At 72.7% G+C, this 230686-nt stretch carries 138 protein-coding genes, 2 tRNA genes and 2 pseudogenes (2 of these 142 cut by a window edge); 57 read left to right on the top strand and 85 right to left on the bottom strand.

The window, feature by feature from the left end; translation table 11 throughout:
* The 4 genes from SD460_RS17065 to SD460_RS17050 form a co-directional block, all read left to right on the top strand.
* Window positions 1-1286, top strand: the 3' portion of a protein-coding gene (locus tag SD460_RS17065; protein WP_290060700.1) for an ArnT family glycosyltransferase. 529 nt of this gene lie to the left of the window's left edge; the window shows 1286 of its 1815 coding nt (coding positions 530-1815); its start codon lies beyond the left edge, outside the window; the stop codon is at window positions 1284-1286.
* 35 nt (window positions 1287-1321) lie between these two features.
* Complete coding sequence (locus SD460_RS17060; RefSeq protein ID WP_290060699.1) at window positions 1322-1978, top strand: response regulator transcription factor; 657 nt, start codon at window positions 1322-1324, stop codon at window positions 1976-1978.
* Window positions 1975-3060 (top strand): sensor histidine kinase, encoded by a 1086-nt coding sequence (locus tag SD460_RS17055; protein ID WP_318306362.1) that lies wholly within the window; start codon window positions 1975-1977, stop codon window positions 3058-3060. Before SD460_RS17060 ends, SD460_RS17055 begins: the two co-directional genes overlap by 4 nt.
* 443 nt (window positions 3061-3503) lie before the next feature.
* Window positions 3504-4715: a chitinase gene (locus SD460_RS17050; RefSeq protein ID WP_290057111.1), complete on the top strand. Its 1212-nt coding sequence runs from the start codon at window positions 3504-3506 to the stop codon at window positions 4713-4715.
* Here SD460_RS17050 and SD460_RS17045 read toward each other — a convergent pair.
* Window positions 4712-5812, bottom strand: coding sequence for a dihydrofolate reductase family protein (locus tag SD460_RS17045; RefSeq protein ID WP_318306361.1), 1101 nt, complete (start codon window positions 5810-5812; stop codon window positions 4712-4714). The two genes, SD460_RS17050 and SD460_RS17045, sit on opposite strands and share 4 nt — an antisense overlap.
* An 86-nt stretch (window positions 5813-5898) precedes the next feature.
* On the opposite strand from SD460_RS17045, the gene SD460_RS17040 reads away from it, so the two are divergent.
* Complete coding sequence (locus tag SD460_RS17040) at window positions 5899-6147, top strand: hypothetical protein (protein ID WP_290057108.1); 249 nt, start codon at window positions 5899-5901, stop codon at window positions 6145-6147.
* 103 nt (window positions 6148-6250) lie between these two features.
* On the opposite strand, the gene SD460_RS17035 is transcribed toward SD460_RS17040, so the two are convergent.
* Both SD460_RS17035 and SD460_RS17030 read right to left on the bottom strand, forming a co-directional pair.
* Window positions 6251-7483 carry an aldehyde dehydrogenase family protein gene (locus SD460_RS17035; protein WP_290057107.1) on the bottom strand — a complete coding sequence of 411 codons (1233 nt, stop codon included), beginning with the start codon at window positions 7481-7483 and terminating at the stop codon, window positions 6251-6253.
* Window positions 7484-7538: 55 nt separating this feature from the next.
* Window positions 7539-8321 (bottom strand): M50 family metallopeptidase, encoded by a 783-nt coding sequence (locus SD460_RS17030; RefSeq protein WP_290057106.1) that lies wholly within the window; start codon window positions 8319-8321, stop codon window positions 7539-7541.
* Between the two features lie 120 nt (window positions 8322-8441).
* Here SD460_RS17030 and SD460_RS17025 point away from each other — a divergent pair, with 120 nt between their 5' ends.
* Window positions 8442-8957, top strand: a complete 516-nt coding sequence (locus SD460_RS17025) for a hypothetical protein (RefSeq protein WP_290057105.1) — start codon at window positions 8442-8444, stop codon at window positions 8955-8957.
* A gap of 37 nt (window positions 8958-8994) precedes the next feature.
* Here SD460_RS17025 and SD460_RS17020 read toward each other — a convergent pair whose 3' ends face one another.
* On the bottom strand, window positions 8995-9897 hold the full coding sequence (locus tag SD460_RS17020) for a DNA-3-methyladenine glycosylase 2 (protein WP_290057103.1): 903 nt from the start codon (window positions 9895-9897) through the stop codon (window positions 8995-8997).
* A 149-nt stretch (window positions 9898-10046) separates the two neighbouring features.
* On the opposite strand from SD460_RS17020, the gene SD460_RS17015 reads away from it, so the two are divergent.
* The 3 genes from SD460_RS17015 (at window position 10047) to SD460_RS17005 (ending at window position 13281) form a co-directional block, all read left to right on the top strand.
* The gene (locus SD460_RS17015; RefSeq protein WP_290057101.1) at window positions 10047-10805 is read left to right on the top strand and encodes a class I SAM-dependent methyltransferase; all 759 of its coding nucleotides are present in this window, start codon (window positions 10047-10049) and stop codon (window positions 10803-10805) included.
* 39 nt (window positions 10806-10844) lie between these two features.
* A complete protein-coding gene (locus SD460_RS17010) occupies window positions 10845-12167 on the top strand; it encodes a M20 family metallopeptidase (RefSeq protein WP_290057099.1) in 1323 nt (440 codons plus the stop codon).
* Window positions 12168-12258: 91 nt separating this feature from the next.
* Window positions 12259-13281, top strand: a complete 1023-nt coding sequence (locus SD460_RS17005) for a S1C family serine protease (protein WP_290057098.1) — start codon at window positions 12259-12261, stop codon at window positions 13279-13281.
* Between the two features lie 112 nt (window positions 13282-13393).
* Here SD460_RS17005 and SD460_RS17000 read toward each other — a convergent pair whose 3' ends face one another.
* A complete protein-coding gene (locus SD460_RS17000) occupies window positions 13394-13771 on the bottom strand; it encodes a DUF3224 domain-containing protein (protein ID WP_290057097.1) in 378 nt (125 codons plus the stop codon).
* A 66-nt stretch (window positions 13772-13837) separates the two neighbouring features.
* The gene (locus SD460_RS16995) at window positions 13838-15370 is read right to left on the bottom strand and encodes a helicase HerA-like domain-containing protein (protein WP_318306360.1); all 1533 of its coding nucleotides are present in this window, start codon (window positions 15368-15370) and stop codon (window positions 13838-13840) included.
* 102 nt (window positions 15371-15472) lie between these two features.
* Here SD460_RS16995 and orn point away from each other — a divergent pair, with 102 nt between their 5' ends.
* On the top strand, window positions 15473-16081 hold the full coding sequence (gene orn, locus SD460_RS16990) for an oligoribonuclease (RefSeq protein WP_290057095.1): 609 nt from the start codon (window positions 15473-15475) through the stop codon (window positions 16079-16081).
* A gap of 76 nt (window positions 16082-16157) precedes the next feature.
* A tRNA-His gene (locus tag SD460_RS16985) sits at window positions 16158-16233 on the top strand.
* On the opposite strand, the gene SD460_RS16980 is transcribed toward SD460_RS16985, so the two are convergent.
* Window positions 16226-17620, bottom strand: coding sequence for a glycosyltransferase 87 family protein (locus tag SD460_RS16980; protein WP_318306359.1), 1395 nt, complete (start codon window positions 17618-17620; stop codon window positions 16226-16228). The genes SD460_RS16985 and SD460_RS16980 overlap by 8 nt on opposite strands.
* 136 nt (window positions 17621-17756) lie before the next feature.
* On the opposite strand from SD460_RS16980, the gene proP reads away from it, so the two are divergent.
* Window positions 17757-19166 carry a glycine betaine/L-proline transporter ProP gene (proP, locus tag SD460_RS16975; RefSeq protein WP_318306358.1) on the top strand — a complete coding sequence of 470 codons (1410 nt, stop codon included), beginning with the start codon at window positions 17757-17759 and terminating at the stop codon, window positions 19164-19166.
* Here the strand turns inward: proP and SD460_RS16970 are convergent.
* A complete protein-coding gene (locus tag SD460_RS16970) occupies window positions 19163-20347 on the bottom strand; it encodes a L,D-transpeptidase (RefSeq protein ID WP_318306357.1) in 1185 nt (394 codons plus the stop codon). The genes proP and SD460_RS16970 overlap by 4 nt on opposite strands.
* Window positions 20348-20513: 166 nt before the next feature.
* Here SD460_RS16970 and SD460_RS16965 point away from each other — a divergent pair.
* The 4 genes from SD460_RS16965 (at window position 20514) to SD460_RS16950 (ending at window position 23060) form a co-directional block, all read left to right on the top strand.
* A tRNA-Lys gene (locus SD460_RS16965) sits at window positions 20514-20586 on the top strand.
* Window positions 20587-20810: 224 nt separating this feature from the next.
* On the top strand, window positions 20811-21107 hold the full coding sequence (locus SD460_RS16960) for a hypothetical protein (RefSeq protein ID WP_290057091.1): 297 nt from the start codon (window positions 20811-20813) through the stop codon (window positions 21105-21107).
* A 188-nt stretch (window positions 21108-21295) separates the two neighbouring features.
* Window positions 21296-21712: a hypothetical protein gene (locus SD460_RS16955; RefSeq protein ID WP_290057090.1), complete on the top strand. Its 417-nt coding sequence runs from the start codon at window positions 21296-21298 to the stop codon at window positions 21710-21712.
* A gap of 133 nt (window positions 21713-21845) precedes the next feature.
* On the top strand, window positions 21846-23060 hold the full coding sequence (locus SD460_RS16950) for a cytochrome P450 (RefSeq protein ID WP_290057089.1): 1215 nt from the start codon (window positions 21846-21848) through the stop codon (window positions 23058-23060).
* Window positions 23061-23120: 60 nt separating this feature from the next.
* Here SD460_RS16950 and SD460_RS16945 read toward each other — a convergent pair whose 3' ends face one another.
* The 7 genes from SD460_RS16945 to SD460_RS16915 form a co-directional block, all read right to left on the bottom strand.
* Window positions 23121-24380 (bottom strand): cytochrome P450, encoded by a 1260-nt coding sequence (locus SD460_RS16945; RefSeq protein WP_290057086.1) that lies wholly within the window; start codon window positions 24378-24380, stop codon window positions 23121-23123.
* Complete coding sequence (locus tag SD460_RS16940; protein WP_318306570.1) at window positions 24377-24913, bottom strand: GTP-binding protein; 537 nt, start codon at window positions 24911-24913, stop codon at window positions 24377-24379. Before SD460_RS16940 ends, SD460_RS16945 begins: the two co-directional genes overlap by 4 nt.
* A gap of 52 nt (window positions 24914-24965) precedes the next feature.
* Window positions 24966-25325 carry a DUF742 domain-containing protein gene (locus SD460_RS16935; protein ID WP_290057082.1) on the bottom strand — a complete coding sequence of 120 codons (360 nt, stop codon included), beginning with the start codon at window positions 25323-25325 and terminating at the stop codon, window positions 24966-24968.
* Window positions 25322-25741 carry a roadblock/LC7 domain-containing protein gene (locus SD460_RS16930; RefSeq protein WP_318306356.1) on the bottom strand — a complete coding sequence of 140 codons (420 nt, stop codon included), beginning with the start codon at window positions 25739-25741 and terminating at the stop codon, window positions 25322-25324. The genes SD460_RS16935 and SD460_RS16930 overlap by 4 nt, the downstream gene beginning before the upstream one ends.
* A 76-nt stretch (window positions 25742-25817) precedes the next feature.
* Window positions 25818-27134 (bottom strand): sensor histidine kinase, encoded by a 1317-nt coding sequence (locus tag SD460_RS16925; protein WP_318306355.1) that lies wholly within the window; start codon window positions 27132-27134, stop codon window positions 25818-25820.
* A gap of 331 nt (window positions 27135-27465) precedes the next feature.
* Entirely contained in the window at window positions 27466-28149 is a 684-nt protein-coding gene (locus tag SD460_RS16920) for a response regulator (protein WP_290057079.1), read from the bottom strand.
* Window positions 28146-29366, bottom strand: coding sequence for a sensor histidine kinase (locus SD460_RS16915; protein WP_290057078.1), 1221 nt, complete (start codon window positions 29364-29366; stop codon window positions 28146-28148). Before SD460_RS16915 ends, SD460_RS16920 begins: the two co-directional genes overlap by 4 nt.
* A gap of 108 nt (window positions 29367-29474) precedes the next feature.
* On the opposite strand from SD460_RS16915, the gene SD460_RS16910 reads away from it, so the two are divergent.
* Window positions 29475-31415 carry an alpha/beta fold hydrolase gene (locus SD460_RS16910; RefSeq protein ID WP_318306354.1) on the top strand — a complete coding sequence of 647 codons (1941 nt, stop codon included), beginning with the start codon at window positions 29475-29477 and terminating at the stop codon, window positions 31413-31415.
* A 27-nt stretch (window positions 31416-31442) separates the two neighbouring features.
* Here the strand turns inward: SD460_RS16910 and SD460_RS16905 are convergent, their stop codons facing one another.
* Window positions 31443-32174: an SDR family NAD(P)-dependent oxidoreductase gene (locus SD460_RS16905; RefSeq protein ID WP_318306353.1), complete on the bottom strand. Its 732-nt coding sequence runs from the start codon at window positions 32172-32174 to the stop codon at window positions 31443-31445.
* Window positions 32175-32216: 42 nt separating this feature from the next.
* Window positions 32217-33263 (bottom strand): ferritin-like domain-containing protein, encoded by a 1047-nt coding sequence (locus SD460_RS16900; RefSeq protein ID WP_290057075.1) that lies wholly within the window; start codon window positions 33261-33263, stop codon window positions 32217-32219.
* Between the two features lie 149 nt (window positions 33264-33412).
* Between SD460_RS16900 and SD460_RS16895 the strand changes: the two genes are divergently transcribed.
* From SD460_RS16895 to SD460_RS16885, 3 genes are read left to right on the top strand one after another with little or no spacing between them, the layout of a single operon-like run.
* Window positions 33413-34171, top strand: a complete 759-nt coding sequence (locus SD460_RS16895; protein ID WP_290057074.1) for an SDR family oxidoreductase — start codon at window positions 33413-33415, stop codon at window positions 34169-34171.
* 50 nt (window positions 34172-34221) lie between these two features.
* Window positions 34222-35124, top strand: coding sequence for an RNA polymerase sigma-70 factor (locus tag SD460_RS16890; protein ID WP_290057073.1), 903 nt, complete (start codon window positions 34222-34224; stop codon window positions 35122-35124).
* A 20-nt stretch (window positions 35125-35144) separates the two neighbouring features.
* Entirely contained in the window at window positions 35145-35510 is a 366-nt protein-coding gene (locus tag SD460_RS16885) for a sigma-70 family RNA polymerase sigma factor family protein (protein WP_318306352.1), read from the top strand.
* 40 nt (window positions 35511-35550) lie between these two features.
* Here the strand turns inward: SD460_RS16885 and SD460_RS16880 are convergent, their stop codons facing one another.
* From SD460_RS16880 to SD460_RS16830, 11 genes are all read right to left on the bottom strand, one after another.
* Entirely contained in the window at window positions 35551-36285 is a 735-nt protein-coding gene (locus SD460_RS16880; RefSeq protein WP_290055977.1) for an SDR family oxidoreductase, read from the bottom strand.
* Window positions 36282-36650: a cupin domain-containing protein gene (locus tag SD460_RS16875; protein WP_290055976.1), complete on the bottom strand. Its 369-nt coding sequence runs from the start codon at window positions 36648-36650 to the stop codon at window positions 36282-36284. The genes SD460_RS16880 and SD460_RS16875 overlap by 4 nt, the downstream gene beginning before the upstream one ends.
* A 345-nt stretch (window positions 36651-36995) precedes the next feature.
* Entirely contained in the window at window positions 36996-38057 is a 1062-nt protein-coding gene (locus SD460_RS16870) for an MSMEG_0565 family glycosyltransferase (protein ID WP_318306351.1), read from the bottom strand.
* A complete protein-coding gene (locus SD460_RS16865) occupies window positions 38057-38887 on the bottom strand; it encodes a carbon-nitrogen hydrolase family protein (RefSeq protein WP_290055974.1) in 831 nt (276 codons plus the stop codon). Before SD460_RS16865 ends, SD460_RS16870 begins: the two co-directional genes overlap by 1 nt.
* The gene (locus SD460_RS16860; protein ID WP_290055973.1) at window positions 38888-39718 is read right to left on the bottom strand and encodes a carbon-nitrogen hydrolase family protein; all 831 of its coding nucleotides are present in this window, start codon (window positions 39716-39718) and stop codon (window positions 38888-38890) included. It lies immediately after the preceding gene.
* A complete protein-coding gene (locus SD460_RS16855; RefSeq protein WP_290055972.1) occupies window positions 39715-41085 on the bottom strand; it encodes an MSMEG_0567/sll0787 family protein in 1371 nt (456 codons plus the stop codon). Before SD460_RS16855 ends, SD460_RS16860 begins: the two co-directional genes overlap by 4 nt.
* 1 nt (window position 41086) lies before the next feature.
* Window positions 41087-42157 (bottom strand): MSMEG_0568 family radical SAM protein, encoded by a 1071-nt coding sequence (locus tag SD460_RS16850; protein WP_318306350.1) that lies wholly within the window; start codon window positions 42155-42157, stop codon window positions 41087-41089.
* 10 nt (window positions 42158-42167) lie between these two features.
* Window positions 42168-42680, bottom strand: a complete 513-nt coding sequence (locus SD460_RS16845) for an MSMEG_0572/Sll0783 family nitrogen starvation response protein (RefSeq protein WP_003073383.1) — start codon at window positions 42678-42680, stop codon at window positions 42168-42170.
* Between the two features lie 4 nt (window positions 42681-42684).
* On the bottom strand, window positions 42685-43521 hold the full coding sequence (locus tag SD460_RS16840) for an amidohydrolase family protein (protein WP_290055970.1): 837 nt from the start codon (window positions 43519-43521) through the stop codon (window positions 42685-42687).
* A complete protein-coding gene (locus tag SD460_RS16835) occupies window positions 43521-44840 on the bottom strand; it encodes an MSMEG_0569 family flavin-dependent oxidoreductase (RefSeq protein WP_290055969.1) in 1320 nt (439 codons plus the stop codon). Before SD460_RS16835 ends, SD460_RS16840 begins: the two co-directional genes overlap by 1 nt.
* Window positions 44841-44950: 110 nt before the next feature.
* Window positions 44951-45370 carry a DUF6069 family protein gene (locus SD460_RS16830; RefSeq protein ID WP_290055968.1) on the bottom strand — a complete coding sequence of 140 codons (420 nt, stop codon included), beginning with the start codon at window positions 45368-45370 and terminating at the stop codon, window positions 44951-44953.
* 46 nt (window positions 45371-45416) lie between these two features.
* Between SD460_RS16830 and SD460_RS16825 the strand changes: the two genes are divergently transcribed.
* Window positions 45417-45935 carry a MarR family winged helix-turn-helix transcriptional regulator gene (locus tag SD460_RS16825; protein WP_290055967.1) on the top strand — a complete coding sequence of 173 codons (519 nt, stop codon included), beginning with the start codon at window positions 45417-45419 and terminating at the stop codon, window positions 45933-45935.
* 3 nt (window positions 45936-45938) lie between these two features.
* Here the strand turns inward: SD460_RS16825 and SD460_RS16820 are convergent, their stop codons facing one another.
* Window positions 45939-46886 carry a ketopantoate reductase family protein gene (locus SD460_RS16820; protein WP_290055966.1) on the bottom strand — a complete coding sequence of 316 codons (948 nt, stop codon included), beginning with the start codon at window positions 46884-46886 and terminating at the stop codon, window positions 45939-45941.
* Window positions 46887-46976: 90 nt separating this feature from the next.
* On the opposite strand from SD460_RS16820, the gene SD460_RS16815 reads away from it, so the two are divergent.
* The gene (locus SD460_RS16815; protein ID WP_290055965.1) at window positions 46977-47549 is read left to right on the top strand and encodes a TetR/AcrR family transcriptional regulator; all 573 of its coding nucleotides are present in this window, start codon (window positions 46977-46979) and stop codon (window positions 47547-47549) included.
* Window position 47550: 1 nt separating this feature from the next.
* On the opposite strand, the gene SD460_RS16810 is transcribed toward SD460_RS16815, so the two are convergent.
* From SD460_RS16810 to SD460_RS16780, 7 genes are all read right to left on the bottom strand, one after another.
* Window positions 47551-48483 (bottom strand): SDR family NAD(P)-dependent oxidoreductase, encoded by a 933-nt coding sequence (locus SD460_RS16810; protein WP_318306349.1) that lies wholly within the window; start codon window positions 48481-48483, stop codon window positions 47551-47553.
* Window positions 48458-49837 (bottom strand): TIGR01777 family oxidoreductase, encoded by a 1380-nt coding sequence (locus SD460_RS16805; RefSeq protein WP_318306348.1) that lies wholly within the window; start codon window positions 49835-49837, stop codon window positions 48458-48460. Before SD460_RS16805 ends, SD460_RS16810 begins: the two co-directional genes overlap by 26 nt.
* Before the next feature lie 76 nt (window positions 49838-49913).
* A complete protein-coding gene (locus tag SD460_RS16800) occupies window positions 49914-51770 on the bottom strand; it encodes an amylosucrase (protein ID WP_318306347.1) in 1857 nt (618 codons plus the stop codon).
* Complete coding sequence (locus SD460_RS16795) at window positions 51767-52678, bottom strand: glycoside hydrolase family protein (RefSeq protein WP_290055961.1); 912 nt, start codon at window positions 52676-52678, stop codon at window positions 51767-51769. Before SD460_RS16795 ends, SD460_RS16800 begins: the two co-directional genes overlap by 4 nt.
* A gap of 8 nt (window positions 52679-52686) precedes the next feature.
* Window positions 52687-53181, bottom strand: coding sequence for a universal stress protein (locus SD460_RS16790; RefSeq protein WP_290055960.1), 495 nt, complete (start codon window positions 53179-53181; stop codon window positions 52687-52689).
* Window positions 53178-54563, bottom strand: coding sequence for an MFS transporter (locus SD460_RS16785; RefSeq protein WP_290055959.1), 1386 nt, complete (start codon window positions 54561-54563; stop codon window positions 53178-53180). The genes SD460_RS16790 and SD460_RS16785 overlap by 4 nt, the downstream gene beginning before the upstream one ends.
* Window positions 54560-55027: an SRPBCC family protein gene (locus SD460_RS16780; RefSeq protein ID WP_290055958.1), complete on the bottom strand. Its 468-nt coding sequence runs from the start codon at window positions 55025-55027 to the stop codon at window positions 54560-54562. The genes SD460_RS16785 and SD460_RS16780 overlap by 4 nt, the downstream gene beginning before the upstream one ends.
* An 81-nt stretch (window positions 55028-55108) precedes the next feature.
* Here SD460_RS16780 and SD460_RS16775 point away from each other — a divergent pair, with 81 nt between their 5' ends.
* The 3 genes from SD460_RS16775 to SD460_RS16765 are packed head-to-tail and all read left to right on the top strand — an operon-like array spanning window position 55109 to window position 58092.
* The gene (locus SD460_RS16775) at window positions 55109-56086 is read left to right on the top strand and encodes a LacI family DNA-binding transcriptional regulator (protein ID WP_290055957.1); all 978 of its coding nucleotides are present in this window, start codon (window positions 55109-55111) and stop codon (window positions 56084-56086) included.
* 29 nt (window positions 56087-56115) lie between these two features.
* Window positions 56116-57126 (top strand): AraC-like ligand-binding domain-containing protein, encoded by a 1011-nt coding sequence (locus SD460_RS16770; protein WP_318306346.1) that lies wholly within the window; start codon window positions 56116-56118, stop codon window positions 57124-57126.
* 60 nt (window positions 57127-57186) lie between these two features.
* Window positions 57187-58092 (top strand): hypothetical protein, encoded by a 906-nt coding sequence (locus tag SD460_RS16765; protein ID WP_290055955.1) that lies wholly within the window; start codon window positions 57187-57189, stop codon window positions 58090-58092.
* Here SD460_RS16765 and SD460_RS16760 read toward each other — a convergent pair.
* Both SD460_RS16760 and SD460_RS16755 read right to left on the bottom strand, forming a co-directional pair.
* The gene (locus SD460_RS16760) at window positions 58083-58697 is read right to left on the bottom strand and encodes a flavin reductase family protein (RefSeq protein WP_318306345.1); all 615 of its coding nucleotides are present in this window, start codon (window positions 58695-58697) and stop codon (window positions 58083-58085) included. The genes SD460_RS16765 and SD460_RS16760 overlap by 10 nt on opposite strands.
* 40 nt (window positions 58698-58737) lie before the next feature.
* A complete protein-coding gene (locus tag SD460_RS16755; RefSeq protein ID WP_290055953.1) occupies window positions 58738-59331 on the bottom strand; it encodes a TetR/AcrR family transcriptional regulator in 594 nt (197 codons plus the stop codon).
* Window positions 59332-59409: 78 nt separating this feature from the next.
* Here SD460_RS16755 and SD460_RS16750 point away from each other — a divergent pair, with 78 nt between their 5' ends.
* The 5 genes from SD460_RS16750 to SD460_RS16730 all read left to right on the top strand — a co-directional run bounded on the left by SD460_RS16750 (window position 59410) and on the right by SD460_RS16730 (window position 68480).
* On the top strand, window positions 59410-60369 hold the full coding sequence (locus SD460_RS16750) for an NADP-dependent oxidoreductase (protein WP_318306344.1): 960 nt from the start codon (window positions 59410-59412) through the stop codon (window positions 60367-60369).
* A 102-nt stretch (window positions 60370-60471) separates the two neighbouring features.
* Entirely contained in the window at window positions 60472-63915 is a 3444-nt protein-coding gene (locus SD460_RS16745; RefSeq protein WP_290055950.1) for a hypothetical protein, read from the top strand.
* Between the two features lie 282 nt (window positions 63916-64197).
* On the top strand, window positions 64198-64608 hold the full coding sequence (locus SD460_RS16740; protein ID WP_290055949.1) for a hypothetical protein: 411 nt from the start codon (window positions 64198-64200) through the stop codon (window positions 64606-64608).
* A 17-nt stretch (window positions 64609-64625) separates the two neighbouring features.
* The gene (locus SD460_RS16735; RefSeq protein WP_290055948.1) at window positions 64626-65663 is read left to right on the top strand and encodes a glycoside hydrolase family 43 protein; all 1038 of its coding nucleotides are present in this window, start codon (window positions 64626-64628) and stop codon (window positions 65661-65663) included.
* 870 nt (window positions 65664-66533) lie between these two features.
* The gene (locus SD460_RS16730; protein ID WP_290055947.1) at window positions 66534-68480 is read left to right on the top strand and encodes an ATP-binding protein; all 1947 of its coding nucleotides are present in this window, start codon (window positions 66534-66536) and stop codon (window positions 68478-68480) included.
* Window positions 68481-68484: 4 nt separating this feature from the next.
* Here SD460_RS16730 and SD460_RS16725 read toward each other — a convergent pair whose 3' ends face one another.
* On the bottom strand, window positions 68485-70083 hold the full coding sequence (locus SD460_RS16725) for a hypothetical protein (RefSeq protein ID WP_290055946.1): 1599 nt from the start codon (window positions 70081-70083) through the stop codon (window positions 68485-68487).
* 272 nt (window positions 70084-70355) lie between these two features.
* On the opposite strand from SD460_RS16725, the gene SD460_RS16720 reads away from it, so the two are divergent.
* Both SD460_RS16720 and SD460_RS16715 read left to right on the top strand, forming a co-directional pair.
* Entirely contained in the window at window positions 70356-71210 is an 855-nt protein-coding gene (locus SD460_RS16720) for a helix-turn-helix domain-containing protein (RefSeq protein WP_290055978.1), read from the top strand.
* 156 nt (window positions 71211-71366) lie between these two features.
* Window positions 71367-71591 (top strand): DUF397 domain-containing protein, encoded by a 225-nt coding sequence (locus SD460_RS16715; RefSeq protein ID WP_290055945.1) that lies wholly within the window; start codon window positions 71367-71369, stop codon window positions 71589-71591.
* 184 nt (window positions 71592-71775) lie between these two features.
* Here the strand turns inward: SD460_RS16715 and fahA are convergent, their stop codons facing one another.
* Genes fahA through SD460_RS16690 form a run of 5 tightly spaced genes read right to left on the bottom strand, consistent with a single transcriptional unit; the run spans window position 71776 to window position 76109 of the window.
* Window positions 71776-72945, bottom strand: a complete 1170-nt coding sequence (gene fahA / locus SD460_RS16710) for a fumarylacetoacetase (protein WP_290055944.1) — start codon at window positions 72943-72945, stop codon at window positions 71776-71778.
* Window positions 72942-73742, bottom strand: coding sequence for a hypothetical protein (locus tag SD460_RS16705; protein ID WP_290055943.1), 801 nt, complete (start codon window positions 73740-73742; stop codon window positions 72942-72944). Before SD460_RS16705 ends, fahA begins: the two co-directional genes overlap by 4 nt.
* Window positions 73743-73780: 38 nt before the next feature.
* A complete protein-coding gene (locus SD460_RS16700) occupies window positions 73781-74314 on the bottom strand; it encodes a MarR family winged helix-turn-helix transcriptional regulator (protein WP_318306343.1) in 534 nt (177 codons plus the stop codon).
* 43 nt (window positions 74315-74357) lie between these two features.
* Complete coding sequence (locus tag SD460_RS16695) at window positions 74358-74564, bottom strand: hypothetical protein (RefSeq protein WP_290055941.1); 207 nt, start codon at window positions 74562-74564, stop codon at window positions 74358-74360.
* 3 nt (window positions 74565-74567) lie between these two features.
* Complete coding sequence (locus tag SD460_RS16690) at window positions 74568-76109, bottom strand: hypothetical protein (protein ID WP_318306342.1); 1542 nt, start codon at window positions 76107-76109, stop codon at window positions 74568-74570.
* A gap of 326 nt (window positions 76110-76435) precedes the next feature.
* Here SD460_RS16690 and SD460_RS16685 point away from each other — a divergent pair, with 326 nt between their 5' ends.
* From SD460_RS16685 to SD460_RS16670, 4 genes are all read left to right on the top strand, one after another.
* Window positions 76436-76924, top strand: a complete 489-nt coding sequence (locus tag SD460_RS16685; protein WP_290059349.1) for a beta-class carbonic anhydrase — start codon at window positions 76436-76438, stop codon at window positions 76922-76924.
* A 111-nt stretch (window positions 76925-77035) separates the two neighbouring features.
* Entirely contained in the window at window positions 77036-78232 is a 1197-nt protein-coding gene (locus tag SD460_RS16680; protein WP_290059348.1) for an LLM class flavin-dependent oxidoreductase, read from the top strand.
* 11 nt (window positions 78233-78243) lie between these two features.
* Complete coding sequence (locus tag SD460_RS16675; RefSeq protein ID WP_318306341.1) at window positions 78244-79575, top strand: NtaA/DmoA family FMN-dependent monooxygenase; 1332 nt, start codon at window positions 78244-78246, stop codon at window positions 79573-79575.
* Between the two features lie 345 nt (window positions 79576-79920).
* The gene (locus SD460_RS16670) at window positions 79921-80391 is read left to right on the top strand and encodes a winged helix-turn-helix domain-containing protein (protein WP_290059343.1); all 471 of its coding nucleotides are present in this window, start codon (window positions 79921-79923) and stop codon (window positions 80389-80391) included.
* Here the strand turns inward: SD460_RS16670 and SD460_RS16665 are convergent.
* The 3 genes from SD460_RS16665 to SD460_RS16655 all read right to left on the bottom strand — a co-directional run bounded on the left by SD460_RS16665 (window position 80378) and on the right by SD460_RS16655 (window position 85465).
* The gene (locus SD460_RS16665) at window positions 80378-82189 is read right to left on the bottom strand and encodes a rhamnogalacturonan lyase (protein WP_318306340.1); all 1812 of its coding nucleotides are present in this window, start codon (window positions 82187-82189) and stop codon (window positions 80378-80380) included. The genes SD460_RS16670 and SD460_RS16665 overlap by 14 nt on opposite strands.
* Window positions 82190-82217: 28 nt before the next feature.
* Entirely contained in the window at window positions 82218-84488 is a 2271-nt protein-coding gene (locus tag SD460_RS16660; RefSeq protein ID WP_290059336.1) for a cellulase family glycosylhydrolase, read from the bottom strand.
* 239 nt (window positions 84489-84727) lie between these two features.
* Entirely contained in the window at window positions 84728-85465 is a 738-nt protein-coding gene (locus tag SD460_RS16655; RefSeq protein ID WP_318306339.1) for a hypothetical protein, read from the bottom strand.
* Between the two features lie 201 nt (window positions 85466-85666).
* Between SD460_RS16655 and SD460_RS16650 the strand changes: the two genes are divergently transcribed.
* Genes SD460_RS16650 through SD460_RS16635 form a run of 4 tightly spaced genes read left to right on the top strand, consistent with a single transcriptional unit; the run spans window position 85667 to window position 88437 of the window.
* Window positions 85667-86035 (top strand): STAS domain-containing protein, encoded by a 369-nt coding sequence (locus SD460_RS16650; RefSeq protein WP_318306338.1) that lies wholly within the window; start codon window positions 85667-85669, stop codon window positions 86033-86035.
* A gap of 49 nt (window positions 86036-86084) precedes the next feature.
* Entirely contained in the window at window positions 86085-86885 is an 801-nt protein-coding gene (locus SD460_RS16645; RefSeq protein ID WP_318306337.1) for an alpha/beta fold hydrolase, read from the top strand.
* Complete coding sequence (locus tag SD460_RS16640; RefSeq protein WP_290060921.1) at window positions 86882-88096, top strand: PP2C family protein-serine/threonine phosphatase; 1215 nt, start codon at window positions 86882-86884, stop codon at window positions 88094-88096. The genes SD460_RS16645 and SD460_RS16640 overlap by 4 nt, the downstream gene beginning before the upstream one ends.
* The gene (locus SD460_RS16635) at window positions 88093-88437 is read left to right on the top strand and encodes an STAS domain-containing protein (protein ID WP_290060919.1); all 345 of its coding nucleotides are present in this window, start codon (window positions 88093-88095) and stop codon (window positions 88435-88437) included. The genes SD460_RS16640 and SD460_RS16635 overlap by 4 nt, the downstream gene beginning before the upstream one ends.
* Window positions 88438-88448: 11 nt before the next feature.
* Here SD460_RS16635 and SD460_RS16630 read toward each other — a convergent pair whose 3' ends face one another.
* Window positions 88449-88808, bottom strand: coding sequence for a VOC family protein (locus SD460_RS16630; RefSeq protein ID WP_318306336.1), 360 nt, complete (start codon window positions 88806-88808; stop codon window positions 88449-88451).
* Window positions 88809-89052: 244 nt separating this feature from the next.
* Between SD460_RS16630 and SD460_RS16625 the strand changes: the two genes are divergently transcribed.
* Together SD460_RS16625 and glmS are read left to right on the top strand one after the other, a co-directional pair.
* Entirely contained in the window at window positions 89053-89325 is a 273-nt protein-coding gene (locus tag SD460_RS16625; protein WP_290060915.1) for a hypothetical protein, read from the top strand.
* Between the two features lie 12 nt (window positions 89326-89337).
* Window positions 89338-91158, top strand: coding sequence for a glutamine--fructose-6-phosphate transaminase (isomerizing) (gene glmS / locus SD460_RS16620; protein ID WP_290060913.1), 1821 nt, complete (start codon window positions 89338-89340; stop codon window positions 91156-91158).
* A gap of 119 nt (window positions 91159-91277) precedes the next feature.
* Here the strand turns inward: glmS and SD460_RS16615 are convergent, their stop codons facing one another.
* From SD460_RS16615 to SD460_RS16605, 3 genes are read right to left on the bottom strand one after another with little or no spacing between them, the layout of a single operon-like run.
* Window positions 91278-91712 (bottom strand): pyridoxamine 5'-phosphate oxidase family protein, encoded by a 435-nt coding sequence (locus SD460_RS16615; RefSeq protein WP_290060911.1) that lies wholly within the window; start codon window positions 91710-91712, stop codon window positions 91278-91280.
* 4 nt (window positions 91713-91716) lie between these two features.
* Complete coding sequence (locus SD460_RS16610) at window positions 91717-92835, bottom strand: cytochrome P450 (protein ID WP_290060909.1); 1119 nt, start codon at window positions 92833-92835, stop codon at window positions 91717-91719.
* A complete protein-coding gene (locus tag SD460_RS16605) occupies window positions 92832-93374 on the bottom strand; it encodes a TetR/AcrR family transcriptional regulator (RefSeq protein WP_290060907.1) in 543 nt (180 codons plus the stop codon). The genes SD460_RS16610 and SD460_RS16605 overlap by 4 nt, the downstream gene beginning before the upstream one ends.
* A gap of 89 nt (window positions 93375-93463) precedes the next feature.
* Here SD460_RS16605 and SD460_RS16600 point away from each other — a divergent pair, with 89 nt between their 5' ends.
* Window positions 93464-94483, top strand: a complete 1020-nt coding sequence (locus SD460_RS16600; protein ID WP_290060905.1) for an aldo/keto reductase — start codon at window positions 93464-93466, stop codon at window positions 94481-94483.
* Entirely contained in the window at window positions 94483-95340 is an 858-nt protein-coding gene (locus SD460_RS16595) for an LLM class flavin-dependent oxidoreductase (protein ID WP_290060903.1), read from the top strand. Before SD460_RS16600 ends, SD460_RS16595 begins: the two co-directional genes overlap by 1 nt.
* 1 nt (window position 95341) lies before the next feature.
* Here SD460_RS16595 and SD460_RS16590 read toward each other — a convergent pair whose 3' ends face one another.
* From SD460_RS16590 to SD460_RS16575, 4 genes are read right to left on the bottom strand one after another with little or no spacing between them, the layout of a single operon-like run.
* Window positions 95342-96157 carry a carbohydrate ABC transporter permease gene (locus SD460_RS16590; RefSeq protein WP_290060902.1) on the bottom strand — a complete coding sequence of 272 codons (816 nt, stop codon included), beginning with the start codon at window positions 96155-96157 and terminating at the stop codon, window positions 95342-95344.
* On the bottom strand, window positions 96154-97218 hold the full coding sequence (locus SD460_RS16585) for a carbohydrate ABC transporter permease (RefSeq protein WP_290060899.1): 1065 nt from the start codon (window positions 97216-97218) through the stop codon (window positions 96154-96156). The genes SD460_RS16590 and SD460_RS16585 overlap by 4 nt, the downstream gene beginning before the upstream one ends.
* Window positions 97219-97222: 4 nt before the next feature.
* Window positions 97223-98452: a sugar ABC transporter substrate-binding protein gene (locus tag SD460_RS16580; protein WP_290060897.1), complete on the bottom strand. Its 1230-nt coding sequence runs from the start codon at window positions 98450-98452 to the stop codon at window positions 97223-97225.
* 25 nt (window positions 98453-98477) lie between these two features.
* Entirely contained in the window at window positions 98478-99899 is a 1422-nt protein-coding gene (locus SD460_RS16575) for a LacI family DNA-binding transcriptional regulator (RefSeq protein ID WP_318306335.1), read from the bottom strand.
* A 112-nt stretch (window positions 99900-100011) separates the two neighbouring features.
* Here SD460_RS16575 and SD460_RS16570 point away from each other — a divergent pair, with 112 nt between their 5' ends.
* Window positions 100012-102021 (top strand): glycogen debranching N-terminal domain-containing protein, encoded by a 2010-nt coding sequence (locus SD460_RS16570; RefSeq protein WP_290061768.1) that lies wholly within the window; start codon window positions 100012-100014, stop codon window positions 102019-102021.
* Between the two features lie 59 nt (window positions 102022-102080).
* On the opposite strand, the gene SD460_RS16565 is transcribed toward SD460_RS16570, so the two are convergent.
* Both SD460_RS16565 and SD460_RS16560 read right to left on the bottom strand, forming a co-directional pair.
* Window positions 102081-104075, bottom strand: a complete 1995-nt coding sequence (locus tag SD460_RS16565; protein ID WP_290061769.1) for a cellulose binding domain-containing protein — start codon at window positions 104073-104075, stop codon at window positions 102081-102083.
* Between the two features lie 79 nt (window positions 104076-104154).
* Window positions 104155-107472, bottom strand: coding sequence for an error-prone DNA polymerase (locus tag SD460_RS16560; RefSeq protein WP_290061771.1), 3318 nt, complete (start codon window positions 107470-107472; stop codon window positions 104155-104157).
* A gap of 157 nt (window positions 107473-107629) precedes the next feature.
* On the opposite strand from SD460_RS16560, the gene SD460_RS16555 reads away from it, so the two are divergent.
* Entirely contained in the window at window positions 107630-109108 is a 1479-nt protein-coding gene (locus tag SD460_RS16555; protein ID WP_290061770.1) for a 5'-methylthioadenosine/S-adenosylhomocysteine nucleosidase family protein, read from the top strand.
* Here SD460_RS16555 and SD460_RS16550 read toward each other — a convergent pair.
* Together SD460_RS16550 and imuA' are read right to left on the bottom strand one after the other, a co-directional pair.
* Window positions 109105-110658: a DNA polymerase Y family protein gene (locus tag SD460_RS16550; RefSeq protein WP_318306334.1), complete on the bottom strand. Its 1554-nt coding sequence runs from the start codon at window positions 110656-110658 to the stop codon at window positions 109105-109107. The genes SD460_RS16555 and SD460_RS16550 overlap by 4 nt on opposite strands.
* Before the next feature lie 227 nt (window positions 110659-110885).
* Window positions 110886-111569, bottom strand: a complete 684-nt coding sequence (imuA', locus tag SD460_RS16545; protein WP_318306333.1) for a DnaE2-dependent mutagenesis accessory factor ImuA' — start codon at window positions 111567-111569, stop codon at window positions 110886-110888.
* A 164-nt stretch (window positions 111570-111733) separates the two neighbouring features.
* Between imuA' and SD460_RS16540 the strand changes: the two genes are divergently transcribed.
* Together SD460_RS16540 and SD460_RS16535 are read left to right on the top strand one after the other, a co-directional pair.
* Window positions 111734-111907, top strand: coding sequence for a hypothetical protein (locus SD460_RS16540; protein ID WP_290063159.1), 174 nt, complete (start codon window positions 111734-111736; stop codon window positions 111905-111907).
* A 66-nt stretch (window positions 111908-111973) separates the two neighbouring features.
* The gene (locus SD460_RS16535; RefSeq protein WP_318306332.1) at window positions 111974-113368 is read left to right on the top strand and encodes an NAD(P)/FAD-dependent oxidoreductase; all 1395 of its coding nucleotides are present in this window, start codon (window positions 111974-111976) and stop codon (window positions 113366-113368) included.
* Here the strand turns inward: SD460_RS16535 and SD460_RS16530 are convergent.
* A complete protein-coding gene (locus SD460_RS16530) occupies window positions 113296-114792 on the bottom strand; it encodes an alpha/beta fold hydrolase (RefSeq protein ID WP_290061070.1) in 1497 nt (498 codons plus the stop codon). The two genes, SD460_RS16535 and SD460_RS16530, sit on opposite strands and share 73 nt — an antisense overlap.
* Window positions 114793-115030: 238 nt before the next feature.
* On the opposite strand from SD460_RS16530, the gene SD460_RS16525 reads away from it, so the two are divergent.
* Genes SD460_RS16525 through SD460_RS16505 form a run of 5 tightly spaced genes read left to right on the top strand, consistent with a single transcriptional unit; the run spans window position 115031 to window position 120284 of the window.
* The gene (locus SD460_RS16525) at window positions 115031-115426 is read left to right on the top strand and encodes a GntR family transcriptional regulator (RefSeq protein ID WP_290061071.1); all 396 of its coding nucleotides are present in this window, start codon (window positions 115031-115033) and stop codon (window positions 115424-115426) included.
* Window positions 115423-116304, top strand: a complete 882-nt coding sequence (locus SD460_RS16520) for an ABC transporter ATP-binding protein (RefSeq protein WP_290061072.1) — start codon at window positions 115423-115425, stop codon at window positions 116302-116304. Before SD460_RS16525 ends, SD460_RS16520 begins: the two co-directional genes overlap by 4 nt.
* Entirely contained in the window at window positions 116301-117284 is a 984-nt protein-coding gene (locus tag SD460_RS16515) for an ABC-2 membrane transporter-related protein (RefSeq protein ID WP_290061073.1), read from the top strand. Before SD460_RS16520 ends, SD460_RS16515 begins: the two co-directional genes overlap by 4 nt.
* 19 nt (window positions 117285-117303) lie before the next feature.
* Window positions 117304-118413: an alpha/beta hydrolase family protein gene (locus tag SD460_RS16510; protein ID WP_290061074.1), complete on the top strand. Its 1110-nt coding sequence runs from the start codon at window positions 117304-117306 to the stop codon at window positions 118411-118413.
* Window positions 118410-120284: an alpha/beta hydrolase gene (locus tag SD460_RS16505; protein WP_290061075.1), complete on the top strand. Its 1875-nt coding sequence runs from the start codon at window positions 118410-118412 to the stop codon at window positions 120282-120284. The genes SD460_RS16510 and SD460_RS16505 overlap by 4 nt, the downstream gene beginning before the upstream one ends.
* A 57-nt stretch (window positions 120285-120341) precedes the next feature.
* Here the strand turns inward: SD460_RS16505 and SD460_RS16500 are convergent, their stop codons facing one another.
* On the bottom strand, window positions 120342-120878 hold the full coding sequence (locus SD460_RS16500; RefSeq protein ID WP_290061077.1) for a ferritin: 537 nt from the start codon (window positions 120876-120878) through the stop codon (window positions 120342-120344).
* 46 nt (window positions 120879-120924) lie between these two features.
* Between SD460_RS16500 and SD460_RS16495 the strand changes: the two genes are divergently transcribed.
* Together SD460_RS16495 and SD460_RS16490 are read left to right on the top strand one after the other, a co-directional pair.
* Window positions 120925-121683, top strand: coding sequence for an SDR family NAD(P)-dependent oxidoreductase (locus SD460_RS16495; protein ID WP_318306331.1), 759 nt, complete (start codon window positions 120925-120927; stop codon window positions 121681-121683).
* Between the two features lie 31 nt (window positions 121684-121714).
* Window positions 121715-122332, top strand: a complete 618-nt coding sequence (locus tag SD460_RS16490; protein WP_290061079.1) for a PaaI family thioesterase — start codon at window positions 121715-121717, stop codon at window positions 122330-122332.
* Window positions 122333-122552: 220 nt separating this feature from the next.
* Here the strand turns inward: SD460_RS16490 and SD460_RS16485 are convergent, their stop codons facing one another.
* The 22 genes and pseudogenes from SD460_RS16485 to SD460_RS16380 form a co-directional block, all read right to left on the bottom strand.
* Entirely contained in the window at window positions 122553-123311 is a 759-nt protein-coding gene (locus SD460_RS16485) for an MHYT domain-containing protein (RefSeq protein WP_290061088.1), read from the bottom strand.
* A 19-nt stretch (window positions 123312-123330) separates the two neighbouring features.
* Window positions 123331-123918 (bottom strand): GTP-binding protein, encoded by a 588-nt coding sequence (locus tag SD460_RS16480; RefSeq protein WP_290061080.1) that lies wholly within the window; start codon window positions 123916-123918, stop codon window positions 123331-123333.
* On the bottom strand, window positions 123899-124276 hold the full coding sequence (locus SD460_RS16475; RefSeq protein WP_290061081.1) for a DUF742 domain-containing protein: 378 nt from the start codon (window positions 124274-124276) through the stop codon (window positions 123899-123901). The genes SD460_RS16480 and SD460_RS16475 overlap by 20 nt, the downstream gene beginning before the upstream one ends.
* On the bottom strand, window positions 124273-124707 hold the full coding sequence (locus SD460_RS16470) for a roadblock/LC7 domain-containing protein (RefSeq protein ID WP_290061083.1): 435 nt from the start codon (window positions 124705-124707) through the stop codon (window positions 124273-124275). The genes SD460_RS16475 and SD460_RS16470 overlap by 4 nt, the downstream gene beginning before the upstream one ends.
* Complete coding sequence (locus SD460_RS16465) at window positions 124704-126848, bottom strand: ATP-binding protein (protein ID WP_318306330.1); 2145 nt, start codon at window positions 126846-126848, stop codon at window positions 124704-124706. The genes SD460_RS16470 and SD460_RS16465 overlap by 4 nt, the downstream gene beginning before the upstream one ends.
* Window positions 126849-127386: 538 nt before the next feature.
* Window positions 127387-128859: a hypothetical protein gene (locus SD460_RS16460; RefSeq protein WP_318306329.1), complete on the bottom strand. Its 1473-nt coding sequence runs from the start codon at window positions 128857-128859 to the stop codon at window positions 127387-127389.
* Between the two features lie 17 nt (window positions 128860-128876).
* The gene (locus tag SD460_RS16455) at window positions 128877-130364 is read right to left on the bottom strand and encodes a PKD domain-containing protein (protein WP_290057979.1); all 1488 of its coding nucleotides are present in this window, start codon (window positions 130362-130364) and stop codon (window positions 128877-128879) included.
* A 175-nt stretch (window positions 130365-130539) separates the two neighbouring features.
* Window positions 130540-131283, bottom strand: coding sequence for a thioesterase II family protein (locus SD460_RS16450; RefSeq protein WP_290057980.1), 744 nt, complete (start codon window positions 131281-131283; stop codon window positions 130540-130542).
* Entirely contained in the window at window positions 131280-132509 is a 1230-nt protein-coding gene (locus tag SD460_RS16445; RefSeq protein WP_290057981.1) for a cytochrome P450, read from the bottom strand. Before SD460_RS16445 ends, SD460_RS16450 begins: the two co-directional genes overlap by 4 nt.
* Window positions 132506-133732: a cytochrome P450 gene (locus SD460_RS16440; protein ID WP_290057982.1), complete on the bottom strand. Its 1227-nt coding sequence runs from the start codon at window positions 133730-133732 to the stop codon at window positions 132506-132508. Before SD460_RS16440 ends, SD460_RS16445 begins: the two co-directional genes overlap by 4 nt.
* A complete protein-coding gene (locus SD460_RS16435; protein ID WP_290057983.1) occupies window positions 133729-134949 on the bottom strand; it encodes a cytochrome P450 in 1221 nt (406 codons plus the stop codon). The genes SD460_RS16440 and SD460_RS16435 overlap by 4 nt, the downstream gene beginning before the upstream one ends.
* 20 nt (window positions 134950-134969) lie before the next feature.
* A complete protein-coding gene (locus SD460_RS16430) occupies window positions 134970-145835 on the bottom strand; it encodes an SDR family NAD(P)-dependent oxidoreductase (RefSeq protein ID WP_318306328.1) in 10866 nt (3621 codons plus the stop codon).
* A 43-nt stretch (window positions 145836-145878) separates the two neighbouring features.
* Window positions 145879-154098, bottom strand: a complete 8220-nt coding sequence (locus tag SD460_RS16425; protein WP_438860828.1) for a type I polyketide synthase — start codon at window positions 154096-154098, stop codon at window positions 145879-145881.
* 46 nt (window positions 154099-154144) lie between these two features.
* Window positions 154145-159430, bottom strand: a pseudogene (locus SD460_RS16420) (type I polyketide synthase); the annotation flags it as partial.
* 27 nt (window positions 159431-159457) lie between these two features.
* Window positions 159458-173407 (bottom strand): type I polyketide synthase, encoded by a 13950-nt coding sequence (locus SD460_RS16415; RefSeq protein ID WP_318306325.1) that lies wholly within the window; start codon window positions 173405-173407, stop codon window positions 159458-159460.
* A gap of 29 nt (window positions 173408-173436) precedes the next feature.
* Entirely contained in the window at window positions 173437-188076 is a 14640-nt protein-coding gene (locus SD460_RS16410) for an SDR family NAD(P)-dependent oxidoreductase (RefSeq protein WP_318306324.1), read from the bottom strand.
* Window positions 188077-188078: 2 nt separating this feature from the next.
* Window positions 188079-198335, bottom strand: a complete 10257-nt coding sequence (locus SD460_RS16405) for an SDR family NAD(P)-dependent oxidoreductase (RefSeq protein ID WP_438860837.1) — start codon at window positions 198333-198335, stop codon at window positions 188079-188081.
* Between the two features lie 231 nt (window positions 198336-198566).
* Window positions 198567-205988 carry a type I polyketide synthase gene (locus SD460_RS16400; protein WP_318306322.1) on the bottom strand — a complete coding sequence of 2474 codons (7422 nt, stop codon included), beginning with the start codon at window positions 205986-205988 and terminating at the stop codon, window positions 198567-198569.
* Entirely contained in the window at window positions 205985-209143 is a 3159-nt protein-coding gene (locus SD460_RS16395; RefSeq protein ID WP_318306321.1) for a type I polyketide synthase, read from the bottom strand. Before SD460_RS16395 ends, SD460_RS16400 begins: the two co-directional genes overlap by 4 nt.
* On the bottom strand, window positions 209136-221933 hold the full coding sequence (locus SD460_RS16390) for an SDR family NAD(P)-dependent oxidoreductase (protein WP_318306320.1): 12798 nt from the start codon (window positions 221931-221933) through the stop codon (window positions 209136-209138). The genes SD460_RS16395 and SD460_RS16390 overlap by 8 nt, the downstream gene beginning before the upstream one ends.
* 186 nt (window positions 221934-222119) lie before the next feature.
* Window positions 222120-223721, bottom strand: coding sequence for a carboxylesterase/lipase family protein (locus SD460_RS16385; protein WP_318306319.1), 1602 nt, complete (start codon window positions 223719-223721; stop codon window positions 222120-222122).
* 131 nt (window positions 223722-223852) lie between these two features.
* Complete coding sequence (locus tag SD460_RS16380; RefSeq protein WP_318306318.1) at window positions 223853-227077, bottom strand: AfsR/SARP family transcriptional regulator; 3225 nt, start codon at window positions 227075-227077, stop codon at window positions 223853-223855.
* 363 nt (window positions 227078-227440) lie between these two features.
* Here SD460_RS16380 and SD460_RS16375 point away from each other — a divergent pair, with 363 nt between their 5' ends.
* Window positions 227441-228361 carry an ArsR/SmtB family transcription factor gene (locus SD460_RS16375; RefSeq protein WP_290063069.1) on the top strand — a complete coding sequence of 307 codons (921 nt, stop codon included), beginning with the start codon at window positions 227441-227443 and terminating at the stop codon, window positions 228359-228361.
* A gap of 774 nt (window positions 228362-229135) precedes the next feature.
* Window positions 229136-229402 (top strand): hypothetical protein, encoded by a 267-nt coding sequence (locus SD460_RS16370; RefSeq protein WP_290057113.1) that lies wholly within the window; start codon window positions 229136-229138, stop codon window positions 229400-229402.
* Window positions 229403-229416: 14 nt separating this feature from the next.
* Here SD460_RS16370 and SD460_RS16365 read toward each other — a convergent pair.
* Window positions 229417-230022 (bottom strand): annotated as a pseudogene (locus SD460_RS16365) (anthranilate synthase component II); the annotation flags it as partial.
* Window positions 229956-230686, bottom strand: the 3' portion of a protein-coding gene (locus SD460_RS16360; protein WP_290057114.1) for an anthranilate synthase component I family protein. Its footprint extends 604 nt past the window's final position; only the last 731 of its 1335 coding nucleotides appear in the window; its start codon lies beyond the right edge, outside the window — the gene reads right to left on this strand; its stop codon occupies window positions 229956-229958. The gene SD460_RS16360 and the pseudogene SD460_RS16365, both read right to left, overlap by 67 nt.

Raw genomic sequence — 230686 nt, 5'->3', positions numbered from 1 at the left:
TCCTGACCAAGATGCTGCAGGCGTGGATCATCGTGCCCGCACTGGTCGCCGCGTACCTGGCCGGGACGTCCGGGCCGCTCCGGCGGCGGCTGCTGGACGTGCTCGGCGCCGGGGTCGTGCTGGTCGTGTCGTCGTTCTGGTGGATCGCGCTGTACGACTGGTGGCCCGGCGCGAAGCCCGTCATGGGCGGCAGCGCGGACGGCTCGGCGTGGGACCTCGTCTTCGGCTACAACGGCTTCGGGCGCCTCTCCGGCGACGGCGAGGGCGGCGGCATGATGATCATGCGCAACGGCGTGCGGACGACGTCGTCCTTCGGCGGCGATCCCGGGCCGGGGCGGATGTTCAACGACCTAGTCGGCGGGCAGATCTCGTGGCTGCTGCCGCTCTGCCTGCTCGTGCTGGTCGTCCTCGGCCGCCGGTGGCGTGACGCCGGCTGGCTGCTGTGGGGTGGCTGGCTGCTGGTGACGACCGCGGTGTTCAGCTTCGCCGGCGGCATCTGGCACCCGTACTACACGACGGCGATGGCGCCCGCCGTCGCCGCGGTCGCCGCCGCCGGGCTGGCACTGCTGTGGCGGCGGCACCGGCGGACGCTGCTCCCGCTCGCCATCGCGCTGACCGCGGCCTGGGCGTTCGTCCTGACGTCGCGGGACACGGCGTTCCACGGCTGGACGCGCTGGGCGGTGCTCGGCACGGCCGTCGCCGCGATCGCGGGCCTGGTCCTCGTCCGGAGCCGGCTGACGCTGGCCGCCGGGCTGGTGCCGGTGCTGCTCACCCCGGCCGTCTGGTCGTACGCGGCGGCGCAGAGCACGTCGGCCGGGACGCTGCCCGCCGCCGGTCCGGCGACCGGCCCCACGCCGCCGCCGTCCAGCGGACCAGGGCCCCGGTTGGTGCTCGCGGGCGGCGACGGCACGACGACGTTGACCGGCGAGCAACGGCGCATCCTCGACTACGCCGTCCGGAACGGCACCGAGATCAGCCTGGCGATCAACGCCGAGGCGGGGACGGTCGCGCCGTTCCTCATCGAGTCGGACGCGGTGGTGATCGGCATGGGCGGCTTCGGCGGCGGCGATGACGCGCCGTCGACCGCGCAGCTCGACCGGTGGCTCGCCGAGGGCAAGCTGCGGTTCGTGCTGAGCGGCTCGGGCGGGGGTCCGGTGGGCCCGCCCCGCAGTCCCGCGCAGGAGGCCCGCGGGCACTGGATCGAGCAGCACTGCGCGGTCGTCGACCCGGCCGAGTACGGCGGCCGGTCCGGCCCGGGGCGCGTCGACACCCTCTACCGGTGCTAACGGCGAAGAAACACCGCCGCGGCGATCATCGGGGCATGCGGGTCCTGGTGGTGGAGGACGAGCCGATGCTCGCGGACGCGATCGCGGAGTGGCTGCGCGAAGACGCCCACGCGGTCGACATCGCCCACGACGGCGGCGCGGCCCTCGACCGGCTCGCCGTGCACGACTACGACGTCGTCGTGCTCGACCGCGACCTGCCGGTCGTGCACGGCGACGACGTCTGCCGCGAACTGGTGGGCGCGGGGGTGGCCACGCGGGTCCTGATGCTGACGGCGGCCGCGGAGGTCACCGACCGCGTCGCCGGGCTGTCACTGGGCGCCGACGACTACCTGACGAAGCCGTTCGCGTTCCCCGAGCTGGCCGCGCGCATCCAGTCACTGGGCCGCCGCTGCCGCCCGGCCGCCCCACCGGTGCTGCACCGCTCGGGCGTCACCCTCGACCCGGCGCGGCACGAGGTGTTCCGCGACGGGCGGTACCTGCCACTGTCCAAAAAGGAGTTCGCCGTGCTCGCCGAGCTGCTGCGCGCCGACGGCGCCGCCGTGTCCGCGGAACACCTGCTGGAGAAGGCGTGGGACGAGCACGCGGACCCGTTCACCGGCGCGGTCCGCCTCACGATCCTGAAGCTGCGCCGCAAACTCGGCGACCCCCCACTGGTGGAGACGGTCACCGGCGTCGGCTACCGCCTCCGGTGAACCTCCGCCTGCGCCTGACGGTGCTCTACGGGGGCTTGTTCCTGCTGGCGGGCGTGGCACTGCTGGTCGTGACGTATTTTTTGTTCACCCGCCAGGTCGGCCGGCGGGTGGCGATCATCTCGGGTACCCCGTCCCCTGGCGCCCCCTCGCTGCCTTCCCTGGAGTCGCTGGACGCGCAGGCCCGCGAACTGCGCGAGGCGGCGGCGACGTCGTTGCTGACCCAGGGAGCGCTGGCCCTCACAGCGGTGGCCCTCGTGGCGGCGGCCCTGGGCTGGCTGGTGGCGGGCCGCGCACTGGCCCCCCTGCGCCAGGTGACGGAGACGGCCCGCCGCATCGCCGCGACCGCCGACCCGGGCGGCCAGGCGCGGATCGCCCTGCGCGGGCCGGAGGACGAGGTGAAGGACCTGGCGGACGCGTTCGACGTGATGGTCGAGCGCCTGGACCGTTCGTTCGACGCCCAGCGCCGCTTCGTCGCGAACGCGTCGCACGAGCTGCGCACCCCGCTGACGCTGAACAGGTCGGTGGTCGAGGTGGCAATGCACCGCAGAACGGCGTCGGCGGACGTCCGGGAGCTGGGAAGCAAGCTGCTGCGCATCAACGCCCGCCACGAGCGGCTGATCGGCGGGTTGCTGCTGCTGGCGAAGTCGGAGACCGCCCTGACCGAGCACGGCCCGGTGGACTTGGCGGCGCTGGTCGCCCACGTGACCCCACCGGAGGTCGCCCAGCACCTTTCCGAGGCGGCGACGATCGGCGACGCGCTGTTGCTGGAGCGGCTGGTGCACAACCTGGTGGAGAACGCGCTCCGCCACAACAACGAGGAGGGCTTCATCCAGGTGACCACGCGTTGTGCGCGTGGAGGCCGGGTGGAGCTGGAGGTGGCGAACAGCGGACCGGTGATCCCGCCGGCGGAGGTACCGGCCCTGTTCGACCCGTTCCACCGCCGGGCCCGGGTGGCCGCGGAGGGAGCGGGGCTGGGGTTGTCGATCGTCCGGTCGGTGGCGCACGCACACGGAGGTGAGGTGACGGCGAGGGCGCGCGAGGAGGGTGGGCTGGTGGTGGTCGTGTCGCTGCCGTCGGGGTGAGGATCCGTCGGGGGCCCCGCCTGCGATGTCCCGCCGCACGCCCCGCCGCGCCGACAGCACCCACCCCGCCGCGCGCCCACCCCCGCCGACAGCACCCGCCCCGCCGCACGCCCCGCCCCGCCGACAGCACCCGGCCCGCCCGCAGCACCCGCGCCAGCGACCCACGAACTCCCACCCCGCCCGGCCCCGCGGACAGCACCCGCGCCGCCCACCCGAGATGGCCGCTTCCCCGCCCACCGCACCCCGCCGCCGGGTCGCACTCGCGTCGTGCGTTGGCGCGTCGGCGGGTGCCTCACCCTTGTGTCGTCATTCCGCGGACAAATTTCGGATATCTCGGCGCGTTTCGCCCACGTTCGACAGCGGCCCACCTTTTGCGTCTTGACTTCGTCAATGGTCTAGTCCAATGATCTGTCCACCCTCGATCCCCACCGGGAGGACAGCTCATGCGCAAGAGCAGACTGGCCGCCATCGGGCTCGCCGCCGCCACTTTTGCCGCCAGTGCCGTCAGCCTTGTGCTCGGCGCTCCCGCGGCCACCGCGGCGTTGAGCAACAACTGGTACGCCGCGGCGCCTTACCTGATGCCCCAGAGCAACAACCCGCCCGATCCCGTCACCGTGATGAACGCGACCGGGCTCAAGGCGTTCCAGCTGGCGTTCATCCTGGCGCCCAACGGCGGCGGCTGCAGCCCCACCTGGGACGGCACCGACCCGATCTCCAGCGACACCACCGTCGCCGCCGCGATCGCGAAGATCCGCGGGGCGGGCGGGGACATCTCCGTCTCCGTCGGCGGGTACGGCGGTACGAAGCTCGGCCAGACCTGCGGCACGGTCGCCGCGACGGCGGCCGCCTACCAGCAGGTCGTCACGAAGTACTCGCTCAAGGCCATCGACTTCGACCTCGAAGAGCCCGAGTACGAAAACACCGCCGCCATCGCGAACGAGCTCGGCGCGGCGAAGACGTTGCAGGCCAACAACCCCGGCCTCTTCGTGTCGGTGACCATGCCGGGCACCGCGGCCGGCACCGGCTGGTTCGGCACGCAGCTGATCGACCAGGCGAAGTCGATCGGGTTCACGCCCAACAACTTCTCGATCATGCCGTTCGACGGCGGCTTCAACGGCGGCTCGTCGCAGGTCTCGGCGCTGGAAGCCCTGCACGGACTGCTGATGTCGCACCTGGGCTGGGACAGCGCGACCGCGTACTCGCACGAGGGTTTCTCGGGCATGAACGGCAAATCGGACGCGTCCGAGATGTTCTACACCGCGGACTTCCAGACGGTGTACGACTACGCGACCAGCCACGGCCTCGGCCGCTTCACGTTCTGGTCGGTCAACCGCGACCGCGCCTGCGTCGGGACGACCGACAACGGCGTCTGCAGCAACGTCCCGCAGAACGACTGGGACTTCACGAAGTTCAGCGTCCGCTTCGCCGGAGCGACGCCGCCCCAGACGACGCCGACCCCGCCGACCACCACGACCCCGACCACCCCGGGCGGCGGCTCGTGCACCGCGGCCGAGTGGGACCGGACGAAGGTCTACGTCAAGGACAACGTCGTTTCGCACAACAGCCACAAGTGGACGGCCAAGTGGTGGACGCAGGGCGAGGAGCCCGGCACCACCGGCGAATGGGGCGTCTGGCAGGACAACGGCGCCTGCTAGTGGCCCGGGAAGTCGAGGTGGGTGTTCTCGCGCTGGACCTCCGGGGTCAGCGCGGGCACCTCGACGACGTGCCGCCCGGCTTCACGCAGCAGTTCGGTGCCCTGCGCGTCGACGAAGACCGGCGGCTCGCGCCACGCGAACACGACGCGCGGGATCCCGGCGTCGAGGATCAGCTGCGTGCAGCTGCGCGGGTGCGAGCTCCGGTTGCTGCACGGCTCCAGTGAGCTGTACACGGTCGCCCCGGCCAGGCGCGGGTCGCCGGCGCACTTGGCGAGGGCGGCTTCTTCGGCGTGGTTGGCCGGGTCGCCCTCGCCGGAGTGCCCGGTGGCGATGACTTCGCCGTCCGCATCGGTGATCACGGCCCCCACCCGGAAGGTGTGGCTCGGCGGGCACTCGGCGGCGAGCGCGATGGCTTCCTTGAGCCGCCGGACGTCCCGCCCGCTCGGCTCGGCCGCGGCGCGGTATTCGAGGATCGCCATCCCCTGCAGCTCCCGCGCGCCGACCAGGGTGAGCGGCCGCGGGTAGCGCCCGGGCCCGACGAACCGCGGCGCGCCCGGCTGCCCCACGAAGAACGGCGCGATCGCGAGCCGCAGCTCGTCGGCGAGTCCTTCGGTGAGGAACCGGGTGTGGATGCCGCCACCGCCTTCGACCAGCAGCTTGCGGATGCCGCGCTGCCCGAGGTCGTCGAGGACGCGGCCGAAGTCGGGCGGATTCCCGGCGTCCACGACGGTGGCGACGCGCTTGAGATCGTCGGCCGCTCCCGGTGGTGCATAGACGATCTTTTCGGTGTCCCCCACGGTGAAGAACTGTGCGTCCGGGTCGAGACCGCGGGTGGTCACGGTGACTTTGACGGGCTGCTCCGGCTTTCCCTGGTCCAGCCGGCTGCGCCGCAGCTCGGGCGACCGGACGAGCAGCCGCGGGTTGTCGGCCCGCACCGTGCCCGCGCCGACGAAGATCGCGTCCGCCTCGGCCCGCAACCGGTCCACGACGGCGAAATCGTCCTCTGTGGACAGTACGAGCCGCTCGGGCGAGGTGTCGTCGAGGTAGCCGTCGAGCGACTGCGCGGCGGACAGCAGGACGTGCGGCCGGGAGATCACCCGGCCCAGTATGCCGTAACGCCTTCGGCCGCCCGGGCGTCCTACGACGTATCCCTGTCGAGCCCATCCCCACGGAGCTGCGGAACATGACGACGCGAGGCTGGTACAAGGAACGGACCCTCACCACGGTCGACACGGTCGGCCGCGAGGTGTCGGTGACCACCGGACTCACCCGCGACCCCGAAGGCCGCCTGGTCGCGGCGATCGCGATCAGCGACGGCCCGACCGCCATCTACCGCCACTCCGCCGACCAGGACGACCGGACGGAACTCCTGACCAATGTCACCGAGACGGTCAAGGAGCTGAAGAAATTAGCTCACGTTCCACCCAGGTAGGGTCCGCGGCCCGGAACCGGCCGAGCAGCTCCTGCCCGGCCGGCGAGCCCGGTCCGCGCGCCGCCCACGACGCCGGGCACGTCGTGGAGCGGCAGGCGCGCGCTCAGGCCGGCAGGACCGCGTACTGGCGGACGTAGAGGTCCGTGTACGTCACCGGGCCGCGGGGACCGGGCACCTTGTCCAGGTTGATGCCGGTTTCCGGGACCGCGAGCAGCTTGAAGCCGTCGAGGAGCCGGGTCGGGGCGTTCCAGAAGACGCCCGTGCCGGTGTAGCCGTCGAAGAAGGCGTCGGCGGCCGACTCGTCCTCGGTGGCGATGCCCGCGGCCAGGCCCGACGTCTGCTCGTTGGCGATCCCGACCGCGTCGGCGAGCGCGCCGACCTTGGCCACCGTGACGGTCGCCTCGCGGTCGGAGTCCAGCGCCCACTCGTAGCCGATGGCGTGCTCGTGCGGAGCGAGCGACGGCGTGACGCCCCGCTCGGCCAGCGCGTCGGAGATCGACGGCCAGACCTCGTCGTGGATGTCCTCGTGGATCAGCAGCAGGTTCAGCCGGTTGCAGACCCCGAGCCGGTCGAGGCTGTTGTAGACGAGGTCACGCGCTTTGGTGACGTCCGCGCCGCGGTCGACGTACAGCACGCCGCCGCCGTCGGCGTGGGCGAGCGTGCCGACGCCGTGGACGGCCGCCTCGGTGGCGAGGGCCCGGGTGCTGTCGCCGCTGCCGCGCAGGATCACCAGCGGCACCAGGTTCGGCAGCCGGACCAGCGCGGACGCCGCCTCCCGCTCCACCCGCGGCACCAGCTGGACGCAGTCGGCGTCGATGCCCGCCTCGGTGAGCGCGGGCGCGATGACGACCTCACGCAGCCGCTGCGCCGAGCCGAGCGCGGCCGAGCCGGTGCGCAGCACGCCGCCGTTGCGCGACTTGACCAGCTGCGACGCCACGTCGACGGTCACGTTCGGCCGCGCCTCGTAGTTCGCGCCGATGACGCCGACCGGCCGCCGCCGTTCGACCAGCCGCAGCCCGCCGTCCAGCGTGGACACCTCGACCGAGCGCTCCTGGTGCGGCGCGCCGGCGAGCAGCCGCAGCTGCTCGGCCATGCCGGTGAGGCGCTCGGGGGTGATGGTGAGCCGGTCGAGCAGACCGGCGCTCATCCCCTCGGCCTTCGCGCGCTCGACGTCGGCCCGGTTCGCCTCGAGGATCTCCTCGCGGTGCGCGAGCAGCCGCTCGGCCATCCCGGTCAGCGCGGCGTCGACGGCCTCGGCGGAAGCGGCGGCGAGCGACGGCGCGGCCAGCTTCGCCGCCCGTGCGCACTCCTCCACGGCCTTGGCGACCTCGTCCATCGTTCGTCTCCCTCCGCGCGGACCAGCGAGAGACCAGTTTGCCGCATGGGCTCGCTCAGGTGGCCACGGGCTCCAGGAGCCACAGCCCGCCGGCGATCAGGCAGCTGACCGTCGCCACGGCGAAGACCAGCACCCACAGCACCGGCGGCACCGCGGTGAGCCGGCCCAACTGGTCGGCGTCGGAGTCCCGCGCCTGGCCACGACGGCGTTTGGTCTGCAGCTCGATCACCGGCCGCACGCCCCCGAACAGCAGGAACCACGTCACCAGGTAGCCGAACGGCGCCTGCACCTCGACCGGCGCGACGAACGCGACCAGCGCGAGCACGAAGGCACTGGCGACGACGGTGAACACCCCGTAGGCGTTGCGCACCATCACCAGGACACCGAGCAGCAGCAACGCGATCAGCACGAGCACGCTGCCGACCAGGTCGTTGCCGAGCAGGCTGGCGAACAGCAGCCCGAGCACCGAGGGCGCGAGGTACCCGGCCATCGCGGTGAACGCCATCCCCGGCCCCTCGGGCTTGCCGCGCGAGACGGTGACGCCCGAGGTGTCCGAGTGCAGCTTGATGCCCTGCAGCCGCCGCCCGACGAGCACGGCGGCCAGTGCGTGCCCGGCCTCGTGCACGATCGTGACGACGTTGCGCGCCAGCCGCCACGGCGTACCGCCGATGAGCACGACCAGCAGCGCCACACCGCCGGCGACCAGGGTGATCACGGCAGGCGTCTGAGCCTGTTCGAGCAGCGAACCGGCCGATGAGGTGCCGGTGGCGGCCGTCCGGAGGGCTGACAGGGCGTCACCGGCCGGGCCGCCGAGCGCGAGAGGAACGGGCGAACTCACCCGGATACCTCACCACAGGCGACATCTGGCTACGGTGAGTCCCCGCCGAACGCGGTTTCGCGGGCTCCGGTAGTGGGTCGTGATGATCTCCTTTCCGCCGGTCGTGGTCGAGGGAGAGCGATGGACAGGTTCGAGACGAAGAGCTTTGCGCTGATGCCCGGCCAGCGAGTCGAGGCCACGATTCTCAGCCACCACCCGTGGGGGGTGCTCGCCGAAATCACCGGCCACGAGGACGACGGCCTGTCGGCCTCGATCGACATGATCGAGCAGTTCGCCTCGCGGACGAGCAGCCACGAGGAACTGCTGGCGCTCTTCCCACCGGTCGGTTCGCGGGTCGACGCGGTGGTCCAGCAGGTCAATCAATGGCTCCCGCCGGTGTCGGTGCGCCTCGGCATCCGCGCGTCGGACCTGGCGACGTCGACCTGGTCCTGCGACTTCTGCGGGGAACGCACCACGCTGAGCCCCGGCGGTGACGCCCTCGTCCTCGACGCGCGCAGCAACAACGGTCCGGGGAGCTGCAGCATCGTCGTGCACCGGCACTGCCTGGCCGAGCGGATCCGCCCCGAGAACGTCGGTGAGCGGGCACGGGCGCTCGAGCTCGGTGAGCGCGACTGGGGTTCTCCTCCTCTCGGATGAGACGGGGTTCGGGCGGTGGGCGAACTGCGAGCTCAGGTCATCGGGACTCCCTCAGCCGGGCCTCGCCTTCGACGCGGAACAGGAACGACACCCAGCTCCGGAAGGGGGCCCATGCTTCCGCGATCTCCGCCAGCTCCGGCACTCCCGCTTCCGGCAGGTGGTAGGCGTCGCGCATGATCTCGTGGAGGCGGCCTTCGTCCTGGGGGAAGATGTCCGGGTGGCCGGCGCCGCGGATCAGGATCAGCTCCGCGCTGAAGCGGCCGATTCCCGGGAGCGTCCGCAGCTGTTGCAGGGCCTCGTCCGCGGACATCGCCCGCAACGCCGCCGCGTCCAGCGCGCCCGCGGCCGCCGCTTCGGCGATGCCTCGAAGGCGCTGCACCTTCTGGCCCGACAGGCCCGGCATGAACTCCAGCTTCGCCAGGACCGCCGGCGCCGGGAACGACGTCAGCCTGGTGCCGCCGACGTCGAGCTCCGTGCCGTGGCGTTCCGTCAGGCGGCGGCGCAGCCGGACCGCCTGGGTCATCCAGACCCGGTGGCTGAGCACCGCCCAGCACGCCGCTTCGTACGGCGACGCGAACAACACCGGGCGCAGGCCGGGGTGCAGCTGCTGCAGCAGGGACACCACCGGGTCACGGGCGCCGGCCACCGGGAACGCCGACCCGTCGACGTCCAGGGAGCACATCCGCCGCACCTGGGTCAGAACCGCCTCGGCGTGTTCGGGCGGGCCGTGCACCGCCACCGCCACTTCGCCGGGCGATCTCTGCCGCAGCACCGCTCCCACCGGCGTCCACGCGCCTTCGAGCGGGAAGGCCACGCGCAGTGCGCCCGCCTCCGCCGCCGGTTGCCCGGCCGGCGCGAAGCCGGTCAAGAAGCGGGCCGCCGCGGCCAGGTCGAACTCGCCTCGCACCGTGATCTGGCTGTCCAGCAGGGAAGTCGTCATCTTGTCCTCCTCGGATCGGAACCTCGCCTGCGACGCTAGGGAGGACCACCGACAATTCCGGGACTCGAACGCCTGATCCCGACTCTTGTTCACCCGATCGAATACCTCAGATTTGGCATACTCCCGGTATTCGAACCACCGGAGGGGCCATGCCGACCAGCCGAACCACCACTCTCGAGCGACTGAGCGCCCTGCTCGAGACCCCGGCGGAGACCAGCGACGGTTACCTCGACCTGCTGGGCGCCGCGGACCAGGCCGGCCCGCCGACCGGGCTCACCCAGCGGCTGATGCGCACGACCGTGCTCCCGCAGGTCTACGAGCGCTACTGGCGCCCGGCGCTCGGCCGCGCGCTCAAGGGCCCGTTCGGGCCGAGCATGACCGGCGAAGTCCGCCTCGCCACGAAGCTCCTCGCCCTCGAACCCGGGCACACCGCGCTCGACGTCGCCTGCGGCACCGGCCGCTTCACGCGCGCGTTCGGCGCGGCCGTCGCGCCGGGCGGGCTCGCGATCGGGCTCGACGGCGCCCGCACGATGCTCGCCAAGGCCGTCGCCGAGGGTGGCCCGCAGAGCGTTGCCTACCTGCGCGCGGACGCGGTGCGCCCGCCGCTGAAGGAGTCCACAGTGGACGGGGTCTGCTGCTTCGCCGCCCTGCACATGTTCGCCGAACCGGAAGCCGCGTTGGACTCTTTCGCGCGCGTGCTGAAACCCGGCGGCCGGATCGTCCTGCTGACCAGCGCCCGCCGCGGCTGGCAGCCCGCGCGCCTGATCGACTCGGCCGGCGGGATCGTGAGCGGGCAGAAGATGTTCGACCGCGGCGAAATCGCGGCGAGCCTGCGTGCCCGCGGCTTCACCGCGATCACCGAACGGTACGCCGGCGTCACCCAGATCGTCGCGGGCCGGCTGGGCTGAGCGCCGCGGATTGTCGGACCCGCCGGTTAGCATCGCCCCATGACCCACCACGAGCCCGTCCCGCCCGACGACAGCTACCTGCGTTCCCTGGTCGAGGCCACCGCCGACGCCGTCGCGGCCGCCGAGCCGCTGTCCTCGCCGCACGCCGGCGCGGACGAGGCGACGCGGGCCGAGGTGACTGCCGCGGTCGAGCGCGCGTCACCCGATCTGGTGGCGTTGAGCCAAGATCTGCACGCGCACCCCGAGGAGGGGTTCGCCGAGCACCGTTCGGTGCAGGCGCTCGCGGACCTCCTCGGGCGCCACGGCCACGAAGCGACCGTCGGGCTCGGCGGGCTCGACACCGCGCTGCGCGTCAGCACCCCGGAGCGGGACGGCCCGCACATCGCCGTTCTCGCCGAGTACGACGCGCTGCCCGGGCTCGGCCACGCCTGCGGCCACAACGTCATCTGCACGACCGCCGCGGGCGGGTTCCTCGGCGCCGCCACCGTCGCCGAGCGGCTCGGCGGCCGGGTCAGCCTGATCGGCACCCCCGCCGAAGAAGGCGGTGGCGGCAAGGAAATCCTGGCTCGCGCGGGCGTGTTCGACGACGTCGACGCGGTGATCATGCTGCACCCGTTCAGCCACGACATCGCGCTGCACCCGTTCCTCGGCCGCCGTCAGCTGGAGATGGTCTTCCACGGCGTCGGCGCGCACGCGTCGGCTCAGCCGTTCATGGGCCGCAACGCGCTCGACGCCGCGGTCGCCGCCTACCAGGGCGTTTCGGCGCTGCGGCAGCAACTCCCGCAGAGCGACCGCGTGCACGGCGTCTTCACCGACGGCGGCGCCCGGCCGAACGTCATCCCGGCGCGGGCGGCGCTGCTGTTCTACCTCCGCTCGCAGAACCCGGAGACGCTGCGCGACCTCGCCGCCCGGATGACGTCGATCGCGGAAGGCGCGGCGGCGATGACCGGCTGCGGCGTCGAGCTGGTCTGGGACGCCCAGGCCGCGTACCTGCCGATCCGGTTCAACACCGCGCTCGCCGGCCGCTGGACGGCCAACCAGCTGGGCACCGGCCGCAAGCCGCTGCCGCCGGGCATCGTGCCGGAGTCGCTCACCGGATCCACCGACCTGGGGAACCTGTCGTACCGGATGCCCGCGCTGCACCCGATGCTCGCCGTGTCGGGTCCGACGGTCGCCTTGCACACCAAGGAGTTCGCGGCCGCGGCCGGATCGTCCACCGGGGACGCCGGGGTCCGCGACGGCGCGCTGGGCCTGGCCCTGACCGCCGCCGACTACCTGGGAGACGCCGAACTGCGGAAGGCGGTGCACGACGAGTTCGAAGCGGCGGGAGGAGCGCTGGACGTGCCGGCGTTCTTCGACTGAGAACCACCTGAGTTTTCTCAGCTGATTCTTCTCAGCAAAGCCTGAGGTATTTCCACAGGTTGCTCACAAGCACCGGCGCGAACCTGGATCCATGACCGAGAACGAGAGTCGGCCCGGCCCCGCCTCACCCGGTGGGCACCAGCCGCACCAGAGCACCCCGCAGTACGGGCCGTACGCGCAGCAGCAGCCGCAGTACGGCTACCAGCACCAGGCCGCGCCGAACCCTCTGTTCACCCCGCAGCCGGCGCCCACGGCGCTGAAGACCAAGCCGCGCAAGGGCGGCCGCGTCGCGCTGATCGTCAGCGCGACCGCGCTCGGCGCCGCGCTGGTCGGCGGCGTCGGCGGCGCCGCGATCGTCGGGCTCACCACGAACTCGGCGGACGGCACCACGACGTCGGTGAGCACGCCGGCCGCGAGCGGGCAGGCGGTCTCGAACTCGACGTCCGGCGACGTCAGCGGCGTCGCGGCGAAGGTGACGCCGAGCGTCGTCCAGATCAACGTGACCACCGGTCAGGGCGAGGCCATCGGCTCCGGCGTCATCCTGACTTCGGACGGCCGGATCCTGACGAACGCGCACGTCGTCGACGGCGCCCAGAACGTCGTGATCACGACGTCCGACGGCAAGAAGTACCAGGCCGGTGTGGTCGGTGCGGACACCAAGGCGGACATCGCGGTGGTCCAGGCCCAGAACGCCAGCGGTCTGACGGCCGCGAGCTTGGGCGACTCGAGCAAGCTGGTCGTCGGCCAGTCGGTGGTCGCGATCGGCTCGCCGGGCGGGCTGCAGAACACCGTCACCACGGGCATCGTCAGCGCGCTCAACCGCAACCTGTCGGACATCGGCGAAGGTCAGCGGCAACAGCAGTCGCCGTTCAGCCGCACTTCGAACCAGGCCGAGAACTCGCCGAGCTACACGGCGATCCAGACGGACGCCTCGATCAACCAGGGCAACTCGGGCGGCGCGCTGGTCGACGCCCAGGGCAACGTCATCGGCATCAACTCGGCGCTCTACAGCCCGTCGGCGTCGGCCAACGGCTCGGCGGGCAGCGTCGGGATCGGCTTCGCCATCCCGATCAACGACGCCAAGAAGATCGTCGACCAGATCGTGAACAACTAGGACGCGGACGGGCCGTTGTCGGGGCGGTCCGTCCCACCCGCTTCGGGGAGCGGGGACCGCGAAGGCCGTTTCGAGAGTCAATCGGGGGCTCTCGAAACGGCCTTCGCGTCTTCTACAGCTCGTAGGTGAGCGTCAAGCGGTGGTCATCGCCGTCGATCTCGATGAGCGCCGTTCCGGTGATCCCGGTCAGCTCGCCCGCCCCGGAACCGGGGAGGATCGTCACCGTCATGCCGGACTCCTCGCCGGCGGTGTGGTGCAGGACGAAGCTGCCCTTGCGGCCGTCGACCGCGACCTCGAGCCGCTCGAAGCCCACGTACGCGCGCGAAGTCGCATTGTTCGCCGTCAGGAGCTCGACCTTGCTGGTCCCCTCGACCGCCCCGGTGAACGTCTTGGCGATCGCCACCCGGGCGAGCTCGGTGCCGGCGAACTGGTCGGTCGCCTGGGGCTCCCACTCGTCGACGGTGAACGACGCGGTGGCGCTGCTGGTCATGGTGTTCCCTTCTTCGATGTGGACACCAGCGTCCCAGCCATACCTGACAGATCGCGTCAGGTTTTGTCACCGCCTCCGGTTGCCGAACAGCCCTCGCGTGATCTCCCGGCCCAGCGCGCTCGCCGCGGAACGCATGAACGACTTCACGGCCGGGTTCTTCATCGCCGACTCGATGAACCCCGGATCGTCCTTCTCCTTCTCCGGCGCCGGAGCCGCGGGAGCGTCGGGGGCCGGCTCGGGAGCGGGTGCGGCGACCTTCGCGGCCAGCTTCTCGTAGGCCGATTCCCGGTCGATCGTCTCGCCGTACTTCGCGTGCAGGTCCGACGACGCGACGGCCGCGGCGACGGCGTCCGCACCGATCGAGCCCATCTTCGACCGCGGCGCGCGCAGCCGCGTCCACGCCACCGGCGTCGGCGCGCCCCGCTCCGACAGCACCGTGACGATGGCTTCGCCGATGCCCAGCGACGTCAACGCCGTGTCGAGCTCGTAGAACTTCGTCTTCGGGTACGTCTTGACCGTCTTCGCCAGCGCCGCCTGGTCGTCCGGCGTGAACGCCCGCAGCGCGTGCTGGATCCGGGCGCCGAGCTGCGAAAGCACGTTGTTCGGGATGTCCGTGGGCAGCTGCGTGCAGAAGAACACGCCGACGCCCTTCGACCGGATCAGCTTCACGGTCTGCTCGATGCGCTCGAGGAACGCCTTCGAGGCGTCGTTGAACAGCAGGTGCGCCTCGTCGAAGAAGAAGACCAGCTTCGGCTTGTCGAGATCGCCCTCCTCGGGCAGCTCCTCGAACAGCTCGGCCAGCAGCCACATGAGGAACGTCGAGAACAACGCCGGCTTCGCCTGCAGGTTGTCCAGCTCCAGCAGGGTCACGACGCCCTTGCCGTCGTTCTGGCGCATGAGGTCGTGGACGTCCAGCTCGGGCTCACCGAAGAAGTCCTCGCCGCCCTGGGCCTCCAGGTTCGACAGCGCGCGGAGGATCACCCCGGCCGTCGCCGCCGACACCCCGCCGATGCCCTTGAGGTCCTCCTTGCCCTCGTCACTGGTCAGGTGCGTGATCACCGACCGGAGGTCCTTCGTGTCCAGCAAGGCCAAACCGCGCTGGTCCGCCCAGTGGAAGATCAGCCCGAGCGTCGACTCCTGCGTCTCGTTCAGCCCGAGCACCTTCGACAGCAGCACCGGCCCGAAACTCGTGATCGTCGCCCGGATCGGCGACCCCTTCCCGCCGGTACCCAGCGAGAGGAACTGCACCGGGAACGCCGTCCCCGCCCAGTCGTCACCCAGCTCCTGCGCGCGCTTCGCGATCTTGTCGTTCGACTCACCGGCCGCCGCGAGCCCGGACAGGTCACCCTTAACGTCCGCGAGCACCACCGGCACCCCCGCCGCCGACAACTGCTCCGAGATCAGCTGCAACGTCTTCGTCTTGCCCGTCCCGGTCGCCCCCGCGACCAGCCCGTGCCGGTTCAGCGTCGCCAACGGCAGGCGCACCGCGGCCGCGGCGTCCGCCGAGCCGTCGATCACCACCGCGCCCAGCTCCAGCGCGGCACCCTCACTCGCATAACCAGCGGCGATCTCACTCGCCGGCGACCCCTGCTCCGTCACTCGCTGCTCCCCTATCGTGTGTCCTGCACCACACCGGGAGCGTAACGCGCCGTACGCGCAGGTAACGCCACTCATATCCCCGTGTCGGGTTAGGGTCACCAGGTGACCGACCGCCTAGTCTGGATCGACTGCGAAATGACGGGGCTCGACCTCGGCAAGGAAGCGTTGATCGAAATCGCCGCCCTCGTCACCGACGCGGAGCTCAACGTGCTCGGCGACGGAGTCGACATCGTCATCCACGCCGACGAGGAAAAACTCGCCGGGATGCCCGACGTCGTCCGCGAGATGCACGCCCACTCCGGCCTCACCGAAGAGGTTCGCGCTTCCATCGTCACCCTCGAAGAAGCCGAACGCCGCGTCCTCGACTACATCCGCGAGCACGTCCCCGAGCCGGGCACCGCCCCCCTCGCCGGCAACTCCATCGCCACCGACCGCGGCTTCATCGCCCGCGACATGCCGGCCCTCGACGCCCACCTGCACTACCGCATGGTCGACGTCTCCTCGGTCAAAGAGCTCGTCCGCCGCTGGTACCCGCGCATCTACTACGCCAAGCCGGAAAAAGGCCTCGCCCACCGAGCCCTCGCCGACATCAAGGAATCCATCGGCGAACTCGACTACTACCGGCGCGTCGCCTTCGTCCCACAACCCGGCCCGACCAGCGACGAAGCCAAAGCCGCGGCCGCTGAAGTGCAGGAACAACACCAAAGGTAACCCCCTGCGAACCCCGCGAGGGCACCCGCTACGATTACAGCCAACGAGGTGATCGCAAGCGGTTCCCTCGCTGATGGTGGGCGTAGCTCAGCTGGTAGAGCACCTGGTTGTGGTCCAGGAGGTCGCGGGTTCGAAACCCGTCGCTCACCCCATTGCCCCAGGCTGGTCGGTTGCTTCGCAACCTTCCCTACGCCTGGGGTTTCGCCTTTCTGTGGGGGTCGAACCCCCACGCCCCCGCCGGGGGCTTGCCCCCGGACCCCCGTCGTGGTGGTTGCCTCTCGTTGCCGGGTTGCGTTGGGGATCGAGCCAGCTGGGGCGGATTGCTGCCAGGAGTAGCAGTGCTAGGGCCAGGGCTACGTAGAGGGCGTGGGCTGGGGCTTGGCCTGGGTGGTCTTCTGGGAGGACCACCAGGCCTACCAGGGGGATGTTGTTGCGACCTGTTCCTACCTGCCAGGGGAAGAGGAGTAGGTAGGTTGCCGTTAGGGCTGCGGCCGGCCACCAGTGGCGGGCTTTGTGGGCCGTGCAGGCTGCCATTGCGAAGAACGGGATGAACCAGACCCAGTAGTGGGTCCAGGTCCAGGGGGTTACCAGGACCATCAGGGCGCCGATCGTGCTCACTGCCAGGAGTTCTCGGCCGTTGCGGTGTGCGCGGTAGGCGATCCAGAACGCTGGTAGGGCCACGAGGGCTGCTGCTGGGATCCAGATCTGGGGTGGGACGTCCGGGATGTCGAGGATGCGGGCCAGTGCGCCGCGGATCGACTGGTTCTCCGGGGCTGTTGCGTCGCTGTCGCCTGTGATGCGCGAGGGGTCGGCCAGGTTGGCTGCCCAGAATGCCGCCGAGTCGCGTGGGAGAGCTGCGAAGCCGGCCAAGACTGTCGCGGCGAATGTGGCCACGGCCACCGCTGCTGCCTTGAAGCGGCGAGTGAGTAGCAGGTAGACCACGAAGATGGCCGGGGTCAGCTTGATTGCGGCGGCCAGGCCTACGCCGGCTCCGGTCCACCAGCGGTTGCGGCCCGTCAGGTCGGCCAGGACCAGGAGGAGCAGGAGGAGGTTCACCTGGCCCACCGTGAAGTTCATCAGCACCGGCTGGAGCGGGAGGGACAGGGCCGTCAGGGCTGCCGTCGCGGCCAGGCGGCCGGCGTCCCGGGCGCAACCCAGGCTGCCCAGCGAGATCCAGATGACCGCCAGCAGGGAGAACAGGTTGACCAGGAGGGCCAGCAGGGGCAGGAGGAGCTTGGGGACCGCGGTCAGGGGGACGAAGAGGCCGGCCGCGAACGGCGTGTACTTGAACGTGCCGCCGATCGTCGGCAGGTGCGAGACGCCCGGTTCGTAGAGGGGCGTGCCCGCCCGGACCGCTTTGCCGGTCGCCACGTAGGAGCGGAAGTCTTCGAGGTAGACGCCCGCTGTCGTCCAGACGCCCGCCCAGACCGTGTAGCCCGCGAAGATCACGAGCAGCAGTACGCCGGACAAGACCGTCCACCACAGGGGCGCCGGGAGTCTTCGCTCGGCCGGTGCTTCGGGTACCACGAACGCCGCCATCGGATCCCCCTCGGATGCGCGAGCGCGCAGTCTAAGCAGGTCAGCGCGGCGCAACCGACCTTCGCCCGAGCGTGGTAACCCTCACGACCAGGTGGCTCAGCCTGCGCGAGCCGACGACCGGGTGCACCGTGTTCTGGTGGAACGTTCACGACCGAAGCGCCCCCGGAAGAAACTGCGGTACGAGGACATCACCGTCGTCGACCGATCCCTGCTCAAGCGGGCGGTGGGAGCCGCCGCGCTCGGCAACGCCATGGAGTGGTTCGACTTCGGCGTCTACGCCTACATCGCCGACACCATCGCCGAGGTGTTCTTCCCGCCGACGGTGTCGCCCGGCGTCCGGCTGATCGGCACCTTCGGGGCCTTCACCGCGGCCTTCCTCATGCGTCCCCTCGGCGGGCTCGTCTTCGGACCCCTCGGCGACCGCATCGGACGGCAGAAGGTGCTCGCCGTCACCATGATCATGATGGCGATCGGCACGCTCTGCATCGGCCTGATCCCGTCCTACTCCTCCATCGGCGTCTGGTCACCGATCCTGCTCGTCGTCGCGCGCATGGTGCAGGGCTTCTCGACCGGCGGCGAGTACGGCGGCGCGACGACGTTCATCGCCGAGTACTCCCCGGACAAGCGCCGCGGCTTCATGGGCTCCTGGCTCGAGTTCGGCACGCTGTCCGGGTACGTGCTCGGCGCGTCCGTCGTCACCGGCATGAAGGCGTGGGTCCCGCACGAGACGCTGCTCGACTGGGGCTGGCGCGTCCCGTTCCTGGTCGCCGGCCCGCTCGGCATCATCGGCCTCTACATGCGCCTCAAGCTCGAGGAGACCCCGGCGTTCCAGAAGCACGCCGAGGAAGCCGAGAAGCGCGGCCGCGCCGGTGAGCCGTTCTGGAAGATGTTCACCGACTACTGGCCCGCGCTGCTCATCTGCATCGGCCTGGTGCTCGTGTTCAACGTCACCGACTACATGCTGCTGTCGTACATGCCGACGTACCTGTCGGAGCAGCTGCACCTCGACGCGACCCACGGACTGCTGCTGATCATCGTCGTCATGGTCGTGATGATGCTCATCATCCTGGTCGGCGGCCGGATCACCGACCACGTCGGCCGCAAGCCCGTGATGATGGCGGGCTGCATCGGGTTCGTCGTGCTGTCCTGGCCGCTGATGCTGCTGGTGCACGACGGCGGCCTCGTCCTCACGTTCCTCGGGCTGATGGGCCTCGGCCTGCTGCTGCTCTGCTTCGAGGTGTCGATGCCCGCGGCGCTGCCGGCGCTGTTCCCGACGGCCATCCGGTACGGCGCGCTGTCGATCGCGTTCAACATCTCGGTGTCGCTCTTCGGCGGCACGACGCCGCTGGTGATGCAGTCGCTGATCTCCGCGACCGGCTACGACTTCTGGCCGGCCTGGTACCTGATGGCGGCGGGCGCGATCGGCGCCGTCGCGGTGTACTTCAGCCGTGAGACGGCGAACAAGCCGCTCTGGGGCTCGGGGCCCGCGGTGTCGAGCGAGGCCGAGGCACGGGAGATGGTCCGCACCTCGGCCAAGGACGGCTAGTTGCCGGCGGTGCGCCACTCGTCCCAGGACAGCTGCCAGACGCTCCAGCCGTCGGTGGGCTCCAGCTTCGGGCCGCCGCTGTTCTGCACGGTGACGATGTCGCCCTTCTTGGACGTGTCCATCAGCCACTTCGTGTTGTCGGTCGAGAGGTTCAGGCAGCCGTGGCTGACGTTGCTGTGCCCCTGCTGCCGCACCGACCACGGCGCGGAGTGGTAGAAGATGCCGCTGTAGGACAGTCGCACCGCGTACTGCACGAAGGTGCTGTACCCGCCGGGCGAGTCTTCGGGCACGCCGTAGGTAGCGGAGTTCATGGTGTAGCCGTTGTGCTCGCTCATGACGGTGTAGGTCCCGGCGGGCGTGTTGTGCCCGGGCTTGCCCATGGAGGTCGGCATGGTCTTGACCACCTGGTCGTTGACCGTGACCGTCATCTGGTGGGTCCCGCCGTCGGCGACGGCGACGAGCTTGTCCCCGACGGTCGCGCTCGCGCGCTTGTCCTCCCGGCCGTAGCTGCCGTTGCCGAGCGGCTTGCCGTAGACGGCGGCGTCGACCTTGATCTTGGTGCCGCTCTTCCAGTAGTCCTTCGGCCGCCAGGTGACCTGCTTGTCACCGGACCAGCGGAACGCGCCCTCGGTGGCCGGCTCCGCGGTGACCTTGAGCGCCTTCTCGGCGGCGGCCTTGTCGGTGACGTTCCCGGTGAAGGTGAAGATCAGCGGCATCCCGACCCCGACGGTCTCCCCCTCGACGAGGTTCACCGAGACCCCGACCTGCCGGGCGGGCTTCGCGGTGCTGAAGTTCGACTCCGACGTGACCGGCTTGCCATCGCCACCGACCGCGGTCGCGGTCAGCCGGTAGGTCTTGTTGTAACCGAGCGGCTCGGCGGAGTCCCACCCGGAGCCATCGGCCCGCGCCTTACCGGCGACGACCTTCCCATCGGCCCCGGTCAGCTTCACCTCGCCGACCTTCCCATCGGCCACGCTCACACTCACCGGCTCCCCGGGCGCGACGTCCTTCGCATCCTTCGCAGGCGTCAACGTGACCACGGCCGCCTTCGGCGCAGGCTTGGGCGCACTCGAGGATGTCTCTTTCGGCGGTTCACCCGAAGGAGGAGAGCTGCTGCACCCGGCCACGGTGAGGCCGATCACCCCAGCGGCCACCAGCAGCCGCGCCTTCATACCCCGCATGCCCACCCGCCTGTTTCGCCGTCGATGTCCGACTACAGTGTGCCCGACCAGCGGGGAGTCCGTGGCAGCAACGCCCGAACCCGGTTGGAGGGACCCCCCTGAAACGGGGCCTGAACGGGGTGCTAATCTTTTCCACGTCGCCGAGGGAAGCCTCCGGCAGACACCGGCGCCATTAGCTCAATTGGCAGAGCAGCTGGCTCTTAACCAGCGGGTTCGGGGTTCGAGTCCCTGATGGCGCACTCCCATCACCCCAGGTCTGATTCTCTTCGGCCTGGGGTTTTGTGGCATCTGGACGACTTTCTTCCGCTTGTGCAGTGTCCACTGTGGTCTCCTGCGAGCCCGAGGGTGCCGGGTAGTCCGAGCGGCCGTCGTGGGATCGCTGCGGCGAGCTTGCGGGCGTCGAGAACTTGTGCTGGATCACCTTGATGTTCACTCCCGCCGCCGACGTCGGGGTCACGGCACCGTGACGAAGGCCGTCGAGGGCACGTCGGCGAGCTTTCTCGTCGGCCACATCGGCGGGGTGCAGTGGCCTGCCGTCCGGCTTGGTGAAGAGCAGGTCGTGATCGACCCGAGCGTCGCCGAACTCTGTGTTGGGACGATGGCCTCCATCGCCTCGCCCCCGCCGCAGGCCGGTGTGGGCGATCAGGTGGAACAGCGGATAGCGCCCGGGCCGTCGATCGCCTTCCGCCTGCGCAGACGCGGCCGGCGTGCTCCGCCTCGACGGCTGCTGACGCCGGAGTCGATGCCGGGCTTCCCGTGATAAGGCCCGGGAGCTGGACGACACAGTTGACCGGGGTCATGGTCTTGAGGCCCGCGGGATCGTTGTGACCTCTCCCCCCAATACCGGGTCGGCGAAGTCGACCAGCCGTCGCCATAGAGTTTCGCGATCGACCGCACCTGGCCGATGCCATTCGCTGCCGGAATGAGCGCGGCCTGCAGTCTGGCCGGTTGATTCCGGTCAGTGCCTTCCGGCGGAACGATCTGAAAGTCCAGGTCGAGCGGCGCCGCGATCTCGTCGGCGAAGAACCGGCCGATATCGCGCCCTGCGGGTCAGGCTGCGACGATCTCGTTTCGAGCGGAGAAGTTGTGCCGAAACGTGTCGGCCACGGCGTGGTAAGCCTCGTCCACTTCGTCATGAACCAAGTGCGCCGGCACGTCGATCTTGAGGACCACATCGATCTTTTCTCATCGTGGATCACCGACGGTGGCGCAGTGCCGCCGTCGTGCCGACCGGCCAGTGAACATCCGGACGAACGTCTGCCCGCCGGCTTCGCGGGCGAGGCCGTGTTCTACGAGGAGGCCGTCGCGATCGGGCTCGGAGCCATCGCGTGGACGCCGATCACCGCGGCGGCAGTGTCCCGATAGCGGCGATCAATCCGGGTTGCGCACGGTGCCACGACCGCCAACAGCCCGGAGAACCGGGCAGCCGGGCCGACTCTTTCGCAATGGCAAGCATTCCCGATAGCCTGGCGGCTTCACCGCCGAGCGAAGGAGTCTCGTGACTTCATCAGCACACGCGCCGGACATCTTGTCGCCGGAGTTCGCCGCTGATCCGTATGCCGCTTACGACGTCATGCTCGAACATTCGCCTGTGCTCTGGCACGAGGGAATGCAAAGCTACATCGTTTCGCGCTACGACGACGTGTCTCGCGCTTTCAAGGAAAGCACGTTCACCACCGACAACTACGGCTGGCAACTGGAACCCGTGCACGGCCGCACGATCCTGCAGATGAGCGGCCGGGAACACGCGATCCGGCGGGCGCTGGTGGCGCCGGCCTTCCGGGGCAACGAGCTGGAGCAGAAGTTCCGGCCGGTGATCGAACGGAACTCCGCACAGCTCATCGACGCCTTCCGCGGCCGCGGGTCGGCCGACATCGTCACCGACTACGCCCGGCACTTCCCGATCAACGTCATCGTCGACATGCTGGGGCTCGACCAGAACGACCACGCCCGGTTCCAGCGCTGGTACAGCGCGATCATCGCCTTCCTCGGCAACCTCAGCCAGGACGCCGAAATCACCGCGGCCGGGCTCCGGACCCACGACGAGCTCGCCGCCTACATGATCCCGATCATCCGCGACCGCCGCGAAAACCCCGGCGACGACCTCCTTTCGGCCCTCTGCGCCGCCGAGGTGGACGGCACCAGCATGAGCGACGAAGACATCAAGGCCTTCTGCAGCCTGCTGCTGGCCGCGGGCGGTGAGACCACCGACAAGGCGATCGCCAGCCTGTTCCGGAACCTGCTGGCGCACCCCGAGCAGCTCGACGCCGTGCGCGCCGACCGCACCCTCGTGGCGAAGGCGTTCGCCGAAACGCTGCGCCACACCCCGCCGGTGCACATGATCATGCGGCAGCCGGCGGAGGAGATCGAGATCGGTGGCGAGAAGATCCCCGCCGGCAGCACGGTGACCTGCCTGATCGGCGCGGCGAACCGCGACCCGCGCCGGTTCGCGAACGCGAGCGCGTTCGACATCTTCCGCACGGACCTCCCGACCGAGACCGCGTTCTCGGCGGCGGCGAGCCACCTGTCCTTCGCGCTGGGCCGTCACTTCTGCGTCGGCGCGCTCCTCGCGAAGACCGAGATCGAGGTCGGCGTCAACCAGCTGCTCGACGCGATGCCGGACCTGCGGCTCGCCGAAGGCACGGAACCCACCGAACAAGGTGTGTTCACCCGCGGACCGGCCTCCTTGCCGGTGACGTTCACCCCGGCGTAGTCGCACTGGGCCCCGGCCGACGGCACGGCCGGGGCTCGACGGCTCACCCGCCGGGGGTGTTCACCACCCCGCCGGCCCGGCCACGTGGACCGGCGTGAACTGCACCGGCAGGCTTTCCAGTCCCCGCATCCACACCGACGGCCGCCACTTCAGCTCCTCGGCCGGCACCGCGAGCTCGAGGTCCGGGAGCCGGTCCAGCAGCACTTCGACCGTGGTGCGGGCGATGACCTCGGCCACTTCCGGTGCCGGGTAGGGACACCCGTGCTCCCCGTGGCCGAACGACATGTGCGCGTGGTTGCCCAGCGCGCCCGCCGCCGCGTCGGGCCGGGCGTGCGGGTCGGCGTTCCCGGCGGCCAGCCCCAGCACCACCAGGTCTCCCTGCCGCACGCGAACTCCGCTGAGCACGGTGTCGCGGCTCGCGAAGCGCCCGATGAAGTTCTGCGTGGGCGTGTCGTGCCACAGCACCTCGTTGAGGGCCTGGCCGACACTCCCCCGGCCGCCCGAGAGCGTCATCGCGAACCGGCTGTCGGTCAGCATCAGCCGGATGGTGTTGCCGATCCAGTTCGCCGTCGGCTGCTGCGCCGCGGCGGTCACCACGAGCAGGTCCTGCACGACCTCGTCGTCGGTCAAGCTCGCCGGGTGCTGCATCATCGCCGTGGGCACGTCCGCGCCCGGCCGCTCGCGCTTCACCGCCACCAGCCGGGCCATCGCCTCCTGCACCCGCCCGTACGCCGGCAGCGCTTCGGGGCCGACGTCCAGGGACAGCGCGACGTCGCGCACCAGCGCGGGTGCCTCCGAGTCGGGCATGCCGTACATCTTGGCAACGGCGAGCAGCGGTGCCTGCTGGGCGAACTGGGCGATCAGATCGGCCTCGCCGGTGCCGGCGAATTCGTCGATCAGCCGGTCCGCGATGCGCTCGCAGTGCGCGCCGAGGTCGAACTGGTCGACCGCGGACAACGCGTCACCGATTGCACCCGCCCGGCGCCGGTGCTCACCGGCCTCGGTGAACATCACCGACGGGTTGTGCATCACGTAGGGCAGCAGCGGCCAGTCTGCGGGAACGTTGTCCCACTGGTTCCACCGGCGGCTGTCGCGGGCGAACAGCTGCGAATCCTGGCACACCTGGTGGATCTCGCGGTACCCCGTCAGCAGCCAGGCGGGGATGTCACCGTCGAGCAGAACCGGGACGACCCCGCCGTACTGCCGCCGGATCCGGCCGTACAGGGCGGCGGGATCCCGCTCGAACTCGGGTCCGTACAACCGGACCCGGTCCGCCGCCGGGATCGTCTCCGCCGGGGTGCTGGTCTGGAAACCGGTCACGATGCGCCCTCCCGGACTTTGGACAGGGTGTAGAGGTGGTCGACGAGCGAGATCAGCACGTTCTTCGACGAGTCGCGGTCGCGGGCGTCGCAGTCGAGGAGCGGTACCTCGCCGGACAGGTCGAGCGCGGCGCGAACGTCGTCGAGACTGTGCTTCGGCGGGCCGAAGTTGTTGCGCGCCACGATGAACGGCGTGCCGTGGTGTTCGAGGCGGTCGATCGCGTACCACGAGTCGGCCAGCCGCCGGGCGTCCACCAGGACGACCGCGCCGAGAGTACCGGCGAACAGGCTGTCCCACAGGAACCAGAACCGTTCCTGCCCCGGGGCGCCGAACAGGTAGAGCACCATCTGCTCGTCGAGGCTGATCCGGCCGAAGTCGAACGCCACCGTGGTCGTCGTCTTGGCCTGCACCCCCCGGGTGTGGTCGACGCCGATCCCGGCCTGGGTCATCGTCTCTTCGGTGCTCAGCGGCCGGATCTCGCTGACCGACCGGACCATCGTCGTCTTCCCGACGCCGAAGCCGCCGACGACCACGATCTTCAGGCCGTCCGCCGCGGTGTCGGCCAGGGGCCGCCGTTGTTCTTGTTCAGAGATTGCGGAGTCCAACGAGCACCTTCTTGAGGAATTCCGAGTCGGAGGCCCGTCCGGCGGCCTGGGCCGACGACGGGTGTCGGGCGGACACCTTGCCGGTGGCCAGCAGGTCCGCGAGCAGGATCTTGATCACGCTCACCGGGAGCGCCAGATCGGCCGAAAGCTCCACGACGGACGTCGGCTTCGCCGTGATCCCGAGGATCCGGACGTGTTCGGACTGCATCCCCGCCGACGGCTCGGACTCCCGCACGATCAAGGTGACCAGGTCGAGGTCGATGTCGTCCGCGTTGCTGCGCCCACCCGTCACCGTGTAGAGCCGGTCCGGGTCTTCGCCGTCGAGCGCCGAGCGCGTCACGAAGCCGGGTTGTCGGCCGCCGCGAAGCGCGGCGGTGCGGTGAAGACCGAGCCGATCTGCTCCACCAGCTCGTCCATCTTGTGCCCGATCAGGCCGACGTCGGCGTCTTCGGTGGCGATGACGGCCAAGTGCGAGCCGACCCCGGCCTCCACGATGAAGAGGATGCCGCCGTGGAACTCGGTCATGGAGTTCCGGACGCCGCCGGTGCCGTCGCCGAACTCGACCGAAGCGCCGTGCGCCAGTGCCTGCACGCCGGCCGCGATCGCGGCGAGCTGGTCGGCGCGGTCGACGGTGAGCCCCTGGGTGTGGCAGAGCTTCAAACCGTCCCGAGACAGCACGAGGGCGTGACACGCGCCGGCGGTGTCGCCGACGAGGTTCTCGAGGAGCCATTCGAGGCTCTTTTCCGAATCAGTCATCGAATCCGGGGAACCGGTGCACCGGATCCCCTTGCTCCCATCTGGCGGTGTGCGGGGGTAGGGGCGGAGCGGCAGGTCACGCGTCTTCGCCGCGATCCGACGGGGACGCGGCCTGGTGGGACGGCGCCCCGCCACTGCGACGCTGCTGGAAAGCACCGAACCGGGACCCCGTGTCACGCTCGGCCCGCGCGGGACCCGGCGTGGGCGACGGTGGCCGGCGCGACGCGGCGCTCAGCGTCTGCCCGCGCGAGCGCTTCGGCAGTTCGGACGGCTCGGCCAGGTCACCGGCGATCTCGTGGCTCGTGTCGGCGGGCGAGGGCCACACGATGGACGCGGGCCGCCCGTCCGCCTCCGGCAGGGCGTCCGGCCGGGGCTGGGTGATCAGCTGCGTCGGGATGCGCATGACGACGCCGATCCCGCCCCGCGAAGACGGGCGGAAGAACACGTGCAGCTGGTGCTTGCGCGCCAGGCTGCCCACGACCGCGAGCCCGAGCCGCGTGCCCGACATCGACGTCAGGTCGAGCGGCTGGTCGAGGGCCACCGCCCGCTCGGCGCGGGCGAGGGCTTGCGCCTTCATGCCCAGGCCGCCGTCCTCGATGGTGATCACCGCGCCGTTGTGCAGATCTTCGACGTAAACGTGCACTTCTTCCGAGGGCGCGGAGAACTTCGTGGCGTTGTCCATGAGCTCGGCCAGCGCGTGCATGACGTCTTCCGCGGCGTAACCGACGACCGCGACCCCGCTCGCGGAATGCACCCGTACCCGCTGATAAGCGCCGATGCGGCCGAGCGCCCCGCGCAGGATGCTCTCCATCCGGATCGGTTTCGTCCACCGGCGGCCCGAGCGCGCGCCGGTGAGCACGGCGATGCTGTCGGCCAGCCGGCCCGCCTGCGCCGTGTGGTGGTCCACCTTGAGGAGATCCCCGAGCATCGCCTCGGACGACCGGTTCTCCATTTCGCGCAGGTCCGCCAGCGTGCTGGTCGCCAGCGCCTGCAACCGTCCCGCCGCGCTCGCACAAGCCGCCGTCGCGGCCGCGCGGCGGCGCTCGCCGACGGCGATCTCGTCGACGAGGAGCCGCAGGACACGCTGGTGCAGTTCTTGGGCCGGGCGGGGAACTTCGGCGAGCACGCTGTCCGCGGGCGCGCCTTCACGCAGCCGCCGGATGACGTCCGGGACGGTCCGGTCGAGCAGCCGGGCCAGTTCGCCGTCGGCGAGCTGGACGGATCCGCGGGCACGCTCGGCTTCCTCCTGGGCGGCCCGGGTCCGTGCCGTCGCACGCGCGACTTGATCACCGCGGCGCAGCGCGAAGAACACGGCGACGCAGGCGGCAATCCCGGTGACCGCGCCGGCAACGGCGACAAGAATCCCCTGACCACCGGAAACGGACAAGGACACCCCGGTCCAGATCGCGGCGGCGGCAACGGCTGTGACCAGTACCCCGGTTACCGCCCGGCCGACTGACTCGCGCTCTTCCCGATGTTGTGCGGGCGGTCGTTCCGACATCGCTCCACTTCCTCGAGTCCGAATGGTTCCCGAACAGTACTCCGGTTGCCCGAAAAGATCACGGGCAGGTTTCGGAACGGTTCACCAGCCGGATCGAGGCCCGAATATCGCCCGAAAAATGCCCGTTACCACATATCCGGTCGAACACCGAATTGCGATCAACCGCAGGTCGAACACCATCCATTGTGGAATTGCCGCCGCCGCTACCACCGGCCGCGGCGGGTCACAGACCGGAGGTGTCGTGCGGTTCGACGAGACCGTGGTGGTGGGCGAACCGCACGGTGTGCACGCGGTCCCGGAGAGCCAGCTTCGCCAGCACGCGCGAAACGTGGGTCTTGACCGTCTGCTCGCCGACGTAGAGCTGCTCGCCGATTTCGACGTTCGAAAACCCCCGGGCCATCAGCAGGAACACCTCGTGTTCGCGGGCGGTGAGGCGCTCGAGGCCCGGCGCTCGCTCCCGCGCGGGCGGAGCCGGGGCGAGGGCGTCGGCCAACCGGGGCGCGAGCCGGCTGGTGATGGTGGGATCCAGGTAGGTGTCACCGCGGGCCGCGACCCGGATCGCGGTCACGAGCTCGTCGGGGGGCAAGCTCTTGAGCACGAAGCCGTTCAACCCCTCCGACAGCGCCGAGCGCAGGTAGTCGTCGGTGCCGAACGAGGTGAGCAGGACGATCTTCACGTCCCGGTGCCCCGCCGACCGGATGCGCCGCGCGGCCGCGAGCCCGTCGAGCTTGGGCATGCGCACGTCCAGGACCGCCAAGTCCGGCGCCAGGGACGTGACGGCCTCGACGGCGCTGTACCCGTCACCGACGTCGGCGACGCACTCCATGTCCGGCTGTGCGTCGAGGACGGCCCGGAACCCGGACCGGAACATGGCGTGGTCGTCGGCGATCACGACGCGCAGGGTCATCGGGCACCGGCCAGTGGAATGGTCACGCTCGACTCCCAGTAGTCCCCGTCTTCGGCGACACCGAAGGTCGCCGATCCGCCCAGTTCCTCCGCGCGTTTGCGCATTCCCCGCAAACCGAGGCCGGATCCTTCCGGTGAGGACGCGCGAAGCGTGGAGGCGACGCGGTTGCGGGCGGTGAGCGCGACGCGGTCGTCGCCGCAGTCGAGCTCGACCCGGGCCGTTCGCCCGTCTCCGTGCCGCAGCGCGTTCGTCAGCATTTCCTGTGCCACCCGGTAGACCGTGGTGTCCACGTGCTGCGGGAGGGCCGGCGGCGCTTGGTAGACGACGAACGTCACCTGCAGCCCCGAGGCGCGCAGGCCCGCGAACAGGTCCGGCAGCATCGCGATTCCGGGCTGTTCGGCGGATTCGCTGCCTTCGTGCAGCAAGGACAGCAGCCGCCGGAGGTCCACCATCGCCGCCTGGCCGGACTGCTGCACCGCCGTGAGCGAGGTGTGCACCGGACTGTCGCCGGGAACCACCGTGCCGGCGAGGTTCAGCCTCGCCGCCGTCGCGTGGACACCGATCGCGCTGACGTGGTGGGAGATGACGTCGTGCAGGTCGACCGCGATCGTTTCGCGTTCCTTCGCCACCGCCGCGGCGACCTCGGCCTCCGCGTCACGCAGTGTTGCTTCGCGCTGCCTGCGCAGCTCGTCGACGTGTTCCTTGCGGGCGGTGGTGTAGCGGCCCACCAGCCACGGCAGGAGAGCGTTCGCCGCCGCGACGCCGAGCACCGTCGCCGGGGCGGTGAGCCCGGTGATCACCACCGACGCCACGATGCCGGCGCACACCGCGGCCAGGGTGGCCACCGCGGGACGGCCGCGAAGCCACGCGCCGGCCCGGTACGAGCTGACCAGCTGCCCCGCCGTGCTCGGGTTGCGGCCCGGTAGCGCGAAAGCCAAGGCCACGATCACCACCGCGTGCGCGACGGCGACCCAGCCCGACAGCTTCGGCGCGGTCGCGAGCGCGATGTCGGCCGCGACGACCCCGGCCAGCAGGAGGGCGTTCCACGGGCCCGGTGCCGGGCCGCGGGTGAGGAAGTTCAGCCCGTCGATGGCGACGCACATGACCGCGACCAGCGAGGCCTGGCGGGCCAGCGACCGCTGTGCGTCACGAGCCGGCAAGCGAGCCGTCCACCGGCGGATCAGCGCGGCTCCCGCCGGGTACGCAGTGCTGGACATCCGGTCATTGTGCCGGAGCGGCCCCGGCCGGGCGTCACTCCGTGGAGGGACGGATGATCACTGCCCGGTATGACGCCCAGGCCGCCGCTCGCCCCTACCTTTCCCGGCATGCGCTTCCCCCAACGCCGCCGCTCCTTCGTCATCGTGGGCCTCGCCGCCGTGGTACTCGTGCTGGCCGCCTTCATCGTGTGGCCGGACTCGACGGTCCGCGTCCCACCTGGCGCCGCACCGGACTCGCTGGCCGTGTCTCCTTGCTCCTACGACACCGAGGCGGGCTCGCTCGCCGCCGACTGCGGGACGCTCGTGGTCGCGGAGAACCGGAACCGCCCCGGCTCCCGGCTGATCGCGCTGCCGGTCGTGCGGATCCGGGCGACCGCGCAGCCCGCCGGTGAGCCCATCTTCCGGCTCGGGGGCGGACCGGGTCAGTCCAATTTGGACTTCCCGCAGGCGAGCCGCCTGGCCGGCCACCACGACGTGGTGCTCGTGGGCTACCGCGGTGTCGATGGTTCGTCCCGGCTCGACTGCGCCGAAGTGACGGACGCCCTGCAGTCGGCGAAGGACATGACCGGACCCGAGGCGCTGCCCCGGACACGCCGCGCCTTCGACCAGTGCGCCGACCGGCTGCGGCGCACCGGCGTCGACCTGACCGGCTATTCGATCGTCCAGCGGATCGAGGACCTGGAGTCGGCGCGCAAAGCCCTCGGTTACCCGCGGATCGACCTGGTCAGCTCGAGCGCCGGCACCCGGACCGCGACGATCTACGCGTGGCGTCACCCCGACGCGCTGCTGCGCTCGGCGATGATCTCGGTCAACCCGCCCGGGCACCTGTCCTGGGACCCGCGCACCACCGACGCCCAGTTCGGGCAGTACGCCGACGTCTGCCGGGCGGACCGCGCCTGCGCCGCGAAGACGGCCGACCTCGCGGCTACCATCCGGTCCCGGGTTGCCACCATGCCCGCCAGCTGGGGCCCCTTCGGCATCAAGAACACGAACGTTCGCGTCCTGAGCCAGTACGCCATGCACATGAACGGCCGGGCCGAGGCGCCGAGCAACGCGCCCACGGTGATCGACGCCTACCTCGACGGCGGCCCCGGCGCGATGTGGGCGATGTCGGTGCTGGCGGACCTCACACTGCCGACCTCGACGGTGTGGGGCGAACTGGCCTCCTTCAGCATGATCGACGCGCCCGTCACGCAGGCCTACTACGACCGGGGCGGCGACCCCGGATCGATTCTCGGCAACTCCTCCACCGATTTCCTCTGGGGCGGCCCGGACGGGTTCTCCCGGGCGTGGCCGGACAGCCCGGACAACGCCGAGTACCGCACCGTGCGGCCCAGCGCGGTGGAGACCCTGCTCATCGGCGGCGAATTCGACCTCTCGACCCCGCCGGTCAACGCCACCAAGGAACTGCTGCCCTCGCTGAGCCGCGGACACCAGGTGATCGTGCCCGGGATCGGGCACACCGGCGACTTCTGGGCCCAGCAACCCGACGCGGCCGACCACCTGCTCGAAACCTTCTACGACTCAGGCCGCGTCGACAGCTCCCGGTTCGTGCGCACCCCGGTCGACCTCACCGCCGTGCCGCTGAGCATGTCGCTGATCGCCGGTCTCCTGGTGGGCGTCACGACCGGGGTACTGCTGCTCGCGTTGCTGGCGCTAATCGTGCTCGCCCGCCGTCGTCGCCGCCGCGGTGCGCCCGGCCGGTGGATCCGGTGGCTCGGCTCGGTGCCACTGGGGATCGCCGGCTGGTTCCTGGGTGTGCTGTTCGCCTGGACGTTCGCACCGCAGTGGTTCGTCACCAGCCTGGCCGTGGTGGTACCCGGCACCGGACTCCTGGTCGGGCTCTGGGTGCACTGGGCCCGGCCGGCCGAGCGTCCCGCGTTGGCGCTGACGCTCCTCGGCGGCTGGGTGGGCGCACTGCTGGGCGCGCTGGCCGGGTCCGGCCTGCTGGTTCCGGTGACCGCCATCGCCGGTGCGGTCCTCGGTGCGAACGCCGTCGTCGCGATCCGTGGACACCGGCAGCGATCCGCGATCGCGGCCACCGGCTGAGCCGGTTTCCCGGTAGCGGCCCGGGTTTCACGATGGGTGAGACCGATCGCTTGCCCGCGGCGCAACCTTCCGCGCCGCGACGTCCGCGGGCAGGCCGCGGCGGCCCAAGGGAATCCGGTCCGCCTCGTCCTGCTTGATCCGGTCGACCACGTCCGGGGGAAGGCCGGCCGACGCCAGTGCTTCGGACTCCGTCGGTCCCGGGGCGACGGCGTTCACCCTGATCCTTTCGGGGGCGAGCTCCAGGGCCCAGCTCCGGGTGAGCATCTCGACGGCGCTTTTGCTGGCGGCGTAATGGGATCCGCCCGGCAACGGCCGGTGCCCGAAAGTGCTGGACACGTTCACGATCGAGCCGTGCATGGCACGCAGGTGCGGCAGGGCGGCGCGGGCGAGCAGGCTCGGCGCGGTCACGTTCAGCGCGAACAGGTCGCCGATGCCGGAGCTGGTGACCTCGGCCAGGGGCACGAGCGCGGCCGCACCGGCGTTGTTGACCAGGACGTCGACCCGTCCCCACCGGCGGCGGGCCTCCTCGACGATCGCCCCGGGCGCGCCGGCGGAACGGACGTCGGCCGCGAAGGTGTCGATGCCCGGGTGTTCCCGCGCGGTCTCCGCCAGCGCGTCCTGGCGACGGCCGATCCCGAGGACGTGGGCTCCGACCGCGGCGAAGGCGATGGCAGCGGCCCGTCCGATGCCCGACCCCGCGCCGGTGACGAGCACGACGCGGCCGGCCAGGTGACCGGCGGGCGGGTGCACAGTGATCACGAAACTCCTTTGTCCGACAGCAATGGCTCGCCGGCACCGGGTTCAGTTCCGCCGCTCGGGTGGCACGTACTCGAAGGTCGGGCCCGCCGTCGTCTTCCCGTCGCCGGTGGGCATCTTCATCAGTGCCAGACCCTGCTTGCGCAGTCCGAACATCGTGCCGACGGCATCCGCCATCCCGCCCGGGTTGCCGGTGAAGGCCTCCTCCAGCTGGTAGAGCAGCAGGCTGTAGGTCTGGTTGAACTCCTCCTGGGCGACGCGGATCGGGCTGCCCTCCGGGTAGTCGGCGGTCCTCGGGTTGTGCCGCATCGGCAGCACGCCGTCGAAGTCGACCGCGAGCTCCTCGCCGGTCGGCCCGGACTGCGGTGTGTCGCCGGTCCGGTAGCGGCGGCCCACCTTCAGCTCCTGGAACCGGAAGTAGTGCGCGACCTCTTCCCGCTCGGGGTGGAAGACGTCGTGGTCGCCGTCCCACACGTCCGTGCGCGCGGCACCTTCACCCTGCTCGACGATTTCCGCCAGCGCGGCCGACGCCGACTTCAGGTCGCGGACCGGCAGCACCTCGCCACCCCCGCCACGGAGGTGGAACTCGCCGATCTGCCGGGCCGGGTCGCCGGTGAACACCTGGTCCTCACCCAGCTTGTCGCACAGCGTCCGCAACCCCTGCTCGATCGCGGCGTAGAACTGGCCGATCGTCCGGTACTCGTCGGTTTGCGGCGGCGCGTCCGCCGACGCGGGCTGCTCGATGCGCAGGAACAGCTCCAGGGCCTCGGGACCGAACGGGGCCAGGTGGACGTGCACGGACCGGTCGCCGTGGGGCAGCGGATGCGGGTACGGCGGCAACAGGTCCGGCGTGTCGAGCTTGGGCGAGCCGCCGACGGCGTTGAGCAGGTTCGCGGCCAGGGCCAGGTGGATCATCTCCTCGGCGAGGACCGTGCCGACGACCTGGGTGGCTTCGGGGTTGCGCGCCGGGTCCAGCGAGTACAGCGCGCACAGGTACGGCGGGATCGTCGCGTGCTCGAGTTCGATCGCCCACTGCAGGTGGCGGCGGAGATCGTCGATCGTGTCGATGGCGTGGGCGCCACGGGTTTCCATGCGGTGCTCCGGTTCGTCGGGTCGGTGTCGGCAGCCAAGACCGGACGCCGTCGCGGTTTGTGACACCCCCGCTGTCACAAACCGGGAGCCCGTCCGGTCCTTGCTGGAGAACGACGTCCCGGAGTGGCCGGGACGCGGGAGGAGACACCATGAAGATCGTCGTGATCGGCGGCAGCGGGCTGATCGGCTCGAAGCTCGTCCGGAAGCTGACCGCGCACGGCCACGAAGCGGTGCCCGCGTCACCCGACTCGGGCGTGAACACGCTGACCGGTGAGGGGCTGGCCGAAGTGCTGGAGGGCGCCCAGGTCCTGGTCGACGTCTCGAACTCGCCCTCGTTCGCCGACGACGCCGTGCTGGAGTTCTTCCGCACCTCCACCGGAAACCTCCTCGCCGCCGGGGAGAAGGCCGGGGTGGGGCACCACGTCGCGTTGTCGGTCGTGGGCACCGAGCGGCTCGCCGAAAGTGGTTACTTCCGCGCGAAGATCGCGCAGGAGAAGCTCATCAAGGAGTCCGGGCGGCCGTACTCGATCGTGCACGCCACGCAGTTCTTCGAGTTCGTGGGCAGCATCGCCCAGGCGGCGACCGAAGGGAACACCGTGCGCCTGTCGGACGCCCGGATCCAGCCCATGGCCGCCGAAGACGTGGCCACCGCGGTCGGCCGGGTTGCCGCCGGCGCACCGCTGAACGGCACCGCCGAGGTGGCCGGACCCGAGCAGTTCGGGCTCGACGAGCTGATCCGCACCGGGCTGGCCTTCCGCGGCGACCCCCGCGAGGTCGTCACCGACCCGGACGCGCGTTACTTCGGCGCCTTGCTGGACAAGGACATGCTCCTGCCCGGCCCCGGCGCGCAACTGGCCGCCACCCGGTTCGCCGACTGGCTCCCGCTCAACCCGCCGCCGGCGAAGTGACCACCGCGGGTGAGCTCGTCGGGTGAGCGCGACGTCGTAGAGTCGTGGGGGTGACAGATTCCGGGATGGGTACCGAACTCGGCGACGTGGCGAGCCTCGATGCGGCCACGGCCGCCTTCACCCGGGTGCGGCCGCGGCTGTTCGGGATCGCCTACCGCATGCTCAGCAGCGTCGCCGAGGCCGAGGATCTGGTGCAGGAGGTCTGGCTGCGCTGGCAGACCTACGACCGGTCCACGGTGACCAACCCGGAAGCGTTCCTGGCGACGACCACCACCCGGCTCGCCATCAACGTCCTGCAGTCGGCCCGGAAACGACGCGAGACCTACATCGGGCCGTGGCTGCCCGAACCGGTCGACACCGGCGCGGACCCGTACCTGGGCGCCGAGCGCGGTGAAGCGCTGGAGTTCGCGACCCTGCTGCTGATGGAGAAGCTCACCCCCGGCGAACGCGCGGCCTACGTGCTGCGGGAAGCCTTCGACTACTCCTACGCGCAGATCGCCGACATCCTGTCGTCGACCGAAGCCGCCGTGCGCCAGCTGGTCAGCCGGGCTCGCAAGCACCTCAAGGGCGAACGGCACGCGTCGGTGCCCGCGGCCGAGCAGCGGGAACTGCTGACCACGTTCCTGGCCGCCGCCCGGTCCGGCGATCTGGCCGAGCTGGAGCGGCTCTTCACCCCGGACGTGACCAACCTGTCCGACGGCAACGGCCGCAAGGGCGTCGCCCGCCGTCCGCTCGTGGGCAGCGCCCGGGTGGCGAAGTTCCTGCAGGCGATCTCCAGCTGGTTCTGGGACGACGTCGACGTGCGGTGGGTTCAGGCCAACGGGCAGACGTCGGCGGTGCTGCGGCAGAACGGCTCCGTGTACGGCTTGCTCACGGTCAGCGCCACCAGCGAAGGCATCGACCAGGTGCTGTGGCTGGTCAACGCCGAGAAGAACAAGGCGGTCCCGGCCTGACCCGTCGGCGGGAGGAATCCGTGTTCGATCCGCACGACGCGACCGTGCGCCGGTTCGCCGCGGCCTGCCGTCGGCGGGACCGCGCGGCGCTCGAAGCCGTCCTCGGCGACGACGCGGTCGCGACGTGCGACGGCGGCGGCCTGGTGCCCGCGCCGGCGGCGCCCGTGCGCGGCGCGGCGGCGGTCGCCCGGCTGGTCCTCGAGATCGTGAGCGGGCGAGCGGGTGCCGAGCTGACCATCGAATCCGTCAACGGCCGCGCCGGGCTCGCCCTGCGCCACGCCTCGCGCGCCGTCGCGGTCGTCGGCGCCGAGACCGCCGGGCCCCGGATCACCACGCTCTGGATCGTGCTCGACCCGGCCAAGCTGACCAGCTGGCACCGCGGTTGACCGGGCCCGCACCACGACCGCCGCGCGGGCCCGGTCTCCGTCACCGCGCCAGCCACTCCCGGTAGGTGGTCTTCGCGATGACGGCGCCGTCCTTGGCGATGAGGGCATCGCCGGACACGGCCGCGAACAGGCCGGCCTGGTCGTCGGTGACGACGGGCCGCCGGTCCCCCTGGGCGGCGAGGGTGATCCGGCCCAGCTCGTCGAGGGCGAACACCTCCGGCCCGGCGACGTCGCGGGTCCCTCGCAGCGGCGCGCCCGTGCTGACGTCGGCGACCGCCTGGGCGACGTCGTCGGCGGCGATGGGCTGGATGCGCGTCGCGGGCAGGCGGACGGTGTTCTCGTCGGACGTCCACGACATCGTCGCGCCCATGAACTCGAAGAACTGCGTGGCCCGCACGATCGAGTACGGCACCGGCCCGGCCTTCAGGATGTCCTCCTGCAGCACCTTGGCGCGGTAGTAGACCAGGTCCGGGACCAGCTCGGCGCCCACGATCGACAGGATGACCGCGTGGCCGACCCCGGCCGCGGCCGCTGCCGCCAGCAGGTTGTCCATGGTCGTCCGGAAGAACGCGGGCGAGGCGTCGTCGAACGTCGGGGAGTTCGTCAGGTTGACGACGACGTCCGCCCCGGCCAGCGCGTCGGCCAGGCCCTTCCCGCTGAGCAGGTCCAGCCCGGTGGACGGCGAGTGCGGGACGGCTTCGTGCCCGCCCGCGGCCAGGATCTTGACCACGCGGGAACCGATGAGGCCGGTCCCGCCGATGACGGCGATCTTCACTTCCGCGACCATCCCTTCGCGCCGAGTTCGTCCGCGGACACGAGGTCGACCATCGGCTTGCCCGGTTCGCAGAGCATGGTGACGGTGAACCGCACCGGGACGTCGTCGCGGTTGTTGCCGTCCTGGTAGTGGATGACGTCGCCACCCGGCTCCCAGAAGGCCTCCCCGGCGCGCACGACCCGCGGCGGCTCGCCTTCGAGCTCGAACACCATCTCGCCCTCCAGCACGTAGCCGAAGGCCGGACCGGGGTGGCGGTGCGGCGGGGTGCCGGGGTCGCCCGGCGGGTACTCGATGACGATGGTCATCGCGTGCGCCCCCTCGGGGACGAAAGGCGGTTTCGCCTCTTGGAGCACGGTCAATGACATGGAAGACCTCCTCGGCTGACGGGTACACCCGCTAGGACCGGACAGCCGCGCGGTTTGTGACTCGCGGGCTCCGCGAGGGTGGATCTCCGTCCTCGACGAACCCCAGCACCACGGCGGCGGCAACGGCCTGGGCCCGGTCGGCGGCCGCATCGTCACGGAAGTCACATCAGTCTCGCCGAACAGCACAACGAACAACGACACCGGAAAACGTCCGTCCCAGGCACGGAACTCGTCCACCGTCACTTCGACTTCGTCCGCGCTCAGCAGTCGGGCACCGGCTTCCTGGACCAGGGCGCGCGTCGCGCGTGCTCGAGAAACTCCTCCATGCGATCGCCGCCACGAACATCAATCACGGCTTGTCCGCGAGACGGAAACCGAACGGTAGAACGCCCGGTGGCGTTCCGCGGCCGCCGTCCACGTGTAGCGACGAGCCAAGGCCCTCCCCGGCTCCGGGTCCGGCCCCACCATGGCGGCCCGCAACTCACGAGCGAAGCCCGCCGGGTCGGACGCGAACCGAGCCGCGCCGTCGAAAACCTCGCGCAGTACCGGCAGGTCGCGAGTCACCACCGGCACCCCCGCCGCCAACGCCTCCATTGCCGCGAGGCCGAAACCCTCCTTGGTCGAGGGGAAGGCGAACGCCGCTGCCGACGCCATCAGCGACGGCAGCTCGTCGTGGGCGACCGGGCCCAGCACGTCCGGTGTGACCCCCAGCTCAGCCGCCCGCTTCTCCCACCTGGCCCGGTATTCGCGGTAGTCGAAGAGCGTCTCGCCCCCGGCGATGACCAGGCGGACGTCCGGGTCGGCGAGCAGTGCGTACGCCTCCAGCAGGTCCAGCGATCCCTTCCGCGGCTCGATCCCGCCCACCGCGAGCACGTACCGGCCGCGCGAAAGGGAACGGCGAGCCGTCGCGAAGCGGACGTAGTCGACGCCGTTGGGGATCACCGTCGCGTCGATGCCCCAGCCGGTGCGGACCTCGGCCGCGACCGCGGCCGACACGCAGATGTGGGCGTACGGGCGGACGATCGCGCGTTCGTGGCAGGCCGCGAGTTCCGGGGTGGTGAACGCGTCGAGGTGGTGGACCGTGCGGACGCAGCGGTCCACGGCGTTCGCGCTGATGCAGTCCTGCGCGTGCACGACGTCGTACGCCTCCGGCGTGAACGCCGACCGCAGCACCGCGATCGACCGCAGGATCCGCTCCCCGACCGACTCGCCGGGGGCGTCCGGGAAAGGCACGATCGAAAGCCGCACCCGCGGGTCGACCGGGCGGAAGAAGCCTTCGTCGCCGCCCCGGGCGAGCGTCCACACCGTGACGTCTTCGCCGAGGGCCGCCAGTGCCTCGGCCAGCGCGAGGGTGTGCACGACCCCGCCGCGGGGCTTGGTCGAGTAGCTCAGCAGGGCGATGCGCATCAAGCCTCCCGGTACACCGACGGTTTCCGTTCCCCCAGGTGGTGCAGCACGCGCCGCGCGTTGGCGATCTCCTGCCCGACGTCCAGCTCGGCGACCGCGATGCCGGCCTTCGACCAGGTGCGGGCGAGGATGTCGCCGCCGGGGCCGACGACCTTGGCCTGGCCGAGGAAGCGCATGCCGCCCATCGCGCCGGTCTGGTTCGACGACACGAGCACGACCTGGTTCTCCGCCGCGCGCGCCTGGTCGTAGAGGTCGAACAGCCGGGATTGGCGGTCCTGGGCCATCCGCGGCGCGCGGTTGGTGATGCTGGTCGGCCACGCGCTGAGGCAGGCGAGCACCTCGGCGCCGTCGACCGCCAGCGTGCGGGCCGATTCGGGGAACGTCTTGTCGTAGTCGATCAGCATGCCCAGCCGGCCGACCGGGGTGTCGAACGCCGCGAACTCCGCACCGGGCTCGTAGGCCACGCTCTCCCCCGGCGGCTGGTGGACCTTGCGGTGCCGGCCGAGCACGCCGTCCCCGGTGACGCACACCGCCGAGTTGTAGCGCCGCGGCCCGTCCGCCTCGCAGTAGCCGACGCAGACGACCATCTCGGCGGCCAGCGAACGGATCGCCTTCAGCTCAGCGCAGTCGGGGTCGAGCGCCGGGGGCAGGGCGTCCGGGTCGGGGTGGCGCAGGTCGGCGAGGTAGCCGCCGAGGGCCGCGTCCGGCAGCACCAGCAGCGCCACGCCGGACGAGCGCGCGTGGTCGATCAGCGTCGCGATGCGCTGGAGGTCGAAGTCGAGGTCGCGGCCGAAGTGCGCGGCGACGGCGGCGATGCGGATCTGCCCCATTCACGGGACACTAACCGGGTAGGCGTCGGGCCGTCTGTCCGCCAGGTGTCCCATCGACCGCCGGGCCGTGGCCAGCGCCGCCGCCACGTCGATTTCGGCGATCGCCAAGCCCTCGGCGACGCCGGTGTCGGCGAGGACCTCCCCGCCGGGGTCGACGACCTTCGCGCTCGCGACGAACCGGAGGTCGCCGAAGGTGCCCGACTGGTTGGCCGAGAGCCAGACGATCTGGTTTTCCAGCGCACGGGCCCGGTCGAAGAGGTCGAACCGGCGCTTCCAGCGGTCCTGCGCGAGGTCGGCCGCCGGCTGGGTGCGGCTGCCGGGCCAGGCCGACATGCAGACGACGATCTCGGCACCGTCGAGCGCGAGCGCCCGCGCGGACTCGGGGAACGCCTTGTCGTAGCAGATCAGCATGCCCAGCCGCCCGACCGGCGTGTCGAACGCGGTGAAGGCCCGCCCGGCGCCGTAACTCGCGTTCTCGGCCAGCGGCTGGTGCACCTTGCGGTGGTGGCCGAGGACGCCGTCCCCGGTGACGCAGACGGCGGAGTTGTAGCGGCGGCCGCCGTCGAGCTCGCAGTACCCGGCCGTGACCACGAGGTCGCCGGCCAACGCGGCCAGCCGCGCGACCTCGGGGCCGTCGGCGGCCAGCGCGGGCGGGCCTTCGGCGCCGCCGTCGAGGTTGGCGAGGTAACCGCCGAGCGCGGCCTCGGGCAGCGCCAGCAGCCGCACCCCCTCGGCCTTCGCCTCGCCGATCAGCTTCTCGATGCGCGCGAAGTCGCCGTCGAGGTCGCGGTCGAACGGCGCGGCCGCCGCGGCCATCCTGAGTGTCGTCATGAGTTCCCCAATCCGGTGACGCCGCCGTCGATGGCGGTCGTCGATTCGCCGTCGGGCCACCGCAGCGTGACGCCGGTGCCCGCGATCAGTTCGCCGCACTCCGCGGTGACCGCCGGGCCCGACGGCGCGGGCGCGCCCGCGGTGAGCACCGCGAACCCCGGGAAGCAGGTCAGCCAGTCCCCGGTGGACGAGTCCCGCGGCCGGGGCACGCGCTCGACGTCCAGCACCGCGCCGCAGCCGGACGCCTCGGCGAGCATGCCGAGCGTGCCGGCGATCCCGGCCATCGACACGTCCTTGGCGGCCGCCGGTCTCGCCGCCGCGACCGAGCCGAGCAGGGCGCGCAGCTCGGGCGTGCGCCGGGAGCTCGTCGAGTCCCACTGGCGCCCGGTGTAGCCGGGCCGCCAGCCACCGCCGAGGTCGGCGGTGAGCCAGACCCGCTGCCCGGGTTTCCCGCCACCGCCGGGGATCGGGTCCGCGGTGCGGCCGAGCGCGGTGACCGCCAGCGAAGCCGGCACGCCGAACTGCGTGTGCCCGCCGAGCACCGGCACGCCGTACGCCGTGCTCGCCTTCCGCAGTCCACTGAGGACCCGGGCGGCGAAGGACGCGTCACGGGCGCCGAGCGCGTCCAGGAGCCCGATCGGCGCGGCCCCCATCGCGGCCAGGTCGTTGAGGTTGACCAGCACCGAGCACCAGCCCGCCCATTCCGGATCGCGCTCGACCATGGACGGGACGATCGCGTCGCAGGCGGCGACGACGTCGGTACCGGGCAGCGGGACGCCGTCGTCGCCGACGAACCCCGGCACGCCGGTCAGGCCGTGCAGCAGCGGGCCGAGCGCGGCCTTCGTCGCACGGGCCAGCGCGGCGATCCGGCCGATCGGCCACCGCATGAGGACGTGGTCGTGGCCGGCGACGGTCACCGGCCGCACGCGCTGCCACCCGAGCCGGGTGAACAACCGTTCGGTGCGGGTCTGCACGGTCGCCTCGAACCGCAGCGCCCCTTCGGTTTCCGCACGGGCGCAGGCGGCTCGGACCAGGGCCGAGCCGACGCCGGACGGCGCTCCGGGTGCGACGACCAGGCGGCCACCCCACCACCAGCCGATGTCCGGGCCGTCGGTGGCCGGGCCGAGCCGGACCCCGCCGAGCACCTCCCCCGCGGTGTCCCGCGCGACCAGCACGACCGTGCGCGGGTCGACGTCGTGCTCGTCGAGGTCGTGCCCCTCGAACAGGCCCTGCCGCGCCACGAAAGCCTCGTGGCGCAACGCGCGGTAGGCCGTCCGTCCACTGTGGTCGGCCTCTTCGAGGTGGAACGCCGGGCGGGCGGCGACGCTGCGGACGTCGCCGAGCAGCGCGAGGATGTCGTGCTCCACCTCAGCCCCCCGCCGCGCTCAGCAGGCCGCAAGCACCGCACGCGGCACAGCCCGCCCCCTGGTCGGCCCCGGTCATCCCGGCGGCCCGCAGCAAGGCCGCGACCCGGCTCGTGATGTCCGCGACCAGCGACGGCGACGGCGCGGTGGCGCCGTCGCGGCGGGCGAGGGTGCCGAGCATCGGGCGCATCGGCACGACGAACGGGTACACCCCCGCGTCGATCAGCCGCCCGGCGCCCGCGACCAGTTCGTCCGGGTCCTCGCCGAGGCCGATCAGCAGGTACGTCGAAACGCGGTTGCGGCCGAACACCCGGACCGCTTCCGCCCACGCGGCTTCGTATTGCGCCAGCGGCACGGTCGACTTGCCCGGCATCCAGCGCCGCCGGACGTCGTCGTCGAGCGACTCGACGTGGATGCCGATCGACGTCGCCCCGGCGTCCCGCAGTTCGGTGAGCACGCCGAGGTCGCCCGGCGGCTCGATCTGCACCTGGATCGGCAGGCCCGGCACGGCGTCGAGCACCGCGCGGACGCACCGGACCAGGTGCCGGGCCCCCCGATCGGGTCCCGACGTCGTGCCGGTCGTCATCACCATCTGCCGGACGCCGTCGAGCCGCACGGCCGCCTCGGCGACTTCCGCGAGCTGCCGCGGCGTCTTGGCGGCCACGGTGGCCCCGGCCCGCAGCGACTCTTCGATGGTGCAGAACCGGCACCGCTGGTCTTCGGCGTACCGGACGCACGTCTGCACGACGGTCGTCGCGAGGACGTCCTTGCCGTGCAGCAGGGCGATCTTCCGGTACGGCACACCGTCCTCAGTGGACAAGTCGTAGAACCGCGGCCGCGCCACCGGCGTCACGCTCAGGCCGAGGTCGACGGTGCCCCGGTGGATCCGCCCGTCGCGGACCTCGTAGGGGCTTTCGGGGTTCAGCGGCAGCGTGGCGTTGGCACCGTCGACGACCAGGTGGCCGTCGTCGCTCGGCCCGGCGCCCTTGCTGCGTTGTACGGGTGCGTCCACGCGCACCCCGCGGACGGCGATGTCGGCGCGGGTGTCCAAATCCTCTTCGATGCCAACGCGCACGAGCCGCTCCCTAGAACATGTAGGTGGAGTTGATGATCGCGCCCTTGCGCGCGTAGTGGATCAACGCGTCCTGGACGTCCAGCGGGTGCGTCGGGATGACGCCCTCGATGAGGTCCTCCTCGCGGGCCCCGTGCAGCGACAGCCCGAACCGGCAGCAGTACGCCTTGCCACCTTCGGAGATGAACGTCTTCAGCTGGTCGTTGATGTTCAGCTCGCCCGGGAACGCGGCGTTGCCCGTGGTCGGGAAGCCGCGGGTGGCCAGGCAGTTCAGCGAACCCGGGCCGTAGAAGTAGATCGCGGCCTCGAAGCCCTTCCGCAGCGCGCGGGTCGCCTGCAGGATCGCCACGAAGCTCACCGACGACTCGTGCGCGATGCCGTGCACGAGCGTGAAGTAGCTCTGGCCGGGTTCGGCCTGGTAGTCCGGGAAGACCTTGGTCCCGCCGTACAGGTTGGAGCCCTGCGGCAGCGACGGGTGCGGGATCTCGTCGAGGCTGGTCTTCTCGGTCTCGGTCAGCTCTGCCATCGGTCTATTTCCCTTTCTTCGGTCCGTACAGCACGTCGAACGTGCCGCGGAAAACCAGGTCGGCGAGTTCGCCGTCGCCGGCCGCGGCGGCCAGCTTGGCGAGTTCGCCCTCGTGATCGCCCCACGGCTGGTCGGAGGCGAAGAGCACGCGGTCGTGGCCGAGGCCGCGGCGCGAGATCTCCTCGACGAGCCAGCGGGGCGTGAAGCCGATCGCCCACGACAGGTCGGTGTAGACCTGCTTGCCGTCGGCGATCCAGTCGAAGAAGCGGCCGCCGACGAGCTTGATGTGCCCGCTCATGCCGCCGCCGAAGTGGACGAGGTGCAGCTTGACGTCGCCGGCGTAGGCGTCGACGAGCTTGCCGACCTCGTCGATGTCCGACGCCGCCCCTGGCGAGGTGTGGACGTGCACGACGAGGTCGTGCGCCCGTGCGGTGGCGAAGATCTTGTCCAGCTGCGGTTTGCACGCCGGGTCGGAAGCCCTGCCGCCCAGAAGGAAGCTGAGTTTGAGCGCTCGCACGCCTTCCTCGACGGCCAGCTTCAAGGCGTCGTCGGTCCGGTCGGCCTCTTCAGGCCGCGGCGACACCCAGAGCGCGGCGCTGATCCGGTCGTCCTTCGCCGCCGCTTCGACGCAAAGCTCGTTGAAGGAGAAGGCGATCGCCGGATCGGGCACGCCGTAGTTCGGGATCACCAACGCGCGTTCGGTGCCCTCCCGGTCCAAATCGGACAGGAGCTCGCCGATCGTCGCGCGGCTGCCGATCGCCGGGGCGACCGGCGGGCCGCCGTAGAACGGGTACGCGGGCAGCACGCCCAGGTGCCGGTGGGCGTCGTTCGTCCACTTCATCAGGCCACCGTCCGCGGCGCGACCCAGTCGTCGTCGGCCGGGTAGGTGCTCACCGGCGTGCCGGAGAGCCACCGGACGTCGCCGCGGCCGCCGCCGGTGATCCGCCGGGCGAGGTACTCGGCGTCCGCGGCGACGCCGCAGAACCGGCCGGAACCCCAGGTGTGCTGCCACGGCAAGCCGAGGAAGTACAGCCCGGGGCAGCTCGTGACCCCGCGGTGGTGCGTCGGGTAGCCCTTGCCGTCGAACACCGGGACGTCGATCCAGCGGTGGTCGCGGCCGAAGCCGGTGCTCCACACGACGGCGGAAAGCGCTTCCGCGTCGAGGGCGCGAGGCCCGTCTTCCGGCTCCCACACCGGCTTGTACCGGTCTTCGCGAGGGGCCGCGATCCCGCGTTTCGCGATGAAGGCGTCGATCGAGTCCTTGATGCCCTCCGAAACGGCGTCGGCCGCGTCGAGGTTGCGGCGCAGGTCACCGGCGAACCGCAGCTGTCCACTTCGGACGCTTTCGAGCCGGCCGTAGAGCTGCATGCCCTGCGTGGCGAACGCGCGCAGGTCGATGTCGTGCCCGCCGTCGCGGCCGGTCACGTAGTGGTTGGCCCGGAACCGCACGGCGTCCGCGTCGGCGAACTCGTCGATCCCCCGTGCGTAGTAACCCATCTCGTCGAGCCAGGCGACGACGTCCCGGCCGCGGTAGCGCCGGGCCACCCGCGGTGCGGACCCGACGGCGAGGTGCACCCGCCGCCCGGCCAGGTGCAGGTCCTCGGCGATCTGGCAGCCGGACTGCCCGGTGCCGACGACGAGGACGTCCCCCTCGGGCAGCTGCGCGGGATTGCGGTACTCGGCCGAGTGCAGCTGCACGACGTGTTCGGGCAGCCGTTCGGCCAGCCGCGGCTTGAGCGGCACCTGGTACGGGCCGGTGGCCAGCACGACGTGGTCGGCGGTCAGCTCGCCGGCCGACGTCGTGAGCCGGAAGCCACCGCCGGGCACCTGCCGCAGCCGCGTCGCTTCGACGCCCTCGTGCAGCGGGACGTCGGAGTGCTTCACGTAGTTTTCGAGGTAGGCGACGATCTCGTCGCGGACCATGAACCCGTCCGGATCGTCACCCGGGTAGGGAAACCCGGGCAGCCGGCATTGCCAATTCGGCGTGACCAGGCAGAAACTGTCCCAGCGGCGGGTCCGCCATTCGTGTCCCGCGCGCTCGCGTTCGAGCACCAGGTGCCCGACTCCGGCGGCGCCCAGGCAGTGGGACATCGACAGTCCCGCCTGGCCGCCGCCGATCACGATCACCGGCCGGTGCAGGCCGTCGAGCTCGGAGTTCATGCCGATCAGTGCACCGGGCCACCATTTCCGGACGGTTTAATCCGGAACATCGGCGTGTTACCAGAACCGCGGCGAGTAACGCTTCTCGTTGCTTGCGCTTAACAGAACGCTCAGCCCGCGTGGGGCGCCGGGGCCGTCGCGGCCGGCTCCCGCAGGGTGGTGCGGAGGGCGAGGACGACCGCGCCGGTGACCGCCAGGTGCATCAGCATCAGCCCCACCACGTTGGCGGCGGTCGCGCCCGCCCCCAGCAGGAGCACGTCCGGGATCCACGTCAGGACGAGGACGAGGGGCACCACGACCCGCAGCACCCGCGGGTGGCGGCGGGCGATCAGGCCCCAGCCGGCGGCGCCGACGAGCACGCCGAGCACCGTCGCGGGCAGGTAGGCCGCGGGGTTGAGGCCCATCCCGATGCCGCCGTCGTCGAGGGCGGACGCCGCGAGCGCGACGACGGTGTTGACGGCGGCGGCCGCCACGACGGCGATCCCCAGGCGGAGAGCCGTGGCGGGGGACAGGGCGGCGGTGGTCGGCATCGCTCCTCCTTGGGTTGCGTGTTAAACCCAAGGTAGGTTGAGTTGCGTGTTAAAGTCAAGCGTGCACGAGCAGGAAGCAGTGGAGCCGTTCGACCGCCTCGGCGACGACGAGCGGCGCGCGTGGGTCAACGTGGCGAAGGTGCTGCTGACGCTGCCGGGAGCGCTGGAAAGCCAATTGCTGCGGGACGCCGACCTGACCCTGCTGGGCTACATGATCTTGGCGCGGCTTTCGGTGGTGCCGGGCGAAAGCCTGCGGATGAGCGAGATCGCGGAGATGGCCAACGGCTCGCTGCCGCGGATCTCCCACGCGGTGGCCCGGCTGGAAGACCGCGGGTGGGTGACCCGGAAGGTGTGCACCGGCCAGGGCCGCCGCTTCACGACGGCATCCCTGACCGACGCGGGCCGCGCCCACCTGGCGACGGCGTCCCCGGCGCACGTGGCGAACATCCGCCGCTTGGTGATCGAGCCACTGGGCATCGACTTGGCGCGGTTCGGGGACGCGGCCGAACGGATCGTCGAGACCCTGGGGCTGCCCACCGAGGTCTTCAAGCGCCCCAACGGCTGACCGTCACGAGGCGAAGTGCGGTTCCGCCGCGGCCAAGCGCGGCGCCGGGACACCCAGCCGGCGCGCTTCCGCCAGCGTGTCGCGGCAGACCTCGCGCGGCTCCTCGGCATCGGGGTCGGTGTGCGCCGCGATGCTCGCGCGCGCCAGGGGGACGTGGGCGGTCACCCAGGCGAGCACCGGCGCCGTCAGCCAGGTGGGTGCCCGGAACAGCAGCAAGGCGCCGCGGTGGTGGCGCAGGTCGAGACCGCGTGCCTCGAGGAGCGGCAGCAGCTCGCGAGCGGCCAGCAGGCCTTCGCGCAGGTCGCTCCTCGACCCGGCCAGCTGGGACAGGGTCCCGACCCGCAAGCCCTGCGAGAGCAGGCCGGCGTCCGACACGAAGTGGACCCACAGCCAGCCGCGGAAGTCGGGGCGTTCCTTGATCCGGAGCCCGGCCTCGCGGAACGCCTGGCGCACGGCCAGCTCCCGCTCGGCCGGGGGCCGGTCGAGGGTGCCGAAGAAGACCGACGGCAGCAGCACCCCGCGGAGTACGCCGTCGTCGCCGAAACCCCCACCCGCCTGAGGAAAGCCCCAGGCGACGCGGTCGACGGGGAGGGGGCCGATCGCGGCCAGCGGCTCGGTCCAGACGTTGCCGAAGACCAGCACCGTGGCCCGGCCGAGCCGCGGGGCCAGGAAGGCCGTCGCCTCCGGGAGGCGGTGGTGCGGCACGCTGAGCACGATCAGGTCGAAGCCGTGGTCCGGCTCCAGCGCCTCGCGGTAGCGCACGGGCCACTTCTCGGCGACGCGCTGCCCCCACACCCGGCGCCGCGTGTCGAACAGCTCGAGGTCCACCGCGTCCCCGTAGGTCGCCGCGCGGCCCGGCCGGACGTAGAACTCGACGTCGTGTCCCGCTTGCTGCAGGGCCCAGCCGTAGATCGTGGCGATCACGCCGCGGCCGAACATCAGGATCTTCAAGGAGCACCTCGTGGGGTACGATCGATCTGGAGATCATCTCCACTTCTCAAAATATGGAGGTCATCTCCATTTGTCAACGCGAGGATGCCCATGACCGCCGACAAGCCGCTGCGGGCCGACGCCCGGCGCAAGCGCGAGGCCCTGCTCGCCAAGGCGCGGGAGGTCTTCGACGCCGGCGAATTCTTCGACCTGCGCTTCGACGACTTCGCGAGCCTGGCCGGGGTGGGCACCGGCACGCTGTACCGCCACTTCCCCACCCGGGAGGCGCTGGCCGTCGCCGTCTACCACGGGGAAGTCGCCGCGCTGTGCGACCGGGCCCGCGAGCTGCAGGCCACGCTGCCCCCGGCGGAGGCGCTGGCGACCTTCCTGCGCGGCATGGTCGACCACATCGACGCCCACCAGGGCCTGGCCCGGACACTGGCGACGCTCATGGCCACCAGCTCGGAAACCCTCGCCGAAGGCGGTCAGGCGCTGGAACAGGCCGTCACCGACCTGGTCGCCGCCGCCGTGCGGGAGGGCACCGTCCGCGGTGACGCGAACGCCGGCGCCGTGATGATGGCGCTGCACGGCATCGGCGCGGCCCACGACCGCCCCGACTGGCGGTCGGAAGCCGACGGCGTCATCACCCTGGTGCTGGACGGGCTGCGCAGCGCGGACGGCTGACTCACCCGGCGATCGCGGCCAAGCAGTACTCCAGCAAACGCTCCGCCTCGCCCGCCTTGGGCCGGGTCCCCGGCACGACGTACCGAGGCCGTTCCCGCCGGTCGTGCCAGAACCGCCCTGGCTGCGGCCCCGGCTCGGTCGCGGCCAGCCACACCGCCGTGTCCGCGCCCTGTTCCGGCGTTCGCAGCGCGAGCCGGACGAGCTTGCGGAACGCGGGCAACGAGTCCGCCAAGCCCGGGGTGTCCGCCCAGCCGGGGTGCGTGCTGTGCACGGCGACACCGTCCGGGCGCCAGCGTTCGGCGAGCAGCGGGGTCAGTTCGACCTGCATCCGTTTCGTGCGCGCGTACGCCGTCGCTCCGCGGTAGCGGCCGGTGCGGTATTCCGGGTCGTCGACGGCGAGCGGCTGGGTGTACATGCCGCCGGAGGACACCAGGATCACCCGGCCGTCATCGGAGGCGCGCAGGGCCGGGAGCAGCGACTCGGTCAGCAGCAACGGCCCGAGCACGTGGGTCGCGAACGTGATCTCGTGGCCGTCCACGCTCTCGTCGCGCCGGGCCGGCAGCACACCGGCGTTGTGGACCAGGATGTCCACTCGCGACTCTCCCGCCGCGAACTCGCGCACCGACGCGAAGTCGGCGACGTCGCAGCGGGCCGTCCGGATCTTCGCTTCCGGTGCCGCCGCGCGGACGCGGGCGAGTGCCTGCTCCCCGCGTCCCCGGTCGCGCACCACCAGCACCACGTCGGCGCCCAGCCGGGCCAGCCCGGCCGCCGTGGCTTCGCCCAGGCCCGAGCTGGCGCCGGTCACCAGCGCGACGCGTCCGCGCAGGGCGCCGGGTGCCGGGTCGTCCGAGGGCCACGCGCGTCGCCGCAACGCGTACCCGAGCCGGGAGTAGCCCGGGAGCACGGTCCTATCGAGCACCGTGTCGAACAGCATGCGGTCCTCCGGTCGATTCGGCTTCGGGCGTGGCCCCGAGCAGGTGGGCGAGCGCGTCGCGGAGCCAGGGGTGGCGGAACTGGTGGCCGGCGTCGAGCAGCCGCTGGGGTTGCACCCGCTGGTCGGCGAACGCCAGTTCGCGCGCGCCGTCGGCGCCGAGCAGCAGGCGCGGGCCGAACGACGGCACCGCCAGCACCGCCGGTCGGTGCAGCACGCCGGCGAGGACGCGGGTGTAGTCGTTGTTGCGCACCGGTTGCGGGCTCACGGCGTTGACCACGCCGGCCAGCGCGCGGTCGGTGATCGCCCGCAGGTAGACGTCGGTGAGGTCGTCGATGCCGATCCACGGCATCCACTGCTTCCCGGTGCCGAGCGGGCCGCCCAGACCGGCGGCGAACAGGGGGTACTGCAGCCGCAGCACGCCGCCGCGGGGGCTCAGCACCAGCCCGGTGCGCACCCGGACCACGCGGATGCCCGCCGCGGCCGCGGGTTCGGTGGCCGCCTCCCACTCGCCGACGACATCGGCGAGGAACCCTTCTCCGCGCTCGGCCGACTCCGCGAGCACTTCGTCGCCCCGCTCGGATCCGTAGAAGCCGACGGCCGACGCCGAGACGAACACCCCGGGCCCGTCGGGCGTGCGGGCGGCCAGCTCGGCGAGCTTGCGGGTCGGCCCGATCCGGCTCTCCCGCACCGCACGCCGGTGCCGCTCGCCGAACCGGCCCGCGACCGAGGCCCCGGCCAGGTGCACCACGGCGTCGACGCCGTCGAGCAGGCGGTCGTCGGGTTCTTCGGGACGCCAGGTGCGTTCGTCCGGGGTGCGGGCGGCGCGCCGCACGAGGCGGATCACGCGGTGCCCGCCGGTGGTCAGCAACGCGGTGAGCGCCGTGCCGACCAGGCCGCTCGCTCCGGTCACGGCCACGGTCAGCGGCTCGTGCCAGTGCCGTCGCTGCGCGGCCAGGTCCTCGGCCAGCTGACGGTGACGGTAGGCGAACATCTTCCGCAGGAGCGCCGCCGGCACGGGGGTCTCGACGCGGTCGGTCACGACGGTGCGCCCAGGCCCGTCCGCCTCGAACCGGTGGGTGTGCCGCCACGGCACGACGGCCGAGAGCACCGGAGTGCTGAAGCGGTCGACGAAGTGGTGCGGCGGTTCGTAGCCCGCGGCTTCGTGCGCCGCGATCCACTTCAGCCCGCCGGGCAGGACCAGCTCGGCGGTGCCGTCGCGCAGCGAGCCGGCTTCGGAGCCGACCCGGACCGGCTGCCAAGGTGGCGTGAGGCGGGTGATCGCCCCGGGCAGGCCGTGCCAGGCGAACACCTCGTCCAGCGGGGCGGAGACGACGCCGGAGAACTCGATGACCACAGCTCCTCCGATGCAGAATCGACTCAGACTCGACCGAGACTAGCCGTTTCGCCACTTGTACGCCCCACGCTGCGATTCAGGTGCGATGCACAACCGCCCAGTAAAACCCGCACCCCGGCACCCGGACGCCGTCCGGGCCGAGCGGTTCCGCGCCCGGCGTCGCGTGCAAGAGGACCGGCCGGCCGAGACCGTCCGGCAGGGCGGCTTCGAAGACCACGGGATCCGGGCCGAAGTTGACCACCGCGAGCACCGGGTCCCCACCCGGGGCACCCCGCAGGTACGCCAGCAGCCGCCGGTCGCCGCTGTCGAGCACCGTCGCCGGCGCGCTCGACGCCAGTGACGGCGTCCGGGCGCGGACCGCCGCGAGGTCGCGCACCGCCGTGAACACCCGATGCTCCATTGTGGACTCCCGGGTCCGCCGGGCGGCCGCGGCCCAGTCCATCGGCGGCCGGTGGATCCAGCGGTTGTCCGGGCCGTTGCGGCCGGCGGGGTCGTTGCGCAGTGCGAGCTCGTCTCCCATGTACACCAACGGAATCCCGCCGAACGAGAAGACCACCGAGTACAGCGACTCCAGGCGGCGCAGCGCGAGTTCCAGCGCGGCCGCGTCCCCACCGGCCAGCGCCGCTTCGATCCCGCACAGCGACGCCGTCGTGCCGGAGATCGGCGACGCGCCGTCCCCCGCCCGCTGGAACACCTCGCCGCGGGCGAACGAGCCGGCGGTTCGTCCCGCGTAGAAGTCGCTCAGGAAGCGGCGGTGCGCCGGGCCGGACGTCCCGGCCGCGGCCGCGTCGGTGTCGTCGATCGCCCAGCCGATGTCGTCGTGGCACCGCAGGTAGGTCGCCCAGCACGTCCGCTCCGGTGCCGGACGGCGGCGCCGCAGTGCGTGGGCGGCCAGCCGCGCGTCCCCGGTCGCCGCCGCCGACCAGAGCGCCACCATCAGCTGGTTGTCGTACGCCACATCGCATTCGGGCCGGTAGGGGTCGTGGTCGCCGAGGTAGCCGCCGAGCAGGTCGGGCGGGACCATCGCCTCGGCCTTGAGCAGCAGGCCGGGCGCCGCGAGCCGGGTCAGCGCGCGGAACGCCTGGAGCACGAGGTGCGCCTCGGGCTGGTTCTGGCAGTCGGTGCCCAGCCGCTTGCCGAGGAACGGCACGGCGTCCAGGCGCAGCACGTCGACTCCGCGGTTGGCCAGGCGCAGCATCACGCCGAGCAGCGCGCGGAAAACCGCCGGGTTCGCGTGGTCGAGGTCCCACTGGTAGTCGTGGAACGTCGTCCAGACCCAGGCGCCGAGCTGGTCGTCGCGGGTGAAGTTGCCGGGTGCCAGGTCGGGGAAGATCTCCGGCAGGGTCCGTTCGTAGGCGTCGGGTAGCTCGCGGTCGGGGAAGGTCAGGTAGAACTCGCGGTGCGCCCGGGTCCACGGGTGTTCGCGCGCCGTGTGGTTGAGCACCATGTCGACGCACAGGACCATCCCGCGCCGGTGCAGTTCGGCGGCCAGGTCCACCAGGTCGCCCATCGTGCCCAGCCGCGGGTCGACGGCGTCGTAGTCGGCCACCGCGTAGCCGCCGTCGTTGTCGCCCTCGCGCGCCTTGAGCAGTGGCATCAGGTGCAGGTAGGTCACGCCGAGCTCGGCGAGGTGGTCCAGCTGCGCGCGGACGCCGCGCAGCGAGCCGGCGAACCGGTCGGCGTAGCAGACGTACCCGATCATCCCGGGGTCCTGGAACCAGCGCGGCTCCGCCTCGCGAGCCCGGTCGAGCCGTCGCAGTGGCTCCGCACGGACGGCCGCGTACTCCAGCGCGTCGCCGACCAGCGTCCACACCAGCTCGGAGTCGCCGTAGAGCGCACCGAGGGCACGCCGCGCGTCCGGGAGGATCCGCTCGAGCCGGGCGGTGAACGCCGCCCCGTCGACCGGACCGAGCTTCTCGACGGCGAGGGTCATCCCGCCACCAGTGCGTGGCCGGCCAGGCGCACCGGGATCGGGTCCACGACGTGGAAGTCCGGCAGCCGGAAGCCGAGGTAGGCCCAGGTCCCGTCACGCCGGCACACCAGTGGAGCCGCGAACAGCGCCGGCTCGGCGGTGAACGGGCGCGCTCGCGTCAGGTCCCAGGGCCCGGTGACCGACTCCCCCAGCACGGTCCACGTGCAGTAGTCCCCGCCGGCTCGCCGGGCCGCGCTCTGCTGCCGGGGGTGGCAGGTGAACGTCAGCAGCGGGCGGCCGTCGACCACGCGCACCTGCGGCACTTCGACCTCGCGGAACGCCGACGGCCCGGCGACCGGCGGGCCGAGCTCCCACTCGCGCAGGTCGTGGCTGCGGGCGTGCGCGAGGACCCCGCGGCCCGCTTTTTCCCGGGCGGTGACCAGCATGTGCCAGCCGTCGCCGCCGGGGTCGGCGAAGACGAACGGGTCCCGCCAGGTCTCGCTGGCCGGGCCCCGCCCGTCGAGCGTGCGGTACCACCGCGGGTCGGCTTCCAGGACCGGCGACTCACGCACCCGGTGCCAGGTGCGCAGGTCGGCCGACTCGACCAGCCCGATGCGCTGGTCGAACGTGCCGTGCCCGGCCGTCGACAGCGCGGTGTAGAACAGCCGCCAGACGCCGTCGTGGCCGAGGACGACCGAGCCGGTCCAGAGCGCCAGGTCGTCCCACCCGGTCGCCGCGGGTACCAGCGCGTCCGGCTGGATCGTCCACCGCGTCAGGTCCTCCGACGTCGCGTGGCCGATCGTGGCCGCTTCGTGGCGCCGGTCCGGGTCGCCGAGCGCGCGGGGTGCCTTGAGGAAGAACAGGTGGTACTCGCCGCCGGTGTCGGCGATCCAGCTGTCCCAGACCCAGTGGCCCGGCAGGCGCAGCACCGCGGTGCCTAGGGGGCCGGCTCGGGCTCGCCCGGCTTTTCGGCCGGCCGGACGACGAGGACGTCGCAGCCCGCGCGTTTGAGCACCTCGGCCGCGACCGTGCCGAGGAGCCGCTCGGCCACCGAACGTTCGTGCCGGGCGCCGATCACGATCAGCTCCGCGTCGCGTTCGGCGGCGACGTTCACCAGGGCCACGGCCGGGTCGCCGTCGACGAGCAGCGCCGCGGCGATCGTCGCGGCCTGCTCCTGGGCGATCGCCACCGCCTCGGCGATCGCCGCGCTCGCCGCGGAGCGGCCGAGCACCTGCCCGAGCCGGCTGTCGCCGCCGAGCGTGGCGATGTTCTTCGCCTCGGTCCGCCGGGACAGCTCGGCGAACGCGCAGACGATCACCAGGTCGGCGTCCTCGTGCTTGGCCAGCCAGGCCGCCCGGGCCACGGTCGGCCCGGCCAGCGCGGACCCGTCGGTGCCCACGACGATGGCGCGGTAGTCGGTCAGCACGCTCATGACGTCACCTCCCGGGGTTCGGGGCTTTTCGGCATGGCCAGGACGCTGTCGACGTCCCGGACGATCGGCGGCTCCTTGATCCACGCCATCGCGGCGGCGGCGCAGACGAGCAGGATGCCGGCGAACGTGATGGCGTTGTTCGGGTCGTCGCCGAGCACGGTGGAGTAGATGCCGCCGAAGGTGAGCGTCTGGATGAGCATCGGGACGACGATCATCATGTTGATGATGCCCATGTAGACGCCGTAGCGCGTGGACGGGATCATCCGCACCGCCATGATGTAGGGCACGCCCATGATCGACGCCCAGGCGATGCCGAGGCCGATGATCGGCACGAACAGCAGGTACTGGTTCGTCAGGTGCGGGAACACCAGGAGCCCGGCCGCGGCGCACACCAGGCACGCCATGTGGACGAACTTCGCGCCCCGCCGCCGTGCCAGCGCGACGAGGGAGAACGCGACGCTGAAGGTGACGATGTTGTACCAGCCGTTGATCAGCCCGGTCCAGCCGACGGCTTTCGCGAACTCGGGCGACGCGGTGTCTTCGGTGTGCCAGACGGACTTCGCCACCGACAGGCTCACGTACTGCCAGTAGCAGACCATGGCGTACCACTGGAAGAGGTAGACCAGCGCCAGCTTCCGCAGCTCGGGCGGCATCTCGACGATGGCGTCCCAGATCTCCCGCACCGCCGTGCCGAAACCGCCCTTCTTCTCGCGCAGCGCCGCGATTTCCGCTTCGGTCGGCGGGATCTCGGGGGTGCTGAGGACGGAGACGAGCACCGTCCCGATCGAACAGACCGCGCCGAGCATGAAGGATCCCAAGACCCAGTAGGGGATCCCGGCTTCGGTGCCGCCGGTGATGAACTTCTGGAACACGAACAGCGAGAGGTTGGCCAGGGTGATGCCGAAGCCGGTGAAGAAGCTCTGCGCCAGGAAACCCTTGGCCAGCTGCGACGGCGGGAGCTTGTCGGCGATGAACGCGCGGTAGGGCTCCATCGCCGTGTTGTTGCTGGCGTCGAGCAGCCACAGCAGCAGCACGGCCATCCAGATCGCGGCGGCGAACGGGAAGAGGAACAGGCAGACGCTGCAGCCGAGCGCGCCGATGAGGAAGAACGGCTTGCGGCGGCCCCAGCGGGGGCTCCACGTGCGGTCGGACAGCGCGCCGATCAGCGGCTGGATGAGCAGGCCGGTGATCGGGCCGGCCAGGTTGAGGATGGGCAGTTCGTCCGGGCTGGCGTGCAGGAACGCGAAGATCGGGTTCACCGCGGTCTGCTGCATGCCGAAGCTGTACTGGATGCCGAAGAACCCCAGGTTCATCAGCAGGATCTGCCGCATGTTCATGAGTGGCTTGCGTCGCACGGTCGTGACGTGCGCGGTGGTGGTCATGCCCGGCCGCCTTCCGCGAGGTAGTCCTGCAGCCGGGTCAGCTCGCGTTCCCAGCCCTGGCTGTGCTCGTAGGCCACGGTTTCGTCGTAGGGACCCTGGATGATCCGCACGAGCGTGCCGTCGCGACCGGTTTCGAGGAACTCGACGCGCAGCTCCAGCGGCAGGTCCGGGTCGATGCCGTCGTCGCCGGTGATGCGCTGGCGGGCGACGAAGACGTCCGGGTCGAAGAACTCGGTGAACACCGCGTCGGTGGTGACCCGTACCGCCGGGTCGTCGTCGCGGACCTTCACGTGGTGGTGCCGCCCGCCGAGGCGGAGGTCCGAGCTGACGGTCTCGCGTTCGACGTGCCAGCCGGGGCTGCCGCGCCAGGACGCCATCTCTTCGGGCGCGGTCCACGCCCGGAAGAGCACCGGGCGGGGGTTGTCGAACTTGCGTTCGATGACGAGAATGATGTTGGCGGTCACGGCCACCACCTCGATGGTTTATGCTTCTATCAGATGTGACCAGGGTCTCACTCCATCGGGCGAAGTCAAGGGGCCAAACGCGTGCGTGACCGCAGCCGGACGACCATCCACGACGTCGCGCGCGCGGCCGAGGTGTCGCACCAGACCGTCTCGAACGTCCTCAACGGCACCGGCCGGGTCGGCGCGCTCGCCCGCGCCCGGGTCACCGAGGCGATCGCGGCGCTCGGGTACCGGCCGCACGCCGGCGCGGCGAGCCTGCGCACGGGCCGCAGCCGCCGGCTCGCCCACCCCGTCGTCACCGGTGAACTGGGCCCGGCGAACACGATCATGCTGGAGTTCATCCAGGCACTGACGTCGGCGGCGGGCCGGCGCGGCAACCACCTGCTGCTCACCGACGGAGGTGCCGGCCTCGGCGACGTCGAGGACCTCGTGCGGTCCGGCGCGGTGGACGCGGTCGTGCTGGCCAACGTCCTCCCCCGTGACGAGCGGGTCGCCACCCTTGCGGCACAACGCATCCCGTTCGCCTGCTTCGGCCGCACCGCCGCGGACCAGCCGCAGAACTGGATCGACGTCGACAACCGCGCCGGCGTCCACGACGCCACCACGCACCTGCTCGGCCGGGGCCACGAGCGGATCACGTTCCTCGGCTACGTCCCCCAAGGCGGCTGGGACGACGAACGGGAGGCGGGCTACCGGGACGCGATGACCGCGGCCGGATTACCTGCCAGGGTGATGCACACCGAGCCGGGCGGCGCGATCGACTCGGTCCTGGCGGGACAGCGGCCGACCGCGATCGTCACCGGCAGCGACGTGCTCGCGGCCGCGCTCTACACGGCGGCCGCGCGACAGGGCCTGCGAGTCGGCCGCGACCTCGCCGTGACGGGGTTCGACGGCAGCGTGGTCGGCCGGGTGCTCGACCCCGCGCTGACAACCGTGGCGATCCCGGTGGACGCGATCGCCGACCGCCTCGTCGCGCGGGTGCTCGCCGAACTCGACGGGCCGACCGGAGCCCCCGGCGAACTGGTCCGCCCCGAACTGGTGCTCGGCGAAAGCGGCTGAGCAGGCTCCGCCGTCGCTACCGTGTGAGCATGGAAATGCTCGACACGGACCAGGTTCCGGCCGGGGACCGGTTCGCTTTCTGGCGCGAGATCAACGCAAGGCTGTGGGCGCCGTACGACGTCCAGTGCGATCGGGAACTGGCTCGCGACTTCCAGGCGCACGTCGGCGTCAGCGCGTTCGGCCCGGTGGAGGCCACCCTCATGACCAGCGTGCCGCACACGGTACGGCGGACCCCGAAGCTCATCCGCCAGTCGGATCCGGGAATGTTCAAGATCTCCTGCACCGTCCGCGGTACCGCCCGGGTCGCGCGGGACGACACGTATTCGGAGCTTCCGGCCGGAGACATGGCTTTTTACGACCCTTCGACGCCGTACGTGGCCGGACTCGCCCCGGATTCCCCCGCGCACCGGCTGTTGCTGCTGCGGTTTCCGCGTACTGCACTGCATTTACCGCAGCGGCAGCTGCGCGAACTGAACGGGGTCCGCATTCCCGGAAAGCGCGGGGTGGGCGCCCTGGCGTCGCAGTTCTTCCTGGGCCTCGCCGATCACCTGCACGAGCTCGAGCCGGCCGATACCGCCCGGCTGGCGACCGTCACGCTCGACGTCCTGACCGAGGCACTGGCCACCGCACTCGACGTCACCGACGCGCTGCCCGCCCACGTCCGGCGGCGGGCGCTGCGGGCTCGCGTCCACGCCTTCGTCCGGGCCCACCTCGGCGATCGGGACCTCACCCCGGCGATGATCGCGTCGGCGCACCACATCTCCGTGCGCTACCTGCACAAGCTCTTCGAGGAAGAGGAACTGACGGTCGCGGGATCCATCCGTGAACGCCGGCTCGAGCAGTGCCGGCGCGAACTGGCCGACCCGCTGCTCGCGACCCGGCCGGTGGCGGCCATCGCCGCCCGCTGGGGCTTCGGCGGCCCGACGCAGTTCGGTCAAGCGTTCCGGCGCCGCTACGGCGTCTCCCCGAGCCGGTTCCGCGGATCGAGCGCACCGGCATCCGAGTGCGCTGAAACCAGGGAACCGTGCGCTGACGATTGACGACCTGTCCCGTTTCGGCCGATACGTTCCTTCCTGTTCCAAAAACGGGAGGGAACTCGAATGGGGAAGAAACGAACGTTCACGACCTTGGCCGCCGCATCCGTCGCGGCCGCCTTCGCGGTCGCCCCGGCCGCGGCGGCCGACGGCACCCCGGAAATCCGGTCGGCGCAGAACTGCGCGTTCGGCGGCACCTGGGTGGTGACCGGGAACTGGGACGGTGTCGGGGGCGACGGGATCGGCATCGTCGTGGCCGCCGGCGGCGTCCTCAACTGGTACCTGCGCGACGCCCCCAACGGCGGCCAGGCCGACTACGTGTTCAGCTACGGCTTGAGCAGCGACCGGCCCGTCGTCGGCAACTGGGACGGGATCGGCGGCGACGGGCCGGGAATCGTCCGCCCGGTCAAGGTCAGCGAATCCTTTTCCGACTGGCAGTGGCACCTGCGCAACGCACCCACCGCCGGCGGCACCGCGAACTACGTGTTCACCTACGGCCGCGCCACTGTGGACGGTGCCATCGCCTACGTCCCGGTCACCGGAAATTGGGACGGCGTGGGCGGTGACGGCCCCGGCGTGGCGGGCGGCAACGCGAGCGGGTACAAGGCGTGGCACCTGCGCAACGGCCCGAGCGGCGGCAACCCCGACTACAGCTTCACCTACGGGCTTGCCACGGACCGGCCGTTGTCCGGCAACTGGGACGGCGCCGGCGGGGACAGCCCCGGCGTGCGCCGCACCACGAGCGACGGCCAGATCTGGTGGCACGAAAGGAACACCACCACGTCCGGCCCGGCCGACATCGTCTTCAACTACGGCACCTCGCAGGACTGCACCGTCGTCGGCAACTGGGACGGGATCGGCGGGGACGGCCCGGGCGTCGTCCGCGTGAATCCCCAGACCGGACGCCTGCAGTGGCACCTGCGCAACGCCAACAACCCGGGCCCGGCCGAGGCCGTCTTCGACTACTCCTGAGCGGACGCGCCCAGTAGCTCGTCCGCCGGCGGGATCGGATGGCGGGACCACGTCTCCACCCGGGTGAAGGTCGCGCCGCCCAGCCGGCCGACCGGGTGGTAGACGTCCTGGTCGAGGCGGCCGTCGGTGCGCAGGAGGGCATCGTCGACCGCCACGCCGAGCACCTCGCCGAACACCAGGTTCGAGCCGCGGAACGCGCGGATCTCGACCAGCTCGCATTCGAGGCTGGGGCCGCCGCCCGCGGGGTGCGGGGCGGCGATCCGCAGGCCGGGCTCCCAGGCGAGCCCGACCTGCGCGGCCTCGTCGACGTCGGCGGCGACCGCGGCCGCGGTCGCCGCCACCAGCTCCTCCTGGCCGGCCACGGCGATCGTGATGGCGAACTGGCTCGTCTCCTCGATGTTGGCGAGGGTGTCGGTGCGGCCTGTCACCGAGAACACCACCGTCGGCGGGTCCATCACGAGCGGGGCGAAGTAGCTGAACGGCGCGAGGTTCGGCCGGCCCGCCGCGTCCACCGTGCTCACCCAGGCGATCGGCCGCGGCACGACGGCGTTCTTCACCATCCACACGAACGACTCGCGGTCGGCGTCGGTGCTGCTGCTGTACAAGTCCGTCACTCCCTCGGTGAGATCTGCTCCTGCGCGCAGGTTAGTTCCCGGGCTGACCCGACTGAGCGGTGTGGCGGAGGCCGTCCATCAGGAGGTTCAGCAGCCGCCGGGCCTTGGCTTCCTGCTTGGGCCGGGGCGCGACCGTGAAGATGCCGATGAGGGAGGCGGCGACGTCTTCGGCGGTGACGTCGGCACGGAGGTCCCCCGCGGCACCGCCGGCGTCGAGGATCATGGTGATGGCACCCAGCAGCTCCGCCCGGGTCCGCGCGTGGGCGAGCTCGCCGGACTCGATCATCGCGAGCAGGGTGGCGAGCATGCCGTTCTTGGCCGCGATCCAGTCCCCGAACAAGTCCATCCACCGCCGCATCGCGGCGGCCGGTGGCAGCTCGTCGAGCAGCTCGCGGGCGCCGGTTGTCAGCCGCGCGACCTGGTCGTGGTAGATCGCGTCGACCAGGGATTCGCGGGTCGGGAAGTGCCGGTAGAGGGTGGCGATGCCGACCCCGGCTTCCCGGGCGATCGCCCGCATCGACGGCTCGGCGTCGGCCGAGATCACCAGCCGGGTGGCCACCGCGAGCAGCTGGTCGCGGTTGCGGGTGGCGTCCGCGCGGGGTGCACGCGTCTCTGCCTCAGCCAAAACGGAACACGCTCCGGTTGTGTCAGGGTTCGAGTAAGCGGAGCATAGTCCGTTTAGACGTCAAGGAGACCCGCACACATGCAGCAACACCGGAGCCGGGCGGTCCGGCTCGCCGCGTTCGGCGGCCCCGAAGTGCTCGACGTCCAGGAGGTGGCCGCTCCGCAAGCCGGTCCAGGACAGCTTCGCGTGCGGGTCACCGCGGCCGGCCTGAACCCGATGGACTGGATCATGACCGCCGACGCGGACACCGCCACCCGGTTCGGCTTGAGCCTGCCGGCCGGTTTCGGAACCGACTACGCGGGCGTGGTCGACCAGGTCGGCGCGGAGGTGACCGGCTTCGCACCTGGCGACCGGGTGTTCGGGAGCGCCCTGTCCCGCGCGGTCGCCGACTTCGTGGTGATCGACGCGGCCGGCGAGCTCGCGGCGAACGAGGCCCACCCCACCCCCGACGGCGTCGACCACCACACCGCGGCCACCCTCGCGATCGCCGGCCGAACGGCATCCGCGGCCCTCGCCGTCCTCGACCCCGGCCCGGCCGACACCGTGCTGATCGGCGGCGCGGCCGGCGGGGTCGGGGTGTTCGCCGTCCAGCTGGCCCGCCTCACCGGAGCGCGCGTACTCGGCACGGGATCGCCGAGCTCGGCCGGCTTCCTGCGCGAGCTCGGCGCCGAGCCGGTCACCTACGGCGACGGCCTGGCAGACCGGGTCCGTTCCCTCGCACCCGGCGGCATCACCGCCGCCGCCGACCTGCACGGAACGGAGACCGTGCAGGTCGCGCGAGAACTCGGCCTCCCGGACACCCGCATCTGCACCATCGCCACGAAGATCGACGACGTACCGGCGGCCAACGGCGCGAACGCCGCTCCGGGCGCGTTGGAGAGGATCGCCGCCTTGGTCGCGAAGGGCCGGCTTCGGGTCCCGATCGCGGCGAGCTTCCCGATCGAGCAGATCCGCCAAGCGGTCGAGCTGCAAGCCGGCCGCCACGTACACGGCAAGGTCGTCATCGACCTCTCCCCGACGGCGGACGGCGACGCATAACACCAATGCCAAAGGAACGGCACGATCAGGTCACCTCTGCGGGTGATTGCGTAACGGCACCTCGGCGCCGCCCTACTTCTTGGGCGAGTGGGGAGGTGCGCGATGAGCACCCGAATCGACGAAGCCGATGCCGCCTTGTGCCGCTTCGACGGCGCCGCCGCATTGGCCGCGTACGAGGAAGTACTCGGAGAAGACGCGACTGACGACCGCGCGTCGGCGGGACGTGTTCGCGCATTGTGGCTGCTTCGGCGCTGGGACGACGCGCGTACTCGGCTTGCGGAGCTCGATGATCGAACCGGCTCCGTCCACGTGGCGCTCGCGCGCGGCCTCGTCGCACTCGGGCAGCCGGACGACCCGTCCTACCTCTCCGTCGACTGTGGATCCGCCGAGCGGCACGACGAAGCGGCGATCACCGCCTTCGAAAGCGCGGCGCGGCTGGACGAATCGTCGGTCGAAGCCGTGGCGGGCCTCGCGGCGGCGTACCGGATGTCGGGAAAGCTCCGGAAAGCCGAAGAGATCTTGCAGAACGCGCGGCCGAGGTTGCGTTCAGCGGCGCCGGCGTTGGCGGAAATGGCGATGTGCAAGCTGGAAGAGGACGATCTGCCCGAGGCGGAAAAATACGTTTCGCTGGCCATCGAGGACGATGCCGGCTACCTGCAGGCGGAGCTGCTCCAGCTGGAGCTGCTCCGCCGTACCGACTACGGCAGCGCGAAATTGGTCGCCAGGGCAGAAGATCTGGTGAAGCGGCAGCAGCCCGGCCCGACCGCTGTGGTCCTCGAACTCCACGGCTGGGCGTTGCTGGACCGGGCGGACGTGACCGGCGACTCGGCTTTGCGCGACCAGGCGCTGGAGCAGTTCGTCCGAGCCGAAGAGGCCGGTCCGGCCCTGCCCGGGGTGATCAACGGGAAGATCCTGATCCACCTGGGCAACGGCAAGTTCGACGAGGCCTTCGGAGTGGTGGACAAGGCGATCGACCACGAATCGACCAGTCCGCAGCTGTACCGCAGCCGCGCCGAGATCATGGCGGCCGCCGGCGAACTGCCGCGGGCCCGGCTCGACACTTATCACCAGGTGCTGGAGCTGGATCCGCGTGACCTCGGCGCCCGGATCGCGAAGGTCCGCGCCCTGATCAGTCTGCGGCGGATCCCCGAGGCGGCGGAAATCGTCGAGGTGCTGCGCGAGGAGCTACCCGGTAACTGTCGCGTGGCCGAGGCGGCGATGTGGCTCCGGGAACCCGCGCAGATGCCTGAGCCCCGCGCGCTCGAGCTGAAGATCGACCGGCCGTGGGAGACCGAAAAGGACGATCCGGGGCAGTTGCTGGATCTGCTCACGAACGAAGTGAGCGAGAAACTCGGGCTGACCCGGCCGGTCGCGAACCGGCTGCGAGCGCTGGTCGTGCGGGACCGCAAAGCCCTGCTCCAACGCGCGTTCGAAGAGGAACAGACGTACCTGCAAGCCAGAGCCTGGTTCCTCCGCCAATCGGAACGCGCGCGGAAGTGGGCCGCATTGCGCCTGCTCGGCCACGCGCTGTTCGAGTCGGCTTTCGTGCTCGGAACTCTCGCACTCGCCGCGGTCGTGTGGCTGGTCACCGGACAGGGCGAGCCGTTCACCGGCCCGCAGCTGGCCTTGACGGCCGCCTTCCCGTTCCTGTTCTTCGCGATCGCGGCCTTCGACCGGAGGTACAAGCTTCCCGTCGACCTCGGCCTCACCCTGGCGATCTTCGGTGGTGCCGCGGTGCTGACCGCGTCGATCTGGCTGAACGTCCGGTGGTTCGGTGCCGGTCCCGGAACCGCGGTCGGCATTGCCGTAGCGGGCGCCGTCATCAGTACGGTCCTGGGTGGTGCGCTGCTCCGCGACCAGCTCGCGAAGCCGAGCGCGCTCGATCCGCAGGACAAGTTCGACGAATGGCTGGGAAGTCTTTACGGCAACGGGCTGCTGCCCTTGGCGATCGGGGCGAAGGCCAGTCTCGAGCGTGTCTACGGCACGTACCTCCCCATCCTGGACGGCACGTATTCGGACGCGACGGTGGAGATCGACACCCCCGCTTCGGACGACTTGCGGCGGCTGCTCAGGCAGCGCAGCAAAGGGAGTTTCGCGCTCGCCGGCCCCCGTGGGGTGGGCAAGTCGACTCTGCTGGACCGGTGGTGCGCCGGGCAGTTCCTGCGTGACGTCGAATCGGCGCAGCGGGTGCGGCACGACCTGACGATCAAGGTGGACGCTCCGGTCGGCTACCAATCGAAGGACTTCCTCATCCACTTGTTCGGCAAGCTGTGCGACGAGGTCGAGAACTACGTGCGCACCTTGGAGGGCGTGAACCGGCCGGGTGAGCCGGCACCGCGACGGCTGCTCCGGCTGACGACTTCCCCGCCTGCCGAGCAGAGTGGCATCCGGCCTGCGGACGTGGCCGCCCAGGCCAGGGAAGAGCGGGAAAAGCTCCGCTTCCTGCAGAGCCGCACCAAGGAGGGTGAGTTCTCGCTGGGCTTCGCGCCGGTCAAGGGAACGAGCGTCGGGTACAAGACGAAGGGCACCCTCCGGCGGGACGACGTGCCGCTCAACCACCCCGAACTGGTCGGGCGGTTCCGCGACTTCCTCGGCCAGACCGCGAAACTCGTCGCGCAGCTCGACTGCAAGGTGCTCATCGGCATCGACGAGCTGGACCGGATCAGCGACGGTGAAGGCGCGCAACGGTTCCTGAACGAGCTGAAGGCGGTGTTCAACGTCCGCAACTGCTACTTCCTGGTGTCGGTCTCCGAAGACGCGCTCGCGGAGTTCGAGCTCGCGGCGATGGGCATGCGGACCGTCTTCGACAGCGCCTTCGACACCATCGTCCGGGTCGACTACTTCTCGTTCGAGCAGGCCAGGTCGCTGCTCAACATGCGCATCCGCGACCTGCCCGAGCAGTTCGCCGCGCTGGCGTACGTGTTCTCCGGCGGCCTCGCCCGGGAACTGGCCAGAACGGCGGAGACGATCGCCGGCGACTGCGCGTCCGAGGATCAGCTGGCCGTCGTGGCGCAGCACCTCGTGCAGCGCCAGCTCGACCGCACCACCCGCGCCGCGATGGACCGCGTCAGCCGGTCACCCGACCGCCGCGCCGGCGCGGCCCTCATCCCGGTGCTCGACGAGCGGCCGGTCTGCCGGCTGACCAGCCAGGTGCTGCGCGACTACGCCGCGAAGATCGCCGATATCGGACAGGAGAAGGCCGAGCCCGAGGGTCTCGCCAGTGTTCGGCTCGACGTCGTCGCGATGGTCGAGTACCTCGCCGTGCTGCTCGACATCTTCGACGGACGGCTTCTCGAGGACCGCATGGCCGCCGGGCTGGCAGGAGGGCTGGGCGCCTTCGAGAACCTCGCCCGGGTCCGCCGCTACCTCGGCGCGAATTCGTCCGGGGCACGCGAACTCTTGCGGGGGTTCTGCGGAGCATGGGAGATCGCCGGGGCCGCGCCCACACCGAAGTCGCGCCCCTGCGTACTGCCGCCGCGGCGCAACGGGCACGCGCGCGGTATGACACGCCTGGGCCTGCACCACCTGAACGGCGCCGGCCGGTAACGGGTCTCCGCCACGCGGCCCCTCCCCTCGGGCAACCCGCGGCCATCCGCCGAACGCCTCCGCTGTGGAGCACGCGGCCTTCGCCGGAGTCACCAGTGCCTCCGCGAGCGGAGCGCAACTCCTGCAGCTCGGGGATCTGCGGCGCCAGCAGCGTGGCCACCGCTCGGCAGCTCGCCCAGGGGGGTGGCGGCGGAATTCCCCGCACTCTTCCGGTGCTACCTGCGGCCGGAGCGGGCTGGGTATCGTCGCAGCGAAGGAGCGCCCCGTTACGGAGGTAGTGCCATGCGCAAGGTTCCGGCTCTGGTTTCGACGATCGTGCTGACGGCGGGGATGGGGCTGCTGACCGCCGGGCCGGCCGCGGCGCTCGGGGGCGAAACCTACGGGTGCCAGATCTCGCCCGGGCCCGTCGGGTCCTACAACGGGAACTGCCGCAACAGCGCGAAGTACCACGGCCCCTACTCGGCCGGGTTCGCCGTCGGCGGGGCGCCCGCCGGGACGACCTTCACCTGGCACGTTCCCGCCGGGTACCAGACCGCGCCCGGGCTCTGCACCACCACCGCCGGTTGCCGGGTCGACGGGCTGACCGGTGACGACGAGGTGACCGTCTCGGTCACGCTCACCCAGGGCGGCGCCACGGAAACGCTTTCCGCCACCGCGTTCATCCTCGCCGTCTGCGGAAACGTCTACTGCTGACCGAGCGGGGTGTGGTCGTGAAGCTCCGCCTCGCCATCGTTTTCGCGCTCCTCGCCGCGCTATTCGCGCCGGCCGCCGAAGCCGGGCAGACCACGTTGCGCGCGGCCGATCCCAGCGTGCTCCGGATCGGCTCCACGTACGTCGCCGTCCAGTCGTCCGGTGGCGGGATCGTCGTGCGGCAGGCCGCGTCCACCGACGGCTTGGCGGGCGCACCCGCCAAGCGGATCTGGTCCGACAGCCGCGGTCTCGGCGAGGTGTGGGCCCCGGAGATCGTCACCGACGGCGGCCGGTTCTACGTCTACTTCTCCGCCGGAACCGGTGCGGCGCACCGGATGTACGTGATCAGCTCCGCCACTGCCGACAGCGGCTACACGGCAGAGACCCAGCTCGCCCTGCCCGACGGCAAGTGGGCCATCGACGGCACCCTGTTCACCTTCGGCGGGCAACGCTGGTTCGTCTGGTCGGGCTGGGCCGGGGACACCAACGTCGAGCAGAACCTCTACATCGCCCGGATGAGCAGCCCGACCACGCCGACCGGCGCGCGGTACGTCATTTCGCAGCCGCGGGAAAGCTGGGAGCGGGTCGTCGGGAACCCGTACATCAACGAAGCACCCGAAGCGATCAAGGACCCCAACGGGCAGCTGCACATCGTCTATTCGGCCAACGGCAGCTGGAGCGACCAGTACTGCCTCGCCGAACTGCGCCTGCGCGCCGGCGGCGACCCGACGTACGTGTGGGACTGGTACAAGTCGAACGGCTGCCTGTTCGGCTCGAACCGCACCACGATGATGGCCGGCTGGGACCCGACGCTCTCCGTGAACGGACCCGGGCACAACAGTTTCGTCCTGCTGAACGGCGACATCGCGACCAGCCCGCCCGCCGGGCCGAAGTTCCCGCTGATGTTCCACGCCGTCGCCAAGGGCACGCCGTATTCGTGGGCCAACCGGTACTGGTACACGGGAACGGTCTGCTGGTGGGGCTCGACAACGTACCGGCGGGCCAACGTCCCCGGCGCGAACACCGACACCGGGTTCAGCCTCAAGTTCTTCGAATGACTTGCCTGTGAAGTGCCAGATCAACTACCCGTTCGCCGAAGTCGCCGCCGTGGTTGCAATGCGTAACCGTGCCGGGCAGCGGCTGATGCGGGTGAGGCCATCTTGGTGAAGCCGACACCGCGCGGCTCGCCGGGTGTAGCAGCGGCAGCAGCTGCCGCGACTGCAGTACATGCCCCCTGAGCACACCACCCCATCAGGTACACCCGCCGACGCCACCGCAATAGGTCAGCTGTTCACATCGGCGGACGGATAAGGTGTCGCTCGAAGTGCTGAAATCGGCAATATCCGGCCAACCGCAGCCTGGACGTGATAGCGAGTTCAGGCAACCCTGCCGCCGGTGGGCGAGCCATTCAGCAGTTCGATGCACAGGACCATGCTCAAGCTTATGCACGTGCACCCGATCGTGGAATGTGAGGCCTTCACCAACCACCATGCGTCGAACCCTCGCTCTGACGTGTGCCGCGGGTGAAACCAGTAGAGGTACTCCCCCAGTTGACCGGACGCGCAGCGTGATCGATGGCGAACAGTACAAACCACCGCGATTTGCCGCGTACACCAAACCCCAGCCGGAAATCCGCAGAACAAACAAGCTGCCTGGCTCACATCCTTCGCCCGGAGGGGGCGGTCCCGTCGCTGCAAATTCGATCAAGCCTAGAGGGCGACTTCCGGAGCAGGGTATGGTGAGAAGCTGCAAATCGTGGCATAGCGTGGAGTCACTCGGCGGGGAGCGAGCGAATGAGCGCTGAGATGGAGCCGGCAGGCACCATGGTCCCTATCAACTCTCGCACCATGCGAGGCAAGCGGCGCCCGGCGCGGTCTTGCACGCTCGACAGCACCCCCAACCAGCTACCACCACGACCTCATGCTTTCGTGAACCGGTCGACGGAGCTGTCCGTCATCTCGGACAAGGTCCGGACCACCAGGGATAGTCGCGCCAGGGTCATCGTGCTGAGCGGATTGGGCGGCGTCGGCAAGACGGCCGCAGTGCTGGAGTGGGCTCATCGCCACATCGAACGCTTCACAGAGGGGCAGCTGTACGTCGACCTCGCCGACTACCGACGCCCTGGCGGCGTTGAGCTGGCCGAAGTCCTGGGCGGCTTCTTGAGGGCGCTCGGCGTCGGCGAAGCCTATGTGCCTTCATCCTTTCCCGAACGCGCGGCCCTCTTCAGGTCGCGCACCCTCGCCCAACGACTCCTGGTGGTGCTGGAAAACGCCGATCAGGCCGCACAGGTCAGGCCGCTGATCCCAGGGTCCGCCGACAGCGTCGTGCTGGTGACGAGCCGGCGGAGATTGGGTGGGCTGATCACAGAAGGCGCCGAATTCGTCGACGTGGCACCGTTGAACGTATCCGACAGCAAGCTCCTGATTACTCGGATGCTCCCGGAGACGCACACCCGAAACCAGGATGCTGTAAGCGACCTCGCCGAGCTGTGCGGCGGCTTCCCGCTCGCGCTGTGTATCGCCGGAGCGCAGCTGGCCGTGCACAAACAGTGGTCCATACCACGGCTGGTTCGCTACCTGACCGGAGACCGGCAGCGGCTCGACAGATTGTCCTTCGACGGCGAGGACGGAGTCCGATCGATGTTCGACGCCGCATATTGCACACTACCCGTGACTGCACAACGGATGTACCGGTTGCTGGGCCTCCATCCCAGCAACCGTTTCTCCCTCGAAGCCGCTTCTGCAACAGTCGGAATCACCGTGGCCGATGCGGACGAGGTGCTCGACGCTCTCCTCACAGCCAACTTGCTGGAGGAGTTGGGCGACGACTACTACCAGTTCCACGATCTGGTTCGGATCCACGCCCGAGCAATGGCCGAGCAGGATGAATCCGTCGATGCGCGCAATTCGGCGCGACTGAGGATGGCGGAGTGGTACGCAACAGCCGCAGCAGTGGCGGATCGGGCCGTCATGGGCAATGGCCGCTGGCGGCTCGGGAGTCACACACCGCGCGCATCCGATCCGGTTTTCGACAAGCAATCGGCGATGGCCTGGTTCCTGGGCGAGCAAGCAAACCTGCTGGGGGCCGTGCACGAGGCCTGGCGTCAGGAAAGTTTCACGACAGTGTGGTCGTTGTGCGAGTCGCTGTGGGCGTACTACTACAACATGAAGGTGTACTCGGACTGGATCGAGACGCACCAGCTCGGCACACTGGCGGCACACCGCTGCGAGAACGGCCCAGCCGAAGCACGGATCCGGAACCAACTGGCACGGGCGTACATCGAGCTTCGCGACTTCCAGTCGGCGGATGAACAGTTGACTGCGGCAGTCTCCGTTGCCGATGAAGACATCCGATCGCTCGCGGTTGTACACGAGTCACGCGGGCTGCTGTTCGGCGCTTTGCAACGGTTCGCGGAGTCGGAAGAAAGCCTGCGCCGGGCACGCGAGCTGAACGTGCAGCTGGGTAGCGAACGCGGTGTCGTCATTCAGACCTACCAGCTGGGCGACATGCTGGTCCGAGCAGGACGGACCGCCGACGGACTGCGGACGCTGACCGAAGCGATGACCGACGCCGAGCGCATCAAGGACGACATGTGCGCAGCAAAGGTCCGGATAGCTCTCGGAAGCGCCTACGAACACCTCTGTCGCTTCAAGGACGCACGCATGGTCCTCGTTCCGGCAGTGCGGTCCACCCGGCAAAGCAAACTACCGGTCAAGGAAGCGCAAGCACTGGAGATCCTTGTGAGGATCGCCAGACAGGAAGGCGACCGGGCGTTGTTGCTCGACTCCGCTCGCCGACTGGTCGAACTGTACGAAACGACCGGTAGCCCATTGGTCAACGTCGCGAGGAGCCTGCTTGAGGGTGAGTCGCCATGATCCGTCAGGAGCACTTCGTGGCGCCGCTGTACGAGAACTCCTCAAGCAGCCCCGGCCGTGAGCTGTACTCGACGCGTCCCGGCGACTCCAGCGTATCGCCGCTCATGTACATCTCGTGCAACACGACAGCCGCGGCGAAAGCGTCGACCGCGTCGGTTTCGACACGCAAGCCGTCACACCACTGCACTACGCAACCATCCGCATGACGGTAGGCGGCCACGCCGATGTTCCTCGCTTCGGAGTGGACCAGGTGCCCAGCGTCGTCACCCACCGTGGGCTTCAGCACTTCGACGAGCCACTCTTCCCCCTCCGGTTTCTCACATGGTTGGGTCCGCACGAGGTATTCACTGTTCTCGCGAGTCCGCTGGTCGACTTCGGTGTCGTCGGAAACCTGCGAAAGAGGGTCCAAATCGGGGAACTGTTCACGCGCGATCAGCGGATATCGTTCGATGTGCACCGTGCCCGTATCACTGTCCATCGTCACCGAGACTTGCCAGGACGTCACCCGACGACCTGGCTCGGGCTCGGGATCGCTCACCGCGGTCATCCGCGGCGGAACGGAAAAGTCTTCGAGTCCGGCGAGCTTCCGAGCAACAGCGCGGGTCTCGGCCCAAGATTCGCCCTGTAACGCGAAGATCGTGTCCGCGATCTCCTTCGCTGAAAGTCGTCGCGGCGCCTTCAGGTGATCCTCGATCTGCGCCCGGAGGTCACCGCGGGCGTCAAGACGAGTAGCCTCCGCACAGAGCATGGCGAGCGGGGAACCCGGGACGAGCTCCGGCCGCCCGTCGGCGGCCAGCAAGAACCGGCAGCCGATGGCGGCCGCGTACATGGAAAGCGACGAATGATCACCGAGGACGATGTCGGCGGCGATCAACCCCGCCGCCCAAGGTGTGCGAGGCGGAATCACGACCAGGCCTGCGTCGAGTTCGTTGCGCAGCTCCGACCGGATCTGCGCAACCGAACGACCGGCCCAAATGTTCGGGTGCATGATCAACAGAATCCGGTACTCGTCCGCCGGCAACTGGGCGAGCAGGCGCATCGGCAAGTTCGCCTCGCACCCCACAGTGCCGTGCTTCCCCCACGTCGAGATGACCACCACGAGCTTCTGCTCCGGTCCCACCCCGAAGCGGTCCCGATACTCGGGCCGCCGCCGCTTCGACGCACAGATCTGGTCGTACACCGGGTCACCGATGACCACAGCCCGGTCGACCGCATCCGGACAGCTCTCTCCCACGCGCTCGATCTGCTCGGGATGGGAGCAACCGAGTGCCGCCGGAATCACCGTCCCGGAGTCGGCCTTCAATTGGCTGTCGACGGTTCCCGTCGCGAAGTCGGCCGAGCCGGTCGATTCGGGAACGATGCGGTTGTAGCCGGCACCGTGCGGCAGGCAGAAAACCGGCCCTCGGAACTCGTCGAGCGCCGGAGTCGCGTGCGCGGCCAAGACCACGTCGAACCGGGTACTCGTCGCTTCTGCCCAGCTCAGCAGCTTGTAGCCATGCTCGACGATCGATGCTCCCAGGCCGTCGGCGAACGCGGACCCGGACTCGACGACGAACTTGACGTCGGGTGGATCCGGGTGGAGGGCCTCGAGGATCACCCGCATCCGGTCGAACTCGGTGTGTGTCCGGACGACCACGACAGCCGAAAAGCTCGACTCCAGCGTGTGCCGATCAGGGCCGCGACCTTGCCGACCACCCACTCGTCTTGCCCCGATCGTGCGATTCCGTCTCGCCAGTTGCTACTGCCGGTAGCAGATGGTAGTACTTAAGATCTACGTCAGACTGCCACCTGGCAGTTGTACCACTGGCGGAGCGCTCATGGGCGTAAAGCTAACAGGCTGCCTCCGCCTCCCACCAGTAGAAGACGGGGTTGCTCATGCTCGGGGGTCGGAACCCGGTAGCCGAACGACGACGACTGCTGGCGGAACTACGCAGGCTACGGAGCGCGGCCGGACTGACCCAGAAGGATGTGTCGACCCGCCTCGAATGGTCCTTGTCCAAAGTGATCCGCATCGAGGGTGGGGCGGTCGGCATCTCGATCACCGACCTCGGCGCGCTCTTGCGGCTCTACGGGGTGGCCGACCAGGCAGTCGTCGACTCGTTGTCCGCCGCGGCGAGGGCCTCCCGCGAGAAGGCATGGTGGGACGACTACCGTCCGCACGTTAGCCCGGAATTGATCGACTTCATCGCGGTCGAGGCATCGGCCACCTCCATGTCGGAGTACCAGGCGTTTGTCGTACCCGGGATCCTTCAGACCACCGAGTACATCCGGGCCCTCGGCAGGGCGTTCCACTCGACCAACGAGGCGATCGAACACTCCGTCGTCATGCGCACCCAGAGACGGCAGCTGCTCACGGAAGAGCAACCCTTGATCGCCCGCTTCATCCTCGACGAGGCATCGATCAGCCGGATGGTCGGGTCAGCCGACACCATGCGTGAGCAACTTGACTTCCTGCTCGAGCTGAACGAGCTCCCGAACGTATCCGTTCAGGTAGCCACCTTCGATCGTGGCGTTACCGACGGCATGCAGTCGTCCTTCACTCTCTTCGAGCTACCCGACCAGAGCCCCGTGGCCTACCTGGACCAGCCGGGCTACCTGGTCCTGGCAAGAACGGACCCCAATGAGGTCGGCCGCTACCTGGACGCCTTCGACGTGCTCACCGGCCCGGCGTACTCCTCACCCACGGAAGACCTCGGCCCGACAATTGAACGAATACGCGAACGTTGGTGACCGAATAGCGCAGATGCGCCGACAGCTCATCGGTTCGGCCCAATCAGTGGATTAACGAAGCAAATCCCTCGCGCAACGGGAGTAGTATGTGACGCTTCCGAAGCACGTCCATCGGCCGAGACGATCTCGCGGCCGATCATGGGTCGGGAGGGCCTGATGACCGGACGAAGCAACTCCATCAACGTCGAGGCCGAACAGCTGGGCCTCGTCTGGCATCGCAGTTCCCGGTGCAGCCCGACACACGACCCGAAGTGCGTCGAAGTGGCGTTCGACGGTGAGATAGTCCGCATCCGCGACTCTAAAACACCGCACTCGGGCGAGCTGCATCTCAATCACCAGAGCTGGACCGCGTTCGTTCGACACCTCGACCCTTCGACGTGAGTTTCACACGCCAATAGCCGTTGTCCAGAAATTGGCAAGTTGGCGCAGAACTGTCCAGTTCATCCAGAACCCGACGGCACATGCGAACGCACGGGCAGAGACGGTTGCGGAGTGAATTTGTGTCGACCGGCGGGCGATCGCTTCCGCCGGCCGATCGCCGCGGATTTCGCTCGGCCAGAATCGGTCAAGGAGCCGCCGGGAGGATCCGGCCGCGGACCTCGCCGAAGGCGATGCGGCCGCCGCTCGCGCCCGGGGCCGTTGCCGTGATCACCACTTCGTCGCCGTCCAGGAGGAACGAGCGCTGCTCGCCCTTGACCGTCAATGGTTCGGCGCCGCCCCAGCTCAGCTCCAGGAACGCGCCGCGCTGGTGCTTCTCCGGGCCGGAAATCGTGCCCGAGCCGTACAGGTCGCCGGTGCGGGACGAGGCGCCGTTCACCGTCAGGTGGGCCAGCATCTGGGCCGGTGACCAGTACATCTCGCGGTAGGGCGGGCGGCTGACCTCCTCGCCGTTCCACTCGACGACCAGCTCGACGTCGAGGCCCCACGGGCGGCTTTCGCGCAGGTACGGCAGCGGCTCCGGGTCCTGGCCGGGCAGCGGGACGCGCGCGGCTTCCAGCGCCAGGAGCGGGACCACCCACGCCGAGATCGACGTCGCGAAGCTCTTGCCGAGGTTCGGGCCCAGCGGGACGTACTCCCAGGCCTGGATGTCGCGGGCGGACCAGTCGTTGAGCAGCACCGCGCCGAACACGTGCCGGGCGAAGTCGTCGGGGCGGATCGGGGTGTTCAGCGGGGTGCCGGTGCCGACCACGAAACCCAGCTCCGCCTCGATGTCCAGCCGCGTGCTCGGGCCGAAGACCGGCGCCGGGTCGGCCTTGCGCTGGCCGCTGGGGCGGACGATGTCGGTGCCCGAGACCAGCACCGTGCCGGCGCGGCCGTGGTACCCGACCGGGAGGTGCTTCCAGTTGGGCAGCAACGGTTCCGCGTCCGGCCGGAACAGCCGGCCGACGTTCGACGCGTGGTGTTCCGACGCGTAGAAGTCGACGTAGTCGGCGACCTCGATCGGCAGGTGCAGCGTGACGTCGGCGAGCGCGTGGACGGCGTCGTCCGGGACCTCGCCGGTCACCAGCGCAGCCACCTGCGAACGGACCGCCACCCAGCGGTCGTATCCCTGCGCCATGAACGGGTTCAGCGTCGGCGCGGCGAACACGTCGTCGCCCAGCGCGCGGGCCAGGTCCAGCACGGAGTCGCCGACGCGGACGCCGACGCGCGGGGTGCCGCCGCCGGTGGAAAACACGCCGTAGGGCAGGTTGTCGGTCCCGAACGGGGAGTCCGCCGGGATCGTGATCGTGGTCATGCCTCTCCTCGGGGCAGCAGGCCGAGCTCGGCCAGTTCGGTCAGGGGGTCGGTGATGCTGCAGGTGCCGAACGACGTGAACCGCGCGCGGACGCCGGCGTCCAGCTCACGCACGAGCGCGGCGACCGCCGGGCCGTCGCGTTCGGCGAGGAGGGCTTCCACGCGGTCCGGGTCTGCGGCCGCGAGCAGCAGGTTGAGGAAGCCGTGCTGGTCGAACCCGGTGTCCGGGTCGACGTTGCGCAGCGCGTGGTGCAGACCGGCCGTCGCCTTGAACGGGACGCCGGCTTCGACGGCGGCCCGGATCGCGCCCGCCAGTTCGACGTCGCCGGGGTACAGCTCGGCGCGGACGCCACCGGTCCGGAACTTCGCCCGGTGCCCCGTGCCCGCGAGCGCCCGCAGCAGCGGCCCGCGCCGGTCGTCGCGCGGGATCTCGACGTACACCGGCGCGGTCGCGGCGGACACCGCGGCGAGCACCTCGTCGGGGCCCATGCCGTCCGGCACCGCGATCTCGAGCGCCTGCAGCTCGACGGGCAACCCGGGAACGGCGGCCAGCACGCCGGGCAGCTGCGCGGGACCACCGGGCAGCGTCACCGCGAGCGGCAACGGCGTCTCGCGAGTGCCGAGCACGCCGCCCAGCTCGCCGAGCGCCGGGGCGGCGACCACCAGCGGGCCGACCAGATCGGCGTACCAGGACGCCGAATACCCGTCGTGCGCGACGACGGCGTCCGGCAGCGGGGCCAGGCCGGGCGGGAACACCGCGGCGTCGTCGCACAAGCCGGTGAACAGCGCGGGGATCATGCTGGTCGCCTCCTCGGCCGATTCAGTTCACGTATTTACTAACTGCGGCTGCGCGTGTCGAACCCTGCGCGGCTGGTGATCAGCTTGCCCAGCAGCATCACGAGGATGCGCTGCTCGGTCTCGGTGAGCGCGTCCGTCCAGCCGAACTCGCGCTCGTTGTGCTCCTGGAACACCGAAACCATCTCGTCGTGCCCGGCCTCGGTGAGCGAGAGCCGGACGGACCGGCCGTCGTGCTCGTCCGGCGTGCGGTCGAGCAGGCCGTCCGCGACCAGTACCTTGGCCAGGTTCGACACGGCCGCCCGGCTCATCCCGGCCAGCCGGGCGGCGCTCTTGGGCTCCATCGGACCGGCCAGCCAGACCACGAAGAGCAGCCGGAAGGCCGACCACGACCGCCCGCGCGGCCGGTGCACGGCGGCTTCGAGGTCGTAGGTGACCAGGTCGGAGGCGCGGTTGAGGGTCAGCAGCACCTCGGTGGCGAGCTGGTGCCGGAAGCCGTACTCCTCGGCGAGCCGCCGGTTCGCCAACGCCACGAAGGACCAGAAGTCCAGCTCGGCGGCGGTCACGTCCTGCACGGGCGCAGCCTAACGCGGGCCCGGCAGGTAGTCAAAGTTGAAACTATCCCCAGGGCAGGACCGTCGGCTCGGGCCAGCGCTCACGCCAGCGGGCGACCTTCTCGGCGTAGACCGCTTCCGGCGCGAGCACCCGGTTCGGGCGGACCACGAGGTCCAGCACCCGCCGGGACGTGCGGGCGTTCCACACGGTCTGCGCCAGGCAGCCGGCGGTGACGTACCACTGCGGCACGGCGACGTCCAGCACCTCCATCAGCTACCCGGCCGCGCTTTCCCTGATGTAGCCCGGCAACCCGGCCCACCACGTCGCCGCCGTGCGGATGCGGGGCGGGAGGTCGGGGCGCGTGACCACTTCGCCGAGGAGGGCGCGGCGGTCGCTGATGCCCATGCAGTACACCAGCCGGTCGAGCACCGACGTCGACCGCGCGGTGTCGTCGTGGCGGGCGTTCTCGGCGTGCCGCGCGAAGGCCCGGCGGTAGAAGTCGTCGGGGCTGGCGCCGCCCACGTGGCCCAGCGCGTACGCGGCGGAATCGCACACCGCGGTGCCGAGCTGTTCGGAGAGGACCATCGCCTCGATGAGCCGTCTTTCCCCGGTGCCGCCGAGGATGCGCAGCGCGTCGAGCAGCCGCTGGACCCCGTCGGCGCGGCCGCGCCGACGCAGGGTGCCGGCCAGTTCGCGGGCCAGCGCGTGCGCCAGCGGGGCGCGGTAGGGCGTCGCGTAGAGCAGGAACATCGTGCAGAGCCGCACGTCGAACACGGGGTCGTGCAGCATTTCGTCGATGAACACGGCGAGCAGCGGATCCGGCGGCGGCTCCTCGATCCCTTCCAGGGCCTCGGCGGCAAGCCGTTCCGAAACCGGAGCCGCGGCCGGCCACAGCGCGGCCATCGCCGCGGCCCACACCCGGCTCGGGACCTTCGCCTGCAGCTCACGGGGCAGCAACTGCAGCAACCGGGCCGCCAGCGGCGTGCGCTCCCCGCCGCCGGAGGCCACGAGCGCGCACAGGATCGGCAGCAGCGAAGCCGTTTGCCGGTCGTCGAAGTGGCCGAACCGCAGTTTCTTGACGCTGGTCAGCAGGGCGCCGTAGAACGTCCGGTCGGTCAGCGGGTCGGTGAGGTGCCGGACGACCGACGAACTCGCGTCGGGGTGCGCGCTCGCGCTGAACACGCCGAGGGTGCCGATCAGGCTCTGCGCGGAGGTGTCCGCCGCCGCGGCGGCGGCCGTGGCCATCGCCGCCCGCTGGCCGACCGGGTGCACGATGAGCCGGTGGAAGGCCTCGGCCCGGCGCATCCACGAAACGCCGTCCGCGATGCACATTTCGGTGAGCAGGCGTTCCGAGAGCCGCAGCCACGTCGACGCGGGACTCAGGACCAGCTGCGGCCGGCAGGCCAGGAGCTCGGTCAGGCGATCCCATTCCTCGCTGCCGAGCACGGCGTCGGTGACGGCCAGGTCGATCAGCTCGTCGAGCGGCGCGCCCGGGTTCGGCCGCCGGTGCCGGGCCCACGGCGGGACGGTTTGCGTCGGCGGCGTGAGGTAGCGCGCGACGGTGTCGTTGACCGCGACGAGCAGGCCGGGCCGCAGGTCGAGCATCCGTTCGTAGCGCCGCACCGCCGCGCCGGGCACCGTGGTGACGCGGTTTTCCCAGCGGGACAGGGTGCTGACGGACACCGAGGGGGTCACGCCGTCGGCGTCGAAATCGGCGGCGAAGGCCGCGAGCTTGCGGTAGCGCGACCGGCCGCCGAGCACGCGGTTCGTCCGCAGCAGCCAGCCCACCCGCCGTCCCGCGTTCACCCGTTGCATCGCACGCCCTCCCGCACCCAAGCGAACAACGAGCCGCCGCCCGGGGCCAGCGGCGTTGCAGAATTGCCTCGAACGGGCCCGCCGCCTCCGCTGAACGCGCCGGGCCGGTTCGGCCGGGCACCCCTGTCAAGGGGCGTTGCCGAAGACTTTTTCACTGCGACGCCGCGCTTCCATCCCGCCGCTCCTCCCTACCGTCGACGCACGGCGGGAAGGAGGTGGCCATGGAAACGCACCGCTGAGGTCCGTCCAGGTCGTGGGCACGGTTGCGCATGGGTGCATGGAAGCGTCCACTCGGCCCTTCACCCCCTACGCGGAAGGGACCACCCATGTCGGTCACCGACGAGCTGCTCGCCAACAACGCCGAGTACGCCGCGCGCTTCACCGGGCCGCTGCCGCTGCCGCCCGCCAAGCACGTCGCCGTGCTCGCCTGCATGGACGCCCGCATCAACGTCTACGGCGTGCTCGGCCTGCAGGAAGGCGAAGCCCACGTCATCCGCAACGCCGGCGGCGTCGTCACCGAAGACGAAATCCGCTCCCTCGCCATCAGCCAGCGGCTGCTCGGCACCGAAGAGATCATCCTCATCCACCACACCGACTGCGGCATGCTCACCTTCACCGACGACGACTTCAAGAAGTCCATCCAGCAGGACGTCGGCGTCAAGCCCGCCTGGGCCGCCGAAGCGTTCTCCGACCTCGACGAAGACGTCCGCCAGTCGATCGCCCGGATCAAGAACAGCCCGTTCGTCCCCAAGAAGGACTCCGTGCGCGGGTTCGTCTTCGACGTCGCCACCGGGAAGCTGAACGAAGTCGCCTGACCCGGCGTTTATTCCCGGCGCACCCGGCTCGTCCCAGCCATTGGCCACTCCGGCCCGTCCCGCGGGAAGCGGCGCAGACTGCGGGTACGGGCCGAGAGAAGGGACGCCGGGATGACAGGACCACGGATCGCCGTCGCGCTGGATGGAGCCGGGTGGCACCCGGCCGCCTGGCGGGAGCCGGGGGCGCGGCCCGGCGAGCTGCTCACCGCGGGGTACTGGACCGACGTCGTCCGCGAGGCCGAGGCGGGCAAGCTGGACTTCGTCACGCTCGAAGACTCGCTGGCCCTGCAGACCGTCAACTACCTCGACCGGCCGGGCGAGCGGGACGGCATCGTCCAGGGGCGGCTCGACGCGGTGCTGATCGCCGCCCGCGTCGCGCCGCTGACCTCGCACATCGGGCTGGTGCCGACGGCGGTCGTCACCCACACCGAGCCGTTCCACCTGTCCAAGGCGATCGCCACGCTCGACTACGTCAGCACCGGCCGCGCGGGGGTCCGCGTGCAGGTCGCCGGGCGTGCCGAGGACAACCGGCACTTCGGGCGCCGCGAGTTCGGCGAGTTCCGGCTCGAGGACTCCGCCGAGCCGGGCCGGCCGAGCCCGCTGCGCGACCTGTTCGACGAGGCCGCGGACTACGTCGAGGTGCTGCGCCGGCTGTGGGACAGCTGGGAGGACGACGCCGAAATCCGCGACGTCGCGACCGGCCGGTTCGTCGACCGCGAGAAGCTGCACTACATCGACTTCGAGGGACGCTGGTTCTCCGTCAAGGGCCCGTCGATCACGCCGCGGCCGCCGCAGGGCCAGCCGCCGGTCACCGCGCTGGCCCACGCCGCGGTCCCCTACCGGCTCGCCGCCCGCTCGGCCGACGTCGTCTACGTGACGCCGTCCGACCGCGCGCAGGCCGCGTCGATCGTCGCCGAAGTGCGTGACGAGCAGGAACTGGCCGGCCGCGGCGCCGAGACGCTGCACGTGTTCGGCGACGTCGTCGTGTTCCTCGGCGAGACCGAGCAGGCGGCCGCGGACCGCAAGGCGCGGCTCGACGAGCTGTCCGGCGAGGAGTACTCCTCCGACGCGCACGTGTTCACCGGCACCCCGGCCGGGCTCGCCGACCTGCTGCTCGACTGGCAGGGCGCCGGGCTGTCCGGCTTCCGGCTGCGGCCGGGCGCGGTACCGCACGACCTGACCGCCATCACCCGGGGACTGGTGCCCGAACTGCGGGGCCGCGGGGCCTTCCGCACCGAGTACGAGGCGAGCACCCTGCGCGGGCTGCTCGGCCTCGCCCGCCCGGCCAACCGCTACGCCGCCGTCTGAGGAGGACCGAGATGACCCGCAAGCAGATCCACCTCGCGGCGCACTTCCCCGGCGTCAACAACACGACCGTGTGGAGCGACCCCGCCGCGGGCAGCCACATCGAATTCAGCTCGTTCGTCAAGCTCGCGCAGACGGCCGAGCGCGCGAAGTTCGACTTCTTCTTCCTGGCCGAGGGCCTGCGGCTGCGCGAGCAGAACGGGGAGATCTACGACCTCGACGTCGTCGGCCGCCCCGACACGTTCACCGTGCTGTCCGCGCTGGCGGCGGTCACCGAACGGCTCGGGCTGGCGGGCACGATCAACTCGACGTTCAACGAGCCGTTCGAGGTGGCGCGCCAGTTCGCGTCGCTGGACCACCTCTCGGCCGGGCGCGCGGCGTGGAACGTCGTGACGTCGTGGGACGCCTTCACCGGCGAGAACTTCCGCCGCGGCGGGTTCCTCCCGCAGGACCAGCGCTACGAGCGCGCGGAGACGTTCCTGCGCACGGCGTGGGAGCTGTTCGACTCCTGGCACGGCGACGAGATCGCCGCCGACGCCGGCTCGGGCGTGTTCCTGCGCGATTCTTCGGCGGGCGCGTTCGCCCACCACGACGCGCACTTCGACATCGAAGGCCGGTTCCCGGTCCCGCGCAGCCCCCAGGGCCGCCCGGTGATCATCCAGGCCGGCGATTCGGAGGAGGGCCGCGAGTTCGCGGCGTCGACCGCCGACGCGATCTTCAGCCGGTACGGGACGCTCGAAGCGGGGCAGGCGTTCTACTCCGACGTCAAGGGCAGGCTGACGAAGTACGGCCGGACCCCGGAGCAGCTGGTGATCCTGCCCGCGGCGACGTTCGTCCTCGGCGACACCGACGCCGACGCCCACGAGCGCGCCCACGTCATCCGGCGGCAGCAGGTCAGCGGGCAGACCGCGATCAAGTTCCTCGAGCAGCTGTGGAACACCGACCTCAGCGCCTACGACCCCGACGGCCCGCTGCCCGCGACCGACCCGGTCCTGGGCGACCACACGATCGCCCGCGGCCGCGCGAGCGTCCGGATGTACCGCGACCCGCTGGCGACGGCGAAGGAGTGGCGGCAGCTGGCGGAGGCGAAGAACCTGTCGATCCGCGAGCTGATGATCGAGGTCACCGCGCGGCAGACGTTCATCGGTTCGGCCACGACGGTCGCCGACGCGATCGACGAGCTGGTGCAGGCCGACGCGAGCGACGGGTTCATCCTGGTCCCGCACGTGACCCCGGGCGGCCTGGACGAGTTCGCCGACACGGTGGTGCCGCTACTGCAGGAGCGCGGCTCGTTCCGCTCGGAGTACACCGGGACGACCCTGCGCGACCACCTGGGACTGTCCTGACGCCGGGGGTGCTTCGGCGACCACGGGCCAGCGTTTCGCGGGCGCGACCGGCCGGTCGTCGGTGCGGCAGCCGGCGAGCGCCACGAGGGTGGTGAGCGCGAGCGCGACGGCTAGGCGGATCGTCCTGGTCACGTCCCACGCTCCTTTTGGCGGACGGCGTACCAGGACCCTAACCACAACCACGAACCCCACCCACATGCTGAGAACCGCGCGCTAGTGGTCGTGAGTGATAAGGCGGGTTCTAACCCGACTTAGCACTCACGACCGCCACGCGCGGGAAGCAAGTTGTTTCACCAGCCGGGCGCCCTACCGCCGCACCCCGCTTCACCTCGACAATCTGTTCGCATGAAGATCCTGCCGGAACGACGACCCGCCGATGTGCTCCACGTCGGGATCCGGATCGACCTCGTCAGCCGGGCCGATGATGCCGCTGTGGTCGCGGCCCGGCTGGCCAGTGCGCTCGACGGTGTCGCGAGCGTCGACGTGGTCAGCGCCCGGCGGCACCTGCGGGCGGTTCCCGATCCCGTGCTGCGCATCGAAACCGGCTCGAGACGGGCGATCCTGCTGGGGCGCCCGCTCGAGCTGACCCGCCTCGAGTTCGACCTGCTGCACTACCTGCGCGCGCACCCGGACCGCGTCTTCACCCGCGGCGCCCTGAAATCGGCCTTGTGGCCGCGGCAGGACGGCAACGACCGCACCGTCGACGTGCACGTCCGGAAGCTGCGGGCGAAGCTCGAGCCGCACCTCGATCCGATCACCACCGTGCGCGGGGTCGGTTACCGCTTCGAGAGCTCGGCTCCGGTCACCCTGGATTGACGCTCGGGTGCGGCGGCTGGTTGTACGCGGTGTTCTGCCACGCCACCGCTTCCCGGTACTGCCGGTCCTGCATCAGCGACACGCGCGAGATGTTCGTCGGGTCGGTCGTCGAGTAGATGCGCAGCGCCCGGTTGTCCGACGTCGCCCAGACGACCTCCTCGCGCCAGTCGCCGAACAGGTCCGCCTGCAGCGCCGGGGTGTTCTTCGTGCCGTTGTTCGCGTGCACGCCGGACGCCGTCAGCAGGCGGGTGTCCGCGCTGGTCCCGTACTTGTCGATGTGCGTGCCGTCCAGCAGTTCGCGCTGGGCGTCGCCGTCCCACCAGACGACGAAGTTGGCCGACGACGGCTTGCGTCCGATGTTCTGGCCGCTCGTGTTCAGCAGCCCCGCCACGCCGGACGACCAGGACTCGGCGCCCGGGCTGCCCGCCCAGATGTCGGCCGAAACCCCGCGCCCGTTGTCGCAGCCGCACGCGACCTGCCACAGGACCTGCCCGGTGCGGGCGTCGGCCATCCAGGCGCCCGGCTTCGACGTGTCTTCGTCCACTTTGAACTCTTCCAGGCCTGCCCGGCCCGGGATCAGGTCGCCGACGTGCATGGCGTCGCCGTGGCCGAGCCGGGTGTTCCACAGTGGACTGCCGGTGTCGTCGATCGCCATCGCACCGAAGACGATCTCGTCGCGGCCGTCGGCGTCGACGTCGGCGGTCGCCAGCTGGTGGTTTCCCTGGCCGGTGTACTGCGAGCCGGCCGTGTTCGAGTCGAACTTCCAGCGCTCGGTCAGCGCGCCGCCGCGGAAGTCCCAGGCCGCGATCACCGTGCGCGTGTAGTAGCCGCGGCTCATGATCAGGCTCGGGCGCGAGCCGTCCAGGTACGCCGTGCCCGCCAGGAAGCGGTCGACGCGGTTGCCGTAGCTGTCACCCCACGAGGACACCGTGCCGCGCGGTGGGTCGTAGTTCACCGTGGCCGCGATCGCGCCGGTCTGTCCAGTGAAGACGGTCAGGAACTCCGGGCCGGACAGCACGTACCCGCTGGAATTGCGGTAGTCCGCGGTGGAGCTGCCGATGACCTGGCCGGTGCCCGACCGCGTGCCGTCCGCCGTCTTCATCGCGACCTCGGCCTTGCCGTCGCCGTCGTAGTCGAAGACCTGGAACTGCGTGTAGTGCGCGCCCGCCCGGATGTTGCGGCCCAGGTCGATCCGCCACAGCCGCGTCCCGTCCAGCCGGTAGGCGTCGACGTAGACGTTGCCGGTGTAGCCGGACTGCGAATTGTCCTTGGCGTTGCCGGGATCCCACTTCACCACGAGTTCGTACTGCCCGTCACCGTCCAGATCGCCGACGCTGGCGTCGTTGGCGCTGTAGGTGTAGCTCTCCCCCGACGGCGTCGTGCCACCGGCCGGGACCTGGATCGGCACGTCCCGGGTGCTCGCCGCCGCCGTGCTGTCGAGCGCCAGCGACTCTTCCGCCGCGAACGCCGACGCACGTTCGACGCCGTCGACCACCGCGTGCACGGTGTAGTTCGCCCCCGCGGGCGCGCCGGCGTCCAGGAAACCGGTCGGCCCGCCGGCGGCGGTCGTGGTCACCCGGGTGCCGTCGCGGTAGACGGCGAACGTCACCCCGGCCGGGTCGGCGGCGAGCAACCGCCAGCCGACCCGGTTGCCCGCCGCGGTGTGGACGCTGACCACCCCGCGGTTCAGCTTGTCGACCTGCGGCGCGGTGGCCGCCATCACCGGGGCCGGCACGAGCCCGGCCGCCAGCACCCCGGTGGCCAGCAGCCTGCCGAGCACGAAAGTACGCTTGGACATCGCCGTTCTCCGTCCGAAGTAGACTCGATCAGCCGGTCGCGCAGGTGCTTCCGTTCAAGGCGAAGGACGCCGGCGCCGGGTTGGTCCCGCTGTAAGTGCCGTTGAAGCCGATGCCGGTCGAGGCGTTCGGCGCCAGTGTCCCGTTCCAGGACAGGTTCGTCGCGGTCACCGCGCCACCGGCGGACTGGGTGAACGTCGCGCCCCAGCCGGGCAGCGTCACCTTCTGGCCCGCGGTGTAGGTGAAGGCCAGCGTCCAGCCGGTGACCGTGCTCGTGCCCGTGTTGGTGATGGTCACCGAAGCCGTGAACCCGTTGCCGCCACCCCAGCCCGGCGCCGAATAGGCGACCTTGCACGCACCGGTGCCGCCGCCCGCGCTCGTCGTCGCCATCGCGATCCCGGACGCGGCCGAGGTGTTGCCCGCGGCGTCCTTGGCCCGCACCTGGTAGCGGTACGTGCTCGAAGCGGCCAGGCCGCTGTCGGTGAACGTCGTCGCCACGGTCGAGCCGACCACGGCGAAGGTGCCGCCGGACGCACCGGGCGCGCGGAGGACGTCGTAACCGGTGACGCCGACGTCGTCGGTCGAGGCGGACCAGCTCAGCGTGACGCCGGAGGAGGTCACCCCCGAGACCGCCGGGGTGCCCGGCGTGGACGGCGCCTGCGTGTCCCCGGTGCTCCCGCCGTAGATCGTGGCTTCCTTCGCCGTCTGCCGGACGCCGTTGGTGCCGTTGAGGAACCGCTCGCCCCACGCGGTCAGGCTCGCGGGGTCGAACCCGTTCGTCATGTCGAGGTAGGCGACGTCGCTGCTGTTGCCGCTCCACGACCAGCCGAGGTAACCGAGACCGCGGGCCTGCGCCTGGGCCATGATCGTGTCCTCGTCGGGGTCGCCGTCACTGTGCCGGCCCCCGAATTCGCCGACGACGAGCGGCAGCCCGGCGGTGCGGAACGCGTCGAAGTAGGCGTTGATCTCGGCCGCGGTGTCGTAGACGCCGTACATGTGGATCGAGAAGACCGTGTTGTGCAGCGGATCGGCGTTGAACACCGCAGCGGCATTGTCCCGCATGATGTTCTGCCAGTCCTGGCCCCACATCGGCCCGTCGACCATGATCAGGTGCTGCAGCCCGGCGCCGCGGAGCCGGGTGATCGCGCTCGACGTCGCGCTCGCCCAGGTCGCGCTCACCTGCTGGTTGTTGCCGAACGGCTCGTTGCCGAGGTTGACGACGACGTGGTTTTCCTGGCCCTTCAGCGCGTTCGCGATGCTGATCCAGTAGTCGGCGGCCTGGTCGAGGCTCGCCGCCGCGCTTTCTTCGCCGTAGCCGGTGGTGTCGTGCACTTCCAGGACGCAGATCAGCCGGGACTGCTTGCACAGCGAGATGATGTTCGTGACTTCGGCCGCCGAGGTGGGTCCCCAGCGCTTGCCGCTGCCGAGCACGACCCGGACGGTGTTGGCCCCGAAGGACTTGATGTTCGCGAACGCGCTGGTCTGGCTGGGGTACCAAGCATACGGGTGGTTCACCCCGCGCATCACGAACGCGGCGCCGTTCGCCTCGAGCACGCGGGTGCCGTCGACGTGCAGCCCGGTGGCGGCCGGCGTGCTCGGCCCCAGCGCCGCGACCAGCGCGGGGTACCACCTGCTCTCCATCTTCGCGATGCCGGTGGTGCCGTTGGGGTGGACGCCGTCGGTGGTGTCGGCCGCGGTGTCGAACCCCGTCCACTGGTCGACGACGGTGATCGGGGACGCGGCCGTGCTGTGCGCCGCGGCCCAGCCGGGGATGGCGCTGTTCAGCTCGGCCACCCGCTGGCCGCAGGCCGGGCAGTTCGCCGGGTTCATCGGGATGATCTTCGCGACGACGAGCTTGGTCGCCGGGTTGCTCGCACGCAGCTGGCCCAGCAGCGTGGTGTAGGCGTCCAGGATCGTGCTCGCCGGGATGCCGCTCCAGACGTCGTTGGTGCCCAGGTGCATCAGGACGACGTCCGGGTGCGTCGAGGACAGCCAGCCGGGCAGCTGGTTGTCTCGGGCGATCCCCGTCGCGAGGAAGCCGCCGTGGCCTTCGTTCTCGCCGTCGTAGGTGAACCCGCAGCCCTGGGGCGGCAGCGTGCCGACGAAGTCGACGTCGGTGTGCCCGGTCTGCTGGAGGTGCTGCCACAGCAGGGCCCGCCAGCACCCGGGCGATCCCGTGATGGAGTCACCCAGCGCCATGACCCGCGTGGGCGCGGCCGCACCGGCCGGCGCCGGGACCACGACGGCGCAGGCGGCCAGCAGCAGGCCGGCCACGGCCGCGCGGAGAAAACGCCACTTCATACCGACCTCCTGGAGTACCGCTCGACAGGACAGTTCGATCTGGGAGCGCTCCCACGCTAGCACGCGGCGGCGGGTTTGAGGACCGCCGGATTGTGCAGAAAGCGCTTACTGGCGGAGTGGTCTGATCGGGTCGCCAAGGTTGACAACCGCGGCGACGCGTGGCTTCAATCGGTTGGACCACAGCGGTCCCGAGCGGACCGGCACACCACCGACGGTGCGCCGGTCCACAATGGACTGTGTCAGGCGCCGGGACCGGAGTAGATCTCCGAAGCCGGGGGCGCCTGGACGGTGGCCGGCTTGTTCCAGTCGCTGAACTCGATGGTGCCGCTCTTCGGGTCCTGCATGCGCAGCAGGTAGTGCGGCGCGTCGGCGGCGACGGTCGCGGTGCCGTCCGTGCTGGTGAAGTTGAGCGCCGGGACACCGCCGAGCGTGGTGGGCTCGCCGCCGGTGAAGGTCGACGACGCCAGCTCGCCGACGGTGTTCTCGGTGAACGACTTGTAGTCGAGGAACACCTTGAAGGCGTCGGCGATGCCGGCGCCGATCTGGGCCGTGGACGGGACCCACTTGCCGGTGAGCTTCTTGCCGACCGATGCCGGGATCCCGGCCTGCTTGACCAGCGACTCGGTGAAGCGGAAGAAGTACTTGTCGCCGACGCGCAGGACGGGGATCTCGAGGCCGTCCTTGACCACGGTGCCGCTCGCGCTGTCCTGGTTGAGCTGCAGGTCCAGGTTGATGTTGTTCCCGTCGTCGGCCATGGTGCCCTTGACGCGCACGGAGGTGGCCTGCTTGGCGGCCTCGGCGACGGCGGAACCGACCTTGGCGGCCTCGAGCGCGGGCGGCGCGGTGGACGTGGCCGCGGCGGCGGCCGCGGACGACGACCCGGCGGCGGCCGGCACCGCCGTCCCGGAGGTGCCGGAGCAGGCGGTGAGGGCGAGGGTGCCGGCCGCGAGGGCAGCGGCGAGGGACAGGCGTCGCATCGGGTAGTCCGTTCGTGAAGGCCGGGCCACCCCCGGACACGATCGAGCTATCGGCCGACCGGGTGATCCGTTACACCCCGTTGCCTCCGCGAGACGTACATCTCCCCCGCTCAGCGCGAGTCCGCCGGTGAGGTTTGCCCGGTGCCCGATCCGGGTACGACCCACTCGGTGGAGACCAGGCGACAGGAGGAGGAGCTCCGGGTGACCACGGACGGCAATCGGATGCGGCCCCAGGACCTGGTGCGCGTGACGCCGGAACGCACCGGCGACGCGGTCGTCCTGACGGTGTCCGGCGAAATCGACCTCCTCAGCGCCTCCGTGCTGAGCAACGCCATCACCGAAGCGCTGGCCGACCCGCCGGGCCTGCTCGTGCTCGACCTGAGCGGGGTCTCGTTCCTCGCTTCCATCGGCATCACGGCCCTGCTCGAAGCCCGCCACGGCGCCGGCCACGGCACCCGGGTGCGGGTCGTCGCGCCGGAGGGCAGCGTCGTCGCCCGCACCCTCCAGCTGACCGGCTTGCGCGAAGCGCTGGGCGTCACGACCACCCGGGACGCCGCCCTCGCGCGCTGACCGGCCGGTTGACCTCACGGTTCTCCGGACTCGGTGAGAAGATGAGCCGGTGAGCATGCGCCGCCGGAACAACGTGGTCGTAACCGGTCTCGAAGACGGTCCCACGCTCCTGCTCGCGCACGGTTTCGGCTGTGACCAGAACCTCTGGCGCCTCGTCGTCCCGGCGCTCGCCGAGCGGTACCGCGTGGTGCTGTTCGACCACACCGGTTCCGGCCGCTCGGACACCTCGGCGTGGACCGCCGGGCGCTACGGCGGTCTCGACGGCTACGCCGACGACGTCCTGGCGATCTGCCACGAGCTCGGCCTGGCGGACGTCGTCCTGGTCGGCCACTCGGTCGGCGCGATGATCGCGGTGCTGGCCGCCAACCGCGAACCGGACCGGTTCGCGAAGCTGGTGCTGCTCACGCCGTCGCCGTGCTACCTCGACGACGGGGACTACCGGGGCGGGTTCAGCCGCGCGGACATCGACGAGCTGCTCGAGGCGCTCGACGCCAACTACCTGGGCTGGTCGGCGGCGATGGCGCCGGTGATCATGGGCAACGCGGACCGCCCGGAGCTCGGCGAGGAGCTGACGAACAGCTTCTGCCGCACCGATCCCGCGATCGCGCGGGTCTTCGCCAGGGCGACCTTCCTCTCCGACAACCGCGCCGACCTGGCGAAGGTTTCGGTGCCGACGCTGATCGTCGAGTGCGCGCAGGACGCCATCGCGCCGCCGGAGGTCGCGCGGTTCACGCACGAACGGATCGAGGGCAGCGTGCTGGTCACGCTGGACGCGACCGGGCACTGCCCGCAGCTCAGCGCGCCGGAGGCGACCGCCGCCGCGATCACGGCCTTCGTGAGCGGACCATGATGTGCGACGCCGGCGACCAGGCCGGCCCGGCGTTCTCGGCGTTGCTGGAAGACAGCGCCGAAGACCTCTACGAACACGCGCCCTGCGGCTACCTTTCGACGTTGCTCGACGGCACGATCGCGAAGATCAACGCGACGCTGCTCGGCTGGCTCGGCTGGGAACGCGGCGACGTCGTCGGGCGGCGCCGGTTCGCCGACCTGCTCACCGTCGGCGGCCGGATCTACCACGAGACGCACTTCGCGCCGCTGCTGCGCATGCAAGGTGAGCTCGGCGGGGTCGCGTTCGAGCTGAAGACCGCGACCGGCACGCGGCTGCCGGTGCTGGTGACCTCGACGGTCAAGACCGGCACCGACGGGCAGCCGCAGCTGATCCGCACCACCGTCTTCGACGCGCGGGACAGGCGCGCCTACGAGCGGGAGCTCCTGCGGGCGCGCGAAGCCGCCGAACGCGAACGCGACCGGGTGCAGCGGCTGGCGCGGACGCTGCAGCGGACCCTGCTGCCGCCGGCCCTGCCCGAGGTGCCGGGCGTGCAGGTCGCGGCGTACTACCACCCCGCGTCACCCGACGAGGTCGGCGGCGACTTCTACGACCTGTTCCCGCTGACCGGCGGCACGTGGGGGTTCTTCCTCGGCGACGTCTCCGGGAAGGGCGCCGGCGCGGCCGTGGTGACGTCGCTGGCGCGCTACACGCTGCGCGCGGCCGCGACGTACGACCCGGACCCGGCGACCGTGCTGACGCACCTCAACACCGTGCTGCACCAGGAATACGACGGCGCCGACCCGCGCTACTGCACGGTCGTCCACGGCGTCGTCCGGCCCGGCGACGGCGGCGCCGCGGTCACCCTCGGCAGCGGCGGCCACCCGCCGGCCCTGCTGCTGCGCGCCGACGGCACGTCGGCGTTCCTCACCGTCCCCGGCGGGCAGCTGGTCGGCGCGTTCCCCCACGCGCGCTTCGCCACCGTGGACGTCTTCCTGGCGCCGGGCGACACCCTGCTCCTCTACAGCGACGGGCTGACCGAAGCCCGCACCCACGGCCGCACCCGCTACAGCGGCGAGCGGCTGCGGGCCCACCTGACCGGCCGGGTGCCCACCACCGCGCCGTCGGTCGTCGCCGCCGTGACCGACCTGCTCGCCGGCTTCGGCGACGGCGTCGACGACGACACCGCCCTGCTCGCGCTGAGCATCCCGTTTCCCGGAGGCGATCCACCGTGACCCTGTTTTCCACGACCACGCGAACCACTGGAACCGGGCCGGTGGTCTCGGTCGAAGGCGAGCTCGACGTGGCCACCGCCCCCCGGCTGCGCGCCGCGATCGGTTCCGCGCCCCTGGACCGCGGCCAGCTGCTGGTGATCGACCTGGCCGGGGTGACGTTCTGCGACTCCAGCGGCATTTCCACGCTGATCGCGGCCCGCAACGTCGCCGACGCGGCCGGCGCCGGCGTCGCACTGGCCGCCGTCCCGGCCCGGCTCAAGCGGACGTTCGGCTTGATCGGCCTCGCGGACTTCTTCCCGACCTACCCGAGCGCCGACGCGGCGATCACCGCCCACGGCTAGCCCGGCCGAGGTCAGCGCGGGCTGTGGTCGGCGAACTCGACCGTGAACCCGTCGGGGTCCCGCAGCTGGAGCTGCCGCTCGAACCCGCGATCACGCGGCGGGCCGAGCACCGGCACCCCGCGGGCGACGAAGTCGGCGTACAGCTCGTCGAGGTCGTCGGCGAGCAGCTCGACCTGGACGAACGCCCGCAGCCGGGTCGTTTCCCGGGAGACGACGGCACCCAGTTCCAGCAGGCCGAGCGTGCCGGTTCCCAGGCGCAGCAACGCGAACCGGCCGTTGCGGACTTCGGTGGTGAACCCGAGTGAGGTGTAGAACGGGAGCGATCGGTCGAGGCTGGTGACCGGCAGGCTCATCCCGGCGAACGTGATCAAGGCGCACTCCTTCGGCTCGATGCGCCAAGGGGAGTCGCCGAACGGGCGTTCCGACGCCGCACCCGTTCGACGGCGAGCCTAGCCGAGTTCCGCGCTGATCGATCCCGCGACCAGTGAATCGATTGCCGAAGACGTGCCGGCCCCCGGCTACTCGAGGCCATCCGCGCGGTGCGCGACTCCCCCTGATCGAAGCGGACTTGCCCGAATTCGGGCAAGAATTTGGGTTTCGCCACCCGCGCAGTGCATGATGGCCGACGTGCCGGACACCGAGATCGTCGATCGCGTCGCCGCGTCCACCGGGCTCCCGCCCGGCGTCGCGGCGCGGGTCGTCGACGACGTCCTCGCCTACTACCGGATGCCCACCGAGGCCTACGTCCGGCGGCGGCACACCGAGCTGCAGGCCGAAGGGCGGAAGAATCCCGAAATCTTCCCGCTCATCGCCGCCGAGCTCCGCGGGCGCCTCGTCGCCGCGCCCGCGTTGTCCGAGCGGCAGCTGCGCCGCATCGTCTACGGCTAGAAGAGGTTCGCCATGTGCGGAATCGTCGGCTACATCGGCGGCCAGAACGCCGCCCCCATCCTGCTCGAAGGCCTGACGCGGCTGGAGTACCGCGGCTACGACTCGGCCGGGATCGCCGTGCTCGGCGCGAAGAACGCCCAGGTCCACCGGGTCGTCGGGCGGGTGCGCAACCTCACCGCCGCGCTGCCGAAGCGCCTCAGCGGCAAGGTCGGCATCGGGCACACGCGGTGGGCCACCCACGGGCCCGCGTCCGAGGCCAACGCCCACCCGCACACCTCCGAAGACGGGCGCATCTGCGTCGTCCACAACGGGATCATCGACAACGCCGACGCCCTGCGCGCGCAGCTCACCGACGCCGGCGTCACCCTCACCTCCGAGACCGACACCGAGGTCCTCGCCCACCTGATCGCCCGCGCGAACGCGGACACCCTCGAAGACGCCGTCGTCGAAGCGGTCTCGCGGATCACCGGCACGTACGCGATCGCCGTCACCGACAGCGAGCACCCCGACCGGCTGGTGATCGCGCGCAACGGCTCGCCGCTGATCATCGGGGTCGGCGAGCGGGAGATGTTCATCGCCAGCGACCTCGCCGCGCTGGTCCGACACACCTCGCAGGTCGCGCACCTCGACGACGGCGAGTTCGCGACGGTCTTCGCCACCGGCTACCGGACCTTCACCGTCGACGAGAGCGACACCACCAAGCCCGCCACCGAGATCGACATCGCCGCCGAAGACCTCGACCTGGGCGGCTACCCGCACTACATGGCCAAGGAAATCCAGGAGCAGCCCGAATCCGTGGAGCGGATCATCCGCGGCCGGCTCGACGACCGGTTCGGCGTCGCGCGCCTGGACGGGCTCAACCTGACGCCGCGGGAGCTGCGCGGCTTCAGCCGGGTGAAGATCCTCGGCTGCGGCTCCGCCTACTACGCCGGCCAGGTCGGCGCGACGATGATCGAGGAGCTGGCGAGGATCCCCGCCGACGCCGAAGCCGCGTCGGAGTTCCGCTACCGCAACCCGATCATCGAGGCGGACACGCTCTACGTCGCGGTCAGCCAGTCCGGCGAGACGATCGACACCGCCTTCGCCGTCGAAGAGATCAAGCGCAAGGGCGGCCGCGTGGTCGGCCTGGTCAACGTCGTCGGCTCGACCATCGCCCGCGCCTGTGACGGCGGCGTGTACCTGCACGCCGGTCCCGAGATCGCGGTCGCCTCGACCAAGGCGCTCACCAACATGGCGATCGGCTTCGCCCTGCTCGCGCTGGCCCTCGGCCGGGTCCGCGACCTGTCCAATGCGGACGGACAGCGGATCATCGACGCGCTGCGCGCCATGCCGGGTCAGATCAAGTCCATTTTGGACGAAGGGCCGCGCATAGCCGAGCACGCGAAGGAAATCGCCACCGCGAACAGCCTGTTCTTCGTCGGCCGCGTCCGGGGTTACCCGGTGGCGCGGGAGGGCGCGCAGAAGTTCAAGGAGATCTCCTACCGCCACGCCGAGGCGTACCAGACGTCCGAGCTCAAGCACGGCCCGCTCGCCCTGATCGACCCGGCGCTGCCGACCGTCGCGATCGTGCCGTCGGACGAGCTGACCGGGCGCAACCTGGCCGCCGTGCAGCAGATCAAGGCCCGCGGCGGCGCCGTGCTGGCCGTGACGCACGAGGACGTCGACTTCGGCGAGCTCGACGTCCCGCGGATCGTCGTCCCGAAGACCGAGCCGGAACTGGACCCGATCCTCCTCACGATCCCGCTGCAGCTGCTCGCCTACCACGCCGCGCTCAGCCTGGGCTACGACATCGACAAGCCGCGCAACCTGGCCAAGTCGGTCACCGTGGAGTGAGCCCGGGCCTGCTTGGGCACCGGGCAAGCGCTCACCCGCCGCCCGAATGTCGTGAATGACTCATTCATGTCGCCAGACGACAGGAATGAGTCATTCACGACATCCGCACACCGCTCAGCTCACTCGCGCTCCACCTTCCGCAGCCCGCCTGACGGCGTCCACCACTCCACCACCAGCAACGTCGCCGCCGCGTTCAGGTGCGTGTGGACGACCTCCGCGATGTCCACCCGGAAGCCGTCACCGTCGCCCGGCACCGCGCGGCCCGCGATCTTCGCCTCCCCCGGCCAAGCCGCCTCCTCGCCCTCGACCGGGTCGACCGTCGCGCTGTGCAGAGCGAACCGCGGGTCCCGCGCCAGATCCGCGCCCTTCCGGGCGTTCGGCATCGAGCCGAACGTCAGCTCGCCGTCCGTGAACCTCGTCTCGATGCCCGAAATCCGCGGCGAACCGTCGGCTCGCAGCGTTGCGATCGTCTTGTGCTTGTGCGCGTCGAACAGCGTCCGCACGCGCTTCGCGAACTCCGGTTCCGCCGCTTCGAACTCCCGCCACGCAGTCATGCGGTCATGATGGCAGCCACCGCACGGGCACGGCCGCCGGTTTGCGGAACACCAGGCCCGACGGCGCCACTTCCGACTCCAGCGCGAGGCCGGGCAGCCGGTCCAGCAGCGTCTCGACCGCGATCCGCGCCTCCAGGCGGGCGAGGTCGGCGCCGAGGCAGAAGTGCGGGCCGTGCGCGAACGCCAGCTGTTTGCGCAGGTCAGCACGCCCCGGGTCGAACACGTCCGGGTTCGGGAACACCGCCGGGTCGCGGTTCGCGGCCGTCAGTGAGACCGTCACCAGATCGCCCTGGGCGATCGACGCTCCGGCCAACGAAACGTCACGGGTCGCGTACCGGTCGACCACCGCCGCCGCGGGTTCGAGGCGCAGGGACTCCTCGATCGCCGCCGGGATCAGCGTGCGGTCCGCGCGGACTTCCGCCCACCGCGCCGGGTCGCGCAGCAGGTGCCGCAGGAGGTTGGCGATCATGCCCTCGGTCGTCTCGATGCCGCCGAACATCAGCACCGCCGCGTTCGACACCACCTCCGGCAGGTCCAGCGCCGAAGCCGCTTCGGTCAGCAGGGAGCGCCGGCCGACCGCGCCTTCGATGTGCGCACGCAGCTGGCCGAACGCCTCCGCACCGGCCGAACCCGGCGGACGACCCGCGGAAATGTCGTCCACTGTGGACACGATCGCGTCGTACCAGGCCAGCACCCGTGCGGTGTCCGTGTCGGCCAGGCCGAGCGCGTCGGCCACGACCGCCACGGAAAGCGGGCCGGCCAGCGCGCGTCGCAGCTCCGCGCGTCCGTCGGCCGCGAAGCCGTCGACCAGCCGGACGCACTCGGCGCGGACGAACCCGGCGAAGCGGTCGGAGATCTCACGGGGCCGGAAGTGCCGGGCGAACGGCGTCCGGTGCCGGGTGTGCTCGGCCGCCTCCAGCGAGAGCATCGACGGGCCGACGACCCGGGCCGTGGAGAACCGGGGGTCGTCGACGGTGAACGTCGCCGCGTCGCGCATCACCCGCAGCGCCAGGTCGTGCCGGGTGACCAGCCAGCCGTTCAGCTCCGGCCGCCACGACACCGGCTCGGTCGCGCGCAGCCGCGCCAGCAGCGGGTACGGCTCGGCCGTGAGCTCCCCGATCACGCCCGCAGCCCCGCGATCAGGAGGCGGACCAGGCGGCGCGCGTCGTAATCCGGGTTGTCCTCCGCGCCGATGCACAGGTTGCCCACGCCCCGCATCAGCTCCAGCGGCCGCACCCGCGCGGTCAGCCCGGCGGCGTCGAGCAGCTGGGCGCACACCGGCACCAGCCGGTCCAGGAAGTACGCGTGCAGCGTGTCGAAGCCGTCGCCCTGCAGGACGCCCGCCAGCCCGTGCTTGGTCACGAGGAAGTCGACGAACAGGTCGATCCACTCCGCCAGCGCCGCGTGCGGCGACGCTGCCGATGCCAGCAGCGCGGGCCCGGCCTCGGCGCAGGCCTCCACCTGGTGCCGGTAGACGGCGATGATCAGGTCGGCGCGGGTCGGGAAGTGGCGGTAGATCGTGCCCATCCCGACGCCCGCCTTCGCCGCGATGTCCCGCACCGGCGCGTCGACCCCGGACGCGACGAAGACCGCGGCCGCCGCGTCCAGCAGCGCCTTTTCGTTGCGCCGGGCGTCGGCGCGCTTGGGCTTGCTCGCGCTCACCACACCTCCAGGGTTGCTAAGCGGAACCTTGTTCCGTATCGTTAGCGGAGCAACGTTCCGGTTGCCATCTTGCCACGGAGGCCATCGAAATGCAGTACCGCACCCTGGGGCGCACCGGCGTCCAGGTCAGCACCCTCGCGCTCGGCGCGATGAACTTCGGCGCGATCGGGCGCACCACCCAGGACGAGGCCACCGCCATCGTCGACGCCGCCCTCGAAGGCGGCATCAACCTGATCGACACCGCCGACATGTACGGCCAGGGCGAGTCGGAGGTCATGGTCGGCCAGGCCATCAAGGGCCGCCGCGACGACCTCGTGCTCGCCACCAAGGCGGCCATGCCGATGGGCGACGAGCGCAACCACCAGGGCAGCTCGCGCCGCTGGCTCCACCGCGCCCTCGACGACAGCCTGCGCCGCCTCGACGTCGACCACGTCGACCTCTACCAGGTCCACCGCTGGGACCCGCGCACCAGCGACGAGGAAACGCTTTCCGCACTGACCGACCTGCAGCGCGCGGGCAAGATCCGCGCCTTCGGCTCGTCGACGTTCCCCGCGTACCGGATCGTGCAGGCCCAGTGGGCCGCGCGCGAGCACCACCTGACCCGGTACGCCACCGAGCAGCCCAGCTACTCGATCCTGCAACGCGGCATCGAGGCCCACGTCCTGCCGGTGACGCAGGAGTACGGCCTCGGCGTGCTCGCGTGGAGCCCGCTCGCGTCGGGCTGGCTCTCGGGCGCGGTCCGCGCCGGGCAGGAGATCAGCACCAACCGGTCGCAGGTCCTGCCGCAGCGCTTCGACCTCACCGACCCGGCCAACCAGGCCCGGCTCGACGCCGTCGAGAAGCTCGCCAAGCTGGCCGACCAGGCGGATCTTTCGCTGATTCAGCTGGCGCTCGGGTTCGTCACCGCGCACCCCGGCGTGACCAGCGCGCTCATCGGCCCGCGCACGCTCGGCCACCTGAAGTCCCAGCTCGAAGCCGCCGACACCGTGCTGACCGCCGACGTGCTCGACGAGATCGACGCGATCGTCGCCCCCGGCGTCGACCTGGCCGCGCACGAGAAGTTCGACACCCCGCCCGCCCTGCTCGACCCGTCCCTCCGGAGGCGTTGATGGCTCCCAGTTTCGGCATCATGACCGCGCCCATGAACGTGGGCTACGACGAGATCCAGCGCGTCTGGCGCGAAGCCGACGCGATCCCCGAGATCGAGCACGCCTGGCTGTTCGACCACCTCATGCCGATCGGCGGCGACCCGGACGGCCCGATCTTCGAAGGCTGGACCCTGCTTTCCGCGATGGCCGCGCAGACCGAGCGGATCCGGCTCGGCCTGATGGTGACCAGCAACCGCTTCCGGCCGCCGGCGGTGCTGGCGAAGATCGCGACCACAGTGGACGTCGTGTCCGGCGGGCGCCTCGACTTCGGCATCGGCGCCGGCTCGCGGCCGAGCCATCCCCTCGCCCGGCGCGAATACGACGGCCACGGCCTGCCGTACCACACCCAGGACGACGCCGTCGCCGCGCTCGCCGAAGCCTGCACGGTCATCCGTCGCTTGTGGACGGAAGCGGAACCGTTCGACTTCGACGGCGAGCACGTCGAGCTGAAGGGCGCGTTCGGCAACCCGAAGCCGGTCCAGCGGCCGCACCCGCCGATCATGATCGGCGGCCGGGCGAGCGCGACCCTGCGCGTGGTCGCCGAGCACGCCGACCAGTGGAACATCCCCGGCGGCGGCGACATCGAGGACCTGGCCGGGCGCAGCCGCCTGCTCGACCGCTACTGCGCCGAGATCGGCCGGGACCCGAAGTCGATCACCCGCTCGATCTTCCTGCCCGTCGACTACGACAAGCCCGCCGCCACGCGGGAAAAGATCGAAGAAGCGGTCGGGGCCGGGTTCGGGCACGTCGTACTGGGCCTGGCGAACCCGTACCCGGACGGCGTCGTGCGGTGGGTCGCCGACGAGCTGATCCGCTGAGCTACTTGTCGACCCCTTCGTAAGTGCCCTGGGTGAACCGGCGCGAGAACACGAAGTAGACGATCGCGACCGGCACCGTCATCAGCAGCGCCGCGGCGAGCTTCAACGGGAACTGGTTGCCCTGGCCCAGTTCGCCGGAAACCAGGCTCGCCACCCCGCTCGTCAACGTGTTCAGCGCCGGGTCCTGCCGGGACACGATGTAGTGCGGCAGCTCGTTCCAGGAGCCCTGGAACGACAGGATGGTCACGGTGATCAAGGCCGGTTTGGACATCGGCAGCACCACCGACCAGAACGTGCGCAGCGGCCCGGCGCCGTCGATGCGCGCGGCCTCTTCGACGCTGACCGGCACGGTGTCGAAGAACTGCTTCATGATGAACACCCCGGCGCCGTCGACCAGCAGCGGGATGATCATGCCCGCGTAGCTGTCGTACATGCCGAGCTGGTTGAGCACCAGGAACTTCGGGATCAGCAGCACCACGCTCGGGACCGCGATGACCGCCAGCACGGCCCCGAAGACCGCGTTCCGGCCGCGGAACCGGAGCCGGGACAGGGCGTAGCCGGCGAGCGAGTTGAACACGACCCGGCCCACGGTGATCGTCACCGAGACGAACACCGAGTTCGCCGCCCAGCGCGGGAAGTCCTGCTCGGCGAGCGTCTTGAAGACGCTGACCGACCACTGCTGGGGCCAGGGCAGGAGCGGGTGCGCGGTGGCGTCGGCGTCGGTCTTGAACGCCGTCGCGAGCTGGATGAGGAAGGGGTAGATGTACAGCGCCGCGACCAGCAGCAGCACCGCGTACCCGAGCCAGCGTTTCTTCATTTGCGCTCCCGCAGGGCCCAGCGCTGAACCAGGGTGAAGGCCACGATCACGAGGAACAGGAGGAACGCGATCGCCGCGCCCTGGCCCCACTGGTGCCCGATGAACGACGACGAGTACGACAGGTACGCCGGCGTCAGCGTGGTGTTGGCCGGGTTGCCGCGGCTGAGCACGTACACCTGGTCGAAGACCTGCCACGTGCCGATCAACCCGAGCGTCAGCACGAGGAACAGCGTCGGGCGCAGCTGCGGCAGCGTGACCCGCCAGAACCGCTGCCACGCCGTCGCGCCGTCGATCAGGGCCGCCTCGTCGACCGACGGCGGCAGGTTCTGCAGCGCCGCGTAGAACATCAGCATGAAGCCGCCGGTGGAGGTCCAGACGACGAGCACGATGATCGAGCACATCGCCACGCTCGGGCCGGACAGCCAGTCCCACCAGGACAGTCCGAGGAAACCGTGGCCCGCCAGAGCGGACGGCGGTGCCGCGGGGTCGCCGAGGGCGAGGTGGAAGATCCCGCGCGGGTCGGCGAACCAGCTCGGACCGTCCACTCCGAACAGTTTCAGCGCGGCGTTCACCGTGCCGGTGCTGGAGAACAGGAAGAGGAACACCACCGAGATCGCGACCGAGCTGGTGACGGTCGGGAAGTAGAAGGCCGTCCGGAAGAACTGGCGGCCCTTCAGCTTCTTCTGGTGGAGGACCAGCGCGAGGAACAACGCGAACGCCGTCTGCAGCGGCACGACGAACAGCACGAAGTAGCCGTTGTTGCGGACGCTGGTGGCGAAGTTCTGGCGGGTCAGCCCGGGTTCGGCGAGCAGCGCCGCGTAGTTGTCCCCGCCGACGAACTTCACACGGGAGGAGAACGGGCTGCCGCTGCCGGTCCAGTCGCTGACGCTCACCCAGAGCGCCATCAGGATCGGCAGCACCATGAACAGGCCGAGCACGATCAGCGTCGGGGCTAAGAAGAGCCAGCCGGCCCGGCCTTCGCGCCGGAGGGGGCGGCGGCCCCGGGTGCCGCGCAGGGGTGCGGTACCCGGGACCACCGGCGTGGTGAGCAGCGTGCCCATGGCGTCACTGCCCGAGTGCGGCCGCGGTGTTCTGCTGCAACTGCTGCAGGATCCGCTTCGGGTCGGCACCCGGCAGCTGCTGCAGCTGGGCGTCGAAGTCGGTCAGCACGGGGTCCATTTTGGCCAGTGTCACGGGCCCGTGCGCGTATTCGGCGCCTGCCACGAACGCCGACTGCGCGGGGAACTTCTGCTCGTACTGCGCCCGCACGGACTGCCGCGACGGGATCACGCCGAACGCCTCGGCGAACGCGAGCTGTTGCTGCGGCTGCATGAACGAGTCGACGAGCTGCTTGGCCTGCTCCTGGAACTTGCTCTTGGCGGCGATGCCCCAGCACTGCGTGAACGACAGCGTCCCGGGCCCGGCCGGACCGGCGGGCAGCGCGACGACGCGGTACTTGACGTCCGGGTAGTCCTTCTTCATCCCGCCGACCATCCAGTTGCCGTCGATGCTCATCGACGCCTTGTGCTGGCCGAACGCCTCGCCGGAGTCACCGGCCCCGATCTGCTTCGGGTACTTCGCGGCGCCGGAGGCGAGGAGGTCGCGGACGTAGGTCAGGGCCTGGAGGTTCTGCGGGGTGTCCGCGGTGGCCTTCTTCTGGTCGGCGTCGGTCGCCCAGCCGCCGGCCTGCACCAGGAAGGCGCCGACGCGGTCACGGGTGTCGTTGAAGACCAGCCCGGTGCGGCCGCCGGTGGTCAGCTTCTGCGCGACGCTCTTCAGCTGGTCCCAGTTCTTCGGGACGTCGTTGTCGGTGAGCCCGGCGGCGGCCCAGTCGTCGGTGTTGATCGCCAGCGCGAGCGTCGAAAAGTCCTTGGGAGCGCAGTAAAGCTTGCCGTCCTGGGTGAACGTCGTGCGCAGCGTCGGGTAGATGTCGTCCTTGGCGGACAGTCCGTCGCCGTACGGGAGCATTTCGGCGGCGTAGCCCTGGAACTTGGTGGCGTCGACGGCGAAGACGTCCGGCGGGCTGCCCGCGGCGAAGCCCTGGCTCAGCTGCTGCGCGAGGTCGTTGGCGGAGACGACCTCGGCCTTGGAGCCGTCCTTGCCCCAGGCCGCGGCGGCGTCCTGCATGGCTTTGAGTTCGGCGCCGCCGCTCGCGGCGATCATCACCTTGAGCGTGGCGGGCCCGGCCTGCTGGGCGGCGGGCTGGGACGAGTCGTCGAAACCACTGCCACACGCGGAAAGCGGGAGCAGCAGGCCGGCCGCCGCGAAGGCGGCCACAGTTCGGCGGGGAAGCATCGATCCTCCTTGATCGTGCGGGGACTCACGTGGTGCGCAGCACCAGGTGCGGGGTGAAGAGCTTGGTCACGGGTTCGGCGGCGGGCGCACCGCGCAGGATGGTCCGCAGCTGCCGCACGCACTCGGCGGCGACGTCGGCGATGGGCTGCGCGACACTGCTCAGCCCGAGCACGGACGCGGTGGGCGTGTCGTCGAACCCGATCACGGCGGCGTCGGCACCGGGCCGGATACCGCGATCCCGCAGTTCGGCGGTGACACCGAGGGCGAGGGAGTCGCTGGCGCAGACGAACGCGGTGGGCGCGCCGGCCGCGGGGTAGGCGCCTTCGCGGCGCTCGGCCGGGCCGCCGGCGGGCCGGTCCGCGGGGGCGCCCCCGGACTGCCGGCCACTGCCCACCTGCCAGCCGCTACCGACCTGCCAGCCGCTGCCGACGGGGCCGCCGCTTGCGGCCAGCCAGCCACTTCCGGCTGGTCCGCCGCCGGGCCCCGGGCGGCCGCCTTCGTCGCCTCCGGCCGACCCGCCGCCGGGCAACTCCCCGGAGCGGCCGCCTGCGGCCAGCCAGCCACTTCCGGCTGGTTCGCCGCCGGGCCCCGGGCGGCCGCCTTCGTCGCCTCCGGCCGACCCGCCGCCGGGCAACTCCCCGGAGCGGCCGCCTGCCCGTCCACCGGCCTGCCCAGCACCTCCGGGCAGCTCCACGCCGCTCCGAGCTCCCCCGCTCCAGGCCAGGTCGCTCGCGTCGAGCAGCCGGGCAGCCGCGGACCGGCCGCCCTCCACGCCGTCGAACACCGCGACCTGCGGGCCCTCGCCGAGCCCGGCGGCGGCGAGGCCCGCCGCCCAGCCGGCGCGGCGGTCGTCGCCGCTGCCCGAGCCCTCCGGCCAGCCGACGAACGCGATCCGCCGGTGGCCCTGGCGCACCAGGTGGTCGGTGGCCAGCCGCGTGCCCGCGGCGCCGTCGACGTCGGCCCACGGGTGGGTGTCCTCCGCGCCCCACGGGCGGCCGAAGGTGACGAACGGCAGCTCGCGCTCGAGCAGCCAGCGGGTGCGCAGGTCGTCGTGGTGGGTGTTGGTGAGCACGAACCCGTCGATCCCGACCGAGGCGATCAGGTCGGCGTACGCCCGGGTCTCGGCCTCGTCGTCGGCCGCGGTGAACAGCATGATCCGGTGGTCGTAGCGCTCGGCGGTCGCGGTCAGCGAGTGCAGGAACTGGTCCAGGACGACGCCGCTGACGCCGTTGCCCGACGGCGGGATGCACAGCCCGATGATCTGCGAGCGCGTGGTGCGCATCTGGCGGGCGGCGGTGTTCGGGCGGTACCCCAGCCGCTCGATGGCGGCCAGCACGCGTTCGCGCGTCTCCGGGCTGACCACCTCGGGCGAGTTGATCACGTTGGACACGGTCTGCCGCGACACCGCGGCCGCTTCGGCCACCGAGTTCAGCGTGGGCCGTCCCATTTCGCCTCCGTTTTGAACGTTCAACTGCGGGCCACTCTGAACCCGCGACGCTGAGCTGTCAAGACCTCGAATCCAGTTGACATTCTTTCGTTTGATCGATCCAATCGTAGGCATGGCCGACCTCCAGCCCCTGCTCCACGACCTCGCGATCGCCCTGCACGCGCCGACCGTCGTCCTGTCCGGCCGCGACGGGCAGATCCGCGGCGGCACGCAGGGACTCCTGCACGGCGACCTCCGGCTGCTCAGCGAAGCCGTCGTGACGGTGGACGGCGACGAGCCGGAGGCCATCGGCGACGACGAGCCCGCCGCCGACCGGGCCCGGTTCACCGGGTTGCTGCGCCGGCTCGGCGACCCCGGCCCCGATCCGACCGTGTGGCTGCGACGCGACCGCACGGTCACGGCGACCGGGATGACGGAGGAGCTTTCGCTGGTCTCGACGGCCGCCGCGAGCCCGCGCCGCGTCGTGGAAGTGGTGCTGGCCGCCGACTTCGCGCCGATCGACGAGATCAAGGCGGGCCGGGAGCGCTCCCCCGTCACGCCTGACGGCCAGCGGTGGGCGGCGTCCTCGGCCGTCTCCGAGGTGACGGCCGAAGGCGCCGAAGTCGTCGTCGACGGGCCGCGGCTCCGGCTGCGCTGGACGGTCGAAGGGGCCGCCACGCTGCGCTGGTCACTGCGGGTTTCCGACGAGCGGGCGCTGTTCGTGCCGGCCGGCGTCCGGCTGCCGCGCCCGCGGGTGCACGCCGACGACCGGCGGTTCACCGCGTTGCTGGACCGCGCGCTCGACGACCTCGACGGGCTCCTGCTCGCCGAAAGCGACCACCCCGCCGACGCGTTCGCCGGCGCGGGCGCGCCGTGGTTCCTCACGCTGTTCGGCCGCGACAGCCTGTGGACCGCGCGGCTCGCGTTGCCGCTTTCGGTGGAGCTCGCGGGCGGGACGCTCCGGACGCTCGCACGCGCCCAGGGCACGCGGCACGACCCGGCGACCGGCGAGGCGCCGGGCAAAATCCTGCACGAGCGGCGCCGGGACACCTTCGAGACGATCGACGGCGCCTCGCTGCCCGCCGAGTACTACGGGACGGTCGACGCGACCGCGTTGTGGGTCTGCCTGCTGCACGACGCCTGGCGCTGGGGCCTGCCCGAGGACGAGGTCCGCGACCTGCTGCCGACGCTGCGCTTCGCCCTGGAGTGGATCACCGGCGCCGCCGACTCCGACGGCGACGGGTTCGCCGAATACCGCGACGAAAGCGGCCACGGCCTCGCCAACCAGGGCTGGAAGGACTCCGGCGACGCCGTCCGCTTCTTCGGCGGCGAACAGGCGAAGCCGCCGATCGCGCTGGCCGAAGTCCAGGCGTACCAGCACGAAGCAGTCGTGTGCGCGGCTTCGCTGCTGACCGCTTTGGGGGAGCCCGCGCCCGGTCTTTCCGAGTGGGCTTCGACGTTGCAAGCCCGGTTCCGGGAGCAGTTCTGGGTGTCCACTCCGGACGGTCGCTACCCGGCGTTGGCCCTGGACGGCGACAAGCGGCCGGTGGACGCCCTGACCAGCAACATCGGGCACCTGCTCGGCACCGGGCTGCTGTCCGACGGCGAAAGCGCTTCCCTCGGCGCGCTGCTGCTGGACCCGAAGCTGGCGCCGGGGTTGGGCCTGCGCACGATGAGTTCGGCGGCGGGCGGCTACTCGCCGTTGAGCTACCACTGCGGCTCGATCTGGCCCCACGACACGGCGATCGTCGTCCGCGGGCTCCAGCGCTCCGGCCAGTCCACCCGCGCGGCTTCCCTGGGCGCGCAACTGATTTCGGCGGCGCCGTCGTTCGGCTACCGGCTGCCGGAGCTGTTCGCGGGCTACGGCCGCTCGGAGACGTCCGCGCCGCTGTCGTACCCGGCGTCGTGCCGCCCCCAGGCCTGGTCGGCGGCGGCCGCGGTCAGCCTGCTGATCGCGTTCCTCGGACTGGACGTCGACGTCCCGGCCGGCACGGTGACCCTGTCCCCACCCCGCCCGAGCCCGGTCGGCGCGCTGCGGGTGGCGGGACTCCCGCTGGCGGGCGGCACGCTGGACGTCGCGGTGGACGCGTCCGGCGAGGTCACCGACCTGCGGTTGCCGCCGGGATTCCGCCGGCTGGCCTAACTGTCCGCGGCGGGTGCTGCGGTCAGCCCACCTGGGAACGCGGGCTGACCGCAGGCGGCTCACGCCACCGAACAGAGGGTTCCGTTCAGCGTGAACGCCACCGGCAGGATGTTCGGCCCGCCGTAGTCCGCCACGAAGCCCACGTCGGTGCCCGACGCCAGCGGGGCTGATGACGTCACCGTCACCGCGCTGCCCGTCTGCGTCCACGTGCCGTTCCAGCCGCTCGTCACCCGCTGCCGCGCGGTGGGCCAGGTGAACGCCAGCGTCCAGTCTCCCACCACGTCCGCGGCAGTCACGCGGATGCCGCCGACGAAACCGCTCGCCCAGTCCGTCACGTCCGTCACGCGAACCGTGCAGCTGCTCGACGCAGGGGCACCTGCCGTCAACGTCAACGGCGGGGACGCCCACGACACGTTCCCCGCCGTGTCGCGCGCCAGCACGTTCACCTGGTACCGGCTACCCGGGACGAGATTCCTTGCGGTGAAGGAAGTCCCGGCCGTCTCGCCCCACTGCTGGCCGTTCGCGGACACCTCGTACTTCGCGATCGGGTGCCCGCCGGGGACCGCCGCGGGCCAGGTGAGCGTGGCCGTGCGGTCGGTCGCCGTGCCGGTCGGCTGACCTGGCGCTCCGGGACCGGCCCAAGGGGAAGCCGGGTGCAGGACCACGGTGGTCAGCGAGTACGGCGGCAGCGTCTGCGCACCCGCCGAACCCGAAGCGCCACTGGTGATCGACGTCGCACCGTTGGTGAACGTCGACACCTGCGTCGCCGCGGCCGGTGTGTAACCCGTGTAGGCGAGCGTCACCGCGCGGGCCGCGGACGGGTCCTTGTTGATCAGCAGCACCGCCAGGTCCCCGTTCGGGCGGCGGACGGCGTGCGCGCCGACGAGCGGGTCGTCCGCGCCGGCCCGGACGAACTGGTCGCCGGGGCGCGCGAAACCGCTCAGCACCTTCAACCCGTAGTAGGGCGCGAACGGCGTGTTGAACGCCGGTTCGCAGCCGTCCGCGAGACAGGTCGCACTCGAGAGCAGGCCGAAGTCGGCGTAGTCCGGGTAACCGGCCACAGTGGACAGTTTCGTCGCGCCGTTGTGCGTGTTCCACCAGTCCACGGTGAACACGCCGTTCGCCAGCAACGCGCTGTAGGCGTCGGCCGCGAACAGCGCGCCGGGCTGGGTGTTCATGCCCACCGGCGTGTTCATCTCGGTCATCGCGATGCCCAGCGGGCGGCCCGCCCAGCGCGCGATCTGTTCGCGGGCCAGGTAGATCATGTCGCCGACCTGCTCCGTCTTCGTCAGCGCCTCCTCGGCCGTCGAGCCGCCCGGGTACCAGTGCAGGATCGCGAAGTCGACGTGCGAGCCGGCGATCGACAGCACGGTCTGGTTCCACGTCGCGGTGTCGCCGTCGCCGACGATGGCGTCCGGCCAGTTCGCCGGGGTGGTCAGCACCGCGCCGATCTTCACCGTGGGGTCGGCCGCCTTCATGGCGTCGGCGTAGGCCACGACTTCGTTGGCGTACGTGACCGGGCCCTTGTCGGCGTGGTCGTCGGCTTCCCACGCGGCACCGTAGTGGCCGTTGCCGTAGTTCTCGTTGCCGATTTCCCAGTACTTGACGCCGTAACCCTTTTCGACGTTGGCGTACCGCACCCAGTCCGCCGCCTCCTGCGGCGATCCGGTGCCGTAGTTGGCGATCACGATCGGCTGGGCGCCGGTCCGCCGGACGCCGCCCATGAAGGTGTCGAAATCGGTGCCGGGCGCGACGTACCCGCCCGGCGCGGTGTTGTCCTTCCAGTGGTAGATGTCGCCGTAGGACCCGCCGGGGTAGCGCAGCACGCGCACCCCCGCGCCGCCGAGCAGATCGGCCACAGCGTCGGTCCCCAGCTGGCTGTCCCACACCGCGTGGTTGACGCCGATCCCGGTGTCCGGCACGGTGGCCAGCCCGGCCCGGACGTCGACGGTGACCGTCGCTCCGGGTGGTTCCGCGGCTTCGGCGGCGGGCACCGCCGCGGCGAGCACGGCGATCACCGGCCACGCTGCCCAGCGCAGACGTCGTGCGGTCATGGGAAGTCCATCCTCTCGTCGGGCGCGAACGGATGGCTGGGAGCGCTCTCGGAGAGAGAACCACCGCGCGGCCCGCAAGTCAACGAAAGTCGCGGGACGGCCCCGCGCGCATCGAGAGATCGACGCTTTCGAGCCGGTCGGCGACGAGCGTGACGACCCCTTCGGCCGCTTGGGCGCGCCCGCGGACCAGCAGCGCGGCGCTGGTGCGGGCGACCAGCCGCTGCCGTCGCCACAGACCCGGCGACACGAGGACGTTGGCCATGCCCGTTTCGTCTTCCAGGTTGAGGAAGGTGATCCCGCCCGCGGTCGCCGGGCGCTGCCGGTGGGTGACCGCGCCGCCGACCCACACCCGCGTGCCGTCCCGCACGCGCGCGAGCTCGGCGGTGGTGATCGCACCGCGCGCGTCGAGCAGCTCGCGCAGGTACTCCACCGGATGGCTGTCCGGGGAAACGCCGGTGGCCCAGAGGTCCGCGGCGGTGACCTCCAGCCGCGTCAGGCCCGGCAGCGCGGGCGCGTCGAGGCCCGGCGCGAGGCCGGGCAGGTGCCCGGGCCGGGTCGCCGCCGCCGCGCCGGCGGCCCACAGGTCCTGCCGCCGGTCGCCGCCGAACGCGCCCGCGGTGGCGAGGGCTTCGACGGCGTTCTTCTTCAGCCGGACGCGGCGGGTGAGGTCGCCGACGCCGTCGTACGGCCCGTTCGCCTCGCGCTCGGCGACGATCGCCGCGGCCGGGCCGTCGCCGAGGTGGCGAACCCCGGCGAGACCGAGGCGCAGCGCGAAGCCGCCGGTGCTGTCCGGGTCGGGTTCGAGAGTGGCGTGGACGAGGCTGGCGCCGATGTCGGGTTCGCGCACGCGGACGCCGTGCCGGCGGGCGTCGGCGACCAGGGACTGCGGGCTGTAGAAGCCCATCGGCTGGGCGCGCAGCAGCCCGGCGCAGAACGCGGCCGGGTAGTAGCGCTTGACCCACGCGCTCGCGTACACCAGCAGCGCGAACGACATCGAGTGCGCTTCGGGGAAGCCGTAACCGGAAAAGGCGTGGATCTGCTCGAAGATCCGGCCGGCGAGCTCGCGGCCGATCCCGTTGGCCTCGCACCCGGCGAAGAACCGCGCCATCAGCGCCTTCATCTTCGCGCTCGACCGCTTGGCGCCCATCGCGCGGCGCAGCTGGTCGGCTTCGGCCGGGGTGAAGCTCGCGACGTCGACCGCCATCTGCATCACCTGTTCCTGGAACAGCGGCACCCCGAGCGTCCGGTCCAAACTGGACGCCAGCAGCGGGTGCGCGTGCTGCCACTCCTCGTCCCCGCGGCGGCGCCGGATGTAGGGGTGCACGGACCCGCCCTGGATCGGGCCGGGCCGGATCAGCGCGACTTCGACGACGAGGTCGTAGAACTCCCGCGGCCGCAACCTCGGCAGGGTCGCCAGCTGGGCCCGGGATTCGACCTGGAAGACACCGATCGCGTCGGCCTCGCAGAGCATTTCGTAGACGGCCGGGTCGGCCAGGTCGAGCTTTCCTAGGTCCACTGTGGACCCGTGGTGTTCGGCGACGAGGTCGATCGTGTAGTGCAGCGCGGAAAGCATGCCGAGACCGAGCAGGTCGAACTTGACCAGCCCGACGGCGGCGCAGTCGTCCTTGTCCCACTGCAGGACGCTGCGATCGGCCATGGTCGCCCACTCGACCGGGACCACTTCGGACACCGGCTGCTTCGAGAGCACCATGCCGCCGGAGTGGATGCCGAGGTGGCGCGGGAAGTCCTCGATCCGCGCGGCCAGGTCGAGGACGTCGGCCGGGATCGCGCCGCCGGTCTGCTCCTTCGTGGCGGCGACCCCGCCCCAGCGATCGACGAGCTTGCTGAAGGCGTCCTGCTGCCCGGGGCTGTGCCCGAGCGCCTTGGCGGCGTCGCGGATCGCCGAGGGCGCGCGGTAGGTGATGACGTTGGCGACCTGCGCGGCGTGGAAGCGGCCGTGCTTGGCGTAGACGTACTGGATGGCCTCCTCGCGGCGGTCGGACTCGATGTCGATGTCGATGTCCGGCGGCCCGTCCCGCTCCGGGGCGAGGAACCGCTCGAACAGCAGGTTCCACTTCACCGGGTCGGCGTGGCAGATGCCGAGCGCGTAGCAGACGGCGGAGTTCGCGGCCGAACCCCGGCCCTGGCAGAGGATGTCGGCCTGCTTGCAGAACCGGACGATGTCCCAGACGACGAGGAAGTAGCCGGGGAAGCCGAGCTCTTCGATGACGGCGAGTTCGTGGTCGAGCTGGGCGTAGGCCTGGGGGTTCGCCTCGCGCGGGCCGTAGCGGTCCGCCGCGCCCGCCCGGGTCAGCTCGCGCAGGTAGGACATCTCGTCGTGCCCGGACGGAACCGGGAACGGCGGCAGGTCGGGGGCGACCAGCCGCAGGTCGAACGCCACTTCGACGCCGAGCACGGCGGCACGCCCGACGGCACCGGGGTAGCGGCGCTCGAACCGGCGCCGCTGCTCCATCCCCGACCGCAGGAACGCCTGCCCCGACGGCGGCCGCCACCCCTCGAGGTCCTCGGCCGACCGCCGCGCCCGGACGGCGGCCACCATGTCGGCCACGACGGCGTCCTCGGGCCGGGCGTAGTGCACGTTGTTGGACACGACGGTCGGCAGCCGCAGCTCCCGCGCCATCCCGTCGAGCAGGTCGTTGGCCGCGTCGTCGAGCGGCAACCGGTGGTCGATCAGTTCGACGGCGACGTGCCGCCGCCCGAACCGGTCGACGAGCCGCTCGAGCTCGGCGTGCGCGGCGGCGGGCCCGCGTTCGGCGAGCGCCCGGCGGACCGGCCCCTTGCGGCAGCCGCTGAGCACGACGACGTGCCCGGCCAGCTCGTCCACCAGCTCGTCGAGGTCGTAAACGGGCCGCCCCTTCGCCCCGCCGGCGAGCTGCGCGCGCGAGATGACGCGGCACAGCCGGTGGTACCCGTCCTGCTGCCGGGCGAGCACCAGCAGGTGCGACCCCTTCGGATCCGGTTCCCCGGCCTGCGGCGCGGGCAGGTCGAGCGAGAGCTCGGCCCCGAACCCGACGCGCACCCCGAGCTCGCGGGCGGCGTCGTTGAAGCGGACGGCGCCGTAGAGGCCGTCGTGATCGGTGAGCACGAGCGCGTCCAACTCCAGCCGCGCGGCCTCCTCGACCAGGGTCTCGGGGTGGGAGGCCCCATCGAGGAAGCTGAAGTTGGAGTGCACGTGCAGTTCGGCGTAGGGCGCCCGGATCCGATCCCCGCCGTCGTCCCGGCGCCGCCGCCTCCGCAGATCGGCGGGCGCCCCGGAATACCCTTCGCGCTTGCGCGACCACGCGGGGGCATCGCTGCCGTCCCCGGGCGCGGCCGGTCGCCCGGAGGCGATCCGCTCCACTTCGGACCACGGCACATTCGGGTTGTTGAACGCCAAAGCCAGCTCCCGCAAGGAAAGTTCACTGAGGGGAAGCCAGCGAATACCGCTCGAACACGAGTTCGACTACGAGGTTGATCCTGCGTCGGGGAGCGAGTGGTGTCAACTGTGGACGGCGTGGGAGTCGGTGTCGTCACATGGCCGTAAAGTCGCCGGTGTGAGTAGCGCTGCCGAGCCCACCCTCGTGATCCTCACCGCCCTGGACGTGGAATACGACGCGGTCCGCGCTCAGCTCAGCGACCTGGAGGAGATCCACCACCCGTCCGGCACCCTGTTCGAGGTAGGCCGGCCACCGGTCGGCCGCGGGTCGATCGCGCTGGCGCTCACCGGACAGGGCAACCAGGCGGCCGCGATCATCACCGAACGCGCCATCGCCACCTTCGCCCCCGAGGCCCTGCTGTTCGTCGGCATCGCCGGCGCACTCCACGACGACCTCGAACCCGGAGACGTCGTCGTGGCCACCAAGGTGTACGGCTACCACGGGGGCAAGGACGAGGACAGCGGGTTCCGGGCCCGGCCGCAGGCCTGGGAACTCTCGCACCGCCTCGACAACCTGGCCCACGCGGTCAAGCGGCAGCAGACGTGGACCACGCTCATCCGGTCCGCCTCACCGCGGCAGCCGCAGGTGCACCGCAGGCCCGTCGCCGCCGGCGAAGTCGTCCTCAACTCACGCACCACCCCGCTCGCCGAGCAGCTGGGCCGGCACTACGACGACGCGGCCGCCATCGAGATGGAAAGTGCCGGCGTGGCCAAGGCGGGGCACTTCAACGACAACCTCGACGTGGTCACGATCCGCGGCATCAGCGACCGGGCCGACGGGCACAAGCACGCCGCGGACCGGACAGGCCGGCAATCGATCGCCGCCGCGAACGCGGCCGCGTTCGCGCTCGCGCTGGCCGCCAAGATCACCTCCGGCCCGGCCCGGCCGCACCCGGCTTCCGCGGAGCAGGACCCTTATCTGACCAGCGGTCAGTACGCCAAGGACTTTTCCGGAACGACCGCGGACGACGAGTACGGGCCCATGGGCATCCTCCAGAACCGGGCCTGCACGGCCGAGATCGCCCGCAGGATGGGCTTCCGGACGCCGCCGGACCCGCCCACCTGGAAAGAAATCGTCGCCCAGTCCGAAGTGCTCTCGTCGCGCAAGGAGAAACTCCTCGCCGAGATGCAGCAAGTCATGGGGGTCGAGCCGGATCACGCCATCATCCTGGGCCACCGCCACGAGATCGTGCACCAGCGATGCATGCTGTGGAGCGCCGGGCAAGCCGTGACGCCGCTCCGCGTGCTGCTCTCGGATGAACTCCGGATACTCGGGCCCAGCCATCCGCAGACGTTGAGCACCCGGCACTTCCTCTACTGGTTCCAGGGGCAAGCGCACAGCGCGACCGAAGCGCGCGAGGACCTCCGAGGCCTGCTCGCGGACGAACTGCGGGTCTCGGGACCCGATCACCTGCAGACCTTGAGCGTGCGGCATTCCCTGGGCTGGCTCGAAGGGATGACCGGGAACACGGGGAAAGCGGTGGCGGACCTCGAAAGCCTCCTCCGCCGGGAAGAACGGGTGCTCGGCCCCCGGCACATGCTGATCCAGAACACGACGTACGCCCTGAAACTCTTCCGGCAGCAGCCCTCCACCTAGTCGTAGCAGCCCTCGACCGTCCATTGTGGATCATCCCCGATCGTGGCCTTCAGCAGCAGGGCAAGGTCGCCCTCGTCGGTTTCCAGGACCACCTGGACGCGGGCGAGGCGGGTGCCGCGGTGGTGGACGATCCAGGGGCCCGCCGAGCCGAGGACGTGGCGGGAAGGGCCGTCGTCGGCGGCCACCGTCGCGGGTGGGTGGCTGAGCTCGCCGCGGTCGGTGCAGCGGACCGCGGCGCCCGCCGCGTCGAGGACCGTCGCCGGGACCCGGCGGGCGGATACCACCGTCGGGGAGGGGGCGGGGAGCCGTCCCGGCCAGGGCTGGTCGGCGGTGGCCGGGGTGCGGGGTTCGCCCCACGGGACGAGCCGGACGCGCTCGGCCGGGCCGCGGCCGCCGTCGAGCAGCGGGGTGACGACCGCGTCCGGGCCCAGCAGGCCCTGGATGCGGACCAGGGCGCGGCCGGCGCGCTCGGCGGCGTCGGCGTCGCGGCCCATCGAGCCGAACTGCAGCTGCAGCGCCTGCCCGCCGACCACCTCCTCGGGGTCGAGGCGCAGCCGGACGATGCCGGCGGTGGGCCGGTCGCGGGCGTTGAGCCAGCCTTCGCACTGCCAGCGCACGCGGTCGGCCGTCGCGCGGGCGGTCAGCGGTTCGGCGCAGCGCCAGACGCGGACGCGTTCCTCGCCGGCTTCGGTGATCGCGACGACGGCCAGCCGGGTGCAGGCGAGGCCGTGGCGGGCGAGCCCGGCGAAGAAGCGTTCGCCGAGCGTCTTCGCGACGAACGCGGCTTCGTCGACGCGGGCCAGCGGGTGCTCGAAGGTTTCGGTGACCGACAGGTCCGGCGGCAGGGCGCGGCGCAGGGGCGGGCGCTCGGAGAGGCCGCGGGCGAGGCGGTGCGCGGTGACGGCGTCCTTCGGGAACCGGCCGGCGACGTCCCGTTCGGCGAGCGCGGCGAACGCGCCGAGGGTGCGCAGCCCGAGCCGCCGCAGCAACGCGACCAGCTCACCGCGCTCGTCGCCCGGCTGGTCCAGTTCGGTGATCGCGAGCGGCGCGAGGAACTTCGGAGCGTCCCCCCGCGGCACGAGCGCCGACCGGCGGGCGGCGAGGGTCGCGGCGAAGAGCCCGTCGGCGATCCCGACCTGGCACTCGACCCCGGCCCGGGCGGCGACCTCGTCGATGAGCAGCTCGGCGAGCGCGGCCTCCCCGCCGAAGTACCCGGCGGCCCCGGTGACGGGCACGGCGACGAGCCCGGGCCGGACGACCTCGACCCCGACCGCCTGGCTTTCGACGGCGGCGGCGACGGGTTCGAAGAGCCGCGCGTCGCGGTCGGGGTCGTGCTGGTGCACGACCAGCCCGGGACAGCGGGACTGGGCGTCCCGCCGGCGCATCCCCCGGCCGACGCCGCTGCCGCGCGCGGAGGCGGAGCAGGCGACGACCCGGTTGGCGGAGAAAACGGCGGCGGGCGCGGTGGGCGGACTGCCGGCCGCGGCCCCGGCGGCGACGACCGGCCAGTCCGGGCACCAAAGGACCAGGAGCCGCGGTGCATCGGTCATCGGAGACCTTCGGTGGCCGGTGTCGCGCGTCCGAGGTCCGCTGACAGCGTGGCGGCGAGGACGAACGTCTTGAATGAGTCATTCAGGTCTTCGGAGGTCCTGAATGACTCATTCAAGACCTGGGGACCGGACTGCCGAGCGCCGGCCGGGGGCTCGCCCAGCCGCCCGGCCGAACACCGAGCCGACACCTCATCAGGGCACGACAACGGCCGCCACCGCACGAGCGCTCACCCCACGCGCGCGGGGAGAACCGGCGCGTCAGCGCGCCCCGCCGAATCCACCGCGCCACCCGGGCCGGGCAGCCGCAACGGCACCGACCGGGGACGGGCCGCCGCACCACGGCCTCTGCTCGTCGCCAGGACTTCGCGGTACCTCAAGTGGCCGTGGCTGTCCGCGCCCAGGCCGTGCCAGCGGCGGTCCGACACGCTCAGCTCCAGGTCCGCGTCCGGCCACGAGCCGGCCGCCAGGAGCACCGAGCCGCGGTTGCGGACGCGGCCGGCCAGGCGCCGGGCCAGCTGGGGGCGCACGCTGCCCGCCAGCGAGCGGCCGAGGACCACCAGGTCGAAGCCGTCCACCAGCGCCGACACCACAGCGACCGGCTCCGCGCCGGGGTGCGGCACCAGGGCGACCCGCTCCAGGTCGACGCCGAGTTCGGCGGCCGCGGCCAGGCCCAGCTCCGGCAGGCCGGTGACCGCCGCCCAGGAGCCGTCGCGGGTGGCGGCCGCGAGCAGGGCCAGCACCAGCGACGTCGCGCCGCGCACCGACACCGTGGTGCCGCGGCGCAGGGCGCCGCCGGGCAGGAGGTGGGCCAGCGCGGGCAGCACCGCCAGCTGCCCGGCCGGGTCCGGCTCGCCCAGCTGCGCCGCCGTGCGGACCCCGGGGATCCCCGCCAGCGCCTCCGGCACCGCCACGCCACCCACCTCCAGCACCACGTACTCGCACCGGAGACACCCGCGTGAGGAAGCCACAGGCGAAACCAGGAGAATCATCGAACACTTGTTCGCATAGTGCGAGACGGCAGGGCCCCGTGTCAAGCCGGGCTCAACCGATCGGGGCCGCCAGGCGTGTACCGGCCATGGACGAAAACACCCCGCCGGAGGACCCCATCGGCCCGCTGGTTCTCCCTCGAGCCTCCACCGTCGCCGACCGGGGCCAGGCACTGACCGGCCGTCGTGGACGGCGGGACGTGCCCGGCACGACCACCCCGACCACCTGGCCCACGATCGGCCTGCCCGCGCACCCGTTGTGACGCGGATCGCGGTCACGTCTTCCGCCGCCACCTCGTCCAGGGGGTGAAGCGAGAAAAGAGGACGAGATGCGCCGGATCCTGATCGTCGGTGGTGGGTACGCGGGCTTCTACACCGCCTGGAAGCTGGAGAAGAAGCTGCGCCGCGGCGAGGCCGAAGTCACCCTCGTCGACCCCCGCCCCTACCTGACCTACCAGCCGTTCCTGCCCGAGGTCGTCGCCGGGTCGGTCGAGGCGCGGCACGCCGCCGTGTCGTTGCGGCGACACCTCGAGCGCACCCGGATCATCGCCGCGAAGGTCACCGCCGTCGACCACGCGCGCCACGCCGTCACGGTGCGGCCCGCCGACGGCGAGCCCTTCGAACTCGGCTACGACACCATCGTCGTCACCGCCGGGGCGGTCACCCGGACCCTGCCGGTGCCGGGCATCGCCGAGCAGGCCATCGGGCTCAAGCACGTCGAAGAGGCCGTCGCGATCCGGGACCGGCTCCTCACCGCCTTCGACCGGGCCGCCGCGCTGCCGGCCGGGCCGCTGCGGCGGAAGCTGCTCACCGTCACCTTCGTCGGCGGTGGCTTCTCGGGCGTCGAGGGCTTCGGCGAACTGCTGTCGCTCGCGACCGCGCTGCTCGAGCGCTACCCGGAACTGCGCCGCGACGAACTGCGCTTCCACCTCGTCGAGGCGTCGGGCCGGATCCTGCCCGAGGTCACCGACCGGCCGGGGCGCTGGGTCGTGCGGGAGCTGGAACGGCGAGGCGCGCGCGTCCACCTGGACACGCTGGTGACGTCGGCCGAACACGGCCACGTAAGGCTTTCGACCGGCGAGGAGTTCGACTCGGAGCTGATCGTCTGGACCGCGGGCAACGGCGCCAACCCCGTCATCGGCCGGCACACCGACCTCCCCGTCGACGAACGCGGCTACGTCGTCGTGCGGCCGGATCTGCGGGTCGAGGGCGTCGCCGACGCCTGGGCCGCCGGGGATGACGCCGCCGTGCCCGACCTCGCCTCGCCCGTTCCCGGCGCGCGGACCGTGCCCAACGCCCAGCACGCCTACCGGCAGGGAAAGCTGCTGGCACGCAACATCGTCGCGACGCTGCGCGGCCGGGCGCCCCGCGACTACGTCCACCACAGCCTCGGCGCGATCGCGACGCTCGGCCTGGGCCGCGGGATCTTCCAGTACCGGCGGCTGGTGGTCACCGGGCTGCCCGCGTGGCTGATGCACCGCGGCTACCACGTGCTCGCCGTGCCCACCTGGGAACGCAAGGTCCGGGTGCTCGCGGTGTGGCTGGCGCAGGCGCTGTTCGGCCGCGACATCCTGTCGCTGGCGTCGGTGCAGCACCCGCGGGACGCCTTCGTGGCAGCGGGCCTCACCGTCACCGGCGAGGCCCGCCCGCCTCAGCCCGCGAACGGGCTCGCGTCGATCGCGCAGGTCTTGCCCGCGGCCGGGAACGCCCCCGAGATCAGGTAGTCCCGCTTGACCTGCTCGGTGCACGTGCTCGGCACGTACATCGACGAGTGCCCGTACCCCTCGGTCACGAACACCCGGGCGCGCGCCAGTTCCGCGGCGCCGTCCCGGGCTCCGTGCAGCGGCGTCGAGGGGTCGTACCGGTTGTTGAGCACCAGGATCTCCGCCGACGTCGGGCGGTTCCACGGGCCGGTGAACCGGTCGTCGGCCGTCGCCCGCCAGAACGCGCAGCTCATCATGTCCAGCACGGCGATCCGCCCGAAGTACGGGACGCGCTGGTCTTCCGACTCGGCGTACCGGCTGTAGACCGCCGGGTCGGTCGGGACGTCGCTGTCACTGCACTGGATCGCGTTGAAGGCTTCGGTGCGGTTGGACGTGTACGGCTCCCCCGCCTTCAACGCCCGCGCGGCCTGCGGGGCGTCGTAAAGCCGCTGCAGCAGCGAAGCGATGTCCGGCCAGCCGCGGGAGTCCGACAGGTCGGCCGCCGCGTTGATGATCCCCGAGTACGTCCACGTCTCGCCGTCCACGGTGATCGGCGCCTGCTTCGCGCGGGCGGTCAGCGCCGCCCACTTCGCCTTCGGGTCACCGGAGGAGAACGCGCACTTCGGGCCGGCTTCGGTGCACAGGCGCAGGAACTGGTCGAACGTCTGGGAAATCCCGGTGGCGACGTCCTGGCGGGTGTCCAGCGGGACGGTCTTGCCGGCGCCGTCGTGGCCGGTCGCGTTGCCCGCGAAGTCCATCGTGCCGTCGAACACCATCGCGCGGATCCGGTCCGGGAACAGGTTCGCGTACGTGGCCCCGAGCTGGGTGCCGTAGGAAATCCCGTGGTAGGTCAGCTTCGGGTCGCCGACCGCGCGGCGCAGCAGCTCCAGGTCCCGCGCGGTGTCGGCCGTCGAGACGTGCTCCAGGATCGGGCCCGCCTTGGCTTGGCAGCGGTCCGCCAGCTCCTGGGACTTCGCGTAGAAGGCCGCGTTGCCGCTCGCGTCGCCGGGCATCTCCGGGAAGGAGCCGAAGAACGACTCCTGCTCGGCGAGGGTGTCGAAGCAGCGCACCGCCGTGCTGCTCCCGATCCCGCGCGGGTCCCACGACACGACGTCGAAGCGGGCGCGCAGCTGGTCGGAGAACAGCCACGGCCACTTGCCGCGCTCCCGCAGCCGCTGCAGGCCGGACGCGCCCGGGCCGCCGAAGTTGACGAACAGCGTGCCGATCTTGTGCGCGGGATCGGTGGCCGGTTCCTTGATGAGCGCGAGGTCGATCTTCGAGCCGGCCGGGCGGTCGTAGTCCAGCGGCACCTTCGCCGTGGCGCATTGGAAGCCGTCCTGGCAATCGGTCCAGCTCAGCCGCGGCGTGGGAACGCTGTCGGCGGCGGCGTAGGCCACCGCCGGTGCGGCCATCGAGACCCCGAGCGCGACGATCAAGCCGCGCACGAAGCCTCCCCCAGTGAGACGACGCACGAAGAATCCTTCCGTCAGGAGAAAACGATCACCCCCACAGACGGGCGAGGGGGCGGGGAGGTTGGCAGGGCGGGCGAAAAAGATCAGTTCGCCCGTGAGTGGTTCGCGGGAGGCCGGGCGAGGGTTCCCGCCCGCGCGGACTGGCGCCGGGGTGGCGCGGACTTGTGCTTCATGTCTATAGTACTAGGCAACTAGTTAAATGGAGTTGCCGATGATCGAGTTCCACCTGGACGCGAGGTCCGGCTTGTCGCCGTACCAGCAGCTGGTCCAGCAGGTGCGGCACGCACTGCGCCTCGGCCTGCTGAACGAGGGGGACCAGCTCCCGAAGGTCAAGGACGTGGTCGCTTCCCTCGCGATCAACCCGAACACCGTGCTGAAGGCCTACCGCGAGCTGGAGCACGACGGGCTCGTCTCCGCCCGGCCCGGCGTCGGCACCTTCGTCACCGCGACGCTGAACGGCGGCGCGTCGTTCGCCGTGCTCGGGCCGCTGCGGCAGGACCTGCGCCGCTGGCTGGGCAAGGCCCGCAAGGCCGGTCTCGACGAAGAGAGCATCGAGGCCCTGTTGATGTCCACGTTTCGCGACTCCGCCAGAGAGGACATAGCGTGACCGTCCTGCGTGCCCAGGGACTGGGCAAGAAGTACAAGCGCAACTGGGCGTTGTCCGGCTGCACCCTGGAAATCGAGCCCGGCCACGTGACCGGGCTGGTCGGCCCGAACGGGGCGGGCAAGTCCACTTTGCTCAACATCGCGTCCGGCATGCTCGAGCCGACCACCGGCACGATCGAGGTGTGCGGCGGGGTGCCCGGCAGCGGGCCGGAGCAGCTGGCGAAAGTCGGCTACGTCGCGCAGAACACGCCGGTCTACAGTGGACTGAGCATCGCCGAGCACCTGCGGCTCGGCGCGCACCTCAACCCGCGCTGGGACGCCTCGCTCGCCGAGAAGCGGATCGAACGGCTGGGGCTCGACCCGAAGCAGCACGCCGGCAAGCTGTCCGGCGGCCAGCGCGCGCAGCTGGCGCTGACGATCGGCATCGCCAAGCGGCCGGAGCTGCTGCTGCTCGACGAACCGGTCGCCGCGCTGGATCCGTTGGCGCGGCGGGAGTTCCTGCAGGACCTGATGGAGGCGGTGGCCGAGCACGAGTTGTCCGTCGTGATGTCCTCGCACCTGGTCAACGACCTGGAACGGGTCTGCGACCACCTCATCGTGCTCGTCGATTCGCAGGTACGCGTGATCGGCGAGGTCGAGGAACTGCTGGCCACCCACCACCGGCTCTCCGGGCCGCGGCGGGACGTCGAAACGCTGCCCGCGGACCAGCACGTCGTCTCCGCGAAGCACACCGACCGGCAGACCACCGTGCTCGTCCGCACCGAGGCGCCGATCCTCGATCCCGTGTGGACGGTCGCGCGGCTCGGCCTGGAAGACCTCGTCCTCGAGTACATGAGCAACCCCGCCCCCGCCCGCCCCGCCCTGGAGGTCTTGAGATGACCTGGCTCACCTGGCGCCAGTTCCGCGTCCCCGCGCTGTCCGTGTTCGCCGCACTGGCCGCGATCGGCGTCGTGCTCGCGATCACCGGACCGGAACTGGTCGGGCGCACCGACTTCTCCGACCAGGACACCCTCTTCGGCGGGACGATCCTGGTGCTCTACCTGCTGCCTGCGGCGATCGGCGTGTTCTGGGGCGTCCCGCTGATCACGCGCGAACTGGAGAGCGGCACGCACAGTCTCGTGTGGAACCAGACCGTCACGCGCAAGCGGTGGCTCACCACCAAGCTCGGCTTCGGCCTGCTCGTCGCGATGCCGGCGGCCGGGCTGCTCGGCTGGGCGGTGTCGTGGTGGGCGAGCCCGATCGACGCCCTTGCGGCCACGCAAACCGATCGCGGGATGCTCTCGCGCATCGCGCCGGTGGTGTTCAGCGCGCGCGGCATCGTCCCGATCGGCTACGCGGCGTTCGCCCTCGCGCTCGGCGTCGCGATCGGGATGCTGCTGAAGCGCACGGTGGCCGCGATGGCCGTCACGCTCGTCGTGATCGCCGCCGTGCTGCTCCTGGTGCCGAACTTCGTGCGGCCGTACCTGCTGCCGCCGCAGACGATGACGGTCGCGATCGTCGGCGAGGACATCACGAACATCACCGGCGACGACACCCACGGGATCATGGAGATCGGCGTGCGGAACCCCGCCGGCGCGTGGGTGCTGGCGAACGAAACCGTGGACTCGGCAGGCAACGTCGCCGATCCGCTGCCGGATTTCGTGCAGAGCTGCGCCCCGAGGCCGGGCCAGGGTCCGCCGGAGCGCGGCAGCATGCAAGCGTGCATGGCCCAGCTCGGCCAGCACGGTTACCAGCAGCGCCTGACCTACCAGCCCGGTTCCCGGTTCTGGCCGCTGCAGTGGCTCGAACTCGCGCTCTACCTCGCGCTGACCGCCCTGCTCACCTGGTTCTGCTTCCGTCGCGTCCGCCACCTTTCCTGATCGGATTCCTGGGGGAATCATGCGCACCCTCGCGGTAGCCACCGCCTTGACCTTGACGCTGTCCGCGGCGCCCGCTTCGGCGAGCACGACGCCGTTCCTGCCCCGCCCGACCGGCCACGAGCCCGTCGGCGTCAGCACACTGTCCGTTGTGGACCGTTCGCGGCCCGACCCGTGGGTGCCGTCGGTGCCCTACCGGGAACTGATGGTCTCCCTGTTCTACCCGGCGACGTCGGCGCACGGCCCCACCAAGCAGTACATGACGCCGCTGGAGTCCGAGCGCAACCTCGAACGGGAGAACATCCCGGGGCTGCCATTGGACGTCCTGAGCACCGTCCGGACGAACGCCGTCGTCGACGCGCGCCCGGCCGGGCGGTGGCACGGCCTGCCGCTCGTCGTGCTGTCGCCGGGCTGGACCCAGCCCCGCGCGACGCTCACCGCGCTGGCCGAAGACCTCGCCAGCCGCGGGTACGCCGTAGCGGCGATCGACCACACCTACGAAAACCGCGCGACCACCTTCCCCGACGGCCACGTCACCGGCTGCGCCGCCTGCGAAGTCGACGACCAGCCGGGGTTCTGGGAGAAGTTCACGCGGGTCCGGTCGAAGGACGTGTCGTTCGTGCTGGATTCCCTGCTGCGCTCGAAGAAGTGGGGCGCGCTGATCGACCCCGCGCGGATCGGTATGACCGGGCACTCCGCGGGCGGCGCGGCCACGACGCAGGCGATGCTGGCCGACGCGCGGATCCGCGCCGGAGCCGACATCGACGGCAGCATCCACGTGCCGCTGCCGTCGTCCGGGCTGGCGCGGCCGTTCCTGTTCCTGGGCAGCATGGACAACTACGTGCCGGGGCAGCCGGGGCCGTACGACGACTGGGAAACCGACTGGCCGCACCTCACCGGCTGGAAGCGCTGGCTCATGGTGTCCGGCACGGTCCACTCGTCGTTCACCGACCTCGGGGTGCTCGCCGCGCAGCTGGGCATCGACCTCGGCGCTTCGATCGACGCGACCCGCGCACTGGCCGTCACGCGAGCCTACGCAAGCGCTTTCTTCGACCAGCACCTGCGCTGCCGCCCGCAGCCGCTGCTGGCCGCGCCCTCGCCCGCCTACCCGGAAGTGACCTTCATCGGATGAAGAAGACGATTCTGCTGGCCGTCACCGCACTCGCGGTCACCCTGACCGCGCCCGCCGCCTCGGCGGACCCGCCGCTCGCGCTGGCGAAACCGACCGGCGACCAGCCGGTGGGCACGGCTTCCCTGTCCCGGGCCGACCTCTTCTACCCGGCGGTTTCCGCGCTGGGGAAGCGGAAGCGGTTCATGACCGAAGCGGAGGCGAAAGCCGCCCTCGGCGAAGCCGGGATCACCACGATCCGGCCGTCGGTGCTCACGACGGTCCGCACCGACGCGTTCGTGGACGCGCGCCCGGCCGGGCGGCACCTGCCGCTGGTCGTCCTGTCCGCCGGCCCGGAACTGACGTCGCTCGCCGAAGACCTGGCGAGCCACGGCACCGTGGTCGTCGTGGCCGGCCGCGGCGCGGACATCCCGTCGGTGCTGGATTCGCTGCTCGGCTCGAAGTGGGCGGAGCTGATCGACCCGTCGCGGATCGGTTCGGCCGGCGGCGCGAACACGAGCGACGCGCGGATCAAGGCCGGTCTCGACCTCGACGGCACCGCGTCCGCGTTGCCGCCCGACCGGCCGTTCCTTTACCTGGGCACGGAAGCGCGGCAACCGGGCTGGGACCGGCTGACGGGCTGGAAGCGCTCGCTCGTCGTCGCCGGGACGGTGCACCCGTCGTTCACCGACCTCGGCCTGATCGGCGAACAGCTCGGCCTCGGCTTCGGCGCGACGACGCCGGCCGCGCGCACCCAGGCCGTCACCGCCGCGTACGTCCGGGCGTTCTTCGACGAGCACCTGCGCGGCGAACCCCAGCCGTTGCTGGCCCAGCCGTCCGCGCGGTACCCGGAGGTGGGCTTCGCCGGGACGTCGACGCCGTACCTGCCCGCGCCGACCGGCGACCGGCCGGTGGGCGGCACGACGGTGTACCTCAAGGACACTTCGCGGCCCGACCCGTGGGTGCCGTCAGTGCCCTACCGCGAGCTGATGGTCTCGCTGTTCTACCCGGCGGCGTCGGCGAACGGCCCGAAGACGCGGTACCTGACGCCGGAGGAATCCGCGGCGCTGCTGGCGGGCAGCGGCCTCGACGTGCCGCCGGACCTGCTCACGACGATGGTGACGAACGCGGTGGCCGACGCCCGGCCGGGCGGCCGGAACCTGCCGCTGGTCGTCCTGTCGCCGGGCTACACCAAGCCGCGCGCCACGCTCTCCGCGCTCGCCGAGGACCTGGCGAGCCACGGCTACGCGGTCGCGGTGCTCGGCCACACGTACGAAAACTCCGGGCAGAGCATGCCCGGCGGGCGGTTCGCCGGGTGCGCGTCGTGCGAAGTGCCGCACGACCCCGCTTTCTGGCGGAAGCTGGAGCTCGGCCGGGCCGCCGACGTGTCGTTCGTGCTGGATTCGCTGACGCGCTCGAAGTGGGGACCGCTGATCGACGCGTCCCGGATCGGCATGGCCGGGCACTCGGTCGGCGGCGCCAGCGCCCTGCCCACGATGGTCGCCGACGCCCGCGTGAAGGCCGGCATGGACATCGACGGCACCACCGAGGTCCCGCTCACCGCCCCCGGCCTGGACCGGCCGTTCATGTTCGTGAGCCACCAGCTGGCGGCCACGGCGTGCGCGCCGGGCAACGAGCCGTGGGAACGGGACTGGGCGCAGCTGACCGGCTGGAAGCGCTGGGCGGAGGTGGCGGGCACGCAGCACGCGTCCTTCACCGACGTCGGCCTGGTGGCGGACGAGTTCGGGATCGACATGGGTGCGACGACGGGCGGCCGGCGCACGCAGGACATCACGCGGGCCTACGTCAACGCTTTCTTCGACCAGCACCTGCGGGGCGAACCGCGGCCGCTGCTCGACCGGCCGGGGTACCCGGAAGTTTCCTTCTGCCGCTGAAGGAAAGGCGGAAGCGGCATCGCCCGGGGGGATGCCGCTTCCGCCGGGCTCATCCCCTCAGAGCTTGCCGCCCGCCACCGGCGGCATGTCCGGGGCGTCCTCGACCTCCGTCGCCGACTCGCGGAACAGGTGGTTCTCGACCTCGAACAGGTTGTCGCCCGCCCGCTCGACGACCGTCAGCAGCGTCGTCATCTGGGCGACCTCCTCCACCTGCTCCTTGAGGAACCAGGCCACGAACTGCTCGCCGAGGTAGTCCTCCTCGGCGCGCGCGGCCTTCGCCATCGCCTCGATCTCCGCGGTGACCGCGCGTTCCTGCGCCAGGGCCAGCTCGATCACCTCGTGCACGCTGGAGAAGTCGTTGCGGACCTCGCCGGTGCCCGGGATCGCCACCGGCTGGTCGCGGTCGAGCAGGTACCGCACCATCGCCAGCGCGTGGTTCCGCTCCTCGATCGCCTGCTGGTAGAAGCGCCTGGCCAGCCGCGGCAGGTCGCGCGCGTCCAACCAGACGGCGAGGGCGATGTACTGCTGGGCGGCGGTGAACTCGTGCCGGATCTGGGTCTGCAGCAGTTCGGCGAACTTCTGGGTCTTGGCCATCCCCACAAGGTACGACGGACCGGGGCGCGGATCTACGATCAGGCCGATGACCAGCGCACTCGACCTCTCCGGCACCATCACCTGCGTCACCGGCGCGGCCGGCGGCATCGGGCGCGGGATCGCGCTCCGGTTCGCCGCGGCGGGCAGCGCGGTGGCCGTGCACCACCGGCGTCCCGGCGCCGCCGACGACGTCGTCGAAGCGATCGAAGCCGCCGGTGGTCGGGCTCGCGCGTTCGCCGCCGAGCTCACCGACGACACCGCCTGCCACGCCCTGCTCGACGCCGTCGCGGCGTGGGGCGGGCGGCTCGACGCGCTGGTCAACAACGCCGGCGTCCAGCCGGTGGAGGCCCTCGAAGACATCACGGCCGAGCGCTGGCGTGCGATGCTGGACGCGACCCTGACCAGCGCGTTCTCCTGCACGCAGGCGGCGGCGCGGCTGCTGGGCGACGGCGGGAGCATCACGCACGTCGCGTCGATCGAGGCCCGGCAGCCGGCCCCGGGGCACGTCCACTACAGCGCGGCGAAGGCGGCGCTGGTGATGCACGCGCGTGGCGCGGCGCTGGAGTACGGGCCGCGCGGGATCCGCGTCAACACGGTGTCCCCCGGGCTGATCGACCGGCCCGGTCTCGCGCGGGACTGGCCGGACGGCGTCGGCCGCTGGCACCGCGCGGCCCCGCTGGGCCGCCTGGGCACCCCGGCCGACGTCGGCAACGCGTGCGTCTTCCTGGCGTCGCCGCTCGCGTCCTTCGTCACCGGCCACGACCTCGTCGTCGACGGCGGCGTCACCGCACGCCCGACCTGGTAATCTGGAACACGTTCTAGTTACAGGGGGTGCGATGTCCTTCCCGGTCGTCGACGGCGTCCCGCCCGGGCGTGCCCTGCTCGGCGCCCGCATCCGGGAGCTGATCGAAGCGTCCGTGCGCGTGCGCGACGACGAAGCCGGCCTGGCCGCGGCGGCGAGCCGGGTCGAGGCGGTCACCGCGGCCCTGCGCGCCGCCGGGGAAGCCCCGCCGTTGCTGCTGGCCGCGCTCGAGGACGGCGGGCACCTGAGCGTCAACAACCCGCTGGAAGGGCCCGGGAACCCGCTGGCGCCGCCGCTGTCCTGGGTGCACGTCGGCCCGGACTCGGTGCGCGCGGAGGTCCTCCTCGGCGCGGCGCACGAGGGCCCACCGGGCCGCGTCCACGGCGGCTGGGTGGCGGCGGTCCTCGACCACGTCCTCGGCCGCGCCACGGCGGCGGCGGGCTACCCGGGGATGACGGCGTCGTTGACGGTCGACTACCACCGGGGTACGCCGTACGCGGTCCCGCTCGTCGCCGAAGGCCGGCTGGAGCGGCGGGACGGGCGCAAGCTGCACGCGTCGGGGACGCTGCGGGCGGGCGAGGAGGTCTGCGCGACGGCGTCGGCGATCCTGGTCCACTTCAGCGCGGACCGCTTCCCGGTCCCCACGGACTGACGCGGCCCTCCCGCGGGGGTCGCGAATGAGTCATTGGAGACCACCGACGTCCCGAATGAGTCATTCGCGGCACCCGCCGGCGGCCCCATTGGCACCCGCAGAGACCGACCCGCCGATCGCCCGGCCCGAGGTCGCGAATGACTCATTCGGGACCACCGACGTCCCGAATGAGTCATTCGCGGCACCTCCCGACACCCGCTCGCCGCCGCCCGATGGCCGGTCAGGAGCCGACTGTCGTGTGCCGGGGTGCCGGTGAGCTCGATGTGGCCATCAGGACCGCGCAGATCGGGACCGCCATCGCCAGTGCCGCCAGCACGAACACCGGGAACAGGAACGAGAACACCTCCGTGCCGGACGGGTCCGGCGCCGCCGGGTCGAGGTGGAGGCGGACCGCCGCCATGCCCGTGTAGTGCATGCCCGTCACCGCCGCGCCCATCACCAGGCCCGCCGCCAGGCGGGGCAGCAGCTTGTCCAGGCCGACCGTGCACCACAGGGCCGCCGTGGCCGCCACCACCGCGATGACCACCGACAGCACCACCAGCACCGGGTCGTAGCCGATCGAGCCCTTGACCTGGACCGCCCACATGCCCGTGTAGTGCATCACCGCCACCGCGAGCCCGGTGAGCAGGCCGCCCAGCAGCAGGCGGCGCCAGGCGAACCGGTTGCGGACGCCGAACACCAGCAGGCCGCAGAACACCGCCGCCACCGAAAGGACCGCCGAGACCGCCGTGCGGAAGATGTCGTAGCGCACCGGCAGGCCCGGCGTCGAGAAGCCCAGCATCGCGATGAAGTGCATGACCCAGATGCCGACGCCGCCGATGGACAGCGCCGCCAGCCCCAGCCACGTCAGCCGGACGCGCGGGTTGTCGGTGGAGCGCGCCTGCAGCGTGCAGGCCAGCCCGAGGGCGCACCCCACCACCGACGTCAGGTAGGCGAGCACCACGAGCCAGTGCCCCATGGCGAAGTCTTCGTGGTTCATGGGCATTTTCCGGCTCCTGTCAGACTTTCCGCGATCGTGGTGAGTGGTGCTCGGCGAGCGCGTGCTCGGCCGCGGCGAGGAGGGTCCGCTTCGTGGACTCCGGGGAACGCGCGTCGCAGGTGACGACCTCCACCGCCGCCGGGATCTTGAGGGCTTCGCGCACCTGCGCGGGCGCGTGCTGGCGGGTGTCCTCGAACTGGTTGATGGCCACCAGGAACGGCAGGCCGCGCGACTCGAAGAAGTCGATCGACGCGAACGAGTCCGCCAGGCGGCGGGTGTCGACCAGGACGATCGCGGCCACCGCGCCGCAGACCAGGTCGTCCCACATGAACCAGAACCGGTGCTGGCCCGGGGTGCCGAAGACGTAGAGGATCAGGTCGTCGGCGAGGGTGAGCCTGCCGAAGTCCATCGCGACCGTCGTGGCGAACTTCCCCGGCACCGCTTCGGTCCGGTCGACGCCGACCGCCGCCGTCGTCATCAGCGCTTCGGTGCGCAGCGGGTCGATTTCCGAGACGGCGCCGACGAACGTCGTCTTGCCGGCCCCGAAGCCGCCCGCGACGACGATCTTGGCCGAGGTGATCAGTTTGTCAGAGTGCACGTAGTCCACTGAGGACCCTTTCGAGCAGGTCGTTGCGTTCGTCCCAGGAGGCGTCGGCGGTGAGCGTGTCGCGGATGGACACCTGGCCGGCGCTGAGCAGGTCGCCGATGAGCACCCTGGCCACCCCGAGCGGCACGCCGAGGTGGGCCGCGACCTCGGCCACCGAACGCTTCTGCAGGCACAGCTGCATCACCGCGGCCAGGGGGTTGGTCGGGCTGAAGGACGCCGTGCGGCCTTCCGCCGTGGTCTCGACGAGGGCTTCCACCGCCAGGTCGACCTTCGGCCGCGTGCGGCCGGCGGTCCAGGCGTAGGGACGGGCCAGTGCCGCCGTGTGCCGCCCGCCCTCGCGGCGCCGGCCGTCGGTCACCGGGCCGCTCCCGGGGAGGCCGCCGGCCGCGCCGGTGTCTCGACCACCTTCCCGACCCGGTCCACGAGCAACGTCATCTCGTAGCCCACCAGCCCGATGTCGCAGCCGGGGTTGGCCAGCACCACCAGGTTGGAGCCGTCGCCGACGTTCATCAGCAGCAGGAAACCCTGCTCCATCTCGATCACCGACTGCACGACCCGGCCCGCGGTGAACAGGTCGGCCGTGCCGAGCGCGAGGCTGGAGAGCCCGGACGCGATCGCCGAGAGCTGGTCGCCGCGGTCCCGCGGCAGGGTTTCGTTCGCCGCCACGAGCAGCCCGTCCGCCGAGACGAGCGCCGCGTGCGCCACCCCGGGCACCTCCTGGGTGAACGCCGACACCAGCCAGTTCCGGGACCCGTCGGTCACTTCTGTTCCTTCCTGCCGAGGACTCATCGCTGCTCCGCGTCCGGCTCGGCCGCGACCCGGTGGCGGGCCGCGCGCATGCCGCTGTAGTGCCGGGAAAGGTTGCTCCGCACCGCGGCCGGGTCGCGGAAGGACGGGTCCGCCTGCGGCGGGCGGCGCGGGGCGGCCGAGCCCGGTGCCAGCTGGGCGCCGGGCTGCCGGGTCGGCAGGCCCGAGTCGGTGAACTCGGGTTCGCCCGTGGGTCCCACCGCGGCTTCCGCGGCCTGCCGCACCTGGTCCGCGGGGCTCACCCAGCCGTCCGGACGCGCCTTCGGCGGCTTTTCCGCGAACCAGTGCGACAACATGTGGTCGAAGATCGGCGTCGGTGGACCGGCCGGCGGCACGGGTGCGGGTTCTTCGGCGGGCCACCGGGGTTCGGCCTCGGGCCGCGCGACGCCGTTGGTGCTGCCCGCGGGCAGCGCGAGCGGGCCGGGCCGCGGCGGCAGGTCGACCTGGACCAGCACGCCGGGGACGTGCACGCTGGCGGTGATGCCGGCGCTCGCGGCCCGGTTGGCCGTCGGCCGGAGCCGGACGGTGATCCCGTGCGAGGCGGCCAGCCTGCTCACCACGAACAGGCCCATCCGGCGGGTGGTCTCCGGGCTCACCGACGCCCCGGCGGCCAGCCGGGCGTTGGCCGCTTCCAGGTCTTCGCGGGTCATGCCGAGGCCGGTGTCGACGACCTCGACCAGCACGCCGCCGTCGAAGCCGCGGTCGGCGGTGAGCACGACCTGCTCGTCCGGCGGCGACGAGCGGATGGCGTTCTCCAGCAGCTCCGCCAGGATGTGCACGACGTCGGCCGCGGCTTCGGCCTGCACCGAGCCGCGCGGCGCGTTGCCGAGGGTGATGCGCTGGTAGTCCTTGACCTCCGACGTCGCCGCGCGCAGCAGCTCGACCGTCGCGACCGGGCCGGTTTCCCGCCGCACCGGCCGGCCACCGGCGAGAACCTGCAGGTTCTCGCCGTTGCGCCGCAGCCGGGTGGCGATGTGGTCGATCTGGAACAGCTCCGCCAGCCGCTGCGGGTCCTGCTCGTCGGCCTCCAGGTCTTCGATCACCGAAAGCTGCAGTTCCACCAGCGACTGGCTGCGGCGGGACAGCGTCATGAACATCTCGCTGACCTGGATCCGCATCTCGGCCTGCTCACCGACGGCGAGCCGGACCGCCTGCCGGTGCATGTCGTCGAAGGCGCGGGCGAGCTGGCCGAGCTCGTCCTCCGAGTCGATCGGGAGCGGCGGGGTCGCGCGCCAGTCGACGTCCTCGCCCGCCCGGATGCGGTCGATGGTGCCCGGCAGCCGACGGCGCGCGGTGTCGAGCGCGGCCGCGTGCAGCAGCCGGATCGGGGCCACGACCGACCGCGCGACGACGAGCGCGATGGCGAGGGCGCCGAGCAGCGACGCGAGCACCAGGGCGGCGTCGCGCAACGCGGCCGAGCGGGCCGCGTCGGTCTCCGCGCCGACCGCGTCCGAAAGCGTTTTCACCTGTTCGGCGAGGACGGTGCCGAGCACCGCGCGCTTGGCCGCGGGCCCGCCGGCGCCCGTGCTGGTCGCCGCGGCGAACCGGGCGGCGGCCGCACCGGCCGGCGTGACCCGGCGGATCTGGCCGGTGAGCACGGCTTCCTCGGACGCGGCGCGCTCGGCCACCGCGGCGCCGCCGGGCTTGCCCGCCGCCCCTTCCTGGACGGCGAGCACGGTCCTCAGCTGCGCCAATGCCGCGCCGAGCGTCGCCGACGCGTCGAGATCCGAATTCCCGGCCTGGCCGACGACGACGGGGATCACTTCGCTGAGCAGGATCGTGAAGTCGTGGTAAGCGGCGGTTTTCTCCGCCGCGGAACCGGTCTGCTGGCGCAGGCCGGCCAATTTCCCGAGCTGATCTTCCAAAGTGCCGGCGATTTCCGGGGTGAGCTGCGAAAATGCGGCGTCCCGGCGGACCGAAGCGGCTTTCCGGTCGACGGCGGCGGTCCGGTCGGCGGCGCCGTCGTGGATCATCTCGTCGTCGACGAGCCCGGCGAGTTCGGAAATCCCTTGCACGACGGGCATTTGGTCGCGCACGGCGCTGAGCCCACCGGCCCGGGCGAGTTCGCCCTGCACCCGGGACCCGGCCAGCAGCAAAGCGACCAGGACGGGCAGCAACAGCACGACGGAGATCTTGGTGCGCAGCCCCCAAGCTCCCGGATTCCAGGAGGGGGCGGAACGACGTTGGTCTTCTTTCATCGGTGGCGTGGCTCGATTCGTACCGGTGGCCCGAGAACGATTTCCGGTTCCTTTTCCGCGGAATTCAGCCGGTGACATAACTCCGGCCGCACCGGTGCTGTCAAGGAACGCGAGCCGTTTCCCCCGTACGCATCAGCTACACAGGGTGAACTTCCACCGCGCGGATTTTTACCCTTGCGGAGGGTGAGATCGATTCGAAGAACGCACGGGATCCCGTGCGGGGTAGGTGATTTTCCGCCTTGGCGGGACGAGCCCGCCCCGCCAAGGCGAAAGTGGACTCAGCCGGCGCGGCTGCGGACCGTGGTCACCCCGCCGCCGAAAGCGCCCCAATGTGGCGTTCGGTGCGTCCAGCGCACCCAATGTGGCGTTCGGTGCGTCAGACGCACCCAACGCCACATTGGGGCGCTTGGGCCGTGCGGGGGGCGGGGCGGGGCGGGGCGGGGCGGGGCGGGTGAGAGTGGACTCAGCCGGCGCGGAGCGCCGCCTGGCCACGGACCGTCGTCACGCCGGTCAGCCGGTTGTCCACCGGGTGGCTGTCGCCGTCGTAGCGGTCGTTGAGGTTCGCCACGATCTCGAACTCCGCCTGACCCGCCGCGGCGTCGGCCGCCGTGTAGCTGTAGGCGAACGGGAACTCCACGCGGCCGCCCACCGGGACGTACTGGGTCAGCGCGCCGACCTCCTCGAAGTAACCGCTCTCGCCCTTCCTGCGCAGCGAGACCGTGACCGTCTCGGCGTACCGGTTGTTCACCACGGACACCTTGACCGGCTTGGTCTGCCCGGCGCGGGCCTGGGCGGGCAGGGACAGCCCGGTCAGGGTCACGTCGTGTGTCTCGACGTGGACCACCTGGGTGCCGGTCCCCGAGCGCCCGTCGTCCGTCGTCGCGCTGATCTCCAGGCGGTAGTCGCCGTCGGCGGCGTAGCGGTGCGTCAGCTGGGCGTTCGAGGTGAGCGCCACCGAAGTGCCGTCGCCGAACTTCAGCTCGCCGCTGACCAGCGGACGGCCGAGGCGGTCACCCGCGTTCGGCGACATCGGGATGTCGTCGAACACCGACTTCGGGTCCGAGTAGAGGTACACGTTGGGCGTCAGCGCCGGCGCGGTCGTCAGGCGGATCTCGTACGGCGACGCGCCGTCGGCGTCGGTGGCCACCCGGATCCAGTACTGCTCCCCCGCGGTGGCCCGGAAGACGACACGCTTGTAGCTGTCCAGCGAAGACGCACATTCCACTTCGGACAGTCCGGCGCGTGAGGCGCCCCAGTAGACCGCGACCGACGTCGACCGCCGCTCCACGCTGATCGAGCGGGTGCGGTCCGGCGTGTAGCGATACCACACCGAGTGGTCGGCCTCGGGATCACAGCTCGCCGTCACCTCGCCCGGCTCGCTCGTGGATCGCGACAGGTCGCCCGAGAACGTCCCGGGCAGCGTCGCCACGGCGGCCGCCGCGAAGTCGTCGTTCGACTCCCGCGGGACGCTCGAGAGGTCCAGCGTGGCCACCTGACCCGCGCCGGAATACGGCTTGAACACCATGATGTGGTACGTCTGCCCGGCGGTGACCGGGAACGTCACCGACGGCCCGGTGTTCCACTCCGCGCAGGCGCCGGGCACCTGGGTCAGCGCCCCGCGCTCGCCGGTGTAGACGGCGATGAACGGCAGCTGGCCGGCGCCCGAGGGCAGCGCGCGGACGAACCCGTCGGCGGACGCGGTGTAGTCGTACCACGCGCTCGTCGCGATCCAGGAGTAGCACGACTTCGGGTCGTCGGCGCTCGTCGTCCCTTCCCCGAAGTCCTGGGTCGCGCGGAAGGGCAGGGCGGTGACGGCGGTGGCGGTGTCGAAATCGTCGTTGGCCGGTGCTTCGGCGTGCGCGGTGGCCGGCGCCACCAGCGCGGCCGCGACGGCGAGCCCGGCGACCAGCAGGCGCCGGAAAGCGGTGTGCCTCATCTTGTTCCCCCCAGAGCTCAGACGGCGGCGATGCGCGTGCCGCGCGGTTTCACGGTCGTGGCGATGGCGATCACTTCGTTGTCCGACGGCCGGGCGTCGCGCACCGGGTAGTCGAGCTGCAGCTGGGCGCGGAAGACGACCTTGCCGTCGGCCGCGTCGTCCGGGGTGAAGGTGTAGGCGAACGGGAACCGCACGGTCTTGGTGGGCCGCGCGGGCACGGTCAGGGTGAGCGTGGCGACCGTCCGCCACCAGTTCCCGTCGTTGCGGGAGAGCACGACCGTCGCCGATTCGGCGTACCGGGTGTTGCTCACGTCGACCGAGATGGACTTGCTGTCGCCTTCGCGGGCCGCGGTGGGCACGGTGAACTTGGCGATCCCGACGTCGTGCGTGGTCACCACGACCTGCGTCGTCTTGGTGGCCGTGCGGCCGTCCGGCGAGGTCGCGTGCAGGGTGACGGTGTACGTGCCGTCCGTCGCGTAGTGGTGGGAGACGGTCCCGGTGCCGGCCGGGGCGGTGGCGCCGTCCCCGAAGTCCCAGTCGACGGTCATCGGCTGGTCGATGTCGTTCCAGGACTCCGCCGAGAAGGAGACGGTGTCGTAGACCGTCGGGGACGACGGCGACTGGTAGATCGACGGCTCCAGCGCCGGCGCGTCGTCCAGGAAGAGCGTGGTCGGCTGGTACGTCCGGGACGGCCCGGTCACGCGGACGTAGTAGGTCGCGCCGGCGGCGGCGCGGAACGCGGTCGGCTGCCCGTACGAGTCGTTCTTGCAGGCGACCTGCGTCAGCTCCGGCAGGCTGGTGCCGGTGTAGACCGAGACGGCCGAGCCGTCGCCGGTGGTCCGCGCGGTGACCGACTTCGCCTCGCCGGTGTTCGTGTAGGCGTACCAGACCGAGGGGACGGTGTTGCCGTCGGACTGGCAGGTCGATCCCGGCTCATCGGCTTCGTACGACGCCACCGAGAAGTCCGGCTGCGCGGAGAACGGCAGCGCGGGCACCGGCTGCGCGCCGGCGAAGTCGTCGTTGGCCGCGGCCGGCACCGAGTCCAGCGAGAGCGACAGCGCGCCGCCCGGGACGTCGTAGCCGGAGACCATGATGGAGTACGTGGTCCCGGCCTTGGCCACGAACGTCACGTCCTGGCCGACGCCGCAACCGTTGTCGACGCCCCTGAGCGCCCCCCGGGTCCCGGTGTGGACCGCCAGGATCATCTCCGGGTCGCTGCCCGTGGTGGACGCGCGCAGGTACCCGTCCGCGGTGGCCGTGTACCGGAACCAGACCGAGCCCCGGACGTCGTACGACTGGCACCACGACGGGTCGTCGACCGCCTTCGTGGCCTCGCTCGTGTCCTGCTGCGCGGTGAACGGCAGCGCGGTGATCGCCGTCGCCTGGTCCAAGTCGTCGTTGGACGGTGGCGCCGCGTGCGCGACGCCCGGCACGAGCAGCGCGAACGCCGCGGTGAGCGCGGTGGCCAAGGCGATCCGGCCGCGCGATCGCATGGAAAGCAGCACGAGTCATCCCCCCAGATGTGTCCCGTCCCCACACTCGCGGTGGGGATCCCCGCCGGGCACATCGGCGGAGGGGGGTCCGGTGTGACCGATCCACCGGGAAATAGCCCGGACGTCGCAACCGCGCTACTGCGAGTAGACCGCGGGGTGCGGACCAATCGCACCCCGCGGTCCGCTCTCAGGCGGGCACCCGGCCCAGCCGCTCGGCCATCGTCCGGAGGAGGACGTCCTGGTGGCGGGTCAGGAAGAAGTGCCCGCCGGGCAGCGGCACCAGGTCGAAGCCACCCGTGGTGTGCTCCGCCCACGCGGCGACCTCGGCCACCGACGCCACCGGGTCCTCGGTACCGGTGAACGCCACCACCGGCGTCGCCAGCCGGACGCCCGGCGGGTGCCGGTAGGTCTCCACCGCGCGGTAGTCGTTGCGCAGCACCGGCAGGATCATGCGCACCACCTCGTCGTCGCCGAGGAGATCCGCTTCCGTGCCGCTCAGGCGGCGCACCTCGGCCAGCACCCCGTCGTCGGAGCGGGTGTGGACGCGGTCGTCGCGGTACCGGTCGGGTGCGCGGCGGCCGGAGACGAACAACGTCACCGGCGCCGGCCCCGAAGCCTCCAGCCGCCGCGTCACCTCGTACGCCACCATCGCGCCCATGCTGTGCCCGAACAGCGCCAGCGGCCGCTCGCCGAGTCCCCGCAGCAGCGCGGCGATCTCGTCGGCGAGCCCTTCGACGGTGGGGACGAACGGTTCCTTCCGCCGGTCCTGCCGCCCCGGGTACTGCACGGACAGCACCTCGACGTCCGGCGCGAGCGCGCGCGACACGGGGAAGTAGAACGACGCCGAGCCGCCCGCGTGCGGCAGGCACACCAGCCGCGCCTTCGCCGCCGGTGCCTCGTGGAACCGGCGGAACCAGCGGTCCGCGGTCACCACGTCACCGGGAGCTCGGCGACGCGGTAGACGCCCAGCCCGCCCGGCGGCACCTCCTCGGCGGGGACGGCCAGCCGCAGGCCGGGCAGGCGGGTGAACAGCGTCGAGAAGACGACCTCGAGCGCGGCCGTCGCGAAGTTCATCGCGACGCACTGGTGCGGGCCGTGGCCGAAGGTGAGGTGCGTCTTGTGGTCGCGGCGCAGGTCGAGCTCGTGCGGCGCCGGGAACGCCTCGGGGTCGCGGTTGACCGCCGGGGTGGCCAGGATGACGCCCTCGCCCGCGTGGATCGTCTGCCCGCCGACCTCGATGTCCTCGGTGGCCAGGCGCGAGATGATGTCGCCCGCCGAGATGTAGCGCAGCAGCTCCTCCACCGCGCGCGGCGCCGCACCCGCCGGGTCGGCGCGCAGGACGTCGGCCTGCGCCGGGTTGTCCAGCACCGCGAACGCGCCGAGGGAGATCATCGTCATCGTGGATTCGTTGCCCGACACCGTGACCAGCATCGCCGAGTTGAGCAGCTGCTGGAAGCCGATCTCGTCCGGCCGCTCGTCGAAGCTGGTGACCATGTGCGTGGCCAGGTCCTCGGCCGGCTCGGCGCGCTTGCGCTCGAAGAGCTTGGTGTAGAAGTCGGACAGCGTGTAGATGGCCGGCACCATCATGTCCGGCCGGGTCGCCAGGTACTGGACGTGCTCGGTGTAGACCGCGCGGTCCTCCTCCGGCACGCCGAACAGCTCCGCCATCATCATCGACGGGAACGGCACCGCGAACGCCGAGACGAGGTCCGCGCCCGGGCCGTCGGCCAGCATGCCGTCGATCAGCTCGTCGACGATCTTCTGGATCTTCGGGCGCATCGCCTTGGCCTGGCGCAGCGTGAAGCTCGGGATCACGAGTTTGCGCTGGGCGTTGTGCTCCGGGTCGTCGAGCTGCGCGAACGTCAGCGCGTCGCCCTCGGGCACCGGCTGCGGCATGCCGGTGCCGGGCATGATCTTGGCGTTGTTCGGGAAGTCCGGGTGCGAACGGGCGGCCGAGAGCCGCGGGTCGGACAGCAGCGCGCGGGCTTCCGCGTAGCCGGTGACGACCCAGGCCTGCTTGCCGTCGACGAGCTTCACCTTCGACAGCGGCGCCTTTTCGTGCAGCTCGCCGTACGCGGCGGGCGGGTGGTACGGGCACTTTCCGCGCGGCAGCGGGAAGGACGGCACCTCGGTCGAGGTGTCGAGGGTTTCGGTCACGGGAGGTCTCTCCGATCGGTGGGGGTGGTGCTGACGACCAGCGGGACCCGCTTCGGTCCGAACAGCAGATGGGATTCCTGGTACTCGACGACGCCGTCGACCGTCCACATCGGAAGGCGGTCGAACAGCGCGTTCAGCGCACCGGTCAGCTCGACGCGGGCGAGCATCGCGCCGAGGCAGAAGTGGATGCCGTGCCCGAACGTCAGGTGGCGGTTCGGGCTGCGGCGGATGTCGAACACGTCCGGTTCGGCGAACACGGTGTCGTCGTAGTTCGCCGAGAGCATCCACGGCACGACGACCGCGCCCGCCGGGATGGCGTGCCCGGCGACCTCGGTGTCCACTGTGGTGTAACGCTGCAGCCGCGTGGACGGCGGACGGCAGCGCAGCACTTCTTCGACCGCGCCCGGGACCAGCGCCCGGTCGGCCCGCAGCGCGGCCTGCGCTTCGGGGTGCTCGGCCAGCAGCACGAGGGCGTGGCCGAGGACGGCAGCGGTGGTGAGGTGCCCGGCCTGCAGGATCTGCACGGCCAGGCTCGCCACCTCCGGATCGGCCAGGCGCTCGCCGTCCAGCTGCGCGCGCACCAGGTCGGAGATCAGCCCGGGGCCCGGTTCGGCACGGCGGCGCGCGCACAGCTGCAGCAGGTAGCCCATCAGCTCGAGGAACGGGCCGCCGAGCGCGTTGTCCGCCGCCGCCCGCACGGCCGCCTCGTCGGTGAGGTCCGGCGGCTCGATCGCCATGATCTGCTCGACCAGCGACCGGAACGCACCCGCGTCGGCGGCCGGGATGCCGAACAGCTCGGCGATCATCGTGGCGGGCAGCTCGACCGTGAAGTGCTCGACCGCGTCGAAGCCGCCCGCCGGCGCGCGATCGAGCAGGTCTCCGGCGATCTCGGCCACCCGAGGGCCGAGGTCGCGCATCTTCCGCGGGGTGAACGCCTGCGCCGCCAGCCGCCGCAGCTTGCCGTGCTGCGGCGGGTCGGCGACGAGCATCATCCCCTCGGTCATGTTCGGCACGCCCTCGGGCAGCACCCGCGCCGGGTTGCTGGAGAACGTCGCCGGGTCCTTGGTGACGCGCTCGACGTCGGCGTGGGAGAAAACGTGGTGCGCGCCGGACGCGTCGACGTGCACCCCGCCCTCCTCCCGCCGGTGCCGCAGCCAGGCGAGCTGCTCGCCGAGACCGAAGCGCGCCGACGGGACGTCCTCAGTGGACAGTGCGCTGGTCACGCCCGCCGCACCCGGACCCGGACGCTCTTCGGCGTGAACAGCTCGCTCTCGTAGAACTCGACGGGCTCGCCGTCGAGCACCTCGATCGAGGAGTACCGGCGCAGCAGCGCTTCGATGCCGAACTTCGCCTCGGTCTTGGCCAGCGCCGCGCCGAAGCAGTAGTGGATGCCGTGGCCGAAGGTGAGGTTGCGGGCGGCGCCGCGGTCGATGTCGAAGGCGTCGGGGTTCGCGAAGACCTTTTCGTCGTGGTTGGCCGAGAGCAGCGACAGGAAGACCATGCTCTTCGCCGGGATGGCGACGCCGCCGAGCTCGGTGTCGGTGGTGGTGAACCGCTGCAGGCGCGGCACCGGCGGGGTGAACCGCAGTGCCTCGTCGACGGCGGCCGGGATCAGCGCCGGGTCGGCGCGCAGCCGCGCCTCGACCTCCGGGTGCTCGCCCAGCCGCAGCACGAAGTTCGCCAGCACCGACGCCGAGGTGATGTGCCCGGCCTGCAGCAGCTGGATGGCGAGGTTGACGGCTTCGTGGTCGGCGAGCCGCTCACCGTCCACTTCGGCCTGGAGCAGGTCGCTGATGAAGCCGTCACGCGGGTTCGCACGCAGCTCGGCGCACAGGCCGGCCATGTACTGCTGCATCTGGACGAGCGGGCCGAACATGGCCGCCTGCATGGCGGCGTCCATCTCGGCGGCGTCGTTCGGGTTCGGCACGGTCACCTGGAGCAGCGCCTCGGTCCAGGTGATGAACTGCGGCAGGTCGGTCTTCGGGATGCCGAGCAGCTCGGACACCACGACCAGCGGCAGGTACTGCGAGAACGCCGTGACGAAGTCGAACTCGTCGCCGGGCACCGCGTCGAGGAGCTCCTCGGCGATCTGCGCGATGCGGTCGTTGAGGTCCTTGACGCGCTTCGGGGTGAACGCGGCGCTGGCGATCCGGCGGACCTTCGTGTGCGCGGGCGGGTCCATCACCGCGAGCATGCCCGCGGACAGCTCGGCGGCGGCCTGCGGCATCACGTGCGACGGGTCGCTCGAGAACGTGCCGGGGTCGGCCAGCGCCTGCTGCACCTCGGCGTAGGTGAACACGTGGTGCATGCCGAACGGGTCGCGCAGCACCGGGTTGGCCGCGCGCATCCGGCCCAGCCACGGCAGCGTGTCCGACAGTCCGAATCGGACGGACGGCGGCAGCAGCGCCGGGTCGATCTGCGGCATGACGAAGTCGGTCATCTTGTTCCTTCTCTTGGGTTTCAGAGGTTCTCGAGCCAGGCGCGGACGGCGCCGGCGGTGGTCGTGGCGTGGTTTTCCATCATCGACCAGTGGTTGCCGGGGACGTCCACGCCGACGTGGTCCGGCGTCCAGGTCGGCCGCCAGGCATCGCCTTCGCCTTCTTCCCCGCTCACCGACTGGAGGGATTCGGTGGCGCGCACGAACAACGTCGGCACGGCGGTGTCCACCGGCGTCCAGTCGGCGAACACGCGGAAGTAGCAGCCCATGCCGGTCAGCCGGAGGTCGTCGATGCCGCCGACCGCTTCCTCGCGGTCCTGGGCGCTGGTGACGAAGGTGCTCTTGAACCGGTCGATCTGCCCGCTCTGCGGCACGTAGGTGTCCATCAGCACGATGCCTTCCGGCGGCGAGCCGAGCTGCTCCAGGTGCGTGGCGACGGCGTGCGCCAGCCAGCCGCCGGAGGAGTGCCCGAGCAGCACGAACGGCGTGCCGCCCGCGGCGTTCCAGACCAGCTCGGCCTGCAGTTCGACGGTCGCTTCGACGGTCGAAGGCAGCAGTTCGCCGGGCCGGAACCCGGGCGCGGGGATCATGGTCAGCTCCCGCTCGCCGCGGAACCCGGCGGCGAACCGCGCGTACTGCTGGGCCCCGGTGATCGCGACCGGCGCGGCGAAGCAGAGCACGGCGGGGGTCGTGTCGCCGCGAGCCAGGCGGACCGGCTCCGGCAGCTGCTTCAGGTCGTCGAGGCGGTCGAACGACGGGCGCAGCCGCGAGGCCGCCTTGATGAACTCGACGGCTTCGGCGATCTTGCCCTCGTCGCAGGCCTTCCGGTAAAGGAGCTGGATCGAGCCGGTCTCCTCCTCCGGTGCAATGTCCTCAGTGGACGCTGCCTGCTCCGTGGGAACGAGTTCACCGCTGAGGAACTCGACGAGCGCGTCCGGCGTGGGGTGGTCGAAGACCAGCGTGGCCGGCAGGCGCAGGCCGGTGAGCCCGATCAGCCGGTTGCGCAGCTCGACGGCGGTGAGCGAGTCGAAGCCCATTTCGGGGAAGCCGACCCCGGCCGGGATGGCGTCCGGCCCGGCGAACCCGAGGACACCGGCCACCTGCGTCAGGACGACGTCCCGGAGCGTGTCCCCGGTGATCGGGACGGCTTCCGCCGCGGCGGCCTGGCGGACGGCGGGCCGGACGAGCCCCCGCAGCAGCGGCGGCACGCCCCCGGTCCCGAACTGCCGCCGGAGCGCGGCGACGTCGAGGTGCATCGGGACCAGGACGGCCTCTTGCGTGGCGCGGGCGGTGTCGAAGAGCCGCAGGCCTTCGTCGGAGGAGAGCGGCCGCAGCCCGGCGCGGCTCACCTTGTCGCGGCCTTCGGCGCCGAGCTGGCGGGTGAGGTCGCTGGCTTCGTCCCAGAGGCCCCAGGCCAGGGACTTCGCCGGGAGCCCCTGGGCCTGCCGGTGCGTGGCGAGGGCGTCGAGGTAGGCGTTGGCGGCCGCGTACCCGGCCTGGCCCGCGTTCCCGAGGATGCCGGCGGCGGAGGAGAACAGGACGAAATCGGTGAGGTCGTGGGTCAGCTCGTGGAGGTTCCTGGCCGCGTCGGCCTTGGGCCGCAGCACGGTGCTGAGCCGTTCGGGGGTGAGGCCGTCGAGCAGCCCGTCGTCGAGGACACCGGCGGCGTGGACGACGGTCCGGAGCGGGAACTCCGCCGGGATGTCGTCGAGGACCGCGGCGAGGGCGTCCCGGTCGGCGGCGTCGCACTCGGCGACGGTCACCCGTGCCCCGGTCGCCGTCAGGTCCGCGACCAGCTGCCCGGCTCGTCCGGCGGCCCGGCGGCTGGTGAGCACGATGTGCCCGGCCCCCGCCTCGGCGACGTGCCGCGCGATCAGGCTGCCGAGCAGACCGGTACCGCCGGTGATGAGCACGGTCCCGGCCGGGTCGAAGCCGTCCGCTTCGCCGTCCTCGACCGGCAGGCGGGCCAGGCGCGGTGCGAGTACCTGCCCGTCCCGCACCGCGACCTGGGGTTCCTCGCCCGCCGCGAGCCGGTCCAGCAGCTCGCGCGGGGTGTCCGCTTCGGCGTCGATCAGCACGAACCGGCCCGGCTGCTCGGTCTGCGCGGAGCGGACCAGGCCCCACACCGCGGCCGCCGCCAGGTCCGGGACGTCCTCGCCCGGCCGGGCCGCCACCGCGCCGCGCGTGACGATCGCGAGCCGGGCAGGCTCCTGCTGGAGGCGGGCCAGCGTCGCCGCCGTGACCTCGTGCACGTCGCCCGCCGGGACCTCGAACAGCTCCGCGGGCCCGGCCGGCCCCGGCGAGCCGACGGGGGTCCACCGCACGTGGAACAGCGGGTCGCGGCCCGTGGTCACCGTCGAGACCGGGCGCGTCGCCAGCGAACCGATCGTCGCCACCGGGGCGCCGGCCGGGTCGGCGAGGTCGAGGTGCCCGTCCGGGGCCAGCCGGACGCGGACCGCCGACGCGCCCACCGCGTGCAGCACGACGTCCGTCCACGCGAACGGCATCCGCGCGCCACCCTCACCGTCGCCCGCGACCATGCCGGCGTGCAAGGCCGCGTCGAGCAGCGCCGGGTGCAGGCCGTAGCCGCCGGCGTCCTCGATCGCGACCTCGGCGAAGACCTCCTCGCCCCGGCGCCAGACCGCGCGCAGCCCTTGGAACGCCGGGCCGTAACCAAAGCCGCGTTCGGCCAGCGCCGGGTACGCGCCTTCCAGTTCGACGGCGGTGGCGCCCGGCGGCGGCCACTCGGTCAGGGAAAGTCCCGACGTCAAGCTGGTGCCGAGGACACCGGAAGCGTTGCGCTGCCACGGGTCCTCGGAGCCCGCCGGTCGCGAGTGGACGGTCACCTCGCCGGAAGCGCCGACCACCACCTGCACCTGGATCCCGCCTGCCGGGGGCAGCACGATCGGCGCCTCCAGGGTCAGCTCGTCCAGCACCGGACGCCCGGCGTGCGCGCCCGCCTGCAACGCCAGCTCGACCAGCGCCGTGCCGGGGAGCAGGACCGTCCCGAGCAGGCTGTGGTCGGCCAGCCACGGGTGCGTGCGCAGCGAGACCACCCCCGTGCACACCAGCCCGCCGGACTCCGGCAAGGGGACGACCGCGCCGAGCAGCGGGTGATCCGCCGTCGCCAGACCGGCCGCGCTGACGTCACCGGCACCCGCCGGCGATTCGAGCCAGTAGCGGTCGCGCTGGAACGCGTAGGTGGGCAGGTCGACGCGGCGGCCGCCGTCGAGTGCCGCGGTCCAGTCGACGCGCACGCCCCGCACCCACGCCTCGGCGACCGACGTCAGCAACCGCGTGGGGCCGCCGTCTTCGCGCCGCAGGGTGCCGACGGCGACGACCGCCCGCTCCGCCGTCTCCTCGATCGCCATGGTGAGCACGGGGTGCGGGCTGCACTCGACGAAGACGCCGTACCCGTCGGCCAGCAGTTTCCTGGTGGCACCCGCGAAGTCGACGGTCTCGCGCAGGTTCCGGGCCCAGTAGGCCGCGTCCAGCGTGCCGGTGTCGAGGAATTCGCCGGTGACGGTCGAGCAGAACGGGACGTCCGCGGTCCGCGGGGTGATCGGCGCCAGCACCTCCAGCAGCCGGTCGTGGATGCGGTCGACGTGCGCGGAGTGCGACGCGTAGTCGACGGGGATCAGCTTGGCGCGGACGTCGTCGGCCGCGCAGCCCGCGACGAATTCGGCCAGCAGGCCCGCGTCCCCGGACACCACGACCGAGGACGGGCCGTTGACCGCCGCGAGCGACAGTTCGCCACCCCAGTCGGCCAGCCGCTTGGCGGCCGCTTCGGCGGACAACGCCACCGACGCCATCCCGCCGTCACCCCCGAGCGCCAGGATCTCCTTGCTGCGCAACGCGACCACCCGGGCACCGTCCTCGAGGGACAGCGCACCCGCGACGACGGCGGCGGCGATCTCGCCCTGCGAGTGCCCCACGACGGCGGCCGGCTCGACCCCGTGCGCCCGCCACACCGCGGCCAGCGAGACCAGCACGGCGAACAGCACCGGCTGGACGACGTCGACGCGGTCGAGGTCGCGGTTCTCGCGCAGCACGTCGACGACGGAGAAGTCCACAAAGGACGAAAGGGCGGCCGCGCACTCGCTCAGCCGCTCGGCGAAGACCGGCGACGAGTCCAGCAGCTCGACCGCCATCCCCGGCCACTGCGAGCCCTGGCCGGGGAAGACGAACACGACCTTCCCGGGCCGGCTCGCGATCCCGCTCACCACCCCCGCACCTTCAAGCCCGGCGGCGAAGTCCCCGGCCTCCCGCCCGAGCACGACCGCCCGGTGCTCGAAGCTCGCCCGCGTAGTCACCAGCGACCACCCGACGTCCAGGGGCTCCCCCGCCACTCCGGCGAGTGCCTCGGCCTGCCCCCGCAGCGCGGCCGCACTCCGCCCGGACAACACCCACGGCACCAAGCGCCCCAAGGCGGCCTTGGTTGCGTCTGGCGCACCCAATGTGGCGTTCGGTGCTCCATCCATGCCCCCACCGCCACCCTCAACCGAGGCGCTCCGCGCCGCAGCGTCATTCAACGCAACCAACGCCACATTGGGGCGCTCTGGCGACTCCAAGATCACGTGGGCGTTGGTGCCGCTGACGCCGAACGACGAGACCGCCGCGCGGCGCGGGCGGCCGGTCTCCGGCCAGGGACGGGACTCGGTGAGCAGCTCGACCGCCCCGGACGCCCAGTCCACGTGCGGCGACGGTTCGTCGACGTGCAGGGTCGCCGGCAGCACGCCGTGCTTCATGGCCTGGACCATCTTGATCACGCCCGCGACGCCCGCCGCGGCCTGTGTGTGCCCGATGTTCGACTTGACGCTGCCCAGCCACAACGGCTCCGAACGCTCCTGCCCGTACGTCGCCAGCAACGCCTGCGCCTCGATCGGGTCACCCAGGGAAGTTCCGGTTCCGTGCGCCTCCACGGCGTCTACATCGGACGGTCGCAGCCGCGCGGCCGCCAGTGCCGCGCGGATCACGCGCTGCTGGGCCGGGCCGTTCGGTGCGGTGAGGCCATTGGACGCGCCATCCTGGTTGACCGCGGTCCCGCGGACCACGGCCAGCACCGGGTGCCCGAGCCGCCGAGCGTCCGAAAGCCGTTCCACCAGCAGCATTCCCGCGCCTTCGGCCCAGCCGGTGCCGTCGGCGGACGCGGCGAAGGACTTGCACCGCCCGTTGCCCGACAACCCGCCCTGGCGGCTGAACTCGAGGAACGCGGTCGGCGTGAACATCACCGTCACCCCGCCGACCAGCGCCATCGTGCACTCCCCCGAGCGCAGGGACTGCGCGGCCAGGTGCAGCGCCACCAGCGACGACGAGCACGCCGTGTCGATCGTGACCGCGGGCCCTTCCAGCCCGAACGTGTAGGCCACGCGCCCCGAAGCGACGCTGCCCGCGCTGCCGTTGCCGAGGTAGCCCGCCAGGTCGTCCGGCACGGCGGTGAGCCGCGAGACGTAGTCGTGGTACATCAGCCCGGCGAACACGCCGGTCCGGCTGCCCTTGACCGAGCCGGGGTCGATGCCGGCGCGCTCGAAGGACTCCCACGCCGTCTCCAGCAGCAGCCGGTGCTGCGGGTCGATGGCCATGGCCTCGCGGGGCGAGATGCCGAAGAACTCCGGGTCGAAGCGGTCGGCGTCGTAGAGGAACCCGCCTTCGGGCACGAAATCGGTCTCGGGCAGGTCCCAGCCGCGGTCGGTGGGGAAGCCCGAAACACCGTCCCGGCCTTCGGCCACGAGGTCCCAGAACTCCTCCGGCGAGCCGGCGCCGCCGGGGTAGCGGCAGCTCATGCCGATGATGGCCAGCGGCTCGTCCGCCGGGACGGCCGCCGTCACCGGAGCGACCGGCACGGAGGCGCCACCCAGCTCGGTGACCAGGTGCTCGACCAGCGCGGCCGGGCTCGGGTAGTCGAAGATCAGCGTCGCGGGCAGCCGCAAGCCGGTCGCGCCGCCGAGGCGGTTGCGCAGCTCGACCGCGGTCAGCGAGTCGAAGCCGAGGTCCTTGAACGCGCCGTCGAGGTCGACCGCGGCCGTCGAGCCGTGCCCGAGCACGGCCGCGACGTGCGTGCTGACGACGTCGGCGAGGACCTCCCGCCGTTCCGGCTCGGCCAGCCCGGCCAGCCGCTGCGCGAGCCCGGCGTCGACGGCCTCGCCCGCCCGGCGCAGCGGCGTCCGGACGAGTCCGCGCAGCAGCCACGGCAGCATCCCGGACGCGGCCTGCCTGCCGAGCACGGCGAGGTCCAGCCGGCTCAGCAGCTGCACCGGCGCGGCCGAAGCCAGCGCCGCGTCGAACAGCGCCAGGCCATCCACTGTGGACAGCGGGATCATGCCGCCGCGGCTCATCCGGCGCAGGTCGGCGTCGGCGAGGTCCGCGGCCATGCCCTGGGCCCATGCACCCCACGCCATCGCGGTGCCCGGCAGGCCCGCCGCCCGGCGCCGGGTCATCAGCGCGTCGAGGAAGGCGTTGGCCGCGGCGTAGTTGCCCTGGCCCGCCCCGCCCATGACGCCCGCGGCGGAGGAGAACACCACGAACGCGGCCAGCGGCCGGTCCGCGGTCAGCTCGTGCAACGCCCACGCGGCGTCCACCTTGGGCCGGAACACGGTCTCGAACCGTTCCGCCGTCAGGGATTCCACGACGCCGTCGTCGAGCACGCCCGCCGCGTGCACGACCGCGCACAGGTCGGGGATGTCCGCCAGCACGGCGGAAAGCGCGTCCCGGTCGGCGACGTCGCACGCGACGACGACGGCCTCGGCCCCCAGCGCGGCCAGGTCCGAGACCAGCTCGGCGGCGCCCGGGGTGTCCGGCCCGCGACGGCCGGTCAGCACCACCCGGCGCACGCCCTGCCCGGCCAGGTGCCGGGCGGTCAGCGCGCCGACGCTGCCGAGCCCGCCGGTGATCAGCACGGTGCCGCCGAGGGCGGGGGTGTCCCCATCGGACGCGGGCGGGCGGACCAGCCGCAGCATCCGGAGTTCGCCGTCGCGCAGGGAAAGCTGGGGCTCACCGGTGGCGGCGGCCGCGGCGAGGACGTCGTCGGCCAGTTCGCCGGTGTCGAGGTCGAGCAGCACGAACCGGCCCGGGTTCTCCGACTGGGCGGCCCGCACGAGTCCCCACGCGGCGGCCGCGGCGAGGTCGGGCGCCTCGGCGACCGCGCCCCGCGTCACGAGCACGAGCCGGGCGTCCGAGGAGCCCGCGAGCCAGTCCTGCAGCAGCTTCAAGGTCGCGGCAGTCACTTCACGGACCTGGGCCGGCACCGAACCCGTGCCGGCCGGAACCTGGACGACCTCGATCGGACCGGAGAAGTCCCCGGCCGGCGCGACCGGCCAGTCCACGGTGAACAGTGCGTCCCGCAGGCTGCGGGTGGTGTCCAGGCCGTCGGCCGACACCGGCCGCGAGACCAGGGAACCGATGGTGGCGACCGGCTTCCCGGCCGGGTCGGCCAGCGTCACCGACACCGCGCCGGTGCCCGCCGGGACCAGCCGCACGCGGACCTCGGCGGCTCCCGCGGCGAAGAGCGAGACGTCGGTCCACGCGAACGGCAGCCGTCCTTCCGGCGCCGCGTCCGGCGTGGCCAGGCCCGCCGCGTGCAGGGTCGCGTCCAGCAGCGCCGGGTGCACGCCGTAGCGTTCGGCGCCGTACTCGGCATCGATCGCGACTTCGGCGAACACCTCTTCACCGCGGCGCCAGGCCGCGCGCAGCCCGCGGAATGCCGGTCCATAGTGGAATCCCGCGGTCTCGACGGCGTCGTAGATCCCCTCCACGGCAACGGGTTCGGCACCCGGCGGCGGCCACTCGCTCAGGTCCGGACCCGGCGTGGCCGTCCCCGGCGCCAGGAACCCGGTGGCGTGCCGCACCCACGGTTCGTCGAAGGCGGCGCCGTCCGGGCGCGAGTGCAGGGCGACGCTCCGGCGGCCCCCGGCGGCCGGCGCGCCGACCGAAAGCTGGACTTGGACGCCGTCGTCGCCGAGGACGAGCGGCGCTTCCAGCGTCAGTTCCTCGACGCGCTCGCAGCCTGCCTGCTCCCCCGCGCGCAACGCCAGTTCCAGCATCGCCGTGCCCGGCAGCAGCACCGTGCCGAGCACGGCGTGGTCGGCGAGCCACGGGTGCGCCCGCCGGGACAGCACGCCGGTGAACAGGAACCCGTCGCCGCCGGCGAGTGACACCGCGGCCCCGAGCAGCGGGTGTTCGGTCGCCCCCAGGCCGACCGAAGCCACGTCACCGGCGGTTTCCTTCGCTTCCAGCCAATAGCGGTCGCGCTGGAAGGCGTACGTCGGCAGCGGGATCCGCCGCGCGCCGGTGCCCTCGAACATCGCGGCCCAGTCCGATTCGCGGCCGCGTGTGTGCAGCCGGGCGACCGCGGCCGCGAAGGTCAGCGGTTCCGGCCGCTCGGGCCGCAGGGTGGCGACGGCTTCCCCGGGTACGAGCGCCGCCAGCCGGCCGCCCGGCCCGACCTCGACGTACGTCGTCACGCCGGAGTCGTGCAGTGCGGCGACGCCGTCGGCGAACCGGACCGTGGCCAGCACGTGCGCGACCCAGTAATCCGGGTCGGCGAACTCGTCGGCGATCGGCTTCCCGGTCACCGTCGAGACGATGGGGATCGACGGCGCCCCGAAGGCGAGCCCGGCGATCGCGGCCCGGAACTCCGCCGTCATCGGCGCCATCAGCGGCGAGTGGAACGCGTGGCTGGTCGCGAGTTCGCGGGTCTTGCGGCCCTTCTCCGCCCACGCCGCGGCGACGGCCGTGACGGCCTCGGCCGGGCCGGAGAGCACCACCGCGCCGGGCCCGTTGACCGCGCCGATCGCGACGTCGTCGGGCAGCGTCGGGGCGATCTCGCCCTCGGCCGCCTCGACCGCGACCATCACGCCGCCCGCGGGCAGCGCCTGCATCAGCCGGCCGCGCGCGGTGACGAGCGCGGCCGCGTCGGCCAGCGAAAGCACGCCGGAGACGTGCGCGGCCGCGATCTCGCCGATCGAGTGCCCGAGCAGGAAGTCCGGCCGCACGCCCCAGGCTTCGAGGAGCCGGAACAGCGCGACCTCGACGGCGAACAGCGCGGGCTGGGTGAACTCGGTGTCGTCCAGGCGATCGCCGTCGAACACCGCGGCCCGGACGCCCGGGTCCACTTGGGACAGCGCGGCGTCGAGCGCGGCGGCGAACACCGGGTACGCCCGGTACAGCTCGGTGGCCATGCCCGCGTACTGGGCGCCCTGCCCGGAGAAGAGGAACGCGGTCTTGCCCGGCGCCGCGGTGCCGGTGACGGCGGTGGGCTTGCCCGCGGCGAGATCGGCCAGCCCGGCCAGGAGTTCCTCGCGGTCGCGGCCGAGCACGACGGCCCGGTGCGGGTGCCGCGCGCGGGTCGTGGTGGTGAACGCGGCGTCCACGAGGGACACCTCGCCGAGGTGGCCCGAAAGCGCTTGCGCCTGGGCGGCGAGCGCGTCCGGGGTCCGGGCCGAGAGCAGCAGCGGCAGCACCGGCGGCGCGGTCCGTTCGCCGCTGTCGGTCTCTTCCGGCAGCTCCAGCACCACGTGCGTGTTGGTGCCGCTGACCCCGAACGACGACACGCCCGCGCGCCGCGGCCGCCCGGTCTCCGGCCACGGCCGCGCCTCGGTGAGCAGCTCGACGGCGCCCGCGGTCCAGTCGACCCGCGGGTTCGGCTCGTCGACGTGCAGTGTCTTCGGCAGCACGCCGTGCCGCATCGCCTGCACCATCTTGATCACGCCGCCGACCCCGGCCGCGGCCTGGCTGTGCCCGATGTTGGACTTCAGCGACCCCAGGTAGAGGGGCTCCGCGCGGTCCTGGCCGTAGGTGGCGAGCACCGCCTGCGCCTCGATCGGGTCGCCGAGCACGGTGCCGGTGCCGTGCGCTTCCACGGCGTCCACTTCGGACGGCGAGAGGCCGGCGGCGGCCAGCGCGTCGAGGATCACCCGCTGCTGGGCCGGGCCGTTGGGCGCGGTGAGCCCGTTGGACGCGCCGTCCTGGTTGACCGCGGTCCCCCGGACCACGGCGAGCACGGGGTGGCCGAGGCGCCGCGCGTCGGACAGCCGTTCGACCAGCAGCATCCCGGCGCCCTCGCCCCAGCTGGTGCCGTCGGCGGAGGCGGCGAAGGACTTGCAACGCCCGTCCGGGGCGAGTCCTCGGGCGCGGCTGAACTCGATGAACGCGGTCGGGGTGGACATCACGGTGACGCCGCCGGCCAGCGCCAGCGAGCACTCGCCGCGGCGCAGCGCGGTCGCGGCCAGGTGCAGCGCCACCAGCGACGACGAGCACGCCGTGTCGATGGTGAGCGCGGGGCCCTCCAGCCCGAACGTGTAGGCGACGCGGCCGGACGCGATGCTGCCCGCGCTGCCGTTGCCGATGAACCCTTCGAAGCCGTCGGGCACCGGCTGCAGCCGGGCGGCGTAGTCGTTGTACATCACGCCGGCGAACACGCTCGTCTTGCTGCCGCGCAGCGACGCCGGGGCCAGCCCGGCCGACTCGATCGCCTCCCAGGACAGCTCCAGCAGCAGCCGCTGCTGCGGGTCCATCGCGAGGGCGTCCCGGGGCGAGATGCCGAAGAACGCCGGGTCGAAGTCCGCGGCCCCGCGCAGGAAACCGCTTTCGGTCACGTAGTACGTGCCGGGCTGGTCGGGGTCCGGGGAGTAGAGCTTCCCCAGGTCCCAGCCGCGGTCGTCGGGGAACGGCCCGATGCCCTCCCGGCCGGAGTCGACCAGGTCCCACAGCCCGTCGGGGTCGGCGACACCGCCGGGGTAGCGGCAGCTCATCCCGACGATGGCGATCGGTTCCCTGGCCTGTGCTTCGAGCTCGGCCAGCTGCGAGCGCGTCGCGCCGAGCCGCTGCCGGGCCTGCTGCAGGTCGGCCGTGGCCCGCTTCAGGTAGTCGCGGAGGGTGTCTTCGTTCGCCATTCCGGGCGTCTCCTCGGTGGATCGTGGGGTCGGCGGGCGGCCGCTAGCGAACTTCGAAGTCCTGGTCGATCAGGGCGAACAGCTCCTCGTCCGTCGCGGTGTCGAGGCGTTCGCCCTCCTCCGCACCGGTCCGCGGGTAGAGGGTGGCAAGCAGCACTTCCAAACGGGTTCTAAGCGCCATCCGCGTCGCTTCCGCCGGTTCGGCGGCGGCGAGACCCGCTTCGAGCTGGGCCAACGCGGTGAGCGCCGGATCGGCCGCGCCGGCTTCCCCCGGGCCCAGTTCCGCGAGGAGGAAGCCGGTGAGAACCCGCGGGTCCGGGTAGTCGAAGATCAGCGTCGCGGGCAGCCGGAGGCCGGTCGCGGCGGCCAGGTTGTTGCGCAGCTCGACGGCGCTGAGCGAGTCGAAGCCGAAGTCGCCGAACCCGCGTTCCGGGTCGACGGCGTCCGCGGACGCGTGCCCGAGCACGGCCGCGACCTGCGCCCGCACCAGGTCGAGCAGAACGGCTTCCTGCTCCTCGGCCGGCACCTCGGCCAGCCGCGCGGCCAGCGCCCCTTCCGCCGGCGCGGCCGACGGACGGCGAGCGCCGCGGATGAGCCCGCGGAACAGCGGCGGCACCGGGCCGCCGCCGATCCGCTGCCGCATCGCCGCGAGGTCCAGCTCCATCGGGAGCAGCATCGGCTCGCCCAGTGCGAGGGCGGTGTCGAACAGTGCGAGCGCGTCCGCCGTGGCCAGCGCGCCGAAACCGCCCCGGTTCATCCGGCGCTTGTCGACGTCGGTGAGCTCGCCGAGCAGGCCGCTCGACTGCTCCCACAGGCCCCAGGCCAGCGACGTCGCGGGCAGGCCGCGCGCGTGCCGGTGCCGGGCCAGCGCGTCCAGGACGGCGTTGGCGGCGGCGTAGTTGGCCTGCCCGGCGTTGCCGAGCGTGCTCGCCGCGGAGGAGAACAGCACGAACGCGGCCAGGTCGAGGTGCTCGGTCAGCTCGTGCAGGTGCCAGGCGGCGTCCGCCTTGGGCCGCAGCACGGTCGCGAACCGCTCCGGGGTCAGCGAGGCCAGGACGCCGTCGTCGAGGACGCCGGCGGTGTGCACGACCGCGGTCAGCGGGTGCTCCGCGGGGATATCGGCCAGGAGTGCTTTCAGGGCTTCACGATCGGCGGCGTCGCACGCCACCACCGTTGCCCGCGCTCCCAAGGTGTCCAATTCGGACACCAGGTCGGCGATACCGGGTGTGTCCGGTCCGCGACGGCCCGCGAGCACCAGGTGCCGGACGCCCTTCGCGGCGAGGTGCCGGGCGAGGAGGCCGCCGAGGGTGCCGGTGCCTCCGGTGATGAGCACGGTCCCGTCGGGATCCCACCCGGGTGCGGTCCCTTCGGCGGCCGGGACGCGCGCGAGCCGGGGCGCGAACGTTTCGCCGTCCCGCAGGCGCACCTGCGGCTCGCCGCCGGCGAGGGCGGCGAGGATGGCGCGGCCGTCGAGGTCGCCGTCGAGGTCCAGGAGCGTGAAGCGGTCCGGGTTTTCGGCTTGGGCGGTGCGCACGAGACCCCACGCCGCGGCGAGGGCGACGTCCTCGTCCGCACCCCGGGTCACGAAGACCAGCCGGCCGGTGGCCGGGTTCTGCACGGTCTGCAGCACTTCGGCCGTGACGCGGTGGACGTCGTCGCCGGTGACCGGCACGAACGTGAAGTCCGCCGGCTCGTCGCCGGTCTTCACGATCGTGCCGGCGCTGCGCAGCGCCGCGGCCAGTGCGGGGTCGCCGAGGACCGCGCAGGTCGCCGCGGGCACGGCCCCGGTGGCGGCGGGCGCCCAGTCGAGGCGGAACAGCGACCGGTGGTACTCGGCCCGCGCTTCGATGCCCGCCGCGGAGATCGCCCGCAGCAGCAGGGATTCCGCCGAGGCGACCGGGCGGCCCTGTACGTCGGCGACGGTCAGGCTGATCGTGTCCGGCCCGGCCGGGGCCAGCCGCACCCGCAGGCTCGCCGCCCCGGACGTCCGCAGCGCCACGCCGTTCCACGAGAACGGCAGGTGCCCCTGCCCCTTCGCGGTGACGAAGTCGCCGAGCCCGACGGCGTGCAGTGCGGCGTCGAGCAACGCCGGGTGCAGCCCGAACCGGCCGGCGGACTCCTGCTGCCCGTCCGGCAGGGTGACTTCGGCGTAGACGGCGCCGTCGAGCGACCAAGCCGCGCGCAGGCCCTGGAACGCCGGGCCGTAGCCGAAGCCGTTGTCCTGCAAGCCGTCGTAGAGCCCGGTGACGTCGATTTCCGTGGCGCCCTCGGGTGGCCAGGTGCTCAGGCGGCCCGGTGCGGGCGCCTCGGGCGCGAGGGTGCCGGTGGCGTGCAGCTGCCACGCCTGGTCGTCGTCGCCGGTGGCCGAGTGCACGGTGATCGGCCGCTTGCCGTCGTCGCCGGCGGCGCCGACGGCGACCTGGATCCGGGCCGCGCCCTTGGGCGGCAGGATCAGCGGCGCGGCGAGGGTGAGCTCCTCGATCGCCGCGCACCCCACCTCGTCGGCGGCGCGCAGCGCGAGTTCGACGAACGCGGTACCGGGCAGCAGCACGGTGCCCTGCACGGCGTGGTCGGCCAGCCACGGGTGCGTCTTGACCGACAGCGAACCGGTGAGCACGCACCCACCGGTGCCGGGCAGCTCGACGGCCGCCCCCAGCAACGGGTGATCCGCGGCGGCCAGCCCGGCGGCGGTGACGTCCCCCGCGTTCCAGGACGGCTCGACCCAGAACCGGTCGCGCCGGAACGCCTGCGTCGGCAGATCGGCCTTCCGCCCGGCCGGGAGCACCCGCGTCCAGTCGGGACTCACCCCGCGGACGTGCAGCCGGGCGACGGCGGTCAGTGTGGTCCGCACCTCGTCGTGCCCGTTGCGCAGCACCGGGATGGCGTCATCGACCATCGCGCTCAGCACCGCGTCCGGCCCGATCTCGACGAAGGTCCGCGCGTTCGTGGCGGCGACCGCGTCGGCGAACCGCACACACTCCCTCACCTGGCGGACCCAGTAGTCCGAACCACCTTCCACAGTGGACACCCACGGAATCACCGGCTCAGCGAAGGTGAGCCCCTCGATCGCCGCGGCGAACTCGGCCAGCATCGGCTCCATCAACGCCGAATGGAACGCATGACTCGTGTTGAGCCGCTTGGTCTTCGCGAACTTCGCCGCGTACTCGGTCACCGCAGCTTCTTCACCGGACAGCACGACCGAGTCCGGCCCGTTCACCGCAGCCAGCGAAACACCAGCCGGGAGCTCGATGTCCTTTTCGGACGCCTGCACCGCGATCATCACGCCACCCTCGGGCAGCGCCTGCATCAGCCGCCCCCTGCTGGCGACGAGCGTGGCCGCGTCTTCCAGGCTCAGCACCCCGGCGACGTGGGCCGCCGCGATCTCGCCCACCGAATGCCCCACCACGACGTCCGGCCGGAGGCCCCACGACTCCAGCAGCCGGAACAGCGCGACTTCCACCGCGAAGATGCCCTGCTGGGCCAGATCCGTGTCGGCCGCGCCGGAGAGTTCCTTCACCCGCGGGTCCAGGAACGCGCAAGCCGCGTCGAACGCCGCCGCGTACACCGGGAACGTCTCGTACAACTCCCGGCCCATCCCCTCCCGCTGCGAACCCTGGCCGGTGAAGAGGAACGCGACTCCGCCGCTGACCGGCGTGCCCTGCACGACGGACCGGTGTGCCCGCCCCTCGGCCAGCGCACCGAGCCCTTCGAGCAGCTCGTCCCGATCCGCGGCCACGACCGCGGCCCGCTGCTCCAGCGCCGCCCGCCCGGTCGCCAAGGTCCAGGCGACATCCACCAGCGGCAACTCGGCCGCCACACGAAGCTTCGCGGCCTGCGCCCGCAGCCCCTCGCCATCCCGCCCGGACAGCACGAACGGCCCCAAGCGCCCCAATGTGGCGTTGGGTGCGTTGGACGCACCCAATGCCACATTGGGGCGCTCCTCCAGGATCACGTGGGCGTTGGTGCCGCTGACCCCGAACGACGACACCCCCGCCCGCCGGACGCGGTCGGAGACGGGCCACGGCCGGGCCTCGGTGAGCAGCTCGACCGACCCGGCCGTCCAGTCCACGTGCGGGGACGGCTCGTCGACGTGCAGCGTCGGCGGCAGCACGCCGTGCCGCATCGCCTGGACCACCTTGATCACGCCCGCGACGCCCGCCGCAGCCTGGGTGTGGCCGATGTTCGACTTGAGCGAGCCCAGCAGGAGCGGCTCCGGGCGATCCTGGCCGTAAGTCGCCAGCACGGCCTGCGCCTCGATCGGGTCGCCGAGCACGGTGCCGGTGCCGTGCGCCTCGACGACGTCCACATCGGACGGTGCCAGTCGCGCGGAAGCCAGTGCGGCCCGGATGACCCGCTGCTGCGCGGGCCCGTTCGGCGCGGTGAGACCGTTCGAAGCGCCGTCCTGGTTCACCGCGGATCCGCGCACCACGGCGAGGACTTCGTGACCGAGCCGCAGGGCGTCCGAGAGCCGCTCGACCAGCAGCACGCCGGCGCCTTCCGACCAGCCGACGCCGTCGGCGGCCGCCGCGAAGGACTTGCAGCGGCCGTCCGGGGCGAGCCCGCGCTGCCGGCTGAACTCGATGAACCCGGCCGGGGTGGACATCACGGTCACCCCGCCGGCCAGCGCCATCGAGCACTCGCCCGAACGCAGTGCCTGCGCGGCCAGGTGCAGTGCCACCAGCGACGACGAGCACGCCGTGTCCACGGTGAGCGCGGGCCCCTCGAAGCCGAAGGTGTAGGCGATCCGGCCGGAGACGACGCTCGACGCGGTGCCGGTGCCGACGTACCCCTCGGCCTCGGCCGGGATGGTGGCCAGCAGCGAGCTGTAGTCCTGCGCCGAAGTCCCGGCGAACACGCCGACCTTCGCGCCGCGCAACGCCGTCGCGTCGACGCCGGCGTGCTCGAACGCCTCCCAGGACGCTTCCAGCAGCAGCCGCTGCTGCGGGTCCATGGCCAGCGCCTCGCGCGGCGAGATGCCGAAGAACGCGGCGTCGAACTCGGCGGCGCCGTCGACGAACCCGCCTTCGATCGAGTACGTGGTGCCCGGCCGGGACAGGTCCGGGTCGAAGATCGCGTCGACGTCCCAGCCGCGGTCGGCGGGGAACGGCGAGATGGCGTCGGTGCCGTCGGCGACCAGCCGCCACAGGTCGTCGGCCGAGGCGATCCCGCCCGGGTAGCGGCAGCTCATGCCGATGATGGCGATCGGTTCGTCGTGCGCCACCACGGTTTCCGCGGTCGCGACCGCTTCGCCGTCGAGGAACGCGGCCAGCGCCGACGGCGTCGGGTGGTCGAAGACGAGCGTGGCGGGCAACTCGCGGCCGAGCGCCGTGGCCAGGAGCGTCCGCAGCTCGACGGCGGTGAGCGAGTCGAAGCCCAGCTCCTTGAACGGCCGGTCCGCGCGGATCTCGTCGGCGGACCCGTGGCCGAGCACGACCGCGGCCTGCCCGCGGACCAGGTCGGTCAGCACCCGGATCCGTTCGTGCGCCGGGGCGCCGGTCAGCCGGGCCGCCAATGCCCCGGTGGGCGGTTCCGGTTTCGCGGCGAGCTCGATGAACCCGCCGGTCGAGGTGGCCTCCAGCCAGTAGCGCGTCCGCTGGAACGGATAAGTCGGCAAGTCGACACGGTGGGTGCCACTGCCCGCGAAATAGGCACGCCAGTCCGGGGTGACGCCCCGCGTGTGGAGCCGGGCGAGCGCGGCGACGACCGAGCGCGCCTCGGGCCGCCCGGCGCGCAGGACCGCGACGGCGGCCGCGTCCCCGGGCAGGCAGTCCTGGGCCAGCGCGCTGAGCACGCCGTCCGGGCCGAGCTCGAGGAACGTCCGCACGCCCTCGGCGTGCAGCGCCGTGACGCCGTCAGCGAAGCGGACGGTCTCGCGGACGTGCCGCACCCAGTAGTCCGGGCTGGTCAGCAGGCCCGGCGTGGCGAGCGCGCCGGTCACGTCGGAGACCAGCGGGAGCCGCGGCTCGCGGAGCGCGATTCCGTTGATGGCGGCGCGGAAATCGGCCAGCATCGGGTCCATCAGCGCGGAGTGGAAGGCGTGGCTCGTGGTGAGGGCCTTCGCCTTCCCGAACCCGGCGGCGACTTCGGCGACGGCGTCGGCCGCGCCGGAGAGCACCACCGACCGCGGGCCGTTGACCGCGGCGATCGACACGCCCTCGCGCAGGGCCGCGCGGACGTCTTCCTCGCTCGCGCGGACCGCGACCATGGCCCCGCCGGCCGGCAGCGCCTGCATCAGCCGCCCGCGTGCGGTGACGAGCGTCTGCGCGTCGGCCAGGGAAAACACCCCGGCGATGTGGGCCGCGGCGATCTCGCCGATCGAGTGCCCGAGCAGGTGGGCCGGGCGGACGCCCCACGACTCGACGAGCCGGTACAGCGCCACCTCGACGGCGAACAGCGCGGCCTGCGCGTACTCGGTGCGGTCGAGGTCCGCGCCGCCGTCGAGCACCAGTTCGCGCACGCGGGGGTCGAAGCCCGCGCAGACCTCGTCGAACGCCGCCGCGTACACCGGGTACGTCCGGTGCAGCTCCCGGCCCATCCCGGCGCGCTGGGAACCCTGACCGGAGAACAGGAACGCGACTTCACCCGCGGCGACGGCGTCCCGCACCACGTCCGCGGCCGGCTCCCCGGCGACGAGCGCACGCAACCCCGCGTCGAGGTCCCCGAGCACGACCGCCCGCTCGCCGAAGTGCGCCCGGGTGGTCGCCAGCGACGCGGCCAGGTCGACCGGGTCCGCGTCGACGTCCAGCAGCCGCGCGGCTTGGGCGCGCAACGCGGCATCAGTCCGTCCGGAAAGGACGAACGGGAGAACCTCGGGCGCTGCAACGGGTTCCGAGACTTCCTCGTCCGGCGCCTCTTCCAGGATGACGTGCGTGTTCGTGCCGCTGACGCCGAACGACGACACGCCGGCCCGGCGCGGGCGGCCGGTCTCCGGCCACTCCTGCGCCTCGGTGAGCAGCTCGACCGCGCCCGCGGCCCAGTCGACGTGCGGCGTCGGCTCGTCGACGTGCAACGTCTTCGGCAGCACGCCGTGCCGCATGGCTTCGACCATCTTGATCACGCCGCCGACGCCGGCCGCGGCCTGCGTGTGGCCGACGTTCGACTTGAACGAGCCGAGCAGCAACGGCCGGTCGGCGGGCCGCTCGGCACCGTAGGTGGCCAGCACGGCCTGCGCCTCGATCGGGTCGCCGAGCACGGTGCCGGTGCCGTGGGCTTCCACGGCGTCGACGAGGTCGGACGTCAGTGCGGCGTCGGCGAGCGCGGCGCGGATGACGCGCTGCTGCGCGGGCCCGTTCGGCGCGGACAGGCCGCTGCTGGCACCGTCCTGGTTGACGGCGGTGCCGCGGACCACCGCGAGCACGGGGTGCCCGAGCCGCCGCGCGTCGGAAAGCCGTTCCACCAGGAGCATTCCGACGCCCTCGGCCCACGCGGTCCCGTCCGCGGCGCCGGCGAACGACTTGCAGCGGCCGTCCGGCGCGAGGCCGCGCTGGCGGCTGAACTCGATGAACCCGGCCGGCGTCACGATCATCGTGACCCCGCCCGCCAGTGCCATCGTGGTCTCGCCGCGGCGCAGGGACTGGACGGCGAGGTGCAACGCGATCAGCGAAGACGAGCACGCGGTGTCGACCGTGATGGCCGGGCCCTCGAAGCCGAAGGTGTAGGCCACCCGCCCGGACGCGACGCTGCCCGCGTTGCCGCTGCCGAGGTAGCCCTCGACGATCTCGGGCACGGACGTCAGGCGCGCGGCGTAGTCCTGGTACATCACGCCGGCGTAGACGCCGATCTTGTGCCCGCGCACGGAAGCCGGGTCGATGCCCGCGCGTTCGAAGGCCTCCCACGACGTCTCCAGCAGCAGCCGGTGCTGCGGGTCCATCGCGAGCGCCTCGCGCGGGCTGATGTCGAAGAAGCCCGGGTCGAAGTCGGCCGGGGCGGTCATGAAGCCGCCTTCGCGCACGTACGACTTGCCGGGCGTCTCGGGGTCGGGGTCGTAGACGTCCTCGGCGGTCCAGCCGCGGTCGTCCGGGAACGCCGAGATGGCGTCGGTGCCGTCGGCGACCAGCCGCCACAGCTCGTCGGGCGAGGTGACCCCGCCGGGGTACCGGCAGCTCATCCCGACGATCGCGATCGGCTCGCGGTCGCGTTCCTCGAGTTCGTGCACCCGCCCGCGGGCCTCGCGCAGGTCCTTGGCGGCCTGCTTGAGGTAATCGCGCAGCTTCTGTTCGTTCGACATCCGATGGCTCCAGGCGTGAGTGGTCGTGAGTGGCAAGTCGGGTTCTAACCCGACTTGCCACTCACGACCGGCGGTGCGGTGGTCAGGGGGTGCGCAGCTCGTCGAGGACGCCGAACAGCTCGTCGTCCGTGGCCGCGTCGATGTCGGCGGCCGGGCCGGCTTCGGGCTCGGTGCTCCAGCGGGCCAGCAGTTCCCTCAGCCGCAGCGTGATCGCCTCGCGGGCCTCGCCGGTGAACGGCGCCAGCACGGTCTCGAGGCGGCCGAGCTCGGCCAGAGCGGGGGCGAGCGCCGGGGCGGTGTCCGTGCCGAGGCGCTCGGCGAGGAACCGGGCGAGCGCCGTTGCCGTCGGGTGGTCGAACACGAGCGTCGCGGGCAGCCGCGCGCCCGTCGCGGCCTGCAGGCGGTTGCGCAGTTCGACCGCGGTGAGCGAGTCGAACCCGAGGTCGAGGAACCCGCGGCCCGGCTCGACCGCGCCGGGGCCGGCGTGCCCGAGCACCGCGGCGGCCTGGGCGCGCACCAGTGTGAGCAGCACTCGGTCCCGTTCCTCCGGTGCGAGCCCCGACAGCTGCCCGCGCACCGAGGTGTCGACGGCCGCGGTCCGCCGCAGCGGCGCGCGGACCAGTCCCCGCAGCACCGGCGGCACGCCGTGGTCGCCGCGCACGCGCAGGTCGAGCTGCACCGGGACCACCACCGGCTCCCCGGTGGCCAGGGCCAGGTCGAAAGCGGCGAGTCCGTCTTCCGCGGAGAACGCCCGGGACCCGTTGCGGCGCAACCGGTCCAAGCCCGTCGAGCCGAGAGTGCCGGTCAGTTCGCTGGTGTCGGCCCACAAGCCCCACGCGAGCGACTGCCCGGGCAGCCCGCGCGCCCGCCGGTGCCGGGCCAGCGCGTCGAGGTAGGCGTTGGCGGCGGCGTAGTTGCCCTGCCCCGGCGTGCCGAACGTGCCCGCGGCCGAGGAGAACAGCACCAGGTGCGCGTCGGGGGCCAGCTCGTGGAGGTGCCGGGCCGCGTCCACTTTGGCCCGCAGCACGACGTCGATCCGCTCCGGCGTCAGGGTTTCGACGACGCCGTCGTCCAGCGCGCCCGCGGTGTGCACCACGGCCGCGAGATCGGGCACGTCGTCGAGGACTTCGGCCAGGCGGGCGCGGTCGGCGACGTCGCACGCCACGACGGTCACCTCCGCGCCCAGCGCGGTCAGGCCGGAGACGACGTCCGCGGCGCCGGGGGCGGCGTACCCGCGCCGGCTGACCAGCACCAGCCGTTTCGTCCCGTTCCGCGCGAGGTGCCCGGCGACCAGCCGGCCGAGCGTCCCGGTGCCGCCGGTGATCAGCACGCTGCCGTCGAACGCCGGGGGTTCGGCGGGCTCGGCGGGAACCGGCGCCAGACGCGGGACGAAAACCTGTCCACTTCGGACGACAAACTGGTTCTCGTCCGCGGGAAGCGCGGCGGGCACCGGGTCGTCCGGGTGCTCCAGATCGAGCAGGACGAACCGGTCCGGGTGCTCGGCCTGCGCCGACCGCACCAGTCCCCAGACGGCCGCGGCGACCGGATCGTCGGTGGTCGCGCCGGAAGTGACGAACACGAGCCGCCGGTCACCGTCCAATTCGGACTGGACACGAGCCAGCACCGCGCCCAGCACTTCACGAACATCACCCCGCGGCACCGGGACGAACTCAGCGTCGACGGGGTCACCGGGAGCGCCGGGTACCCAGTCGACGCGGAACAGCGGACCCGCGCGCCGGGCCGCCCGCACCTGGCCGGGCACGACGGGCCGCGAGGCGAGCGCGTCGATCACCGCGACCGGCGACCCGGCTTCGTCGGCGACCTCGACGGTCAGCGTCTCCGTGCCCGACGGCGTGAGCCGCACGCGCAACGCCGTCGCGCCCGCCGCGTACAGCCGGACCCCCGCCCACGAGAACGGCAGCCGCCCGGTGCCTTCGGAGTTCAGCGAGCCGAGCGCGACGGCGTGCAGGGCGGCGTCGAGCAACGCCGGGTGCACGCCGAACCGCGCGGCTTCACCGTGGTGTTCGCGCGGCAGCGCCACTTCGGCGAACACCTCCTCGCCGCGCCGCCAGACGGCCCGCAAGCCCTGGAACACCGGCCCGTACACGAACCCGCGGTCGGCCGCGCGTCCGTAGACGTCGTCGAGCGGCACCGGCTCGGCGTCCACCGGGGGCCACACCGCGAGCCCGGCGGTGGGGACGGCGGCGTCCGGCACGGCGAACCCGGCGGCGTGCCGCGTCCATTCGCCGAGCAGGTCGTCCTCGGGCCGCGAGTGCAGCGCCACGGTCCGGCGGCCGCCGTCGTCCGCCGCGCCGGCGGTGAGCCGGATCAGCACCGCGCCGTCGGCGGGCAGCACGAGCGGCGCCTCCAGCGCCAGCTCTTCCACTTCGGCGCAGCCCGCCTCGGCGGCGGCGTGCAAAGCGAGTTCGACGAACGCCGTACCGACGAGCAGGACCGTGCCGTGCACGGCGTGCTCGGCCAGCCACGGGTGCGACCGCAGGGAAAGCCGTCCGGTGAAGAGGAATCCGCCGTCGTCGGGCAGCTCGACGGCGGCACCGAGGAGCGGGTGCCCCGCCGACGTGAGGCCCGCGGAACCGAGATCGGCGGCGGCTGCCGTGGCCGGGAGCCAGTAGTGGTCGCCCTCGAAGGGGTAGGTCGGCAGCGGCACGGTGTTCGCGCCCTCGAACGCCGTCGCCCAGTCGGCGGGGACGCCGCGCACGAACGCCTCGGCGATCGACCGCAGCAGGCGCGGCCGGCCGCCGTCGTCGCGGCGGAGCGAACCGACCGCGACGACCTCGTGGCCCGCGTCCTCCGCCGTCTCCTGCACGGCGGTGGCCAGCACCGGGTGCGGGCTGCACTCGACGAAGACGCCGTGGCCGTCGGCGAGCAGCTTGCGCGTGGCCTGCTCGAACTCGACGGTCTGGCGGAGGTTGCAGTACCAGTACCCGGCGTCGAGCTGGGTGGGGTCGGCCGGGCGGCCGGTGACGGTCGAGTAGAACGGCAGCTCGCCCGCCCGCGGCCGCACCGGCGCGAGGACTTCGAGCAGCCGTTCCTCGATGGCTTCGACCTGCTCGGAGTGCGACGCGTAGTCCACCGGCACGCGCCGGGCGCGGACGCCGTCGGCCGCACACCCGGACAGCAGCTTCTCGAGCGCGCCGTCCGGCCCGGACACGACGACGGAGTTCGCCCCGTTGGCGGCGGCGATCGCCAGCCCGGTGCCCTCGATCCGCTCGGTCACCGCAGCGACCGGCTGGGCCACGGAGACCATGCCGCCCCCGCCGGCCAGGCGCAGCAGTTCGCGGCTGCGCACCGCGACCACCATGGCAGCGTCCTCAAGGGACAGTGCGCCGGCGACGCACGCGGCCGCGATCTCGCCCTGGCTGTGCCCGAGCACCGCCGCCGGTTCGACGCCGTGGGCGCGCCACACCGCGGCCAGCGAGACCATCACCGCCCAGAGCGCGGGCTGCACGACGTCGACGCGCCGCAGGGCGGCTTCGTCGGAAAGGACGTCGAGGAGCTGCCAGTCCACATGGGACTCCAGCGCCTTCGCGCACTCGGCCATGCGTGCCGCGAACACCGGCTCGGCCGCCAGGAGTTCCTGCCCCATCCCGGCCCACTGCGAACCCTGCCCGGGAAAGACGAAAACGACCCCGCCGCCGCCCGACGGCGTCCCCTCGACGACGGCCGGGTCCGGCTCACCCGCGGCCAGCGCGGCCAGCCCGCGCCGCAACTCGCCGCCGTCCCCGAGGACGACGGCGCGGTGCTCCAGCACGGTCCGGGTGGTGGCCAGCGAAAACCCGACGTCAGCGGGCTCCCCGGGCACCTCGGCGAGCTGGGCGGCCCGCGCCCGCAGCGCACTCGCGGTCTTCGCGCTCAGCACCCACGGCACGGCAGTCCCCCAGCGCCCCAATGTGGCATTGGGTGCGTCAGACGCACCCAATGTGGCGTTCGGTGCGTTGGATGCACCCAACGCCACATTGGGGCGCTTTGGGGCCTCCTCCAGGATGACGTGGGCGTTCGTGCCGCTCACCCCGAACGACGACACCGCCGCGCGGCGCGGGCGGTCGGCGGCCGGCCACGCACGGGCCTCCGTGAGCAGCTCCACCTCGCCCGAGTCCCAGTCGATGTGCGGCGACGGCTCGTCGACGTGCAACGTCTTCGGCAGCTGCCCGTGCCGCAAGGCCTCGATCATCTTGAGCACGCCCGCCACGCCGGACGCCGCCTGCGCGTGCCCGATGTTCGACTTGACGCTGCCCAGCCACAGCGGCGCGCCCGAGCGGGACTGGCCGTACGTCGCCAGCAGCGCCTGCGCCTCGATCGGGTCGCCCAGTTCGGTGCCGGTGCCGTGCGCCTCGACGACGTCGATCTCGGCCGGGGTGAGCCGCGCGTCCGCGAGCGCCCGGCGGATCACGCGGCGCTGGGCGGGGCCGCTCGGGGCGGACAGGCCGTTGGACGCGCCGTCCTGGTTGATCGCCGAGCCGCGGATGACCGCGAGCACGGTCCGGCCCTTCGCGACCGCGTCCGAGAGCCGTTCCAGCAGCACCACGCCCGCGCCCTCGGCCAGGCCCATCCCGTCGGCGGCCGCGGCGAACGCCTTGCAGCGCCCGTCCGGGGCGACCCCGCGCTGGCGGCTGAACTCGATCAGCACGGCCGGGGTCGACATGATCGTCACGCCGCCGGCCAGCGCCATCGTGCACTCGCCGCGCCGCAGGGCCTGCACCGCGAGGTGCAGCGCCACCAGCGACGACGAACACGCCGTGTCCACCGTGACGGCCGGCCCTTCCAGTCCGAGGGTGTAGGCGATCCGTCCGGAAAGGACACTGCCGGCCTTGCCCGTCACCAGGTGGCCTTCGACGCCTTCGGGCGCGGACTGCATCGCGCCGCCGTAGTCGGAGAACCCGCCGCCGACGAACACCCCCGCCTGCTCGCCGCGCACCGACGCGGGGTCGATGCCCGCGCTTTCGAAGGCCTCCCAGCCGATCTCCAGGAGCAGCCGCTGCTGCGGGTCCATCGCGAGCGCCTCGCGCGGGCTGATCGAAAAGAAGCCCGCGTCGAACTGCCCGGCGTCGCGGTAGAAGCCGCCGCCGCGCGCGTAGGTCGTGCCCTGGCTGTCGGGGTCGGGGTCGTAGAGCGCCTCGACGTCCCAGCCGCGCTCGGCGGGGAACTCCCCGACGGCGTCGCCACCCTCCTCGACGAGCCGCCAGAGGTCGGCGGCCGAGCGGACGCCACCCGGGTACCGGCAGCCGGTGCCGACGACCGCGATCGGCTCGTGCGTCCGGTCTTCGAGGTCGGCCAGCCGCTTGCGGGTGTCGCGCAGGTCGGTGGTGGCCCAGCGGAGGTACTCCCGCAGCTTCTCTTCGGGGGTGTCCATGGTGGTGCTCCTAGGTGCGAACGGTCAGGGGGTGCGCAGGCCGTCGAGGACGTCGAACAGCTCGTCGTCGGTCGCCGCGCCGAGGTCGCGGTCCCCGGGCGCCGGCTCGGCGGTGTTCAGCCGGCTCAGCAGCGTGGTCAGCCGCAGCGTCAGCTCCGTGCGCGCCGGGCCGTCGGCGACACCGTCCGCGAGCGCCGCCTCCAGCCGGTCGAGCTCGGCCAGGCCCGCCGCCGTGTCGCCGGGCAGGAGCTCGGCGAGGACGTGCGTGGCGAGGGCCTGCGCGCTCGGGTGGTCGAAGACGAGCGTGGCGGGCAGCCGCAGCCCGGTGGCCGCGGCGAGCCGGTTGCGCAGGTCGACCGCGGTGAGCGAGTCGAACCCGAGCTCTCCGAACGCCTGGGCCGGGTCGAGCGCCGACGGCGAGTCGTGCCCGAGCACGGTCGCCGCCACGCCGCGGACCAGCTCCAGCACGGTCCGGTGGCGCTCGACGACCGACATTGCCAGCAGCCGCTCCCGAAACGCTTCCATCGTGCCGATAGCGGCCGCGTCGGCCTCGGCTTCCGCGGCGAGGATGCGCCGGACGTCCTCGATCCCGCCGAGCAGCGGGCTCGGCCGCGCCGAGGTGAACGCGGCGGTGAACCGCGCCCAGTCGACGTCGGCGACCGCGACGAAGGTGTCGTCGAGGTCGAGCGCCCGCTGCATCCCGCGCATGCCGGCCGCCGTCGCCATCGGGGACAGGCCGTGCCACTCGGGGTTGAGGTCCATCAGGTCCTCGACGACGACGCCGTCGTCGAGCACGTGCCGGGCGTCCCACACGCCCCAGGCGATCGACGTCGCCGTGCGGCCGCCGGCCCGCCGCCGCTCGGCGAGGGCGTCCAGGTAGGCCGAGCCCGCCGCGTACGCGCCGTGGTCGCCGCTGCCCCAGACCCCGGCGATCGAGGAGAAGAGCACGAAGGCGTCGAGCTCGCGCTCGGCGAACAGGGCGTCGAGGTGCGCGGCCCCGGCGACCTTGGCCGCGAGGACGTCGGCGAACTCGTCCACAGTGGACTCGGCCAGCGCGGTGAGCCGGATCAGCGTGGCGGCGTGCACGACCGCCCGGATCGGCCCGTGGTCGGCCTCGGTCTTCTCGACGAGGGTCGCCAGCGCGTCCCGATCGGCGACGTCACAGGCCGCGACGGTCACCCCGGTCCCGGCTTCGGTGAGTTCCGCGGCCAGCTCGGCCATCCCGGCCGCCGCACTCCCCCGGCGGCTGGTGAGCACCAGGTGCTCGGCGCCGTCCGCGGCCAGCTTGCGGGCGATGACCGGACCGAGCGCCCCGGTGGCCCCGGTGACCAGCACGGTCCCGCGCGGCCGCCACGGTGCCGGGGGTGTGGCCGGCTTGGGCGCCCGGATCAGGCGCCGCCCGAAGACCCCGTCACCGCGGACGGCGACCTGGTCTTCGGCACCACCGCCGGTGATGGTGGCGAGAGCGCGCTGGATGGCGTCCTCGTCGGGGTCGGCGGGCAGGTCGACCAGGCCGCCCCAGCGCTGCGGCTGCTCGAGGCCGAGGACGCGCCCGAAGCCCCAGGTCTGGGCCTGCACCGGGTCCGGCGGGAGGTCCGCGGCCGTGACGCGCACGGCACCGCGGGTCACGCACCAGAGCGGAGCGCTGATCCCGGCTTCGGTGAGCCGCTGGGAGAGCACGAGGTTCGCGACGAGCCCGGCGGTGACGCCGGGCCGCAGTTCGGACCGATCGGCGGCGAGGAGGGAGACGACGCCGGTGAACTCGCCGGCCAGGCGCTCGCCCGGCTCGGCCACCACGACCTCGTGCCCCTGCCGCGCGAACTCCGCGATCAGCGGGTCGCTGTCGTCCGGCGTGACCACCAACCACCGGCCCGGCGAGCCCGCGACCGGCTCGGCGGCCTGCTCCCACTCGACCGCATAACGCATCGAATCCACCGCGGACTCTTCCGCACGGTCGGCCCGCCAGCGCGCCAATGCGGGCAGCACCGACGCCACCGCGTCGGAGTCGGCGCCGAGGACCGCGGCCAATTCGGCCGGGTCGCCCGCGTCCACCGCGGACCAGAAGCCGGTGTCCTCCGCCTTCGCCGCCGCGGGGAGCTGGAAGTCCAGCCAGAACCGCTGGTGCCGGAACGGGTACACCGGCAGCTCGACCCGGCGGGCCCCGGTGAACACCCCGGCCCAGTCGACCGGCACGCCCTGGACGTACAGCTCGGCCGCCGACAGCAGGACCCGGTCCGCGCCACCCGCGTCGCGCCGGAGGGTGCCGCCGGTGACGACCGGGCGTTCGGCGCGTTCCGCCGTCTCGCCGATCGCCGTCGTCAGCACCGGGTGCGGGCTGCACTCGACGAACACGCCGTGCCCGGAGTCCAGCAGCGCCCGCGTGGCCCGCTCGAACTCCACCGTCTGGCGCAGGTTGCGGTACCAGTAACCCGCGTCGAGCTTAGTCGTGTCGACCAGCTCACCGGTCACCGTCGAGAAGAACGGCACCCGGCCCGCCACCGGCTTCACCGGCGCCAGCAGTCCGGCCAGCCGGTCCTCGATGCGGGACACGTGGGCCGAGTGCGACGCGTAGTCCACCGGGAGCCGCCGGACGCGCACCCCGTCCGCGGCGCAGGCGTCGTGGAAGCGGGTCAGCTCGTCCGCTCCCCCGGACACGACGACCGAGCCGGGTCCGTTCACCGCCGCGACCGACAGGTCCGCGTAGTCCGCCAGCCGGGCACGCACGAGGTCGGCCCCGAGCGCGACCGACACCATCCCACCCTGACCCGCCAGTTCGCGGATCGCTTGGCTGCGCAGGGCAACCACCCGGGCACCGTCCTCGAGGGACAGTCCGCCGGCGACCACGGCCGCGGCGATCTCGCCCTGGCTGTGCCCGAGCACGGCGTCCGGCCGGACGCCGAGCGACTCCCAGACGGCGGCCAGCGACACCAGGATCGCCCACAGCACCGGCTGCACGACGTCGACCCGCCCGATCGGCTCGCCCGCGCGGACGACGTCGAGCACCGGGAAGTCCACATGGGACGCCAGCGCGGCCGCGCATTCGGCCATCCGCGCGGCGAACACCGGCGAGGCGTCCAGGAGTTCGGCGGCCATGCCGGTCCACTGGGAACCCTGGCCGGGAAAGACGAACACGACCTTGCCGGGCGTTCCCGCCACGCCTTCCGCGACGCCGGGCCCGGCCAGCCTCTCCAGCCGGCCCCGCAGCTCGGCGGCGTCCCGGCCGACGACGACGGCCCGGTGCGCGAACTCGGACCGCGTTGTCACCAAAGAGAACCCGACATCGGCCGGGTGCTCACCGTCCACACGGGACAGCAGGTTCGCGGCCTGCTCCCGCAACGCGTCGGCGGTGCGGGCCGAGAGCACCCACGGGACCGCGGGCGGCGTCACCGGCTCGGCGGCCGGCGCCCGGTCCGGCGCCTGCTCCAGGATCAGGTGCGCGTTGGTCCCGCTGACGCCGAACGACGAGACCCCGGCCCGGCGCGGTTTCCCGCCCGGCGCCCACGGCCGCGGTTCGGTGAGCAGCTCGACCGAGCCCGCCGTCCAGTCGATGTGCGTGGAGCGTTCGGCGGCGTGCAGGGTGCGCGGCAGGACGCCGTGGCGCAGGGCCATGACCATCTTGATCACGCCCGCGACGCCGGAGGCGGCCTGCGTGTGCCCGATGTTCGACTTGACGCTGCCCAGCCACAACGGCTCCGACCGGTCCTGGCCGTAGGTGGCCAGCAACGCCTGCGCCTCGATCGGGTCACCGAGCGACGTCCCGGTGCCGTGCGCCTCGACGGCGTCCACATCGGACGGACGCAGGCCCGCCATCCCGAGCGCCTGCCGGATCACGCGTTGCTGCGAAGGGCCGTTCGGCGCGGTGAGGCCGTTCGACGCGCCGTCGGAGTTGACCGCCGAGCCGCGGATGACCGCGAGCACCGGGTGCCCGTTGCGCTGCGCGTCGGACAGCCGTTCCAGGACGACCATGCCGATGCCTTCGGCCATTCCCATCCCGTCCGCCTCGGCGGAGAACGCCTTGCAGCGTCCGTCCTTCGCGAGCCCGCGCTGGCGGCTGAACAGCACGAACGGCGCCGGTGACGCCATCACGGTCACGCCGCCGGCGATGGCCAGCTCGCTTTCCCCGCTGCGCAGGGACTGCCCGGCCAGGTGCAGCGCGACCAGCGACGACGAGCACGCCGTGTCGAGCGTGACGGCCGGGCCTTCGGTGCCGTAGGTGTAGGCGAGCCGGCCGGCGGTGACGCTCATCGAGGTGCCGGTGAGCAGGTGCCCCTCGGTGCCTTCCGGCGGTTCGGCCAGGTTGGCGCCGTACGACGACGTGCTGGCGCCGACGAACACGCCGGTCCGGCTGCCGCGCAGGGTGGCCGGGGTGATGCCGGCGCTTTCGAACGCCTCCCACGACGTCTCCAGGAGCAGCCGCTGCTGCGGGTCCATCGCGAGGGCCTCGCGGGGGCTGATCCCGAAGAACGCGGGGTCGAAGCCGGCGACGCCATCGAGGAAACCGCCCTCCCGGACGTAGGTCTTGCCGGGCGCGTCCGGGTCGGGGTCGAAGAGCCCGTCGAGGTCCCAGCCGCGGTCGGCGGGGAACCCGGTGATGCCCTCGCCGCCCGCGTCGAGCATCCGCCACAGGTCGTCGGGCGAGCCGACGCCGCCGGGGAACCGGCAGCTCATGGCGACGATCGCGATGGGCTCGTCCGTGCTCGCCGCGGCGACGGCCACGGTCTCCCGCTCGCCGCCCAGGTGCCGCGCGAGCGCTTCCGGGTTCGGGTAGTCGAAGACGAGGGTCGCGGGCAGCCGCCTTCCGGTGGCCGCCTGGAGGCGGTTGCGCAGTTCGATGGCGGTGACCGAGTCGAAGCCGAGATCGCGGAAGGCCCGGTCGGCGTCGACGTCCGCGCCGGAGTCGTAGCCGAGCACGGCCGCGACCTGCGCGCGGACGACTCCGAGGAAGTCGGCCTGCGCTTCGGGCGCCGCCTCGGCGACGAGCCGCCGGACCTCGGGGATCTCGCGGAACAGCGGGCTCGGCGTCCCGGACACGGCGACGACCCGCGCCCAGTCGATGTCGACGACGACGGCGCTGGTCTCGTCGTGGTCGAGCACGCGCTGCAGCGCCGCGATCGCCAGGTCCGGGTCCATCGCCGGGACACCGCGGGAGAGCATGCGCTCCTCGACGGCCCCGGTGGCCATGCCGCCCGCGGCCCAGTGCCCCCAGATCACCGCGGTCGCGGGCAGCCCCTCGGCCTGACGCCGGCGCGCGAGGGCGTCGACGAACGCGTTGCCGGGTGCGTAGTTGCCCTGGCCCGCGGCGCCGAACATGCCGCCGAAGGAGGAGAACAGGACGAACGCGTCGAGGTCGAGGTCCCGGGTCAGCTCGTGGAGGGTGACCGCGGCTTCGGCCTTCACCCGCAGGACGTGCTCGACCTGGTCGAGCGTGAGCTGCTCCAGCAACGCGTCGTCGAGCGCGGCGGCGGTGTGGACGACGGCGGTCAGCGGCACGTCCGCCAGCAGAGCCGCGAGTGCCGCCCGGTCCGCCAGGTCCACTGTGGACACCGTGACCCGGCAGAGTGCCTCGAGCTCGGCGACCAGCTCGGGGGCGCCGGGAGCGTCGAGGCCCCGGCGTCCGGTGAGGATGACGTGCTCGGCACCGCCGCGGGCCAGCCACCGGGCGACGTGCGCACCCAGTGCCCCGGTGCCGCCGGTGACGAGCACGGTTCCCCTCGGCCGCCAGGACTTCGCCGTCCCGCCGTCGGTGGCGTGGGCCAGCCGCCGGGCCAGGACGCCGGACGTCCGGACGGCCAGCTGGTCTTCCCCGCCGGGCGAGGCCAGCACGGCGGCGACGTGGCCGGCGACGTCCCCGGTGACCGGGAGATCGATCAGGCCACCCCAGCGGCCGGGGTGCTCCTGGCCGACGACCGGGCCGAGCCCCCAGACGAGGGCCTGCTCGGGGTCGACGACGGGGTCGGCCGGGCCGGTGCTGAGCGCGCCCCGGGTGGCGACCCAAAGCGGCGCTTCGACGCCCGCGTCCCCGAGCGCCTGGACGAGGGTGACGGTGGCGGCGTGCGCCAGCGGCACGGCGGGGTACGCCGGGTGCCGTCCGGTAGCGGTGGCCAGTAAGGAAAAGACCCCGGTGACGTTCCGGTGTTCGGCGAGGAGTGCCGCGAGCGCCGCCCGGTCGGTGACCGGGTCGACGACGAGCCGCGCGACGTCGGCACCCTGGGCCGTCAGGGCGGTTTCGAGCGGATCGGTGCCGTCCTCGGGGACCACGAGCAGCCAGCGGCCGGTGAGCTCGGCCGCGGCGGGCTTCAGCGGCCGCCAGGTGACGCGGTACCGCCAGCCATCCACAGTGGACTTCTCCTGGCTGCGCCGTCGCCACGACGACAGGACCGGCAGCACCGAGTCCAGCGCTTCACGCTGCTCCTCGTCGACGCCGAGCGCACTGAGATCCGCGCGTTCCAGCGCGTCCCAGAACCGGTCGTCGACCGGGTTCGCCGAGCGCGGTTCCGGGTCGCTCGGCCAGAACCGCCGGTGCCGGAACGGATACGTCGGCAGCTCGACCCGGGCCGCGCCGGTCCCGCGGAACACCACCGTCCAGTCGACCGGGACACCGGCCACGAACGCCTCCGCCAGCGACCGGGTGAGCCGGTCGGTACCGCCGTCGTCCCGGCGCAGGGTGCCGGTGACCACCACTTCACGAGCGTCGGCCGTCTCCTCGACGCCCGCCGCCAGCACCGGGTGCGCGCTGCACTCGACGAACGCGGTGTGCCCCGACTCCAGCAGCCCGGTGACCGCCCGGTCGAACCGGACGGGTTCCCGCAGGTTGCGGTACCAGTAGGCCGCGTCCAGCTCGGCCGTGTCCAGGACTTCGCCGGTCACCGCGGAGACGAGCGGGATCCGCCCCGAGCGCGGCGCCACGTCGGCCAGCACGGACGCCAGCTCGTCGGCCAGCAGCTCTACCTGCGCCGAGTGCGACGCGTAATCGACGGCGATCCGCCGCGCCCGCACGTCCACCGAAGCCAGCAGCTCGTCAAGCGCCGCGGCCTCACCCGAAACCACGACCGACGACGGCCCGTTCACCGCCGCCACCGAAATCCGCGCGCCCCACGGCGCGATCAGCTCCCGCACCCGCTCGACCGGCGCGGCCAGCGACACCATGCCCCCCAGCCCGGACAGCCGCAGGATCGCCTTGCTCCGCAACGCGACCACCCGAGCACCGTCCTCAAGGGACAGTCCACCCGCGACCACCGCGGCGGCGATCTCACCCTGCGAATGACCCACGACCGCGTCGGGCTCGACCCCGTACGAACGCCACACCGCGGCCAGCGACACCATCACCGCCCACAGCACTGGTTGCACGACATCGACGCGCTCCAGATCGCCCTCGAGGGCAGCCAGCAGGTCCCAGTCCACGAACGCCGACAAAGCAGTGGCGCACTCAGCCATCCGCGCGGCGAACACCGGCGAAGTTTCGAGCAGCTCCCGGCCCATCCCGGTCCACTGCGAACCCTGGCCCGGGAACACGAACACGACCCGGCGACCCGGCCGGGCCACCCCGGTGATCGCGCCGTCGACGTCGCCGTCGAGGACGACCGCGCGGTGCTCGAACAGCGCCCGGGTCGTGACCAGCGAGAACCCGACGTCCAGCGGATCGCCGTTCAGTCCGGCCGCTTGGGCCTGCAACGCTTCCGCGGACCGCGCCGACAGCACCCACGGCACCACCGGCGGCACCACCCGTTCGACCGGTGCCGCTTCGACGGCGGGTGCGGCTTCGAGGATCACGTGCGCGTTGGTCCCGCTGATCCCGAACGACGACACCGCGGCCCGCCGCGGGCGGCCCGTCGAGGGCCACGGCTCGGGCGCCGAGAGCAGCCGGATCGCGCCGGACGACCAGTCCACGTGCGGGGTCGGCGTCGACGCGTGCAGCGTGCGCGGCACGGTGTCGTGGCCGAGCGCGAGCACCATCTTGACGACGCCGGCGACCCCGGCGGCGGCCTGCGCGTGGCCGATGTTCGACTTGACCGACCCCAGCAGCAGCGGGTGCGCGCGGTCCTGGCCGTAGGTCGCCAGCAGCGCGTCCGCCTCGATCGGGTCACCCAGCGACGTCCCGGTCCCGTGCGCCTCGACGACGTCCACATCGGACGGCCGCAGGCCCGCGTTCGCCAGCGCGGCGCGGATCACGCGCTGCTGGGACGGGCCGTTGGGCGCGGTGAGGCCGTTGGACGCGCCGTCCTGGTTGACCGCGGTCCCACGCACGACGGCGAGCACCGGGTGCCCGAGCCGCCGCGCGTCGGAAAGCCGTTCCACCAGCAGCATCCCGACGCCCTCGGCCCAGCCGGCACCGTCCGCGTCGGCCGAGAACGCCTTGCAGCGCCCGTCCCGCGAAAGGCCGCGCTGGTGGGAGAACTCGACGAACGTGCCGGGCGTGGCCATCACCGTCGCCCCGCCCGCCAGCGCCATCGTGCACTCGCCCGACCGCAGCGACTGGACGGCGAGGTGCAGCCCGACCAGCGACGACGAGCACGCCGTGTCGACGGTGACCGCCGGGCCTTCGAGGCCGAACGTGTAGGCGATCCGGCCCGAGGCGACGCTGCCGGAGTTGCCGACGCCGAGGAAGCCCTCGACATCGTCGGGGCCGTCGGACAGCCGGGGGCCGTAGTCGTGGTACATCAGCCCGGCGAACACGCCGGTGCGGCTGCCGCGCAGCGTGCCGGGGTCGAGGCCGGCCCGCTCGAACGCCTCCCACGCCGCCTCCAGCAGCAGGCGGTGCTGCGGGTCCATGGCCAGCGCTTCCCGCGGCGAGATGCCGAAGAAGCCGGGGTCGAAGTCGGCGGCACCGTCGAGGAACCCGCCCGCGCGGACGTAGGTCTTGCCGGGCTTCGGCTCGGGGTCGTAGAGCCCGTCGACGTCCCAGCCGCGGTCGGCCGGGAAGTCGCCGATGGCGTCGACGCCGTCGTCCAGCAGCCGCCAGAGGTCCTCCGGCGAGGTGACCCCGCCGGGGAATCGGCAGCTCATCCCGACGATCGCGATCGGCTCGTCCGACGCGGCCGCGGCCGCCGTCTCCTGGACGGGCACCGCGCCGCCGAGTTCGGTCCGCAGGAACGCGGCGAGCGCGGTCGGCGTCGGGTGGTCGAACACGAGCGCGGCGGGCAGCCGCAGCCCGGTCGTGGCGGACAGCCGGTTGCGCAGGTCGACCGCGGTCAGCGAGTCGAAACCCAGGTCGCGGAACGCCATCGAGACGTCCACAGTGGACACGTCGGCGTGGCCGAGCACCACGGCCACCTGGGTGCGGACGATCTCGGTCAGCACGCGCTCGCGCTCGGCGTTGCCGAGCCCGGCCAGCCTCGACCGCAGCCCGGGGTCGGCCGCGGCCGCGCGCGCCGGGACCAGCTTGCGCAGCACCGGCGGCACCGGCTGGTCGCGCAGCGCGGCGACGTTCAGCTTCACCGGCACGAGCACGTCGTCGGCCAGCGTGCGGGCGGTGTCGAACAGCGCGAGGCCCTGCTCGTCAGCCAGCGGCGGGAAGCCGGCGCGGGTCATCCGCCGCCGGTCGAGGTCGGTCATCGCGCCGGTCATGCCGCCGCTGCGCGCCCACAGTCCCCAGGCCAGCGACTGCGCGCCCGGCCGTCGCCGCGCGAGGGCGTCGAGGACCGCGTTCGCGGCGGCGTACGCGGCCTGCCCGGCGCTGCCGAGCGTGCCGGTCGCGGAGGAGAACAACACGAACGTCGGGGCGTCGGTGAGCTCGTCCAGGGCGAGGGCGGCGTCCACTTTGGGCCATAGAACCGTCTCGAAGTCCGCTGGGGTCAGCGATTCCACGACGCCGTCGGCGAGCGCGCCCGCGGCGTGCACGACGGCGGTGATCCGCTCGCCCGCCAGGACCGCGGCGAGCCGCGCGCGGTCGGCGACGTCGCACTGGACGATGCGGACGTCCGCGTCGAGGTCGTCGAGGTCGGGGTTCACCGCGCCGGTGCGGCTGGTCAGCAGCAGGTGGCGGGCGCCGTACTCGGTGACCAGGTGCCGGGCCAGCAGCGAGCCGAGCGCGCCGGTGCCGCCGGTGATCAGGACGGTGCCGCTGACGTCGAACGCGGGAACGGCCCCGGCGTCCGGCTGCTCGGCGCGGATCAGCCGCGGCACGAGCACCACCCCGTCGCGCAGCGCGGCTTCGGGCTCCTCGCCCGCGGCGAGCACGGCGAGGAGCGGGGTGACGTCGTCGGTGTCGGTGTCGGCGAGCAGGAACCGGTCCGGGTGCTCGGCCCGGACCGAGCGGACCAGGCCCCAGACGGCCGCGGCCGCGGGGTCTTCGCCGGTCGTCGCACCGCGGGTGACGAAGACCAGGCGGCCGTCGCTTTCCAGGTGGGCCTGGATCGCCTCGAGGGCGTCGGCCAGAACGCGCCGGACGCTCGCGCCGACGTCGGCCGGGTCGCCGGTGACGTGCACCAGCGTCAGGTCGTTGTCCACATCAGACGGCACCGTGACCGGCGTCCACTCCGGACGGAACAGCGAGTCGGTGACGAGCTGCTGGGCGGCCACCGGTCGCAGGACCAGCGACGACACGGTGGCCACGGCGACCCCGGCGCCGTCGGCGATGTCGAGGGCCACGGCGTCGTCGCCGGCGGGCCGGATCCGGACACGAAGCGTGGTCGGGCCGCCCGAGCGCAGGACCGCGCCGGACCACGCGAAGGGCATCAGCGCCCGCTCACCGCCGCCGAGGGCCGCGGCCTGCAGGGCCGCGTCGAGAAGCGCCGGGTGCAGCCCGAACCGGGCCGCCTCGGGAGCGAGGTCCTCGGGCAGCGCGACTTCCGCGTAGAGCTCCTCGCCCAGCTGCCAGGCCGCGCGCAGGCCGCGGAACGCCGGGCCGTAGGCGAAGCCCTGAGCGGCGAACCGGTCGTGGAGACCCTCGACGTCGAGAGCTTCGGCGCCGGTGGGCGGCCAGGTCAGCAGGTCCGTACCCACTGGCTCGGGACCGCCGAGCACGCCGCTCGCGTGCCGCGTCCAGCCGTCGTCGGCGTCCCGGCTGAACACGCCGACCGGGCGCCGTCCGGTGCCGTCGGGCGCGCCGACCGAGACCTGGACCTCGAGGGCGCCCTGCTCGGGCAGCACCAGCGGGGTCTCCAGGACGAGGTCCTCGACGACCCGGGTGCCGGTCTCCTGCGCGGCCCGCGCGGCGAGTTCGAGCAGCGCGGTGCCGGGCAGCACCACGGAGCCGCGGACGACGTGGTCGGCCAGCCACGGGTGCGACCGCGGCGAAAGCCGGCCGGTGAACAGGTAGCCGTCCCCGTCGGCGAGGGCGACGACCGCGCCGAGCAGCGGGTGCCCGGCCGAGCCGAGCCCGGCGAGGTCACCGGTCACCGCGGGCGCGTCGAGCCAGAACGGCGTGCGCTGGAACGGGTACGTCGGCAGTTCGACGCCGCTCGCGTCGACGCCGTCGAACTCGCGCGCCCAGTCGACGTCGACACCGTGGCCGAAGGCGGTGCCGAGGGAGGTGAGCAGCCGGGCGCGGCCGCCGTCGCCGCGGCGGAGGGTGCCGACGCCGGCTTCGTCGAGGCCGGGGACGAGCACCGGGTGCGGGCTGCACTCGACGAACACCGGCTTGCCGCCGAAGCCGCGTACGGTCCGGTCGAAGTGGACGGTCTGCCGCAGGTTGCGGTACCAGTAGGCGGCGTCGAGCGCCGCGGTGTCGAGCAGGTCACCGGTGACGGTGGAGTGGAAAGGGACCTCGCCGGTGCGCGGGCGGATCGGGGCCAGTGCTTCGAGGAGCTCGGCTTCGACGGCCTCGACGTGGGCGGAGTGGGACGCGTAGTCGACGGCGATCCGCTTGACCGGGAGGTCCTGGGCCAGCAGCTCGTCGAGGGCGGCCGCGTCACCGGAGACGACCACCGAGGACGGCCCGTTGACCGCGGCGATCGACAGCCGTTCACCCCACGGCTCGATCAGCTCTCGCGCGCGCTCGGCGGGAACGGTGAGCGACACCATGCCCCCGAGACCCGACAGCCGCAGGATCGCCTTGCTCCGCAGCGCGACGACCCGCGCACCGTCCTCAAGCGACAGTCCACCCGCGACGACCGCGGCGGCGATCTCCCCCTGGGAGTGCCCGATCACGGCGGCGGGCTCGACCCCGTGGGAACGCCAGACTTCGGCGAGCGACACCATCACGGCCCACAACGCGGGCTGCACGACGTCGACCCGCTCCAGGTCGCCGTCGAGGACTTCGAGCAGCTGCCAGTCGACGAACTTTTCCAGCGCCGTCGCGCATTCCGCCAGCCGGGCCGCGAACACCGGTGACGTATCGAGGAGTTCGAGCCCCATCCCGGCCCACTGCGAACCCTGCCCGGGGAAGACGAACACGGCCCGCCGCGGTCCTCGCGCGACCTCGGCACCGACACCCTGCTCGGCCAGCGCGGTCAGCCCGGCCCGCAGGTCCCCGGCGACGACGGCCCGGTGCTCGTACACCTGCCGCGTCTTCACCAGCGCGGCCCCGACCGCGGCCGGGTCTTCGTCCACCAGCGACAGCAGGTTCCGCGCCTGCTCGCGCAGCGCGGGTTCACTCCGGGCGGAAAGCACCCACGGCACCACCGAAGCCGCACCGGAAGGCACGCGCTCGGGCTGGGGGCGCGCTTCCAGGATGACGTGGGCGTTCGTGCCGCTCACCCCGAACGACGAGACGCCCGCCCGCCGGACGGCGCCGGTCTCCGGCCACGCCACCGGCTCGGTGAGCAGCTCGACCGCGCCGGACGCCCAGTCGACGTGCGGCGAAGGCGCGTCGACGTGCAGGGTTTTCGGCAGCAGGCCGTGCCGCATCGCCTGGATCATCTTGATCATCCCGCCGACCCCGGCGGCGGCCTGCGTGTGCCCGATGTTGGACTTCAGCGACCCCAGCCACAGTGGCCGATCCCGCTCTTGGCCGTACGTCGCCAGCAGCGCCTCGGCCTCGATCGGGTCGCCGAGCGAAGTCCCGGTGCCGTGCGCTTCCACAACGTCCACTTCGGACGCGGTGAGTCCCGCGTTGGCCAGCGCCGCCCGGATCACGCGCTGCTGGGCGAGGCCGTTGGGCGCGGTCATGCCGTTGGACGCGCCGTCCTGGTTGACCGCGGTCCCGCGGACCACCGCGAGGATCGGGTGGCCGTTCCGCTCGGCGTCGGAAAGCCGTTCCAGGAGCAGGACTCCGGCGCCTTCGGCCCAGCTGGTGCCGTCGGCGCCGGCCGCGAACGCCTTGCACCGGCCGTCCGGGGCGAGGGCCCGCTGCCGGCTGAACTCGATCAGCGCGGACGGCGTCGCCATCACGGCCACGCCCCCGGCGAGCGCGAGACCGCAGTCGCCCTGGCGAAGTGCCTGCGCGGCCAGGTGCACGGCGACCAGCGACGACGAGCACGCCGTGTCGACGGTGACCGCGGGCCCTTCGAGCCCGAAGGTGTAGGCGAGCCGCCCGGAAGCGACGCTGCCCGCGCTGCCGTTGCCGAGCAGGCCCTCGAACCCCTCCGGGACCTGGTACATCCGGCCCGCGTAGTCGTTGTACATCACGCCGGCGAACACGCCGGTGCGGCTGCCGCGCAGCGCGTCCGTGGTCAGCCCGGCCCGCTCGAACGCCTCGTACGACACCTCCAGCAGCAGCCGCTGCTGCGGGTCGATGGCGAGGGCGTCGCGCGGGCTGACCCCGAAGAACGCTGGGTCGAAGTGGTCGGCGTCGTGCAGGAACCCGCCCTCGCGGGTGTAGACCTTGCCCGGCTCGTCGGGGTCCGGGTCGTAGAGCCCCTCGAGGTCCCAGCCGCGGCGGGCCGGGAAGCCGGTGACGGCGTCGCCGCCGCGCGCGACGAGGTCCCACAGTGCTTCGGGGGACCCGGCGCCGCCGGGGTAGCGGCAGCTCATCCCGATGACGGCGATCGGCTCGCCCGCCGCCGCTTCGAGCCGGCGGTTGACTTCCCGCAGCCGGTCGCTCTCCTTGAGCGACGCGCGCAGGGCTTCGACGATCTTGTCCGGTGCTGTGGCCATTGTGGTCGGTCTCCGCGGTTTCGTTCTGGTCAGGGAAGATCGAGGGCCAGGGAGACGAGGTCGTCCACGTCCATGGCGTCGATCGAGGCGGGTTCGGCGGTTTCGGCAAGACCCGTGTCCGGGTCGGCGAGCCGCAGCAGCGCGTCGAGCAGCCCGGCTTCGCGCAGCCGGTCCACCGGGATCGCCGCGAGCACGGCGGCGAGGTCGGGCTCGACGTGCAGCTCGGCTTCCAGGTGCCTGGCGAGCGCGGTCGCGTCCGGGTAGCTGAACACCAGCGTCGGGGGCAGCCGCAGGCCGGTTTCGGCCCCGATCCGGTTGCGCAGCTCGACCGCGGTGAGCGAGTCGAAACCGAGGTCGCGGAACGCCTGCCGGGCCGGGACGGCGTCCGGGTCGGCGTGCCCGAGCACGGCCGCGACCTGCGCGCGGACGAATCCGACGAGCACGTCGAGCCGCCCGGCTTCGGGCACCGCGGCCAGGCGTTCCTTCAGCTGCGCGTGCCCGGCCGCGCGGGCCGGGGCCCGGACGAGACCCCGCAGCAACGGGGGGACTTCGCCGCGCACCGTGAGGTCGAGTCGCATCGGGACCAGCGTCGTGGCGCCGTCCGCGCGGGCCGCGTCGAACAGCGCCAGACCGTCCTCGGTGGACAGTGCGGTGACGCCGCCCCGGCGTTCGCCGTCGCCCATGCCGCCCGCCCACAGGCCCCACGCGAGGGACTGCGCCGGACGGCCCGCCGCGCGGCGGTGGGCGGCGAGCGCGTCGAGGAACGCGTTCGCGGCCGCGTAGTTCGCCTGGCCCGGCGTGCCGAGGGTGCCCGCGGCCGAGGAGAACAGGACGAACTCCGTGACGTCGCCGGCCAGCTCGTGCAGGTGCCAGGCGGCGTCGGCCTTGGCCTGCAGGACGGTCTCGACCTGCTTCGGCGTGAGGGTCTCGACGACGCCGTCCGCGAGCACGCCGGCGGCGTGCACCACCGCCGTGACGGGGTGCGCCGCGAACAGCGCGGCCACCGCGTCCCGGTCGGCGAGGTCGCACGCGGCGAGCGTGACGTCCGCGCCGAGTTCGCGCAGCTCAGCGGCCAGTTCCGGCGCTCCCGGCGCGGCCTCGCCGCGGCGGCTCACCAGCACGAGGTGCTCCGCGCCCCGCGTGGCCAGGTGGCGGGCGACGGCCGCGCCGAGCGCACCGGTCCCGCCGGTGACCAGCACCTTCCCCGCGACCGTCGGCGCCGGACCGTCCGTGGGCCGGACGCGGGCCAGCCGCGGCACCAGGAGCGCGCCGTCGCGGACCGCCGCCTGCGGCTCCCCGGCCGGCACCGGCACGGCGGCCGGGCCGTCCAGGTCGAGCAGCGCGAACCGGTCCGGGTGCTCGGCCTGAGCGGAGCGCAGCAGGCCCCAGACCGCGGCCGCGGCCAGGTCCGGCACGTCCTCGCCGTCCCGCGTGGCCACGGCCCCGCGCGTCACGACGACCAGCCGCGGCCCGTCCCCGGCCACCCACTCCCGCACGGTGGCCAGCACGCTCGTGACGGTCTCCCGCACCACGTCCGGCACCGCACCCGCACCCCGCGGCACGGGCAGGAACACCACCTCGGCCGCGGCCGGTCGTGAGTGTTCAGTCGGGTTAGAACCCGACTGAACACTCACGACCTCGGCACCGGTTTGCTGCAGCGCGGTGACCAGGTCGGGGTCGTCGCCGAGGACCGCGCACCGGGTGAGCGTCTCGGTGACCACCGAAGGAACCCAGTCGACGCGGAACAGTGCGTCGCGAACCCCGAGTCCCTCGGCCGAGAACGGCCGCAGGGCCAGCGCGTCGACGACGCCCACCGGCGCCCCCGTCCCGTCGGCCAGCGCGAGCGCGAACCCTTCGGGCACCGGGGTCAGCCGGACCCGCAGGCTCGTCGCGCCGGTCGCGGTGAGGTGCACGCCCGTCCACGCGAACGGCAGCTGAGCCGTGTCGTCACCCCGCAGCGCCGCGGTGTGGAGGGCCGCGTCGAACAGCGCCGGGTGCAGCAGGAATCCCGCCGGGACGTCGGGCAGCCCGACTTCCGCGAACAGTTCTTCGCCGCGCACCCACGCGGCCCGCAGGCCCTGGAACGCCGGCCCGTAACCGAAGCCGGCCGCCGCGAACCGCGGGTAGACGTCGTCGACCGCGACCGGTTCGGCCCCGGACGGCGGCCACTCGGTCAGCGCCACCCCGGGCTTCGCGCCTTCGGCGACCGTGCCCTCGGCGTGCCGGGTCCACGGCTCGGTGGCGTCCCGGCGGGCGTGGACCCGCACCGGCCGCGCCCCGGCTTCGGGGGCGCCGACCGTGACCTGCACCTGAACGCCCTGGTCCGGCAGCACGAGCGGGGCTTCGAGGGTCAGCTCGGTGACGACGTCGCAGCCGGCTTCGGCCGCGGTGCGCAGGACGAGCTCCAGCAGCGCGGTGCCCGGCAGCAGCGTGATCCCGCCGACCGTGTGGTCGGCCAGCCACGGGTGCGTCCGCGGCGACAGCCGGGCCGTGCCGAGGACGCCGTCCTCGTCCGCCAACGGGACGACCGCCGCGAGCAGCGGGTGGCCGGTCGCGGCCAGGCCCGCCGAGGCGACGTCCCCGGACGGCGCGGCGGCCAGCCAGAACCGCTCCCGCTGGAAGGCGTACGACGGCAGGGCGACGTGCCCGCCGCCGGGGGTGAAGCCGGCGGCCCAGTCCACCGCGCGGCCCCGGACGTACCGCCGGGCCAGCGCGGTGAGCAGCGTCTCCACCTCCGGGTGCCCGGCCCGCAGTGCCGGGACGGCGTCGCCGTCGTCGACCATCGCGGTGAGGACGCCGTCCGGGCCCAGCTCCAGGAAGTCCGTCGCGCCGGTGGCACGCAGGGCGTCGTGGAACCGGACCGGCTCGCGGACCTGACGGACCCAGTGCGCCGCCGTGGCCGGATCGCCGTCCTCCACTGTGGACACGATCGGGATCACCGGCTCGGCGAAAGTCAGCCCCTCGACGACGGTGCGGAACTCGTCGAGCATCGGCTCCATCAGTCCACTGTGGAACGCGTGACTGGTGTCGAGCCGCTTGGTCTTGGCGAACGTCGACGCGTACTCGGTCACCGCGGCTTCCTCGCCGGACAGCACGACCGAGTCCGGGCCGTTCACCGCGGCCAGCGAAACACCCTCCGGCAGCTCGATGTCCGCTTCGGCCGCCTGGACCGCGATCATCACGCCACCCTCGGGCAGCGCCTGCATCAGCCGTCCTCGCGCGGCGACCATCGTGGCCGCGTCCTCGAGGCTCAGCACTCCGGCGACGTGTGCCGCCGCGATCTCCCCGACCGAATGCCCCACGACGACGTCCGGGTGGACGCCCCACGCTTCCAGTAGCCGGAACAACGCGACTTCGAGCGCGAAGATCGCCTGCTGCGCGAACTCGGTCTCGGACGAGCCGAGGAAGTCGCCGAGCCGCGGGTCGAGGTGCGCGCAGACCGCGTCGAACGCCGCCGCGTACACCGGGAACGCCTCGTACAGCTCGCGGCCCATCCCCGGCCGCTGCGAACCCTGGCCGGTGAACAGGAACGCGGTGCGTCCGTCCGGCACCACGGCACCGGTGACGACGCCGGGTTCACCCCGGCCGAGCGCGGCCAGCCCGGCCATGACGTCACCAACGACGACCGCGCGATGAGCGTGCTGCGCCCGCGTGGTGACCAGCGCGTGCGCCACCGCCGGGAGCGGCTGGGTGGCCAGGTGCGCTCGCAGCCGGGTCGCCTGGGCCCGCAGGGCGGCCGGCGACTTGGCGGTGAGCACGACGGGCGGGCACGGGTGCGCCGGGGCTTCCCCCTCGGCCGGTTCCGGACCGGCTTCGAGGATGACGTGCGCGTTGGTGCCGCTGATCCCGAACGACGACACCGCGGCCCGCCGGACCGGTCCCTCGACCGGCTCGGTGAGCAGCCGGACGTTCCCCGCCGCCCAGTCGACGTGCGGGGTCGGCTCGTCGACGTGCAACGTCTTCGGCAGCACCCCGTGGCGCAGCGCCTGGACCATCTTGATCACGCCCGCTACGCCCGCGGCGGCCTGCGTGTGCCCGAGGTTCGACTTGATCGAGCCGAGCCACAGCGGCGTTTCCCGCTCCTGCCCGTAGGTGGCGAGCACCGCCTGCGCCTCGATGGGATCCCCGAGCCGGGTCCCCGTGCCGTGCGCCTCGACGACGTCCACATCGGACGGCGTCAGCCCGGCGGACGCCAGCGCCGCGCGGATCACCCGCTGCTGCGACGGCCCGTTCGGCGCGGTCAGTCCGTTCGACGCGCCGTCCGAGTTCACCGCGGAACCGCGGACCACGGCGAGCACCTGGTGGCCGTTGCGCCGGGCGTCGGACAGGCGCTCCAAGACGAGCACGCCGACGCCTTCCGACCAGCCGGTGCCGTCGGCGGCCGCCGCGAAGGGCTTGCAGCGGCCGTCGGGCGCCAGGCCGCGCTGACGGCTGAACTCGACGAACGTCGCCGGCGTCGCCATCACCGTGACCCCGCCGGCCAGCGCCAGCGAACACTCGCCGGACCGCAGTGCCTGTGCGGCGAGGTGCAGGGTGACCAGCGACGACGAGCACGCCGTGTCCACGGTGACCGCCGGGCCTTCGAGGCCGAACGAGTAGGCGACGCGTCCGGAAAGGACACTGCCGGAGTTGCCGATGCCGACGAACCCTTCGACGCCCTCGGGCACGGTGGTCAGGCGGGCGCCGTAGTCGTGGTACATCTGGCCGGCGAACACGCCGGTGCGGCTGCCGCGCAGCGCGGCCGGGTCGATCCCGGCGCTCTCGAAGGCTTCCCACGACGTCTCCAGCAGCAATCGCTGCTGCGGATCCATGGCGAGGGCCTCGCGCGGGCTGATCCCGAAGAACGCCGCGTCGAATTCCGCTGCGTCGTGAAGGAAACCGCCCTCTCGGGTGTACGTCGTACCCGTGCGCTCGGGGTCGGTGCTGTATTCGACGTCCCAGCCGCGGTCGGCCGGGAACTCCCCGATGCCGTCGCGGCCGTCGAGGACCAGCCGCCAGAGGTCGTCCGGCGACGTGATGCCGCCGGGGTAGCGGCAGCTCATGCCGACGATCGCGACGGGCTCGTCGACGGCCGCGACCACCGGGGCGGCCACGTCGGCGCGGACGCCGGTCAGCTCGGCTTCGAGGTGCTCCGCCAGCGCGCTCGGCGTGGCGTAGTCGAACACGACGGTCGCGGCGAGCCGGAGCCCGGTGGCGGTGTCGAGCCGGTTGCGCAGCTCGACCGCGGTCAGCGAGTCGAAACCCAGCTCGGAGAACGCCTGGCCGGGCTCGACCGCGGCGGCCGACGCGTGCCCGAGCACGGCCGCGGCCTCCGCGCGGACGAGGTCGAGCAGGTTTTCCGTGCGGGGAGCCGAGGCGGCCCGGCGGACCGGGACCCGGACGAGCCCGCGCAGGATCGGCGGGAGGTGCTCGCCCTGGGCCCGCAGACCGGCGTGGTCGAGCAGCACCGGCCACAGCACGGGTTCGGCGTGCGTGAGGGCCGCGTCGAACAGGGCCAGCCCGGTTTCGGTGTCGATCGGGCGCAAGCCGCTGCGTTCGATGCGGCGGCGTTCGGCCGCGGCGAGTTCGGCGGCCATGCCGCCGTCGAGCCACGGTCCCCAGGCCAGCGACCGGCCGGGCCGCCCCCGCGCGGCGCGGTGGGTGGCGAGCGCGTCGAGGTAGGCGTTCGCGGCCGCGTACCCGGCCTGCCCCGCGCTGCCGAACGCGCCGGCGACCGAAGAGAAGAACACCAGGTAGGCGTCGGGAACCAGCTCGTGCAGGTGCCGGGCGGCGTCGGCCTTCGGGCCGAGCACGGCGGCGAGGCGGGCCGCGTCCTGGGCGTCGAGGAGACCGTCGTCGAGGACGCCGGCGGCGTGCACGACCGCGGTCGGCGTCACTTCGCGCAGCAGCTCGGCCAGCGCGTCGCGGTCGGCGACGTCGCACGCGGCGACGGTCACCTTCGCACCGGTGGCCGCCAGTTCGGCGGCGAGGTCCTCCGCCCCGGGCGCGTCGAGGCCCCGGCGCGAAGTGAGCACGAGGTGCCCCGCCCCCTGCGCCGCGAGCCGCCGGGCGACGGCCGCGCCGAGCGCACCGGTACCCCCGGTGACCAGCACGGTACCGCCAGGATCGCCGATCGACACGGCCTCCCCGGTGGCATCGGCGCGGGCCAGCCGCGGCACGAGGACGCGGCCGTCACGGACGGCGGCCTCGGGCTCGTCGGGCAACGCGGGGAGGACGTCGTCCGGCCCGAGATCGGCCAGCACGAACCGGCCCGGGTGCTCCTGCTGCGCGGTCCGCAGCAACCCACGGGCCGCGGCGGCGGCGAGGTCGGTGACGTCCTCCCCCGGCCGCGTCGCCACGGCACCGCGGGTGACGACGACCAGGCGAGCGGTCGCGGACCGGTCGTCGGCGAGCCAGTTCCGCACCAGCTCGAGGGCGTTCGCGACCGCCTCGGCGAGCTCGGCCGGTTTCCACTCGACGGCGACGACCGGCGTCGGCTCAGCGGCCTCCGCCGGGACCCAGTCGAGGCGGTACAGGGAGTGCGCGGGCGTCACCTGCGCCGCGGCCACCGGGCGCAACGCCAGCGAACGCACGCTCGCCACCGCGCGGCCGGTCTCGTCGGCCAGGGTCAGCGTGACCGCGTCCTGGCCCGCGGGCCGGAGGCGGACCCGCAGGGCGGCCGCGCCCGCCGCCGTCAGCGACAGGCCCGTCCACGAGAACGGCAGGTGCGGGCCGTCGACGAAGCCGCCGAGGCCGAGGCCGTGCAGGGCGGCGTCGAGCAGGGCCGGGTGCAGGCCGTAGTCCTCCGGTGCGTAGTCCGGCGGCAGTGCGACCTCGGCGTACACCGTCTCGCCGTCGCGCCAAGCCGCGCGCAGGCCCTGGAACGCGGGCCCGTACCCGAACCCTTGCTCCGCGGCGCGGTCGTAGAGGTCGTCCACGGCGACCGCGCCCGAAGGCGGCCAGTCGGTGAGGTCTTCCGCGGCCGGGGCGGCCGCGCTCACCTTCCCGGTGGCGTGCTGCGTCCAGGTGTCCGCATCGGACGGTCGCGAGTGGATGGTCACCGCGCCCTCGGTCCCCACCGTCACGCGCAGGGCGACCTCACCGTTCAGCACGAGCGGCGCGCCCAGCGTCAGTTCGTCGACGACCGGGCGGCCCACCTCCGCGCCGGCGCGCAAGGCCAGTTCGGCGAACGCCGCACCGGGCAGCAGCGGCGTGCCCAGCACCTCGTGCTCGGCCAGCCACGGCGTCGTCCGGGCCGACAGCACGCCGGTGAACACCGTCCCCGCGCCCGGCAGCTCGACGGACGCACCCAGCAGCGGGTGACCGGGCGCGGACTGCCCGAGCGCCGTCACGTCCCCCGCGGCCGGGCCGGCGTCGAGCCAGAACCGGCTGCGCTCGAAGGCGTAACCGGGCAGGTCGACCGGCGTCGACTCGCCGAACACCGCTGCCCACCGCGGAGAAATCCCATGGACGTGCAGCCGGGCGACGGCGGTCATCGCGGACCGCACGTCGTCGTGCCCGCTGCGCAGCACCGGAACGGCACCGTCGACCATGGCGCTCAGCACGGCGTCCGGGCCGACCTCGACGAAGACCTGCGCATTGGTAACGGCAACGGCGTCGGCGAACCGGACACACTCCCGGACCTGGCGAACCCAGTAGTCCGGACCATCTTCCACAGTGGACACCCACGGAATCACCGGCTCGGCAAAAGTGAGACCCTCGATGGCCGCCGCGAACTCGGCCAGCATCGGCTCCATCAACGCCGAATGGAACGCATGACTCGTGTTGAGCCGCTTGGTCTTCGCGAACTTCGCCGCATACTCGGTCACCGCGGCCTCTTCACCGGACAGCACGACCGAATCCGGCCCGTTCACCGCGGCCAGGGAGACCCCCGCCGGAAGTTCGATGTCCTTTTCGGACGCCTGCACGGCGATCATCACGCCACCCTCGGGCAGCGCCTGCATCAACCGACCGCGCGCGGCAACCAACGTGGCCGCGTCCTCAAGGCTGATTACCCCGGCGACGTGCGCGGCCGCGATCTCGCCTACCGAGTGACCCACCACGACGTCCGGCCGGAGGCCCCAGGACTCCAGCAGGCGGAAGAGCGCCACTTCGAGCGCGAAGATGCCCTGCTGGGCCAGATCAGTGTCCGGCGCTCCCGAGAGCTCCTTCACCCGCGGGTCCAGGAGCGCGCAAGCCGCGTCGAACGCCGTCGCGTACACCGGGAACGTCTCGTACAACTCACGGCCCATCCCCGCCCGCTGCGAACCCTGACCGGTGAACAGGAAGGCGACCTTGCCGCTCTCGGCCTGTCCGACGTGGACACCCGGCGCGGGCGAACCCGCCGCCACGGCTTCCAGGCCACGCAGCAGCTCGGCCCGGTCCGCGCCGACGACGGCCGCCCGGTGCTCCAGCGCCGCGCGTCCGGTGGCCAAGGTGTGCGCCACGGCCCCGACCGGCTGCTCCGGCGCCGCGATCAACCGCCGTGCCTGCTCGCGAAGAGCCGACGGCGACTTGGCCGAGAGCACCCACGGCACGGCGGGCAACCCGGCCGGGACGGCTACGACGTCAGGAGCCTCTTCCACCACGACGTGGGCGTTGGTCCCGCTGATCCCGAACGACGACACCCCGGCCCGCCGGGGCCGGCCGGCCGCGGGCCACGGGACGGCTTCCGTGAGCAGCCGGACCTCGCCCTCGGTCCAGTCGACGTGCGGGGTCGGCTCGTCGACGTGCAACGTCTTCGGCAGCACCCCGTGCCGCAGTGCCTGCACCATCTTGATCACCCCCGCGACCCCCGCGGCGGCCTGCGTGTGACCGAGGTTCGACTTGATCGAACCGAGCCACAGCGGGGTCTCCCGCTCCTGGCCGTAGGTGGCCAGCACCGCCTGCGCCTCGATCGGGTCACCGAGGCGGGTCCCCGTGCCGTGCGCCTCGACGGCGTCCACATCGGACGGCGCCAGGCCCGCGGTCGCCAGCGCGGCGCGGATCACCCGCTGCTGCGACGGCCCGTTCGGCGCGGTCAGTCCGTTCGACGCGCCATCCGAGTTGACCGCCGAGCCGCGGACGACGGCGAGCACGCGGTGGCCGTTGCGCCGGGCGTCGGACAGCCGTTCCAGGACGAGCACCCCGGCACCTTCACCCCACCCGGTGCCGTCGGCCGCGGCCGCGAACGACTTGCAGCGGCCGTCGGCCGCGAGCCCCCGCTGCCGCGAGAACTCGACGAAGGTCGCCGGCGTCGCCATCACCGTGACCCCGCCGGCCAGCGCCAGCGAACACTCACCCGAACGCAGTGCCTGACTGGCCAGGTGCAGGGCCACCAGCGACGACGAGCACGCCGTGTCCACCGTGACCGCCGGGCCTTCCAGCCCGAACGAGTAGGCGATCCGTCCGGAAAGGACGCTGCCGGAGTTCCCGATCCCGAGGAAGCCCTCGACATCGGCGGGCGCGGTGGTCAGCCGGGCGCCGTAGTCGTGGTACATCAAGCCGGCGAACACGCCGGTCCGGCTGCCGCGCACCGAATCCGGCGCGATGCCCGCGTGCTCGAACGCCTCCCACGACGTCTCCAGCAGCAACCGCTGCTGCGGGTCCATCGCCAGTGCTTCGCGCGGCGAGATCCCGAAGAACGCCGCGTCGAACTCCGCCGCGTCGTAGAGGAAACCGCCCTCCCGCGTGTAAGTCGTGCCCGGGCGCTCCGGGTCGGTGCTGTGCTCGACGGTCCAGCCGCGGTCGGCCGGGAACTCCCCGATGCCGTCGCGGCCTTCCGCGACCAGCCGCCACAGGTCATCCGGGGAACCGATACCACCCGGGTACCGGCAGCTCATGCCCACGATCGCGATGGGCTCGTCGGCCGGGACGACGGTCGCCGGGACCTCGGACACCGCGGTGCCCAGCAGTTCCGCGCCGAGGTGCGCGGCCAGCGCGTCCGCGCCGGGGTGGTCGAACACGAGCGTCGACGGCAACCGGAGGCCGGTCGCGTCGGCGAGCCGGTTGCGCAGCTCGACCGCGGTCAGCGAGTCGAAGCCAAGGTCGCTGAACGCGCGCGTGGCGGCCACGCGCGCACCCGGCTCGTGGCCGAGCACGGCTGCGGCTTCGGTCCGGACCAGGTCCAGCAGCAGCGTCTCCCGCTCGGCCGCGGGCGCGGCGGCCAGCCGGTCGCCGAACGACGAAGCCGGGCGGGCGCGCCGGGCCGGGGTGCGCACGAGACCGCGCAGCAACGCCGGCACCGGGCCACCGCGGAAGGCGGCGAGGTCGAGCCGCGCGGGCAGGGTGACCGCACGGTCCGCCGCCAGCGCGGCGTCGAACAACGCGAGTCCGTCCTCGATGGACAGTCCGTCGCGGCCGTCGGCCATCCCGGTTTCCCAGGCACCCCAGGCCATCGAGCGGCCCGGCAGCCCCGCGGCCCGCCGATGCTCCGCCAGCGCGTCCAGGTACGCGTTGGCGGCGGCGTAGTTCGCCTGCCCGGGCGCGCCGAAGACACCCGCGACCGAGGAGAACAGGACGAGGTGCGCGTCCGGGACGAGCTCGTGCAGCAGCCAGGCCGCGTCCACCTTCGGCCGCAGCACGGCTTCGAACCGTTCCGGGGAAAGGGAAGTGAGGACGCCGTCGTCGAGCACCCCGGCCGCGTGCACCACCGCCGTGAGGCCGGGCAGCGAGCCGACCAGCGCCGAAACGGCGTCCCGATCGGTGAAGTCGCAGGCCACGACCTCGGCACCCAGCTCGGTGAGGGCCGCCGCACCGGGGGCGGCCGGACCGCGTCGCCCGGCGAGGACGACGCGGCCGGCACCCCGGCCGAGGAGGTGCCGGGCAAGGGCGGTGCCGAGCGCGCCGGTGCCACCCGTGATCAAAACCGTGTCCCACGAGGGAAAATCGGCCGCGGGAGCGGCGGCACGGGTCAGGCGAGGCACGAAGACCCGGCCGTCGCGGACCGCGAACTGCGGTTCCCCGGCCGGGAAGCGGGTGAGCCCCTCGACGTCGTCGGTGTCCACCAGCACGAACCGATCGGGGTGCTCGGCCTGCGCGGCCCGGACCAACCCGCCCACGGCCGCACCCGCGAGGTCGGTGAGTTCGCCCTCGAGCGCGACCGCGCCGCGCGTCACCACGACCAGGCGCTCGTCGGGCGCGTGGTCCGCGGCGAGCCAGTCCCGCAGCTCGCCGAGCACCCGGCCGGTCGCGGCGTGCACCGCGGCGGGGTCGGTGCCGCCGTCGACGGTCAGGAGCACCGGCCGGATGTCCTCGGCCGTCCCGCCCGGCGGCAGCTGCGGCCAGTCGACGGCGAAGAACGACTGCCGCGGCACCGCCACCGGCCGCACGGTCAGCGCGTCGACCGCGACGACCGGTTCCCCGGCGTCGTCGGTGGCCACCAGGGTGATCGTCTCGGGTCCGGTGGCCGACAGGCGGACGCGCAGCGCCGAGCGGCCGCGTGCGGACACCGTCACCCCGGACCAGCTGAACGGCACCCGGCCGACGCCGGTGTCCGGCAGGACGCCGAGCGCCATCGCGTGCAGCGCGCTGTCGAGCAGCGCCGGGTGCAGCGCGAACTTCCCCGCGTCGTCCTGGGGCAGGACCACTTCGGCGAAGACGTCGCTCCCCCGCCGCCAGGCCGCGCGCAGGCCCTGGAACGCCGGGCCGTAGCCGAACCCGCGGTCGCCGAACCGGGTATAGAGGTCGTCGACGCCGACGGGTTCGGCGTCCGCCGGCGGCCACTCGACCGGGCTGACCGCGAGACGATTTCCGCTGGTCAGCGTGCCGGAGGCGTGCCGGGTCCAGGCTTCGTCGAACGCCGAGCCCGCCGGGCGCGAGAAGATCCGCAGCGCACGGGTGGCGCTGACGGTGATCTGGACCTCGACACCGCCGTCCGGGAGGGTGAGCGGTGCTTCGAGGGTGAGTTCGCCGATGCCGTCGCAGCCGGCCTGCTCGGCCGCGCGCAGGGCGAGCTCGACGAACGCCGTGCCCGGCACCAGCGTCGAGCCGAGCACCACGTGGTCGGCGAGCCACGGGTGGGAGCGCGGCGACAGGAGGCCGGTGCACAGGAAGCCGTCGCCGTCGGCCAGCGCCAGCGCGGCCCCCAGCAGCGGGTGGTCGGGGTGGGTGAGCCCGGCGGCGGTGACGTCGCCGGTCGCGGCGGGCGCGGCCAGCCAGAACCGCTCGTGCTCGAACGGGTAGTGCGGCAGCGGCAGGCGCCGGGAGGCACCGAAGAACGCCGGCCAGTCGACGGCGGTACCGCGGACGTGCAGGGTGCTCAGGCCGCGGATCAGCGTCACGGGCTCGGGCCGGTCGGCGCGCAGCAGCGGGACGGCACCGTCGGTGAGCGGGGCGAGCACCGCGGCCGGGCCCAGCTCGGCGAAAACGGTGACGCCCTGGGCGCGCAGCCGTTCGACCCCGTCGTGGAACCGGACCGGCTGCCGCACCTGGCGGACCCAGTAGTCCGCGTCCCAAGCGGCGTCTTCTTCCACAGTGGACACGAGCGGGATCTTGGGCGCGGAGTAGGAGAGCCGGTCCAGCACCGTGCGGAACTCGGCGAGCATCGGTTCCATCAACGCCGAGTGGAAGGCGTGGCTGGTCTTGAGCCGCTTGGTCTTCGCGAACGTCGACGCGTACTCGATCACGGCGGCTTCCTCGCCGGACAGCACCACCGAGTCCGGGCCGTTCACCGCGGCCAGCGAAACACCCGGCGGCGGCTGGATGTCCGCTTCGGCCGCCTGAACGGCGATCATCGCGCCGCCCTCCGGCAGGGCCTGCATCAGCCGGCCCCGCGCGGTGACGAGTGCGCACGCGTCTTCGAGAGAGAGCACGCCGGCGACGTGCGCGGCGGCGATCTCGCCGACGGAGTGGCCGAGGAGCAGGTCGGGCCGCACGCCCCACGACTCCAGCAGCCGGTACAGCGCGACTTCGAGGGCGAAAATGGCCGGCTGGGCGAGTTCGGTGTCCGGCGACCCCGTCAGCTCCCGCACCCGCGGGTCGAGGTGGGCGCACACGGCGTCGAACGCCGCCGCGTAGGCCGGGAACGCGTCGGCCAGCTCGCGGCCCATGCCGGCCCGCTGCGAACCCTGCCCGGTGAACAGGAACGCGGTCTTGCCGCCGGGCTCGCCCTGGATGACGTCGAACTCGCGCAACGCGGTCAGCAGCGCGTCCCGGTCCTCGGCGACGACGACGGCGCGGTGGTCCAGGCCGCCCCGGGTGGCCAGCGCGGCGGCCAGTTCCGGCAGCTCGGCATCCACAGTGGACAGCAGTTCGGCCTGCTCGCGCAGTGCGGTCGCGGTCCGCGCGGACAGCAGCACCGGCGTGACCGGCAACGCGGTCAGTTCGGCCGTCCCGGCTTCGGGGGCCTGCTCCAGGATCACGTGGGCGTTGGTGCCGCTCATCCCGAACGACGACACCCCCGCGCGGCGCGGCCGCCCGGTCTCCGGCCACGGCACCGGCTCGGTGAGCAGCCGGACGTTCCCCGCCGCCCAGTCGACGTGCGGCGTCGGCTCGTCGACGTGCAGCGTCTTCGGCAGCACCCCGTGGCGCAGGGCCTGGATCATCTTGATCACGCCGCCGACCCCGGCGGCGGACTGGGCGTGCCCGATGTTCGACTTCAGCGAGCCCAGCCACAGCGGGTGCGACCGGTCGCGGCCGTAGGTGGCCAGCACGGCCTGCGCCTCGATCGGGTCGCCGAGCCGGGTTCCGGTGCCGTGCGCCTCGACGGCGTCCACATCGGACGGCGCGAGCCGGGCCCCGGCCAGCGCGTCGCGGATGACCCGCTGCTGCGATGGACCGTTGGGTGCGGTGAGACCACTGCTGGCGCCGTCCTGGTTGACCGCGGAACCGCGGACCACGGCGAGGACTTCGTGGCCGTTGCGCCGGGCGTCGGACAACCGCTCCAGCAGGAGCAGGCCGACGCCTTCGGCCCAGCCGGTGCCGTCCGCGGCGGCGGCGAAGGACTTGCAGCGCCCGTCCGCGGCCAGCCCGCGCTGGCGGCTGAACTCGACGAACAGCGTCGGTGAGGCCAGCACCATGACGCCGCCGGCGAGCGCGAGCGAACACTCGCCCGCGCGCAGGGCCTGCGCGGCGAGGTGCAGCGCGACCAGCGACGACGAGCACGCCGTGTCCACGGTGACCGCCGGGCCTTCGAGCCCGAACTGGTAGGCGAGCCTGCCGGAGATCACGCTGCCCGCGTTGCCGGTCAGCAGGTGGCCTTCGAGCCCCTCGGGGGCGACGGACCAGCCGCTGCCGTAACCGGACGAGGACGCGCCGACGAACACGCCGGTGCGCCCGCCGCGCAGGCCCGCCGGGTCGACGCCGGCGTCCTCGAACAGCGCCCACGCCGATTCGAGCAGGAGCCGCTGCTGCGGGTCCATCGCGAGCGCGGCCCGCGGCGAGATGCCGAAGAAGTCCGCGTCGAACCCGGCGACGTCGTCGAGGAAGCCGCCGGTGGCGGCGTGACTCGTGCCGCGACCGTCCGGATCGGACAGTGCGGCGAGGTCCCAGCCGCGGTCGGTGGGGAACGGCGTGACGGCGTCTCGGCCGTCCCGCACGAGGTCCCACAGGTCGTCGGGCGACGCCACACCGCCGGGGTACCGGCAGCTCATGCCGACGACGGCGATCGGCTCGGGTTCGCCGGACTCGACCTCCTGCAGGCGCGTGCGCGTCTGCTGCAGTTCGGCGGTCACCCGCCGGAGGTACTCGACCAGCCGGTCCTCGTTGGACACCGTCAGCTCCCCAGTGCGTTGTCGATGAAGTCGAAGAGGTCGTCCGCGGACGCCGTGGCGAGGCTGTCCGGGACGGCGGCGGCTCGCGCGGTGCCGGACCACTTGGCCAGCAACGTCTGGAGCCTGCCGTGCACGGCCGCCCGGCCGGCGTCGTCGAGCTCGGCGGCCAGCAGCCGGGATTCCAGGCTGTCCACTTCGGACAGCAGCCGGTCGGCGTCCGGCTCGGCGCCGGTCAGCTCGCCGCGCAGGTGCGCCGCGAGCTCGGCGGGAGATGCGTGGTCGAACACCAGCGTCGACGGCAGCCGCAGCCCGGTCGCGGTGGCGAGCCGGTTGCGCAGCTCGACCGCGGTCAGCGAGTCGAAGCCGACGTCCAGGAACCCGCGGCCGGGGTCGACGCCGGTGGCGTCGGCGTGCCCGAGCACGGCGGCCATCGCCTCGCGGACCAGGTCGAGCACGATCCCGTCCTGCTCGGCCGGGGTCCGCCCGCCCAGCCGCCGCGTCAGCCCGGCGGCGTCGGACGGCGCCACCGTCCGCTGCGGCCGGGCCCGGACGAGGCCGCGCAGCAGCGGCGGGACGTCGTCGCCGCGCAGTGCCGCCGGGTCGAGCCGCATGGGCACGAGCAGGCTCGCCGCGTCCGCGACCGCCGTGTCAAAGAGGTTGAGACCATCCTCTGTGGACAGCGGCAGTAGTCCGGACCGGCTCATCCGCTGCCGGTCGGTCTCGGCGAGGCCGCCGGCCATGCCGGTTTCCCAAGCACCCCAGGCGATCGACGTGCCTGGCAGTCCGGCAGCCCGGCGCTGCGCGGCCAGCGCGTCGAGGGCAGCGTTGGCGGCCGCGTACGCGCCCTGTCCGGCGGTGCCCGCGAGTCCGGACACGGAGGAGAACAGGACGAAGGCGGCGAGATCGGCGTCGCGGGTCAGCTCGTGCAGGATCCGCGCGCCGTCGGCCTTGGGTGCGAGGACGGCCGCGAGGTCGTCTTCGGTGAGCCGGTCGACGGTGGCGTCGGCCAGCACGCCGGCCGCGTGCACGACGGCGGTGAGCGGCAGCGTCTTCACCAGCGCGGCCACGGCGTCCCGATCGGTGACGTCGCAGGCGGCGACGGTCACCTCGGGCAGCTCGGCTTCGAGCTCCTTGGCACCGGGCGCGTCGATCCCGCGACGGCTGGTGAGCACGACGTGCTGGGCGCCGCCCCGGACGAGGTGCCGGGCCAGCGCGGCACCGAGCGCGCCGGTCCCACCGGTGATCAGGACGGTGCCGTCCGGGTCGAGGGCGCGCGGGACGGTCAGGGCGAGCTTCCCGATGTGCTTGGCCTGGCTCAGGAAGCGCAGCGCGTCCGGGGCGCGCCGGACGTCCCAGGCACGCACCGGCAACGGACGCAGGTGCCCGGCCGCGAAGAGCTCGAGGACTTCGGCGAGCATCCGCCCGAGCCGCTCGGCCCCGGCTTCGGCGAGGTCGAAGGCCCGGTAGTTCGGCGCGTCGCGGACGTCGGTCTTGCCCATCTCGAGGAAGCGGCCCCCGTCGGCGAGGAGCTTTTGCGAGGCGTCGATGAACTCACCGGTCAGCGAGTTGAGGACGACGTCGACGCGCGGGAAGCGCTCGGCGAACTCGAGGGTGCGCGAGGAGGCGAGGTGCGTGGGATCGACATCGACGGCGGCGTGCTTGCCGGGACTGGCGGTGGCGTACACCTCGGCCCCGAGGTACCGCGCCAGCTGAACGGCGGCCATCCCGACCCCACCGGCGGCGGCGTGGATGAGCACGGACTCGCCGGGCTTGAGCTCGGCGAGCTCGACGAGGCCGTAGTAGGCGGTGAGAAAGGCGACCGGCGTGGTCGCGGCCTGCGCGAACGTCCACCCGGCGGGAATCCGGGCGAGGAGGCGGTGGTCGGTGGTGGCGTGGGTGGCGAAGGTGCCGGCGAAGAGGCCGAAGACGCGGTCGCCGGGGTGGATGCCGGTGACGCCTTCGCCGATTTCGGTGACGACGCCGGCGGCTTCCTGGCCGAGGGGGACGGGACCGCCGGGGTAGCGGCCGAGGACGTTGAGGAGGTCCCGGAAGTTGACTCCAGCGGCCCGGACGGCGACTCGGACCTCGCCAGGGGCGAGCGGCCCGGCCGGATGGGCGTCTGCCGTGATGCCGTCCACCGTGCCTGGGGCGGTCACCGTCAGCTGCCAGTCGCCTTCGGGCAGCTCGAGACCGGCCACCGTTCCGCGCGCGATGCGCGGGACCAAGATCCGCCCCGCGCGTACCGCCACCTCCGGCTCGTCGGCCGGCAAGACCGGCGCCGGTGCGCCGTCATCCAGGTCCAGCAGGCGGAACCGTCCCGGGTGCTCCGAGCGCGCGGCCCGGACCAAGCCCCAGGCCGCCGCCGCGCCGAGGTCGGTCACGTCGCCGTCGGCGGCCGCGACTGCTCCCCTCGTCACGAACACCAGCTCGCCGTCGCGGTCGTCCGACAGCCACGCGCGGATCGCCGCGAGGACCGTCGCCGTCGTCGTGGGGACGTCCGCGGCTTCGACCGGCAGGAACACCGAGTCGGTCGCGGCACCGGGCTCGGCCTCCCGCCACTCCAGCCGGAACAGCGCGTCGCTGACCTGCGGAAGCACCGGGCGCAGCACCAGCGAAGCCACCGTCAGCACCGGCCGTCCCTCGCCATCCGCGACCGTCAGTGCCACCGTTCCCGGCTCGATCGGCGTCAGCCGGACCCGCAGCGACGCGGCCCCCGAGCTGTGGCGGGTCACCCCGGACCACGTGAACGGGAGGCGCCCCTGGCCGTCGTCCGGGAGGAGGTCCCCCAGGCCCAGGCCGTGCAACGCCGCGTCCAGCAACGCCGGGTGCAGGCCGAAGCGGCCGGCCGCGTCGTGGTCGGCGGCCGGCAGCGCCACCTCCGCGAACACCGAACCCTCGTGCAGCCACGCCGCCCGCAGGCCCTGGAACGACGGCCCGTACGTGAACTCGCGGTCTTCGAAGCCCTGGTACAGGTCCGTCACGTCCACTTCGGACGCTCCGGCCGGTGGCCACTCGCCGAGATCCTCGGCCACCACCGGCTCGTCGGACAGGACGCCGGTCGCGTGCCGCGTCCACTCTCCGGTGTCGTCGCGTCGCGAGTGGACGGTCACGGGCCGTTTCCCGGCGTCGGCCGCGCCGATCGCCACCTGGACGCGAGCCGGTTCCGTCAGCGCGAGCGGCGCCGCGATCGTCAGCTCCTCCAACGTTCCGCACCCGGCTTCGGCACCCGCGCGGAGAACCAGCTCCACGAACGCCGTGCCGGGCAGGATGACCGTGCCGTGCACCGCGTGGCCGGCCAGCCACGGCGACTTCCGGGTCGACAGGGTGCCGGTCAGCACCCAGCCACCGGCGTCGGGCAGCTCCACCGCCCCGGTGAGCAGCGGGTGCCCGAGCACGTCTGGTTCGCCGGCCGCGTCCAGCCAGAACCGTTCGTGCTGGAACGCGTACGTCGGCACGTCCGTGCGGAGCGGGCCGTCGCCGAGCACTCGCGGCCAGTCGACGGCCAGGTGCGCCGCCGCGGTCAGGACGCCGGTCTCTTCCGGCCGGCCGGCGGCGAGCGTCGGAATGGCCTCGTCGACCATCGGGGTCAGCACGGCGTCCGGGCCCAGCTCGACGAACGAGGTGACACCCGCGGCCCGCAGCCGCTCGACGGCCTCGGCGAACCGGACGGGCTCCCGCACCTGACGCACCCAATACTCCGGCGTCACCACCAAGTCATCCACAGTGGACGCAAAGGGAATGACCGGCTCGGCGCAGGTGATCCCGTCGATCGCCGCCGCGAACTCCGCCAGCATCGGCTCCATCAACGCCGAGTGGAACGCGTGACTCGTGTTGAGCCGCTTGGTCTTCGCGAACGTCGACGCGTACTCGGTCACGGCGACCTCTTCACCAGAGAGCACCACGGAGTCGGGACCGTTCACCGCGGCCAGAGAAACGCCGGCGGGCAGCTGGATGTCCTTTTCGGACGCCTGAACCGCGATCATCACGCCACCCGCGGGCAACACCTGCATCAACCGGCCCCGCGCCGAGACCAGCGCGCAAGCGTCTTCGAGCGACAGGATCCCGGCGACGTGCGCCGCCGCGATCTCGCCGACCGAGTGCCCGGCGACGTGGTCCGGCCGGACACCCCACGACTCCAGGAGCCGGAACAACGCGACTTCCAGTGCGAAGATGCCCTGCTGAGCGAACTCGGTCTCGGCCGAGCCGAGGAAGTCGCGAAGGCGCGGGTCCAGGTGCGCGCACACCGCGTCGAACGCCGCCGCGTAGACCGGGAAAGCCGCGTACAGCTCCTGACCCATCCCGACGCGCTGCGATCCCTGGCCGGAGAACAGGAAAGCCACCTTGCCCCCGGGCCCAGGCCGCACCACCTCGGCGACAGCGCGTCCCTCGGCGAGCCCGGTCAGCCCGCGCCGGAACCCTTCGACGTCGGCGGCGAGCACGACGGCCCGGCACTCGAGCGACGCCCGGCCCGTGGCCAGCGTCCGCGCGGTCGCGGCGAGATCGGGCCCGGTCTCGAGGAACTCCAGCAGCCGCGCCGCCTGCGCCCGCAGACCGTCTTCGGTCCGCGCCGAGACCAGCCACGGCACCACGCCCCCGGCGAACGTCTCGGCCGGCGCGACCGCGGCGGGCGGCTCCTCCAGCACGACGTGCGCGTTGGTGCCGCTGATGCCGAACGACGAGACCCCGGCCCGCCGCACCCGATCGCCGGCGGGCCAAGCCGCGGATTCCGTCAGCAGCCGCACCGAACCAGCGGTCCAGTCCACTTGGGACGACGGCTCGTCGACGTGCAACGTCCGGGGCAGCACCCCGTGCCGCAGCGCCTCGACCACCTTGATCACCCCGGCGACCCCCGCGGCCGCCTGCGTGTGCCCGAGGTTCGACTTCACCGAACCGAGCCACAGCGGCTCCGCACGATCCTGGCCGTACGTGGCCAGAAGTGCCTGCGCCTCAATGGGATCCCCGAGCCGGGTGCCCGTCCCGTGCGCCTCGACGACGTCCACATCGGACGCCGACAGGCCCGCGGTCGCCAGCGCGGCCCGGATCACCCGCTGCTGCGACGGCCCGTTCGGCGCGGTCAGGCCGTTCGACGCACCGTCGGAGTTCACCGCGGAACCACGCAGCACGGCGAGCACCTGGTGGCCGTTGCGCTGGGCGTCGGACAGGCGCTCCAGCACCAGGAGCCCGGCGCCTTCGCCCCACGCCGTGCCGTCGGCGGCGGCCGCGAACGGCTTGCAGCGACCGTCGGCGGCGAGCCCGCGCTGCCGCGAAAACTCGACGAACCCGATCGGCGTGGACATCACCGTCACCCCGCCGGCCAGCGCCAGCGAACACTCGCCCGAACGCAGTGCCTGCGCCGCCAGGTGCAGCGCCACCAGCGACGACGAACACGCCGTGTCCACGGTGACCGCCGGACCCTCCAGGCCCAGCGCGTACGCAACGCGGCCGGAGAACACGCTCGCCGAGCTGCCGGTGCCGAGGTAGCCCTCGACCTGATCGCGGGCGTTCATCAGCAGGGTGCCGTAGTCCTGGCCGTTGGTGCCGGCGAACACGCCGACCCGGCTGCCGCGCAGCACCGACGGGTCGATCCCGGCGCGTTCGAACGCCTCCCACGACGTTTCCAGCAGCAACCGCTGCTGCGGGTCCATCGCCAGTGCCTCGCGCGGGCTGATCCCGAAGAACGCGGCGTCGAAGCCGGTCACGTCGTCCACAAACGACCCGTGCCGGACGTAGGACCGGCCCGGGGTCTCCGGATCGGGGTCGTACACGGCCTCGACGTCCCAACCGCGGTCGGCCGGGAACGGCGCGACCGTGTCGCGGCCGGCGGCCAGGAGGTCCCAGAGGTCTTCGGGCGAGCGGACGCCGCCGGGGAACCGGCAGCTCATCGCCACGATCGCGATCGGCTCGTCGGCCGGCCCGCGCTCGGCGAGCCGGGTCGGCGCGGTCTCCCCGCCGAAGTGCGAAGCGAGGTGGCTGACCAGCGCGGCCGGGCTCGGGTGGTCGAACACCAGCGTGGCGGGCAGCTTCAGGCCGACCGCGGCGCCGAGCTTGTTGCGCAGCTCCACCGCGGTCAGCGAGTCGAACCCCAGGTCGCGGAGCGCGCGGGCGGGGTCGATCCGGTCCGGCTCGGCGAACCCGAGCACGGCGGCGATCCGCGTGCGCACGATCTCCAGCAGCCGCCGGTCCCGCTCCTCCGGCGCCAGGCCCGCGAGACCGGGTTCGACGGCGTCGGTGCCGGTGCGCGGCAGCAGCTCCGCGAGCAGCCGGCCGGGTTCCTGCGCGGCCGTCCAGTCGACGTCGGCGACGACGACGGCCGTGTCGTCGAGGTCGAGGACGCGCTGCAGGCCGTCGAGCGCCAGTTCCGGCGGCATCGGCGGGACACCCCGTTGCCGCAGCCGCGTTTCGAGGCCGCCGTCGGCCAGGCCGCCGCCCGCCCAGTGGCCCCAGCCGATCGACGTCGCCGTCAGCCCGAGGCCGCGGCGGTAGCGCGCGAACGCGTCGAGGAAAGCGTTTCCCGGCGCGTAGTTCCCTTGGCCCGCCCCGCCGTAGGTCCCGGCGAGGGACGAGAACAGCACGAACGCGTCGAGGTCGAGGTCGCGGGTCAGTTCGTGCAGGGCGATCGCGGCCTCGGCCTTGACCCGTAGCACGCGGCCGGCCTGGTCGAGGGTGAGCTCGTCGAGGACGGCGTCGTCGAGCACGGCGGCGGTGTGGACCACCGCGCGCAGCGGCGCGTCCGCGGGCAGGTCGCCGAGCAGCGCGGCGAGCGCGTCGCGGTCGGCGGTGTCGCACGCGGCGACGGTGACCCGCGCGCCGAGGCCGGTGAGCTCGGCTTCCAGCCCCGCGGCGCCCTCGGCGGCACGGCCGCTTCGGCTGACGAGCAGCAGGTGCGGGGCGCCCTGGGCGGCCAGCCGCCGGGCGACGTGAGCGCCGAGCGCGCCGGTACCCCCGGTGATGAGCGTGGTGCCGTCCGGGCGCCAGGCGCGCCGGGCGGTCGTGGTGACCGGCCGGGTGAGCCGGCGGGCGAAGACGCCGTCGGGCCGGACGGCGAGTTCGTCCTCCGGGCCGGTCAGTGCGCCGAGGAACAGGTCGACGGTGGCGTCGTCCGCGTCGCCGGGCAGGTCGGCGACGCCGCCCCAGCGGCTCGGCTGCTCCTGCCGGACGACCTGGCCGAGGCCCCAGACGAGGGCCTGCTCCGGATCGGTGACCGGGTCCGCGGCGCCGGTCGAGACGGCGCCGCGGGTGACCATCCACAAGGGAACGTCGGCCTGCGCCAGCGCGAGTGCGGCGGCGAACCCGGCGGGCACGTCGGGGTGGCCCGGGGTCCGCCCTGCAGGCGCGACGGCGATGACGCCGCGGACTCCCGTGACGTCACCGGGTTCGGCCGCGCGGATCACCTCGGCGCCGTGGCGGGCGAGGCCCTCGGCGATGCGTCCGGCGAGGTCGTCCGAGCCGCAGACGACCCAGGTTCCCGCCACAGTGGACGGCTCGACGGGGACGAGCCGCCAGGCGACTTCGTAACGCAGGTCGTCGACGGTCGTGCGGCGGCGCGGGGCCGAAGGTTCGGACCAGTACCGGTCGCGCTGGAACGGGTAGGTCGGCAGGGTGACGCGGCGGGTGCCGGTGCCGGCGAACAGCCCGGCCCAGTCGACGTCGGCACCGCGGGCGAACGCTTCGCCGACCGACGTCATCAGCCGGGCCAGGCCGCCGTCGTCCCGGCGCAGGGTGCCGACCGCGGCGGCGGCCGCCCCGGCCTGGTCGATGGTCTCCTCGACGCCGACCGTGAGCACGGGGTGGGCACTGCACTCGACGAAGACGGTCGCGCGGAGCCCGAGCAGGGTCGAAACGGCCTGGTCGAACCGGACGGGTTCCCGCAGGTTGCGGTACCAGTAGGCCGCGTCCAGCTCGGCCGTGTCCAGCACCTCACCGGTCACCGCGGACACGAACGGAATCCGCCCCGATCGCGGCGTCACCTCGGCCAGCACGGACGCCAGTTCCTCGGCCAGCAGCTCGACCTGCGCCGAGTGCGAGGCGTAATCGACGGCGATGCGCCGCGCCCGGACGTCCACCGAAACCAGCAGCTCGTCGAGCGCGGTCGCCTCACCGGACACCACGACGGACGACGGCCCGTTCACCGCGGCGACCGAGATTCGCCCGCCCCACGGCGCGATCAGTTCGCGGGCCCGCTCGACCTGCGCGGCCAACGACACCATGCCACCCAGCCCGGACAGCCGCAGGATCGCCTTGCTCCGCAGCGCGACCACGCGGGCACCGTCCTCAAGGGACAGTCCACCCGCGACAACCGCGGCGGCGATCTCACCCTGCGAGTGCCCGACCACGGCGGCGGGCTCGACGCCGTACGAACGCCACACCTTGGCCAGCGACACCATGACCGCCCACAACACGGGCTGCACGACGTCGACCCGCTCCAGATCGCCCTCGAGCGCGTCCAGGAGCTTCCAGTCGACGAACTTCTCCAGTGCCGCAGCGCATTCCACCATCCGCGCGGCGAACACCGGCGAGGTTTCGAGGAGTTCCCGGCCCATCCCCGTCCACTGCGAACCCTGGCCGGGGAAGACGAAAACGACGTCACCCGGGTTGGCCGGCTCGCTCACGCCGTCGGCGACCACGTCGAGCCCGGCGGCGTCGAGGACGACGGCGCGGTGCTCGCGCACCGAGCGGGTGGTGGCCAGCGCGCGGCCGACGTCGACCGGGTCGCCGGTCAGGGAACGCAGGGCCCGGGCGAGGTCGCGCAGTGCCGGACCGGTCTTGGCCGACAGCACCCACGGCACCACGGGCAGCGGCGCGGACGGCTCGTCCGCCTCGGCCGGCACCGCCTCGATGATCACGTGGGCGTTGGTCCCGCTGACCCCGAACGACGACACCCCGGCCCGTCGCGGCGCGCCGGTCTCCGGCCACGGCACGGCTTCGGTGAGCAGCCGAACCTGCCCGGCCGCCCAGTCCACGTGCGACGACGGCGCGTCGACGTGCAACGTCTTCGGCAGCAAGCCGTGGCGCATCGCTTCGATCACCTTGATCACGCCACCGACTCCGGCGGCGGCCTGCGTGTGCCCGATGTTCGTTTTCAGCGCCCCCAGCCACAGCGGCCGGTCGCGGTCCTGGCCGTAGGTCGCCAGCAGCGCCTCGGCCTCGATCGGGTCGCCCAGCGTCGTGCCGGTGCCGTGCGCCTCGACGACGTCCACATCGGACGGTGCCAGCCGCGCGCTCGCGAGGGCGGCCCGGATCACCCGCTGCTGCGACGGGCCGTTCGGCGCGGTGAGGCCGTTGGACGCACCATCGGAGTTGACCGCCGAGCCGCGCAGCACGGCCAGCACGGGGTGGTCGAAGCGGCGGGCGTCGGAAAGCCTTTCCAGCACGAGCATCCCGGCGCCCTCGCCCCAGGCGGTGCCGTCGGCGGCTTCGGCGAAGGCCTTGCAGCGGCCGTCGGCGGCGAGCCCGCTCTGCTGGCTGAACTCGACGAACCCCTCCGGCGTGGTCATCACGGTGACCCCGCCGGCGAGCGCGAGCGTGCACTCGCCTGCCCGCAGGGCCTGCGCGGCGAGGTGCAGGGCGACGAGCGACGACGAGCAGGCCGTGTCGACGGTCAGCGCCGGGCCTTCGAGGCCGAAGGTGTAGGCGATCCGGCCGGAGAACACGCTGGCCGCGCTGCCGGTCAGGAGGTACCCGGACAGGGCCTCGATCTGCTCTTCGGACGGTCCGGAGATCTGCGCCATCCCGCCGACGAACACCCCGGTGCGGCTGCCGCGCAGGCCGTCGACCGGCAGCCCGGCGCGTTCGAACGCCTCGTGCGCGACCTCCAGGAGCAGCCGCTGCTGCGGGTCCATCGCCACGGCTTCGCGCGGCGAGATGCCGAAGAACTCGGGGTCGAAGTCCGCGGCCTCCGTCAGGAACCCGCCCTCGCGCACGTAGCTGTGCCCGGGCTTCGGGTCCCCGGGCCGGTACAGCCGCGCGGTGTCCCAGCCGCGGTCAGCGGGGAAGCCACCGATCGCGTCGGTCCCGGCGGCGACCAGGTCCCACAGCCGTTCGGGCGTGTCCGCGCCACCGGGATACCGGCAGGCCGTGCCGACGATCGCGATCGGCTCGCCCGCCTTCTCTTCGGCTTCGCGCAGCCGCGCACGGACGTCGTGCAGATCGGCCGTGACGCGCTTGAGGAAGTAGCGGAGCTTGTCTTCACTCGACATGGGTGGTCCTCGGGAAACAGGGGTTCGTGGAGTGCGGCCGGCCGGATGCCTTGAATGACTTATTCATGTCGTCTGGCGACATGAATGAGTCATTCACGTCGTTGGGGCGGCCGGGCAGGCGGCGGCGGTGGGCGGGGCGGCGGTGGGCGGGCCGGCTCAGGGCGGCCGCGCCTGCCGATCGCCCTCGGTGCCGACCGCCGGCCGACGTCGCGAATGACTCATTCGGGACCTCGGAGGTCCCGAATGAGTCATTCGCGGCAGCGGTGGCGGGCAGCCGGCCGGTCGGGGCGCGCATCAGGAGATGCCGAATTCGGTGTCGAGGAGCCGGAACATCTCGTCGTCGTCGGCCGAGTCGAGGCGCTCCGTGATCGACTCGCGGTCCTCGCGCCACTGGGCGAGCAGGACCTCCAAGCGTGCCAGCGCCCGGCCGCGGTCCTCCGGGCCCGCCGACGTCAGGCCGGCTTCGAGGCGGTCCAGCTCCTCGGCGAGCCCGCTCGCCGACGGCTCGACGCGGGTGCGCAGGTGCGCGGCCAGTGCTTCCGCCGTCGGGTGGTCGAAGACCAGCGTGCTCGGCAGGCTGAGCCCGGTCGCGCGGGACAGGCCGTTGCGCAGCTCGACCGACGCCAGCGAGTCGAGGCCGAGGTCGCGCAACGGCTGGCGGACGTCCACCGACTCCGGCGTCGCGTGCCCGAGCACCACGGCGATCTCGCCGCGCACGATGTCGAGCAGCAGCCGGTCCAGTTCGGGGCCCTGGGCGGTGCCGAGGATCTCCGCGACCGCGCCGCCGGAGGGCACCTCGGCCGCCAGCACCTCGCGGACCTCGGGCAGCTCGCCGAGCAGCGGGCTCGGGCGCTGGGCGGTGAACGCCGGCACGAACCGCGTCCAGTCGACGTCCGCGACGACGACCGTCGGCTCGTCCCGCTCGACCGCCGCGATCAGCTCCGCGACCGCCCGTTCCGGCGGCAGGCCGGGCACCCCGCGCCGCGCCATCTGGACGCCGGCCTCGCCTTCGGCCAGGCCCGGACCGGCCCACGGGCCCCAGGCGATCGACGTCGCGGTCAGGCCGCGGGCCCGGCGTGCCTCGGCGACGGCGTCGAGCGCCGCGTTGGCCGCGGAGTACGCGCCCTGGCCGCCACTGCCCCAGGTGGCCGCGATCGACGAGAACAGCACGAACGCGTCGAGTGGGGTGTCCCCGAGCAGCTCGTCGAGGTGCGCCGCGCCCAGCTCCTTCGCCGAGCGGACCCGCGCGAACTCGGCCGGGGACGTGTCGGCCAGGTACTCGGGGTCGGCCGCGCCGGCGGCGTGGAGCACCGCGGACGGCGGGAACTCGGCCAGCAGCGCGGCCAGCGCGGGCCGGTCGGCGACGTCGCACGCGCGGACCGTGACCCGCGCGCCGAGCGCCGTGAGGTCCTCGAGGAGCCCCGGTGCGGCCTGGCCGCGACGGCTGGTCAGCACCAGGTGCTCGGCGCCGTCGGCGGCCAGGCGCCGGGCCACGTGCCCGCCGAGCGCGCCGGTGCCGCCGGTGATCAACACCGTGCCGCGCGGCCGCCAGTCGCGGACCTTCCGCCCGGTCGCCCGGACGAGCCGCCTGCCGAACACGCCGGACGGCCGCACCGCGATCTGGTCTTCGCCGTCGCCGATGACCAGATCGGCGCCACTGCCGAGGTCGACGCACCCGCCCCAGCGGCGCGGGTGTTCGAGCCCCACGACGCGGCCGAGACCCCAGATCCCGGCCGCGGCGGGGTCCACCGGTTCGCCCGGCTCGACCTGGACGGCGTTGCGCGTGACGCACCACAGCGGCGCGTCCCGGCCCGCGTCCCCGAGGGCCTGGACGAGCACGAGGACGTCGGTGGCGTCGGTGAGGTACGACAGCACGCCGTCGGTTTCCGGCAGCCGGGCGGCGAGGTCCGCGCGGCCGATCCCGGCGGGCACCTCCAGCACCGTGACGCCTTCGGGAAGCCGCACGTCGCTGCCTTCCGGGACGACCGCGAGCCACCAGCCCTCGAGCGGCGCCGGGTCGACCGGCTGCCAGGTCACGCGGTAGCGCCAGTCCGTGGTCCCGCCGTCGGCCTCGCCGCGCCAGCGGGCCAGCGCGGGCAGCACCGCGTCCACTGTGGAGTGTTCGACGCCGAGGGTCTCGGCCAGTTCGGTGCCGTCGCCGTCGCGGACAGCGGCCCAGAAGCGCGCGCCCGCCGGGTCGGCCGCCGGAGGCGTGCCCGGGGCGAGCCAGTAGCGCTCGCGCTCGAACGGGTACGTCGGCAGGTCGACCCGCGTGGTCGCGGCACCGAGCAGCGACGTCCACTGTGGACCGGCGCCGCGGACGTGCAGGCGAGCCAGCGCGGCGAGCAGCGTCTCCGCTTCCGGCCGGTCCGCGCGCAGCACCGACACCGCGCCCTCGACCAGCGCCGACAACACGGCGTCCGGACCGATCTCGACGAACGTCGTAACGCCGCCGGCTCGCAGGGCCTCGACCCCGTCGGCGAACCGGACGGTGGCTTCGACCTGGCTCGCCCAGTACGCCGCCGTCTCCGGGCCGGTCCCGCCGGTCGGCACGAACGGCACCGCGGGCGCGGCGAAGGACACCGTTTCGAGGACCGCGCGGAACTCCGGCAGCATCGGTGCCATTAGCGGCGAGTGGAACGCGTGGCTCGTGGCGAGCCGCTTGGTCTTGGCGAAGCGCGCGGCCGCCTCGGCGACGGCGGCCGCTTCCCCGGACAGCACCACCGAGTCCGGGCCGTTGACCGCGGCCAGCGCGACGCCGTCCGGCAGCAACCGAACGTCCTCTTCGGACGCTTGCACCGCGATCATCACGCCACCCCCGGGCAGCGCCTGCATCAACCGGCCCCGCGCGGCGACCAGCGTGACCGCGTCTTCGAGGGTGAGGATCCCGGCGACGTGCGCGGCGGCGAGCTCGCCGACCGAATGCCCGAGCACCGCGTCCGGCCGGATGCCCCACGTTTCGAGCAGCCGCGCGAGCGCGACCTCGACCGCGAAGATGGCCTGCTGCGCGAATTCGGTGCCGTCGAGTTCGGGGCCGCCCGCGAAGACGACCTCCCGGATCCGCGGGTCGGGACACGCGGCGTCGAACGCGGCCGCGAACGCCGGGTACGTCTCGTACAGCTCGCGGCCCATCCCGGCGCGCTGGGAACCCTGGCCGGTGAACAGGAACGCCGTCTTGCCACGTTCGGCGACCCCGGTGATCGCGCCGCGGCCGTCGCGGACCGCGGCGAGCCCGGCGGCCCGCTCCTCGGGCGTCGCCGCGAGGACGACCGCGCGGTGCTCGAAGGCAGCACGCCCGGAAGCGAGAATCCGTGCGACTTCGGCGGGATCGGCCTCGACGGCGAGCAGCCGGCCGGCCTGGGCGCGCAACGCCGGTTCGGTGCGCGCCGACAGCAGCCACGGCACCGGGCCCGCGAATCCCGCCGGTGCGGGGGCGTCCGCCGGCTGTTCGAGGATCACGTGGGCGTTCGTGCCGCTGACGCCGAACGACGACACGGCGGCACGCCGGACGTCGGTCTCGGGCCACGGCGTGGTGCCGGTCAGCAGGGCGACGGCACCGGCCGTCCAGTCCACTTTGGCCGATGGCGTGTCGAGGTGCAGCGTGCGCGGCAGGACGCCGTGCCGCATGGCCTCGATCATCTTGATGACCCCGCCGACGCCGGACGCGGCCTGCGCGTGCCCGATGTTCGACTTGAGCGAGCCGAGCCACAGCGGCTCCGCGCGGTCCTGGCCGTAGGTGGCGAGAACCGCCTGCGCCTCGATCGGGTCGCCCAGCACCGTGCCGGTGCCGTGGGCTTCGACGGCGTCGACGTCCGAAGCGGACAGTCCGGCGTTGGCCAGCGCCTGCCGGATCACCCGCTGCTGCGAAGGCCCGTTGGGCGCGGTGAGGCCGTTGGACGCGCCGTCGGAGTTGACCGCCGAACCGGCGACCACGGCCAGCACCGGGTGCCCGAGCCGCCGCGCGTCCGAAAGCCGCTCCAGCAGGAGCATTCCGGCACCTTCGGCCCACGCCGTGCCGTCGGCGGCGTCCGAAAAGGACTTGATGCGGCCGTCCGGGGCGAGCCCGCGCTGACGGCTGAATTCGACGAACGCGCCGGGGCTCGCCATGACCGTGACCCCGCCGGCGAGCGCGAGCGAGCACTCGCCCGCCCGCAGGGACTGCGCCGCGAGGTGCAAAGCGACCAGCGAAGACGAGCACGCCGTGTCGACGGTCAGCGCCGGCCCTTCGAAGCCGAAGGTGTAAGCGATCCGTCCGGAAAGGACACTGGCGGCGGTGCCGGTGCCGAGGTTGCCGCCGACGTGCTCGGGTGCCTCGTGCAGCGGCGGGCCGTAGTCCTGGGACGCGACGCCGGCGAACACGCCGACGGCGTCACCCCGGACCGTGCGCGGGTCGATCCCCGCGTGCTCGAACGTCTCCCACGCGACTTCCAGGAGCAGCCGGTGCTGCGGGTCCGTGGCCAGCGCTTCGCGGGGACTGAGCCCGAAGAAAGCGGCGTCGAACCCGGCGGCGTCGTCGAGGAAACCGCCGTGCCGGACGTAGGTCCGGCCCGGGCGGCCGGGTTCCGGGTCGTGCAGCCCGTCGACGTCCCAGCCGCGGTCCGCGGGGAACGCGCTGATGGCGTCGGTGCCACTCAGCACCAGATCCCACAGCTCGCTCGGGGACTCGACGCCGCCCGGGTAGCGGCAGCCCATGCCGACGACGACGATCGGGTCGGCCGAACCCACGTGCGCGACCGTTGTTTCGGCCGCCGTTTCGCCCGCGAGCCACGCCGCGAGCGCGGCGGGGGTCGGGTGGTCGAAGACGAGCGTGGCGGGCAGCGTCAGCCCGGTCGCGGTACCGAGCCGGGAGCTGAGTTCGACGGCGGTCAGCGAGTCGAAGCCCAGGTCGGCGAACGCGCGATCGGCGTCGAGGGCTTCGGCGTGACCCAGCACGGCGGCAGCCTCCGCGCGGACCAGGTCGGTCAGGCTCCCGCCTCGCGCGGGCGCCGCCCGGCGGCCGCGAACCGGTGCGCGGCCGTCCGTGCTGAGCCAGAACCGCTCGTGCTGGAAGGCGTAGGTCGGCACCTCGGTGCGTCGCGCGCCGGCGAAGAACGCGGTCCAGTCGACCGGGACGCCGTGGGTGTGCAGGGTGGCGACCGCCGTCAGCAGGGTGGCCGGCTCGTCGCGGTCCGGGCGCAGCGCGACCGCGGTCACGGCGTCGGTGAGGCCACGGGCGATCGCGGTGAGCACACCGTCGGGGCCGAGTTCCAGGTAAGCGGTGACGTCCTGCCCGGCCAGCGTCGTCACGGCGTCGGCGAACCGGACCGGCTCCCGGACCTGCGCGGTCCAGTGCTCCACTGTGGACACATCGGCCGCCTGCCCGGTGCGGGTGGAGACCAGCGGGACGACCGGTGGCCGGAAGTCCAGTGTCCGCAGGGTTTCCGCCAGCGGTTCGAGGACCGGGTCCATCGCGGCGGAGTGGAAGGCGTGGCTCGTCGTGAGCCGCCGGGTCCGGCGCCCCTGGGCCGCCCAGTGCGCGACGACGACGTCGACGGCGTCCTCCGGACCGGAGACGACGACCGCGGCAGGGCCGTTGACCGCGGCCAAGTCGACCTCCGGCGGCAGCTCGAGTTCGGCTTCGCCCGCCTCGATCGCGGCCATGGCCCCGCCCGCGGGCACCGCCGCCATCAGCCGGCCGCGGGCGGCGACCAGCGTGGCCGCGTCGGCCAGGGAGAGCACCCCGGCCAGGTGGGCGGCGGTGATCTCGCCGAGTGAGTGCCCGGCCACGACATCCGGCCGGATGCCCCACGACTCGACGAGCCTGGCCAGCGCGACCTCGACCGCGAACAGCCCGGCCTGCGCGTAGTCGGTGCGGTCGAGCAGCGTGTCGACGTCGGCGAAGACGACGTCCTTGAGCGGCGGCGCGCCGTCCCAGCGGGCGTCGATCTCCGCGCAGACGGCGTCGAACGCGGCGGCGAACACCGGGAACGCGGCGTAGAGCTCGCGGCCCATGCCCGGTCGCTGGGCACCCTGGCCGGTGCAGAGGAAGGCGAGCTTGGTCTCGGCACGGGCCTTGCCCTGGACGAGGCCGGCGGCGGGCCGCCCCTCGGCCAGCGCGGCCAGCCCGGCCTGCAGGTCACCGACGATCACGGCCCGGTGCTCCAGCTGCGCCCGGGTCGTGGCCAGCGAAAACGCGACGTCGACACTCGGCTCGACCTCGCTCAACCGGACGGCCTGCGCCCGCAGCGCCTCGGCCGTCTTGCCCGCCAGCAGCCACGGCCCCAAGCGCCCCAATGTGGCGTTCGGTGCGTCCAGCGCACCCAATGTGGCGTTCGGTGCGTTGGATGCACCCAACGCCACATTGGGGCGCTCTTCGACGATCACGTGCGCGTTCGTGCCGCTGACCCCGAACGACGAGACGCCCGCCCGGCGCGGGCGGTCGCCCGCAGGCCACGGCTGGGGCGACGTGAGCAGGGAGACCGAACCGCTCGACCAGTCGACGTGCGGTGAGCGCTCCTCGGCGTGCAGCGTGCGCGGCAGCATCCCCGCTCGGAGGGCGAGGACCGTCTTGATGATCCCGCCGATCCCCGCCGCGGCCTGGGCGTGCCCGATGTTGGACTTCAGCGACCCCAGCCACAGCGGCGTCGCCCGGTCCTGGCCGTAGGTCGCCAGCAGCGCCTGCGCCTCGATCGGGTCGCCCAGCACCGTCCCGGTGCCGTGCGCCTCGACGGCGTCCACATCGGACGGAACGAGCCGCGCGTCGGCGAGCGCCGCCCGGATGACCCGCTGTTGCGCGGGACCGCTGGGCGCGGTGAGGCCGTTGGACGCGCCGTCGGAGTTGACCGCCGATCCCGCCAGGACCGCCAGCACGTCGTGGCCGTTGGCCTGGGCGTCCGACAGGCGTTCCAGCACCAGGACGCCGACGCCCTCGGCCCAGCCGGTGCCGTCCGCGCCGGCGCCGAAGGACTTGCAGCGGCCGTCCGGGGCGAGCCCGCGCTGGCGGCTGAACTCGACGAACCCGCCGGGCGTGCTCATCACCGACACGCCGGCCGCCAGCGCGAGCGTGGACTCCCCCGCGCGCAGCGACCGGATCGCCAGGTGCACCGCGACCAGCGACGCCGAGCACGCGGTGTCCACCGTGAGCGCCGGGCCTTCGAGGCCGAACGCGTAGGCGAGCCGTCCGGAAAGGACACTCGCGGCCAGCCCGGTCAGTAGGTGGCCTTCGACATCGGCGGGAGCTTCGTGCAGCCGCGGCCCGTAGTCCTGCCCATTGGTGCCCGCGAACACGCCGGTGCGGCTGCCGCGCACGGAATCCGGCGCGATGCCGGCCCGCTCGAACGCCTCCCAGGCGGCCTCGAGCAGCAGGCGCTGCTGCGGGTCCATCGCCGTGGCTTCCCGCGGGCTGAGGTCGAACAGCGCCGCGTCGAACCCGGCGACGTCGTCGAGGAAACCGCCGTGCCGGACGTAGCTGGTGCCGGGCGCCGACTCCGGGTCGTAAAGCTTGCCGAGGTCCCAGCCGCGGTCGTCCGGGAACGCCGTGACGGCGTCGCGGCCCTCGTCGACCAGCGCCCACAGGTCTTCGGGCGAGGTGACGCCGCCGGGGTACCGGCAGCTCATCCCGATGACGGCGATCGGCTCGTGCGCGCGGTCCTCGAGCTCCCGGACGCGGCCGCGGGCTTCGCGCAGGTCGCCGGTGGCGCGCTTGAGGTAGTCGAGGAGTTTCTGTTCGTTCGTCACTTGGCGGCACCCAGTTCTTCGTCCAGCAGGGCGAACATCTCGTCGGCCGTCGCGTCCGCCAGCTCGGCTTCGGCGTCCGGCCCGGCCGCGGCGAGCGTCCGGAGCCGCGTCAGCACGTGGGCGCGCGCGGCGCCGTCGAGGTCACGCAGGCCGGCCTCGAGCGCGTCGAGGTGGCGGTCGAGGCCGGCCGACGGCGTCCCCGACAGCGCTGCCAGCAGGTATTCGGCCAGCGCGGCGGCGGTCGGGTGGTCGAACACCACCGTCACCGGCAGCTCCAGCCCGGTCGCGGCGGCGAGGCGGTTGCGGAGCTGGACACCCGCCGCCGAGTCGAACCCCAGCTCGCGGAACGAGCCGGTCGGCTCGACGTCGTCGGCCGAGGCGTGCCCGAGCACGGCCGCCGCGGCGGACCGGACCAGCTTCACCAGCGTCCGCCGCTGCTCCGCCTCGCTCACCCCCGCCGCTTTCACGTGAAAGTGATCCGGAATACCCGTCTCCACATCACTTTCACGTGAAAGTGCCGCCTGGGTGGTGAGCCAGTAGGTGCGGTGGTCGAACGCGTACGTGGGCAGGTCGATCCGGCGTCCGGCGGGCAGGGCCCAGTCGACGTCGATCCCGCGGACGGCCAGTTCGGCCAGTGCCAGCCGGACCCGGCCGAGGCCGCCGTCGCCGCGGCGCAGCGCACCGGCGACGACCGCGCCCGGCGCCGTCTGCTGCATCCCCAGCGTCAGCACCGGGTGCGGGCTCAGCTCGACGAACGCGGTCCAGCCCTCGGCCAGCACGGCCCGCAGCGCCGGGTCGAACAGCACCGGCTGACGCAGGTTGGTGAACCAGTACTCCGCGTCCAGCCCGGTGGTGTCGAGCACCGACGCGGTCACCGTCGAGACGAACGGGACGTCGGCCGCCCGCGGCCGGATCGGGGCGAGGTCGGCCAGCAGCCGCTCGCGGAGCGAGTCGACCTGCGCGGAGTGGGACGCGTAGTCCACCGGGATCCGCTTCGAGTGCTCGCCACATTTCTCGACCAGTTCGTCCACTGCGGACGGTTCACCGGACACGACGACGGACGCGGCGCCGTTGACCGCGGCGATCGACAGGCCCGGCGTCAGGAGTCCTTCGACCTCGTCGAGCGGCAGCCGGACCGAAACCATGCCGCCCTGGCCGGACAACGCGGCCAGCGCGCGGCTGCGCAGCGCCACCACGCGGGCACCGTCCGAAAGGGACAGCGCACCCGCGACGCAGGCGGCCGCGATCTCGCCCTGGCTGTGCCCGAGCACGGCCGCGGGCCGGACGCCGTGGGCTTCCCACAACGCCGCCAGCGACACCATCACGGCCCACAGCGCGGGTTGGACGACGTCGACGCGGTCCAGCTCGTCCCCGCGGCGCAGAACGCGCAGCAGGTCGAAGTCGGTGAACGGCACCAGCGCGGCCGCGCACTCGGCCAGCCGGGCGGCGAACACCGGAGACGTTTCCAGCAGCTCGCGGCCCATCCCGGCCCACTGGGAACCCTGGCCGGGGAAGACGAACACCGCGTCCGGCCCGGCGTCCGCGATGCCGGTGACCACCGTGGCCGACTCCTCGCCCGCGGCCAGCGCGGCGAGCCCGCGGCGGCGGTCGGGACCGAGCACGACCGCGCGGTGCTCGAACCGGCTGCGCGAAGTCAGCAGCGAGTGGGCGACGTCGAGCGGGTTCTCGTCCACAACGGACAGCAGCCGCGCGGCCTGGCCGCGCAACGCCGTCGCGCTCCGGGCGGACAGCACCCACGGCGCGTCCGGGACGTCCGAGCCGGGCAGGCGTTCCGCCGCGGGCGCCTCTTCCAGGATCACGTGCGCGTTGGTCCCGCTGACCCCGAACGACGAAACCCCGGCCCGGCGCGGCCGGTCCCCGGCGGGCCACGGCCGCGCTTCGGTCAGCAGCGACACCGCGCCCGCGGTCCAGTCCACGTGCGGCGACGGCTCGTCGGCGTGCAGCGTCTTCGGGAGCACGCCGTGCCGCAGCGCCAGGATCATCTTCAGCAGCCCGGCGACACCGGCGGCGGCCTGCGTGTGCCCGAGGTTGGACTTGACCGACCCGAGCCACAGCGGCTCCGCGCGGTCCTGCCCGTACGCGGCCAGCAGGGCCTGAGCTTCGATCGGGTCGCCCAGCGCCGTGCCGGTCCCGTGCGCCTCGACGGCGTCCACATCGGACGATGTCAGCCGCGCGTCGGCGAGTGCCTGCGCGATGACCCGCTGCTGCGCGGGACCGTTCGGCGCGGTCAGGCCGTTGGACGCGCCGTCGGAGTTCACCGCCGTGCCGCGCACCACGGCCAGCACCGGGTGCCCGAGGCGGCGGGCGTCGGAAAGCCGTTCCAGCAGCAGCACACCGGCGCCCTCGGCGAACCCGGTGCCGTCGGCGCCGGCGCCGAACGCCTTGCAGCGCCCGTCGGCGGAAAGCCCGCGCTGGCGCGAGAATTCGACGAACACCGATGGCGTCGCGAGCACTGTCGCCCCGCCCGCGAGCGCGAGCGTGCACTCGCCGCGGCGCAGCGCCTGCACGGCCAGGTGCACGGCGACCAGCGACGACGAGCAAGCGGTGTCCAGCGTCAGCGCCGGGCCTTCGAAGCCGAACGTGTAAGCGATCCGGCCCGACGCCAGCGAACCGGACGTGCCCATCAGCACGCGGCCGGCGAGGTCGGCGTCGGCCGCGCCGGTGCCGTAGTCGGCGTACATCGTCCCGGCGAACACGCCGGTCCGGCTGCCGCGCAGCGACCGCGGGTCGAGGCCGGCGCGCTCGATGGCCTCCCACGACAGTTCGAGCAGCAGCCGGTGCTGCGGGTCGGTGACCTCGGCCGCGGCCGGGGACATGCCGAAGAACCCGGCGTCGAACGCGCCCGGCTCGGCGAGGAACCCGCCGCGGCGGGTGCTGGAGTACCCCGGTGCGTCCGGCCGGTGCAGGCTCTCGACGTCCCAGCCGCGGTCGCCGGGGAACTCGGTGATGGCGTCGGTACCGCCGTCGAGCAGCCGCCAGAGGTCTTCGGGTGTCGTGACGCCGCCGGGGTAGCGGCAGCCGGCGCCGACGATCGCGATCGGCTCCTCGGCCGCGCGCAGCTTCTCGCGGGCCTGGTGCAGTTCGCGGGTGACCCAGCGGAGGTTCTCCAGCACGCGGTCGTCGTGCTCAGCCATGGTTGCCCAGCTCCTTGGAGATGAAGTCGAGTAGTTCGTCGGCCGATGCGGTGCTCAGGTCCTGCACGGAAACGCCCGGTTCGGGCTCGGGCCGTCGCAGCCGCGCGCCGAGGGCGTCGAGCCGGGCCAGCACCATGGCCAGCACGGACTCGTCGACGCCGTCGAGCGCGCTCTCCAGCCGGTCGACGTGGTCGAGCACCACCGGGCGGGCCGGCTCGGTGACCAGCCCGCGTTCGAGGTGCGCGGCGACGGCGGACGGCGTCGGGTGGTCGAACACCAGCGTGGCGGGCAGCCGCACGCCGGTCGCGGCGGTGAGCCGGTTGCGCAGCTCGACCGCCGTCAGCGAGTCGAACCCGATCTCGGCGAACGGCTGCGCGGGGTCGATCGCGGCCGTCCCCTGGTGCCCGAGCACCGCGGCGACCTCGCCCCGGACCAGGTCGAGCAGCACCTTCGGCCGCTCGGCCGCGGGCACGTCGGCCAGCTTGACCCGCGCTTTCACCGGAGTCGCCGGAGCGCGGACGAGCCCGCGCAGCAGCGGCGGGACCGCCCCGAGCCGGGCCGCCGACGTCTCCAGCCGGACCGGGAACAGGACCGCGTCCCCGGCCGCCCACGCCGCGTCGAACAGGTCCAGACCCTGCCGGTTCGACAGCGGCAGCACGCCGGTGCGGCCCAGCCGGCCCAGGTCGGCGCGGTCCAGACCACCGGTCATCGTGCTCGCCTCGGCCCACAGGCCCCAGCCCAGCGACAACGCGGGCAGCCCGCGGGCCCGGCGGTGCCGGGCGAGCGCGTCGAGGGAGGCGTTCGCGGCCGCGTAGTTCGCCTGCCCCGCCGTGCCGAGGGTGCCCGCGACCGACGAGAACAGGACGAAACTGCGCAACGGCAGGTCCGCGGTCAGCTCGTGCAGGTACCGGGCGGCGTCGGTTTTCGGCCGCAGCACGGTGTCGAGCTGGTCCTCGGTGAGCGTGGCGAACGTCGCATCGGCCAGCACACCGGCGGCGTGCACGACCGACGTCAACGGGCGCTCGGCCGGGATCGCGGCGAGCACCTCGGCCAGCCCGGCCCGATCGGCGGCGTCCGCGGCGACGACCTCGGCGGCCGCACCGAGCTCCGCCAGCTCGGCGACGAGTTCGGCCGCCCCCTCGGCCGCCGCCCCGCGACGGCTGAGCAGCAGCAGGTGGCGGGCGCCGTGGGCGAGCACGAGGTGCCGCGCGACGAGCCGCCCGAGCGTGCCGAGCGCCCCGGTCACGAGCACCGTGCCGGCCGGGTCGAGCAGCGGCCCGGTGGCGGCGCGGACGTCCGCACGGGCGAGCGCCGGGACGTACGCGGTCCCGGCGCGCAGGGCGAGCTGGCTCTCGCCGGTGCCGAGGGCGGCGGGCAGGGCGTCGAGCGAACGCGGGTCGTCGTCGACGTCGGCCAGCACGATCCGGCCCGGGTGCTCGGCCTGCGCGGACCGCAGGAGGCCCCACAGCGCGGCGCCCGCGAGGTCGTCTTCGGTCGCCCCCTTGGTCACCACGACGAGCCGGCCGTCCTCGGCCCGGTCCAGCCACTCGCGCACGAGCGCCAGGTGTCGCATGAGGACTTCGCGGACATCGCCGGTTTCGGCCGATACCACCAGGTCGCCCTCGGCGGGTGCGCCGAGTTCGATCGGCTGCCACGTGAGCCGGTACAGCGAGTCCGAGCCGGCGGCGAGCTGCGCGGGCGAGAACGGGCGCAGGGTAAGCGCTTCCGCGGTGAGCACCGGGCGGCCGTCCTCGTCGTCCACCGCGAGCGACACCGCGTCGGGGCCTGCCGGGGAGAGCCGGGCCCGCAGCGCTCGCGCCCCGGCCGCGTGGGCGGTGACCCCGGACCACGCGAACGGCAGGCGCGGGGCGTCGTCGGCGAAGAAGCCGCCGAGCCGGACCGCCTGGGCCGCGGCGTCGAGCAGGGCCGGGTGCACCACGAAAGCGCCGGGCTCGGTCGGGCTGATCTCGGCGTAGACGTCGTCGCCGGAACGCCAGGCGCGGGTCAGGCCCTGGAACGCGGGGCCGTAGTCGAAGCCGTCTTCGGCCGCGGCGACGTAGAACTTCTCGACGTCGATCTCGGTGCCGGTGGGCGGCCAGGTCAGCGCCGGGCGGACGGCCGCGGTGGCCGGGGTGAGCGTGCCCGAGGCGTGCCGGGTCCACGGCCCGTCTTCGGTGCGGGCGAAGATCTTCACGGTGTCCTCGGTGGCGGTGACCTGGATGAGCACCGCGCCGTGCCGGGGCAGCACGAGCGGCGCCTCGACGGTCAGGTCCGCCACCGCGGCGCCGGTTTCGCGGGCCGCGTGCAGGGCGAGGTCGAGGAACGCGGTGCCGGGCAGCAGCGGCGTGTCCAGGACGGCGTGGTCGGCGAGCCACGGCATCGCCCGCAGCGAAAGCCGTCCGGTGAACAGCCGGACGTCCGGGTCGGCGAGCCGGGTCGACGCGGCCAGCAGCGGGTGCCCGGCCGCGTCGAGACCGAGCCCGTCGGCACCGGCCGGCTTTTCGGCGGCGTCGAGCCAGAAGCGTTCGCGCTGGAAGGGGTAGGTGGGCAGGGCGGCGCGGGTGCCCGCGGGCAGTGCCCAGTCGACCGGGACGCCGTGGACGTGCGCCTCACCGAGCGCGGCGAGGAGGCGGACCGGGCCGCCGTCGTTCCGCTTGAGCGTGCCGAGCGCGGTGGTGGTCTCGGCGAGGGCGCTGACGAGGACCGGATGCGGGCTGCACTCGATGAAGACGTCGTGACCTGTTTCGACGAGCAGTTCGGTGGTGCGAGCGAACTCGACCGGCTGACGGAGGTTCCGGTACCAGTACCCGGCGTCGAGGTCGGCGGTGTCGGTGAGCTCACCGGTCACCGTTGAGAAGAACGGGATGTCGCCGTGCTTCGGCCGGACCGGGGCGAGCACGCGGGCCAGCTCGTCCTCGAGGAGTTCGACGTGGGCCGAGTGGGAGGCGTAGTCGACGGCGATCCGCTTGGCCGGGATGTCCTGCCGCAGCAGCTCTTCGAGGGCCTCGGCGTCCCCGGACACGACGGTCGAGGCGGCACCGTTGACCACGGCGACGGTCAGGGTGTCCCAGGGCGCGATCAGTTCGCGGACCCGGTCCGCCGGAGCGGCCACGGACACCATGCCGCCGCGGCCGGACAGCGCCAGCAACGCCTTGCTGCGCAATGCGACCACGCGGGCACCGTCCTCGAGGGACAGTCCGCCGGCGACGACGGCCGCGGCGATCTCGCCCTGCGAGTGCCCCACGACGGCGGCGGGCTCGACGCCGTGCGCGCGCCAGACGGCCGCGAGCGACACCATCATCGCCCACAGCGCGGGCTGGACCACGTCGACCCGCTGGAGGTCGCCGTCGAGGACGTCGAAGAGGTTCCAGTCCACAAAGGATTCCAGGGCCGCCGCGCACTCCGCCATCCGGGCCGCGAAGACCGGCTCGGTCTCGAGGAGTTCGCGGCCCATCCCGGCCCACTGCGAGCCCTGGCCGGGGAAGACGAACACGACCCGGCGGCCCGCCCGCGCCACGCCGGCGCCGCTGCCCCGCTCGGCCAGCGCGGTGAGCCCCGCGCGGAGGTCACCGGTGACGACGGCGCGGTGGTCGAACGCCGACCGCGCGACCAATGCCCGCGCGACCCCGGCGGTGTCGCCGTCCACCAGCGGCAGCAACCTTCGAGCCTGCTCCCGCAGCGCCGGCTCACTCCGGGCGGAGAGCACCCAGGGCACGGCGGGCTCCGAGCGCCCCAATGTGGCGTTCGGTGCGTCAGACGCAACCAACGCCACATTGGGGCGCTCGGGGGCTTCGAGGATCACGTGGGCGTTCGTGCCGCTGATGCCGAACGACGACACCGCCGCACGTCGCGGACGTGTGACCTCGGGCCAGGCGCGGTTCTCGGTGAGCAGCTCGACCGCACCCGCGGTCCAGTCCACGTGCGGGGACGGCTCGTCGACGTGCAGCGTCTTGGGCAGCACGCCGTGCCGCATCGCCTGCACCATCTTGACGACCGCGCCGACCCCGGCGGCGGCCTGGGTGTGCCCGACGTTCGACTTGAGCGAGCCCAGCCACAGCGGCGTTTCCCGGCCCTGGCCGTACGTCTCCAGCACGGCCTGCGCCTCGATCGGGTCGCCGAGCGGGGTGCCGGTGCCGTGCGCCTCGACGGTGTCCACATCGGACGGCGTCAGGCCCGCGGTCGCGAGTGCGGCGCGGATCACGCGTTGCTGCGACGGCCCGTTCGGGGCGGTGAGGCCGTTCGACGCGCCGTCGGAGTTGATCGCGGAGCCGCGCAGGACCGCGAGCACCGGGTGCCCGTTGCGGCGGGCGTCGGACAGGCGTTCCAGCAGCAGCATCCCCGCGCCCTCGGCCCAGGCGGTGCCGTCGGCGGCGGCCGCGAAGGGCTTGCAGCGGCCGTCCGGGGCGAGCGCGCGCTGGCGGCTGAACTCCACGAACGAGCCCGGCGTGGCCATCACCGCGACGCCGCCCGCGAGCGCCAGCCCGCATTCGCCCTGCCGCAGCGCCTGCGCGGCGAGGTGCAGCGCGACCAGCGAGGACGAGCACGCGGTGTCGACCGTGACCGCCGGGCCTTCGAACCCGAACGTGTAGGCGACGCGGCCGGAAACGACACTGCCGGAACCGCCGGTGAACGAGTAGCCCTCGGCTTCCTCGGGCAGCGGGGCCAGGCGCGCGGTGTAGTCGTGGTACATCGCGCCGGCGAAGACGCCGGTGCGGCTGCCGCGCAGGCCCAGCGGGTCGATCCCGGCGTTTTCGAAGGCCTCCCAGGAGGTTTCGAGCAGGAGGCGCTGCTGCGGATCCATCGCGGTGGCCTCGCGCGGGCTGATGCCGAAGAACTCGGCGTCGAACTGGCCCGCGTCGTGCAGGAACCCGCCGCGCGTGGTGTACGTGCGGCCAGGGCGATCGGGATCGGCGTCGTACAGCGCCTCGACATCCCAGCCGCGGTCGACCGGGAACTCGCTGATCGCGTCCCGGCCGTCGACGACCAGCTGCCACAGCTCGTCGGGGCTGGTCACGCCGCCGGGGAACCGGCAGGCCATGCCGACGATGGCGATCGGGTCGCCCGCGACGGCCGTTCGCGGGGTGGTTTCCGCGGTTTCGGTGGTACCGGCCAGTTCCGTGTGCAGGCGGTCGATCACCGCGGCCGGGGTCGGGTGGTCGAACAGGAGCGTGGCGGGCAGCCGGAGACCGGTCGCGGTGGCCAAGCGGTTGCGCAGCTCGACCGAGGTGAGCGAGTCGAAACCGATCTCCTTGAACGCCTTGCCCGGCTCCACCGCGGCCGGGTTCGCGAGCCCGAGCACGGCCGCGACCTCGGCGCGGACGACGTCGGCGAGCCCGGCGGCGGTCTTGGTGACACCCCGGCCGGCCCGCGGGCGGACGACGCCCCACAGCAGCGACGGGACTGTGCCCGCGGCGCGCAGCCCGGCTTCGTCGATCCGGAGGGGCACCAGCAACGCGTCCCCGGCACCGCGGGCGGTGTCGAACAGGTCGAGCGCGTCCACAGTGGACAACGTGCCGACACCGGTGCGGGACATCCGGGTCCGGTCCGCGGCGGCGAGCCCGCCGCCCATGCCGTCGGCCGTCTCCCACAGGCCCCAGGCGAGCGCGGTGGCCGGTAGCCCCGCGGCGCGCCGGTGCGCGGCGAGCGCGTCGAGGAACGCGTTGGCGGCCGCATAGTTCGCCTGCCCCGCCGTGCCGAGCAGGCCGGAAACCGAGGAGAACAGGACGAACTCAGTGAGCTCGCCGGTCAGCTCGTGCAGGTTCCAGGCTGCGTCGACCTTGGCGCGCAGGACGTCGTCGAGCTGCTTCGTCGTGAGTGTCTCGATCGGACCGTCGGCCAGCACTCCGGCGGCGTGCACGACGGCGGTCACCGGGTGCTCGGCCAGCACCGCGGCCAGCGCGTCGCGGTCGGCGACGTCGCAGGCGGCGAGGGTGACCTCCGCGCCGAGCGCTTCGAGCTCGGCGACCAGTGCTTCGGCGCCTTCGGCGGCGGGGCCGCGGCGGCTGACCAGCAGCAGGTGCCGGACGCCCTGGCCGGCGAGCCGCCGGGCGAGCGCGCGGCCGAGCCCGCCGGTCGCGCCGGTGAGGAGGACGGTTCCGCCGGGCACCGGGACGGCGTCCGGCACGGTGGCCCGCGCCAGCCGCGGGACGAGCACCACGCCGTCGCGGTGGGCCAGCTCCGGCTCACCGGTGGCCGCGGCGGCGGCGATTTCCGCCGGCGTCAGCTCGGAATCGGTGTCCAGGAGCACGAACCGATCGGGGTGCTCGGTCTGGGCCGAGCGGACCAGACCGCGCACGCCCGCATCGGCGAGCTCGCCGGTCAGGAAGACGAGCCGGGCGCCGTCGAACCGGGCGTCGGCGAGCCAGGCGCGGATCAGGCCGAGCGCGTGGTTCGTGGCGGTGCGCACGCGGTCCGGCACCGCGCTTGTCCCGGATCGGGTGCGCACCGCCACGAAGTCGGGGACCTCGCCGATCTCGTCGAGGCCGGTGGCGAGCAGGCAAGTGGCTGTCGTGGCCGGCACGGGCACCGGCGTCCAGCTGACGCGGTAGAGGTCGTCGCGGGAGACGGTGGCCGTCAGCTGGTTCGCGGCGACGGGCCGCAAGGCCAGCGCGCCGACCTCGGCGACCGGAGCACCATCGGTGTCCACAATCGACATTCCGCCGGCTTCGGTGTACCGGACGCGGATCGTGCTCGCGCCGGCGGCGTGCAGGCGGACGTCGTGCCAGGAGAACGGGATCCGGCCCGCTTCGACGCCCTCCGGGTCGCCGAACGCGACGACGTGCAGGGCGCCGTCGAGCAATGCGGGGTGCAGGCCGTAGTCCGCGGCCTCGGCGACGCGGTGTTCGGGCAGCGCGACCTCGGCGAACAGCTCGTCGCCCCGCCGCCAGACCGCGCGCAGGCACTGGAATTCGGGGCCGTAGCCGAAGCCCGCGTCCGCGATGCGGTCGTACCGGCCGTCGAGGTCGACCGGCTCGGCGCCATCGGGCGGCCAGACCGGTTCCGGCGCGGGCACGGCCCCGCCGGCGGAGGCGTACCCGGCGGCGTTGCGGGTCCAGCCCGCGGTCACCGACGGCTGGTCGGGCCGCGACGAGACGGCCACCGCGCGGCGGCCGGACTCGTCAGGCGCGCCGAGGGACACCTGGAGCTGGACGCGGCCATCCGCGGGCAGGACCAGCGGGGTTTCCTGGACGAGCTCGTCGAGCCGGTCGCAGCCCGCCTGCCCGGCGGCGAGCAGCGCGAGCTCCACGAAAGCGCTGCCGGGCAGGAGGTTCGCGCCGAGGACGACGTGCTCGGCCAGCCATGGCTGGGTGCGCACCGAGAGGAGCCCGGTGAACAGGACGCCGTCGGTGCCCGCGACCTCGGCGCCCCCGCCGAGCAGCGGGTGGCCGGTCGGGGTGAGCCCCGCGGCCGCGGCATCGGCGCGCAGCGAGCGCAGCGGCAGCCAGAACCGCTGCCTTTCGAAGGGATAGGTCGGCAAGTCCACTGTGGACGTCGTGACGGCCGGGGTGCCGAGCACGGCCAGCACCGGGTACACGGCCTCGACGTCGTCCCGATCGGACCGGAGCGACGGCAGGAAGTCCCCGTCCGGCAGGCAATCGCGTCCCATGGCGGTCAGCACGCCGTCGGGGCCGAGTTCGACGAAGGTGGTGACACCGGCGTCGGCCAGGCGGGCGACAGTGTCGGCGAAGCGGACGGTCTCGCGGACGTGCCCGACCCAGAACCCGGCGGTCGCGGGATCGCCGTCGACGCTCAGCGGGATGCGGGCCGGGTGGAACGTGACCGACTCGGCGACCTCGCGGAAGGCGTCGAGCATGCCGTCCATGGCCGGGGAGTGAAAGGCGTGGCTGACGGTGAGCCGCCGGGTCCGCCGTCCGAGTCCGGCGAAGTGCGTTTCGACCGCCGCGACGGCGGTTTCGTCCCCGGCGACGACGACCGCCATCGGGCCGTTGACCGCGGCCAGGGCGACGTCGAAGGGGCGGACCTCGTCCTCGGTCGCTTCGACGGCGGCCATCGTCCCACCGGCGGGCAGTGCGTCCATGAGCGCGCCGCGGGCGGCGACGAGCCGGGCGGCGTCGGCGAGGTCGAGGATCCCGGCGACGTGCGCGGCGGCGAGTTCGCCGATCGAGTGCCCGGCGACGAAGTCCGGGTGGACGCCGTGGTGCGCGAACAGCCGGAACAGCGCCACCTCGACGGCGAAGAGCGCGGGCTGGGTGTAGGCGGTGCGGTCGAGGAGGGTGGTGTCGTCGGCGAAGACGACGGTCTCGAGTGGACGGTCCAGGTGCGGGTCGAGCGCGGCGAAGACCTCGTCGAGGGCGGCGGCGAAGACCGGGTCGGCTTCGTAGAGGGGCTGGGCCATGCGGGCGCGCTGGGAGCCTTGGCCGGTGCAGAGGAAGGCGAGCTTGCCGCTCGAGACCCGCACCACCCCGGTCCCGTGCTCGGCCAGCGCGTCGAGCCGGCCGTCCACGATCCCCGCGCGGTACTCGAACCGGGTCCGCTCAGCGAGGGTCGCCGCCACCTCCCCGGCGGTCAGTTCGGGGTGCGCGAGGAGGTGTTCCCGCAGCTCACGCGCCTGCCGCCGGAGCGCCTCCGGACTCTTGGCGCTGAGCACCCACGGCACGCCGGCCCCCAAGCGCCCCAATGTGGCGTTCGGTGCGTCCAGCGCACCCAATGTGGCGTTCGGTGCGTTGGATGCACCCAACGCCACATTGGGGCGCTCCGGAGCCGCTTCCAGGATCGCGTGGGCGTTCGTGCCGCTGATGCCGAACGACGAGACCGCCGCACGCCGGGGGCGCGCGACCTCCGGCCAGGCGCGGTTCTCGGTGAGCAGCTCGACCGCACCCGAGGTCCAGTCCACGTGCGGGGTCGGCTCGCCGACGTGCAGCGTCTTCGGCACGATCCCGTGCCGCATGGCCAGCACCAGCTTGAGCACGCCGCCGATCCCGGCCGCCGCCTGGGCGTGGCCGATGTTCGACTTCAGCGACCCGAGCAGGAGCGGCTCCGCGCGGTCCTGGCCGTACGTCGCCAGCACGGCCGACGCCTCGATCGGGTCGCCCAGGACCGTGCCCGTGCCGTGCGCTTCCACGACGTCCACATCGGACGCCGTCAGCCCGGCGTCCGCCAGTGCCGCGCGGATCACGCGGCGCTGCGCCGGGCCGCTCGGGGCCGTCAGGCCGTTGGACGCGCCGTCGGAGTTCACCGCCGTGCCGCGGACCAGTGCCAGGACCGGGTGGCCGTGGCGCCGCGCGTCGGACAGCCGCTCCAGCAGCACCACGCCGGCGCCTTCCGCCCAGCCCGTGCCGGACGCGTCGGCCGAGAACGCCCGGCAGCGGCCGTCGGCGGACAGGCCGCCCTGCTTGGCGAACTCCACGAACATCCCCGGCCCGGACAGCACCGTGACGCCGCCCGCGAGCGCCAGCCCGCACTCCCCCGCGCGCAGCGACCGCACCGCGAGGTGCAGCGCCACCAGCGACGACGAGCACGCCGTGTCCACCGTGAGCGCCGGGCCTTCCAGCCCGAAGACGTGCGCGACGCGGCCGGAGATCAGGCTCGGCGTCGTTCCGGTCAGCAGGTGGCCGTCCTCGGCTTCGTGCAGCCGCGGGCCGTATTCGTGCGAGGTCGCGCCGAGGAAGACGCCGTCGCGGTGGCCGCGGACGGTCTCGGGGCGGATGCCCGCGCGCTCGTACGCCTCCCACGCCGCTTCCAGCACCAGCCGCTGCTGCGGGTCCATCGCGAGCGCCTCGCGCGGGCTGATGCCGAAGAACGCCGGGTCGAACTCGGCCGCGCCGGTGAGGAACCCGCCCTCGCGGACGGCGTCGCTGTCCCAGCCGCGGTCCGGCGGCGGCGGGGACACCGCGTCCCGGCCCGAAGCGACCAGCTCCCACAGGTCGTCCGGCGTGCGGACGTCGCCGGGGAACCGGCAGGCCATGGCGACGATCGCGATGGGCTCGTCCGACGCGGCCGCGAAGTCCTCCTCGACCTCCGACGAACCGGACAGGTGCGCGGCCACGGCCTCGGGCGTCGGGTGCTCGAACAGCAGCGTCGCCGGCAGCGCGCGGCCGGTCGCCTCGGCGAGCCGGTCACGCAGCTCGAGGCCGGTCAGCGAGTCGACGCCGAGGTCGCGGAAGCTGCGCGCGGGGTCGACGTCGGCTGCCGACGCGTACTCCAGCACGGCCGCGACCTCGGCGCGGACCAGGTCGAGTGGAACGAGCGGGTCCCCGGTTCCCCGTTCGGGGACCCGCTCGGCAACCGGGCCGGCGGTCAGGATGTCCCGCCGGTCCGGCAGCCAGTAGCTCGCACGCTGGAACGGGTACGTCGGCAGCTCGACGCGATTGCCGTCCCAGGGTGCGAAGATCGCCGCCCACGCCACCTCGCGGCCGGTGACGTGCAAGGCGGCCAGCGCCCGCAGCAGCGCGGCGGTCTCGGACCGGGCGCCGCGCTGGGCCGGCACGACGTCGGCGTGCGCGACGGTCGCGCGGGCCTGCTCGGTCAGCACGCCGGCCGGGCCGAGCTCGACGAAGTCCGTGACCCCGGCGGCTTCGAGGGTCCGGACGCCGTCGGCGAAGCGGACGACCTCCCGCGCGTGCCGCAGCCAGTATTCGGGTGTACCCAGCTCAGCCGTCGCGAGGCGGCCGGTCAGGGTGGAGACCACCGGGATCTTCGCGTCCGCATAGGACAGTCCACTCGCGACCCGGCCGAACTCCGCCAGCATCGGCTCGATCCGGGCGGAGTGGAAGGCGTGGCTGACGGTGAGCCGCTTGGTGCGGTGCCCGCGCGCGGCCAGCTCCGCCGCGGCGGCGAGGACGGCGTCCTCGTCACCGGACAGCACGACCGCCGACGGCCCGTTCACCGCGGCGAGCGAGACGCGCTCGCCCAGCAGCGGCCGGACGTCGGCTTCGGCGGCCGCCACCGCGACCATCGCCCCACCGGCGGGAAGCGCTTGCATGAGCGTGCCGCGGGCGGCGACCAGCCGGGCCGCGTCGGCCAGGGAGAGCACGCCGGCGACGTGCGCGGCGGCCAGCTCGCCGACCGAGTGCCCGGCGACGAAGTCCGGCCGCACGCCCGCGGCTTCGAACAGCCGGAACAGCGCCACCTCGAAGGCGAACAGCCCGGCCTGGGTGTAGCCCGTCCGGTTGATCGAGTCGTCGAGGACGACCTCGGCCAGCGGCCGGTCGAGCAGGCCGTCGAAAGCCGCGCAGGTGGTGGCGAACGCCGCCGCGAACACCGGGAAGGATTCGGCCAGCTCGCGGCCCATCCCGGCGCGCTGGCTGCCCTGCCCGCTGAACAGGAAGGCGAGCGCACCCCGCTCGGCCACCCGGCCCCGGACGATCTCGTGCGCGCTGCCGCCTTCGGCGAGCGTGCGCAGGCCGCCGAAGAGCGCCGCGCGGTCACGGCCGACGACGACGGCCCGGTGCTCGTGGTGCTTCCGCGTGGTGGCCAGCGACAGCGCGACGTCCACGGTGTCCATTTCGGACGTGGAGGACAGCCGGTCCGCTTGATCCCGCAGGGCTTCCGGCGTGCGCGCGGAAAGCAGGAACGGCAACGCGTGCGGAACGTCGGGCGCCGTCTTCTCGCGCGCGGGCGACTCCTGCACGACGATGTGGCAGTTGGTCCCGCCCATGCCGAACGACGACACCCCCGCCACGAGCGGGCGGCGGGACTCGGGCCAGCCCGACAACGACGTCTGGACCCGCAGACCCAGTTCCGCCAGCGGGAGCGCCGAGGTCTCGAAGCCGGGGGTGGGCGGCAGTTCCCGGTGCCGCAGCGCGAGAACCACCTTGACCAGCCCGGTGATCCCGGCCGCGGCTTCGGTGTGGCCGACGTTCGCCTTCGCGGATCCGACGGCCAGCGGCGCGTCCACCCGGCCGAGGACCCGGCCCAGCGCGGCGGCTTCGACCGGGTCGCCCGCCTTGGTGCCGGTGCCGTGCAGCTCGACGTACTGGACCGCGCGCGGGTCGAGGCCTTCGTAGGCCCGCCGCAGTACTTCGGCCTGGCCGTCGGCGTCCGGGGCGGTGAGACCGGCCCCGCCGCCGTCGTTGCCGACCGCGCCGCCGAGGATCACCGCGTGCACCAGATCGCCGTCCGCGACGGCCTGGGCGAGGGGCTTGAGGACGACGACCGCGCCGCCCTCGCCGCGCACGAACCCGTTGGCGCGGACGTCGAAGACGTGGGCGGTTCCGTCGGGGGAAAGCCCGCCGAAGCGCTCGGCGAGGAGCGTGTTCTCCGGCACGAGGTTGAGGTGCACCCCACCGGCGAGCGCGACCGCGCATTCCCCGCGGCGCAGGCTTTCCACGGCCTGGTGCACCGCGACCAGCGACGACGACTGTCCGGAATCGACGGTGAAGCTCGGCCCGCGCAAGCCGAGCGCGTAGGAGACGCGGTTGGCGATCAGGCCGCGGCGGACGCCGGCCATGGAGTGCCGCGTCACGGCGTCCGCACCGGCGCGGTCGAGGAGGGTGGCGTAGTCGTCGGAGGCGGCGCCGAGGAAGACGCCGGTCCGCGGCCCCGGCACGAAACCGGCGTTTTCCGCGGCCTCCCAAGCCAGTTCGAGCACCAGCCGCTGCTGCGGGTCGATCGCGGCGGCTTCCCGCGGCGAGATCCCGAAGAACGCGGGGTCGAAGTCCGCGACCCGATCGAGGTACGCCGCCGGCGGCGCGCCGGGGGAGGAGGCGCGGCCGGCGGGCGGTGCCCCGATCGCGTCGCGGCCTTCGCGGAGCAGGGCCCAGAACCCGGCGGGGTCCCCAGCCGCGGGCAGCCGGCAGGACAGGCCGACGATCGCGATCCCGTCCGGCATGGACCCTCCTCACGGTTTTCTTGCGGTACCCGGAAAAACTAGAAGGGACGGCTTCTGCTTCGCTTCCACCGGCTTCCCCGGCCCTGAAAGTCACCGGCCGCGACGGAAGCGACGCGAACCGTGGTGTCCCGCGGGCACGAAGAAGGGGACTGCCCTCGCGGACAGTCCCCTTCGATACAACGGGTTTCAGGCGCCCGGTGGTGGCGGCACGGTCGCCCAGAAGTCGCACTGGCTGCGTGTCGCCAGGTCGATCCGCTGGTTGCCGCCGGCGGACGCGAGGTCCAGCGACAGCGCGTCACGAGCCGTTCCCGTGCTGAACCGCGGCCACGCGGGCAGGCCCGAAGCGTTCGGGTCGCCGGTGCGGGCGAACGTCGACCAGTACTTCACCATCTGGTCGGAGAGCGCTTGCTGCTGCGCGTTCAGCGTCGCGCCGGTGAACTTCGGGAACAGGTAGTTCAGTTCCGCGCCGTGCTCGGCACCCTCGTCGAAGCCCGGAATGTCGACCACCGGCGGGGCCGTGCGGTCGGAGAACTGGTAGACGAACAGCTTGGCCTGCCCGGCGATCGCGGCCCGGTAGGCCGTGACGTGCTGGCAGGTGGCGAGCTGGTCGTCACCGGCGTCGCTGAGCACCTGCGACAGCGCGAGACCCGGCGTCGGGTAGGCGGACGCGGGGTACCGCGCCAGGACGCGGTCGGCGTCCACGCCGAAGGTGGTCCGGATGATCTGCGGGTACGACTCGGCGGTGACCGGGTTGCCCGAGGCGTCGTACTGGATGCTGACGATCATCCGCATCTCGTCGCGGTTGTTGCCCCACAGCATCGGCACGCGGGAGAACTTGCCCTGCCGGAACGCGTCGATCGGCTGCAGCGGCTGTTCGCTGCCGCCGGCCACGGGACCCTGCGGCAGCGGCGGCCACGCCTGCATCAGCGCCTTCACGTCGGTCTTGCCCCGCAGGCAGTTCGCGGCCGCGGCGGCGTCGGCGCAGCCGAACTGCGTGGCCACGGTCGTGCCCATGGTCTCGGCGGCGTCCTTGGTGAGCAGCGGGGAACCGCAGCTGTAGGTCTCGCCGATCGCGCGCTGGAACAACCCGGCCGAGGCGGGCGAAGTGAGGTGGATGCAGGCGGCACCGGCACCGGCGGACTGGCCGCCGATGGTGATGTTGCCGGGGTTCCCGCCGAAGCCGGCGATGTTGCGCTGCACCCACTTCAGCGACGCGCGCTGGTCCTGGATGCCGAAGTTGCCGGACTGCACGCCGGGCGTCTCGCCGTCGAGGGACGGCAGCGCGAGGAAGCCGAGCACGCCGACGCGGTAGTTGACGGTGACGACCACGACGTCACCCTGCACGGCCAGGCGCGCGGCGTCGTAGGTGGCGCTGGTGCCGTTCTGGAAGCCGCCGCCGTAGAACCACACGACGACCGGCTTGACCCCGGCCGTCTTCGGCGCGAAGACGTTGAGGTAGAGGCAGTTCTCCTCGTAGGACTCGATGATCCCGCCGAGCCCGCCGAGCTGCGCGCACTGGCTGCGGAAGTTGGTGGCGTCGAGGACGCCGTCCCACGCCTTCGCGGCCTGCGGCGCCCGCCAGCGCAGCGCCCCGACCGGCGGGGCGGCGTACGGCACCCCCTTGAACGTCACCAGATCGGCGGCCGCGCTCCCGCGGACCAGCCCGGTCTCGGTGGGCGCCAGCTCGCCGACGTACTTCGCGGCGTCGGCGGCCGCCGGACCGGCGACCCCCGTCACCGCGAGCGCCACCACGGCACCGACCGCGGCGATGGCTCTACCCCATCTCATCAAAGCTCCGAAGTTCTCTCGCCGGAAGGGACGATCGGGACGCTAAGCGCGCCCACTTCCATTCCGCTTCCCCAAAGCCGTGAAGGCCTCCTTCACGGCTTTTACGGCCGGTAAGGAGGCCTTCACGGCTTTCAGAGGCGGGAGAGCACCTCGCGGGCCCGGGTTTGCAACGCGGGGAGGCCGGTCGCGCGGCCGAGACCTTCCTCGCACAGGCGACGGGCTTCCTCCCGCCGTCCCTGACCCGCGTGGGCGCGGGCCAGCGCCAGCAGGCAGCGCACCTCGATCAGCCGCAACCCGCCGCTGCGGGCCAGGTCGAGGGCCTCCGCGCCGACCAGCAGGACCTCTTCGTGGTCGCCGCGAGCACCGTGGACCGAGGCCATGCCGCTCAGCGCTTCCGCCACGTGCCACGGCGAACCCCAGTGCCGGGCCACCGCGACCGCTTCCCGCTGGTGGCTGACCGCCGAACACGTCTCCCCCAGCGCCGCCTCCGCCCGGGCCAGCGCGTTGAGCGCACCCACTTCGGTCTCGCGGTTCTGTTCCTGGCGCGCGATCTCCAGCCCCTGCACGGCTTGCGCGCGGCCCTGCTCGAACTCGCCGAGGTCGATCGACACCAGGCTCAGCCCGCACAGCGCCGAACCCTGGCCGTACGGGTGGGAGTGCGCCTTGTGCAGGTCGAACGCCCTGGTCAGCGACCGCCGCGCGCCCGGCAGGTCGCCCTGCAGCCGCTGGACGACGCCGATGCCGACGAGAACCACCGCCTCGCCGAGCTGGTAGCCCTCGGCGACGGCGAGCTCCAGTGCCTCGTCGAGGCACGCGCGGGCCTCGACGAGCAGGCAGCGCTGCCGGTGCACCGAGGCCAGGTTGTTGAGCACGCTCACCTGGCCCAGCCGGTAGCCGCACTGCCGCTGCAGGTCCAGCGCGAGTTCGAACTGGGAAGCCGCTTCCCCGAACCGGCCGGCCACCCGCAGCGCGATCGCGGACGCGTTGAGCGCCGCGGCCTTGCCCTCCGGCCAGTCCACGCGCTCGAACACCCGCAGCGCTTCGGTCATCCACTCGACGGCCTGCTCGTGCCGTTCCCGGTGGACGAACGCCAGCCCGATGCTCTGGGCGGTGACCGCTTCGACGGCGGGCACGTCGAGGCGGCGCGCGGCGGCCAGGACCTTGGTCGCGATGCCGACCCAGTCGACCCGCCGTCCCCGGTGGTAGAACGCCGAGCGCACGGCGTCGGCGAGGTACCAGGCGACCGGGTACGGCCCGTCGGTCACCGCCTGCGTGACGACGGCGCAGAGGTTCTCGTGCTCGGCGTCGAGCCAGGCCGCGGCCTCGGCGGAGTCGGCGAAGGAGAGGGGGTTCGCCGGCACCACCGCGGGTTCGCGCGGCAGCCGCGGGTCGTGCCGCCTGCCGAAGATCCGCTCCGCCGCGTCCGCGCCGGAGAGGTACAGCTCGACGAACCGGCGCCACGCCCGGGCCCGCGCAGCCGGGGCTTCGTGCGCGCCGGCCTGCCGCAGCGCGTACGCCCGCAGCAGGTCGTGCAGCCGGTAGCGGCCGGCCACGTGCTGTTCGACCAGGTGCGCCGCGGCCAGCAGCCGCAGCTGCCGCGCCACCGCGTCGACCGGGTCGCCGGTGAGCGCCGCGGCACCGCGGGCGGTGAAGTCGGGGCACGAAGCCAGGCCGAGCAGCCGGAACAGCCGCCGCAGTTCCGGGGCGAGCGCCTCGTAGGAGACGGCGAACGCCCGCGTCACGGCGCTTTCCTCGGCCCCGTCCACGACGAGCTGCCTGAGCCGGTCGCCCTTGGCGAGGTCCGCGGCCATCGCGGCGACCGTGGTGTCCGGGCCGGTCGCGATGTTGGCGGCGGCGATCCGCAGCGCGAGCGGCAGGTGCCCGCACAGCTCGGCCAGCTCCCCCGCGGCCGCCGGCTCGGCCGCCACCCGGCCTTCGCCGAGCACGCCGCCGAGCAGGGCCCGCGAGTCCGCCTCCGTGAGCGCGCCGAGGCCGAGGGAGAACGCGCCGAACTCGGCGACCAGCCTGCCGAGCCGGTGCCGGCTGGTGACCAGCACGGTCCCGGTCGGCGGCAGCAGCGGCAGGACCTGCTCGGCGTCGCGGGCGTTGTCGAGCACCAGCAGCACCTGCCGGTCGGCGAGCATCGACCGGTAGAGCCCGGCCTGCGCGTCGACCTCCTCGGGGATCCGCCTCGGATCGGCGCCGAGCGCGCGCAGCAGCTGGGCCAGCGCGACGGCCGGCTCCATCGGCTCGCGGTCGGCGTCGAACCCGCGCAGGTTCACGTAGAGCTGCCCGTCCGGGAACCGCTCCCGGACGCGGTGGGCCCAGTGCAGGGCGAGCGCGGTCTTCCCGACGCCGGGGATGCCGTGCACGATCCAGACGTCCGAGGCGTAGGCGCCGGCCCGCGCAGCGAGCTGGCGGTCCAGCTGCGCCAGCTGCTCGGTCCGGCCGGCGAAGCCCCGGACGTCCCGGGGCAGCTCGGCGGGCCGCGCCGGCCCGGCGACCTCGCCCACCGGAGCCGCGGGCGGCGGCTCGGGCGGGTCGTCGCCCTCGCCCTTGAGGACCTGCAGGTGCATCGCCCGCAGCCGTTCGCCGGGTTCGACGCCGAGCTCGGCGTCGAGGCGTTCGCGGGTCGCGGTGTAGACCTCCAGCGCCTCCGGCGTCCGGCCGGAGCGCTGCAGCGCGAGCATCAGCTGCTCCTGCAGCCGTTCGCCGAAGGGGTATTCGTCGACGAAGTGGCGCAGCTCCCGCACCACGTGCGTGTGCCGTCCGGTGGCGAGCTCGGCGTCGAAGAGCGTCTCGAGCGCGGTCATCCGCTGCTCGGCCAGGATCTGGCCGCTGCGCCGCACGAGCACGTCGGTGACCCCGCCCAGCGGCGGCCCCTGCCACAGCTCGAGGACCGCGCGCAGGCGCTCGACACACCGGCGCGGCTCCCCGCTTTCGATGAGCCGCCGGGCGTCCTTCGCGACGTCGTCGAAGACGTCGGTGTCCAGTTCGCCGGGCCCGACCTCGATCAGGTACCCGGGTTCGCGGCGCACGATCACTTCGCGGCCGAGCAGCTTGCGCAGCTCCCAGACGCGGACCTGCAGCTGCCCGCGCGCGCTCGCCGGCGGGCGGTCTTCCCACAGCAGTTCGATCAGCTGGTCTTCGGAGACGACCTGGTTGGCGTTGAGCAGCAACGCGGCCAGGACGGTCCGCTGCTTCGGGCCGCCGAGCCGGGCGGGCCCGTCGACGCCGACCGCGGAAACCGGGCCGAGCAGCCGGTACTTGAGGTCGGTGAAGGCCGGGAGCGTCAGCACGGGTGCGGTCCGGGTCCGCACCGGCGCGGAGCGGTAGGAGACTTCGTCGGCCGTCATCGGCGTCCTCCGGTGCGCCGGAGGATCCGCGCTCTGCGTGCGTCGTTCGTCATGCGGGCGTCCGCCTTCCCCAGTAAAGTTCAGCCCCAGTGACGGAAAGTGTTCAGATCGTCACCACGTCATCCCCCAGCCGGGTGAAGACACTCTCGTCGAGCCGAACGTGCCAGCGGCGCGCGAGCAGCGTCAACCGGCGTGAAAACGTTTCGCGCCAGCCCGAAACGTCCACTCGCGACCCAGATCACGGAACCTCTGTGACGTCGGGCCCGTGCCAGCGAAAACCCGCTCCACCAGGGTTATCCTCAGCCGGGAAGGGAGCGGTCGGCGTTGTTGAAAATTCACTTCACGGAAGCGGACCTGGCGAGGGTGACCATCGCCGAGGACGCCGACCCGATGTGGGAACTGCTGATGAGCAGCTACCGGATCCGGCGCCCGGAAGGCGAGCCGCTGTTCGGCCGCTGGCGCCGGGGGTCACGCTCCGCAGTTCCCGAGTCCGGCCGCCTGCTCATGTCGGCGGTCCCCCCGTACGGCTACTGCCCCGACTTCCTCACCCCGGCCGGCGCCCGCACCATCGGCGAAGGCGTCTCGGCGGTGCTCGAAACGCCGTCGCCGGTGCTGGCCGCCGACGTCGCCGAGCTGGCGGCGCAGGGCACCCGCGTCCCCCCGTGGCTGCGTCGCCTCGGCGAGGGCGAACCCGCCGAACTGCGGCGCCTCGGCACGGCCCTGCACGACTACTACCGCGAGTGCGTGGCCCCGGACTGGCCGTCGGTCCGCCGAGCGGTCGCCCGCGACCGCCGCCGCCTGCAGTCCAGCCTGGACCGCGGCGGCCCGCAGCTGCTGCTCTCGACGTTGCACCCGGACATCACGTGGACCCCGCCGGTGCTGCGCGTCCGCTTCCCGATCGAGCAGGAACTGCACCTCGCCGGCCGCGGCCTGCGGCTGATCCCGACGTTCTTCGCACACGGCATGCCGACGACGTACAAGGACCCGGACCTGCCCCCGGTGCTGGTCTACTCGATCAGCCACAGACGCTTCGACAGCGACGCCGAGCCGGGCCCGTCCCTGGCGGCGCTGCTGGGGCACACGCGGGCGCGGGTGCTGATGACGGTCGCGATCACGCGGTGCAACACGAGCGAGCTGGCGGAGTTGACGGGGATTTCGCTGGCGACGGCGAGCCAGCACGCGTCGGTGCTGCGGGCGAGCGGGCTGATCACGAGCGCGCGGTCGGGGAAGTCGCAGATCCACGAGATCACGCCGCTGGGGCTGGGTGTCATCCGGGCTAGTTGAGTCCGGCTCGGGACGTCTTGAATGAGTCATTCAGGACGCCGGAGGTCTTGAATGACTCATTCAGGACCTTGCGGGCCGCCGCACGACCCGCCCCGGCACGGCAGGGCAGTCGCCCCAGGTCGGGAGAGCTGAGGTCGCGCGCGGCCCTCGGGTGTCGCGAATGAGTCATTCGCGGCGCCGGAGGTCCCGAATGAGTCATTCGCGACCTTGCGGGCCGCCGCACGACCCGCCCGGCCGCGCCGATCGCGGGCGAGTTGCCCTAGGCCGGGAGCGCTGAAGCCGGCTCGGGATGTCTTGCGGGCCACCGCGCGACCCCGCCACGCCCGCCGTGGGCGAGTTGCCCGAGCTGAGGTCGCCCGCGGTCCTCGGGGGTCGCGAATGAGTCATTCGCGGCGCCGGAGGTCCCGAATGAGTCATTCGCGACCTCGCAAGCCGCCCGCCGACCCCGCCGCGCCTACCGCAGCCAGCCGCCCCGCCACGCCCACCGCGGGCCAGCTGCCCCAGCGCCGCGACGACGTGAATGACTCATTCCTGTCGTCTGACGACAGGAATGAGTCATTCACGTCACGCCGGCCGGGACCGCTCACCCGGTCGAGGCTTGCCTTCTCGGGGCGCGGGCGTGTTAGCCTTTCGCCGTGCAGCGCCTGAACTCGTCCTTGCGACTCGTAGTCCGGCGCGCCGGCTGAACCCAGGTTGCCGGCGCGCAGCGCTCGTGACCTCTTTTTCTCGGGACCTGGCCCCGATCCCATCCGCACTTCCCCGTGGAGATCAGCCATGTCCAGCCCCACGTCCTTCGCCAGCCGCCCGGCCATGCTGCTGCGGCGCCGGATCGCCGCCTACTTCACCGGCGGGGCCGAAGAAATCCCCGCCCTCGTCCGCGGGCTCGACGGCACGCTCGTGCACGAACTGTCCGTCGACATCAAGGACGGCGTCCGCGAGAGCAGCATGGTCTGCGCCGTCCTGCTGGGCGGCGACGAGATCGACGCGCTGCTCGACCGGCTCCGCGCGCTGCCCGCGGTCGTCTCGGCCGAGCTCGCCTGACGCGCCGCGTTCGCGACCATCGCCACGCCCTCGTCGGTGAACAGCGACTCGGGGTGGAACTGGACGCCCTCGATCGGGAACGCCCGGTGCCGGACGCCCATGATCTCGCCGGTGTCCGACCACGCCGTCACGACCAGGTCGTCCGGGAGCGTCGCCGGGTCGAGCACCAGGGAGTGGTAGCGCGCCACCGTCAACGGGTTCGGCAGCCCGGTGAAGACGCCGGTGCCGTCGTGGGTCAGGGCCGAGCACTTGCCGTGCATCGGTTCGGCGGCGTGCACCACCTTCGCGCCGAACGCCGCGCCGATCGCTTGGTGGCCCAGGCACACGCCGAACACCGGGACGCGCCCGGCCAGGCGGCGGACCAGCTCGATCGAGATGCCCGCGTCCGCCGGGTCGCCGGGGCCCGGGGAGATCAGCACCAGCTCCGGGTCGAGGGCGACGACGTCCTCGACGGAGATCTCGTCGTTGCGGTGGACCTCGCACGCGAGCCCGAGATCCCCCAGGTACTGCACCAGGTTGTAGACGAACGAGTCGTAGTTGTCGAGCACGCAGATCACGCGGCCGTCCCTTCCACCGTCACGCCGAGCGCGCGGGCGCCCGAGCCGAGCTTCGCCAGGCATTCCGCGTACTCCTCGGCCGGGTCCGAATCGTGGACGATGCCGCCGCCCGCCTGCAGGCGGATTTCGCCGTCGCACCAGACCATGCTCCGGATCGTCAGGTACAGGTCCACATGGGACACGCCGAACGAGCCGACCGCGCCGGAGTACAGCCAGCGCCGCGACGGCTCCAGTGCCTCGATGATCTCCATCGCGCGCACCTTCGGCGTGCCGGTCATCGTGCCCGCCGGGAACGTGGCCCGGATCAGCTCGTCCGTGCCCCGCTCGACCGCCGGTTCGCCCCAGACGTCGGACGTCAGGTGCATCACGTGCGAGTAGCGCTCCACCGCCATCAGCCGCGAGACCGAGACACTGCCCGGGCGGCACACCCGGCCGAGGTCGTTGCGGGCGAGGTCGACCAGCATCCGGTGCTCGGCCAGTTCCTTCACCGACGAGCGCAGGTCGTCCTCGGCGAGCCGGTCGGCGCGGCCGTCGAGGCCACGGGGCCGGGTGCCGGCCAGCGGCCGGATCAGCGCGCGGCCCCCGGCCAGCGTCAAGCACGGCTCAGGGGACGCGCCGACGGCCTCGAACCGCGGGCCGCCGTACCAGAAGTGGTACGGGGACGGGTTGATCCCCGTCAGTCTCTTGTAGACACTAAGGCCATCCACAGTGGCCGGTGCGGTCCACG

It is taken from the genome of Amycolatopsis solani (assembly GCF_033441515.1).
GTDB lineage: Bacteria > Actinomycetota > Actinomycetes > Mycobacteriales > Pseudonocardiaceae > Amycolatopsis > Amycolatopsis solani.
Note: the sequence above shows the minus strand (reverse complement) of the source record. Positions and strands in the feature narration are given on the sequence as shown.

Coding starts and splice junctions, on each gene's coding strand:
- SD460_RS16870 (WP_318306351.1), bottom strand. CDS start 38,057: ATGCGCATCGCCCTGCTGAGCTACTCGACCAAGCCCCGCGGCGGGGTC.
- SD460_RS16590 (WP_290060902.1), bottom strand. CDS start 96,157: ATGAAGAAACGCTGGCTCGGGTACGCGGTGCTGCTGCTGGTCGCGGCG.
- SD460_RS17025 (WP_290057105.1), top strand. CDS start 8,442: ATGGACAGGTTCGAGACGAAGAGCTTTGCGCTGATGCCCGGCCAGCGA.
- SD460_RS16800 (WP_318306347.1), bottom strand. CDS start 51,770: ATGACCCTCGCCGTCGAGAAGCTCGGTCCGGTCGACGGGGCGGCGTTC.
- SD460_RS16550 (WP_318306334.1), bottom strand. CDS start 110,658: ATGACCGATGCACCGCGGCTCCTGGTCCTTTGGTGCCCGGACTGGCCG.
- SD460_RS16535 (WP_318306332.1), top strand. CDS start 111,974: ATGCGCCGGATCCTGATCGTCGGTGGTGGGTACGCGGGCTTCTACACC.
- SD460_RS16565 (WP_290061769.1), bottom strand. CDS start 104,075: ATGACCGCACGACGTCTGCGCTGGGCAGCGTGGCCGGTGATCGCCGTG.
- SD460_RS16370 (WP_290057113.1), top strand. CDS start 229,136: ATGTCCAGCCCCACGTCCTTCGCCAGCCGCCCGGCCATGCTGCTGCGG.
- SD460_RS16510 (WP_290061074.1), top strand. CDS start 117,304: ATGCGCACCCTCGCGGTAGCCACCGCCTTGACCTTGACGCTGTCCGCG.
- SD460_RS16500 (WP_290061077.1), bottom strand. CDS start 120,878: ATGGCCAAGACCCAGAAGTTCGCCGAACTGCTGCAGACCCAGATCCGG.
- SD460_RS16470 (WP_290061083.1), bottom strand. CDS start 124,707: ATGAGTCCTCGGCAGGAAGGAACAGAAGTGACCGACGGGTCCCGGAAC.
- glmS (WP_290060913.1), top strand. CDS start 89,338: ATGTGCGGAATCGTCGGCTACATCGGCGGCCAGAACGCCGCCCCCATC.
- SD460_RS16600 (WP_290060905.1), top strand. CDS start 93,464: ATGCAGTACCGCACCCTGGGGCGCACCGGCGTCCAGGTCAGCACCCTC.
- SD460_RS16495 (WP_318306331.1), top strand. CDS start 120,925: ATGACCAGCGCACTCGACCTCTCCGGCACCATCACCTGCGTCACCGGC.
- SD460_RS16690 (WP_318306342.1), bottom strand. CDS start 76,109: ATGCAACGGGTGAACGCGGGACGGCGGGTGGGCTGGCTGCTGCGGACG.
- SD460_RS16685 (WP_290059349.1), top strand. CDS start 76,436: ATGTCGGTCACCGACGAGCTGCTCGCCAACAACGCCGAGTACGCCGCG.
- SD460_RS16390 (WP_318306320.1), bottom strand. CDS start 221,933: ATGCCGGACGGGATCGCGATCGTCGGCCTGTCCTGCCGGCTGCCCGCG.
- SD460_RS17000 (WP_290057097.1), bottom strand. CDS start 13,771: ATGACCAGCAGCGCCACCGCGTCGTTCACCGTCGACGAGTGGGAGCCC.
- SD460_RS16720 (WP_290055978.1), top strand. CDS start 70,356: ATGCTCGGGGGTCGGAACCCGGTAGCCGAACGACGACGACTGCTGGCG.
- SD460_RS17050 (WP_290057111.1), top strand. CDS start 3,504: ATGCGCAAGAGCAGACTGGCCGCCATCGGGCTCGCCGCCGCCACTTTT.
- SD460_RS16770 (WP_318306346.1), top strand. CDS start 56,116: ATGGAAATGCTCGACACGGACCAGGTTCCGGCCGGGGACCGGTTCGCT.
- SD460_RS16815 (WP_290055965.1), top strand. CDS start 46,977: ATGACCGCCGACAAGCCGCTGCGGGCCGACGCCCGGCGCAAGCGCGAG.
- SD460_RS16660 (WP_290059336.1), bottom strand. CDS start 84,488: ATGAAGTGGCGTTTTCTCCGCGCGGCCGTGGCCGGCCTGCTGCTGGCC.
- SD460_RS16430 (WP_318306328.1), bottom strand. CDS start 145,835: ATGGCGAACGAAGACACCCTCCGCGACTACCTGAAGCGGGCCACGGCC.
- SD460_RS16675 (WP_318306341.1), top strand. CDS start 78,244: ATGACCCGCAAGCAGATCCACCTCGCGGCGCACTTCCCCGGCGTCAAC.
- SD460_RS16765 (WP_290055955.1), top strand. CDS start 57,187: ATGGGGAAGAAACGAACGTTCACGACCTTGGCCGCCGCATCCGTCGCG.
- SD460_RS16385 (WP_318306319.1), bottom strand. CDS start 223,721: ATGAGATGGGGTAGAGCCATCGCCGCGGTCGGTGCCGTGGTGGCGCTC.
- SD460_RS16515 (WP_290061073.1), top strand. CDS start 116,301: ATGACCTGGCTCACCTGGCGCCAGTTCCGCGTCCCCGCGCTGTCCGTG.
- SD460_RS17010 (WP_290057099.1), top strand. CDS start 10,845: ATGACCCACCACGAGCCCGTCCCGCCCGACGACAGCTACCTGCGTTCC.
- fahA (WP_290055944.1), bottom strand. CDS start 72,945: ATGACCACGATCACGATCCCGGCGGACTCCCCGTTCGGGACCGACAAC.
- SD460_RS16665 (WP_318306340.1), bottom strand. CDS start 82,189: ATGTCCAAGCGTACTTTCGTGCTCGGCAGGCTGCTGGCCACCGGGGTG.
- SD460_RS16380 (WP_318306318.1), bottom strand. CDS start 227,077: ATGACGGCCGACGAAGTCTCCTACCGCTCCGCGCCGGTGCGGACCCGG.
- SD460_RS16845 (WP_003073383.1), bottom strand. CDS start 42,680: ATGGCAGAGCTGACCGAGACCGAGAAGACCAGCCTCGACGAGATCCCG.
- SD460_RS16435 (WP_290057983.1), bottom strand. CDS start 134,949: ATGACCGACTTCGTCATGCCGCAGATCGACCCGGCGCTGCTGCCGCCG.
- SD460_RS16835 (WP_290055969.1), bottom strand. CDS start 44,840: ATGAACTCCGAGCTCGACGGCCTGCACCGGCCGGTGATCGTGATCGGC.
- SD460_RS16680 (WP_290059348.1), top strand. CDS start 77,036: ATGACAGGACCACGGATCGCCGTCGCGCTGGATGGAGCCGGGTGGCAC.
- SD460_RS16490 (WP_290061079.1), top strand. CDS start 121,715: ATGTCCTTCCCGGTCGTCGACGGCGTCCCGCCCGGGCGTGCCCTGCTC.
- SD460_RS16725 (WP_290055946.1), bottom strand. CDS start 70,083: ATGCGGGTGATCCTCGAGGCCCTCCACCCGGATCCACCCGACGTCAAG.
- SD460_RS16930 (WP_318306356.1), bottom strand. CDS start 25,741: ATGACTGATTCGGAAAAGAGCCTCGAATGGCTCCTCGAGAACCTCGTC.
- SD460_RS16980 (WP_318306359.1), bottom strand. CDS start 17,620: ATGGCGGCGTTCGTGGTACCCGAAGCACCGGCCGAGCGAAGACTCCCG.
- SD460_RS16585 (WP_290060899.1), bottom strand. CDS start 97,218: ATGGGCACGCTGCTCACCACGCCGGTGGTCCCGGGTACCGCACCCCTG.
- SD460_RS16485 (WP_290061088.1), bottom strand. CDS start 123,311: ATGAACCACGAAGACTTCGCCATGGGGCACTGGCTCGTGGTGCTCGCC.
- SD460_RS16595 (WP_290060903.1), top strand. CDS start 94,483: ATGGCTCCCAGTTTCGGCATCATGACCGCGCCCATGAACGTGGGCTAC.
- SD460_RS16875 (WP_290055976.1), bottom strand. CDS start 36,650: ATGTCATTGACCGTGCTCCAAGAGGCGAAACCGCCTTTCGTCCCCGAG.
- SD460_RS16790 (WP_290055960.1), bottom strand. CDS start 53,181: ATGAGCGTGCTGACCGACTACCGCGCCATCGTCGTGGGCACCGACGGG.
- SD460_RS16910 (WP_318306354.1), top strand. CDS start 29,475: ATGCGCTTCCCCCAACGCCGCCGCTCCTTCGTCATCGTGGGCCTCGCC.
- SD460_RS16860 (WP_290055973.1), bottom strand. CDS start 39,718: ATGACGACACTCAGGATGGCCGCGGCGGCCGCGCCGTTCGACCGCGAC.
- SD460_RS16640 (WP_290060921.1), top strand. CDS start 86,882: ATGATGTGCGACGCCGGCGACCAGGCCGGCCCGGCGTTCTCGGCGTTG.
- SD460_RS16970 (WP_318306357.1), bottom strand. CDS start 20,347: ATGCGGGGTATGAAGGCGCGGCTGCTGGTGGCCGCTGGGGTGATCGGC.
- SD460_RS16615 (WP_290060911.1), bottom strand. CDS start 91,712: ATGACTGCGTGGCGGGAGTTCGAAGCGGCGGAACCGGAGTTCGCGAAG.
- SD460_RS16655 (WP_318306339.1), bottom strand. CDS start 85,465: ATGCGACGCCTGTCCCTCGCCGCTGCCCTCGCGGCCGGCACCCTCGCC.
- SD460_RS16920 (WP_290057079.1), bottom strand. CDS start 28,149: ATGACCCTGCGCGTCGTGATCGCCGACGACCACGCCATGTTCCGGTCC.
- SD460_RS16415 (WP_318306325.1), bottom strand. CDS start 173,407: ATGGCCACAGCACCGGACAAGATCGTCGAAGCCCTGCGCGCGTCGCTC.
- SD460_RS16505 (WP_290061075.1), top strand. CDS start 118,410: ATGAAGAAGACGATTCTGCTGGCCGTCACCGCACTCGCGGTCACCCTG.
- SD460_RS16705 (WP_290055943.1), bottom strand. CDS start 73,742: ATGATCCCCGCGCTGTTCACCGGCTTGTGCGACGACGCCGCGGTGTTC.
- SD460_RS17060 (WP_290060699.1), top strand. CDS start 1,322: ATGCGGGTCCTGGTGGTGGAGGACGAGCCGATGCTCGCGGACGCGATC.
- SD460_RS17035 (WP_290057107.1), bottom strand. CDS start 7,483: ATGGACGAGGTCGCCAAGGCCGTGGAGGAGTGCGCACGGGCGGCGAAG.
- SD460_RS16580 (WP_290060897.1), bottom strand. CDS start 98,452: ATGCTTCCCCGCCGAACTGTGGCCGCCTTCGCGGCGGCCGGCCTGCTG.
- SD460_RS16900 (WP_290057075.1), bottom strand. CDS start 33,263: ATGGAAACCCGTGGCGCCCACGCCATCGACACGATCGACGATCTCCGC.
- SD460_RS16670 (WP_290059343.1), top strand. CDS start 79,921: ATGAAGATCCTGCCGGAACGACGACCCGCCGATGTGCTCCACGTCGGG.
- SD460_RS16695 (WP_290055941.1), bottom strand. CDS start 74,564: ATGGAGGTGCTGGACGTCGCCGTGCCGCAGTGGTACGTCACCGCCGGC.
- SD460_RS16540 (WP_290063159.1), top strand. CDS start 111,734: ATGGACGAAAACACCCCGCCGGAGGACCCCATCGGCCCGCTGGTTCTC.
- SD460_RS16715 (WP_290055945.1), top strand. CDS start 71,367: ATGACCGGACGAAGCAACTCCATCAACGTCGAGGCCGAACAGCTGGGC.
- SD460_RS16740 (WP_290055949.1), top strand. CDS start 64,198: ATGCGCAAGGTTCCGGCTCTGGTTTCGACGATCGTGCTGACGGCGGGG.
- SD460_RS16785 (WP_290055959.1), bottom strand. CDS start 54,563: ATGACCACCACCGCGCACGTCACGACCGTGCGACGCAAGCCACTCATG.
- SD460_RS16525 (WP_290061071.1), top strand. CDS start 115,031: ATGATCGAGTTCCACCTGGACGCGAGGTCCGGCTTGTCGCCGTACCAG.
- SD460_RS16745 (WP_290055950.1), top strand. CDS start 60,472: ATGAGCACCCGAATCGACGAAGCCGATGCCGCCTTGTGCCGCTTCGAC.
- SD460_RS16915 (WP_290057078.1), bottom strand. CDS start 29,366: ATGTCCAGCACTGCGTACCCGGCGGGAGCCGCGCTGATCCGCCGGTGG.
- SD460_RS17020 (WP_290057103.1), bottom strand. CDS start 9,897: ATGACGACTTCCCTGCTGGACAGCCAGATCACGGTGCGAGGCGAGTTC.
- SD460_RS17040 (WP_290057108.1), top strand. CDS start 5,899: ATGACGACGCGAGGCTGGTACAAGGAACGGACCCTCACCACGGTCGAC.
- SD460_RS16830 (WP_290055968.1), bottom strand. CDS start 45,370: ATGCCGACCACCGCCGCCCTGTCCCCCGCCACGGCTCTCCGCCTGGGG.
- SD460_RS16460 (WP_318306329.1), bottom strand. CDS start 128,859: ATGAGGCACACCGCTTTCCGGCGCCTGCTGGTCGCCGGGCTCGCCGTC.
- SD460_RS16865 (WP_290055974.1), bottom strand. CDS start 38,887: ATGGGGCAGATCCGCATCGCCGCCGTCGCCGCGCACTTCGGCCGCGAC.
- SD460_RS17005 (WP_290057098.1), top strand. CDS start 12,259: ATGACCGAGAACGAGAGTCGGCCCGGCCCCGCCTCACCCGGTGGGCAC.
- SD460_RS17015 (WP_290057101.1), top strand. CDS start 10,047: ATGCCGACCAGCCGAACCACCACTCTCGAGCGACTGAGCGCCCTGCTC.
- SD460_RS16625 (WP_290060915.1), top strand. CDS start 89,053: ATGATGGCCGACGTGCCGGACACCGAGATCGTCGATCGCGTCGCCGCG.
- SD460_RS16750 (WP_318306344.1), top strand. CDS start 59,410: ATGCAGCAACACCGGAGCCGGGCGGTCCGGCTCGCCGCGTTCGGCGGC.
- SD460_RS16895 (WP_290057074.1), top strand. CDS start 33,413: ATGAAGATCGTCGTGATCGGCGGCAGCGGGCTGATCGGCTCGAAGCTC.
- SD460_RS16575 (WP_318306335.1), bottom strand. CDS start 99,899: ATGGGACGGCCCACGCTGAACTCGGTGGCCGAAGCGGCCGCGGTGTCG.
- SD460_RS16840 (WP_290055970.1), bottom strand. CDS start 43,521: ATGAAGTGGACGAACGACGCCCACCGGCACCTGGGCGTGCTGCCCGCG.
- SD460_RS16810 (WP_318306349.1), bottom strand. CDS start 48,483: ATGCTGTTCGACACGGTGCTCGATAGGACCGTGCTCCCGGGCTACTCC.
- SD460_RS16395 (WP_318306321.1), bottom strand. CDS start 209,143: ATGGCTGAGCACGACGACCGCGTGCTGGAGAACCTCCGCTGGGTCACC.
- SD460_RS16570 (WP_290061768.1), top strand. CDS start 100,012: ATGGCCGACCTCCAGCCCCTGCTCCACGACCTCGCGATCGCCCTGCAC.